A 219,889-nucleotide genomic window follows, 5' to 3' on the forward strand; every position below is an offset into this window, starting at 1 on the left:
GCGCGATGGGCTTCGAGCAAACGGGAAATCATACGTTCCGCCAACTCATGCAGTTCCCGATCGTCCGGAGCGTGCAGATACAATTCTAGAATGCCGCAACTTGCTATGCTCATAGCGGAAGTATCTATGGGAAGCCATTTATTACGCGGTGCTGCAAAATCCCAAGGAGCATCCCCTTCAGGCAGAAGCGAATGTTTCCAATAATTCAGGCAGCGCTGTGAAGCCTGGAGGAATTCCTCATTGCCCGTGTACCGATATGCTAGCGCAAAACCATAAATAGCCCACGCTTGCCCCCTTGACCAAGTAGAGGCATGAGAATAACCTTGCACACTACGTCCGCCAACCGGATTACCTGTATCGGGGTTGAAATTATAAGAGTGATAGGTGCTGCCGTCTTCTCTAACGATGTTAGTTGCCAATTGACGAATATGAGCCTCAGCAGATTTCCTGTAGCGAGACTCCCCGGTTTCCTTGGCAGCCCAGAACAGGAGAGGCACATTCATAAGGCTGTCAATAATGGCCTTCCCCTTCTTCTCTTGCCGGAATTCCGGCGTATCTGACTCCCAATTATTCCAAGCGCGGATGTAGCTGCCCTTTTCCTGAAAACGGCCCAGCAGCGATTCTGCTGCCTTTAGCCCTATTTCCCTTGAAGATTGCGATCCGGTTAGTACATAGTGATAGACAGCAGTGAGATGAAATATGAAACCCACATCATGATCCAGACTCAAATAACCCCGATCTTTATTGACTGTCGGATCATTATTAACCCGCTCTATAAGAAACGGCATATACCGCTCATACTCACCTAACAGCAGATCATCCTGCAGTCCGGCGTATGCCAGCAATTGCAAACCTGGCCAGAAACCGTCTGTCCACTGTCCTTTTCCTGACAGCGTGTACGTACCATCCAAGGAACCAACCGCAAAAGGAATGTCTCCATTGTAAAGCAGGCAGTTCCTGTATATTTTCATATCCATATCCCGCAGCGCATTTTCATATACCGTGTCCATATTCTTCCTATCCTTCCATGTAAATTGCAGCAATTGTACTTTTATCCTTTCACCGCGCCAAGGGTAACTCCCTTAACAAAATATCTTTGCAAAAAAGGATAAAGCGCCACAATTGGCAGGGCGGTCAGAATGACAGTTGCCATCTGGATGGAAATCGCAGGAGGCAAAGGGCGGTCCGAGTCATTCAAATTAAATAAATCGGATTGCCCTACGGAAACTACTTGCCGAAGAAGAACCTGAAGCGGCCACAATGTTGGTTTGTTAATATAAATAACGGCGGAAAAGTACTGATTCCAGTTGCCAACTGCATAAAACAAGGTAAATGTCGCAAGAGAAGCCGTGGAGAGCGGCAGCACAATTCGCCAGAAAATTCCCCAGTCGGAACAGCCGTCGATAACGGCAGACTCAATTATCCCTTCATCAATGCTTTCAAAGAATTCGCGGATGATGATGACATTGAAAGCAGAAATGGCGGAAGGAATGATCAGTGCCCATAAACTGTTGATGAGTCCAGTTGCTTTCACTACCAGGTAAGTGGGGATAAGCCCACCTCCGAACATCATCGTGAATATGATCATCAGCATAATCCAGCGCCTGCCCGAGAAATTCCGCCGTGACAACACGAAGGCCGTAAGTGTAGTAAGGATCATGTTAACCGCAGTTCCCATGACCGTTACAAATATCGAATTGCTAAGTGATTGAAAAAAGACACCTGTGTCAAAAATATAGATATAAGAAGTGAAATCCCATGTTTTTGGCCAAAGAATAAAATCACCGGACATCTGATCCTTTACATTCGCAGTTGACATGGCGAATACGTGAAAGAAAGGGATAAGGCACAATAAGGCAAAGATCGACAAAAGTAACACATTCATCATGTCAAACCATCGGGAAGTCCATTTTTCTGCCATTCTGTAAGCTCCTCCACATCCAATTCCGAAAATAGTTCAATACAACCCTCGTCCGTTTATTCGTCGAGCTACCTTGTTTGATCCGTATATGAGCACAAAACCGAGACCCCCTTTAAGCAAGCCCACCGCAGTTGCGAAGCTGAATTTGCCGCTAACTAGCCCAGTGGAATATAGATAAGTCTCCAGCACATCTCCAACCACGCTAACTCGTGCGTTCAGCATAAGAAAAACCTGTTCGAAGCCTACATCCAGAACGTTGCCCAGACGCAATGTGAAGAGTACCATAATCGTACTGCGAAGGCCCGGGAGCGAAACATGCCATATTTGCCTAAATCTCCCTGCTCCGTCCATCTTCGCTGCTTCATACAATTCTGGACTGATGCTCAATAAGGCGGCCAAATAGATGATCGTCCCCCAGCCAGATTCTTTCCAAATCAGTTGAAGTACTAACATTAGCCGAAAATGGTCTGGATCGGAGAGCAGATTGAAATCTTGAATCCCCCACTGTCCCAGAAGAGTTGTAACTCCGCCATTGCTGCTAAACATGAGGTAGAAAATACCAGCAATAACCGGCCAGGACAAAAAGTGAGGCAAATAAACAATCGTTTGGATTGACCGCTTCAACCAACTTCTACTCACTTCATTAATCATGATGGCCAACACAATGGGAAATGAAAAAGCCAACACAATTTGATAGAAACTGATGACAAGGGTATTCCACATCACTCGAGGGATTGCATCGTTGGTGATGAGATTTGAAAAATGTTTCAGTCCCACCCACGGACTGTTCAGAATACCGCGGACAGGGTTGTAATCCTGAAAAGCAATCACGATACCTAACATCGGAATATACTTATAAATGATGAAATACAGGATACCTGGCAAAACCATTAACCATAAATATTTTTCTCTCTTGAGTGTCTTCCAGAATCCAGTTTTCTTAGTTGCCGTTGAATCAGCATTCATCGCCAGAAGATCCTGTGCATTCATTGCCGTGCCTCCTCAAAATAACATGCATTTTACCAAAAACGGGACAGCCCTTGCCGCCCCGTCAACCTGAATATTATTTGGTTTGGCCTTGGCTAGCCATATAAGCTTCGTTCATTTCGTCGAGAATTTTTTGACCTCCCTTTGTTTTCCAATCCGCTAATGCCTTATCGTAGCTTTCCAACGACTGTTCTCCGGTAATTACTTTTACTATGTTTTCGAACAAGTTTTTATTTAATTCAGTTCCTTTTTCCTTTAATGTCGGTGTAGGTACAAGCTTAAGCGCAGGATCGGAATACGGAGTTCCAGCCAATGCAGCTTTGTACGAAGCATTCTTGACATCCTGAATCTCCTTGCTGTCGTTAGGATTGTTCAATCCAGTGGCTTCACTCGGCGGATTCGTGATCAGATACAAAGAAGGACGTTCCTTGTTGCCCAGATCGGTATAAACAACCTTGCCGTCCTTCAAGTTGTAGTGTTCACCTTCTTTTCCATAATTCAATATTTTATAGGGATCGGAATTCATATCAGCTGCCATCTGGTCATCAAGGAATTTCAGCATTCGTTTTACTTTAGCTGCATCCTTGCTCTGTGTTGCCGGGATCGCTACAAAGCCGTTAATGCCCGACCCTTTGGCATATCCTTGGAAACCATTTGGTCCTTTAAGGGCGGGAATTGGCTCCCATTGAAAATTCGGATTGACAGCTCTGGCTTTGTTCAGCCTATCCATGGAATATGCATTCCAGGCAAAATCCCCGATTACACCTGCACGGCCGTTCAGAAAATCATCCTCTGCCTGATTGCCTTTCATAATGACAAAATCCTTGGAAAGGATGCCTTCCTTATACAGCTTTGTCAAGTATGAAAGTCCATCACGGAAATTAGGATGTGCTAGAACCGGATAGATTTTTCCGTCCGTATGCTTACTCCAGTTAATATTCGTTGGCGTGTTGAATGACCCGAGAAGAGAAACCGCCCCCAGGGTTCCTGATCCTGCATTAAACGCAAGGCCGTACGTATCTTTTTTGCCATTTCCATCCGGATCACGTTCCACGAATTGCTTCATTACCGCTTCCAGCTCATCGTATGTGGTAGGCATGGCCAATCCTAGCTTATCCAGCCAATCTTTACGAATTGTCAGGGTGTGAGCCGCTTGGGAACGGAGCCTTGGCAGGCCGTATACATGACCTTTATAAGTAACTAGACCCAATGTTTCTTTTGGGATTTTAGCTATATTTGGCGTATCCTTCTCATTAATATAGTCTTCGAGAGGCATGAACACGCCATTATCCAAATAGTTGTACCAATTCTCGTCTAATCCGGGATAAACCGTTAGATCCGGAAGATCGCCGGAAGCAACCGCTACTCCGAGCTTGTTGTAGTAATCAGCAGCAGCCACGGGAATAAAGGTATAGTCCATATTGTATTTATCTTCCAAAATCTTCATCCCCGAGCTCTTGTCCGGTGGTGCAGCTGAATATAGTATCGTCATGGCCGACACTTTGATCCTTTTGGAAGTATCGCCATTGTCGCTGGCAGCAGGTTGTGACTTCGTTGGCTCTACATCAGAGCTCTTGTTATTCGAGCAAGCTGTCAGAAGTGCTGTTAACACCAACATGGACGCTAATGGCAAAGCAATCTTTTTTTTCATCTGGCAAATAAACCTCCCTTTAATAGTCGAGCTTTATGATCACATTTTTCTCGCCATCGGCCGAATGGATGCTTTTACTTTACCCTACTGTTTGATTAGCAAGCAATGAAACTCTTTTGACCTCAGTATTTCTATTGTGTACCCTGACTTTTTGCAAATAAGATTCACATTCTGCAAAAAACGTTCATGTTCATATGATAAAAAAGACGGCTCCGTTCCACAGATAATGGAAATGAGTCGTCTTTTCATTGATCTTAACTACCTTGCATTCAGCACAGCTCGAGCGTCACGCAACAGGTAATTGGCCGCCTCTTGTGTAATATGTTTCCCGCTCTGAGCCTCAACTTCATTGATGAAGGGTTGCAAATGATCTCCGCTTAACTTTTTTTGCAAGCTCTTAACTATGCCATCATTGTCAATCCAATGTTTGTCTCCAAAGATAGCCACCAATTGTTTTAACCCTTCGACACTGGCACTTGTTTGGAACGTCCAGGTTGTATTCGTTGTATTCCCTGCTAGATCGCTCGCAGAAACAACAAGCGTGTGTGAACCCAATTGAAGTGTATAAAGATCAATAGGGTCTCCTAGGTGATAAACATGGGCATCCAGTGTTGCCGTTGTCTTGCTTGCATCCAATCCGGAGCTGTTATCGCTCAGTGTTATCACAGGCAGTAATGTTTCGGCAGAGCCTAAATGATATACGCTGTTCGTTACCGTGATCGCCGGAGCCTCAGTATCTATGTTAAATGTTACGGATTTGGCAGCCTCCACCTTCCCTGCCTTATCCGTCGAGCGGTAGATTACCTTATAGACCCCATCAAGATCAAATATCACGGGTTGGTTATACGTTAACCACGTTGCACCATCATCAAGCGTATATTCCGTCTTTACCAGCGTCGAAGAGCTTTCCGCTGCACTCAAGCTTACGGTTACAGGATCCACGTACCAATCATTTGTTCCATTCGACTGTTCAGGCGTGAGCGTGGCGTTCGTGGCGGGCAGCTTGGCGGGAACGGCAACCGTCGCACCGTCATCAACCAGGACCCAGTCAATTTTGCCACTCCAGGTGCTCGTAAGTGCACTAATACGGTAATTCCATCGGTACGATGGCTGGATCATTAGACGCTCAATGGTACCTGTCCAGGCCGGTATTGTCGACATATCCAGCACGTAGTCAACCATTCCACTTCCCGGTACCAGCGGGAAAACAATCCCTCTTCCATCCACTTCATTGCCGGCAGGCCAACCTTTCTCCGGGATGTCGAATGCAGGAGCTTCACTCGTCGTAAACAACAGATAGGCGGTAAATCGGTTGTCGGGATTGGACATGCGGATATGCACATAGCGCTGCGTAGCCGCATCGATTCCCAAACCATTTGGAGAGAGAAGGGCTGGCTCGTAAGCGCCGCTTCCAACGATCTTTCCACTCGATACCGTAACGGGTTTGTATCCCTTATCTATCGGAGTTGCTTCGAACTGTGTAGCAGAATACGTACGGAATTTCATGCTGCGTTTGGACGATCCCTCTGGACCGCGCCAGATGCCTCTGCCATCAACACTGTAATACACGTTCCCTTGAAGATATCGACCTGTGTCGTCATAAGCAATGCCATAGTTGCCACCATTTGGAACCACATAGGGACTGAAAATTTGCCAGCTGTAAAGCTCATTAGGATCAAGTCCCGTAAGCCTCGGATAAACGCTAATAAAGTTCCCCGTCGTGGTAACTGCACTTGGCGGAACTGCTCCTGTGAACAACACCTTGTCATGGGAATCCGCCACTTTAATGTAAAGTGCGCCAGCTGGTGTACCTGACTTATACACCCATACGTCCAATTGAGCCAATGTGCCTGTTGACACCCGGAAGGTTTGGGAACGGGCTTTGTTCCAGTTGATATCTGCTACCTTGCTGGAGCTCCAATCCCCGTTGTTAATGTCGATTTGCGGATCAAGCGGGCGAATCCCGTCCGAGCCTTTGCTGACGTCAGGGTTAATCTTCCATCCCCCGTCGCTGTCAAAGTCCCAGCGAGGACCCGCAGGTTTGGCAAATTGCACAGAGTCAATCCTCACCTCGCCAGTACCTGTACTCGTACCTAGTTCTATGCGAATTTGGTCAATTGTTCCACGCCAGCCTTCAGCTTCAGTAACCGGAATGAGAATGTCGACAAAGCCTTCCGTAAGTCCTTGCATTTCACGGGGGTTGACTTGGAAATTAACCGCTCTATCGTCTGAAAACTCTTCTTCATCCCCCCGAAAAAGAAGGCGACCTGAGCTTACCCCACTGCGGTTAGCAAGACGGAGGCGAATGGCACTGCTTCCCTCCGCCTCAATGCCTAAGGACGGCGGAGAAGTCAACGTTGCGCCAGCCGAAGTCGTTCCAATGGCAAGCCAGCCAGCCTTCACCTGAATGGGGCTATTCGACGTCCAGCCTTGGGCGTCGTTGTCGACTGAAAAATTCCATTCTCCGAGCGTGTCTTGAGAAAGAGCTTCGCCCGTGAAGCTAACGGATGGCGTCCAACTGACTGCCGGTCCACCAGCCGGCGCCACGAAACGAACGACGTCTCCCGGCTGAACGGCGATATCGTCCGCGATCAGCACAGTCCCTTGCACAGTTGTCGTAGCGGCTGCAACTTCGGCCCCATTAACCGTGATGCGTACGTCCGAGGTTCCTGACCGAGCGACTGGGTAACTCCGGATGGCGATTTTTCCGGAACGCGGAGCCGTCCAGGCAAGCTCGGCGGAGGAACCTAGGCTGGGGGTGAGTTCGAAACGTGAAATAGCCACATCACCGTCCCTGTATGTCCCAGAAGCGGAATCCAGCGTCAGATCCGACCAACCTGTAATCGTCGAGCGCTGGTAAGACCACAGGCTGGACGAATTGCCATAGTCAGCAGAAGATTGCGATATCCATTCAGCTTTCTCAAGCTGAAGATTGTTTGTAACGGTGAGCGCTGAGGCCGTTCCCCGCAGGTGTGCTGTCAGAAATGCATACGGCTCGTAGGCGATGTTGTCTGCGATGACTGCATCCGGGACGATGCCATTGCCAACTTGGGCAATAGCCCCGCCGCCTGGATACGGAATGTTATGAATATAACCGTTCCGAACGAAGACATTGGCCCGAATTGAATTCTCGGTGGAATAGTCGTTGGAACCATGGATCGCTAAATATTCAATTCCCCCACCATAATTGTCTGCAAAATAATTGCCTGCGATCAAGACCTTGTTGGTGCCTGCTTCGTGATCGATGGCCACCATGTCCGGATTCTCGGTATTCGGCGTGTTGACAAAGAGATTATTGGCAATAACAACGTCTTTAACCGTTCCCAGATATAGAGCTGCGGTACCCGAATTAGTACGGCATCCTGCTGAACCGTCAAACACAGAGTTACGAATCATCACCGAGGAGGCGGATGCGACTGCGAGGCTGTCGGGGCAACCGGCATCTGTCTGAGCGAATACTTGGGAGGGATCAGGGTTGTTGTTGTCGTCGTCATGCTGATAAAGCTCCTCAATCAGCACATTGCGAAAAATCCGATTGGCAGCATTATCTGGTGAAGCCACAGAAGCCGGGTTAGTGACAGTTCCTTGACTGGCAAATACGATGCCGTGGGCGTTGTGGGTAGTTTCAATGTTGCGCAGCGTTATGCCATCTATTGCGGTATCTGTTCGTGCCAGATTCGTTAAGTTGCGAACGAACATTCCTGCAACACGATTGTCGTGAATATAGAGGTCTTCGAAGATGACATTGCTATTGTTAAGTGTCGAAAAATCCACACGCAGCCCGTACTGAAGGGCCCCTTTTCCATCGGCAGTTGTGTCACCTATATCCAAATTTCTTACAATCACGTTACTTGGATTGGCGATTATCATAGCAGCGTTTGTGCCGTTAGAGATAAATCGTGGACGAGAGCCTTGGCCATAAGCTTCAATGGTGATGGGCTCCGAGAGGGTACCCTGTGGATCGGTAATTTTGACTTGCTCCGCGAAGCTGGTTCCCCTGGCGATGAGAAGACGGTCACCAGGCTCCAGAGTAATTCCGCCAAGCGGAGCGAAGCTGCACCATGGCACATTGGCATCTGTACCGGCCCCATCGTCTGAGCACGTGGTTGTTGCACGGTTGTCGATGTAATAGGATTGTGCAGATGCTTTCGCCAGACTTGGAAGCGCTAACAATGTACTCAACAGCAAAATAAATACGATTGCCGCCATAAGCTTTCTTCTTGCACTTGCGAAGTCAGTTAAAGCTACGTGATCTACTGTTTTCAGATTCGTTTCCTCCTTGGAGTAAATTTCCTGTCAAAAATGTAGGCTTGTGCTTCCTGATCCCGACGACTGATGAGCCTGCCTAACCACACCAGCATGTCGAACTCTCACCTCCTTTTGAATCCTTTTGAAGCAACACATTCAACATTACCCATCTTGTGCACGGCACGCAATGAAACTGTTTTGATGATACATTTCCTGCCGGGATAGGGCATTCGCAAGAAAAGTTCATTCTTCTCAAAAGATGTTCATGTACTTGGGGCAAAAAAACGCTCCTCTCATGTTGACCCGTTTCTTGCTTCAAGATATGCTTAACTAATCATTTGAACGAAGGAGGTGTCTATGTGAAGTATTGGGCAACACGTTTTTTTCAATTGGCGTTCACACCCAAGCTGAAGACCAAAATGCTGGCCTATCTGCTCTTGTTATCAAGCATTCCGGTTGCCCTAATGGGCTTCGTCTCTGCATACAACACCTCAAGGATCATTCGCGAGCAAGCGGTTGAATCGAATGCCGTACTGCTCAAGCAGACAGAAAAAGAATTGAATATGTTCTTCAAGAAGATCGATGATCTGATGCTCCAATATACGTATGCCTCTTCTAACTCAACCCTATTGCTTAAGCGATTTGTTGATGAAGATTTATCTAGCGGGAATTGGAAAACAGTGATGGATTTGAGCGAAATTCTCGTCAAGTTGCAAAGCGGGATGGAGCATGTACTAGAACTTGATTTCTATTCTGTCCCCTACGGCAAAGTACTGAGTTCTCATGGCAATATCTATAAGGAAGAAGAGTTTGGCGACCCGGTGGCGATCAATGAAGCTAAGAAGTTAACCTACTCCAACCGTTTCCTTAATCTTCGCATGTCCGTTTCCAACCAAAAAGTTCTGGAGCGGCCCGTTTTAACCATTATCAAACCAATCCTGCTCAACAATCAGGTGAATGCCGCCCTTATCGTCTATCTGGATGCCGCTTCCATCAGCAGCTACAAACTGGCTCCGCCTGCCCCGTATGAGGGCTCTTCCCTTTTCGTCACGGATGAGCAAGGCAAAATTATTTTACATTCCCAAACCTCCCGAATCGGTACTTCGGCTGACGAAACTGTTGTTAAGAAGATTAAGGAAACTGCCACTTCGGATTGGATTAGTCATGATAAATTAAGTATCAGCGGTACGGTTTCCAATACCGTGATGCTGCGCTCAGATTCGAGGAACTGGTTTTATTTTGCGACTGTTCCTGAGAAATCGTTTATTACAAAAGCTAACAGCCAACGCAATATCATATTGGCTATCAGTTTAGCACTAGCCTTAAGTGGCTTGCTTATCGGCTATCGTGCGTCCAATGTGCTGTACCGGCCGCTCAAGGACCTGACCAATAAGGTGAAGCCTGCGGCCATGAAGACGAATATGGGTACAGATGGCGATGAAGTGATATGGTTGGACCGCTATCTGGAGAGTATCACTTCTGAAAACAGACAACTCTTAAATGAGATGAGCATTTATTTTGATCAAGCTAAGCATTTTATGCTCCACCAATTGCTCGTCGGAAGTATGCCGCATCAGAATTTTCTGCTTGACGAGCAGGAAGCGTTTCCCGACGAATGCTTTTTCATTCCTCTCCTGATCTTGGATTTGAACCGAATGCGGATGATGGAGAACTATTCCCGCCAAGATTGCTCCCTGTTTTATTATGCGGTAGATAACATCACCAAAGAACTACTAAGTGCGTATGGTAAACCGCAGGTTATCATGGTTCAGCCGGGCATGTTCGTCGCCATCGTCCCCATGGCAGACCCGCTGACACAAGAGGAACTGCGTGGTCTCGGTCGCAACCTCCAGGACGCGCTGCATAAGTATCTCAAGCTGGATTCCTATATCACCGTCAGCTATTCTGAAACTGGAACGGACGGCTTGCACGAAGCCTATGAGGAAGCCTCCGACCTTTTGCGCTACCGATTCCTTGCCGGGGATAACCAGGTATTGTTGATTCATGATCTGGAATTTTCCGTTTCCATGCAAGCAGACGTCTTATTTCACAGTGATAGTGAAATTGCCGCTGCCATCCGTCTACAACAATGGAATGAAGCGGAAGGGATCTTCCAGACGCTAATCGATGCGCTTCAAGAATCTTTCAATATTTCTGAGGACCTATTGCGCGGCTACTTTCCTCAATTAGTTAATACGATAGTCAAATCCTTAAGATCAGCGCCACAAGGTCCTTTCGATGATCATAAGGTCCAAGAGCTTATGCTGCATCTTTCCGAGTGCAGTACCCTTGATGAAATCGGATTGTTTTTTCGAAGCCGCGTGTTTGCCGTGCTGCGCCAAGAATACAAGGAGACTGGAGCATCTTCCAGCCGCATCCAACTTGTGGAGCAGGTGCAGGAATTTATTCACAATCATTATGATACGGATCTTTCCTTGCAACAATGCGCAGAACAAACCGGTCTTAACACTTTTGAATTAAGCCGCTTATTTAAACAAGTTACAGGAGTTAATTTTATTGATTACCTGATTGAGTTTCGGATGGAGAAAGCGAAGGAGTACCTAGCCGATCCAACTATGAAGATACAGGATATTGCGGATAAACTGCGCTATTCTTCCATTCAAGGATTTATGCGAGCCTTTAAAAAATCAACGGGAATGACGCCCGGTCAATACCGCGATAAATTTAAAGCCTGAGCACATAGCCATAGCATGCGTTCGACATCTGTAAGCGATTGACATCGGAATATCACTTCCAACCGATGTCCGCTTGTTGGAGCATGCCTTTAATCGCATGGGAAGCTGTCTTAAACAAATCCGCTCCCGAATATCCATGGAATCTCCCTTCTGCTTTAAGGTGCGGCTCCAATGAAAGAAAACCTTCGTACTTGCCTGATTTGAGGGCAGTGAGCAGTTCTGCAAGCTGAGCATCCCCTTCCCCGGCAGGAACGACCTTTCCTGATTCCATCATCGCATCTTTGACATGTATATAAGAAACATAAGCATGTAACAATGGATGGGCATCTGCCATTGGTTGAACGCCACATTGAATAAAGTTTGCCGGATCAAAAGCACTTCGAAAATGAGAAGAATTACAAGCTTCAAATAAATCACGACAGCGTTCTCCCGTGTCCCCATAAATATGCTTCTCATTCTCATGCAGCAGAATCACCTGCTCTTGCTCTGCGATCGCGACAAGCTCCTTCATACGAAGAAGTACTTCGTCCTTATAACGCTCTGGGCGCTCCCCTTCCGGAATAAGAAAAGAAAAAATACGGATAAACGGAGTTTCGAAATATTTTGCCAACGTAATCGCTCTTCGAAAATCAATGAGGTGCGAAGCAAAATCATCCGTAATTTTAATTTTACCGATAGGGGAGCCGATCGATGAGACCTTAATCCCGCGGCTGTCCAACTTCTCTTTTATTTCTTTTACCTGAACGTCCGATAGTTTCAGCACATTGGTTTTCCATACGCTGCGCAGTTCGAGATAACCTATGCCTTCTTCTTGCAGAACATCTAATTGTGTATCCAAATCCGGTGAGATTTCATCTGCAAATCCCGTTAATGTTATCAATGCCTGTCCCTCCATTTAGAAATCCCCATTCTTACGTATTGGCTTGCCGGAGCATCATATCTCACCAGAAGCTCCTCCATCTTGCTCTTCATTCTTTCCTCCAGCTCTTGGTCGCATATCGGCGTCTGCTGCTCCGGATCTTCGACCAGATCATAAAGAAGCGGAGAACCGGTGCCATTATGGTGTCTGCGAGAGGGTACCGGGAAACGATAGACCGGCATTTGCGTCTGCTTGAGGAACCTTCCAACCTCCGCATTAGCATAGCGCTCCGGGTCCGACATGGCTCCCACCGGCATAGCCGTATGGTGATGAACGGTGCTTCCTTCCAGGGGCTGCAAGCAATACGTATACCTGCCGTCCGTTAGGTTAATATCCTTGCCGAAATAACCATAAAGCACAGCGTCATGATGGCTTGAATTGCCTTTGAGTAAATGAACGAGCGACTTGCCCTGCACGTTCTGAGAAGGCACGGCTCCATGGAACTCCATAACCGTAGGCATCAAGTCAATCATCGTTGTAAGCGCATGAACTCGCTTGCTATTCTCTTTTGCATGAGGAGAATATACGATAAGCGGGATGTGTGCCAATTTCGCATAATCAAACATATAATTTTTGGCCCAGTAGCCATTCTCACCAAGCAGGTGTCCATGATCCGTTGTGAGAATAACGGCAGTATCCTTCCATAAATCGAGTTCATCCATGGTATCCATAAGCTTGCCTAGCCATGCATCTGCCATGGTTAAGGTGCCTGCATAGCATTTGCGGATATGTTGGATCGCTTCTTCTCCTTCATGCTCGGTATCGACCTGCTCGTAACTCGGCCAATCAAAATGGTATCTGTCGTCCCAAGTATCCCCGTACATATCAACGTATTTTTGCGGACATAGGAAAGGTTCATGAGGATCAAATGCCTCCACGTGCAAATGCCAGTTATCCTGATCATAGTTGTGTTTAAGGAAATCGATCGCTCTCATAAACGTTTGTGGCGTTGGATAGTCCTCTTCGCGCTCCAGGTCCATGACGGAACGGTTCACCCAATCCTGCCTTCTGTTCTTCCCGCGGTATACCGGGATATCTGGATCTTGAACCCGGGGATGCCAATGATCGCCTTCTTGACCTCTGATAAATTCCCACGTATTGAAGCCAGTATGATACCCCATGCCCTGCCATTCAAAATAATGAAAGTGGTCGGTAACCATATGGCTGTATGTGCTGCGCTGCTTCCGAAGCTCGCGCACCAAGCATTCATCGAATGGTTGAAGCGGACTCCAAGGCGTTTCAAGGAAGTTAAGCCTGCCTGTAAAGAGATCCCTACGGGCAGGCATGCACGGCAATGATCCGGCAAAATGATTGTCGAACACCATCCCCCGCTCTGCCAATCGATCGATGTTTGGCGTCTGCACCCAAGATTCGCCATAACAATTCAAATAATGTCGGTTCAGAGAATCCATCAGAATGATAATTGTCTTCATTGTGACACCTCCTATAAAAAATAGGATGGAGGACTCCCCCATCCTAGCTGAATTTTTATTTCAGGCTTCCAACCATTTTCTCATAGTCCTCGTATTGCTTCTTGGAAATTTCGATGGCATCCTTGGCCAAGAAAGCTTTATCCTTATTCGTTGCATACCAATTCTTATACCACTCTTCTACCTGGGCACCCCCAGCCTTGCTCCAGGCATCTTGCGCATCCTTCAATGCTTGATTGATTGAATATTTCTCGCCGCTCACAATCGCCTTCAACCAGATATCGCCGATGGCCTTGTCCGTATTTGTTTCAATAATATTAAGGTCCTTCGATGGTGTAGGCATATGCTCTGAAATGGTCAGCTCCGGATAAGCACGATCGAAGTTCAAGTACGTTTTCAGGAAATCATCCTGGAACTTTTGATGCTCTTCCTTCCGCGGATCGCTTTTGAACTTAATCAACGGTGCATCGCACTTGGTATAAGCCGTAGCGTTCTGTAGCATGCGCAAATCGATGGTGAGATCCGTCACTTCTTTCTTCTGCTTAGCCGCATCCATGACTTCAGGACAGCCTTCCGTCGTCTTGTAATGCGTCCCCTCAATACCTAGCTCAAGTGTTTTTCCGGTATCTTCCTTACTTAAGAAATCAACATACTTGATCACCGCGTCCGGATTTTTGGCCGTTGCGCTAATTGCTGCCGTCATTTGTACTGGATTTGCAAGTGTCGGCATGAAAGCGCCAAACGGACTTTTTGGATACGCGAGGAAGTCAACCTCGGCTGAAGACACGTTTTTCTTCAAGGGATCAACAATCCCAATTTTCTCAGTGGTCGCATCTTTGTCTAAGAAACCATAAATACCCGTTTTACCGTTAATGAAATCTTGCTTTGCTTTGGCGCCATTCGTATCATTAACGAAATCCTTATCGATCAGACCCTCATCAAACAATCGTTTGGCTAAGATGCTGTACTCTTTATTTCGATCCCAATCAAGGACGAGCTGACCATCCTTTACTACCCATTTGGACGTAGCTCCGAACATCTGCTTCAAGCTGTACACAGAGTTGCCGCTCAGGGAAATACCATACGTATCCCGCTTGCCGTTGCCATCCGGGTCTTGCTCCGTGAACGCTTTCAGCACCGTGTACAGTTCTTCTGTCGTCTGAGGCATGGAAAGGTTCAGCTTCTTCAACCAGTCCGTTCGAATAAACATCCCCCGATTCGGCTGACCACGGTTAATTCGTCCGAAATAGTAAAGTTTGCCGTCATCTTTCATACCAGCTTTTTTAAGTGACGGGTTGTCTTTGAGGATTTGTTTATACTCGGTGCTGTACTTTTCAATCAGGTCATCGAGAGGCATGAACTGCTTTTGCTGCTGCAGCGGATCTCTGGCTTTCGGATTGAATTCGAATAGCAGATCCGGCGCGCTTCCTGAGGCGTACAGGACATTAATCTTTTCCTCTGGCTTCGTCCTCGGAATCGCGACGAATTTCACGTTAGCCGGACCGTTATCGTTAATCCATTTGGTCCAAGCGTTGTTTTCAATCGTGCCAGCATCTGGAGATACTGCACCCCGATCGTAAATCGATACGGTAATATCCTTTTTGGGCGCATTCGATTTGCCTTCTCCCGCTTGCTCGCCATCGCTCGAGTTCGACGCGCAAGCGGCTAGTACAGTCAAGCCGGATAACGAAATCGCCAGCAATGCGGTTAGTTTCAGTTGTTTTTTCATTTTGAAACCCCTCTCGATTATAATTTATATGATTTCAAGCCTAGCCCTTTACGGACCCTAGCATGACACCCTTAACGAAATATTTTTGCAGGAAGGGATAGACCAATAACATGGGAAGCACCATAATAAGTACCCCTGCCGCTTTCAGCGATTCCGGCACCACATCCACAGTCACACCTGAGGTGGCGCCGCTGTTGACTAGCTCCTGCAGCAGGTTCTGGCTTTGAATCATTTTCTGAATGAGTACGGTCATGTTGAACTTGCTTGTATTGTTAATATAAATCAATACATTCATAAACATGTTCCAGTAGCTGACACTGTAGAATAACGTGATTGTCGCGATAACAGGCATTGACAGCGGCAAGACGATTCTCATCAAATACGCCATCTCCGAGCAACCGTCAATTCTGGCTGCATCATCGACTTCACTCGGAATGTTCTCAAAGAACGTTCGCATGACGAGTAGATTGTATGTGCTAATGAGCGCCGGCAGCCAGAGCGCAAAATAGGAGTTCATCAACCCGAGCGATTTCACGACCAAGTAAGTTGGAATCAATCCACCGGAGAACAGCATCGTAAACACCATGGCTAGTGTAAAAAAGCGTCTGCCGTAGAATATGCCTCGGGAGATTGGGTATGCCGTCATGATTGTAACCGTCATACTGAACGCAACGCCAACAATCGTAATAATGATACTGTTCTGCATGGCGGAAAGAATACGCGTTCCTTTTATCAAAGAAGTGTAGGCTTCTATATTCCACCCGATTGGATATAAGGTTACTTTTCCAGAAGCAATCGCATGCGTATCGCTGAACGAGACGGCAATTGTGTTAATAAGCGGAAATAGACAGGTAATACCTAGCAGCGCCAATATGAGATAATTGAAGGAGTAAAACCACTTTTCTCCGACAGTTGGTTTCATTGTATAGTCCCCCTTTACCAAAGTCCCTTGTCGAATTTGCGGGCTAAGGCATTCGCCGTTAAGACAAGGATCAGACCAATGATGGATTCAAATAGTCCCATTGCCGCTGTCAAGCTGAATTGTGCACCTTGCAGACCGATTCGGTACATGAAGGTGCTGATGACATCGGCAACGTTTGACACCGTCGGATTTTGCAAAATATAGACATGATCAAAACCCACTTCCATCAAACGGCCCATGGCCAAAATAAACATCAGAACAATGGTCGTGCTAATTCCCGGAAGCGTCACATGACGAATTTGTTGAAACTTGTTTGCCCCTTCCAGACTTGCAGACTCGTATAGGCTAGGATCAATGGAGGTTAGCGCAGCCAGATAGATAATGGCGCTGAAGCCCATCTCTTTCCAGATACCCGAACCGACGTAGATCGTAATCCATGAGCCGGCATTGAAGAGAAACGGGAACGGTTCTCCTAACGTACTCTTTAAGACATGATTGATTGTGCCCGATTCGGTTGAAAACAAGGTTAGGACAAAGCCGCCGATAATGACCCAGGAGAAGAAATGGGGCAAATAGACAATGGTTTGAAGGGTCCGTTTGTACCATGTCTTTTTAACTTCGTTTAACATAATGGCCAGAAGAATAGGAAACGGAAATCCAGCAAACACATTCAGTACGCTGAGGATAACCGTATTCCGAATGATGCCGACGGTCTGAGGCTGCTTAAAAATTGTTTCAAAATTTTTAAAACCGATCCATTCGCTTCCAAAAACGCCGTCAAAGAAATTATAATCCTTAAAAGCAATCATCAAACCACCCATTGGCGCATATTTGAAAATCGCAAAAAAGAGCAGGCCCGGGATAAAAAGGAGCATCAAGGGAATGTTCGCTTTCCATCTTCGGCGGCGGGATGCCTGCCTCATGCGTCGCTGCATTTCCGCGCTGGACTCGGGTGCTGTAACGGAGTTTGTGGACATTGGTGCGGTTGCCATAGGTTGCAAAGCTCCTCTCAGGTTATTGTCTTATCTCTATTATATAAAGCGTGTCCTGAGTAAGCCTTCGATATTTACGGCGTTATCTTAGAAATCTACAGAAAAAAGAGGCATCGGCATTTGCCGGCCTCTCCACTCTCATTTAATCAACTGGTACATCTTACGGTATTCAGTGGGAGGTTTACCTACCACCTGTTTGAAAGCAGTCGCAAAATAGTTGGAGTCCGTATACCCTACCGCTTCTGCAATCTCTGAGATCTTCATGTCTGTGTTTGTTAACAGCATTTTGGCCTTATCAATTCGGAATCGCGTTAAGTACGATGTGAAGCTTTCACCAGTTTGCTTTTTAAACAGGTTGCTAAAATAGTTCGGATTCAAATGCATGTAGGAGGCCACGCTAACTAAGCTGCATTCCTCAAAATAATGCTGTTCCACATACCGAGTCGTCCTTTCAGCCAATCTGCTGTTGCGTTCCTCCAACCAGCTAGCCAGTGCTTGCTCCATCACCGCAATGCGGCCTCTGACCCATTCTCCGACTTCCTCTCTCGATACCATTCTACGGAGCTTTTGAATTTCCGCACCGATATCCCAGTCTTCTTGCGTTGAAGCAATCTCTTTGCGCATCACCTCACGGATCGCCAATGCCAGACAAAGCGCATCTGCTCTGCTCTGCGGCATCAAAGCGTCGGGATCTTCCCAAAATCGTTGGCGTAAAAAAGCGGACAATTCGGCATGTCGACCCAATAGCAGGAAAGAGGTGATTTCTGCTTGGACCGAGGTCACCTTAGTTTCATCAACGGCTCCTGGTGCAGGAATAAGAACCTCGTCTGCGTCAGAATTTGGAGATTCATCTGCCTCGTAACGTCTGTACATAGAACTGACTTCCATTGCTGAACTGACAACGCCAAGTGACTGCGCCGTGAGTGCAATCCCTAGCAAGCGCTGCACCGTTGCACATAATTCATTGAAGAAATGAAAATGATCATTAGACGTTTCCATAAAAAAGGCAAAACGACCGTACTCTACCGTAATCCACCGGCCGCGATGCTGACTAGCTTCCAACAATTCTTCCATAATATTTACCACAGCAAATTGCAGTAATGGGCCATCCTCGGGCCTGTACTCCTTGCCTTCGGGCGTAAACGTGTCTACACGAATCAGCCAGAAAACATGTCCTGCCAGCAATTCCTCTATCCGCAGATTTTCTCCGCCCGCAAGAGGAGGAAGTCGCAACAGCGCCGCACGAAAGGCATGATCCTCGCGCTCGCGAAGTGCCCTGCGTTCCTTTTCCAGAAACTCTGCTTTTTCTTGGAATTGTGTGTAAGCTTCCCGAAGCACACGACAGATTTCATCGGCAGGGCATGGTTTTAGCAGAAACTCCTTGACGCCATAGCGAACGGCAGCCTGCGCATATTCAAAGTCACGGTACCCTGTCAAAATAATGACCATCGTATGCGGACTGTGCTCCCAGATATATTTTGCCAGCTCCAATCCGTCCATTACTGGCATTCGGATATCGCTTATGATTAAATCAGGCTGTAGTTGCGCAACTTTTTGGATGGCTTCCCGCCCATTTCCTGCTTCTCCAGCAACGGTCCACCCCAAATCATTGGACTCAATCAGTTTGGTTAGTCCTTTGCGAATTAATGGCTCATCGTCGACGATCATGATTACGCCTCTCATCTTACTCCCCCCATGATTTTCTGTTAGGCAAATCTAACCCGTAATCTTCCGTTCGTGGGAGCCGCAACCGGAAAGTTGTCCCCGCATCTTGCTTGGATTCAATCTGTAGACCATAAGGTTCGCCGTACAACAAATTCAGTCGGCGGATAACACTCCGAATGCCGATATGAACGCGTCTTCTTCGCTGCGAAACCTCTTCCGAATGCCGTGTACTGCTCAGAAACTCACCTTCCGACGGTCTCGTACTCACACTGGCAAACCCAGCGCTACGTGCGGATTGCCAAATGGCCTTCAGTTGATCTTCGGTGATCCCTTTCCCGTTGTCTATAATTTCGATCACGATAGCCCCTAGCTCTTCCTCATTCTCCCTATTTATCGTACTTCGGTATGCCCGGATTATCAGAGCTTGTCCGGTCGCCATTTCCGTAAACGCATGCATAAATACATTCTCCACTAGCGGCTGTAAAATTAACCGTGGAACTGGCCATTGTTCGATTCCTTCCTCCAATTGAACCATCGTTTCCAGCTCATGTCCGAACCTGTGATGCTGAATCGTCAAGTAATTGCGGATTTGCGTAAACTCGTCAAGTAATGTCGTTGGCAAATCAACCGGCTCCAAGGCATAGCGCAGCATATCCGACAGCGATACCACCAGCTCTGCTGTATCGAGGTCATCCTGTAGATACAACTTCCAATAAATTGTATCCAGCGTATTATGCAAAAAATGCGGGTTTAACTGTGCCTGAATCGCCGTAAGCTCTGCTTCCCGTTCGCTCAATTGCCGCTCGTACACTTCCTTGACCAGCTTATCCAGATTCTCTGCCATCGCGTTAAAACTGTGTGCCATAAAGCCCAACTCATCATCGCTGCGTGTCTCCAATCGAATCTGAAAATCACCCTCGCGCATTCTACGCATCCCTTGAACTAGCCGATGAAGCGGCCGGAACAGTCGATTGCCGGTCCAGAACACCAATAGACCGGACAATACCACGCTGATAATCCCAATCAAGACATTTACCTGAAAAATGATGCCGCTCTTCGATTGTAGGGCATCCAGCGAAACACGGCTCACTAATGTAAAATCGACTTGTCCAGAACGGCTTTTCGAATATAAATACGGCTTTCCGTCAACAAGATCAACGCTCTTGTTCGTTATGCTGCCCGGCTCAGGCGCAGCGGAGAGCAAATTCAAATCGCTGTATACGAGATTATCCATCTTATCATATAAAAACACATTGGCTTGCTCATCCTTCACAAGCTCATTCAAATATTCCGATATCAGCGATTCATCGAACAGCATGACCATGATGCCGTATTTCTCCTGATTAACCGTCTTCATCTGCCGCGCAGCTGCGAAAAGATGTCTTACCCCTGACGACGTATTGTCACTTGGCAATTGCATTGGAAACCAGATCAAATTGCCGAATGAGCCTTCCAATTTCGCCTTAATATCCAAATAAACGTCCTTACTCAGCCTGGTCGAAGGCGCATTCGCTCCCCCAAATATAAATCCATTATCCTGAACATCGTAGAGATACATCGAGAACAGTTTCGGCTCGTCATATTTGACTTGATACAACAAGCTGTTCAGCTCATCTTGGTCAGACAACTGTGTATAAGTCTCCCTTTTCTCCGTTTGTGCCGATCGTTGCAGCACTTGCTCCACATAAGGATGGAACACAATAAAGTTTGAAATTTTATAGATGTTGCGGATTTGCAAGTCTAGACGGGCAGCAGCTTGCTCATTGGTCTTGGAAAATTGCCTGCTGATTTCCTCAGTAAACAAATGCAAATGAATTTTATACGTAATGTAACCCGAAACTGCAAACGTTATCATCATCACGACGCCAAGGCTAATAATTAATTTTCGCGAGAAGCTTTTACGCATAACCACATTCTATCCTCCCGCTCCATTTTATAGTCTGCAAGGTCTGCCCTTAGTTTACTCTAATCCGATGAGGCGCACCTCTAATTATTGTGTGCATATCTTTAAAAATTACAGGATTTCTGGTACAGGATTTCTGGCGCAGTTCCGAAGTCATTAATACATTCAGTTTCTTGACCTCTGCGTGTATTCCGTCATTAACACAAAAAAGGCAGACGATAAAACAATATCGGCTGCCACAGCAACGAGCTAGGTTCCATATTAGACTCCCGGCGACTCCGGATGATAGCTTGCGCGGAACTCGGATGGTGTCATGCCCGTCGTCCGCTTAAACATTTCGCTGAAATACCTACGTTCTTCATACCCGACGGCTGTCGCTACCTCCTGAACGGGTACGCCTGCGATCAGAAGCGACTTCGCCTTCTGCATACGTTCGGACGTTATATACTGGATTAGCGTCATGCCCATGACCTTTTTGAACAGGCTCGAAAAATAGCTGACGCTCAAATGCACGTGGGCGGCGCACTCGCCTACGGTCAAGTCCCGCTCTAAATTCTGCTTTACATATTCAAGCGATTTAAAGATGATCAGTTGTCCCTCGGACAGTGTGTTTCTCCGGACGAGCTCCCCACCATCACGGCATAACGCCGCAAGTTGTTGCTCAAGTACAGATAAGGCGACGCCCAAGCCATTTGACTTTGATTTGTATGATTGCACGATGGGCTGGATCTCATCCAGCGAAACCAGCTCGAATAAGGTTCGAATAATGGAAGCGGCGAGTTCTTCATAATAACTAAGCAAGTACTCCGGGTTCGGTCTGAGCGTGGCCCCCTGCATCGCAGCGGATAGCTGAAACAGCAAGGCAGCCGCACGTTCACCGTTGCCGGAACGAAGCGCAAGCAGCACCTCCTCCTTGCCATCGAGCGACAAAGGTACCTGTTTGTTGGTTCTCGGAATCTCATCGTAATTGATTGCGCCGTTGCCACCGGTAAACAAGTGATAGCTAAGCGCTTGATCAGCCTGCTTATACGAATCCGTAAGCTCAGCGACTGATTCCGCCCTGCCGCCGACACCGATAGACACGGTAAATTTGGTGAAGCTTTCGATATTTTTGCAGATGAGCTCTGCAATTTGAGTCGCGCTTATGCTCGGCGGATCGTTCAAGATTGCTACAAACCGGTCCGCCTCCAAACGGAACATCAGGCCGCTCACATGCTCACGAATCGTTTCCTTTGCAATATTTTGCAGCGAGAAGCGGATCAGCTCGACCTCATGCATGGATAACTCGGCCTCGTTCTCCTGAAATGCGTCGATTTCCAGCAGCAGTACGATCAGTCCTTGTGGCCGCAGCCCCATATCCAGAAATCCCCATCGCCTCGCAGCCTGCTCCCAGGAGGTCCGGTGCTGTACGAGCAGTCGCAAAAACTCCTGCCTTAGCAGCGGCATGCTTTCGCGCAGCCTTAACTCCATGCCCCTGACGTTCAGCAGCTCCTCTCGTTCCTGCATAATGCGCGCCTTTGCCTTCCTTACCGCCTCCACGATGTCTTCCTCGGTGAAAGGCTTCACGATATAATCGAAAGCTCCAAGCCGAACGGCTTCCTTCGCAGATTCAAAGTCTGTAAAGCTGCTGATGAGAATGACCTTGCAGGCGAGATTCGCTTCGAGCACTTCCCGAAGCATCGTCAAACCGTCCATTCTAGGCATCCGGATATCCGTAATGACGATGTCAGGTTTCTCCCGCATGACGAGCTCGAGCCCGTCCACACCGTTCGACGAGGTGCCTGCAAGGGTCACACCCTCGATCTCCCAATCAATCATTGTTAGTCCGTCAACCACGCTCTTGATGTCGTCTATGATGCTCAGACTGACCTCGTCATGACTTAACATGCTGCATCTCTCCTTCCATCGGTAACGTGATTGTTGCCTTCACGCCCTGGCCTGGCTTACTATCCAGCCGCAGCTCGGCGCGATCGCCGTAATACAGCTGCAGCCGGCTTATCAGATTGCCGATCGCATACCCGTCCTTATTCGGCAGTCCTCCTTTGGACGAAATCGCACCTGTATCCAGCCCAGATCCATTATCGCTGACACGAATCGTGCAAAACTCCCCATCTGACGACCGTTCCACGCATATGTTGATCGCCCCCCCACTGTCCATCTGGTCAAAGCCATGCAAAATGCTGTTCTCAACCAGCGGCTGTAGCATAATACGGGGAACAGGGATCGAAAGAAGCTCTTGCTCGCTCACTCCAATCTCAAAGGTGAACAACCGTTCATAGCAAAACATTTGCAGTTCTAAATATTGGCGAACATGCTGCAGCTCTTTTTCGAGCGTCGTGACCTCTTGCCCTTTATTCAAGCCAAGCTGGAACAGTCGAGACAAGGCCACGACCATTTTCTGCGAAGGCTCCACCTGATTGAGGTTCAGCTTCCAGTAAATTGTATTGAGCGTGTTGTACAAAAAATGCGGATCCATTTGAGCAGAAAGCGCCTTGATCTCAGTCGTTCGCTTGGTCGTCTCCGCCTCTTTGACCTCCTCAATCAGCCTGACAATCTGCTCCAGCATACGGTTAAAACGTAAGCCGATCTGAGCCAGCTCATCTTGGCTTTTGCTTTCAAAGCGGGCTGTTAGGTCGTTCAACTCGACCCGCTTCATGACCTGTTGCAGCCCCTTCAGGGGGAGAAGCAAGTAGCCCGTAAAAGCCCCCGACACAAGCAAAGCCAGCAAAAAGCAGCCAGCGGTAATCACGGCGATCATCCATTTGACGTAGATGAGATCCTTCAATACGTAATGTCTGGATTGAATGGCAACCACGGTCCAGTCATTCAGATGCAGACGAGCGTAATTGAACAAATAGTCTTCGCCATTCAACTCATCGGGTGCATAGCCAGTCTGGGCACCGTTCAAGAGCGCTGCGATGACCCCGCTGTCTACCGCCTCTCGAATCATCGTGCCCTCTTCCTGAAGAGCAGGCTGTCCCTGACCATTCAACAGAAATCGCTCAGCTCCGCCCTCGGCCCCTGTGCCGAGCAGCTGTCGGAGTCCCTCCTCGCGGATGTTAACGACAACGTACACATCCTTCACCGGATCGGCGGAAATAGGCTGCAAAATGAGCGAGACGACCCGGCTGCCGCCTAAAAACAGCGTATCCTCATGGCCTTCGATCCATACATTGCGCTTCTCCTCTGCGGATCGCTTATAAAGCGGCGTCTTCTCAAAAACGGTTTGCCGGTTGAGATTCATTGACGAGGGATAAAATTCGCCGATCGGCGTCGAAACGTAGATCGAATGAATGAGCGGTTCGGCAATCCGCGCCTGGGAAAATACATTATCCATCTCCGTCCAGCGGATAAAATAACTTGACGCATCCACCGCATTCACGTCCTTCAGCATGGCCCGAAAGGGCTGGCTAATCATAAACGTCATCATCACCAGCATTAGCTTGTTCAGCTTCTCGTCTACAATTTTCGCTGATTGCGTGACCGAGTCCTGAGTCAGCTTCATCGCGTTATTCTCCAGGATGTTGGAGGTGATGGAATAGGAGAGCCCGCCAGTCGTCAAAACGGCTAGAATGGTGACGATCAAAAAGGCCAGTCTTAGTTTGCTGCGGAACGATAGCTTACTTCGGTCAAGCATCGGCGACTCCCCCGTTCATCGGGCTTTGCCCGTTGGCTGTATTTATTATGTCACGATGCCATCCCTTACACAATGCACGCTCAGATCAGCTTGTGCATAATATGAAAGCCCAGAAGGCGGGCTTTATGGTAGATTGCGACGAAAAAGGTGCAGCGTCATGACTGACGATACACCTTGATTATTTTACTTTGCTTTATCCTTTAACTGAACCAGCGGTCACCTGCATGAACGATTTATTCGCCAAAATATAAACCAGCAGCATCGGTAAGATCGACAAGCAAGCTCCGGCCATCATCAGATTCGTCTGCATGGCCGCGGACGAGCCGTAGCGAAGATTGGCAAGCCCGACGGTCAGTGTCTGCAGCTTCGGATTGGTCATCGTAAACACGAGAGGTAAAATATATTCATTCCACGCATGCCGAAAGGCAAACAAACCGGAAACCCCGAGCCCCGGCGTTAGCAGGGGAAGAATGATCTTAAAGAAGTTGCGTGAGAAACTGGAGCCGTCAATCATAGCCGCCTCATCAAGATCTCGCGGAATTGCTTTAAAGAATCCGAGCAGGATAAAGAATGTGCTCGCATGTGCACTAATCAAAATGAGAATGACGCCCCAAAGCGTCGTATTCAGATGCAGCTTGACCATCAAGTCGAACTGCGGTCGGAGCACAACGGCTCCGACTGAGATGAACATCGTCGATGCCTGGATGCCCACATACAGCGCCTTTCCCGGAAACTCCCTGCGGTCTACTACATACGCGGCCATCGATGCTACGAGCAGCGTACCGACCGTCACCGCTACGCTTAAGAACACGCTGTTCCATGTATATTGCGCGAACTTCGTTTGCCTCCAAGCCTCAGCGTAATTGGAAAACTGCCATACCTGCGGCAGTATGCTGCCTCCGCTCATTAGTTCGGCATTGCTTTTAAGCGAGCCGGCTAAGGTCATTAGCACAGGGAACAACGTCAGCAGTGCCGTGATAAGAAGAAAGGCCGTCAGGACAATCCAACCGGCAATCTTAACGAGGCGCAGGTACGCCGGCTGCTCTGCTCGCGATATCGTTAATTCATTCATGTCTGTACACCTCCCCGAGCTAGAACACCTTGCTCATTCTTCGACTGAAATAAAAGTATATGGCCGTAATCGCTCCGACAATGACGGCGGTAGTAAAGCCAACCGCGCTGCCGTAGCCGATCTGCTGAGTGACAGGCGCCCCTGTGGATACCGGGAACAGCAGCTTGTAGAGGTACAAATACATAACCTCCGTGCGTCCGATCGGACCACCCTCCGTCATGACCATAATGCTTTCATAGCCCTTGAAGGAAGCGATGATCGCGAGCATAATAATCATCTGCATCACCGGTCCGAGCATCGGAATCGTAATATGCCGAAAGCGCTGCCCCGCATTCGCTCCGTCAATTGCCGCGCTTTCGTACAGGTCGTTCGGAATGCTCTGCAGTCCCGCCAGGAACAGTAGCATATAATTTCCGACCGCTCCCCATGCCGCCACGATAATAACCGTCAGCATCGCATATTTCGGACCGAGCCATTCAATCGGCTGTGAGATGATCGAGTATTGAAGCAGCAGTTGGTTCACCATGCCGTTGTAGGAATTGAAAATAATAAAAAATACGACAGAAATGACAGAGGTACTAATCACTGTCGGCATGAAATAGATCGCACGCAGCAGTCCGCGGCCCTGCAGCTTCCCGTTAAGAATCACGGCGAGCAGCAGCGATAGCGGAATTGTGATGATCAGCTTACCTGCTGCGTAAATAAACGTATTTTTGACCGATTCCCAAAACTGTACGTCGGTCGCAAGCCTGCGGAAGTTATCAAGGCCTACGAACACCTCCGCGCCATAGCCTGCGTAATCGTAGAACATGTATCGCAGCACCCAGACTAATGGGTATATGCCCAAAGCAAGGGTCAGGATGACGCTTGGTAAAAGAAAGATTGTGTTTTCACTCAGCCTTCTCCATGCGGACATACGTCCTCCTCCTCCTCCATAACTTGTTGTCTAAAGCTAATCTCATGACTGTTACCACCCTATTACGAATCCATTTGCAAACGACAAAGAGCCTTCGCCGCAACTTCTGCGAAAGCTCCTGCCCTCGCTGCTTATTTGCCCTGCAGCTTGGCCGGATCAAAGCCTGGGTCTGGCGTAACCTTCACATCGCCCTTCTGAACTGCTTTTTCCAAAGCCGCATTGTAGCGGGTATTCAAATCCTGAACGATCTTCGCCACATCTCCGCCGGACAGCATGTATTTGATAAAGGCGTCCGCATAATTCATGCCCTCAGGCGTCACGTTTGGCGATACCGGCCAGAGCGAGTCCAGCTTGCCTACCAGGAAGCCTTCCATGCCAGGAACTTCAGGCTGCTTCGCTTTCTGTGCGATGCTCGGCACAACCGCGATGCCAAAGCCCTTCTCGTGGTACGTCGTCAACACCTCATCGCCATGCATGAATTGCATGAACTTCCAGGCTGCATCCTTGTTCTGAGAAGTATTGCTGAGCCCGAGCCATGTGCCCGCCGATACGATCTCGGAGGTACCGCCCCGCTTGCCATCCAACGTCGGAGGAAGTGCCCCCGCCCAGTTAATCTTCGTCGGGAACTGATCCTTGTACACGCCCGGCTCCGTCGAGAAGGACATGTACATCCCGATCTTGCCAGCCGCGAACTGAGCCCGCATCGGATCGATATCCAGCGTTTCCGCTCCCGGTATAATGCTTCCGTCATCATACATTTTCTTGAAATACTTCATCGCCTCTGCGTACGGGGCAAAGTCGAATTTACCTGTTTTAATATCAAAGCCGAGCCCTTGGTAGCCGCTAAGCGATAAAATTTCCCGAATAGATCGGTCAAAGGCGCTCTTCGGATTTTTGAAGTTGAGCGCGAAGCCATACACGCCGTCTTTCTTGCCAACTTCGGTAATTTTCTTCGCTGCATCGACCATCTCCTGAAGCGATTGCGGCGGATTCTGAATGCCAGCTTTCGCGAACAAGTCCTTGTTATACACTAGCCGCAGGGTAAGCCCTGTATTCGGCAGCGAGTACAGCTTGCCGTCGAAGCGGTTGACTCCGTCGATCAGCACGGTCGAAAACTTCGTTTTGAGATCATCGGTCAAATACGAATCGATAGGAGCCAGGTAGCCTTTTTTATAAAAGGTTTCCGTATTGGCGCTTTTCAACCGAAGCACGTCCGGCGCCTGATTGCTGGAGAACGCGATATCGACGCTTTGATTATAGTTCTCCGACATAACGGTTAATTCAACTTCGATATTGTCTTTGTTTGTCGTGTTGAACTGGTTGATCAGCTCTTTGATGTACTCCTGGTCATGGCGATCGTCCGTCCAGTATTTAACAATCTTTTTCTGTGCAGGCTTTGAGGTCTGTTCGCCGTCCTTGACCGCATTCGTGTCCGCGCCTCCGCATCCCGTCAAACCGATCGTCAAGGCTACGCCAAGCCCGAGTCCTACTATTTTTTTCATTGTCTGAGCTACCCCATTTCATAATATCTTGTATTCCTGTCTTTAATTATAGACTACCCCAAAGAAAAAGAGAGTGGGGTGTGTCCACTCTCTAGGGTGACAAAACGATGATACAATGCGCCGTAAAGCAGCTCTTGTCCGTTCTTTGCTCTAGATCAATCCAGATTTTTGCAAAAGCCTTCTTATGATAACAGCAACTTCAGCACGGGTGATATTGCTTTTCGGCGCCAATAGATGACTGTCTCTGCCGGTAATGATGCCGCTCTTGATGCTGGTGGCGATACTGCTCCTCGCAAAGTCAGATGAGCTGTCTGCATCTTCAAAGCCTGCTAGCAATGCTTCCGCTTCACTGGCTTGGAGCTCAACCTTCAACCCGGTGAGCTTCATCGCTCTGGCCGCCATGGTCATCGCCTGTTCACGGGAAATTCGATCCGCAGGCCCGAAGATTCCACTTCCGTACCCGTCAATAATACCGTATTCGTAAGCCGTCGCTACAGCGTCGTAATACCAGCTGCCTTTCGTGACATCCATGAACAGGTCCTTGCCTGTGCCTGGACGCAGGAGTCCCAGACCTTTGACGATCATCGCGGCAAACTCCGCGCGGGTCATGTCTCTGTCCGGCTCGAACCTGCCGACTCCGGTGCCGTCAATGATCAGTCTGGAGGCCATGTCGTTCACCGCTTCCTTCGCCCAATGCGCATTGACGTCCGCAAAGGCTTTAGGGCTGTTAATGACCGCATAGATGCTATTGGTCATGGAGCTGATTTTGGCATAGCGTTTGCCGTCGATGACTGTCGTTGTCGTTGGCACAGGGGAGAAGGTTCCGTCCGCGTTCAGGACAACCCCGGTTATCAGCTTGCCCTGATCGGCGCCATCCGGAAGCGCGATGGTTCTTTCCACATAACCGTTGAATTTGGACACTTCCACCGTTTTGCCATCGCTGTTGCCCGTAATTTCGAACGAAACCGGCTTAACGACAATCTGGTAACCGTTTTGACTTGCTGTGTCTTGCACCGCCTTTTCCGTTTGGGCCGAAGCCGTGGAAATCGTGATATTGATTTTCAGATTGTCTAATGCCGCCTGAGACCCCAGTTCCTGGGATACGGCATTAATATTGATTAGGGCTGCGGGTACCTTATACGTCGCATTCCCTGTCTTGATCTCCAGCACGGCTTCCTTCGCTTCCATGCTCTTGATCATCTGACCGGTCAATTCTACGACCACCACGTCCGATGGGGTATTCACCGGAATCGTCAAGGTTGCGCCCTTGCCTTCCTGCGACAACGTTTGCTCCAGCTTGCTCGGGTCCACAGAAACGGTCGTGACGGTTTTATCACCTTGCTGAGCGTTGCTGTTTGCGTCAGGATTACCCGTTGCCGGCGGCGAAGTTGTGCCTTGATCGCTTCCGCTGGAATCATTACCGGACCCGCCGTTATCTTCAGATGGAGCCGCATTGACTGTCAAACTGATCATCGCGGTATCCGTTACGTCATTGACCCAAGCCGTTCCATTCCATACCTGCTTTTGATACGTGGCAGTTATCGTAAATACTCCGGGTAGGGAAGGTGTATAGTACGATTGGTATACCTGATCTGTTACTGTAAAAACGCCAGATTTGCCGGTTTCGGAGGAGCTCCACGTTGCCGGGTAATAACGCTCGTCCCCGATGTTTGTCGGTGTGACGTTCTGTCTGCCGCCCTCTGCCGTTAAGGTGACGGATTGTCCCACCACCACCTGGCTTGGGTAAACGCTCAGGCTGTTGCCCGCTTGGTTAATCGGCGCATATACCTGCAAGGTCACCGTTTTGGTGTCTGTCGCTCCGTTCATCCAGGACGAGCCGTTCCAGCTCATCTTCTGGAACGTAGCCGTTACGGTATGTGTTCCGACTTCCAAGGCCGTATAGCTTGATGTGTATGCTCCCTCATCGGCATTCCAGTTAAAGCTGTCGCTTTTTCCGGTTTCCGTGGACGACCAGTTTGTGGGGATAAATTTTTCGTCTCCCACCAGAGAGCCATCCATGGATTGTCTGTCCCCTTCAGCCGTTATCGTTACCGTGTCACCTGCCGCTACTCTGCTGCGGTCGAGGGTTACGGTGTTGTTGGCTGCATCGGCTTTAACGGAATCATCGTCCGATGCAGCAGTAATGAAGATCGTAAACTGCTTCTCGGTGGAAAGTCCACCTCCGTCCGTACTTTTGACTCGGATCCAATAGCTATTCTTCGCATCATAAAGGAATGGCGTCACCGTCTGCAAGGTATTCCCGGAAATGATGAAGCTGCTATTGTCATCATCCCCTGTACCTGCTACCAGCTCATAAGTAAAGGTGTCTTCCGTATCGGGGTCGACAGTGGAGAATGTTCCGACACTGCTTCCTGGAGCCGTATTTTCAGGTATGCTGTCATTCGTTAGCGTAATGTTCGTAGGTGCGTTATTCAAACTTGAAACTGAAACATCATCATAAAGCACATTCGCAGTCGTTGTTCGGAACCCGATTTTCCCTTCGGTTAGTTCCGTTACAGGATTGGTCCAGACGGTCTTTAATTCTCCATCTACATAGCCACGAATGATATTCCCTTGAATGATAACCTTCACGGTATACCATTGCTTCGTAACCGCTGTAAACGCGGAGCTGGATACATTGGTTAGAACGCCATCAACAGCTTTAAACAGCTCCAGCTTTTTTGAAGATGAATTGATTCTGTACATATAGTAATTATTTGAATCCTTCACCCGGAATATAATTCCTGCGTTTGAATCCGATATTGGAAGTTTCATTTTCGCTTCATACATGTAATCCGTCCACGACTCACCCGCAGTAATGAAGGCTGTTGTGCTAGCTTTCTGGGTCAGCGCTTGCGTGTCATTATCTGCTAATACCCCCCAGGTACCTGAAGACTTACTCCATCCAGTGGAATTTCCATCTTCAAAGTCGTCGCTGAAGAGGATCGCTTTCGGCGTGGGATCAACTGGTGTTTCATCCAGATCGGTTATATGAATAATAAAGCTTTTCTCAACATATAATCCGCCTGAATCTGTGCTCCTCACCCGGATGCTGTAGCTGTCCTTGGTTTCGTAATCCGTTGTCGTACGGAGAACCAGCGTGTTCCCAAGCACGGGAATAGAGAAGCTGTTGTTGTCAGTATCTCCTTCCCCTGCCACAAGCACATAAGAAAATATATCCTGGTCATCAGGGTCAACTGTGGAGAAGGTTCCAACGGTGCTGCCTGCAGTCGTATTTTCCACAACGAGATCATTTGAAAGCATAATATCAGTCGGCGCCTCATTAATAGCGGAAACGAAGGCATCGTCAAACAGTACTTTGGCCGAAGTGGTTCGGAAACCGACGCCTCCTGTTGTTAATTCTTGGGCGGGATTCGTCCAGTTCGTCATTAATACGCCGTCCACATAAGCTTTGACCGTATTTCCTTGAACATCCACTTTTACCGAATACCACATCTTCGCAGGTGTGAACGGAGTTTCGGCTACAGCAGTCATGGTTCCGTTTATGGATTTAAACAGTTCCAGCTTTTTGGACTTTGCATTGATGCGGTACATATAGAAATTATTTTCATCCTGCACCCTGAAGAGAAGGCCGCCGTTCTCCTCTCCGTTGATGAATGGCAGTTTCGTTCTGGCTTCATAGCTATAATCCGTCCATGAAGCACCGGCGTTGGCCGTAATCAGAGAAGTCTTTGTCTGATTCCAGCTGGACAGGACGCCGTTTCCGTTATCATCCTGAACTGTCCAGTTACCCGCAAAGCTGGTCCATTTCTCGGTATCCCCAGTTTCGAAATCATCGCTAAAGATAGGCGGAGTCGTATTGGCGATGACGACTCCCTTCACATTTTCATTCCTAACGGATGCCTTCAGGTCGCTCAGGCTTCTCGCAAGCTGGCCCTTCACATAAACGTTCGTGAACGTCAAACCGTCCACCATTCCGCCATTGGTTGGATTTCCTTGAATCTGCGATGTCCCACCCGTCTGGCGAACATTAATGTTCTTGAACAGGATATTCTTTACATCTCCGGATGTGCTAGTGGATACCCTGAACCAATAGTTGCCGAATTGATTAATACCGACTCGTTCGATATCGATATTCTCGAACGTAACATTTTGCGCGTAACCTTCCTCCGGAAGCGGATTGCTTGTATAAGCATGATCGACAAGCAGCGCTCTCGCGCTTTGATACACATATGAATTCCGGATGGTTACGTTGATTTGGGGCGTGCATATGCCCATGCCAAGCTTAAACGCCGCAGTACGGGACCAGGCAAGGGCATCGTCAAAGACCACATTCTCCAAATGCTCAATTGCGCCAGGCCAATTCTTGGACATTCCCAGTTGCGGCCAGGTTTTGGTGGAGAAGGTATCATCGTCGGAGATCGCCATCGCATGCTTGACCAACACATCCTGACTTTCGTTAATATCGATGGCGTCATCCTCAAGGACATGCAGATTCTGGTAGCCCTTGTAATTCGTGATCGTCACATGGTCGGAACGAACGACGAGGAATGCCCAGAAACCGCCGTCGCGCAAAGTCAGTCCGTCAAAAGTAAAGTTGCTGGTTGCAATCGGCACCAGCAGATTATTGATGAATCCTTCCCCATTCTTGTGCGTCGGCGGAGGATTCGTCATCTTGCGTTTCCGCATCTCCACCCCTTTGCCGTCGATGGTTCCGCGTCCCCGCATCGTGATATTCTCGGAGTTGACTTCTGTACGGATAAAGTAGGTTCCATCCGAGATCGAATCCTTCCGGAAGTCATTCCGGTAATCCTCGCCCCTGCCTGTGCCGACAATGACAGCGCCTCCGGCTAGGTAGAAGGTGACGTTGCTTTTCAAGGTCAAATTGCTGGAGGTGTAGACGCCAGCCGGAATAAACACCGTGCCTCCACCGGCTGTATAGGCGTCGTCAATGGCTTGTTGAATAGCTCCCGACGTAATTGTAGCCCCTGTGTTGTCCGCATTGTACGGTGCTGCTGTCACATTATAGATTCCGGGACCCGAAGAAGCGGGAATTTCCGTCTCAAGTGGATCGGCCGCAATAACTAGTCTTTTCCTTATCTTCGCCGGATCGCTTTCATCTGCATTTTCATTCGGATCTTCATTAATATCCACGACCACGTAGGTGGAGGTAGACAGTGTAAACGTCAGCTTATTCCCATCGACCGTCCCCTGGATATTTTTAGCCAGCGGGCTGATGGAATACGAGGTAATCGGTTTGTTCGCCGTAACCTCAATGCTGACCGTTCCGGAAAAAGAAAACTCAGCATAGTCATATTCTGGCAAATATTGGATTACAGGAATCGTCTCATCATCTGCCTTTAATGAATACACATCGGATTGCGTATAAATGGAGGGCATCGGGTAGTTCTGAATCGTGGCCGGTCCACCTGTTGCCTCGAGCATTGCTACAGAATCGGCTTCATCTGCAGCGCCTGTTGAAGGAATGGAATCGTTGTCAATAGCGTAGACCGCACCTACTGTCTGTGGTACAAAAAGTGTGATCATGATCACAAACACTAAAAGAAGACTCATACCTTTTTTTATAAGCATACATACCTCCGCAAAATCAATATTCCTTCCTGCTGACTACTTTCAGTCACGTTTTTGTAAGCGCTGTCATTCCAAACAGTTCCGTTTATCTCGGTTGCCCCCCTCTCACGGAATTATTCATTTATTATAGTCCTTGTCCAAGAAGAATGGAGTGAGGTAATCTCACTCTCTAGGGATACAATTGTAAGGTTTTCTTTTCGGCGTTAAGTAACCTTAGTACTCCCGAGACTCGGCTGAGATTAAGGAGATCAGAAAGTTTCAGCTTTGCTGGAAACTAAAACATAATGGACCCACTTATTTTAGAAGTAAGCGCGTCCATTATCATTTTTGACTTATTCACACCTGAGCCTTGCACCTTCTTACAGTAACGGCAATCCTCCGCGGGGTGATATTGTTTTTTGACACAGATAGTCTTATTAATGCGTTCCAGTAACATCTAGCGTGACTTCCCTGACGGTTGCTTTCTTAAACGTAGAGTTGTCGATTTTCTCTTTGAGCTTTTCATAAAATACATCATCATCAAATGGAAGATCCACCCAACTATCCGTCCACGCTGATAAATGCATCGCATTGGAAAGACTCAGGCCCCTAATTCCCTCTATACCAGGAGCAATGAGCTGGGTGCCTTGTAAGATTGCGTTAACCCAGTCAACCAAGATGCCAACATGCTGAGTATTCTCACCTGGCGTAGGGACTTCACATTTCCAGCACTCAGGACTGCCAAAACCGCCTTTAAAATCGCGGTTAAACTCTCTTTCGGATACACGCAATCGCCAAAAAGTTAACTTGTTATCCTCAATAACAATTTTTCCCCGATCACCAGTAATTTCAAATCGATTTGTCCCTGGTGCTTCTCCAGTTGATGTCACAAACAGACCTGTAGCCCCGTTTTCGTACTCGACATAGGTGGTTACATCGTCTTCAACTTCAATATCATGATACTTTCCAAAAGACATGAAGGAGCGCACTCGTTTTGGCATGCCACACGTCCACTGCCATAGATCCAGTTGGTGCGGATCTTGATTGAGCAGTACGCCGCCGCCTTCACCTGACCAAGTTGCACGCCATTCTCTTGCATCATAGTAGCTTTGAGGTCGGTACCAATTCGTGATAATCCAGATCGACCGTTTAATTTCGCCAAGCTCTCCGGAATCGATGAGCTCCTTCAATTTTCGATACACGGGATTGGTTCGCTGGTTGTACATAATCCCGAATACTTTATCGCTTTGTAACGCAACTTCATTCATCTCCCTGACGGCTTTCGTATAAACACCCGCCGGCTTTTCGATCATCGTATGATAACCATGCTTCAAAGCTTGAATCGCCAAAACCGGATGATCATAATGAAGTGTCGAGATAATCACGGCGTCGAAAGCTTTCGATTCAAAGAAAGCATCCAGATCATCGAATATCTTGACCTTATCGCTAAAGTTTTGTTTCGCCCAATCCAATCGATCGGCACTTATATCAAACACCGCTGTAAGTTCCGCATGGAGAACCTTTCCTGCGATGATATTTTTGGCATGTCCAGTACCCATACCCCCAATGCCTATAATTCCAATACGCACCTTTTCCATAATTACTCCTCCTCCTCCAGTTCGGCAAATCCTTTATGCAATATGATCCTTAAGCATTTCATAACTTTCGGGATAGCTCCTTGCATTACATTGGCCAAAATTTGCACAGTCGAAAATACCCTTAACCGAGTCGAAACATATCTTCTTCATTCTCATGAAGAAGGATTACGCTCATTTGTTGCCATCCTTTCGTTATTATATTTAAAATAGTATATCAACGATCATTTCTATTCATTGGGATTATTGCTAGATACATTGCAAATATTGCTTTTTCTCTTATAATGATTACTGAAGAGGTGGAGATCATGAGCACTCAAATTCTGCGCTACATTAGCAATCAATTTTCTATGGAACATAAGGTAACAGATTCTCCGAAGGAAGTTAAGACACACTTACACGACCGTTATGAATTGTTTTATTTTATTTCCGGAGATTTAACTTATTATATTGAAGGACAGGCTTACAAGCTTTTTCCAAACGATATCGTCATAACCAACTCAAGAGAGTTGCATAGAATTGTTTTTAACTCGAACGTCCGCTATGAAAGAAAGTATATCCAATTTAAGCCAGAGTACATTTCTGCTTTTCAAAAGGATGAATACAATATGCTTTACCATATTGAGAACAGGAAGTTAGGTTATTGCAACAAGATACCTGCGGAAGATGTGTTTGAATATAAAATAATCGAACTTTGGGAGCAAATCGAACAAACTACGCAGGAATCCTCTCCAGAAAGCCAAATCATGATGAAAGCGATTTTTGCTCAGATGCTGATCACGATTAATAAAATCTTTTCTAAATATAATCATACTTATATGGATCGACACAAATATGATGAGAAAATAGTGGCGATATTGGATTACCTTAACAAAAATCTAGAAGAAAAAATTTCACTAGACTTGCTGCAGCAGAAGTTTTATGTAAACAAATATTACTTATGCCACATCTTTAAATTGAATACGGGATTCACAGTCATTGAGTATATTACTTATAAAAGAATTATGAGCGCCATTGAGCTGCTCATGTCCGGAATGCCCGCACTAGATGCCGCTCATGCTGTTGGGTTTGGAGATTATTCAACCTTTTATAAGGCATTTAAAAATATTACTGGATTTTCTCCTAGAGAGTACGCTAGGAAATAGGTGCAAGCTGTATTTCGTTTACTAATCGACATGTGTGGTGTACGTAAAAAAACCAGAGCAATTTCGCACTGGTTTCTACTAGCTTAATCATTGCTATTCACCATACCACCACAATTCTCACACAATAACTGGTGTGATATTCCAGAATTAATTAGAAAACGGAGCCCGCAAACCCGCGGCGCTCCGTTTTTGATGTTCCATAATTCGTTAGAATTTGAAGTTCAGCCGTAAGTTAATAAGCGGTTTGTTGCAGAATTCGTTAGAAAAAATATTTAGAAATAATTCTACTTATGCATAATTATACAAAGCATGATTTGACACTAATCTTTCCTTCAATATTGTTATTAATTGGTTGTAATTACGACTGTCTTGTTTGAGGCATCCCATTTGACCTTAGCGCCTAATGCTTCACTGACAAGTCTAATAGGGACAAATGTACTTCCGTTGATTATTTGAACTTCTGTATCTAATTTCTTTACTTCTCCATTAATTTCCACTTCATTAGAACCTACCCGAAGTTTTATTGACAAATCTGATTTATCTGCAATAACAGAACGAGTATCATTCTCCCATGTTACTTTTGCATGTAATGCCTCGAATATTTTCCTCATAGGAACATATATTGACCCATTAATATTTTGAGGATCTTCTTCAGTCGGATATTCTTGAATTTTACCATCTATTTCTACAAATATGTGATCACCATAAGAAGTTACCACCCCATTCTCTTGTCTAACTTTTAACCAATTCAAAGAATCTTCACTGATAGGATTATTAGCTAAATATACTTCCCAAAGTTGGCTTTGACTTTCTAAAGTTGAAATATCCGATAAATCATTATTATTAAGTGATATCCTTCTCAGGTCCGTTTGTGAGGACAAAACTGATATATTGGAGATACCATTTCCATCCAAATAAAGTGATTGCAATTTATTAACTCTTTCTAATGGCATTAAATCAATAATACGATTATTTCGTAGTTCTAATGAAGATAATTTAGATTGACTTTCAATCCCATTGAGATTACTAATCAGATTATCATTTAACGTGAGTATTGAAAGTTGCGCAAGATTTCCTAGAAAATCAAGTGAGTTTATCCCATTATTATCTAAATAAAGTTCTCTTAACTTAGGCATTTTAGTTAATGGATCCAAATTTATAATTGGGTTATGACTAAGTTTTAGAAAACGTAATTGTTTCAAATCGCCAAGTGGTGTGAGATCTGTAATCTTGTTATGTTCTAGATATAGTTCACCTAATGCATCTGAACCATTCAATACCGAAAGGTCCGAGACCTCATTATTTGATAAAATCAGAGTTCGGAGTTTTAACTTAAGAAGAATATGAATATCAGATATTTGGTTATTGTGAAGATCGAGCCTATAAAGTTTAGATAGATTCTCAAGAAAGCTGATATCATTTAAATGAAGTGATCCTAAATTTAGATTCGCAAGATTTGTGAGTTGTTTGATTACACTTAAATCTTCGATCGGATTATTTGCTAATTCTAAGCCTCCTAGATTAATGAGACCATTTAGTGAATTAATATCTTTTATCAAATTATCTTGAACACCCAAGTAGCCCAAATTGAGCAGACTACTTAATGAACTTATATCTTCTATCTGATTCTCCTTAAGGTCAATAAATTTTAGTGAATGAAGTTCCGACAATGGGGAAATATCGCTAATTTGATTACGATAGGCAGTAAAATGTTCCAATTGTTTGAAATTTTTTAGCGGTGTAAGATCAGAAATTTGATTATCACTTAAATTTAATTCTTTTAGTTGCGAAACTCCTTTAAGGAAACTAATATCAGTAATATTGCTCGCAGCTAAATCCAAATGTTCTAGTTGTTTCATTTCCCCCAATAATTCCATATTACTCAATTTATTGTATCTAAGAGTTAATACTCTAAGATTCTTCAAGCCCACGATTGGACTAATATCTTTAATTTCATTTACTGCCAAGAATAAATTCCTTAAATTTGTCGCATGCTCCAATCCATTTAAATTAGTAATCCCTTGCCAAGCAGTTGGTCCCAAAGTAACCAATTTATCCATGTCAGCTTGTGTTATAGGAGAATTGTCTTTGTTCAATTGTTTACGTATAACTTTTTCAAGCGCATGATCCTCAATAGTTACAACATTACTTACATCTGCAACAGCTGTAAAAGGAAAATTAAGAGCAGCGAAAAAGAAACTAAGTATTACAATACTCAAAAAAGAAAACCTTCTCACAAAAAAACCTCCTAATTGATTGGAAAGCGGAGTCTGCAAACCCGCGTGACTCCGTTTTGGTTGTTGCAGAATTCGTTAAAAAAATGAACATTCAACTGAATACGTTTATAGAAGGAAATCTCATCTTTGCAAAAGGAGACTCGAGATTTTCTAATTGACTATTTGCAATTTCAATGATTTTTTCTAGACTTGAAGTCTTATCGAAAAAAGCCTCAATATATTAAGTTCTCCTTCAATAGCTTGAGTGAGAGACTCTTCGGCGATCCGGTCATAGTGAGATGCTATACCAATTCCATCAATCATTTCTTCACCCCGGAACGATCTCAAGTAACCATCTGACCATTCGCCGACATGGATAATTGCTGTTTTTTCCGTGCGACTGTAGACGAGTTTATTCCCTTTCGGTAACATTACAAAATCAAGTGCAATTCCCCAGGAAATGTAGCCGCGATTTCCGCTTCTTGTAAATCTACCGTAGTGAACTATTTTTCTAATTCCGTTTATACTTTCGCTAACCCAAGTGCAATCGCCGCGCCATATTAGACCTAATCTAGATACTCGTGGTGAAATAATATTGTCCAATAAGTTTAGTAAAGCTTGTCCGGTAATGGGTTCTCCTTGATATTTGTAACGAACAATATTAACTTCAATTTCTAATTTGCGGCTTAATAATTTAGCCCTGACTCTATCGATAAGCTTGTTAAACATAGGTTTCCTTTCGACAAAGATTCTGTATACTATTCAGTTAATTTACCCTTGTGTAAGTCCCTTTAAAATAGGTTCTCGATACTCCATATCTTTTTCGTTTAACTCTAATTTATTTTCTTTCAAATCTAAATTAAGATAGATCTCCGCGTACTCGCTTTCCTGGCCGTTATCGAAAAACAATTTATATTTTTTGCTCGTGCTAGTACTCTCTAAAACAAATTCAGTTAAGACAACCTCATTCTTCATTTTATTGGCGTTACTGCCTGTATACAACTCGCTTAATGCCTTTACAAAACGATCAGACTCCTCGCCAATACGCATAAGATGTACTCCGTTCTTAGTAAAACCGTTGCCTTTAGCTGTGTTAATAACTACTTTAAATCCAACCGTTTCATCGTTATATTTCCCTTTCACAACATAAGCATGGGTACTGTCATGTTTATCTTGGCTAATTATTTGAAAAGTAAGATCAATAAAATCCTGTTTATCTTTGTTAAGTGTTATCTGTTGATTAACTAAAACGGCTTCATCCGAAAGAGTAAGTTTTTTGCTGTCTGAGTTTTTATAAATACTAATGAAATAAAAAGATATGATAAGAACTACTATAGTAGCAGCTATAATTACATGTTTATACATTTTATAAAAGACTCCTTTATAAATACTTACAGTGAACGCCTACCATATTATTCCATAATCCCCTTCGCATGTTCCTCTGCTTTTTTCTTCCCCCAGTTTCAAAAATTCGATATACATATTGAAATATCCTTTTTTTGGGGGAAATCGAACTCTGAAGGTTAGCTTCTGTTTTTAAAGATTAACAAACCGTGTGGAAACAAAGTCAGGATTAGCGGTTCATTCACCCAATTAGACCTTTGTCTTCTTTTATAAAACCTATATCCTGCTCTTCCGTTTTTTGGTATTCTATATAAAAACAAATAATAGGCTGGTGACCAAATGTTTCGAAGGTTTGTTCTCATTTTAATTACGATTACTGTATTTTGCTTTACTTATGTCAAAGATGCGAAGGCGGACGAACCTATTCGAGTTTTCATTAACGGCTATCAGGTAGCATTTACTCAACTTCCAATTGTCGAAGATGGAACTACTCTTGTGCAATTTAGACCTCTATTTGAAAGTCTAAATTATAAGTTAACATGGAATGAAGAGAAGCAATCGATTACTGCAAAAAATGGAAAAACCGATATTGAGCTTACTATAGGAAGCAATAAGGCGTCTGTGAACACTGAATCCAGTGAATTAACTCTAGCACCACGCATTATTAATGGTGACACATTTGTTCCTTTGAGATTTGTAGGAGAAGTGAGTGGCGGAGATGTTAATTGGGAAGAAAAAACAAATCATGTTAGCATTGTTACTGACAAGGGGTACTATCTCATTCATGCATGTCTAGACAATGACATTGGTAAAGTAAAGTATTGGTTAGATCAAGGAGCGAATCCAAATTATTATAGTCATATGGATGATATACCTCTAGAATGGGCTATTTACCATCACAACACGGAAATGGCTAAATTACTTCTGAAGTATAAAGCAGATCCGAATTATGAATACAAATATGTCACAAACCTATTACATACTGCAATTTTCTATAAAGACTTTGAAATGGTACAAGTACTGATTGACGGTGGAGCAGATATCTGGAAGAAAAATTCTGAAGGGAATGCTGCCCTTGCTTGGACAAATTTTTATTTAGAAAAAACTCAAAACGAAACAGATAAAAACAATCTTTTGAAAATCCAATCAAAATTATTAGATCTTACAAATAAACCAGCAAAAATGTGGTCTGAAAAAGCTTCTTTTGATTCACGAATTCTTGAAATTGTGCGGCAAGACTTTAAAGGGGATATTTCCCCTTTTAGCAATGAGAAATCACAAAGCATCTATGGATTGCAACTATCTATGTCCGGAAAAGTATCGAATGAACTAATTAAACAACTAAAAAGTAAATTGACACCATTAGGATATAATTTATTTCGTACTGGAGACATTCCTGACTCTGGGTTTCCTGAGCAAGTAGCAATTGTTAAAGGCACAGATGCTGATTTTTTAAAACAACTGGGTGAAATCGGTACAAAATACGACGTTAATGCTGTTATTAAGCAGCTTGATAAATGGAATACCGCCACAAAGTTAGAAGTTATTGGTGCCAGTTCGAACTGGATAGCTATCCAACTATTAGAGAAACCAAAGGATTTCCTGGCTTTTACCAAAGAAATTTATGCTTTTAACCCTTATTTCATTGATAATAGCGAATTCACAGTTGAATCTTATGCAAAAGAAATTGAAGATGCCAACGGTTTCCTATTATGGTGGGCTAAATAACAATAAACCGGAAGACTGAGATTAAAACTCTCAGACTTTCGGTTTTTTTTCCTATAATAGTGTTGAGTTAAAGATTTTCATTCGCATCCTTAAAATAAGACTATTGTCTAATATCAACTGTTTTTGAATTTGAATCCCATATTACTTTTGCCCCAAATGTCTCACTTACCATCCTTACAGGAACAAAAGTAAGTCCATTTACAACCTGTATGGCTGATTCAAGTAGCATTTCTTTACCGTTTACTATTGCTTTATTCGAGCCAATTTGTAATTCTAAAGAAATATCTATTTTTTGGGCCTTCACCGTGTTCGTATTACTTTCCCAGGTTACATTAGCGCCTAACGCTTCAAAAATTTTCCTCATTGGAACATAAACAGAACCCGATATGTTTTGCGGAGATTCTTCTTCTGAGTAGTCTTGGACTTCATCATTTATACTAACAAAAATTCGCTCATCGTAAGATACTGCCGCTCCGTTTAAAGACCTATGTTTGAGTTTACTGATTGATTCTTCATTTAGTGGGTTATTGGCAAAGTAAATTTCCCAAAGGTTTGTTTGGTTATTCAGTGAACTAATATCATGGATTTCATTATTGACTAATGAGACCTTTCTCGGATTTAATTGAGATAACGTTGTTATATCCGATAAACCATTACCATCTAAATTCAAGACATCTAACTTATTCAATGATTTAATTGGACCAAGATCAGTAATGTGGTTATATCCTAAATCAAGTTGATATATGCCATTCTGAACTTCTATTCCACGTAGATCACTAATCGAATTTCCAGCCAGAGAAAGTAAAACGAGTGGAGGCAAACTTTTCAGGAACTGGATCGAAGCAATTCCGTTCGAACCTAAATACAGTGAACGTAATTTAGGCAAGTTCCCCAATAATTCTGGATGAGCTACTGAATTACTATTAAGTGATAACAACCATAATTTTGGTAAATTACTGATTGGTTTGATATCTGAAATCTGATTTCGATTTAATTTTAACGTCTCTAGTTCATTCGCATTAGACAGAGAAGATACATCTGAAATTTGATTATTTGATAGGTTGAGATCTTTTAACTTTGAAAGCTTATTTAAGCTGCTTATATCGGTAAGTTCATTATTATCAAGCTGCAGCCACTTCATATCTGGGAGATCTTCAAGAAAGGTAATATTAGAAATATGAAGAGATCCAATACTTAGAGTATTTAGTTTAGTAAATTTCTTAATAACACTTAAATCTTGAATTGGGTTTCCAGACAACTCAAGACCACTCAAATTAGATAAGCTTTTTAGTGAACTAATGTCTTTCACCCAATTGTATTTAAGACCAATAAAACCAAGGTTAGTTAGATTACTTAAAGGCGATATGTCCGAAATTTGGTTTTCTTGTAGGTTTGTAAAAGTTAATTTTTTAAAATTACGCATTGGAGATATATCATGGATTTGATTCTTATAAGCGTTAAAACTGGTTAGTTTGTCAAGATTCTTTAAAGGGTCAATATCCTGTATCTGATTTTCATACAAGTTAAGCACTTCTAAATTACTAAGATTTCTAAGAGGGGTAATGTCCGAAATTTGATTTTGACTAACATTTAAATTAACTAAAGAGCGGAGATTACTTACAGCTTGAATATCACTGATTTCGTTTTGCCACAAATTAATATTTCTTAATTTGGTTAATCCGCTTATTGCACTAATATCATCGATTTTATTCTGTGCTAATTTTATATCCTCCAAATTTTTGGCGTACTCTAAGCCATTTAACGTCTTAATGCCTTGCCAATCAGCAGGACCTATTTTTTTAAGACTTTCCATATCCCCTAACGTTATAGGACCGTTATTTTTATTAAGCTCTTTTCTAATAACTTTTTCAAGTGCTGGATCCTCAATCTTTATCACAGGGGATTCTGCAAGAATGTTTAGTGGCAAGGCCAGATTGATAATAAATAAAAAAATTAATGAGTAAATAACAAATGTGATTTTTTTCATATAACATCCCCCAAACGACTAAATAATTATTATTAGACAATGCAATAGTCTCCATTTACATGCAGCATTTCATTCTCTCATATCCTCACATTAATTCCAATAATAATAACAATAATTAAATTAGCTCTTTGTCCCATAGGCGATCTCACCTATTGTATCTATTTCAGAAATTTTAACGTAACATGAACTTAATATTTTTGACTACTTTATCACTTAAATCCTGTTGATATCGATCTAACAACTTATTTACTACCTCAACATCGAATGAACTCGGTTTGGCTTGAACACTTCGATTAAAGGACGAGATCCACTTTCTTAGTTGAGCTTTAATTTCGACTCGAATATTATCCTCATTTATCATCTGAAGAGCGCTTAATAAACAACATAACTGATCCCATTTATTTATAGCCGCGAACAATCGTAAGACGTATTTGACGACATGTATTTCAGACGATTTAAGAAGCACATTTAATAAACGGTTGGAATCAATAAGGTGTGCTTTCTTACGTAATCCTCGATATCCTTCAACTGATAAACCGTTGTTATCACTTTGTAGAGCGATATAAAAAAGTTCAAGAAACTGCTCGCAGCTTAATAAAGATAATCCCCTAAGAGCTGCTCGTTTTATTTTTATATCTACATGACTTGCATACTCTGCAAGAATTTCCACATGCTCAGGACCTCCTACTTCACCCAGAGCAATTATTGCTGTAACTAGACTCTTCGTATTATCGCCCCACATATAATCCAAGTAGTGATTCGCAAAATCAATCTTTGTTACTGAATTAAGATAGAACCTTGCCACTTCCCTAACAGAAATATGGGAATCAACAAGGGAATTTGTCAGTTCAGGAATGGCATCTATCTGATTTTTTTCTACTAAAGTGGTTAATGTGATTCTCCTAATTGGCGCATATCGATCATTGATTAATCGGTTGAAATAACATGGGAATAATAACATACTGTCACAAATGACTCTGCAAGCCATTACTCTAATATGATAAAGCGCGTCATCCAGGGAGACTTTTCCTGATTCTCCCTGTTTTTCACCCGGAAAAGCGGACAGATTGACCGTCATCAGCAGGACAACTTACGCCGTCAACTGGCGGACATTATGCTTTGGCAGTAACACTTTATACATAAATACACACTCATTTAAGGTATTAGATTAAATCGAATTTAATTTCTCCGTAATATCTTTTGTTAATTTGGACAACGGTCTTTTCCATAACTCTTCAGAACGAATATGATTACCAAAAATGATTCTCTTCATCTCTTCTTCGTTTTTAAAAATTCCAGGGAAGTCCTTTTCAATTTCACTCAGCTTGCTCTTAGGGTAAATTCTATGCCGTTTAATTAAGTCATAAACAATATCATTATGGAGTAAATACTGGTCTTTTAACCCAAAGATGTCGATATTCTTTGTTATTTTTTGGCTATGATTTATTTCAATTGTAATCTGCTTTTCATCAAAAAGATAATCAGCATTAATAATAGAATAGTCAAAAGTAACTTCATTTCCTGTATTATTTTTTTTATCGTAAGGTGATAATGAAATCTGATGATTGCTTTTTAGATGATTACAACTAGGACAAGATGGCACCAAATTATAAAATGACATAGCTAGGAAAGGGAATTCGTCTTTTGAAAAAAAATGATCGAGTTGGGATGATCTCTTTACCCCCTTTGCTCCAAAATCAATATTGTTCACATAATTTCTGTTGCAATAGGGACAGACCTTAATACCAATCTTCTCAATAAGCTTAACTGCATTATAATCAGAATTACCAATATAACGACTAGACTTCGAAAAATATTCAGTATACAAATACTTCAAATACAATACATCCTTTGGATAAACACTGCTTTTGTATTTCATAGAAATAGTATATAAATCATCTACATCTGCAAGAACTACATCTTTTAAACTGAATTTACTACCATTAGTCTTAAACCATCTGTCAATCTTATCAAACTTATTTATCTTTTTTCGCTTTAGATGAACTTTTAATTGTTCAAAATGTTCTTCTGCGATGGATTCTAACTTTGAGTGAGAAATTGGTATCATTCTTGTTCCAACCTATCTTGTAATCTTCTTATTTCTCTTCTTATTTCTTCTTTACTCATTGTCGTTTCCTTGATTGAATTAATAATACCTAGTTTATCGATATACATTTCACTGAGCTTTTCTTTTAATAAAGGTTCGCCAATGTTGTCAATTACCAGTTTGCATTTTGCAAGTTCTAGCGAATCATTGTTTTGACTTTTTAAGACAGTAATAACATGATTAATTCTTTCTTTAGCGAACTCACCAATCGTTGATGACATAAAGAACTCTTCGGACAATAAAGTGTGGATATTATTTGCAAAGGTTTGATCAGCAGTAACGAAATTTGCAATTTTGCAATAACCTTTGTTAATATCCTTTTCTAAAGCAATTACATTTGATTTTAACAAATCTGAAATAATGAATGGAGAATGGGTTGTAATGATAATTTGATATTTCTTGTATCCTAATTCAATTTGATTTAAAAAATTGAAGATCTCGGAGAGCATTATTCTACTCCATTCAGGATGCATAAAGTTATCAGGTTCATCTAATAAAATTATCGCATTATATTTCTTCGAATATCTGTTCAGTCTTAGACCAAAAAAGAGTGATGCAAATAAATTAATAAAAGCCTCTTCCCCTGAACTCATAGGTTCAACAGTTAATGATACTGAATTATTTAAATAATTCATCTCACTATCACTTGAAAAATGATTCTGATCTATAAACTGAAGGAATTCTTTAACAACAGAATTTTCATTAGTTCCAATAGGGATTTGAACATTCTTTCCTTTGAAATAAGACATGCTTAACTGTTCGAAATAATAGACAAGCTTATAAAAAGTATCGGAGTACTTCTTCATGTCACTCAAATCTAAATTAATGTGTTTATTTAAATAGCCACTTACAACTTCATATACAGCATAAAAATAATCTTTAGGCGTTGTATTTTCGTTAGTTATTTCATTAATTTCGTTTTTAAGTTTTATAATTTCCTCGGCAGCAATATCTTTGATGCTACTAAAACTATATTGAATATAATCCTCTATGAAATTCATAATAAACTTAGTTTTATTGTCAATGCTTTTTTTATTCGGTTTACCACTTCTTTGAATTAAATCGCGGAAGTTATCTTTAAAACTTATCTTAAGAGCGAGCTTTTCGTCTAAATCCATGCTATATGAAATATTATTATAGACACTTATAAATACATTATCATTTAAATTAAATAAATGTTTCGACTTTTCTTTAAACGTTGATCTATTAAAGTATGTTATTAAATTGTATTTTGCATAGTACCCTATGGAATTAGGGTTTAAATTTAGTCTACTGAAAAAGACTGTATGTTCGTTGCTAATTTTATTCCCCCATCTTTCAAAATCTTCTTTAAAAGTGTTTCTGAAGTTATAATAATGGATTCTTTTTATCCGATCTTCGCTGAGCTGGAGGAAGCTCTTGAACTCGAAACCACTATCACTTTTTTCTAAGTACATACTGTAAGGATCTGAAACTATTGAAAATTGGTTATTTTCAATTGGGATATTAAGAATATTGTCTTTGATTAAAGAAAATTCACTTCCCTCAATTGCAAAAGTATCTTCTGAGATATGGTATAACAGAAAATATTTTACTTCTGACAACATCTTTCTATCGTTCATTCTCATTCCTAACAAGTCTAGAATGTTAGTTTTGCCACTTCCATTTCTACCAATTATGGCAGTTACATTATTAATCTTCTCTTCTTCAAATAATGAAAATACTTTTTTTGGGGAAATCTTAAGTTCGCGAGTTCCATTCTCAGTATTAATATCAAAGGATACATCGTACTTCGAAGAAAAATTAAAACCAAGTTCGTGTATGTTTCTAAATTTACCTACCCAAAGATAAATCAATTCCATTTCAATCAACTCCGTTTCAAACAAATAAAAAAATTAAAAAAAGTATGATATGTGTCATTATAAAAACAAGAAGGATACCCAAATGATGCAACCAGCGCTAGTGTTATATATCAATCTATATTTATCCAATATCTGTATTTCCAATTAAAAACCGTATGTCGCAAAATAAAATCCAATATGCGGTACATATAAAACAACGCTGCTTCTAGTCAGGCTAGTAGCCGCGTTGTTTAATCGAAATACATTATTTTATCTTAGGTTCTGTTAATTAGGACTTTTTATATTTATTTTCATCTTACTTATTATGGTGTTTTTTATGACATGTGTTACATAATAATACAACATCGTTAAAAGTCTCTCTACCTCGATTCACATAAGAATTATGATGCAAGTGTAGATTGCTAATTTTCTCTTCTTTTTTACCACATAGCTGACACTTTTGTTGGTAAAACTTTATTGATTCAGATCTAAAATGCCTCCAATGATCAGTTTTTAAATACTCTAAATATGGCATGGATTTTAGATGCTTCAACATTTTTGAATAAACATCTTCTTCTATTTCAAAGCCATCCTCTAACACTTGCTTTCCAAGTAAAAGCTTTTGTTCAATCTCCTTTGCTTCGTCAGCAAATAAATAATTCAAATTCATATCACTGCACCATCTATAACGTGCAAAAATAACTAATTCCTCGACAGTAATACCACTTAATCTAATAATAAATTCACTCAATTCAGCCAAGTAAATTTCAGCATTAAAAAAACAATCATCCGGATATCTACCATCAAAATATGAGTGATTATTCTTGAATTCCCCCTTTCCTAAATTTATTCCTCTAACACTAAATCTGATTCTTGGTTTTTCACACCAAGCATATGGATCACCTAAAACATCAAGATGTTTATCTAAAATAGCCGGTAATATTTCTTCGTCCTCTATATCCCTGCCGCTCTCCTGTTGTTCACTATACGGATATACAATCATTGACTCATTCATCAAATTTAATAGTCCATCTCGTACCTTACCTTCGCGAAAAAGAAACCAATTTTGATTGAAATGTTCATTTGTTACAGAAATTTTCATGTGAAATTCCCCCAGGAACTCTAGTATTAGTCATATTATGTTTATTCATCATCAGTGGTACTGATGAAAAAAAAAAAAAACCGAGGGTTTAACTTAAAACAAGTACATCTTTAGGTTTAGCAAAAGACCACATTCTAATATTTAACCCCTCAAGTTTCTCGTCAACAATAATTCTTCCATATTTATTCTCAACTTCATGAGTAACAAGAAACACTAGTTCTTTCTTGGATCTTGTCAAAGCTACATATAAGTAATTAAGTGTTTTATTCTGTTCTTTTTTTGTCTGAAAAAGATATTCTGTTAAGTCAGTTGTAAGTATAAATAAACATTTTTCCCCTTCTAATCCTTTAATACTATCAATTGAGTTCACTAGTATTCCTTTATTGGAATGAGCTTCACGATGTATCTTTAGTTGCTCTCCCAATTTCCCCATATCTTGACGAGTCAATTCAATTGATAATGATTTTTGCAACTTTGAAAAAATCTCACTGTTATTTTCTTTATTTAAATCTTTCAAAAGATTCTTTACTAAAATAAATACCCATTTATCAATGTCGGTATCAATAATAGTAGTTCTTTTTACTATTTGCCGTATTTCATAAGTTAAATTACTTAGAGTTTCATTTCTATCATTTGCATGTGTTATAAATCTGTCATTTTTCTTTGAAATATATACATAATCCCAATCAGACCCTTTTACAAAGTCATGAATTTCTTCCTTTCCTATCTCACTTTCATAAACATAGCTTAATGTTCCTAAATCTGCTTTTTGAGGAAACTGTCTCTGCATTATTGGAATAAATGTATTTGCTAAATTTACATGTGAAATTGGGCATCTATTATTTTCAGGCTTATATTCAACATGTTCTTTATAGCTATTAACTAATTCAGTTAATGCATTCCTCCCCCGTAAATCTTGCTTCGGATCCCCTACAAGATATGTATTGATACCTTTACTATGTAATACTTCTATAATCTTTGCAAAATGGTTATCTATGTCCTGTGCTTCATCTACAAAAACAGAGTCTAGATATTTCAAAATAATTTGTAAAATTCTCTCGCGTCTTTTATTCGTCTCACTTCGATCCCCTGTTTTTCTAGAAACGACCCATTTGGCAGTTTCAGTAACCTTTTCTACATGGATTATTTTATTAGCTACTAGTTCTTTAATTTTCATTGCTTTATAACCTGGATTATCAGATAATATAATTTGTGATACTTTAGTAAATTGTTGTCCATAAAGCAAATGATAAAAAGGAAAAATTATTTCCCTTAATAAGAAGGCATGAGATGTTTCTACAAAAACCTGCCTAGGAAGAGTACCATGCAATTCGGTAATTTTCCCCTTAATTCGGTTTTTAGCGCTATTTGTATATGTAATTACATATATTATTTTCCCATCAATTACTTCATTTAGCCTATCTAATACTTTTTGAGCCATTGAAGTTGTCTTACCTGCGCCTGCACCAGCTACAACAATTTTCATTCCTTTTCCCCATCCCGAAGGAATTTTAATACTTTATTTATGTGTTGAGGCAATTCAACACTCGCCAATTCTCCTTTTCCAAAATCTTTACAAAATTGAAGCATTGTATTCGCTTTAGAATTTCTCCACTTATCAGAGAGTTCCGCTGCCGTTTTGAAGTCTGGCCATCCATGATTATTTGTAAAATATTCTCTTAGTTTTTCAAAATTATCTGAAGTACTTACAAACTCAGGTTCTAGCGTATACTCATTTGTTGTAGTTACATAAATATTACTATACTTATTATAGGCTTCATGTGCTTTTTGAGCATTCGGCTCATTATCGTAATCTCTTATAATTCCAATTCGGTTGGATAACTTTTCATTTACCTTCAACCAAATATCTAACATTTTTATAAAACCTTTATGTAAGGAAATAACCTCGATATCATTTAAAACATTAGCTTGTGAACTCAAATATGATTTTATTAACATTTCCTCTGTTGTACCTTCCACTAGTATACATCTACGAGAAAATAAAAACTTCAGAAAATCCAAATTAGGCTTTTTAGCCAAATAGCCTAGTTGTTCTTCATCGAGCTCCGATTTAAGAGAGAAGCCATTACCTTCTGAAATAACCGTTACATTTTCCAATTCTAATTTATTTAAAAACTCCGAACTATGAGTTGAAATAAATAATTGTAATTGTTTAGTTGAATTGAGAATTGAGTTAATGAAACTTGCAAGAAGATGCTCATTACTTATACATAAGTGTGCTTCTGGTTCTTCAATAGTTAATATGTTCAGCGCAATGTCCGACTTTAGTTCTAGTGAATTCATCATCACCAACAAATAAATTAAATTCCTATATCCTAGTCCTTGTGTATTTAAATATTCCTCTCCAAAACCAAGCCGTACATTATTTAAAAGTGAACTCATACTCGGCATATTGGGAAGCAAATTGATTTTTTCAAAAAACTCCTTTGCATTCTCAAGGTTAGAGTAATCTTGCCAATTAAAAACATTTTCCAAATTACTAATTTTTTTTAGTTCTTCAAAAAATGTTTCATATGATTTCTCTACTTCTACCTTCTGTACTTCTGAAAGTTTATTGTGTAGAAGGTTTACTAATGCCTTTGAGCCAAGATGAGTATTTTTGTTAGAAAATTCATCTCGCTCTGCAGCTAAAGAATTATACCTAAAATTAGCCAAATCGTTGAATGTAACTGGCTCATTAGTCAAAGGAATTAATATTGAGTATTTGAATAGTTCAATAGGAAGTAAATTCATCTTTATTTTATCAACTGAATCATTTTCACTTAAAATTTTTGACACATGTGCAAATAATTTTATAGGATTGTCTATATTATATTGATATTTTATCGAATATTGTGGCTCTTCTTGACTGAATGAGCTTATCCATTTTCGGAAGTAGTATTCATCAGCTCCATCAGGGATAAAATTAACTTCAACTTTTACACATGGTATAACTTTTATAAACTCATTTACATCTACTGTACCATTCTTAAACTGTTCTAAATTTTCATTAATGAACTCAAAATATTTCGCTTTAGTTGTATTATTAATGTCATGCCATCCTAGATTTTTGTTTATATTGCCAATTTCATCATTGAAAAAAGGTAAAGTAATTGCCTTAAGCAAGTTACTTTTACCACTATTATTCTCACCTATAAAAATAGTGAGTCTATTCACATCGATGTTAATGTCTTTTAAATTTCTAAAATTTTGGATATGTATTCTTGAAATTCTCATCTAATGAGTTCCTTTCAGACTTATACTTTGTAATGCACAACCCTAGCAATATCTTTCTTCCTTTATTCCCAATGTTTAACAACAAAAATTCGACACGATCTAGGTATTTCCTCCTATTCACAACAATTTTCAAAGAAATTTTATTGTTGCTACGGAGAATTGGGAATTCTGTATACATGTGGAGAGATCAAATCAAAAATGTATAACCAAACAAAAAAAAGTTGATGTCTGTAATTTACGGACGCCAACTTGTTGTTTTGAATATTTTTTCAATATTTACAAAATGAAAGTTCGAGACCAAGATAATAATTATTGCTGTTCCTTGCAATTTGCTTTGAGAGAAGTCTGAAGATCATTTTACTTTTGAGATAAGTAACCTTGGCTAGTTAAATAAATTTATGGATGATAGACACGAACTGTCACCGAATCAGACCTAACAACAGCAAGTTCCCAGTTCTCATCAGATATAAATAAATTCGAATCCTTCTCTGTAACAATTACACCGATATAATTTTTCTTATTGGTCATATCATTAATCTCGTCCCTGACCAACAAATGTTCAGGAGTAAAGCTTCGAACATATTGTCCTGCAATTAGAGAGGCTTGAATTGAGAATACCCCAGCAGTAAGTAAAAGAATGAAAAATAAAGAAGTAAATATTGCTTTGTATTTCTTGATTTCTTGAATGGGCACCTCTTGTTTTGATGAACTTCTCCAATCAACTCTTATAAAGCTAACTACTTTAGTCTTCCAAGTATCCTTCTTATCTAACAGTTTAAGAACAGATATGTCTATTAAAATAGCTATCAGAACTATGCTCCAAACTTTTATGAATATTGGTTGACCAATTAGCTTTTGGACTAATACTCCCAAAAAAATAGTACTAAGAAAAATGTAAGGAAAGAATATACTGGCAAGTGTATAATTCTTCTCAGGCTTAAAGTAACTGAATACTATCCCAGATCCAAATAAGACGAATTCGAATAATAGCCAATTCGACCCCTTTTCAGATATGTCAATTTTAAAAATTGTTTCTACAATTACCAATAAACAAATACCAAAAACCACTCCTGACAATGTAGCAAATAAACTTGAGATACCTCTAATTGTAAAAAAAATGAGAATCGTAATAAAAAGGGGTAGAGACCATATTACAAGGAATAAAATTGCATTATTTAAGGAGCCTGCCCCGCCAATGAAAAAAAGTGTTAAACAAATATGAAATAAAAATAGAACAGTTAATATAATTGGCAGCCTCTTTAAATTACTATTACGTAAAGAGAAGATTATACTTACTAGAAATCCTATACTTAATACAAGAAAAACACAGACACTTAATAAACTCACCTTATGGAAAGGGACTGGATTTGTTAACAATCGTAATAAAGATACTTGCCCTTCAACTCCACCGGAAAAATAATACCCAAATAAAAAAGAATACCCTAACGAATAGAGAAAAAAACCTAAACTAGTAGCAATAAATGAAAGTGCTCCAACTATTCTTAATGCATTGTAAATAATATTAATAATTGGGTTTGATAATAAGCTTTTATATTTCTCTAAAAATAAAAACAAATTCAATACCTCCAAGAATACAACTGAATAGGTCAATAGTATTAGATATTTATTGTTGAATGCTATCGGACATCTAAATTTTTTAAGCATAGGAGGAGGCACCAATTGACTAAAATTAATAGATTTTGTTCCCGAAAGTTTAGTAGCTTGGAACGCACTAAGATACTTTCTCTGTAAGTTTCATCTAAATTTTTTTGACAACTTCCTCCGTCCCAAATATTTCGCAAATAATTCTTGTACTCATCTGTAATAAAACTATAATCACATCAATTTTAGATAATTTAATAATTTCAAATTGAAAACGTCCAAAATCCCTCTTCAAACCTGTCAACAGCTGTGAGTTTTTAGGTATCTTTTTGAAATCATACAAAAAATCATAAAATGAATTTGGCCAATTAGTAAATATGCCGAACGCTTCGGTTACAATTTTATCATTATCATGAACATCACTAGATCCAGTAAATGCAATTCTTCTCTGATAAAAACCATTTGAAATTTTTATTGATAAGAATATTATTAAATACAATATTAAATCAATCCCTATCTTTTCAAATCCTTCTGAAAGTAGAAATTATTCGCTTTGAATCTCCTGATTTTCCAATTTTATTGGAGATTAATCTTCCTAAATTAGAATTATCACACTCTATAATTAAATTACACGATATCATGTATTCACATTTACATAATCCACTTAAAATGTCTTGGTTTGTTAAATGTCTGTTACAATTATTACATCTGCTCTTTTATACACAACGGGCAAAACTGCTTTTTTACATTTCTAATTGCAAATTGACCAATTGTGTTTTGTATCACAGAATTAGCATTTTTAATACTCAAGGATAAGCTTCAAATATAATTTGATCAATTCCAGTAATTTCAGAGAGAATTGAAGTATTTATTCTCTCACTTCCGAGTTGAAATACTTGTGTACGTATTTTATTAACATTTAATCCTAGCATCTCATAAATCCATGCAACTTCATAATTATTAACTATAGCCAATCGATAAATGTAGCTTACTAAACTTTCGTCAGCATAAACTTTTGGAACAAATAGTAATTTCTTTCTATTCAAAGTTCCTCAGCTCCATTACTACTACAATTATTATAAAAATAGGCAAACGATCTAAGTTATCGTTTGCCTTGTTGTTCATTATTCTGTGCAATTATAATCTTCTAAAGAATTCTGCAACACAACACCACACTGTGAATTGTAACTTGAGATGACGCTTTTCGAGCCTTCATTTATCCTGAATTGTAAGTCACAATTGACACCTTCTAGAACATAAAATGACGCTTTTATGAATGATGGTAATATAAAATGTCGCCCATTGTATAACACATGGAATGCTCCCGAAAAAAGGGAATGCCAAAGTGCCATATTTAAGTAAAAGGAAAAGAGGCGTCTATAGTTGACTTAAATGTCAACTATAAGCGCCTCAATTTGTGTTTTTTTATTTACGATACTTGATCATATTTTTTAGATAAACTATTTCTCAAAATCGATAACGGTAAGTTAAATTTCCCGGATGGTTCAGTCCCTACATAAATAATCTTAATGTCAACACTATTAACAAGGTAAGACATAAAGTTAAAGTGTTCTATATTAAGGTCCGTATTATGTAAAAGATTTTGAGATTCATCAATTAATATCAACTTTGTATTGTTATTATCTAACTGAAATAAGAAATGTTCTATTAACTTGTCAATTGGTTTGCTAGGTATATTAAATCTCAACATAGAAGAAATGAACAGTTTTTTACTTGACATCGGAGATATTGATGTCATGAGAATTGAATCTGGACCATTTTTATCTAAATACTCTTTTGCAAATTTTCTAAAAAAGTATGTTTTACCTATACAAGTAGGGCCGTCTACAAAAAGTATTTTCATTTCAGGATCAACAAGAAACTTCTCAAAATTCATATTAATCACTCCTCTACTGCTTATTATTTCCAAAATCAAAAAATCTATACAACTTAATTTACATATTCTAACCAAAAGCTCCTTCCTTTTTTACTTTAATAATCTACACATTATTAACCGATATACTGTTTGCCGGACTGAACTATTCCAACATAAGGAAATATTGAAAATGCATTCGTACATACTTTTGTTCAATGAAACATGCATATACTGACCAGTATCAACATACTCAATAAAAAATAAATGCTCTGGATTAATATATAATTCCATAATCGCATTATATAAAATATATGTATTAGATATAGTCTCGTACTTTCGACTTATATCATTCCTTTCTTTTTTCATCATCATAGCTCTACGTCTAAGCTCACACCTTTGAGATGGGGTAACAGGAAACTTTACGTTATGTATTTCTTGATTTTCAACTAATTCATGATGGTAAACCACGATATTATTATGTTCCATAATTAGAGTTATTCCTTTCAAGTGTAAGTAATTGGACTAAATCGGTCTCCCTCAATAAGCATTTTATAGATAAAACGTTCTATGTTATTAATGTCAATTTTACCTTTGTCATTAATAAAATGACTTATATCATAGGGAAAAAAGCGATAATGAAAATCACTAATTCTTTGTTTGTCATAGTATAAATTCATGTTAATTGAACAAGTCCATTCCCATATTCCATGAGGCAAACTTTTCAAAATATCACATAGTTCCATAAGATGGGTATGAATAATACTGTTTCTAATTCCTCTTAATGAGCCCTTTCCCCATAGATTTTTATTTCCGAAGGAATGATTAATGTGCTGACCTATTAGAAAAATAATAAAATCAATTATTATTGATAAGCTCGATGTATAAAAGAAGCCTGGTAATAATTGATTTTGAAATAAGGAAGGATGATATTTATCACAAACTATAACAGAAAAAATAGTTTCTTCTTTATTAACAGTAGGTGTTATTGCTCTACAAAAATTAAAACCGCATCTACATTTGTCCATTGATTTTCGGTACCAAGAAATTAATATCTTACATTCAGGACAGTGATCTAGAAGTAAACATTGGTGCACTGGACAGATCGTATTAAGTAGTATGTCCCAGTCTTTTCTTCCATAAGGGTTATCAGCAAAGCATTTAGGGCAGATTTTTGTTTTACGAATTGGCAAAACATACTCAGGAATGTCATCATTGTAGATGGTCGATGAAAGCTGAGTTTCTGACTTACCAGATAAAATACATAATGGCCTTAAACTTTTATTGAAATTTTGAGAATGATTTGTCCTCGTGAAAACTGTATTTTCTGTGAGATTAGCTAGTCGATAAAGGCTAATTGTAGTCTCAAAAGAATTTGCTATAGCTAAGCGGTATATATAACTAGCAAGACTTTCGTCATTAAATAATCGAGGTCTTCTAGGGAGTGCCGATAGTATGTTCATCATTACTACTAACACCACCCATTTGAGTTACTTGAACACATTTATCTATTCTAATCCTTTCACTTATTGTTCATTCTTATACTTGATTTCAAATCAAGCAAACAGTTAATCCCAACAAAGAAAGAGGGATACAATTGAACAAGCCTCCATAAGTGGAAACGTAAATGTTAATGCTAAGTCACCATGCCTCATAATAAAAGTTTTTCAGTAGAGTAAAGGGCTGAATATTCAACCCTCCGGGTAGAAGGGCCGGGCCACTCAATTGGTGGCCCTCCCCCCTACAGAACCCGGCGTGAGGATTTCCCGCACCGGGCTCTTCAAATATGGATACACAGCATAGCGTAGATCTTCAATCGATTGTAGGGGATGAAGAGTTTCGGTCGCTTAAGGGGAAATAATGTGCGATCGTGGCGATATTCTTCCCAAGTTACATAGCTTTTCTGACTTCACCTACTCAGCAATTTTCGCCAATAGGTAACCGCGGCAGCATAGAGTGCGTTGCGTCCAAAAATGCCGATGGCCACATTCACGCATCCTTGTGCAATTTGCATCACAGCGACCCACTTGAAGTCGCCTGTAAACGTTCACGGCTACGCAGGTCAAGATATCCAAGGTACAACGATCACGGCGGATACGCTTCAAGCACACAATACGTTTGGGGAACCGGATGCGGTGAAGCTGTCCGCATTTGAAAGCTCTTTGTCAAAGCTAATTATTTGCCCAAGGTTCATTTTTTTCCTAGTGACAATGTGATAAACATACAAATCGCTTTCTTGCATGGACTCCCCCTATATACTTATGTTTAGCTAGGATAATTCGGCGTCTTCCAGAATTATCCTGTGAATAGGCGCTCTCTCCACTGGCCAATTAATAAATCTCCGACCTAGAGGCGTCCGGAATGAGATTAAGTTCTTGTCAAAATCTAATAAAATAAAAAAGCCGCGATATACACGGCAATTAATGAAATAATGTTCTTGTCACCCGACACTTATTTTTTATCTCTTTTCAAGCAGCTGATTATCTTTGCCTTAGGAAAGCAATAATCGCTCGCCGAATCAGTACCGGTGAGTTGAAAAGCTACAAGAATGGACGCTTGCGTAAGATAAGGAGGTAGGATTTATGAGCAGCAATCTAAAAAATAAGCAGGGTCTACTGTGCCTTTAGATTTATGGATACGGGTCATCAGTTCCCTAAGATTGCGTCAAGAAAATGTGCGAACTGTTCGTCTTTCTTATATAATTCCGCAATATCAACCTTATTGGCAGCCGCCAGGCTGTGCTCTACGCGGTACTTCAGGCCTCTATTTTTGAGTTGATTAACATCGAGATCTAGCCAGGCTTCAATAGAAGGATTAGGAATGGCAGACACCCATTCGTTGAATTCGAGGCCTTGCTCTAACATCCCTTTTGTCTTGACGGGTTCATCATCAGCATCGACCACGATAAGCATCTTAGATTCAGAATAAAATGTATTCCAAAATGCGTTTGCCACTCGAGGAATCGTGAGTTTTCCCATAGCAACAATAATCTTGATCGATCGCTTTGAGCCGGCTTCACCTAGGATTCTCTCCGCTAGTGTAGCTATCACTACACGATCTGTTTCTCCTTCGCACACGATTAATAGATCTGCCTTAGCTCCGTCGACTGACTGCGTTGCTAAAACTCCACCTGTTATCGCGTCAAAGCGTAGATGGTCTATCTCGACTAACTGCTTCTTATCGGCGGTGACTAGTTCGCCTTCAGAAGGGAAATATATTGCACCTTCCTCCGCAGCCTTGCGGAGCTTGTTTTTAAGAACATTCGTGAATCCGATACTACGATCGATCGCAGCGTCCAAGTCTCGTTTATCGAATAAAATAACGTTGAGTGCCTTGCCAAGGACGAGCGCATCAACCGCATCCTCCGCATATCCTGACATCGAGATAAATATTCCAATTGTACCAGCCAATTTACCTTCAACTTTCCCCTTAAACTGATAGAGGGTAGATGCAGGCAGAGGGTCAGCATGCCATTTGGCTTCCAGTATATAAATACGCCCATCAAGATATATGGAGCCGTCAATCTGTTCTCCCATGGGCCGGTAACCTGTGCGCGGTTCGAGTTGCTCGAATGTAAACAGCTTATTCAACAAGATCTCAAAATCATATCCCCGACGCCTTTTCGCGGCTCCATCCGCTGTGGCAGGTAAGTTAATGAGTTTTTCATATTCTTCTTTTATGTACTTCAAATCTGTCGCCATTTTCTTCCCCCAAGATTTACTTCTACTTTTGCTTGGACTTACTTCTCCCTACTTATTCTAGAAACAACACTTCCCTCTTTTATCAAAGATCGTGAAAATGTCAGCATATATCTTAACATTGGAAAACGTTCTATTGCCTTGCAGCAGGTGATAAACCAACTAATTAGCAACATAACAGGTGCTACACTTAAAGCGGCCTTTTTTAGAGGCTCCAAAAAATCTCAAAATACCATATAGGAATTCCTATCACTATCCAGTGAAAATAAAGTAATAGACTGGAATCCTTGAATTGAAGCTGTTTTCGAGTTGAAGTAACGTCAGCTTTTGAAATATAAGTTAGACTGAACCATTAAAAAGAACAGTGGCTAACTAAGACTTGAAAAATAAAGTCTTAGACAGCTGCTGTTGTCATTGTACTAACATCTCCCTTTAGAGTTGAATCCCAGTATTCACGAAATCATTATGATCCTTGTTATCAAAATTGCCTCTAATGATTATATAAGGCCTACTCGAAATAAAAAAATCCACCTAAAAAACAACTCCCATTCCGGTGGTTTAATTATCGTTCTCCGTTAGCGCAATGCAACTTTCTAAAAACCTAGCAACGCAGGTAATCTGTACCCGAGCTCTTGAGCAATTCTCACAAACGATTCCTTAAGTGTTGCATCTTCATTAAACATATCTTTTAATGCATCTCTCAAATGCCACGGATGGTCACCAATAAATGTAACTGACAAAGACCACACAATAGTCTCATCAATACCATATTTTTTAATATACCAAACCACTAGCAATCTCTTTGCATGATTGGCCCAATCAAATGAAGATATATACCGTTCTTCAAATGCGATCCGTTTAATGATTGTAGGGAGACCCTTTGCAATTAATATATTCATATCTTCTTCCTTAATGATTTCTGGAGCTACACGTTGGTTGGAGTTCACTATACTCTCTATTGCTTCTATCTGCTGATCAACTGGTATCAGGTCATTTCTAAGTAATGCTGCTAATATACTAGGCTCAATTTTACCGTCAAACCAAAGTTTTCGAATGAACTGAGGATGTCCTCTAAAATACACAACCTTACTAGAATCATTTTTCAATATGGCCTTGTATAACTTTTCATTTTCCAGAAGATATTCTATCAAGGCTTTATCGAAAGCTTCGTTTACTCCAAATAGTCTTATCCAAAAGCTAATTTTACGTTCAGATTCATATGAATTATGGAAAAATGTATCACCTAATAACTGATTAAGTTCTACAATAAATTCTTTATAATCATGCTGGTAAATCGAATGAACAATCTCCTGAATTATATACTCAAAATCTGTATTGGGTGCTGTAAGGGTGATATCAAAGTGAACTCTGACTTTTTCTAATACTGCAGCTTTTCCTCCATTAACTACAAACTTAGGCAGGTTATATTGAATGAATGACCAGAAAGACTCTACATGTGATGCTTGAATACCGTTTGTTTTAGCGTGTGCACAATCATTACGTCTATTCTTCCAGTATGTAACCTGCTGCCTCAAGTCATCGGTTAGATTAAATATAATCCATGATCCTGGGCCTCTCTTCACTGCTTCATAAACTTCTTCATCCCATTTATCATCATTGCGTAAATTTTGTAATATTGCATTCCATTTTGCTACTGGAACATCATCCGTTTTCTTAGTTGTTAAAATTCTCTCTTTTAATACAGTCTGAAAAAAAAGATATGAAAACAAATAACCAGCTCTATATGCAGATGCTTTATAACAAACAATTGATTCCTTGAGAAGGTTCTCTGCCTCTTCGGAAACAATTTGATTAGATAACCATTCTTCAATCTTTAGTCTCATAAAATATCCTCCTATGAATACTCAGAACTAAAATAACCACTATCAACTTCTCTTTATCCGTATGCGCCACCATTGCCCTAATTGATTTATCGCATATTAAAAGTCAAAATTAGTTTTTCGTTTTACTCTTAAATTTAAAATATCCTCACAATAATCAGCCTCTTCGGAGCGAACATTCTTATTTACATCGTAATTAGCACCAAATGACAAATGATTTAAACTGCCAATAATATAAAACTTTTCGTCACATATTATTAATTTTTTGTGAGTATTAGTATCATTTGTACGAAATAAATCGCCATATTGACTAAATTTCATTTTTAACTCTTCTACAGTTTTTTTAGACGATGAGTATCTATTTGAATCTTTATAACCATCTTTATAACCAAATAGTATTTTTACGGTTACTCCTCTTTTGAGTGCATCTTCTATAAGTTCTAAATATTCGCTAATGACATATGAATTGACCCAAGCACTACTAATATCTAGTTCCTTCTCAGCTGATTTCAGCGCATAAATAAAGAAATCTTTTATTTCTTCATTTTGTATTGTCTTCACGTTAAAAGTTGCTCGATTTTTAGCTAAAAATTCTACTATTTTTTCAGCAAGAGCATTTTCATCCAATGAATTTTTAAGTTCTGGCAAAATAATTTCCTTTATTTTGTTTACAAACAACTCTAAATAATTCTCATTTAATAAACCAAATAATACTTTCATAACTCTTTCCAAAACGTGGGACGCATTTAGATCTCTAATAATTTTATCATCTATCGTTTTGCTACTTATGATTCCTTCTAAACTATGATTATCCAAAACAGAAACAAGACTAGGTGACATTATTTTTAAAGATTCCTCGAAAAATTCACTCACATTGTCTGATATTCTTATATTAATATTTTCATCCTTTATTATTTCTCTTGGTGCATTACTGGATGAAAGGTTAGTGGAGGAGTGATACAAGACTGGCCTTATGCTAATATGGTCTTCCCCAAACAAGCTTATAGCTTCGTTAATCCAATCTTCATTTAATTTTATGACTTCTTTAGATTTCTCGCCAAATCCAATTCTTCTTTCGTCAGAATTATTTATTAGTTTTAACCAGTCATTCATCATAATAGTAACTAATTTCATTCTTCGATTACAATATTCACTTATTACCCTTTCTATCAAATCTCTATTTGCTAACTTTTCAGTTATTTCTCGATGCATTGAATTTTTGAACGCCAATATTACAATATTATTCCCAGCCAATACAGGATCCCCATTAACTAGCCAAGCGTGAACTGTTATTTTTTTGTTTTTTATAACTTCAAGAATTTTTGTCCATCCAGTTAAAATTTCTTTTGTGTATTGAGATGGACTACTATTCATTAATTGTTTAATATCTTGTAGTTCTTCTTTACTAAGCGAAACAAGGTTTTCCCCAAAAAAATCAATTGCTTCACTAATCCAATTTTTATTATATTCATATGTGTTAGTTGGATAATTAAAAGCATATAATTTATTCTCCATTTTTATCTCTAACCAATTTTTTAACATAATTGTTACTATTTTCATTCTTCGATTAAAGTAATCACTTATAACCCTTTCGATTAATTCTCTATTTGCTAGTTTTTCAGTAGTTTCTCGATGCATTGAATTTTTGAATGACAGTAATACAATATTATTCCCAACTAATACAGGATCCCCATTAACTAACCATGCGTGAACTGTTATTTTTTTGTTTTTTATAACCTCAAGAATTTTTGCCCATTCACCAAGAATTTCTTTTGTATCATTTATCGAAAAATTTATAAGTGCTCTTTCGATTAAATTATATGTCATGTAACACCTCGATAATAAATATAACGTATGGTTCAGGATATGGATGGATGACGTTGCCTGACCGATGGCGCGTGCCGCTGCTTGAGCGGCGGGTCGCTGTTTAAGCAGCGGACAGCAACATTACAATCCTTCATGTGTACATCCTTTACCGAGAATAAATCTGTGCTACAGTTGAGGCAGTTGCAAGCCATTTGCAGAGCGTTTCGCAGGCGGTTTTCGCAAAGGCAACGTTTCTCAAGTATTGCCAGAATCTTTTTTTTCAGCGAAATCCAAACACCATTTGCGCAAAGTCGCTTCACTTTGGGTTTCCATCAGATCCTGAGCTCGCAAATCAGCGTTGATGCCTGCCTGAGTAGCAATGGGTTTGCGTTTAATTTTCGGCATTGTATCATCCTTCCCATGAATACTTCCATTCAATTTACTAACCCCATTCTAACATATATTGTAACTATCCTGCCCAATAGCTTAATGAGACTGCCCTTCTCGAAGTGGCAGCCTCATTTTTTAGTTTATTGAAGTAACGTTCCTACGTTAGCGGAACAAAATCATTTTTGCGTTTCAATTCGTTTGTTATCTTTTTTCAACCACCAAATACCAGCACATTCGGGTAGTGTGATTAAATTTTCTTTTACAACCCTATCAGCAAGTACGTCACCAAAGAAAAATCTTGTTAACTCATCAGCCTGCTGCAGACTATCGAAATGATAATCTAGGCGTATCCTATAATGCTCCCATAGTACTCGCCGCAGATTTTGATTCTGTGAGGTCAGCGTAAAAAGTGAGGACTGGACTCACTTCCGCCGCTGTGCTGCTTATGGGAAAATTGCGTTGTTAGGAGTATAGCGGCGAAAAAAAAGAACCTTGCGATGGTTAGTCGCAAGGTGATCTTAATTTGTTTTATTCTGACCTAAGATTTTCGATAAAACTAGAAAAACTTTCCGAAATTAATACCAAAAAATTATTAACTGGTTCGTTTCCGTCATCATGCATAAAATCCCAATAATAGATAGAGCCACAATCATCTTTTTCTAAAGAAATACATATTAAATTTCTAAGAGGATCTTCTCCAATAGTAACTATATGTCGTGGAAGTTTGCCTTCCTTGTTGAAGAAAAGATAATTCCCGACCAAGCTAGGTGCATCTCTAGAAATTAAAGGAAATAAAATAGATAAGTAACTAGTTAATATTCCGTTTTGTGTAGTGAACATCATACTAGGTTTCGGTCTTCCACCATTGATCTTTAATAAAAACCTTTTATAGTCTTCTGGAAGTATGAAACCATATCTCTTCTCTACTTCTTGGACAAACTCGAGAGATATTGGTGAAGAAGTACCCTCCATTTCAAATTGCAACATGAACACCTCACTTTTTCTTTTTTACTTTAACATGCCCAAAAACTCAATAAATGACTTGGAAATTAGACTCATATTATCACTAAATAGTTGGATTTCATGGTCATTAAAATAAACAAATCCTCTGTCCTCACCATCTAATGATATACATATCAAATTCCCGAAGGGGTCGCGAGCAATAGGTAGATATTTTGGCTTAATTCTTTTAGTACTTTTAAAGTACTCAAAATCAGTCATAAGATCATCATATCTTATATCACCATTAATAGCTAAAAAAAACTGAACTATTGAAGTCGACTCTTCCCCAAACCTACTGGTAAATGCAAATTCTGATCTAACAGGAATTCCTCCATTATTGTGCAATAAAAAACACGTATAATCTTCAGGAAGAGTGAATTTAATTTTTCTTTGAACTTCTTCTATATCCTTATTGGATATAGGAACCCTGCTTTTCTTTATTTCCATATAATTCCCCTTCTATTGAATTGAATTAAACAATGAAAAACCACCAGTATGGGGAAACGCATCATGAACGTCTGTGCGAATTAGTGTCATCGTTTGGGTATCTTCCATATGATGCCATGTATAACCATTTGGAGTTGATGTAAAACCAGCTTCTTTATTGGCCGCCTGAAAATCCTTTGCTCTATTTCCGGTGTAGTCAATCTTGACTTCCGCCTTACCTGCACCATTCCATTTATAGGGAGAAAAGTCAGGATACCCTTGCTTGTTATAATTTACCCTAATATCTTCTCCTACTTTAGTACGCATAGTAACTGTTACTGATCCATCAGTATTAACATTGATTCCTTTAAGATTACTATTGGAAAGACTAGGCGTTCTCGTGCCAACTGATTCTTTATAGTCTTGATATCGCTGCCTAGTTATTGCGGCTACTTCTGCTTCAAGCTGTTCAAATGTTATTCCTGATGATGATGCGGCTCCAGAGTTTGAAACTGTACCACCCGAACTACTTCCTCCACCCCCACCAATACCACCACTAGCACGCCCACCAGCACCGCCACCGAGGCCAGTCTCTTCTTTTGCGTTTCCAGTTCGGTCTACATATCTTAGCGGATTGTTCTCCACATACGTATAAAGGTTTAATGAAAGTGGGTTAACTACTTGCCCTTCATGGGGGTCCTCACTGATAAATCGCCCTACGCTTGGATCATACCATCTAGCTCGTAGATATTGCATATTGGCCGCGCTATCCCAGAACTCTCCGCTATAACGGAATGGCTGCTCGACTGATTCGCTCGTGGTAATCGGGTTGCCCCACATATCATAGCTATAGGCATTCAGCGTATTCCCTGCGCTGTCCGTGAGTCCTACAACATCCCCGTGACCGTTCGTCTGGTAATATTGTTTATTTCCCGACGCATCTTCACGAGCAACGAGTCCGTTACCGCGAACATAACTCGCTTTAAGTGCTGCTGTTCCGTTCGCTACCACCGTACCCTCGGCAATCATATTTCCACTGTCATAGTAGTACCGCGTCGTTACCCCATTCTCCGTTCGCTCGTACAGCAACCCATCTCCATTATACCTGTAAGACACATACTTGCCATCATCAGTGCTAACTTCCGTGAGGCGATTGCGATCATCATAGGCGTAACTGGTTCCGATAAAGTTGATGTCCTTGCTACTTTGCAACGCTTGGCGGTTGCCGCGAGTATCATACTTATACTGCTCATTAAATTGGCTGGAAGCATCAACTCGGTTCAGTTGGTCATATGCAAATGTGCTGGATACACCATTTTCGGTTTTACTAATCTGATTAAAATTAGCATCATACCCATAACTAAATGAATTCACTTCGCTACCGGTTAGCCTCTTCTGAGTTAATCCGGCTAAGTTAATTCCATCATAAGTATAGGTCCAAACTAATGCATTTGCATGTATGACTGACGCCAACCTGTTGTTTTTCTTGTATGAATATAAAGCGACTTCTTGATCTGTTGCAGACTTCACGCCTGCAAGTCTGTTCCGAGTATCATAACTATACTTTGTGACTAGACCGAATGGATCCGTCATTTGCTCCTGGTTCCCCAGTACATCATATTGATACTGTATAGTTCTTCCATCCGGGTACGTTAATTTGGTTAAATACCCTGTTGTAAGGTCATATAAATATGAAGTTGTTCCAGTACTATCTGTCATACTTAACCGTTGACCTGCTGCATTATACGTGTACGTAACAGTTTCATTAGAAGTCTTGCTCATATTTAAATAGTCGCGTTTAGGATCATATGCTAATGTTGTAGTTTGTCCCTTTCGGTCTACCTGTCTTATCATATTTCCATTTACATCGTAGAAATAGGAATCTGTAAGACCTGAGGAATCCGTTCGCTTAATAATCTTACCTAGTTCATCGAATTGTTTAATTAATTTATTCCCATCAGCATAGTGAATTTCTGTTAAATTTCCACCTAAACTGTAAGTATAATTTGTCTTATTTAATTGAGGATCGACTATAGCAACTAAGCGTCCAAGTACATCATACTGCTGAGCGGTTGTATTGTTATTACCATCTGTTATTGTCAATGGATTACCAACATAATCATACGTATAACTATTCAATATATTGGTACCAGTAGGCTTCAATTGCTCTTTTTTAAGCAATCTCCCCATAATATCGTAGGTCTCCCTAAATTGGTTGCCTTCTGCATCTGTGGATACCATCGTCTGGTTAATATCATTATATTCAACGCTATCACCAAAACCATCTGGATAGATGACTTGAGTTGACCGTCCCCATGCATCATAAACAGACTGTGTTCGTTGACCCTTTGCATCCTCACTCCAAGTCCTACGTCCATAAGCATCGTAGCCAAATGTCGTAAAATTTTGCCCCTGCGTCACCTTTGTTTCTTGACCCAATGGGTTATATTGCTGATGAGTAGTGAGACCTGCTACATCTGTGACTGCTACTCCGTTATTGTTATCATCGTAAACAATTAATGTTTGGTTGAGATCAGGTAAAGTTTCTTTGATAACACGACCCAATGGGTCGTATTCATAAGAAATTTCATTCCCTTTTGCATCAATTAGTTTAGTTAGTGCACCTGTTGATTTATTGTACTCAGCCTTTTTATCTATCGTCGTAACGATGCCATTTGCATCCGTAACGTTAACAGATTGTTTTGTCATGAACCCAGCATTGTACAATATTCCATACTCTTGATTAATGACAATGTTTCGATTGTCGTCTCGAATCGTTCTAGAAATTGAATTACCATAAGGGTCATAAGCGTTATTTATCTGCTGTTTCAATGCTCCTGATGATGTATTTTCTTTTACCGTAGCTTGAACAATACTACCTTGCTCATTCCTAATAAGTTCAGAATAACTGCTTTTATCTGCATCTATTGGGTGTAACACAGTACTTAATAAATGCGAGGTTGCATCATACACAAAGGTGGTTATTACATTTAAAGGACTCGTTTCAGTAAGAACGTTTTTGTAGTCATCATATGTCCTTTTCATAATTAATGGTTGTGAAGTGGTTGTACCATTTGATGTAGTTGTGCTAACTTCAATTGGTTCGGGCAACTTCCTTGCCTCATCAAATGTTTGTTTAGTTAGCTTCTGAGTTACTCCTGCTTGCTGCAGTATTTCAGTATTGTAAACCATATCAGGTGTATCATCATTAATATACTGCTTTTTGAAAGTATACTTGGTAGTTTTTAAGCCGTCATTTAGACTAGTTGAAAAACTATATGTGCTCTTCTGATTTGCCCCCCCATCACCAATATACGAGTAATCGACATGGTTGCTCTTCTCATCTGGCTTTCCTTCATAAGAAATACTATCCTCCCTTGCTGTTACGCGGTATACATTTTCCTTTGCGCTTGGTCCCAAACTGCGCGTATAAGGAGTATACGTATATTCAGTGCGGGCCTTTGTGGGATGCAATACTTGCTTTAATAACGCTGTATAATTATCCATCATTCGCCCGTACCCTACTAAATCAAAAGGAACAGTAGCGATATCATAAACGTAAGATGTTTTTCTACCCGCAGGATCTGTAACTTGACTTAACAATTCTTTGTTACCTTGTGGATCTTTTATTTTACTATATTTAATTGTACGACTACCTTGAGTAATGGTAACTTCCGTAGTTGAATATGTAATGTTGATCTCATTTTGAATTGCATCTTTTATTTTAGTTAATACCACACCGTACGGGGTTACATTCGCATATTCGAATTGTATTGTATTGTTATAAGCATCGGATATCTGAATCAATTTACCATCATACGAGAAATACTGTCTCTGTCCATTAATAGATGAAAGAACATAGTATGAAGGAATATTATTAACAGTAACGGTTGAATTGTAGCTTAGTGTAAGATCCTTCCAAGGATATCCTTTTAAATTTACGCCATCAAGTTCATATGTGCCGCCTCCCATAAGGGAGATAAACTTTTTATTATTATCCTTTGTTTCAATAAACGAGATGTCCCAGCTCCATCCTTTACCGATTGGGAATCTGTTTTCTTGTACTTCTCTACCTTTAACTTTATTTGCAAATGCATATTTATAATTAGAACAATTACCATAATAATCTTTCTGTAAGCAGACTGGAGTTTTACTGTTTGGGTACTCGAGTACAGTTCCGGTAGTAAAAGCCTTAGCCATCAGGGGAACGCCACTCAGATTAATATTTTCATTTGCGAAAATTGGCAAACTATTAGGGTTGTCTGGATCTGTATACCCCCAGGCGTTCTCTAACAATCGACGATTTTCGTTATTAAAATCCTCAATTGGTGAGTAGGAAGTAGGGTAGTCCCAATAAGTGTACTGACCCATATACTGTACAAAAGAATGATAGAACCAACTATAGTAATAAGGCTCGAAATAAAAGTCTGATGCACTACCATATTGTGTAATCTTTTCCCCAGAATATTTAAAATATAGTCTAGAGGAAAGTTTTGGATAATACGCTACCGAGAAAACATTATCACTAAACACGTCTTTGTCGTAATAAGTAGCCTCGGAGCTGTTATACCGACGGTTTAATGAAAATGATAGGCCATTTCTTCCGGGTAATGTCATGTCAACATTTGATAAGGTAAGCGACCCATCCATCAATGACACATTCTCATTACCACCTACGGAATACGGAGCATCTGCTTTCATATTAAGACGTTTCACTGCAAAATCATCATAGGTTGTTGGAAAATTAGTAATTGGTGAAGCAGATAGTGCTTTAATTCCCTTTAATCCATACACATTGCTGTATACTGAGCTAGTAACTTGAGAACCTAAAATCTGTTCGTATGTAAACTTATCTGAGGTTATTGAAGTTGTTCCTGTATTAGTTACATAAGTACTTTCTGTAACACTCGGTTTGAACTGTTCGGCAGACTGTAATAGGTCGTCTTCTTGCGAAGAGGATTTTATTGAATAGTCTTGTTTCTTAAGCTTTTCTAATATTTCAGGATACATTTGTTCCAGCACTTCATCTAATGGCCGATTTGATTCTTTTTGTAGAGCACTAAGTAAATTCTGTATAGAATAGCCCTTGTTTAATTCATTTAATAATTCATTTTGTGAAATGTTATATTTTTCGCTCAACCATTCAATTGTTAGTATTTGTTCACTTTCTATATAAGATGAACTTGCCGCGAGTGCAGAACTAGGCAACATGGACTGCAGCAACAAAAAACATAATAATAAGTAATTAAGAATTTTTTTCATTTCCTTCTCCTTCTATAAATTTGATTTGATTTAAAATGAGTATGACAAGCAGTATTTGTATTTTGAGCCTATGGAAACTTAATTTGTTGCGTATTTCCGTTATTATCGCTTTTAAAATCAGCAAACACATTCCCATTAGAAAATAATATTTTTTCAAGTCTTCCATTTTTGTCGTAAACATACGACAATGAACCAACGATAACTACAGAACGATAACTATTACTCGAATCCGACTGGTTCCATGAGGCGTCTCTAGCCTTTACCGTAAACTTATAGGTATTGTTCACTTCTAGTCCTTTTACTGTATAAGTCTTTATATTACTCTCAACAGACTTAAGTTTATAAGTTCCTAAATAGATATCATAACCGACAACTCCCACATTATCAGTTGAGTCATTCCAGTTTAAAGTCACTGTACTCCCCTCCCTTGTACCAGTTAACTGCACTGGAGCAGTAGGGTCAATTTCATCAAATGGTGTTATCGCGAATCCGAAATCCAGGAAACTCTGATCTCCAGTCAAGACAATATAATAGGTAGTGCCAGCGAGCAATTCATAATCAATTCTTGCATAGTATTCTAGCGAGTTACTCTTACTACTAGCTATGTAATTATTTAAATTGGCTGTATCCGATAAATAAAGACTAGTGTTGTTTATACACCATTCACATAATTCTCCTGTTATGAGGGTGTACTTCTGTGTAATAGACGGGGTAAAGGAATATAATTTAGCTATAGGCGTTGAGAAACTCTGATTCGTCAACTCTCCAGATACAAGAGGAGTGAATTGATTAACTGTCTCCTGAACCCTTAAGTATCCACTAATAGAATTTAAACTAAATTTGTTTTCTACCTTTATATAAATGGTGCTATTAGAAAATAACGTTAAACTGATTGAAGATAGTTGCGATCCATTGGCATCATCGTTATATGCAAATTCCTGTCTTAAATCATTATTATTATAAATAGAGATTACTGTATCAATATCTCCATTGGGGACATTTAATGTATCAAAAGTTACCGTCTTCGTTTCATTAGTCGTAAATTCGAAGAGTTGATAGCTTTCCGGAATAATATTGAAGTTAACAGATTCTCCCTCCGAAATAGATTTTGTAGCCGAAACCACATAAACAGTAAAGGATGTATCGAACCGAGAATATTCATTAACCCATTCCCAAGTATTGTACATTTGAATGGTGTAAACACCCGGTGGGGTTGATTCTGAAGTATGCCATGTATAACTATGGTATGAACCATCCGTAGATGAACTTTCATCAATAGTTGTACCCTCTGGTGTCCAAACATTTACATTAGCGTGACCTTGGTACTTGGGAAATGCAACTGTAACAGTAACGCTTTCTCCAGGTGAAATAGTTTGCCAGTTTCCCATTTTATCTTTATCGGAAACATCGTACTCTGCAACTGACAGATCAGCAGGTGTATCTAGCGATTTGGCATATTTGTTAATTAATTCGATACATTTAGCTCTCAATTCTTCTACGATTACCTTATTTTCAGCATCTACTAGAGCATTATTTTGTTCATTTATATTCTGTGAAAATTGACTTAACCTAGAATATTCTATATTCAGTTCGTTATAAAAATCATAAATTTCTTTTGCTATTTCGATTTTATTTTGTGTTATTGCTTTTGATTTCAATCTTAGCAAGGAGGAAATTAAATTACTAACACTTAACGATGTTGTTGACCCAAAATTGCCTTCTGAATTTGAACTATAATTCAGGGCCTTCATTACGTTGACTATTCCTTTGCCATATTCATGAGCATCACCTAAAACAGTTGGCGTTACCAGTATTTTATCTTTGATCTGATCACTCTTAAGATTCAGGTCTGATGACCAAATGAGTGCAGCGGCCCCAGCTATATACGGCACTGAAAAAGAGGTGCCTGTACGTTCTCTATACCCCCCATTCAGATCGGTACTCAAAATATTTTCGCCAGGAGCCATGATATCTAGTTCTGATCCCGTACTTGAGAAGTCCGAACGCTTATTCATACTGTTTAAAGCCCCGACAGAAATGACTTCTGGATACAGAGCAGGATATGTCTCAGTTTCTTTCCCTAACCCAGCATTGCCTGCAGCAGCAACGAACAGAATTCCATATTTTGTGGAGGCTTCTTGGATTGCTAGATGGAGCATCTCACTATACTCATTCCCACCAAAACTCATCGAGATAATATTCATTCCATTAGAGATACTCCAGTCTATCGCCTGGATGACAGAACTATAGTAGCCTGATCCAGTAGCATCTAAAACCTTTAATGCATAAATTTCAGCATTAGGTGCCATTCCTACTACACCTATGTTATTATGCTGGGCTCCAATAATTCCTGCTACATGAGTTCCATGACCATTATCGTCTTCAAACGATTTACTTCCTTCTATAAAACTCTGACCTCCAGCAATTTTCAAATCAGGATGTTGACTCATTACACCTGTATCTAATACTGCAATTTTAATTCCCTTGCCTAAGTACGAATTATTATGTGCATAGTCAGCCTGTGTGGCTGCTATCCCCCAAGGAGTCTGTTCTGTTGAAGTTTCACCATTACTAGTTTCTTTTACTGATGTTATACTTACACGTTTGTCTTCCTCGATAAATTCCACATCTGGATCAACTTTTAATAAACCATATTCTTTCGTGCCTACTTTAGTAAACAAAGTGTTCTCCACTTTCTTCATTTTTTTAACCTTTTGCTGATTAAATCCTTTCTTGGTCATCCATTTGTTTGCGTCTGATGTTGGTTTTAAACGTATTAAATACGATTTCTCTTCATTCTCATTAGATGCTGCACTTGCTTTATTGTAATCATAGGGAATGACGTTACTCGAAAAAAAAAGTAAAAGTGAGGCAATACAACACTTTATAATTATTTTAGATACCATACAAACAGTACTTCCTCTCTATGCGTAAGATGACAGGCAGGCAGCACACAAGATATACCTATATATTCCTGCATACAAAACTCGCGGAAAATAGAATGTAACATCTAGCTTATAATACCAACGACTATACAACATAGTTAACATTTTGATTGATTATTTACTTTCAGAATTGAGCTATTCACTAAGTTTCACCTGCTCCCTATTTTGTCCTAATTATTAATTTTAGAATTATAGGATACTGACCCACAATGAGGTATAATGCTGATTTACTGCAGTAATAGTATTTTTTTAATGCCTCTAGGCTAAATATTAACGTTACAAATACTCGACTACTGTATATGGAAGTCGCTCCTTTAACAATCCGCTTATCAGAAAATTTGCCCATCACTCTACTTCGAAACTTTGTTTTGGCACTTTAACACTTTATTGTCAATTTCAAAACCAATTTAGGGCTATCCAATAAGTCCCTAAAATAAAAAGTTGAGCGGAAAATGACATGTTTTCCGCCCAACTTTTTGGCACTGTTGTATTTCAGGAAAGCAGCGAGGAGAATGCCTGGTACTTTCAGGAGATTTACTGTCGTTGGTGTTCATTTGCTTCGATTTGACAGAGAATTTCGTCAACGACGTGCGTGATCGGTGCGGTGGCATCGATTGTAATCCCGTTTTTGGGAACCCCTTCTTTCGTTTGATACATTCGGGCACTAATTTCCCGTTCCTCTGGTCTGCCTCCCCAGTCAGTTGGGTCCAGCGCCACTCGCTCATCAATCCGCCGGAGAGAGGTTTCCAGGTCGGCCTCAAGACAAATACGCCGTCAAAGAGAGCAATGAATTTGAGGTAATTTCGCGAACCACCGCAGAAAAATGTTACCGCATCATCCTGATTGTCGACCAATGCTTTTACTTTATCAACATGCCAAATGTGGTGTTCGGGTTTAAAGCCAACCGTCGGGGCACCAGTTTCCGGACCTACTTGATAAACCAATTCACGGTCACCATGAATAGCATGGTAGCCGCGCCGCTGCAATTCGTTGCAGTCTCTCTCTCAGTAGTAGTAGTCACTAACACACTTTATTTTCCGAGAGCAATGCTATTTCTCGATTTTTTCAAGCTGCCTTTATTGGATACATAAAATAAATAATTCAAATAAATTCTTCGGTCCCCCCTCTAGTTTCAACGAAGAATGATGAAATTTTTCTAAACAAAAAAACAGAACTCCACTTAAATTTCCATGGAGTTCTATTCATAACCAATCTTAATTTTTTTTCTATGAACTGCACCTCTATTTTATCGCTTTGCCTTATAAAACTCATGATACAGCTTCATGAGCGCCCTTTTCTCAATCCGCGACACATACGAGCGCGAGATCCCCAGCTCCTTCGCGATCTCCCGCTGCGTCCGCTCCTCGCCGCCAAGCTCAAGCCCGAACCGGCCGACGACAACTTCCTTCTCGCGGTCATCCAATATATCCAAATTCTTATAGATCTTACTCTTCTCAATCTTCAGTTGCACGGCATCCACGACATCGTCCGCTTCGCTGCCGAGGATGTCGATGAGCGTAATCTCATTCCCCTCTTTGTCCGTTCCGATCGGGTCATGCAAGGACACGTCTTTGCGCGTTTTCTTCAGCGAACGTAGATGCATCAAGATTTCATTCTCAATACAGCGCGCCGCAAACGTCGCGAGTTTGGTCCCTTTATTCGGGGAGAACGATTCAATCGCTTTGATCAGACCGATCGTCCCGATCGAGATCAAATCCTCGAGATCTTCGCCCGTATTATCGAATTTTTTGACGTTGTGAACACGAAGCAAGGTAAAATACGAAAGTATGATGCCCTTCACTCATTTGTCTAACCATGCTTCAAATACGCAATAACTTCCTCATGCATCGCCTTCGTCTCCAGATAGGCAACGTCATACCTGGATAACTTCCATGACTCGGAGGATCTTAATGCTTCATAGAGGCTATATAACTCGCGATCTATTTTATCTAAGCCCTTGATCGGGGTTACGGGATAAAATGAACACAAACTAATTTGACGAAAAGGTGTTTTGAACATGGCATTAACGTCCGTATTCATCTGTGGGCCATTAACTACATGAACATGGATGCGGCACAAGATTAAGGCTAACGGAAAACACGCTCATACTAGCAAAAAGAAAGACGCCGGGCATCTTCCCCCAGCGTCTTCTTTGCGAAAAATGAGACCCACAGCAACGGGCCGAGTCTAAGTAAGTATAGCGAGGAATCGCTGCTATTACGCCCCCCAAATACGCGGCATCGGAAGCGGCTCTTTGCCAAGCTCCGCCCATACGTACTTGAGCAGCAGCTCTGTCTTGAGGCTTGCAGCGGCCGGTTCATCCCACAGATTGTTGATCTCGCCGGGATCCTCCTGCAAGTCGAAAATTTCGCCGTACGTCTGATTGTAGTAGACAGTGATTTTGTAGCGCTCGTTGACGTACGTTTTCTGATGAATGGTCGTCGGCTGATGATGGAACTCGCAAATGGCATGGTCTCTCGCCTGCTCCTTGTTCCCCAGCCAAACATCGCGCTGATCCACGCCTGTCATCGTTCGCGGAATCGGAAGATCGCAAAACGACAAGAATGTTGGCGCCAGGTCGACCAACGACTGAATTGCTGCACTTTGCTCGCCTTGCGGGATGTGTCCCGGATAGCGGGCGATGAAAGGAATTTTGATCAGGTCTTCGTAATGGAAGCCGCCCTTGGCTTGCAGGCCGTGCTGCCCGAAGAAATGACCGTGGTCCGTCGTAAAAACGACGATGGTGTTGTCGGCAAGGCCAAGTTCGTCGAGCTTGTCGAGGATTTTGCCGATATATTTGTCCATCATGGAAATCATGCCGTAGTAGACGGCCATTTGCTTCGCTTTGTGCTCGTCCGTGATGCGGTGCTTGTCGCCATAGATATAGTAATGGTGTGAATGATAGCCATGCGTGCCATTGCCTTCCGGCTCCTGTAAGTAGGAGTAGTCCGGATTGTCTTCCTGCGTCATGCCGAAATGCGGCGGGTTCTTATCATGCTCCCCTGGCGTGATCGACGGAACGGTCAGCTTGGACGGATCGTACATCGTATCCCAAGGCTCCGGCACCAAATATTCCGGATGCGGATCGAAAAAGGAGCTCCACAGGAAGAAGCTTTCGTCGTTTTCTTTGTATTGCTCCAGCATCGCGTTGGAACGTTCGGCAATCCAGGTGTTGTAGTGATACTCTTCCGGGATCGGCCATTTATACGTCAAGTTCCGATCCATCGTGCCGGTTGGCGGCAGGAAGTAGTCCTTCCAGTTCTTGCAGCCTTTCTCTTCCATCCAAATGGCATAATGCTGGCCAACGTGCGCTTCATTCGTATGATTGCGAGCTAGCTCGACATGGTCGAAGCCGTAGAACTTGTCTTTATAGTTTTTCCAGAATTCCAGATCTTGCAAAATCGGGTAGGATTCCAACGATGGAAATTCGTCAGAAGAACCCAGCGGTTGGAAGTGCGCTTTGCCGATCAGTGCGGATTGGTAGCCGCCTTTGCTGATATCTTCCGTCACGACATGGCGGTCTTCCAGCAGCTTGGTGCCGAGTGTCCAGGCGCCGTGCTGACTCGGGTACATGCCGGTAATGATCGAAGCCCGGGTTGGCGTACATGTAGGATTCGGGCAGTAGGCACGGTTGAATGTAGTTCCCTCACGAACTAAACGGTTGAGATTTGGCGTGGAGATTTCTTTATTAAAAGCGCCAATAGTATCCCAGTGCTGCTGATCGCTGGTAATCAGCAGAATATTAGGTTTTTTCACTGTCTATCGCCTCCTGATTATCTTAATCATATAAAGAATCTGCGAAAATTCCAATATCACTATGTTTTGAGAACTTGTCATTATGTTGTGTTTGGCAACACATGGCATATGTTTGTGTACTAGCTTCGCATTTAATTACTAGCACTGTAAAACTCGATTTCATTGACGTTGCCATATCCCCCATTTGGAGAGATGTAACGTAAATAACGGTAGGCAACAGGATCTGTAATGGTGACTTCATTCCAGCCAGAAATGGGATTCCCGGAAATTGTAGACAGATCAATAAAACCACTCGTCGATGAGGTATTCGATCCTTGGAATTTTCCTCCGTTCATTCGAAATGCGAACGTATCTCTTGGAAAGAATCGGATCAGCGTTACCTCTTTCGCGTTCCCCTCTCCCAAGTCGATACCTGCATATTGGTCATTACCGCAATCCGTATCAAAAAACGTAGCTGTATTACCATCAAACACTTTATCGGATGTGCAAGTCAGGCAACCCGAGTAGGCTGGCGATGTACCAAAGATTTGCCCGGTTAATGGAGGAGATTGGTTGGAAATCGTGATCACATACTCTCCTTTCACGCCTGAACCATCATTGGCTGTCGCTACAACTTTCACTTGACCATTCTGAAGTGCCGAAAGTAGGCCGCTGGCATTAATGAATGCTGTATCCGTCGTCGTGCCATCCATATTCACGACCGACCACGTAATGGCAGCGCTTTGAGGTACAACCGCAGCCGTCATTTGAAGTTTTCCTTTATCCCCGCTAATCGCTGTCATTCCGCCCTCTGCGTGGACTTGAATGCTGCTTACAGCTGCAAAGGAACCGTAGAATTCAATCTCGTTTACATTTCCAAAACCACCATTTGGGGATACGTAACGCAAGTAACGGTATGGTGTAGAATCTGTAATGGTAATTTCGTTCCAACCATTTGCTGGATCCCCTGAAATCGTGTACAGATCCACAAATCCACTTGATGATGATGTGTTCGAACCTTGAAACTTTCCACCGCTCATTCTGAATGCGAAAGTGTCTCTTGGATAGAAGCGAATCCACTTCACCGTTTTGGCGTTGCCCTCTCCTAAGTCGATTCCAGCATATTGATTATTGCCACTATCAGCATCGAAAAACGTAACGGTATTTCCATCAAAAGCTTTGTCGAATGTGCAAGATGTACAACCTGTGTAAGACGGCGATGTGCCAAACATTTGCCCGGTTAATACAGGCGATTGGTTGGAGATCGTGACCGCGCACTCGCCCTTCACGCCCGAAGCATCATTGGCTGTCGCTACAACTTTCACTTGACCATTCTGAAGTGCCGTAAGTAGACCGCTATCAGTTATGGAAGCATTGTCCGTCGTCGTGCCATCCATGTTCACAACCGACCACGTATAACTAGCAGTTTGCGGTACAACAGCAGCCGTCATTTGAAGCTTCCCTTTATCCTCGCTAATCGCTGTCATTCCGCCCTCTGCATGAACTTGAATACTGCTCACGGCAGCAGTAGAACCATAAAACTCAATTTCATTCACATTTCCATACCCCCCGTTGGGGGACAAGTAACGTAAGTATCGGTACGGTGTAGGATCTGTAATGGCAACCTCACTCCAGCCAGCAGCTGGATTTCCGGGAATCGTATACAGATCGACAAATCCGCTTGATGATGATGTGTTCGAGCCTTGGAATTTGCCTCCGTTCATCCTAAATAATGTATTAGATCTTGGGTAGAAACGAATCAAGTTCACTGCCTTCGCGTTACCCTCGCCCAAGTCGATTCCTGCGTATTGATCATTTCCGTTGTTCGCATCGAAATATGTGGCTGTATCTCCATCATACACTTTGTCGAATGTACAAGTTGGGCAAGCCGCGTAAGCTGGGGAAGTGCCGAATACTTGCCCGTTCAATGCAGGCGACTGGTTAGAAATCGTGACTGCATACTCACCTTTGACACCAGAACCGTCATTGGCTGTCGCTACGACTTTCACTTGACCATTACGAAGTGTCGAGAGTAAACCGGTAGCATTAATAGATGCTTTATTCGTCTGTGCGCCATCCACGTTAACAACCGACCACGTAAACGTTCTGTCTCTTGCATTTAGAGGAGCAGCCTCAGCAGTCATTTGAAGTTTCTCTTTATCAACACTAACCGCATTCTTCCCGCTGATCTCGGTCACTTGAATACTGCCTACGAGCGCATACAGATTTATTCTTGCGGTACTTCCGTATACAGCTAGTTGATTACCATCTTGCGTCGTAATTTGGATATTTGAAACAGTTATATCCGTTTTGGCATCAGATGTTACCTTACTATGCATATGAAGTGTCCATACATTTCCTCCTGAAGAAACTGGCTGCGCAACCGCCCCTTCAAGTACGACACGAACCTTGCCTGGTGCGAGCGATTGTAAGGTGACACCAAGTCCGGCAACATTAGAATCAACAGACGATACTTCAAGATGATTCGGATTAAACGAAACGATGCTTTCCATTCTCTTAATTTGTTCATTGAAATCGGATAGGACTAGTTGCTGATCCATATTGTTTCCAACTGCAAGCTCCGTTGCACCGCCCCAAGACGCACTTGGAAATTCAGGAACCGGTCTGTCAACGAACTCGCTGTCAATACTCCACTTTTGCAACGTATTATCCGACCATGTCCCCTGATTGATCGGCGTGTTGTCTCCAAGTGATAACTGACTTACTTGCAGCGCTGCCCCGCTCTGGACGTTGGTCAACTTGTAGTAGCCGTTGCCGAGTGAATCAATCTTCCACTTCTGGTAATCTCCGTTTTCCCAACTTCCTTGCTGTACGTTAGATTGTAAATCACCAGGGGACGATTGGATCTCAAGTACTTTACCGCTATTGACATTGGTAATCTTATAAACATCCTTAGCTCCTGTAGCCTCAAGATTCCATTCCTGATGGGATTTTGCTTTAAACATTCCCCCTTGAACAATGATAGCATTATTGCTTGCAGAGCGATCCTTCACTTTCAATACAAAATTTGTTGCCTTATTCAAAATTTTAACCGAACCGTTTCCTGCATCAACCAACTTCCATAATTGATTGTCTGCAAGATTTACCGCTCTTTGTTGCACGGCTGCGTCTTCTTTGGAAGAGGTAGAAGTTAAAAGCTTCCCGGAATTTTTATTCGTAATGGTCACATATCCATCGCTAACATTGGTTATAGCCCATAATTGATTGTTTGTTCCCGTAATATCCCACAATGTGAAAATAGCTGCGTCATCTGTAGAACCTCCACTTATGTCGAGCGCTTTATTCGATTTGACATTGATAATGGAAGAATAGGCAGCATCTTTTGAAACTACTTTCCAAAGTTGTGAATCGTCCTTAATAAAGTTCCCTTGAACTAGATCAGCGCCTTCCAGTATCGATGCATCGCTAATTTGCAGCATTTTACCCGTTGCTTCACTCGTCAATACTTGATTATTGCGTTGTAAAGCGGGCCAAGTGATGGTTACCGTCGTATCTTGATGTGCCTGCAAAGCGAGAGAGCGCGCATTCACTTGATCAGGGACGATAGAAACTACAGCTCCAGTGACTTGGATGCTCCCAATTCCAAATTGATTGGAAATTTTTATATTTTGATTAATTTCTGAGTTTAATACGGCAGTCACCGTGCGATTGGTTAAATCCCAACTCAACTCCTTGATTGTCGTTTGGTTTCTGGCTCTAAGTCCTTTAACCTCACCACTGGAAAAGTGCTCAGGAACTGCAGGAAGCAAATTAATAGATTGTGAATCCGAATAAGCCAATGCTTCCATGAGAATAGCCGGAATGGTGATCAAAGCATCCGTGTTATAGAATTCGAGATTACTATTATGTGACGTCATTAATCCACGAAATATATAGTTATTTGTAAATAACGGCAATAGAGCTCCAGCTACTTCTTGTCCGCTATGAATCCTTGCCCCTACAAGAGCTCTATGTAGAAAACCATGAGCTTCGGACCCACCTGATAATCGGTCATCCAATGCATTAATAATGCCTTGTGTTAGCTGGAAATTGTTTGTTTCATTGGATTCTAATGAAGGCCATGCAGGATACAAATGACTAATGTGGCGATGGTTGTTATTGTCATTAAGTCCGGCCGACGCCCATTCTTTAATGGCCCCGTCCGAATTGTACATATACGCCGGCAGCTTGCTCAATAAAGCTTGCCACTTCGGCACATCGCTAGCATGTCCCGTTACTTGTGCGACATGAATTAACATCTTGAGGCCATCTTTGGCAGCTGCAATATCCATAGTAGCGTTGGATTGAAGTGGAGAATTCCGATTTGACGGCGCATTCTCAGGTGAAAAGGATGGAACGAAAATATACTTTCCTTGACTATCCACATAGTCATTCGTTAAAAAGCCTTCATAGAAATTGCCTAGTTTCGTCAGCGTTTCATAAAGGATATCAAGTATCGGTACTTTTTGCCCTTTCCCATTAGGAACGGCTTGATTGCCATAAGTCAGATAATATTCGTACACAGGAAGAAGCAGCCAGCTTGCACCAGAATTCCAATACTCTCCTGGGTATGTACCGTCCGCGGTAAAATGAGTCGTTGCGCCACCGTCGCCATCGGTTTTAGGCGGAGCCAGAATCGCATTCTGAATACCATAAATGCGCTCAGCATTCAACTCCCAATCGTCCATTTGCCGCATAATTAGATTAATGTACCCCTCCATGGCTTCAGGCGTATTCCCGATATTTCCTCCAGCAATCTGCAGATTTAGATTGGCATTCGTTGTAAAATCTCCGCTCCAGGCAGGTGCGAAATCCCCCGTCCACATTCCCACAAGACGCGGAGGGTTATATCCGCTTGACGAAATATACGCATAACGTCCAGAATCAAACATTCTTTGAACTAATGTATTGTCGAGCTCCATGCGATTGGCATTTTGCCTAGCAATCAGTTGTTCCGTGGTTAACCCGAGATCATTAGGATCAACATTCAAATTCAATGACACCCTATTCATCATTTCTCCATGAATAGCAGCATGTGGGGCAAGCGCTTGCCCATAATTGAATTTGCCACTGGCTGTGTATTTATTGGCTACTGCATTCATATCCGTAAGCAGTTGATTGACTAACGTGTTATCCGTCAGCTGAAAGCCGGTTTCTTGACGATCGAGCGTAGTAAGTAAAACAATCTGGCTTGCTCCTTGTATCGTAACGGTTTCATTAGAAACGGTCTTGCTTCCATCCGTGACAATTTTAGTAACGCCCGCATATCCGCCATTTTGAAGAGGTGAATTCGCATAAGCGGGATATTTGCCCTTAAGCGCTAAATAATCCCCGTCGGGAGAAACGACTTTATTTAACGTCATCCCTGTAGCGCCAAAGTTAAGCAATGAGGCAGCATCTATACTTACGGAAGCATTGAAATTTGATGCCCCTGTCGGCTTTTCCATATAGGTGACAATGACATTATCTGCTCTGGAGACAAAAGTTTTCCTTGTCCAATCACCGTTATCATCATGCCACCCCACCCCAGTTTCACCCGTCTCATAATTCGTCCATCTATCATAATTCGTAGTTGCTCCGCTAGAAGTAACTCTTATATTAGACTGGTAACCCGGATGGTAGGGATAGCTCCAAACCACACCCCAGTTCGCGTTGCCATTGCCCGAGTATTGACGCAACCACGATGTTGCCGCCGATAACGATGTCTGGTACGCAGACTTTCCATCTTCAGCCATGATTGAATTTCGCACAGTTGGAAGAACACCGCTAAGATCAGGGGCCTCCCTCACGCCTGCATTCGGCATGTTGAATTTAGTATTCTGGTAGATATATTTTCCGCTTAACGGATCTCCGTAATCAATAACACCTATCACCCCGTTGCCGCTGATCATGCCATCTTGCCATTGCGTTGCAGGTACACTTGAGTGGATGCCGCGGGTTGTTAATGTCGGCGCTCCCCCAAATGAAGCCTGTGGCGCCTCATCAGCCGCTGCTGTCGCCGCAGCTCCGAGCAAGCACGTGGAGGATAGAACGGTGATGCTTAACATACTCGATAGGAAAGACTTCATTTTTTTCATCCATCTCATTCCTCCTTATAATTGGTAACCAACGAAAGAGTCGCCATCTTCGAGCACTTGCCGCTTTACAGGCGTTGTATCGAATGAAGCGACTCCTCGTTTCCCCGCAACTGTTACTTAACAACCATAGCTGATTTTTGCCTGTTTATTTCTGAACGTTGACAATCAGCGTATCACTTGAGACTGTACCTTGCACATTATGCAGCTCACCTCGGTACGAATAGGTGCCAACCGCTTTACCTGTAACCGTAAATACTGCGCTTTGAGCGCCAGGCGTTGCAGCTACCAAGGGAATTGTAGCAATCAGGACATCATTCTCATACAAGCGATACTCCGTGGCGTTTGTGCCCCACCACATGTTCATCGTTACCTTGTAGTTACCGTCACCATCCCAATTATCATGGGAAAGCACGGGTTGCCCTGGAGAAGCATTGGTGACTGTAACAACAATCGGATCACTGACGGTAGTTCCATAAGAATTGCTAAGCTCGGCGGTATACGTATAAGTGCCGTTGGTTTTGCCATTCATAGGTATGCTAACTTGCTGCGCTGCAGGAGAGGTATCTGACAACAGCTTCGTGGCTATAAGCGTATTATTTTCATATAACTTGAACACAGTGCCATTATTTCCCCACCATTGATTCATCGTTATTGTGAAATTACCATCGTTCAGCCCCGTTGCAACCCCACTGTTATCGGATAATACCGGTTTGCCAGGGGCTCCTGTTGCCAACATCGGTTGCACGGTAATGGTCACTGAATTCGTTTGAACGGTTACACCTTGCCACGTAATTGAAGCATCCAGATTTGCTGTTCCTTCGGCCCCTGCATGAATTTGTCCCTCTGCATCAATAAAGGCTACCCCTTCATTGCTTGAACTGTAAGTCACTGAAGCATCGGCTAGATCGGAGGCCGCTTTGTTGGATAGCGTTCCCGTCAACTGTGTTGTTGCGCGTTCTCCGCCTCTCAAAGTGGCTGATGCAGCAGTAAGTGTCGCTTTCGTAAGAAACGCAGAAGCTGCCGGATTAGCTTCGATAACACCAGTATCTGCTCCAACAATATCGCTGACCGGCTCCTGAACATTTACCTTTTGTGTGGCATACGGCCCCATCCGATCGATCACGTTATCAGTAAACTCAACATGGTCTGCATTTCGAACAAAGATAACAGAGCTTTGGTCAATCCCTTGATCCACGCCGGTATTCCCAGGGTCTCCTAAGTGGGTCCGCAGGAAGTGGTTCCCCCTGATTTGAACGTTCTCTGCATTGGTCAGATTGATATTCAATCCTTTCACTTCGTCAAAGGTATTGTTTTCAATCTGAATGTTGTCGAAAGCCTTTCCAGTCGTCACCACACTTGAGAAAGAAATAGCACCCGCTTGATCGGTCCACGGCGCAGCGAAATGATAGCCGGTCTCCAAAAACTGATTGTTCCGAATAATCAAGTTGTAGGCAGCTCCCGCATGTGAATCGCTTGGCACCTCAGCATTCACGCTAATTGCTTTATCAGAACCACGGAACACGTTATTCTCAATAATTCCGTCTCCGGTTTTCAATAATATGCCGCGGAAGGGACTGTACACTAGATTATTCTTAAATACGAATCCGCTGCCCATCCGATCAGGACTATAAATAAATTCTCCTTTCTCGAAGGGAGAGGTGCGATCCAGCTTGATCTTATAGTAGGCGTCTTCGTGAAATTCCCATAAACTATAGGATGGCGCGGTATTAATCGCATTCAAAATAGCAGGATCGACTAATTCCCCCAAATCTGCCCTGTTCAGTTTCTCAGATGAAACCACTACAGCTTCAGGAGATGTTCTAAATCTGCGCAGAACATCCCCTGCTTTGAGCGTTTGAACGCCATTCCTCAGCACAATAATAATCTCATCGCCATCTACATTCATAACGCCCATATCCCCCGATTGAATACTGAAGGAATCGTCGCCAGCGTTTTGAATCACGGAATTCTGGACAATAGGTCCTTTATGCGCCGGTCCGAATAAGATACCGTCCCAAACCGTTGTTAGTAATGGCGCTTCCGTAGCGCCCTGAGGCGCCAGACCCGGAATAAGCTTGAAATCATCCAAAATCGTACCGCCTTCACCGCCAGCGTCGATAAGTCCCATTCCCGGAGCTGCGTTCAGCGTAACATGCTTGAACATGATCCCACTGCTGCCTCCAACCCCGATAGCATGCCCGACACCAAATTGCTCTGCTCCTGCGGCCAATGTAACGATGTCGCCAACCTCCACATTATTCAAATTATCCTTACTCCCCAAATGCATCGTGCCATCCGCATTCCAGCTGGCTAAGCCACCCGTTCCCCATAAGTAATCAACACCGCGTTTAATGAACCTGGTTTGAGGGTCAAATACACTTATCCTGGAATATAGTTCACGGGGATACCCTTCTGAGAGCTGAATATCCATGGAACGCTTATCCGAAGCAACAGCTATGACATGACCTTGCGTAAACGGAAGCGGATCATAGTTGAAAGTAAAGCCGCTGATCGTCACATTGGAGGATTGTGACACAGACATCATTCTTGTGAGCTTCGTTCCAATTACCGTCACGCCATCCGCAACGATTTCCAAATCATGTGCATTCTCAATTGGCAAAATGATGTTATTACCGTCTTTAGGCGCCACACGATACGTATTCGGCGGAATCACGAGTTTGCTTTTACCAGTGGCAATCGCATCCGCAATCATCGCCTGGATATCCATGGAGAAGAGAAATCTATTTATCATTTCAAGTGCCTGAACCCGTGTCATTGTTCCTTGCGGATCAAATTGAGTCGGATATTCAGACTTCGGATAAATGATTCCCAGTTCCTGGTCGGCCTTTACAAAGTCAACGGCCCATGCAGAGATCGTATCCTTATCTTCTAAGGCATCAATGTCGCCTAGCGCGGTATTTTGCACCATATTGTAGTTGTAACCACCTGCAAAAATGGAAGCAGCTTCCTCTTTCGTTACCGCATGTTGTGGGTAAATGTTTCCGTTAGCAATCAGATGACTATCAATAAGTTGATTGTCATAAGCGCTTTGCAGCAACCCCGCATAAGGACTGTCAGAGGACACATCGTTGAACGTACCCTGATATGCTGTGTTCTGCAGCTTAACAGCCTTCGCTACCATGTAGATCAGCTCTTTGCGTTCAATGAGCTGATCGCTGTCTACCGTTACCTCACACTGATCCATGAATCCACCGTCAGCGGTCGTAACGGTTATTGTTGCCGTCCCAGGCCCATTAACAGTCACGATGCCATTCTTGACTGTGGCAACACTCGGATTGCTAGACGACCAGAAAAGAGCTGTATTGGTGGCATTTTCAGGCGTAATCGCAGCATGAAGCGTTATGCTTTCACCGATTCCCGGCTGCAAGGCGTGTTGATCCAGCGTAACCTGTGTCGGAGAAATGGTATCCACCGTTGCCGTATACTTGACAAAAGGGTCCCATGTAACATTATCGAAGCCGTTTTTATGGTCTGCTCCACTATTTGTAATAAAATAAATACGGTCCCCTCTCAGCACAGATTCCGTTAAAACTGGGAAATCAATCATTTGATTTTTGAGAAGCGGTTGCCACTCTTGATTTTGTGGCCAAATTTGAACATCGTTTTTCATTACCTTTAGTCTGACTCCACTCGTTTCCGGAGCTATAGTAATCGGCTTATTCGCCTTAATCAACATCGTTCCCGTTTCAGGAGCGACAAAGGTGCGAACGGTATCCGCCAGATTACCTGGCGTCACGCCATTGTTCCATATATTCCCCCAAGACCAGTTACCTTCTGACTTCCACCAACTCTCATTTGCAAATACAGGCAGATCGAGATAATCTTCGCTATCAAATAACTTGTATTGATAGCGCCAATTTTGCATCCCTTGTTGTTCGGAAAAACCCAAGGAAGCTTTGTAATTCGAAAATCCTACAACAACCAATGTACAGATGTCGGTAATTTCACCATCTGCCGTAGAGACTGTAATGGTAGCAGTTCCACTGGAGATACCTATCACTTGCCCATTTACGACCTCAGCTACCTGCGGATTGCTGGAAGTCCAAAACACGACTTGATTCATCGCATTGCTCGGTGCGATTACGGCAGTTAATGTCTCTGTTTGATCAACATTCAATTGCAAGGCATGTTGACTGAGCGTCACTTCTGTCGGCGAAATCGTATCTATTACGTTTGTGTACGTAACCATCGGATCCCATGTGATATTATCATAACCGTTGGAGTGATTCGCTCCGCTATTTGCAATGAAATAGATGCGATCGCCTTTCAGTACGGACACAGTCAAGCTTGGGAAAAGAATTGTCTGGTTGGCAGCAAGCGGTGCCCATTCCTCGGTCTCCGGCCAAATTTGTATGTCATTTTTCATTACTTTCAATCTTGCGCCGCCGCTCGTATTCGGATCAATTGTAATAGCGCTGGCAGCGGAAAGCGTTACGGTGCCAGATTCAGGAGCCACATAGGTCCGGGAAGTATCCGCCTGTGTTCCCGGCGTCAATCCATTGCTCCATATTCTCCCCCAATTCCAGCTGCCAGCGACTTTCCCCCAAGAGGTATAGGTATACAGAGGAAGGTCTTGAAAAGCCGCTGCATCAAAGAGACGATATTGATAACGCCACTGTTTGCCTCCTTGGATATCGGAGAACCCGAATGAGGCCTTAGACCGTGGTAATCCTGCGGGTACAACTACCGTACAGTTATCCGTAAAACCCCCGTCCGCCGTCATTGCAGTTATCGTAACGGTTCCGCCTGATAGGGCAGTAACTTGGCCATTGGAGACGATAGCGACTTGCGGGTTGCTAGATGACCAGATTACGTGCTGATTCGTCGCATCATTAGGCGTTACCATTGCACTTAATGTCACACTTTCATCAATCGCCAGTTGGAGTTCATGTTGATTTAGCAATATACCTGTCGTGGAACGTGTTTCCGTCACATTCGTATAGGAAATCACTGGATCCCATGTGATATTATCAAAACCATTGGAGTGATCCGCCCCGCTGTTCGCTACGAAATAAATTCGGTCCCCCCTGTTCACTGCGATGGATAAGCTCGGAAAATCAATCGTCTGATTGGCTAGCAGTAGCGCCCATTCCTCGTTCTGCGGCCAGATTTGCGTATCATTCTTCATCACTTTCAATCGCGCGCCGCCACTTGTATTAGGATCAATCGTAATTGCACCGGCAGCAGATATTGCGATGCTGCCCGACTCAGGAGCAATAAAGGTGCGTGCGGTATCACCTTGCGTACCGGGTGTTACACTATTGTCAAGGATTCTCCCCCATTCCCAACTTCCTTCCGCTTCCCACCAACTGAAGAGGCTGTAAAGCGGGAGATCCAGGTACTCCGTCTCGTCAAAGAGTCTGTATTGATAACGCCAGTTGCTGCTTCCCTGTGTATTGGAGAACCCCGTCGATGCTTTAAACTTCGGTAAACTTGCGGCTACGAACACTGTACAAATGTCCGTAATACCGCCATCCGCCGTCACAGCTGTTATCGTGGCTGTTCCTCCGGATATTGCAATGACTTGGCCGTTTGAGACGGTTGCCACTTGTGGGTTGCTCGATGACCATAGAATATAGGGATTGGTTGCATTACTTGGCGTAATAGCAGCGTTTAATGTCACACTATCATCAACGGCCAGCTGCAGCTCATGTTGATTCAGCAATACCCCCGTTGGCGAAACGGTCTCTGTCCTATCCGTATAGGCAATGATGGGGTCCCATGTAATATTATCGGAACCATTAGAATGATCGGCACCGCTGTTAGCAACGAAATAAATACGGTCTCCCCTGTTCACTGCGACGGATAAATCTGGGAAATCAATTGTCTGATTGGCAAGCAACTGTGCCCATTCGTCGCTCTGCGGCCAGATTTGCGTGTCATTCTTCATCACTTTCAACCTTGCGCCACCGCTTGTATTAGGATCAATGGTAATCGCTTGAGCAGTGGTAATCGTGATATTGCCGGTTTCCGGGACAACGAAAGTTCGCGCTGTATCCGCTTGTGTCCCCGGCGTTATGATATTGCTCAAGATTCTTCCCCAATCCCAGTTTACTTCCGTTTTCCACCAACTAAAGAGGCTGTACATCGGAAGATCCACATAACTTGCCGAATCAAAGACGCGATATTGATAGCGCCAGTTATCTTCGCCTTGTTGACCGGAGAAGCCTGTGGAAGCCGTATACGATGGCAACACGCCTAATACTGTCACTGTGCATTGATCGGTTAGCCCGCTATCTAACGTCGTAGCCGTTATAACTGCGCTTCCATTGGATATAGCGGTTACTTGACCGTCATTGACAACGGCTACCTGCGGATTACTCGATGTCCACATGAGATTTTGATTTGTCGCATCGCTTGGAGCGATGTACGTATTTAATGTCACCGTACTCCCTACGTATAAATTCAATGCATGTTGATCCAATTGGACTTGTGTAGTTGAAATCGTTTGCAAAATTTCTGAATACGTAATGAGCGGATCCCACAGAATATCATCCATGCCATTCACATGGTCGGCCCCACTGTTTACGATGAAGTAAATGCGATCTCCTCTAGCCACCGAGAGGTTCAAGCCAGGGAAATTAATCGGCTGATCCGCCAGCAGCGGCTGCCACTCTCCACTCTGTGGCCAAATTTGCGTACCGTTCTTCATCACTTTCAGTCTTGCGCCGCCATTCGTACTGGGATTAATTGTAATCGCTTGAGCAGCAGTAATCGTGATACTGCCGGTTTCCGGAACAACGAAAGTTCGCGCTGTATCCGCTTGTGTTCCCGGCGTTATCATATCACTTAATACTCGCCCCCAATCCCAGTTCACGGGCATTTTCCACCAACTAAAATCGCTGTAATTGGGAATATCTGCAAAGGCTGCAGCATCAAAAACACGATATTGATACCGCCAATTGTTGGTTCCCTGTGTTCCCGAAAAACCTGTTGATGCTTGAAATACTGGCATTATGTTTGGTTCGGCATATGCAACTGTATTTACCGGTATAGCGCTTAAAACGATTATAAGGGCCAAAATTATGGCAAATATCTTACCTGAACTGCCTATCTTCATCAGAAATCCTTCCTCTCGTATAGGATAACTAGATTAGGGCTCCAAGCAGAATTTCCAAAATTATTCTATACTATTTCATTTGTATATCGGCCAAGTGATAGTAATCGTAGTAGCTTGATTCGCCAACAACGTGAGCGAACGAGCATTCGTCTTATCTGCAACTTCAGCCGCGGATGCACCGGAAACCTGTATTTCACCAATTCCCAAGCGATTGGAAATCTGCAGCTGTTGATGTATGTCTGAGCACAAAGCGACATGAAGGGATCCTTTTGTTAAATCCCATTGTAACGAATGAATTGTTGTTTGATTTCTAGCTCTAAGCCCTTTGACTTCTCCTCTCGTAAACTGCGCAGGAAGTGCGGGTAAAAAAGTAATAGACGCAGCATCTGAGTAGACGAATGCCTCCATCAGAACGGCTGGAATCGTAATCGGGCCATCGGTACAGTAAAGAGAAGCAAAATGATCATTATGCGACATCATTAATCCACTGAAAATATAGCTTTCCGTAAATAACGGCAGCAAGGATTGGTATACACCTTCCCCTCTGTTTACCCGCGCTTCAACAAGTCCCTTATGAACTAGTCCGTGTACGGCACTTTCTGTGCCATTTTGGATGCGATTATCCAGAGCACGGATAATGCCTCTGTGGAGTGCCGTATCGCCCGTTTCATTTAATTCCAGCGATGGCCATGCAGGGTACAAATGACTAATGTGACGATGATAGTGATGATCATCTATTCCTTCCATTGCCCATTCTTTAAGGGAATCATCCGAGTTGTACATATAATCAGGCAGACAATTCAATAGTTGTTCCCACTTCTCTGAATCACCGGCAGCATCAACCCCTCGAGAAACATTCAACAACATCAGCAATGCATGCCTTGCAGAAGCGATGTCCATTGTGGCATTAGGCTGAAGCGAAGAATGCCTGTTCGCAGGAACATTTTCAGGGGAATACGATGGAACAAATAGATATTTGCCCTGGCTATCTACATAATCCTCATTTAAAAATCCTTCATAAAAGTTACCAAGTTTAGTGAGTGTGCGATAAAGCATAGGTAGAACAAGTTCCTTCTGACCTTTGCCATTTGGCACAAGTTGATTGCCATACGTTAAGTAATACTCATAGATTGGAAGCAGCATCCAACTTGCGCCCGATATCCAGTAATGGCCAGGGAAATCATCATTGATGGTAAAATGTGTTAATGCGGCACCATCGCCATCCGTTCTTGGCGGTGCAAGAATAGCATTCGGAATGCCAAAAATACGTTCCGCATTCAACTCCCAATCATCCATATGGCGCATAATTAAATCAATGTAGCTCTCAACCGCTTCAGGTGTATTCCCTATATTCCCTCCTGCAATTTGAAGATTTAAGTTAGCATCCGTCGTAAAATCCCCGCTCCATTCCGGCATAAACTCCCCCGTCCATAATCCCATCAGACGCGGAGGATTATAACCGCTGGATGAAATATAAACATACCTTCCGGAATCGAACATTTTTTCAACAAAAGCTTTATTTAACTGTGTAGGATTCGAATTTTGCAATGAAATAAGCTGTTCGCTTGTCAAGCTTCGTTCATTCGGATCGCTGTCTAGTTGGAGAGTCACTCTGTTCATCATTTCACCATGTATTTGAGCATGAGGAATAAGGACGCTTGAATAGTCAAACCTGCCATCGAATGTATATTTTTTCACTACGGCATCCAGTTCATTAAGCAGTTCGTTGAGAATAGCAGAATCCTCTAATTGAAAATGGCCTTCCTGACGATCTAGTACCGTCAGCAGGATAAGTTGTGTAGCCTCAACAATGTGAACGGTTTCATTTATAACAATTTTTTTCCCATCCGTTACAATCTTCGTAACTCCCGCATAGCCCCCGTTACGAAGTGGTGAGTTCGGATAAGAAGCGTATTTCCCCTTTAGCGCTAAATAGTCGCCATCTTCAGCAATGACACGATCGACGGCCATTTGTGATCGAGCAAAGTTAGGCAAAGATTCCACATCTATCCGAATGGAAGCATTGAAAGCAGCTGCTTCTGTCGGCTTCTCCATCACAGTCATAATTACATTATCCACTCTGGAAACAAACGTTTTCCGCAGCCAATTTCCTCGGTTATCATGCCACTGTACACCAATTTCGCCAGTCTCATAATTCGTCCATCTGTCATATTGGGTAATAAGACCACTTGCAGGGATGTCTATATGTGCCTGATAACCCGGATGGAACGTATATGTCCATACAATGTCCCAACTTGCCTGGTCGTCACCTGTATATTCTTTAAGCCACGTTGTTGCTGCTGCAGAAGATGTCAGTGCAGCCGATTTGCCATCACCAGCTAATGTTAAATCTCGAACCTCCTTCAGAACTCCGCTAATGTCAGGAGCTTCCCGCACCCCTGAATTAGGAACATTAAACTTCGTATTCTGATAAATGTAAGTGTCTTGCAAGGGATTTCCATAAACAATAACCCCTAATAATCCGTTTCCACTTACCATCCCATCCTTCCAGGAAATCGCAGGTGTGTGTGAGTGAATACCACGTATGACCAAAGATAACCCTCCCATTCAGGAAACATTTTAACTACATTTTATAACTAAAATCAACTAAAATATATACTTAAAATTATCATTTTTGTACTTTATTTTGATGTTATATCAGTCGTTAGATTGCTTTCTGAGTGAAACTGGGGTTACACCTACATATTGTTTAAATACCCTGTAAAAATGGGACATACTATCGAAACCACACAAACCGGCAATTGTTGATACCTTGTCTTCGGTTTCAAGCAAAAGGTTTTTAGCATGAATAATACGTTTTAGTAAGATATATTCCGTAACGTTCATTCCGGTTAAGTGCTTGAACACTCTACTGAAATGTGCGGGACTTACCGCTGCACGAACACATAAGGTATGAAGCGAGAGGTCTTCTGTGAAGTGCAGGTCAACAAACTGCAAAATCGTTCTCATCCATGCGGGACCGCGTCCGAAATCCACGTTTTCCTTTTCATTCTTCCCAAATTCAATTTCACGATTGACTTCAAGCAAGATACGTTGAATATGCAGCACTACAGCATGCCAATGACCAATGCATTGAGATTGTAATTCTAGTTCAATTCGGTTGAATTCGGTTTCAATGATCTGAATCAGCGCAGGTGTACATGTATGTCTAAAGGATTTGTTTTTCCGAGCATACTCAAAGCATTGCAAATAAGAGAATGGTTCACAAAAAGACGTTGCATCAATAAAAAAGGGATTAAAAAAAATGGCGGATGAAGTTACAGGTTCGTGATTGTCAGGCAATGCGCGATGTATGGTATTTCCAGGAATTATAAAGAGGTCCCCTGCACCTATATCATAAATGGTTTGATCGATAAAAAAAGATCCTTTGCCACCGTGAACAAATACAAGCTCAAACCAATCATGCAAATGATCCGGTAGTTCTCGTTGTATTGTTTTGGTTTCCTTACAAACAAATGAAAAGGGGAACGTCGGCTGTGCATCAAAGTCCTTCCTCATTGGGTTCATTCGAGTACGCTCCTTCCAAGCTGAAAATCAAACAAGCCAAGGGAAAAACGGTCCAAGGCCTGTTTGATTTCAATGAGATTCCTAAGTTGAATCGAAAAACTTATTCTATCTGTTAAGGCATCAATCCTCTGGAAATATTGTCGACTTCCGTCGGATTTAAAGCTTGTTTAAAGATCTGCACTTCATCCATCGCACCGTTCCAATTCGCATTGTTATACGAAGGCGATTTATTTGCGCCTAAGCGGAAATTTCCTGTCGAGGACTCGGCTGCTACGGTTGCCATCGTATCTGGAACCCCGTTGATGTAGAATTGGGTGGTTGCTCCATTTTTCACCAAGGCCACATGAGTCCAGACTCCCTCAGGAATTACCCCAGAACTAGACGTAGTAACGCCGCCAATGTACGATCGCAACTTCCCGGTACCTCCATCACGATACAGCAAATTACGCCCTGTAGTGCCTTCTTGAGCAAAAATCGCTTGATTCGTACCGGGATCCGATGCCTGGTCAAGTTTCACCCATGCCGCTAAGGTAAAGTTTGACACTGCAGGATCAAAGAAATTAGGGATACTGGCATAATAATCGCCATATCTAGCAGATCCGGATGGCGTAAAGCGAAGTGCGCCAGCCACCTTACCGGAAGGAGTCCAGTTCAGACTGCCGCCAGATGTTGCCACAAGGGAAGCATTATGGTTATTCCCCGATATATCCTGCGCCAAAGTACCTGTATACTCATTCATTCGGTATTGGGCAATTGGGGCAAGTCCGCTATACATATTTTGAATTTGTTCCTCCGTGAAAGCCACTTTCACCAGTTGTACTTCATCGATCAGACCATTCCAGTTTGCACTCGTGCTTGAAGGCGATTTATGAGCCCCCAATCGGAAATTTCCTGTTGCGGATTCCGTTGTAACGGTTGCCGTTTTATCCAGCACGCCATTGAGATAAATCTTGACTGTGCTTCCGCTTTTGACCAGTGCTACGTGCGTCCAAGTGTTAAGTGGAACGATGCCAGTCGTTGTTGTCGCTGTGCCGCCCAGAAATGAGTTTAATTTCCCTGTGTTGGAATCTCGATAAAGAATACTGCGGCCCGTTGTGCCTTCCTGACTAAAAATCGTCTGATTGGAACCGACGCCAGCGTCTTGATCAAGTTTGATCCAGGATGCAAAAGAGAAATCCGTAGTTACCGGATCAAAAAAGTTCGGCACGCTTACATAGTAATCGCCATATGTGCTTGATCCTGTCGGTGTTAATTGCAGTGCTCCATTGACTTTGCCATTAGCACTCCAGCTTGCAGTACCACCTGAAGACATGAGAGCAGCCGTGTGATTATTGCCCGAAGTATCGGATACGTTCGTGCCAGATGTTTCATCCATCTTGTAAGTTGCTGTTCCCGAATCGACAATTGGTGGTATTACATAGCCGTTTAACTTGATGGCTGTCATACTGTGCGCCGGGAATGTATACGTAAACGAATTGCCTGGAACAGACATAGTAGAGACTTGATTCAGGACGGTAGGAGCTTGATCCCTCTGATTGAACTCGTCCAGCGCATTGCCTTCACCCAGTTTCCAGACTGTAGCTGTTGAACCCGGTTGGTAGTTGGCAATATTAATATTTGAAGTAAAACTGCGTGAAGGGTCTTCGTTTAGAACTAGCACGTATACATCGCCATTTGTATTTTTGGTAGCCAGTGCTTTTAAAGCATTCTGACTGCCAAAGTAGGTAGGCATATTCACGATCGTCGGTTCGCTTAATACGGTCGAACCAGTCATTGTGCCTAGCAATTTAAACACCTCTGCAGATACACTTGGTGTAAAATTATATGCACTACCTGCTACATTGTTATTGTCAAAGATCCCGAATGTTCCTAGGCCCAGAGAATCATTCGTTCCCCAAGTATCAATGAGACTGTGTCTGTCTGCAATCTGCACACCATTTTGCAGATAAACCATCAGAGTCTTCGCGGTATAAAGCGCAGCTCCCAATCCCTTTAGATAGCTTGCATATGAAGGATAGTTAGTGGCTTTCGTATCCAGACCCGAAAAAGCATATTCGGAAGGGTATACAATACCGCCTGAGAGCGGTTCGTTTTTCAATTTGTTCTTCAGTCCGACGACCCAATTCGAAGAGAAGCCTGCAGCGACCATCGATTGCGAATATAAGTCTGTCAAACTGCTTGCATTTGCGACTTTTGTATATGGATGTATGACCATGCCATCGTAAGAAACATTGGCATCGCGGAAGGCTTGAATCGCTTGGTCGTCATAAAAATTACTAAATATTAGGATTGAGGGGTCGGCATTTTTCATCGCTGTTACATAATCTTTGTATCCGTGATGATAAGCACTGTATGAGATCGCTATCGTCGCTGCGGCTGGAGGAACTTTTCCGTGGACACCATCCCCAAACGTAATAAGACCGCTCGTATAATCGATCTGATACACCGTATCTGTTGAGCTGAAACTTGCAAAAGAACTGACTCTCGTCCAAGCCGTGCCATTCACGTAGAGCGTATCCGTACCTGAGGTCATAGGAGCGCCATAAGCCGCATACACTTGTTGCCCCGGTAGGCCTGTGCTACCGTAACTTCCCTTCTTTAAGGAGGTCCAATCGGATTGGAGTACGACAGGTTGTCTGGTAAATGAAACATTACTTCCGTTCACATAAGCAGTTCTGTAGTCGTTATAGTTAGGAATTCCATCCAACCAATAATTTTGAGGACCAGGGCCTGATTCGTTCCCAATCTCAAAATACTTGATATGATAGGGCGCAGGATGACCATTGCTGATTCTTAACTGTACATAGGGATTATTCGTATCGGTACCATTCAGGTATTGGACTAGATTCGCTGCATCGGTAGGATTGCCGTTTCCTATTCCGTACATGTAACTGAGCTCACTCCCTGCGCTTTCTGTAAATTTCAGCGCTTCATCCAAGTTGAAATCTACCGATTGGGGAGTCATATCCATGCCGTGAATTTGCGGAATTCCGCTGTCCGGATTGGTACCGCTTCCATTTCCTACTGCACGCTGCCACTTAAATAAATTCCCAACCGTACCTCCCGGATATCGCATCGACTTTATACCGGCATTCGTGTAATTCGCGTAGAAGTCCGCATAAACGGCTTTGTTAACCGAATCATACAGGCCAACACCATTTTTGAAAAACCGGGAGTTGGCACCAAGCACCAACGGAGACACACTCGTTACCGACGTGTTTGCATCCAGAACAATTTCCGGATTTGTCGCTGCTTGAACCGAAGCAATCGGGACCAACATGCTTATCATTACGCAAGTGCCTAAAAAACCTGTAAAGCGCTGTCTTGCTTGTCTTAACCTCATCAATTGTCACCTCTTCGATTTAATTTTAGAACATATACTAAAATATAGTATATATTTGATGTTATCATATTTATTTTTACATAATAGGTAATATAATCAGGTAATTTAGTTGAATATTCATCAATTACTTTTCTTGCTCGTTCGCGTGTGGATGGTTAAAAATCCCCATGTTAACATAACCATGAGGATTTATTGTTAGTTCCCGGTAGTCGAGGAAACCGCCGTGCGGAATTCCGTCGCTTCCAATTGACCATCACCCAACGCTTGTTTGTGGATAAGGAAGAAAACGGTTTAACTGGATACTTTATTTCATTTGCATCTCCTTAGATGGAAATGAAGTCATTATTATGGTGTCATTCCCTTGTAGATGTTCTGGACCGAGGCTGGCGTTAATGCCTGATTAAATATTTGCACTTCATCCATTGCACCGTTCCAGTTCGCATTGCCGGTGTTCGGTGTTTTATGCGCACCAATGCGGAAATTCCCTGTTGAGGACTCAGGAGTTGCTGCTGCCGTCGCATCCACCGCTCCATTGATATAGAGCGTGATCGTGCCTCCGCTTTTGACCAAAGCCACATGTGTCCATTCTCCTGTTGTAATGGCCTTTGCAGAAGTTATCGTAACTCCGCCAAGGAATGAGTTTAATCTCCCTGTACTTGCATCTCGATAAAGCATATTTCTCCCTGTACTACCTTCTTGGGCAAAGATCGTTTGCGTACTTCCAACTCCCGTCGATGCAGCGAGCTTAACCCAAGCAGTCAGCGTAAAGTCTGTAGCGGCTGGATTAAAGAGATTCGGAATACTTACATAATAATTTCCATAGGTATTCGATCCTGTTGGCGCAATCTCCAATGCGCCAGAGTTGTTAATCCCTCCTGTTGGATTCCAGCCTAACGTTCCGCCAGAATTGGCGACGAGGGTGCCTGTATACGTGTTGCCTGTCACATCTGCGGCGGCGGTGCCCGTAGATTCATTCAATTGATAATAGGCTAGAGGAGATAGTTTGTTAGCCATATTTTGAATCTGTGCTGACGTTAATGCCGCATTAACAATTTGGACTTCATCCATTGCGCCGTTCCAATTCGCATTGCCGTTAGTCGGCGCTTTATGCGCCCCAATGCGGAAATTTCCTGTCGAAGACTCCGCAGCTACGGCTGCCGTCGTATCTGCTGCTCCATTGATATAGAGTGTGATCGTGCCTCCGCTTTTGACCAAAGCGACATGCGTCCATTCTCCTGTTGGAATGACGCTTGTCGAGGTTGTGGTTACTCCGCCAAGGTATGATTTTAATTTTCCTGTACCTGCTTCTCGATACAGAATATTTCGTCCTGTCGAGCCTTCTTGAGCAAAGATGGTCTGATTGCTGCCAGGCGTGGACTCTTGTGCGAGATTGACCCAAGCAGACATTGTAAAATCTGACGCCGCAGGATCAAGGAAATTCGGAACACTCACATAGTAATTGCCATAGGTATTTGATCCTGTTGGCACATAATGAAGCACGCCTTTTATCCCTGTTGTTGAGTTGGGATCCCAGTTCAGCGTTCCGCCGGAAGTCGCTACGAGGGTAGCCGTATGGTAATGGCCTCCAATATCCGCGGCGGTGGAGCCCGTGGATTCATTCAATTGGTAATGCGCCGCATCTAATGCTTGCGGCTCTGTTACCGTTCCAGTCAACTTGATCGCTGTCAACGTGTGCGCTGGGAACGTGTACGTAAAAGCATTCCCAGGTATGGACACCGTGGACGTTTGATTGACGATGCTCGGAGCCTGATCTGTCGCATTGAACTGGTCAAGCGAGCTGCCTTCTCCCAACTTCCATACAGTAGCCGTCCCGCCTGTTTGATAATTGGCGATATTTACATTTGTTGTGTAATCATTTGAAGGGTCTTCATTCATGACAACCAGATACAGATCGCCGTTTGCATTCTTTGTAGCAACGGCACTAATCGCATTTTGATTCGAAGTCCCGTACACAGGCATGTCTGTGATCGAAGGTGCCGATAATGCTGTTGTGCCCGACATGTTAATCAGCATTTGGTACATATAAGCGGTGACATCTTTTGAAAAGTTATAAGGAGAACCCGGCGTATAGTTATTGTTAATCATAGCAAAGTTGCCCGCTCCGACCGAGTTGCTCCCACCCCATTTGTCGATAAGGGCATGCTTTGTCGCAACGGGGAGTCCCATTTGCATGAAGCTCATCTGCATCTTCGCCGTATAAAGTGCTTCCCCTAACGAAATTTGAAAATTCGGATAGCCAGTAGGGTTACCATTCAATCCAAATTCGGACGGGAAAACAATGCCGCCGGACAGAGGGTTGTCTTTTAGTTTTTGTTGCAGTGATTTAACTTCATTTGCTTTGCTAGCGGCAGATCCCATCACTTGAGCAAAATAATCCGTTAAGCTGATGTTAGTGCCCCCAGTGGTGTATTCGTGAATAGACATGCCATCATACTGTACATGGGCTGCATTCAGAGCGGCGATCGTTGCATCATCGTGTAGATTACTAAGCACTTTGATGGACGGATCTACAGCCTTCATCGCTGTAATATAGTCTTTGTAACCCGAATGGTACGCGCTATAAGTGACAGCGATGGTCGCATTTGTCGGCGGAATCATACCATTGGTTCCATCTCCAAACGTGATGAGACCACTGGCATTATCCATTTGATACACAGGATCTGTGGAGTTGTAACCAGTAAATGAACTTACTCTCGTCCAAGCCGTGCCATTTACATAAAGGATATCGCTTCCCGTTGTTACTGGACCATAAGCTGCATACACTTGTTGGCCGGATACGCCCGTGCTTTTATAGCTGCTTATATAGTTACCGCCATAATCTTTCTTGATTGAACGCCAATCGGTCTTGAGTACGACAGGCTGCATCCAATACTTGACGGTTCCGCCATTGACATAGAAATCTTGCTCCGAATGGCCTCCACGGTTGCCATCCAACCAATACAACTGCCCTGGCCCCGTCTCGTTTCCGATCTCAAAGTAAGTGATATGGTAAGGCGCGGGATGTCCGTTGCTCATTCTCAGTTGCACATAAGGATTACTCGCATCTGTCCCGTTCAAATACTGAACCAGATTAGCGGCATCGCTCGGATTGCCATTCCCCATATTGTACATATAGGTCAGCATGGTGCCCGTGCTTTCAGTAAATTGAAGCGCCTTATCCAAGTTGAAATTTGTGGGTTCTGGGGCTAACGTTTTACCATGAATTTGGTCAAGTCCGCTATCAGGGTTCGTATTGTTTCCATTGCCTACAGCACGCTGCCACCAGTACAAGTTAGCTGCTGTGCCCGCCGGATAACGCATCGTCTTAAATCCGATCTCGTTATAACTTGTAACGAAATCGGGATAGACCTGCTGATTAACGGGATCATACTTACCAACGCCATTGCTGAAGAAACGATCATTAGCGCCAAAAAGATGGGGGGATACGCTGGCTGCATTGGTGTTCGCATCCAATGTAATTGTCGGCGTCGTCGCTGCATGGACCGGTCCATGCGGTACAAACGTACTTCCCATCGTTAGTGCGCCTAAAAGAAATAGGACTTTTTTAGTGATAACTTTTGTTTTCATAGTTGCTTTACCTCTTTCCAGATTATGGTGCAACTCCATTAGCAACATGGCTTATCTCCGTTGGCGTCAATGCCGCCTGAAAGATTTGTAATTCATCGATCATGCCGTTCCAATTGGCATTGGAAGAGGATGGAGACTTATTTGCGCCGATGCGGAAATTTCCCGTGGAGGAATTAACGGTTACGGCTGCTGTCCCATCTGCGACGCCATTGATATAGAGTTGGATCGTGCCTCCGTCATTGACTAAAGCGACATGCGTCCATTCTCCCATCGGTACGGCTCCTGTCGTCGTCGTAACCACTCCGCCAAGAAACGATCGAAGTGTCCCCGTAGCAGCATCTCGATAGAGCAAATTGCGCCCTGAACTGCCTTCTTGGGCGAAAATCGCCTGATTGGTTCCTGTTGCCGTGGCCGCTGCGAGGTTAACCCAAGCTGAGATTGTGAAGTTTGTAGCTGCGGGATCAAACAGGTTTGGAATGCTAGCATAATAATTGCCATAGGAATTTGATCCGGATGGAACAAAATTAAGAGCGCCTGCTGCCTTTCCGGCTGGAGTCCAGCTGAGGATTCCGCCAGAAGAAGCGACGAGGGAAGCGGGATGGTTGTTGCCTGAACTATCTGAAGCCGAGGAACCAGCGTATTCATTCATTCGGTATTGAGCGATAGGTGCAAGTCCGTTATACATATTTTGGATTTGTGCATCCGTTAAAGCTGATTTCGTGAGTTGCACTTCATCAAGCCAACCATTCCAGTTCGCACTATTGTAGGAAGGCGCTTTATGCGCACCCAACCGGAAGTCACCTGTTGCTGATTCCGTTGCTACCGTTGATGTTTTATCCAGAACGCCATTCAGATACATCTTCACCGTGCTTCCGCTTTTGACTAGAGCGACATGCGTCCAGCTGCCTATTGGAATGACTCCTGTAGTCGATGTCGTTACACCGCCAAGGAACGAGTTTAATTTTCCCGTACTTGTGCGATAAAGAATACTTCGGCCCAAAGTGCCTTCTTGGGCAAAAATTGTTTGGTTGGTACCTGAAGCCGCTTCTTGATCAGGCTTGACCCAAGCTGCAAAGGAAAAATCCGTAGCTGCAGGATCGAAAAAATTCGGAATGCTTGCATAGTAGTTCCCATAATACGTGCTGCTGTTTACTGTCGGTGCCAAATGCAGAGCTCCCTTAACCTTACCGCCGTTGGCATCCCAGCTTGCAGTCCCGCCTGAAGATTGGAGAGTAGCTGTGTGATTGTTGCCCGAAGCGTCGGAAGCCGTCGTACCCGATGTTTCATCCATCTTGTAATTGGCTGTTCCCGAGTCAACAACGGGTGGCATTATATATCCGTTCAATTTAATTGCTGTCATGGTATGTGCAGGGAACGTGTACGTAAATTCATTTCCTGGCACAGACAGCGTAGAAACTTGAGTAACAACGGTAGGAGCCTGTCCGGATGTATTGTAGGCATCGAGCCCAAGTCCTTCTCCTAACTTCCAAACCGTAGCTGTCGATCCTGGTTGATAATTGGCAATCGTCACTTTTGTCGTATAGCTCGTTGCATTATCCTCATTGAGTACAAGCAAGAATAAATCGCCGTTTGCATTTTTGGTGGCCAGTACATCTAAAGCATTTTGACTACCGAAGTATTTCGGCATGTTAACGATATCAGCTGTATTTAATGCTGTCTCACCGGTCATGTTGGCGAGCAGCTTAAATACCTCGGCGGTTACACTCGGTGTGAAATTTGAGCTTCCAGCTGTGTTGTTATTGTTGAAGATCGCAAAATTACCAGTGCCAAGACTATCATTGACGCCCCATGTGTCAATCAGACTGTGTTTGTCAGCAGCCTGTATACCGTTTTGCATGAACTTCATTAGGATTTTCCCATGGAATAGCCCGGCTCCCAAACCGAGCAGATAATTCGGATACGCTTTATTGCCGCTTAGACCATATTCGGAGGGGTATACAATGCCGCCAGAGAGAGGTTCGTTTTTTAGCGCATTTTGTTTACCGGCTACCCAATTCACGGTTAGACCTGCACCCACCATCGATTGTGAATAATAGTCCGCTACGCTGCTAGGATTATTGGCAGATGTGTATAAGTGCATCGTCATGCCGTCATAGGGGACGTTGGAATCACGGAAAGCCTGGATCACCTTTTCATCAGATACATTACTAATGATCTTAATCGTGGGATCGACACTTTTCATCGCCGTGTAGTAGTCTTTATAACCCATTTTCTGAGCGCTGTAAGAAATCGATATCGTTGCGTTTGCCGGTGGAATCTTACCGTTGACGCCATCGCCAAACGTAATAAGTCCGCTAGTATAGTTGATTTGATACACCGGATCATTCGGGCCGTAGCCCGCAATGGACGTTACTCGTGTCCAAGCCGAGCCGCCAACATAGAGCGTATCCGTTCCTGCTGTTGGAGGTCCATAAGCCGCATATACTTCTTGTCCCGCGGTGCCGTTACTCGTATAAGAACCTTTCTTCAAGGAACTCCAATCCGTTTTAAGCACGACTGCCTGTCTAGTGAATGAAGCGATTCCTCCGTTAACATAAGCGTTTTGCCAAGTATTCACGGAGTTTGGAATGCCATCTAACCAATAATTTTGAGGACCTGGTCCAGATTCATTCCCGATCTCAAAATACTTAATATGATAAGGAGCGGTGTGACCGTTGCTGACTCTTAATTGCACATAAGGATTATTTGAATCGGTGCCATTTAAATATTGAACCAGATTGGCCGCATCCGCAGGACTTCCATTCCCCATCGCATACATATAGGTAAGCTCGTTCCCTGTGTTCTCCGCAAATTTCAGCGCTTCATCCAAATTGAAATTCCCAGGATCGGGCGTCATATCCATGCCATGAATCTGAGGCAAGCCGCTATCCGGATTGGTACCGTTTCCATTTCCTACCCCACGCTGCCACTGAAATAAGTTGGCGACCGTACCGCCAGGGTAGCGCATAGATTTAATTCCTGAGTTGATATAGCTAGCGTAGAAATCGGCGTAGACTTCTTTGTTGACGGAATCGAACATCCCTCTACCGTCGAGATTATACCGCTGGTTAGCGCCAAGTACTGAAGGGGATACGCTAGTAGCAGAAGTACTGGCATCCAGTAGAATTGCGGGGTTCGTCGCAGCCTGAACAGCGGCAACAGGGACGAGCGTACTTACTAAAGATAATGTGCCTAATACAAATACAATGCGGTTTTTCATCTTTTTTAACTTCAATCTTTTCACCTCTCTAAAATAATTACGGTTAATAAAATAAGCGTGAAAGACGGTGCCTTTGTCCTATTTCGGATATGACATGTCTTCATCACCTCCTTTCAAACAGTGTTCTTCTCTCCCACAACACCCTCTCATCTGTGATCAATGAATTAAGCGCTTACAACACTCTCTAAAAAAAGATCACTAGTCTACGCTTTCTCGGAACAAGTTTAGACTAGTGATCCTTGCAGGCTTACATTACAATTTTTTGCGAAGGTCGCTGATGGATACCCTTCTGGCGCCCGAGTTGAGCTTAACCTCTGCCGGCTTAATCGTAGGAGCTGTTTCTCCAGCTTCTTGCATGCGAGCAATCAAACGCATGCGCAATTCCGCAGCGATGTGATTAAATGCCTCTACGCCAATCAAATTGTTTAACTCATGCGGGTCAGACTGAAGATCATAGAGAAAATCTTCCCCATACGTATCAGCGCCTGCATCCTTGCTGTCATTTACACCTGTTGCCCTTACACTGTATTTCCAGCGCTGTGTGCGAATCGCACGGCCAACCTGGGACTCGCTGATTTGTACCAGAACTTCCTCTGGCCATCCTTCCTTTTCACCACGAACCAGCGGAAGAACTGAGCGGCCTTGCATGGAATCCGGAACCGGAATGCCTGCTGCATCGAGCAAGGTTGGCGGAAGATCGACTAAAGAAACCAACTCCTTCACTCGGCCGCCGGACTTGAAGCACCCGCCAGTAAAAGCGGTAGGTACACGAATGGAACTGTCATGACAAGACCGCTTATATTCACTGTTTCTGGTCTTGAAGTGACATCCATGATCCGAAGTGAACATGATGATCGTATCTTCTTCCAGTCCTAGACTGATTAAGCTGTCCATCAAACGACCCAGCGCCTCATCGATCCGTTTGACCATTCCGTAGTAGCCGCCGAGATGCGCATGCGCTGTGCCTCCCAATGAAGCAAGATCGCCAGGTACAAATTGACTGCCACTATAGCGCTCTTCGTAGCCCCGCGGAGCCGGATAATTATCGGAATGATTTTGGTGGTGCGGTTCTAGATAAGATAAGAAAAGGAAGAACGGCTCGTCCTTATGCTGGTCAATATAACGGATCGCGGCATCCGTTTGCGCATCCACTCTGTACCCAGGAAGCTTCACCGGCTTATTATCGTTGTCATACATCACCGTATCGTAAGCATCCGATGAATATTCAAGAACATTGGCGCCTAGCCAATATTGATAACCGCCGCGTTGATGTTCAAGAACAGGTTCCTGCCCAGCCAAGTGCCACTTCCCAATATAGCCCGTGTGATAGCCTGCCTCATTAAAATGATGAGCCAATGTCTTCTCGTCTTGTCGCAGTGGAATACCATTAATATAGCATCCTGTTGCCGTCGCATATTTCCCTGTCTGCAGGGAAGATCTTGCGGGTCCGCATACAGGTTGACATGTAAAGGAATTATAGATATGAGTGCCTTCCATCGCCATACGGTCAAAATTCGGGGTCAGACCCAGGGGGTTCCCGTGAACTCCCGTCGTGTCAAACCGCTGCTGGTCGGTAAAAAATACAATGACATTCGATTTTTTTTTCATTTTTTCAGCCGCCTAACTATAATTATTTCTTTGATTTTTGCCAGATTTCATTTGCTTGCTGTTCGATTTTTTGTCCGCCTTGTTGGTAGTACTTCTGAACGAATTCGTCGAATTTGTCAATCGACCAAGCGCCTGTCACGATTTTTACGAAATATTCAGACCAAAGCTTCTTCTCCAGATCCGGATAGTCGAGCTCTGCCGGTACGGTCGTCCACAGCGCATTCGCAATCGTATCTTTGGAAGCAATATCCAGCCCTTGTTTTACGTATTCATCCGCCCAACGGCGATCCGTTACCTGAACAAAGCGAACCGGGTTCGAGAAGCCTTTTTTATACAGATCACCAGTATTCGTTTTCTGAACAATCAGGTTCTTGGTTTGATCCAGCGTAAAGTCTACGTTTTCCTCACCATATGTCAGCAAGTTCACACCGCCGTTAGCATCCTCGCTAACCGACCAATCCAGCAACTGGATCAGTCTTTCCGGATCTTGCGCCTTCGCGCTAATTGCCCGTAGCGCTCCGCCGGATGCCGGACTTACCTCTGGCCATCCCTTCTTGCCATCAGGCCCTTTGATGCGATTGAGCATGACAAGGTTGGCGGAAGGGTTCGTTTTCATCAAACTGCCGTTGACGCCGCTGCCAGCCCGGCTCAACTGGAAGGCATCCCATTCATACGCACCAATCTTGGAATTCACAATTCTGGATTCTTCTTGCTTCTGCTCCATAACGAACAGCTCAGGATCAATGATTCCTTCTTTATACCATTGTTGAAGAGTAGCGAGCGCTTTCTTGGCTTCCGGCGTCACAAAGCTTTTGACAATTTTTCCGTCTTTCTGTGTCCAGAAAATAGAGGATGGCGTGTTAATATTAAACGTGCTGAACCCGAGGCCATACGCACCGAATATGGTATCGAACGTTGATGTTTTGTTACCGCCCAAACCATACGTATCATTTTTGCCGTTCTTGTCCGGATCATTGAACGTGAACGCTTTCAGCACATCGTGCAGTTCATCCAGAGTCGTCGGCTGTTTGAGTCCAAGATTATCCAGCCAATCCTGACGAATCAGAAGTCCTGCCGTATTCGGGGAGTTGAAAGATTCCGTGCGCGTCCCTTGCGGAATCGCATAAATTTTGCCGTCTACTTTAACGCCGTCCCAACGATCTTGCGGAATATATTTCATCAGATGCGGTGCTTTCTTGAGCAGATCATCAAGCGGCATAAGCAGCCCTTGACTGATAAATTGCGACATTTGCGTTGAATCGACCCCAAAGTAATCAGGCATTTGACCGGAAGAAATCATCAAGTTAAGTTTGGTTTTATATTCTTCTCCTGAGAGCAGGGACACTTTGTAGTCCATATTTTTCAAGCCTGCTTTTTCCATTTGCGCAAGAATTTTAGGCTTCGCTTCCCCGCCGTCAGCCGGAAATTCAGGAATGCCATAGTTAAAGAACATGTTGAAGGTAACCGGCTTTTCCGAAGGCTTACTTGTACCTGAAGCCTCTTTCCCGCTGTCCGCGGAACTGCAACCGGCTGCAATTATAGCTGTCAAACAAACTACACATGCCGCAGATAATGTCTTTTTCATCATTTTCATAAAGAGCACCCCTCTAAGATTAATTTAGGATTTTACAGAACCTAACATAGTGCCTTTCATAAAATACTTTTGCAAAAAAGGATACACAGATAAAATCGGAATAATCGAAATAATGACTGTTGCTGCCGTCGCTGACTCGGAAGAAAAGTTCGTATACTGACCATTTGATGCCGCTAACTGCTGACCGGCAAGAATTTCTTTTAGCAGCAACGGCAGCGTGAACAAATTTTTGTCATTCAAGTAAATGAGCGCTTGCATAAAGTTGTTCCACAGACCTACGCACTCCCAAAGGGCAATCGTCGCCAGCACGGGTTTGCATAGCGGCAAGATGATGGTAAAGAACGTTCGCAACGGATTGGCGCCGTCCATGGCCGCGGACTCCTCCACTTCTTCGGGAATCGTGCGCATAAAGCTTTGCATCACAATAACATTGAAAGCAGAGATCATGCCGGGCAGCATCAGCGCCCACAGTGTATTCGTAAGACCCAAACTTTTGACAAGCAAATACGTCGGAATCAAACCACCGCTAAAAATCATGGTGAAGATCATCAATAAAGACATCACCTTGATACCTGGAAGCCCTTTGCGGTTCAAGCCATAGGCCGTCGTTGCTGTAAACAACACGTGAAGCGTTGTGCCAAGCACTGCGACAATGATGCTATTGCGGTACGATAGCCAGATGAAGTTGGAGTCCAATACATTCTTATAAGCTTCCAGTGTGAAGCCCCGCGGCAGTAAGAAAAATCCGCCTTGCGCAGCCCCTGCCGGCGAGCTTAAAGAAATGGAAAGCTCATGCCACAGCGGATAAAAGGTAACTACACTCAGTAGGGTAAGAAAAATAATGTTACCTGCTTCAAATAAACGTTCTCCTATCGTTTTTCGTATCATAGCTGCTGCCTCCTTACCATAGTCCTCGTTCACCCATCCGTCTAACCAGCCAATTCGTGAACAGCAGCAGGATTAAACCGACCACGGATTGGAAGAGTCCCGCGGCCGTTGCAAGCGAGAACCTGCCCATAGAAAGCCCAACACGGTAGACGTACGTATCGATCGTATCTGACACGTTATACACGAGCGGGTTATACAAGATATAAATTTGATCAAAACCGACATTCAGAATTTGCCCAGTCCGCATAATCAGCAGCACAACGATTGTCGATGTGATACCTGGCAGCGTCACGTAACGTACTAACTGAAACCGATTAGCGCCATCCATCCGTGCCGCTTCATACAACTCGGGATTCACCCCGGCGATAGCCGCCAGATAAATAACAGTACCCCATCCAATTTCCTTCCACATCTCGGAGCCTACCAGAAACCCCCGAAATACGTCTGCATTCATCAGAGGCGAAGTGGACATGCCCAGCAGTTTCGTCAACCCTGTATCTGATGAGAATAGCGAAAACAAAATGCCTCCCAATACAACCCAGGAAACGAAATGCGGAAAATACAGGATCGTTTGTACAATCCGCTTGAAGATCCCGTTAAACAGTTCGTTCAACAATAAAGCAAGAATGATTGGCGCAGGAAAGTTAAAAAGCAGCTTGTAGATGCTGATCAACGTCGTGTTGCGAAGTGCAATCCAGAAATCCGGTGTGTCAAACAACATATTGAACCATTTCAGCCCTGCCCAAGGATTCGTCCAAATGCTTCCGGAAATTTTGAAATCCTGAAAAGCAATTACGATTCCCCCCATTGGAATGTACTTGAACAATAAGAAGTAAATAATGCCGGGCAGCAGCAACAGATAGTAATATTTGTGTTTGTGATACGATTTCATAAATTTTGAAGATTGTGACTTGCTTCGTACCCTTACGCCCATTCGATTTGCTGCCTCAATGTGATGATTCAAGATGACTCCTCCTTCCATCGATGATGTTGTACAGCTGTTGTGTACGCTTTCATCGTAACTGGGAAGGGAATAAAAAAAAATCCTCAGTTTATAATAAACATGAAGATTTTCTGATGAATCCGGGGCCGATGTTGATAATCTCACATCAACATCAGTTTTTGATAATGCTTTCGGTGCCATTTTATTAAATAAATTCTGAATTTGTACCGATGTAAAGGCAGATTGGCCATGTACACATCATCGATTAAACCGTTCCAGTCTGCATTGCTTCCGGTATGAGATTTGTTGGTCCCCAACCGGAAATTTCCCATCGCCGATTCGGTTGTCACCTCTGCCGTTGTATCAAGAATGCCATTGATGTACAACATAATCGTGTTTCCATTTTTGACTAACGCGACATGCGACCACGCTCCTGTTGGAATCGTCGCTGCCATGCCGTCCCAACGTCGCCCTGATACGATTTCAATTTGTCGGTATTGACGTCACGATACAGAAAGATTGCGCCTCATAGTACCTTCCTGCGCAATATCGCTTGCTTGGAACCGGCATCAATACTCCAGTTGTCGCGGAATTGCTGCACAACGGTCGTCAAATAAACAGCGTAATCGTCGTACATGTCATTTAGTCATATTTGCTTCTTCCACCCGTATACAATAGTTGCCAAAATTCCGCACCCCAATGACTCTGAATTACCCAATTCTGGTGTAAGTCAGAGTCATTGAATCGAACAAATATTGTGTTATAGAGACGATCTATTTACGGTTTCACATCAAACTTGAAGTTTTGTGACCACATATTGGCGTCTGAACCTTGAACTACTAAAGCTCCATTGGCATCGGAAACAAGGCTGAGGAACATACCACTATTTCGATTCTTAATCTTATAGTAGCCTCCGCCTACCCCGATCAATTGCCATTGCTGATTAATGCTCGTCGTGCCGGTATATTGGATGACTTGAGCACCTTCTGTCAAAGCAGCTCCCGAGATGTTGATAAATTTGCCGCTATTTACATTCTTAATTTTGAAATAGCCATCACCTGTCGAGACGAATTGCCATGTTTGGCCCGCGGCGCCTGTCCATACGCGCTGCTCAGCACCCGCGCTATCAGCAGTGGAATTACCAACAATACCTAAGGCTTTTTCTGACCAACGGTTTGTGATCGAATACGTCTTCGTGGTGTCAAGATCAGTGGCCATTTCACCAATGCCCCATCTTTGATTCAGTGCATTCGTATCTGAGGATTGTGTTGCACTTGCACCGTCAACTGTGGACGCGCCGCTAATGTCCATCACTTTGCCACTGTTCCGGTTTTTAAGCTTAAACGCCCCGCTGCCGTCAGAAATAATCTGCCATTGCTGATTGATGTTGCTCGACGATGTATATTGAATGACTTGTGCGCCATCGGCCGTAGATGCTGAAGCAATATTTAAATATTGCCCACTGTTTACATTCTGAATTTTATAATAGCCATCGCCAGCATCGTAAAACTTAAATGCTTCACTTACTGCGCCCGCATACGTGTTCTGAACGACGGCTGCACCGCCAACAGTCGAATTGCCGGCAATTCTTAACGCCTTGCCGCTATTTAAATTCGTGATCGAATACGTTTTCGTTACATCAATATTGACACCAACGATACTTGGCGGACTCAACGTCCATGTACCGGCAGCAGAATCGATCATCCAGCTGCCATAACCTCTGAGCATAGGGACACCGGAGCTGTTGAACGTAAAAGGATACCATTGATTTCTTCCGATGCCCGTACTGCCGCCCGGTTTATTGTTCCAACGATCCCCGAGATACATATACATCGTGCCGGACGTACCTTGAATCGGGAGAACTTGATCCGCTTGCGTATCAAAGGCGTTGGTCGTGCTCGAACTTGTCGCACATTCAGCTGAAGCTGTCCAAGTTCCAGACAAACTTGATGCCGAAGAGCAATACGCAGCACTTGAACCCCAACCATGAGTTCCAGATGTAACCAGCCAGTATGTGGATCCTCGTTTGAATAGCGAGGTGGCTTCTTTATAAGCATAAGATCCTGTCAGCAATTTCGTATCTTCAACAATACTTAGATAGTCCGGAGCGAGCTTATTAATCCGAACTGCGCTATTGATTACATTACCATTGTCGCTTGTAAACGAAATATACGTGCTGCCGTCGTCATCTTTGAAAATAGATCCTAAATCCCCCATTGTGTACCCGCTTGGAAGTGGATCGTTATTATTAAAAACGAATGGGCCATCAGGCGAATCGCTTGTTAAAAACGTTAATCCTTTTCGAATTTTGTTTTGAAGGTTGTATGTGCTGTTCCACTCAAGGAGCATTACATACTTCGACGTTGAGCTATTATACTGAACGACCGGTCTTCCTAGCCAGTCTGAGCCCAAGAACCCTCCGGCAGAAGCAAAACTGCTGAAATCAACCACGCTTCCTTGATTCGTCCATATCACCATATCCGTTGAAGTGTACAACCTTATTCTGGGATTTCCTGCAACCGAATAATCGGCACCATACCAATAAAATGTATTACCTTCTTGCATCATCCACCCGCCTTGCGACCAGATCTGGTTGCCATCTGTATCATACCAGTCGGAATTGTTCACAATTTCTGTGGATGCTGCTTTGGCGGTTTGGACTATATTTAGAGAGGCTAAAATAAGTACTAGTGCCAGCATAGCGGTCAACATTTTTCTGAAAGAATGAAATCCTTTCGTTTTTAGCATTGTAGTCAGCTCCTTAGTTAGTGTTTAAACGTAATAACATACAAATTACTTCAGCTCTTAAAATTTCTTCTAGTAACGCATCCCCCCTTCCTCTTTTAAAGCGCTTACAATTCTTTCCTTTGAACGCTAGTTTAACTATCTTTTACCTGATGGTTAAACTAGCGCTGTGCTAACTAAAGTTTCTTGCGAAGTTCACTGACAGACATCCATCTGGCGTCAGAGTCATCTCGAGAGGAAACGATTTACATAAATGAAATACACTTAAATACTAAATAATGTTGTTGTGTACGCTTTAATAATAGTTCGATAAGGAAACAAAAAAAATCCTCAGTTTATAATAAACATGAGGATTTTCTGATAATAGCAAGTCTGATGTTGATAATTTCACATGAATATCAGTTTTAATATCAACATACTGATCGACGACTAAGACTTCATATAATTTATTTGCGTCAACGCGTTCTAAATATTCTGAATATCGGTTGACTAACCGAAGATAGGAGATTTGCCATGTGTTTGTTGCCTGAAGCATCGGTCTGATTTTCGATTAACAAAATCACAGTACCCTCAAAAATTGCCTGCAGAACATACTGCACATCTGCGTTCACGAAGCAAAAGTTCCAAAGCTTCTTGCTCAAGAACGAGATAAATCATCATGCCTTCTACTTTTTAATAAGCCAAGAAACGCATATAGGCTCCATGCAATTTATACCCTTAGTTTGCATGGAACCGTATATTCTACTCATAACTCGGGATTTTCACTTATTGTTTCACAAATTTTACTGCATCGGCTATTGTATAACCCGGCGCGGCAGCGAGGATTTTTACGGTATTGTCCGTAGCGGATGCCGTGAACAAATACGTGCCGATTTCAACCCATTCGCCTCCATGAACCGTTTGATTCACGGTTTTAGACGTATCCAGTAAACCGCCGTATATAATTTCCAGCGGAGCGGCTGTCACGCGATTCACCGCAGCCGGCCATCTCATAAATACTTTGTACGTACCCTCCTCGGTTATATTTGGCGTCCACGCCGCGTATTTGCTAGGATCAGCTGCTGACGATCCGTCATGCAAATAGTTCACATTGTAGAACCCGCTATCGTATGTACTAGCTGTCCAAGATCCGTTCACCGAAAATTCCGGATCGGTGTTATCAACAATTACTTCAACCTGAATACCGTCAACTTTAACGTTATCAACCGTAAAAGATTGGTTGTAACCACGGAATCCGATTTTACCAGCTGAGATGGACGTATCAGCGACCGATAACTGCTCAACCCCATTCAGGTAACCCTTGATCGCGCTGCCTTGCATAGACAGCTTAAGCGTGTAGAACGTATTCAGTGAAATGGTTAATGGTTGGGAAGCGATCGTTGAAAACGTACCATTAACCTTCTTCATCAATTGTAATTGGTTTGAACCTGTATGAAGACGCAACAAATAGTAATTGTTATTGTCTGCATATCTGCCAATGATTCCTGTTGCGGCTTGGTAAGTTGAATCTTTCAGATTGATGTCCGCTTGCACATCATAATTCGTCCAATTGATGTCTCCGGCGGTGGCAACCGCTTCGCTCGCCGCAGTAGAAGATTGCTTGTACGCATATGTCGCATCCGTGACAACCGACCAGCTTCCGCTTGAGGCTGTCCAACCCTGTGCGTTGCCATTCTCAAAATCATTTGTAAGCAAATTCTGTATCACGATGACGGGTGGTTGAGGATCTGCCGGAACAATTCTGACATTCGGAGTTGCCGACTGCACATTGGAAAGTCCCGATTCAACGCCGCTGTTCAATGCGCTTACTGCAAAGTAATAGGTTGTGCCATTCGCAAGGCCCTTCAACGTGTATTGACCGCTTGCCACAGAATTAACATCGACTACCGAGGTCAACGAACCAACAGATAGGCCGTATTTCACACGATAGCCTGTTGCTTTCTCTACGTCGCTGAAATTCAACGACACGGAACCGTCGCCGCCAACAGCGGAGTTCAGAATCGGATTTGCTGTCGCTGCTGTATTGGCTTTCGGAATAACGGACATTTCATCGGACCAATTGCTGGAACCAGAAAGAGTTCCATTTACTGTTTTATCCATCTTCACTCGGAAGTAATAGGTCGCGCCGTTCGTTAGAGAGCTTACTTTAAATGCACCGTAATTCGTAATGCCTGTCAACGTTGTGGTGTAGTTTCCGCTCGATGTCCCGTACTCTATTGAATACGTTGTTGTTCGATTGTTGTTTATTTCATCTTGAAAAGTACCAGGCGCTCCCGTATAGCCGACGTAGAAGCCACCGTCCACACCAACTGCCCTCCACAATTTAGGCGGCAGAAGAGATTGCGCAGTCTGCGGTGTTGTAGTGACAATGGCGGAGCCCAGGCTGTCTCCCTTAGCGTTCGTGGCAATGACAGAGAATTGATACATCGTTCCATTCGTCAAACCTGTAATATCTACAAAATTGTTAAGCGTAGCCGTTAAAGTATTCGTCAAGCCGGTTGTTCCGTACTTTATTTTGTAAGATTGAGCTCCGTTAACTTGGTTAAACACAACTCTGGCTTGACCGCTTGCAGGAATAATTTCCTTTATCGTTGGCGCATTGGGCACAGCAAAGTAAGCTTCTTGCTCTTTCACTTCATACTGCGTTGGAGAAACAACCGTGAAACGCTGCTTCAACAAACCTGCCGCCGGAACCTTCCAGGAAATATTCGTCGACCAAGCTGCATCTCCGGGATTGAGAACAGGAATATCCGCGATGCCGCCGTCCGTCACTTGGTTGTTTTTATCGTAAACTTCCCATTTCAGCTTATACCCATTCATTGTATATGACGGTATATTCCCAGCAGCTCTAGGCGATACAGCCACTTTCGTTACTTGATTTGAGTTCGCAGTAAATTGTGTTGCAAACTGTGTAAGATTGAGGGATTGAACAGGGCTGTTTGCATTTCTTAATTTCTCATAGCTCAGCTTCTTTTCTCCCCATACGTTCAACATACCCCAAACCCGATTCTCTGAAGCCATACTGGTTTTAGGTTTACCTGCTGTATTAGGGTCTGCAAAATCACTTCTGTAATCGTTAAGAGTCCAAATAGAACCGCCAATAATTTGTGGGAAGGTTTGAAGGATATTAAGAATATTTCTAGGATCGAACGTCGTTTTATCCGGATCCTCACCGACTTGACTATTTCCATATTCCGATAAAAAGATAGGTTTATCTGGATAATAACTAATGATTGTTTGCAATTGATTTGTAAAATCTCCATACATATTTATAAAAATAATATCAGAGAACCGCGAACCGTCGTATGAGCAAGCGGCCGTTCCGTTACTTGCATAAGTCACGAAACGGGTCTCATCCAAGTGTTGGACAAAACTGAACATATGTTGAATATATCCATCAAGTGTTGGACCGCACCATTGTATTTCATTCGCTAGGCTCCATCCGATAATACTCGGATGATTGTAGCCGTCTTCCACCATATCTTGTGCCCATTGCTCAGCCAGCGAAACACCCGCAGTTGTCCCTATCGGCGCACTGCCACCCCACATCGGAATTTCCTCGACGAGGAGTATCCCGATCTCATCCGCGTAGTCCAATAAATTCGGAGCCTGCTGCCCGTGGAAAATCCGAGCCATATTGAGACCTGCTTCTTTCATAAGGTCAAGATCCCGTTTGACCAAGTAATTCGGCTCTGTGTTTCCATTAACGCGATCATCTGGAACACGATTCGCTCCAACCAATTTGACGGCTTGTCCATTTAATACAAGGGACGCCGTCGTCCATTCGATTTTGCGAATACCGAACTGATTGGACAGCTTGTGTTTCAATACGCCGTCTTCGCTAATTTCGGTGTCCATACGGTACAAATTCGGCGTATCAAAGTTCCATAGCTTAACCAAATTCGCTGGCAGTGTCGTTTGCAGCGACAGCACTTGATTTTCGTTTGCAGCAACACTCTCGCTCGCTTTGAATGCGCTGTCATTTGTGGAACTCCATACTAAATTCCCTGTAGCCTTGTCGTAAATTTTAGAAGCTACGGTCAATGTTTTAGCTGAGGAGGAAAGGTTAAGCGCCTTCACATCCACTTTAATCGCTGCCATACCATTTGTCAGATCAAGCGTAGCGGTAATATGCTGCCATGCCATCCTGGCATCTTGATTGATCACCAGATCGACATCTCTGGAGATCCCCCCCCAATGCCACCAAGCGCTCCAATCCCAAGTCTCAGGGGTGTTATCGGCTTTTACCACAACCGTATTAGGCGCATCGTACTTCAGCAGCGGTTGGCCTGCGCCATCAAGCAACGCCGTCCCATCGGGGTTGCTTGTCAAGTTAGCTTCGAATGCCGCGTAGCTGCTTTTATGATTATCAACAACTTCGACTCCGTTTACCCATACGCTGGATGCATAGGCAACCGCATTAAATTGAATACGAACAGGAAACCCTTGCATATCGGCTGGTACTGTAAACGTACGCGCATACCAAGCTATTCCTTTGTATTCGCTATAGGCATTCTCGGTATCCCAGTTGCCCGGAACCTTCATAGCATCCCAGCCTGTACGATCATAGGAAGGATTGAACCAGTTTTGAGCCTCTCCTACTTTGGCTGGATCTGTTTTGAAGTTCCATGATCCATTCAACGAAATTTTCGTTTCGCCTGTTCCAAGCTCAGGGGCTGTTGCTCCCGCCGATTGCGGCATGTTCACTTGAATCAGCGATAATAGAATGAAGATGGTCAAACAGACGTGAAGCCATTTACCAGATAATTGCATTCCGTAATCCCCTTTCTAATAAACTCGTTGCCGATTGATTAAGCGGTTTCATATCAATTTAACTTGCAACCAGTCCGCTAATGCCATTGGCATCTTAGCTGACTCTATATGCAAACTCACCTCCCTTCCTAATCGCTATGGATGCCCTTATCCTTTTACAGCCGTGCTTGAAACCCCTTGAATAATATAAAGGCCGACTCTGATATTTCTTTAGGAATTCCGATCATAAATTGCCGCATTAAGAAGACGCCTAAGATTGTAAAAATACCGGGCAAGATTAAAGCCCAATGGGTATTGTAGATGCCAACCCAGTTGAACATGATGAATTTAGATACGAATAAGACCTGAGGAGGAACCATTATCATGGATAAATAGAGGACAAATACGGCGTCTCTGCCTTAAGGTACCATTTCAACATAGGAATATAACAATAATTGATAATGTAATCGTGTTTTGTTGCATATCTGCTCTCGTCAGAAGCCCTTAACCGCTCCTAATAGAGCGAAAAAGGGCTGTTAAGTTGACTACTCGTTATATAAAAATTTATTAACCTTTAGGAACTGCCGTATGGGACTCCCACGAACTGGTGGTGTGAAAGGCAGGGGCTAGCCACCATTATCTACTCAATTAATTTTTACCAATTTAATATAATCGAAACCAAGACCATAGCTGCTTGATGCAACATTTTTACCTATAATCGTAAAACGAAATATCTGATTGCCTGCTGAGCCAATCGTCACCGTACCTAGATTACTCTCGGAATACCCTGATGTCGAAGCATATTGATCAACCTCCGTGCCTGCATTTGTTCCGTTAACGGATAGTTGATATATGCCTTTGTTGGCTGCAACACGGTCGCCTGCATACACGGTATACGTTCCGGGCTGAGGTAAAGCCACCGTATACTGAATATAATCACCAATGCCATTTCCTAATAAACTATTGAATGTTATCCCTGCCGAGTCCGTATAGTTTGTTTGCGCATCCCCACCGGACACGGTAACTGGTAGTGTTTCAGCATCATATTTTTTATCAGCCTTGATCAGCTTAATTGAATCGAAGCCCAGTGTATAGCCGCTGGAAGCGGTATTTTTTCCTGAAACGGTAAAGCGAAACGTTTGGTTACCTGCTGAGCCAATCGTAACTGTACCGATGTTACTCTCGGAGAACCCCGATGAGGCCGCGTACTGATCTACGGTAGATCCTACATCTGCACCGTTGACTGCTAGCTGATAGATCCCTTTATTGGCCGCAACGCGATCACGTGCATACACGCTGTATGTACCTGGTTGAGGCACACCGACTGAATACTGAATGTAATCGCCGGCGCCATTTCCATTTAAGCTGTTAAAAACCTTTCCAGTAGCCGTATCAGTATAACTTGACTGATAATCTTCAGCAGATACGGAAACTGGCAGCGCTTCCGCTTGGTATTCATATTCGCTCTCGTTTTCGTTCTGCTCTTCTACTGGGGGCGACGTCGTATCGCTAAATCGCACATCATCGACGAGCAACCATTGTGTGGAGTTAGCATCCGACGTGAAAGCAACTGTTGCCTGACCATTCGTAACCGGAATGTCATTTAACGTTACTTGCATCCAAGTCGACGAAGCAGGAATATCGACATGTTGCTCTGCTCCTCCATAAACATAGTTTGACACACTCATGCTAGCCAATGCCTGACCACCTGAGCTCTTCACCCATGCGCTTAGCTGATAATTACCATTGGCGAGTCCATTCAGATTCTGCTTAGTCGTCACTTGATAATTACTAGAACTCGCATGCTTCAAAGAGCGTGCGCCTGTGTGAGCGTCCGTTGTTGTCATAAAGCTAGCCGTTTTATCGCCTGTCTCGATCCAGCTAGGCGTATCTTGATCGGAATAGCCACGCCACGATTCATTAGCTGTATACTCCATTGCAGAATTACCAACATGGTTCGCTCCCGAATAGTTCTTGGCATAGTAATGGAAATAGTCGAATTGCGTATCTCCTGGGAGCTTGCTGTCATCACTAACATCATAACCAACCAAGGATGTCAACCAGAAATTTGCTGGTGAAAACGGCTGTGGCGTCACTGTCTGATCAATCGTATGGACAAGCGTACCGTCCACATAAAATTTAATAGCGGACGGCGTCCATTCATAACCGTACACATGCCAAGTCCCTATCGCGGGCACACTCACACCCTTGCGTGGCCCCCCATAACCAGGTACATGAACAACGGTTCCCGTTGATATGTAATCTCCCGAATTTGGATTTTCAAATCCATCGATCTCCAATACTTGGTTGTAATAAGGCAAATTACCCGCAGCAATTTCTGTAGCCAACCCCGTAATGTTGTTCTGGGATAAATGATTGCTCAGCCCCATACTCCAAAAAGCTCCATGTAAACCTGTCGTACCATTGAAAATCTTTGCTCGCGTCTCGTAATAGCCATAGCCAAACATCTTTTTCGTGACGATGCCGCCGCTCGTGTAGTACCACGTGCCATTAATTTGCTCCTTCTTCATATCAATGTGCAGCGACCCGTCCGATTCGCGAACATTTTCTTTCTTGTTATAACCCTTACTATACGGTCCTGCATCACGATACATCCAGTCACTTTCATTGATAGTGTTATCATTAAATTCATCCGCGTAATATAAGGTATAGCCATCAGGAATAGCAGCAGAAGCTTGTTTCGTTGAAAGAACAGGGGGGATAGCTACGGTCAACAAACAGACTGGTAGTACCATACGAATCGGATTTAACCATTTTGGGTATAATTTCATTTTAACCTCCTGGAATTGTAAATTTGCATGCTACACAGTCAATAGAAAATTAACATAGAAAATTAACAATGTGACACTGAAGCCTGCACTACAAGTAATTATTAAATATCCCACTCCCCCCTAATTTATTTGGTGACCTGTTCCAGCGCCTATCTCCTTAGTTCTCACTAAAGAAGAAAAGCGCTCAAACCAAATTAAGTATAAACTTTAAGCCCACCTAAAAAGTTCAATTTTTCCATATTATAGTTTGAACATTTTGAAAATCATGTGCAATCATAATACAGTCTCTAAAAAAGTCCTCTTCTAACCACTTGCTTCGTTTCTTCTTTATTTGGTTACTTTCTTTCATCTTCATCCTAAAATTCTCGATCTCCTCCCGACAGTATATCGATGTAAAACCTCTAGTAATGTATGCATAGAGCATGTACTAAAGGTTTTACTTAGAGCAGTGTATGTTGTCGTGTAGGAATGTGAGGAAGATTTACCATATAGACATTTCAAAGAGGTGACGCTTTCTGAAAAATATGAACCTGACCCATTAGACCGTAAGGTACTACTACATATTCTGGTGTACTCTCGGATCCCTTACGGCGCCAGTCCAGCCATCCCTTCCGCTTATGGAATGTAGCTGCCTGATGCAGCGGTCCGATCATATTTCGCGGACTGCCAACAACTTCAATGTCAATCCGATTAGATCCGGCAATAAGAAACTCGCTGATGTCCAAGGGATATAGCCTGCGTGATGATCATTTACTCGAACATCAACTGTCACTGCCTGATAATCCCCAAGCTCCAATATGGTAGTTGCCGCGGTTACAGGTTGTACATCGTACTTGTAGTCGAAATGATAAATTATGCTACCGCAGTAGTGCAGATAACCTTGCAAACACCAATCACCAAGCCGTATTGTCGCAGGTTCCTTACTTATGGCGCGATCCTGTGTGAGGGCAAAGTCTCCGATCAAATAGCAATCCTCAAATTTCATCGGATGTGTGTACATAAAGCTTACTGTCAAGCAGTTTCTGCCTTCTTGGAGCGTTGGCAGAATGATACTACGATCGAGAAACCAATCGTTCATTGAACTACTTACAGGAGCTCCATTTAAACTAATCTCGAATAACTCCGCTTGTTCAATCCCTAAGGAAACTGGCGTTTGGGGTACGTAAGAAACATCAAACTCAAACTCGAACGTCACCGGAGTACCATCATACTCATGGAATTCATGAATCCATAAGTGCCGTTGCAACCCACCGTTAGCAAATACTTGGCGCATGACGAGTGATTCCCTGACTTCTCGCTGAGCCTGCCATACAGTCATCTCGATAGTCAGTGGTTTTTCACCTATTCGATATCGGCATTTATCTAAGATCAGAAAGTTTGGTGCAGTTCGTGAATATTTCGGTGCCATAGAGCCATCGAGTTAATCAGTCAGAGCCACCACGTTAGTCTATTAGAGCCACTATGTTACTAGAGAGAGCCACCCGTTGGTAGAATGAACAGATGTGCGTCTGCCGAGCAGTGCACAAATACCAACAGGAGGTCATCGAAATGACCAAGTATCGAGAAATTTTACGGCTCACTAGCATGGGGCTGAGCCAGCGCAGTATTGCTTCGAGTATTCAATGCTCGCGCAACACCGTCTCTGAGGTGTTACAACGTGCAAACGAAAAGGAGCTATCATGGCCACTACCCGAGGATGTGGTAGAAGCCGACCTTCAGTATCTCTTGTTTCCTGAGAAGGCTCAGACATCTTCCCGAAAAGTTCCGGATTGTGAATATATGCATCGGGAATTGGCCAAAAGTGGCGTTACTCTTAGCTTGCTCTGGAGCGAGTATTGTGAGAACTGCCGCTTAGGTAGAGAAATTCCCCTCATGTACACCCAATATTGCAATTACTACCGCAAATATGCCGCCACGACAAAGGCTACGATGCATATTCAGCGTAAACCAGGTGAGCAAATGGAAGTCGACTGGGCCGGTCAGACCGCTACTTTAGTGGACCGAGATACAGGAGAAATGCTTCCTGTATACATTTTTGTCGCCGCACTTCCTTGTAGCCAATATGCTTACGTAGAAGGCTTCCTATCGCAAAATCAAGAGAGTTGGATTTCTGCCCATGTAAACGCCTTTACTCATTTTGGAGGCGTCCCCAAAATTCTTGTACCGGACAACCTTAAAACCGGTGTAGAACAATCCTCTTGGTATTCCCCTGTCATTAACAAAACTTATCAAGAAATGGCTGAGCATTACGATACAGCGGTCATTCCAGCCCGTGTTCGAAAACCGAAGGATAAGCCAAGTGTAGAGGGAACCGTTGGTATCATATCGACTTGGATCCTCGCTGCTTTACACAAGAATACATTCTTCTCTCTCGGTGAATTGAATGAGGCTATCGCAGACAAATTGGATGCATTCAATCGTAAACCCTTCCAGAAAAAACCGGGCAGCAGGCATAGTGCATTTCTTGACGAGGAGAAGCACACCCTGCAGCCACTGCCCATTACCGCGTACGAATGCGCCAAGACTTGGCCATAGCCCGAGGAGAAGGGACATACAAAAAAGTTATTGCCCACTATAAGAAGGTGAGTCTTCTCATCATAGATGAATGGCTTCTTGTTCCTCTGACCATAACGGAGTCTCGAGATCTGCTTGAAATTATTGAGGCTCGGCATCAGAATGCTTCAACGATCTTCATCTCCCAATTTGATCCCGAAGGATGGCACGATAAAATTGGAGAACATACCATGGCAGACGCTATCTTAGACCGAATCGTTCATAATTCCTATCACATACTTATCGACGGCGAAGATTCGATGAGAAAGCGAAAAGCGCAGTTGATTTAAGCGCACCATCGCTAAAGAGAGCCACCCGTACTAGTGAGTTGGCTCTCTCCTTTACCTTCTAATACTGAACAAACGTTCCCAGTTTAGCGCAACAAAACCCTTCGTTTTTCGATAGCATTATAGAACAACAATTTCTCCATTATGGAAGTAATAAATATCCTCTCTTTTATACCCGTACTCTCCATCCCTATGTTTAATATGTGGTTCAAACGTAAAGCATGAAACCTCATTTAGTCTAGTCTTATTCCCCAGTTCAAAATATTTCCTATGGTCTTTATCGAATTCAATCGTATGTCCCAAATTTCCAGAAAAATCGAGATTTATGTATCCAAGATGTTGAATAACCTTATTCATGTGTAAATAAACTTCCTCAAAAGTCATGTCAGGTTTGACATAATCAATAAATGCTTTATGATGTTTCTTTTCGGTGTCGATACCATGCGAAAATTCCAAAGCAAATTCGATGTCCAACTGTTCAACCATTTCTTCATCAATCACATTTCCATCAATGATGATTAATGTTCGGGCGTAATCCCCCCAATAGATGTTCAACTCTGGACTAAGGTCTATTGTCACAATATCATTCCGACCGACAACTGTTTCTGAGGGAATATAATCCCTGCCTGACTCCGAAATAATCGTTCTCTTTCCGACATGAACAAAGGCACCGATACCGTGATACCAAAATTTTTCTATCCCCTTGTTTCGCATGACCTCTTCAGTTCTAAAGACGATTTCCTTTTCGGAGATACCTTCTTTAATTATTTTTTTTAAGTCGCTAATTGTTGCTTTCGCGATTGATTGTACATCTTTGTATTGTGTAAGATGCTCCAAATCAGCCAACTCCTATTTTAGAAAGTGTAATGTGCTGAGGTATACTATAACACCATTGCGATTTCAGTTAACCTGCACATCCCTCTTGAAAAAGGTAGCTTAATTACATGGCCAGCTGCCGCGGTGTCTGTTTTGATCTAGTTTAATCATTATCAGCAATTGATTACACCACAAACTTCTCAAGAGCAACTGCAACACCATCGTTATCATTTGATTCGGTAATGTGTCTTGCACAATTTTTCAGTTCAATTATCGCGTTTTCCATTGCGATCGGAAATCCGCACTTATGGAATAGTCCTAAATCGTTAAAGTCATCCCCGAATACCATCGCATTTTCTGACTTCACCCCAATATCATCCAGCACCCATTGTACGGCTTCTTCTTTTGAGGCTGATTTTTGCATAATTTGAACCAATACTCCTCCATCAGTTGCGATTACGTTCACATGATCACCGAATTGCTCGATAACATCCATCCATGTGCTGTAACCATGAACCAATATTTTGGTTGGGGATAGTGAACTAATAAAATTCTTATCAACAACCAGGGGTTTAGGATCATTTGAACGGATACCGAAATGACTAAGTTGCGAGTCAGGAATTGGTGTACACGTATAGCATGAGTCATTGACCTCGTAATTAATTATCGATTGAGGTGCATGTAACTCGATGAAATTTTTGATCTGTTGGCTGATCTCTATTGGGATACTAATGTGCCGCTGAGTTTGCTTAGACTTGCATTTTGTTAGAGCACCATTGTAATAAACTAAGTAGTCTACAAAAGGAAAATTCTTTAAAAATTGATTAGCCGCTCTAGGCGGGCGCGCCGTGGCAACAATAATATGAATTCCAGAATCATAACATCTTTTAACAGTCTCATAATTACTAGATGATATAGATTTGTCACTGCCGAGTAATGTTCCGTCCAAGTCTAATACAATTGCCTGTATGCCCGACATCTGCATCTCTCCTCAAAAGTTATTCTTCCAATAATAACCTAATTTCAGAAGGGGTGCTAGACTCAAAATTGAAAAAACTTCCAGTTGTTTAGTCCCCCTAGTGGCTTTGAATATTAACATCATGGCTCTGTTTTATTAACAAGGTGGCTCTAACAGATTAACCTAATGGCTCTCTTGCGCCGAAATATTCATTCGTGTAAAGCGACTGACAGGCCCAAGAGAAGTTACAAACTTATCAGTGTAATTTCAACTTCTTGTCCTTGAAAGCGATCTTTATTCACAACAAATAAGATGCGGCTATCTTCAAGTTCACGCAACATGTACAAGAAGGAATCCGCTTCACAACCATTTTTGTTTTTAATACTAACTTTCCGTAGTAATATCGATTCCATAGTGAAGGGAACATCACCTGGATCCTCGATATATTGAAAACCATCGTGGGAAGCCAACTCCAAAACTTCATCAGAAGGCACACCATCAACTAAAGTAGGCAATTCTCCAGCAGCCACTACTTTACCGCCAGCATCCATAAAGAGCTTAAGCAAACTCACCGTATTTCTGAGAATATTCTTCATAGGAGGAATAACTACAATTGAGTATTGCGTCAAGTTCACGATGAATTTCCCCTCCCTACTCGACCGCTCTCTTAATTAATTATTTCGTCTCTAGGACCGTAGTCATAATGGGCCAACAGCAGAAGATTAATGACCACCAATTAGTATTGTAATTAAATGAAAAGAGGATAGTCTCTTTTCCTGAAGCCTTTAAGCGAATACAAAGCCAGATGATGCGCTAGGAAGATCCTCGTATTATTGGTTCAGTTTAAATGATGTCGTACCTCTAGTGTCAGTACCTCGGCCGCTTGGAAAGCTGATGTATGTCCTTTCATCATAGATCGAATAGGAAGCAAAATAAAATCCTCAGTTTATAATAAACATGAGGATTTCCTGATAATTCAATTCCGATGTTTATAATTTCGCATAAACATCAGTTTTTAATGATACCCGACTTTTTCTTCCATTCTTCATTCGCTTGCTGTTCAATTATTTGTCCACCTTGTTGGTAATACTTCCGAACAAATTCATCGAACTTATCAATAGGCCAAGTTCCAGTTACAATTTTAATAAAGTATTCTGTCCACAATTTCTTTTCCAAATCAGGGTAGTCAATTTCTGCTGGGACAGATTTCCATAGCGCATTCTTAATTAAATTATGCGAAGATACTTCAAGCGCGGCTCGAATTGGGGCCACTGTCCAACGCCGATCTGTCACTTGTACGAATCGAACAGGGTTAGAAAAACCTTTTTTGTATAAATCGGTATAGCTCGTCTTTTGTATAATTGCATTCTGTTCCTTATCTAAGGTATAATCAACATTTTCCTCTCCGTACGTAAGCAGATTGACTCCACCGTTCTCATCATCACTAACCGACCAATCCAGCAATTGGATCAATTTCTCCGGATCTTTAGCTGTAGCGCTAATCGCGCGCAAACCTCCGCCTGCATATGGGTTCACCTCTGGCATCCCCAGTTTGCCGTTCGGACCCTTTGGAGGATTAATCATCTTTAAGCTTGCTGTTGGCACCGTTTTTAATAGAGAGACCAAATAAGTGCTGCCTCTAACACTAAATGCATCGCCTTCAAACACGCCTACCTTTGAATTGCCAATTCTTTCTTCAGCGAACTTCTGTTCCATAACCGCAAATTCTGGATCAATTAAACCTTCCTTGTACCATTGTTGAAGAACAGCAAGCGCTTGTTTAGCTTCAGGCGTTACAAAACTTTTTACGATTTTCCCGTTTTTTTCAGTCCAGTACACAGGACCAGAGGTCGCTGCAATCGTTGGCGATACAATTGCGACCCCAAAGGCTCCAAAAATACTATTGAACATGGACATTTTATAACCGCCTAATCCAAACGTATCATTTTTACCATTTTTATCTGGATCATTCTTAGTAAATGCTTTCAAGACATCGTGAAGTTCATCAAGTGTAGTAGGCGTTCTCAACCCTAGATTATCCAACCAATCTTGCCGTATTGTCAGCCCTACGGTGTTAGGGGAGTTGAACGATTCCGGCCTTACGGCAAACGGAATGGCGTAGATTTTTCCATCGTACTTAACGCCTTCCCAACGTTCTTTCGGAATCATTCTCATCAAATGCGGAGCTTTAGCAAGCAAATCATCAAGAGGTCTGATCAGCCCTTGACTAGCGTACTGGGCTAGTAGATTCGTATCCACACTGAAGTAATCTGGCATATCTTTGGCGGATACCATCAAGTTCAACTTCGTTTTATACTCATCACCTGACAGCAAACTAACTTTGTAATCTACGTTTTTAATGCCAGCCTTCTCCATTTCTTCAATAATTTTCGATTTGCCTTCCCCGCCATTTTCCGGATACTCGGGAATACCAAGATTAAAAAACATGTTATAGACTGTAGCTTGCTTATTTTCGTCACCCGAAGATTCTTTAGACATATTCTCATTTGAATTGCAACCTGAAGCTATCATGCCAACCAGACAAGTTACACCTAACACAGATATGATATGAATTATCTTATTCACTGGAACGCCCCTTATAGCGAAAGTTTCAAAATCTCAGTAAAACATGCATGAAAATATCAGTTTTTCTTGATAGTTTTACGATAATCGCCAGGTGTCATACCTTCGTATTTTTTAAAGAACCGGATAAAACTATGCACATCGTTGTATCCAACAGCCAAGCCAATCTCTTGCAAAGAATCACTGCGTTGACTCAAAAGCTCTTTACTTTTCTTAATCCGGTACTCGTTTAAATACTCTAACATCGGTTTGCCCATTTCAATTTTAAATATCCGACTTAAGTGCCCGCTGCTAATTCCAATTCGATCTGCTATTTCCGTAATAGAGATGTTAGTTACATAGTGCTCCTCAATAATTCTAATTGCTTGTGTGACATATAGATTCATAACCTGCTTGTCTTGCTGCCCTTCAAGGAAGGCAATTAATTTATTAATATTTGTAATCATCAATTGATTGAGTTCATCGTTATTTTGACATTCATTCAATTTAAAAATATCTACATCCTCGTATAAACCTTCGATGTCGTGCCCTTCCTTTAAAAGTTCGTTAAAGACAGAACTCAATAATACAACAACCATTCCTTGAATCTTTTCCAATGGATACTTGGTTTTATACATATACTGATTGAATAAATCGCTTACACATTGATTGGCCTTTTCTCTATTCATCGAGGTTACAGCATGAATTAACTGCTTCTGCAAGGAGGAAGGGTATACAAATTTAAATTCATTTTTATAATCTTGTATCATCACCACATCATTGCGATTGATAACAGCCTTGTAATTCAACATTCGCCGAATCTGTTCGTATGCCGTATGCAATTGCTCTGTAGTACTAATACCGCTAACCACCAATTGTAGTGAAATATTTAGCTGCTCCTGAGCAGCCGTGTTCATTTCTGCATAGCATTGATGAATCTGTTGTCTTAATGCCTCATCCATGCTGCTATGGGGCAAATTAACGATAAATCCAAGTTTGTTGCGATCTAAAATCGTCCCTTCAACAAGCATATTTTTCTTGAGAATCTCCGAAACCATACTATAAATAATGAGCTTGTGCTGCGGATTTTCTGCATCTTCTGAACGCATCTCATCAAACACAGCGATAATGACCAAATAGTAAGGCTCTGTAAATAAAATGCCGACCTGCTCCAGCCTATCAGAGATATTCTCAATATTTGAAACATTATTTCGTAAAATATCTGATATCAGGTGGTCTTTCATAATTGGCTCGTTTTGTTTTATCGTATCCTTCATCGAGCTAATAGCCCCACTCACAACAAGAAATTCATCTTTAGATATTTGATTATTGTTTTCAGAACCGAATAATACTTCGAGCATTTTTTTCCAGGGATTATACATCTTTACTGCAAACGTATAGGCAATAACTAAACCAATTGCAAAAACAACGATCACCATGATCAAAATTTTCGACATTTTATCAATCAATCGCTCTATATAGATGTCATATGGAATTAAACTGACAACGGTCCAGCTATTTCCTTTGACATGTTGAATATTTGCAAAAAATGTTTGCTGATTGAGACTTATCTTTTGCATCTCATTTGATGTCGAGCCCGCCTTTTCAGCAATCAGATGATCAATTACCGAAGTGTTATCCCCATTGCTGGATGTGATTACATGTGCATTGTTGTCAACGATAAAAACATTCTGCTCATTACCGTTGCTTAGATTGTTAATTGTACTTAAGAACATATCTTTCTGTACATTAATGACCACGAATCCCAGCGGCTTTGTCTCTGTTACGGGGATGGCTTTGTAAAAGGTAATGTAGTCATCTCGTACCTGATACCAGAAAGACTCATTGCCGCGGGTTTGAATTTGTTCCAGAACAGGTTTGTCATAAAAAGAATCTGCATCAAAAAAACCTTCTCCTGATGTCATAAATCGCTTATTCAATGTACTGTAAATGTACACGGAATAGAATAATTGACTCGAAACGATCTGATTACGGACTTGCTCTTTAAGCTGATATTTATCATATTCCATTATTCCAGTAGGATCTTTCAACATCCTGTTAAGGTCAGGTAAAAAAGATAGTCGCAAGGAGAAATAATCAATTTGTTCAGTAAGATCTTCTATGCTTTTCGTTACATTTTGAGTGCTATTATCCGAAGCTTGCTTAATTTCAGAAGTCAAATCCTCAACGATCGTGTAGGAATAAATCGTTAAAATCATAAGGGTTGGAATAAGAACTGTAATAAAATACGAAAGTAATTGCTTTCGAAACAATGAACGATTAAAAAACAGTTTATTTGTAAACCTTTTCAATTAATTCCCTCCTTATTGTTTCTACTCACAAACCGACCCACTCAGTTGCTAGTTTCAAAGAAAGTGTAAATCACGAAACAATAAAAATCAACATGGTGAAACCATTTCTATTTTCGGGAAGAGAACATTCATATGTAGAAAAATTGATATTCATGTATTATTTTGACCACTATTAATTCAAATAACAAATGTCCTTAAAAAGACATCATTATCATTAGAAACTTAGGATTTTTTTTCGCCTACACGTGAATTAAGATAAAGACGACACCACAGAAGAATCAACAACTTCTATTTGTACTATATCCAAAAACTTGACATTTTATCTAATTTTATGTATTTGGGTATTATTTATAATGGCATTTATTAGATGATTAGATAAAGGAGAGAATACATATGGCACGCCAACCTTTAAATCGCACTTATTTATGGATGGTAATTCTTTTGATGTTTGTTCTTCCGATTATATCTATTTTTTTTGAAGCCATCGCACAAGATGAATCGGTTGCATGGATACGTTTAACCGGTAAATGGTTCATATTTTGGGCGATCGGGTTGCGTCTCTTGACGGCAGGCTTGAGGCAAGTTTTAACACCAAGTTTTACCGCACAGACAGTGTTTAGAATGAAAACTAATGAGAGTCACATTATTATTCGCGAACTAGGATTCTCCAATATTTGCATGGGAACGCTCGGAATTTTATCTATTTTTGTTCCAGAATGGCGAGAGGCAGCGGCATTTGTTGGTGGGTTGTATATGGGGATTGCAGGGGGAATGCACGTTTTTAAACGTCTTGATGGGCCAAACGAGGCAATTGCTCTAGTTTCAGACTTGTGGGTGTTCGCTATTATGTTGGTATATCTTAGTTCGGCACGCTGATCATAACCAGAAATAGAGAGCTTGCCGGACCTTCAACGGGCGGAAGCTCTCTTCTGCTGTCGGCCTAATGCCCGACACCTCGAACCATCCTCCGGAATTCGCCAGGGGAGATGTGATACACTTTTTGAAACAGACGGTAAAACGATCTTGATTCCATGCCTACCTTCTCTGCTACCAACTCAATCGTCAACTCTTCGCTCTCCAGCAAATGAGCCGCCTGCTCCAACTGCACTTTCAAAATATATTGATAAATGGAATCGCCCAACTCTCGTTTAAATAGCTTGTTCAAATGCTGCGACGTATATCCGAATACCCGCGCAATCTTCTCGAGTGTAAGTCTGTCGGCATGATGGGTATAAATGTAGTTAATAACCTTCTGGATCGTGACTTTCGGCGTAGGAGAATATACGGGTACCGGGGTCGTCTGAAGCTTGATTTCCGATAAGAGTGCGTAGATTGTTTCGGACGCCATAAATACCTGCTCTAGGAGCTTATCCTGCTTACATAGCAGGTCGATAAGCGCCCATATCCGGCCCGAAGAGAGCGCCGTAATCGGTCTGCTCAGCTGCAAGCGGAACTGCAGCAGCATGGACAGATGGCAATCGAAACGAACCACCGCAAGCTCGCATGGATCGCTCGCTGACCGGAATTCATACGCAGTGTTCGGGGGCACAATGAAGATTTGCTCTGACTGCAAAGAGAACTGTTGTCCAGACAGAAGGCAATACTCCCCTCGGCCGCGCAGGCATACGTGAATTTCGCTGCAGACCGTCTCCCGGATGGAAAAGTTTGGCGGCTTCATCATATACCCCGCAGAATGAAGGCGAAACGGAAGCGACCACTGTGAATGAACGACGCTCGCATAGGTATCGTTAGATAGCATTGGCAAGTCTCCCTTTCCTATATAATTCCGATAGCGCTTACATTTTATACTATAACAATATATAATTTTAGTTTAAAATTCAATAATATTTTAATTTAATTTTAGTTTTTTTAAAAAAAGAAACGTGCAGTCCTCCCTCAAGGAGAGAATCTGCACGTTTACACAGCCCGCAGCTAGTTGCTGAGAATCACTCTGGTCGTTGCTGACATGCCGTTAGCGGCTACAGCTGTCATTGTAATGCTTCCGCCTGTCACACCGCTGTCGTACGTCACATTCACCTGATTGTTCACACCCTCGGCGCTCATGGAGAGCGATGCATGCACACCCTCCGTCACATCATTAATCATGTATAACACCGGCGCGACATCTTTATAGATCGCAAGATTCGCATTCTTAAACTCGTCGCCGTATTGATCTTTCACCGCCACATCCCCCATCACGACCCAAGCCAACGCACCGTCGACTGCAGCTCTGGTGAACGTTTTGCTCGTGCTGCTGGAGATGGATTGAACGGCGATTGGATCGCTTTTCACGGTGATAGCCGTTTTGATGAAATTGGTTTCACCTTTCGCATTCAAATAAACCGCCGTAAGGTTCGCCAGTCCTGCTTTATTGCCCAGCACGTACACTTTGCCTCCGGAAATCTGAAGATTGGCCGTGCTGTAAGTGTCGGAGACAACGGTAACAATCGAATTCGGGATTTTCACTTCGTTCGCCGCTTCGTCCTTCGCAGAGAGCGACAATGATATACCAAGGATGGACGAGTCTGGCACCGTTGCCGCCGGAATATTTTTCGTCAATTCGTTATCCATCGTACTGAATAAATCTCTGGCTCCGTTCAGGCTGTACTTCAATTTTTCTCTCGCCGGATCAAGAACTTGGAATTTCATCGATTTGGCACTGACAGAGTCATCGAGAACGTTTCCGACAAGACCACCCGTGAAATCCCGCTTACGCAGCTGGAATCTGGCGGCCAAAGTGGCATTCGTTGCAGCGCCGCCAGGCGTAAACTTAAATTCCTTGTCGCTGAATTGTCCGACCGTCAACTCCTGTGTACCGGGAGCCAACACCAGGTCGCCGGAATAGGTTCCGACATAGTCCGCAGAAGGCGTAACCGTCGCATAGACATCGTAGGTGACGGAGCGACCGTTTTCGATCAGATCGATACGGTTGCCGGACTGGGTCGTCGCAAAACCTGTAAACGTATCGCCATACTGGTCAAAAATTTGCAGCTTGCCATTGTTGTCCGCCGTGTTGACCGCTTTGCCGGCCAGATTCGTCGCGATGCGCAGACCTGCCGGATAGCGCACTTCCGTAATCGGCACGTTCAGCTGTGCGGTGCTGTTGACCCCGACTCCGATTATGGCGGCAAACACGTTCGCCGTGCCTTTGCCCTCCAGCTTCTTAATATAAATCTTTCCTTTGTTCGGCCCGTCCGTAACAATCAGCTTCTTGCTGTCCAGCATCACTGCCGGCACGTCACCGGATTCCCCAGTGACGAGGTTTCCTGTGACGGAAACCGTAAAGCGGCCGTCCTTTGCATTTTGAGCGACATCGTCGCTCGACAGCTTAGTGCCGTCTGCATCATACGCGACTAGTTCCACGTATTTGTTGCTGTCCCCGGCTGCCCACGTATCGTTCGGCTGCACCAGCTCGACCTTTTTCGCAATTGCGGTCGCTTTCGTCGCAATGGTCGCCGTTGCCGTAGAACCGGCTCCGAATACCTGAACGGTATAGTCTCCTGCCGTTTCCAGCTTCGCATCTGCCCGGACTACGATATCGTCAATTCCGTCGTTGTTGTCGTCGACAACCTCTGCCTTCAACTTGGCCTCATATGGTGTTACCGACACTGTCGGGAGAATTACGGAGTCTGATTCTTTGGTGATAATGGCCCCATATTGGTCGTATTGCTTGAGCGGTATGACCACCATATCGCCAGCTGACGATAATGCCGTTTTACCATTTTTGTAAGCGGCTTCACCCAACTCCACTTTCGTCAGAAGCGGCTGCAAGCCAACGATAAAGTTTTTCGTCGCAGACACATGGTCGTTGTTGTCGTAAATATTCACGCTAATTTGACTCGTGTTGGAGATTAGCGCAGCATCTGTCGTATTTAACTGCACATACAGCTTGCCGTCTTCGGCTTTGACGACTGTCGCCGCATTCGCCGTCGTCGCATACACCGTGTAGTTCGCACTGGAAAACGTAGCCGTTTCGCCGAACTGATTCGTCGGCTTCACTTCAACGCGCACCTTCGGCGATTTGGCGATTGTGTCTCCGCTTCCTGCGAATTCCAGCTTGGTCACCTTCTCCGCTTGGCCATGGAACATCCCCTTCGCCTGATCGATGTCCACCGCATCCAAGCCGCCGAGCGTCACTGCGTAATCAGCGTCGCCAAGCTTGACATCCGTCAGCGTCAGCGTCGCCGACTGCTTGTCGTCGCCCCAGACGACCGAAGTGCCAAGGCTCGTCGTCCCCTTCGTCAGCGCAAGCTTCGCTTTCGCCGGATCAACGTCTCGGTCCAGAACGACCGATACCGTCTTGACGCCGAGCTGCTTCACTTCTTTTACCGATGCTTTGGCAGGCTTGCTCAAGTTCTCTATCACTTGCTGCGCTGCATAAGCCCCCGCGACAAGCTCAGCCCGTGTCGCCGTCGCGTCGCCAGAGGCGCCCAAATCGACGCCGTTCGCCTTTGCAACAGCCAAATATCCGTCATACCAAGGCGTCGTCGTTTGAACATCGGCGGCTTTGCCGAAGCCGCGCACCAGAATCGCCGCCAGTTGGCCGAGGGTGACAGGCTCGCTCGGTGAAAATACATCCTCGGCTACGCCCTCGATCACCCCTTTGGCTTTGGCGGCTTCGATGTAAGGAATCGCCCACGCGATCGCTTCATCTGCGGCATCCACGTCCTTGAAGCTGGAAGGCGCCTGAACATCTACCGTGAGCTTGAAAATTTTCGCAGCTACCTTCGCCGCTTCAGCACGGGTCATCGATCCCGTGAGGTCAAACGTATCGCCTTTCCCCTCCATAATGCCTAGCGCCAGCAGCGCGTCGATCTTCGCTTTCAGCTCTGAGTCTACTTGTGCGAGATCTTGATAATCCTCCGTCGTTTTCACGACTGCCGCTGCGGTAGACGCTACCGGCGGCGTTGACTGCGACTCAACTGCATAGGCAGCCGAGGTCAGCAAGGAAAATGCAAGTACTGCCGAACTGATGACCGATAGACTTCTCTTCATATGATTCTTTTTCCTCCCCATGAATGGCAACAGTGATAATCCTGAAGGAGATTATCCGCCTTTGTCCTTTTCAGTGTAGCGGAAGAAAAATCAAGTTGTTATGTACGGAGTGAAGGTGTTTATGATGAAAACGAAGATAAAGATCTTCATATTTAACAGGGAAAATCTTCCTTTTCGCCATCCAAAGCAACAGTCATTCTTCTTATAATAATGACATAGACTACTTTCACCCCAGTAAGATTGACGATGTGAACGCCTGTCTGACTTCCATGGTAGTTCAGCGCCTTCTCCTCCTAATTGAATGCGCTTTATCTAAGAGCTCCCAGCCAGGGAGCTTTTTTTCACAGCACAGAGAGGATCGAAGCTGTCGTCAAATTGTCATCTCCTATAGCTTATGTTCAACAAGAAAAGAGAGCCATCACCCTCCTCCTGAAGGATTGTAATGGCTCCCTTTCGATTTATCTCCCTTATTTATTTGCGGTTTCCCCGCAGTTCCATAATATCTTGCTCTTTACTAATCAGCTCAAGTTGAAGCCGTTTAATTTCCGCTTCAAGCCTGGAGAGGTCCTCCGGCTTGGCTTGCTCGGCTGCTATTGCGCCCGTAAAGACAGGCCTATTGCCGGTTGCCAGAAATTGCGTTCGATCACATTCTGCATACACCGGATCAAAGATCATCAGCAGCTCAGGCTTCACAGCTTGCAGCACTAGCTCAGCTGATCCCAGCCCTTCACAAAACGCTTTCACGAGAATCTCCCCAGCTTCCGTCGATGCGCGAATTAAAGCAGTGGCCACTCCAAATTGCGTTTTCATCGGGTTGGCGCCAGGAGATGATCCGCTGATGAGCTCTCCGCTGCCTTCCACTTCAAAGTGGATATATTCGCTATTCAGCACTTTTGAAACGCCTTTATTATCCACTAACACAGCGCGGACCGGGACAAAATCCGAGCCGTCCGCCAGCAGAGCGATCTTCTGATCATCAAGCTCCAGCCGAATGCCCGAAAGCCGCTCCGCGTAAGGCTTGACAATCCTGCACACCACTTCGCCGCCGATTATGCCTTCTGCCACCATTTCAATTTCTCTTGTTCGATTGCGCCACATCGATGATATTTCATGAAAATCGAAGACGTTGCGGAAAATTACCGGTGGGTGCGGCATATCCCCATATCCGGGCTCAGGCTTCTGCGTGCCCACGACTTGCCCGAGCCACGTAAGGCGTATTTCTTCGCAGTTCGTAAAAATGACAACGTCGCTACCAGAAACTTGCGACAATTCATGCGTGATATAGACCATAGGGCCCGTTGCAATCCCGCTCAAACGGAAATCGGCATCGTACTGGCTTTTGAACAAGTAGTAGGCATAACGCGGAAGCCGGTACACATCGAGCACGCCGCCGAGGAACGGGTCCGGATGATAGCCTCTCTGATGATCGATACCGCACCACAACGTAGCGCCGATTCGTTTCGGAGGCGTATCGTAAATATCTTTTAGATCCCGCGCGCGAATCATAGCCTGATTCAACATCGCTTGCTCGCCCCATTCCCGCTTGACACGGGTCATTGCATTCTGCGAATAGAAATTGTCAACTTCTCCGCCATCCCCATATTCACGGGTCAAGGAGCATTTCTCATCCGACATACTGCCGTGATAATAGAAATCGAAGCCCGCTAATTTGGCGTGATCGACGTCCGCACAGGTAAATGCTCCCGGAAACGGAAACTCTTCATGCACAATCTGGTGCATTTCTTCCAGCATGGGAATCGGCTGATCGTCCGTTTCATTTAGTGCCGTTTCCCACAGCAAGACAGCCGGACGGTTGCGATCGCGCCGCACCATTTCGCGCGTATCTTGAATGACGCGCTGCGCAAAAATCGGATCCCGGTGATTGTGGAACTGCCAGCCGGGATTTGCAACAGTTACGAGCAGGCCCAACTCATCGCAAGCGTCCATAAATGCTGGAGACAAAGGATAGTGTGCTGAGCGAACGACATTCGACCCGCCTTCCCGCAGCAGCAGTGCATCCCGCCATTGCCCCGAATTCGGTAGTGCATTTCCGACATATGCATAGTCCTGATGACGGTTCACGCCGCTTAATTTATAGCCGATGTGCTTCTTGTTCACGAAAAACCCTTCATCCCCGCGCATCTCGAACAACCTGATGCCAAAACGGGTTCTGAAGCTGTCAACCACGCGTCCGGCCACTAGCACCTCCGTCCGAATATCATGCAAGTAAGGATCATTCGGTTCCCAAAGACGGACATCCTCCAGCTCCATCGGCAGCTCGAATTGTCTCGATTCGCCGGGCTTCAGCTCCGCATCTTCCTGAGCCGCAAAAATCTCTTTTCCCTCCCTCGTTTCCAAGACAGTAAGCAGCGTGAAAGCGCGCGGCATGTCGTCCTCATTCACAACCTCAGTATGGACTTCCAGCTTCGCCTTACGTTCCTCCGCCTCGAGCACGCCGACGAAGACTCCGCCTCCAGCTACTTGCCGGCTCATGAGCGCATGCGTAACGTGCAGCGGAGACGTCTCGATGAGAAAGACATTGCGGTATATGCCACCTAAATAACTAAAGTCCAGGTGATCCTGCTCTTTGCCCGGTGGATACGAAGGGTCATTGGAATTGTCAGCGCGAACGGCCATCACATTGTCGCGACCATCCAATCGAACAAGATCGGTGATGTCGACAGCGAATGGAAGATATCCGCCAAAATGCTGGGCAATCGCCTTGCCGTTCAACCAGACTTCCGATTTTCCCATCACGGCTTCAAAATAGACCAGCAACCGTTTCCCCTGAAGGGAATCCGGAAGCGTAAAGCGCTTTCGATACCAGGCGGCGCCTTGATAATTCCGCATGCCGCTAGCATTATCCCCAGTAATTTCCAAACCATGCGGGAGCGCTACGGGTTCCCAGTCGCCGTCATCGCAATATTCGTACGGAGCTCCCTGGAGATCTCCTTTCATAAATCGCCAACCCGGATTAAAATTGTACACCTGCCTTGGGCTGCCTTCGATGCCGTAAAACCCGGCTGTGGAATACTGCGGAACCTTCTTGACGTCATTCAAATTCATGCCGAAATCTCTCCCATCGTTGAAAACGCTTTAAATTTTACGGCTATTTCATTTGAGTTGATATATTAGAGCTTAAACTACTATCTTTATCTTATTGAAAAACGTCTATAAAATCAACTAAAATTTAATTTAATTTATTAATTGATTAAACTAAAATTTAAAGCGAATTCCGTTCAACAAACGTTGTAGGCAAAATATATCGAACCGGAAAGTTCCGCTCCTCCCTCATTCGAGCGATCGCCGCTTGCACAGCCAGCACGCCGATCTCATAAGTGGGGACACCGATGGTTGTCAGTCCCGGCGTTAAATAGCCAGCCATTTCATTATTATCAAAGCCGAGAATCTTTACCTGATCCGGCACGATAATCCCTTTCTCTTTAAAAGCATTTAGCGAGCCGATCGCGATCAAATCGCTTGCCGCAAAAAATGCTTCCGGCAATTGTTTGTTGGCATCAATGCTTTCCAGGAAATCCACCATGGCCGACTTCGCAGACGCGATCTCCCAGCCTTCGTGTTCGATAATGAAATCAGGCTGCACGGTCTTGCCCATCATTTTATGAGCATCGATAAATGCCTCATAACGCGAGCTGTATAGAGGACCAATATAAGCCGCTCGCTTGAACTGATTTACGAACTTAGCTTTCAGCCATTTCAGCGTTTCGGGATAGAAGTCAACACCGACATAATCGACATGATCCGGAAGAAAGCTGGGCTCAATTCCAACGACCGTCACCTTGAAATCCTTAGCGGTCAGCATACTGAGATACGCTTTCTCTGTTCCCGCTACCCAAATAATCGCATCGACGGCCGCCTCTTCAATACGCTCGCATAGCTCAGCCGGTTTGTACAATTCCAAATTTAAGCAGCTGAAAGCAATGGTAGAACCGCGGTTGACGACTTCCGACTCGATCCCTTTAATAATGTGGTAACCGTAAGAGCCTTGTGAAGCATAGGAAGACTGCCCTAGCACGTAACCTAATTTGTAGGCTTCCTGGTGAACTGTTTTCTTGATCGTTTTCGCCTTCTTGGATTTTACTTTATAATTCATACTTTCCACCAAAGACCAAATCTGCTTCTGCGTTTCCTCACTGCAGATATTCGTATCATTATAATTAACGACACGGGAAACCGTGGTCACTGATAAATTCACTTTCTTTGCAATATCCTTCAATGTGACCATAATAGCCTCCTTCTTTCGACATGGGCATATCAATATTTTACTTTATTTTATACTAAAAATTTATTTTTTTGAAGTTTATTTTTTGCATTGATACCCTCTAACACCGCACATCTTTTCTAAGCTTTATTGTAAAAAAGGACTTTATTCATGAGACATCGCTCATGAGTAAAGTCCTTATCTACACTTAGCTTTTACTCCATACTCGACACGAGTACTTATACTTAATATGTGAAGCCTCATCTCAACGTTACCAAGGCTTTTTACCACCACCTAATTTAGTTAAGATACCATCGTTAGCAGTGTCATAAGCCTGAAAGATTTTTGCGGCAATCGGAGATGCTCCATACCGTCCAAAACCACCTTCCGGAACAACAACTGCAACTGCAAGCTTCGGACTTTCAACTGGCGCAAAGGCGATAAATACAGCATTTTCTACCGATCCACCGGAAACTGTCTGAGTTGATGTGCCTGTCTTACGGGCAACATTGAACGGAAGTTCTTCAATCCCTTCTGCTCCGCTTTTCATCCCATGAATAATTGTGTTCCAATCTGCTTGAGCGAACTCTTTTGAGCTATCCTCGAGAACCTCAGGTTCAAACCTTTTCACCAATTGCCCCTGATAATCTCGAATTTCATCAACGAATAGTGGTTTCATTCTCTTTCCACGACTTGCTAATGTCGCTGTATATTGGGCTAACTGAAGCGTTGTCGTTTTTTCGTTTTGCCCCCAAGAAGCATAAACCATAGCTGATTGATAGCTATCTTTTTCTGCGTTTTTAAAGAAGTCATTAGAACCTGCAAATTCACCCGGCAAGCCGCTACCTGTTTTCACACCTAATCCAAATTTAGAGAGATACTCTGCCCATTTAGTGGTTACATTAGAATCCTCACGTCCATACTTGATCCAGAACGGAATGCCAACCATTGCTGACATATACGTGTTCGAAGAGTGTTCAATCGCTTCTGATGCATTTATATTATAGTATGCTGCTTTATCCGAGTTCGAAATATGACCATCTTTACCAAAGTTAAACGTACCCGAATCGTAATATGTTTGGCCCGCTGTAAATAACTTTTCTTTAAGTCCGATGAGGACAGAGAGCGGCTTAATAGTAGAACCCATAAATACGATGGAAGAAGGATGCTTCGCATTCTCTTTTTCATCAGGGTATTTCGCCTTTGCTGTCATAATGGTTCCATTTGAAATATATGTACTGATGTCTTTATAAATAGTTGGCGATATACCACCGGTCCACTTATTTGCATCATAATCAGGATAATTTGCCATTGTCACAATGCGGCCGGTATCCACTTCCATCGCAACCGCGAAGGCTGAAGATGCTTTCATGCCCCATTTTAAATAAGCGTCATTGGCATGAGAAGGCTCACGAAGATAGTTAATATGATCTTTTAGCATTTTCTCCGTTGTCTTCTGAATGTCTTTATTGATCGTTAAATATAGATTATTTCCCTTTATCGGCGCGGTCACTTCTGCTCTACCGATGATTTTCATTGCAGCATTAACTGGATATTTTTTACTACCATTCTTACCGCGTAGCTCATCTTGAAACATCCGCTCTATTCCATCGAATCCAACGTTTTCGTTACTTAGATATTCTTCGCTATTGGGATTGTCTTTATAGATTTCTTTAGCTGTTTGAGTTGAAAAAGCATTGGTGTAACCTACTAGTTGCGTCGCGATAGTTGTATTATCATCATCCATTTCATAGGCACGTATACTTTCTTCCGCCACTTCTAACCACTTAAACTCATCTCTGTGCTCCAGTAGAAAGGCAATCTCACTTTTGGACAAATCTGCCTTAATTCTACGGGGAACGTAGTAGTAGCTTGGATCTTTTACTTTATTTTTATTTATGTCATAACCAAGATCCATCGAGAGAACAATCTCTTCTGGAGTCGGATTAACGGTATTCGGCTTACCATACTTATCAAAAACATCGGTCTTTAGACGCTTTGCTAAAGCAATAATAGCATCCTTATCCTGTTGCCCTGGTTCAATGCGAAAAAATAAAGACTGTACTGGGATCGTGTAGGCAAGTGGAGACTTTGTTGAGTCAAAAATGTTTCCACGAATTGGAGCAATCTTATTAGTCTGATTTGTATTTGTATTCTCCTCTGCTTTTAATTCCTTAGATTGAACAAATTGAAGAATTGCCAATCGTACAATTAGCACTGAAAACAAAATAAAAGTTGCGAAGAAAAATATATTGATTCGAATGGAAAAGTGCTTCTTTTTTGTTATTTCTTTTTTCTTTGGATCATCCATAATTGATGACTTCATATTTATTGATTTCCTTTCTCGCTCAACTCGTTCTCTGTATTAAATGGACGAAAAGCCCAAAATTTTAGTTCAATTTTAAGTTATTTTGATTCAGTATGAAAGAAATATTTCTATGGAGGATTATTAGACAACTACACCCCTGCTTCATTATACAAAAAAAGCTACATCATTTTTGGTTTAAAATTAGGGGGAATTGTTTCTATATTTGGCTTTCATCTTTTAAAGTGATTCCACATCCATAGAAAAAAACTGTTCCCCCCATCTCGTCCGGGAAGAACAGCCGCTTCTATTTCTATCTCTTACTCCAATCCGAGATCCTTGCGTAATTTCAAAGTCACTTCATTAAAATGCTGTGCTTGATTGAATAACGATTTGTTTTGATCCGCACCTTCTTTGAAAGCTTTCTGTACATCATCGCTCCACCACTGCACATACTCTTCAGATCCTACAATCGAACCGACAGGCTCCGCTCTCATCTCGACCCCAATCGACGCCAAAATGTTCGTGCCTTTCCAGATCGGCGTTTCAAGCAGCGCCTGCTTCAATTCCTGATCTTCCGTTAATGGGAAGTCACCGTTTTGCATCATGAGCTTTTGCGCTTCCACCGTGTGCATAAAGGATAGGAACTTCACTGCTTCTGCAGGATGCTTGGAAGCGGCAAGCACACCGATACCCGTGCCGACATTATAGCCGATTTGCTTTTCTTTGCCTTTCGGCAGTGGCAATACATCCCAGTTGAATTTCGCCTTATCTCTTCGATTTTTCCCTTCCCATACCCCATGGATTTCAAAGGCCGTTTTTCCTTTTAACCATCCATCATCGGCTCCGGCCTTAGTAAGCTCATCCCATGTTCCTATGGAGTGATCGACGCGCTGCAAATCCGTAATCCATTCAATGTCGCTTCGCCCCGCAGGTGTTCCCATCAAGCTTTGCTTCCAGTCCTTATCCATAAAATAAAGATTCGGTGACGTACCATTTGCAACCGGAAGCACTCCCGCTGTAATAATCGAGTTAAACGGACCGTAGGCAATGCCGTATTCCCCTGCTTTGGGATCTGTCACCTTTTTGGCGACTTCCCGATAATCCTCCCACGTCCAATCGTTCTTCGGCATGTCGACGCCGTGTTTGGCAAGCAGATCTTTATTGACGAATATAATGATCGGATTTTCTGCTCTCGGAACCGCAACCTGCTTACCTTTAAATTGCAGCGCTTTCAAAGAATCAGCCGGGATTTTGGCCTTGCTTAGAACAGGATCGGATTTCATATATGGCGTCAGGTCCAGCAGCAAATCATCTTTGCCCCAAGGGAGCACATTCTGCACCCACGTAATATCGCCTGGAGTACCTGCCGCTTGCAGTGCTGCAGCTTTCTCCATAATATCGCCGATTCCGCCTCCGGCCTGCTCCACTTGAATCGTAATATTGGGATTTTGCTTATGGAACAGTTCAAGATATGTCTTCTCATTGTCGGAAAGCGCCGAACCGCGAATGTACCTCAGTGTTACGGGCTCTGCCGCTTTCGCTGTTTCTTTCGGAGACTCCGACACATTGGGCTGCGCCGTACTAGAAGTGGGTTCATTGGAGCTTGAGCATGCACTAAGCAGTATGGATGAAATCATAAGTGCAGAAATAACTGAAACTGGAAATGTTTTTCTCATAGAAACCCTCCATAAATTTGTTTGCAACCCATCTGGACGTTCTAAACGAGGAAGCGCCTTGCCTTGAGAAGTCCCCCCTTATGCTCACTTGGTAAATCTACCCTCATCATAATGAATTTTAGTTTAAATTTCAACTAAAATTTAATTTAATTTCAAAATTTTTAGTTTAATATTATTAATCAACTAATCCCGTCCGCTCAATCCCTTCGACGAACCATCGTTGTGCGATCATGTAGAGCAGCAATGGCGGAAATACGATTAAGAAGGCACCGGCCATCTTCGTTCCTTCCGTCACCGGATTGTTCAATTGGGCTTCCGGAACAGGATTCGGCCCGAATATGACAGTTTCCAAAGAACCGAGTCTGAGAGACAACGGCGTAAAATGCGATGAAAGAAAAAAAGACGACAAGTAAAACTCATTCCAGTACCAAACAAAAGAAAACAGAAACACGACTAGGCAAGCAGGTAGCGAAAGCGGAAAAATAATACGAAAAAACAAGCGAAATACAGATGCTCCGTCGATCATGGCCGCTTCTTCCAACGCGTTGGGAAGTGAATTAAAAAATTGTCTGAAAATGATAATAAACAATGCGCTCTTAATCCCTTGCCCGAACATCGCCGGTACCAGGAATACCAATGGTGTATTGAGCCACCCCAATTTACTGAAGATGACGTACAGCGGGATAATAATAATTTGCGGTGGAATTAAAAACGTGAGAAAGACAAGCCCAAAGATCAGACTTTTTCCCGGAAACTTGAGCCTCGCCAGCGCATAACCTGTCATACCGCAGATCAATACCTGAATTAGCGAGCCACATAAAGCAATTGTCGTCGTGTTCAGCACGGCTTCAGAATATTGAAGACCCTTGAAAGCTCGCGCTAGATTGCTCCAATCTATCGACCGCGGAATCCATTGTACAGTGGGGTCCAGCAAATCTCCCAAGCTTTTGAACATCGTCGAAATCATGTAGAAAAACGGCTGCAAATACAAATACGCCACGATAGACAGCAAATAATAGATGATGATTTTCGCCAGCCAACCATCATTGGTATGCTGCCCGAGAATGAGCAATTTGAGCTTCTGAGCCTTTCTGCCTTCCAGAAAAGCTTGTACGGATTGAAGTACTTGGCGGAATGACGCAGCTTCCTTCATCTCTGACCCCTCCTCGACCGATTGGCGCTGCTCAAGAACCATAGAATGAATGCGATCACGATGGTAATCAGGAGGAAATAAAACCAAGCGAGTGCACTGGCATAACCATACCCTGTCGACATATTGAACATGTTCTTCCGAATTTGCTCCATAACGGGATTCAGTGGAAATGTAAACAGATCCACCGCTGTATAAAGCAAATTAAGCGCTATGAATGGCACCATGCTCGGCAGCGTTATTTTCCAGAAACTCTCCCAAGGCGATGCACCATCGATACGAACCGCTTCATAAATGGAGCGGGAAACCGTTTGAAAGCCGGCAATAAAGATCAGAATCTGCACGCCTGACGACCACAGGATAATAATAATCATACCTAGGAAACTTATGATCGGATCCGCGAGCGACTTGCTGAAATGCTCGGTCACAAACGTATCGATGCCATACTGCGAGATGAACGGCACGTCGCCAGCGCCTTGCTTGAACAGCTCCGTCAGCACTTGCCCCGTCGAGAAAATGACCGGCAAGAAAAATATCGCCCGGAAAAGAAATCTGCCGGGAAATTGTTGATTGAGCAGAATGGCGATGAGCAGCGAGAAAATAATGATCACGGGCAGCATCACCAACAATTGCTGAAAAAAACCGATCATTTGCACGCTGTACTCATTATCCTTGAACAGTGCATCCTTGAAATTCTGCAAGCCAATCCACTGATATTTGAACCCGCTCCCGGTCAAACTGACTTTATTAAAACTTAAATATAAGGACCAGCTGATCGGAAACGCCATAAACACAGTAAAGCCGATAAGCCAAGGGAGCATGAACAAGTAGCCCACGCCGTATTCTTTCCACTTGAAAGTTAAGCGCGCCTTCCGCTTGTTGCGCAGGATAGCCGCATTCTTCTCCGCACTTTGCGGGCTAGGGGATATGACCGTTTTCAAGCGCCCCCCTCCTTCTCTACCCGAAACGACAGGTTGTTGTAATCCACAGTGACACGCAGGCCGTTGCCGTATAACGTTTCAAAGACGCCCTTCTGCGTCTGTCGATGTCCAATAATGGGCTGATCATAGGCCGAAGCCAGTTGTTCAAATTGGCGATACTCTTCAAGCACTTGATCCTTCCAAGACGCATAGCGGCTGCTATAAACACCCCAAGAGTACGTTTCGAGCAGTGCACGTGTGGATTCAGCGGTTAAGGTAAAGGACGGCAGAGCGCCATACTCGATTGCCCGGAGGAACTCCTCTTGCGCGTTATTTCGGATATTGCCTGATCCCATCGTATAGCTGATATTGCCGTGGAGCACAATCGGAGCAAATGGCACCATTTCCCCGACATCGTAGAAATGGTTGACGTCATTAGGCAAATTCTGAATATGCTTAGCGCTTTGCAGCGTATAGGCGTTACCCAAGCTTACGCCGCTCGTTCCCAGCTCCTTGTTCACTTCCTCCAACATATGCTGATAGACATACGCCGAATCTTCCCGCTGATAAGTTAATTTCGGGTTATAATCGCGAAAAATCAGTTGGCCAATATTAGAAAACTGAATGCCGTCGATGCCAAAGCCCTTCAGCTTGCCAACGATTTGCTTCGTAAGATTGTACGAGACGTTAGGCGTGAACCAGAACCATTCGTCATCTGTAAAAACACTTCCCTCAATGGAACGAATGCCAAAAGATTTGGGTGAATGCTTGACAAATTCAGAGCTAGCCTCTACGACATCACTTTTAAAGAGCACTTTGTAACCATTTCCGTGAGCCGAATCCACAAAGGCTTTCAGATCGGCTTCACCGCCAAGCTTCGGCTCCAGTGAGAAGGTTTTCGTTTTACTAAGACTGCCCTTCTCCTGCCATTGCTCAAACGTCACATTCATGGCCGATACACCGCTCTTTTTCAAGTCATCCGTAATATCGCGAGCTTGCTGAAACGTGGTCGCAGGCGTGTAACCAGAATTGTTAAACCAATCTGAATCGCCGCCGATTAGCGTAAGATCCAGTGGTACATGAGCAGCAGGCGACAGCTTATTGGTGATTCGTTTCGTATCCAGCATGTAATCTCTGTAAGCCTGTGCCATACCGACATAGTTCGCTTGTTCGCCGCTAAGCAGGTGGTACTCCATTACTCTGTCCTGTGCCGTCATCTTCTCTTGAAATACGCGCATCGATTTGCCGCTGAGGCTCAGCCTCCGGTCGTACTCTTCCCTATAGACGAACTTGGCGCCTACCGAATTCATTTCACTCACTAAACCCGGTGTAGCTGCCTGAATCCATGATGTCTGATCACCCTGATCAATAATGGCTATAAAGGCGTGATTGCCCTGTTTCATACCGAAAACAGGCATCATTACCGGCATTATATTGGTTTCCGGGATATTGCCGCTTGTCAGCTCGGCACCGTAGACCGGCTGCTCATATCCCTTCCCGACCCGCTCACGCTCCTGCGGAAAGCGAATGAGTCCGCCTGGTCCATCCGGCACAAAGATGTAGCCTGCTTCTGCATCAGAGCCAGCCGCGCCAAAGAAGGGCAAGGATTGAATCGAGATCAGCTTGAACTTTTCTTTTTCGGAAATGCTCTTGACGGGAATCGTCACCTTCAAGCCATACTCGGTCAAATCGACCTCCATCCGGAATCCGATTTGAATGTCATTGAACATATAATCTACCGCAAAACCGGAATCCGTTGAAGAGAAGGCAACGTTGAGATTTGAATCCTTGGCGTTCTTGATTTTGCGCTGAATGGCCGAAGACTCCGAATACTCCAGAATAAACGGGGATTCCAGGTTCGTCCGCAGCGTACCCGATACCTTCTCCTTCGAAAGCTGAGATGCTCCTGCAAATGCAGTCCACATAAATCCCGTTGCCACATCCTTGACGGCGAAGTTACCGGTCTCCAGGTTCAACTGCAAGACATAGCGCTGCGTGCGCTTGATGACGGTCCAGCCGTTCGCATCGGACGCTGGCTGAAGCGAACTGCCTGTCGACAGCGGCAGGAACCGGGATTCCCGCGGCGGAAAGTCGACTTTGACCGAAAGTGAATCCGAAGAAGCAGCGGCATAGCCGCCAGCACCAAGCGCAATAAGCAGCACGCCACCGACGATTCCCAAATTCCGGTTTTTCCATAGCGGTTTACCCAAGGAATGCGACCTCCTTATACAGCGAATAGATAAAATCCCAGAGATTGAAGGTCAACCCCGCGCCGACCGCAATGAACACCCAAATCATCCCGATGGTCAGTACGGTGGTGATAGAATTCCGAATATTTTCTACAAACTCAAAATTATGCGTAACTTGAGCCTTAACAAAGAACAGCAAGCCAACCCACAACCACATGATCGTCGTTAACATCGTGATTAAAATTTTTTCCTCAAGCACCAAGATGTTGGAGAGCAACAGAATTGGAATCGAAAAGAGCACATAGGGAACCATAGCGTAAATGGCGCCTTGCAGCACCTCACGGAATCGCCCCTCTCCGTCTTTAATCGTGCTTATCAAATAGTTAGCAATAATCCAGGTCGCGACGGGCACCACCAGATACAACTGATCCTTCCACCAAATTATCGATTTCAGATTGAACGGGTGGAAGATGAACCCTGTCCAGTATACATTCGCCAACTTGGCCATCAAGATGAAAACAACCTGAATCAGCAGACTCCACACAGTGATCTTTCTTCCTTTCAGCCGGTAGAACCCTTCGTACGGATGAAACATAATAAACAGCCCTTCCCGAAGCTCACCTGCAATCGTCCGTAGAGCCTGCGGCAAACGCTCGACGGCTGCTGCGATTCGGCGTTTCAGCGCAAAACGGTACAGGAGCCACAAGCCGATTAGACCAGCCAATGTCACAATGAGCTTGTCGTCAATCCACTGCATCCGATACGTCCAGAAAGCTTCGGAGTAGCCTTCGGCATCGTATGTCTCACGGAAGTTTGCCATAGCCTCTTCCGTGCGTCCTTCTTTCAGCGCGACTTCCCCCAGACCGCTATAGGTTAGGCTGATGAGTTCATTCTGCTTCAGAACCTTCTGCCAGTTCTCTTTACTCTGCGCATAATCTCCAATGAAGTAGTCATTCGCCGCCTTCAGAAACGTACGCCCGAATTCGGTCCGTTCATACGTCTGAATCAGATTGAGCGTTTTATCCAGCACGAACAGCTCATCTTTTGAGTTTACGCCAATGGAGACGGGATAGGCCAAAATGCCTTTCTGTTCCGGCGTTTGAAACGCTTGGCCGAAGCGAAATAACTCGCCTCCCCCGGGAGCGTAGATGGAAATCATCCCCGATTTGCGCGTTTTTCGAGTCGTTAGCCGCTGATCGAGCACATACATAAACTGATTGCGATCCAGGGCTACGTCCACAATTTGATCGGAGTCACTGAACTTGACAGTTTTGGAATCCTGTAGCCGATTAGAGCCATTTGCACTCAGTTGCTTGATCTGATTTTTGTCGACGGTCATGGTGTCGGTATATAGGAATCCTTCACTGCTGAGCGTCACATTTGAAATGGCCGGCGGACGAATAGCCGTTTCTTTCTCCATCTGATCCTTTGTAAAAATAAGCCGTTTCAAACGGTCCATCGCCGAGGCACTGGATTTGTTCCCTCCGAAGAAGCCCTCGAATTCCCCGGTTATGCCAAGCCGTATCAAACCTTGATACGAGCCTTTCGATACAACGTACAGTACGTTTCTGGCATCCACAGCGAGCTTCACAGGTACAAAATAATAATCTTTCGGCAAATAGGGGGAGTCCGGCTTTTTGATTTCTCTTTCAAACACACCCTGGCTGTTGTAGATCACAACGCGCTGATTCCCGGTATCCGCAGCATAAATCGTGCCATCTCCGGTCACGAACACGCCCTCCGGCGACTTCAGCTGTCCCGGCCCCTTCTCTTTGCCAATCTCTCGCAACCAATTGCCGCGAGCGTCCAACTGCACGATGCGATGGTTGCCGGTGTCTGCGACATAGATATCGTCGGTGCTCGTGATGTACAGGTCGGAGGGACTGTTGAAAGCGGTCTTCCCCAGCCCGACAAACGTGCTCCCTGTCGTATAGACATCCTGCATATAGGAGATGTAGTCCCCCGTTGAACCGTGATTGACAAAAAAGGTATCGTAAGGCTGCGATGCGCGCGCTGATGCCGGAAACAACAGGATGACGATCAGCACAATCCAAACGATATTCCTGCTTGTACGCATACAAGACCCTCTTTCCTAGGTAGCTTCGCAGATCAAACAGGCGAACGTTATTTCACACCGGAGTGCAGCATCGTCTCCATGATCCGCTTCTGAAAAACAAGGAACACAATCAGGTTCGGTATAAACATCAGGAGGCCCGCCGCCGCCGCCATGCCTTGACCGGCAATCGTATTGCCGCCGGCTGCCGCTGTCGTTAACGTTGTAATAAAATAGGGGAGCGTTTTCATCGTTTCGTCTTGCATAAACAAGGTCGATGACTGCGTATCGCCCCATACAGCTTGAATCGTAATAATTGAAATAGTCGCGACAGCTGGAAAAGAGAGCGGCACAACCATACTGGCAAAGATGCGCAGCTCGGAAGCTCCGTCGATTTTGGCCGCTTCCAGCAGCTCATTCGGAATTTGATCGATAAATTGTTTCATGAGAAAAACCGCGACCGGTGATGCGACAAAAGGCAGCACGTGGCCCAGGTACGTATTATTGATGTTCAGCCAGGAGATCATCAGATAGCGCGGGATGGCGACCGTTTCCGGCGCATACATCAACGCAAGCATGATGACCCCCATGACAATCGATTTCAATGCGAATTTGTGTTTTGACAGAACGAAAGCGGCCATACAGCTCGAGATGATGACACAGACCAGCGTACACGCCACGACGATCACACTGTTGAAAGCATAACGGGTGAACGGTACCGCACCCGTTGAGGTGCGCTGGAACAACTCATTGAAATTGGCCAGTGTCGGCTGCTTAACGATAAACGTCGGAGGAAACGCAAACAATTCACTGTACGGCTTAAATGCATGATTGACGATATAGACAATCGGAAGCGACAAGAAGGCAGCCGTCAGCAGCAGCACGATGAGGAGAACAATTTCCGATACCGTCATTCTTCGAAGATGTTGGAGAACGGCCGCCATTATGACTCACCTTCCTTTTGACCAAAGAGCCGGTAACTAAGTTTCATTGCAAAATAAGAAATCAGGAGCAGCACAACAGAAATCATCGACGCGTAGCCTAGCTCGTAGCGAAGAAAAGCATAATCGTCAATATGATTGAGAATCAGATGTCCGGAGTACTGGGGTGAGATCTGCGCTCCCGATAGCTGCGTTGAAATTGCCCCTGCCTTTAAAGTGCCTACGATCGCCATGACGGAGGAGAACAGCATTTGTGGCTTCATGGAAGGAACTGTAATATAGAACACCTCCTGCAGCCGATTGGAGATACCGTCGATGCGCCCAGCTTCATACAATTCCTTATTGACTGTATCAAAGCCGGCCAGCATCGCCAGAAAACCAACGCCAAAGCTCATCCAGATCGTGACAATAATCATAATATTCAAGAAGTACGATGGGGATTGCAGCCACAGAATGGGCGTTTCGATTAATCCTATCTTTATCAGCAGATGGTTGAGATACCCGACGTAGTCGCCGCTGAATGCCGCCTGCCAAACGACGGTCAGCGCAACGCCGCCTGCCATAGACGGCGCATAGAAGGCCAAGGAAACAAGGTCGCGAATGCTTTTGGGCATCTGGTAAATGAGCCAGGCGACGAAGAATGTCAACATATAGCCGATAGGGCCCACAAAAAATGCAAACTTCAGCGTATTCGGCAGGGCATACTTCATAAAAATCTGGTCCTGCGTGAGTAAAGAAATAAAGTTGCGAAAACCGATAAACGTCGGCGACTGAAAGCCGTCATACGAGGTGAAGCTCATAAAGATCGCCATGCATACCGGTGCCAGTATAAAAAATGCGAAGCACAGCATAAACGGCGCCAGAAAAAGATAGGATAGCCGATCCCGGTACAAGACGGACAGCAGCTTCCGGATGAACATCAACGGTATCGATGGCGCACTTCGTTTGTCTACCGAAACAACTGACTTCATGGCGCTGCGTTCCCCCAATCGTATGGCTGCTCATAACTCCGGATGTCAAGGGCATCCGAAGCGGTAATGCCCAAATTACTCTGCTTTCGCTGCATTTCCTTTTCCAACGATATTGCCCCTTTATCCAGAGAATCCTTAGGTGGCAGCTTGTCGACCACAACCCGGTTCCAGGCAAACTCCATCTCGCGCGACAGGAAGTAGCCGCCAGGCACGTTCGGCACGTTCTTCACCCAACGGTTCTGCTCTTCGATAGCAGCCATATCCTCTGACGGCCATGGCATTGCGGCCAGCGCTCGCATATTCGCTGTGTTCCAACGGTAGGCTATCCCGTAGAACGATTCGATATCGCTCCCATACTGCAGCTGTACGCGGTCCGACGTCCACCATTTCATGAACTCCCAAGCCTTTGCTTTCTTCTCGCTTTTTTCCAGCAGTATCGCGGAGCTCATCGTATTTTGCGACCAGCGGGCGATCTGACCGTCCGTCTGTTTCACGCCAGGGATCGGCGCAATGCCCCAGTCACCGAGGATTTCAGGCGCAGAAGACAGAAGCTGCAGATACGTATTATAATCCCCAACCCCAAGCGGCATATCGCCAAGCTTAAAGTGGTTAAAGAAAGAAGGAACGTCCTTCGGCAAATCAAACTTGATAAACAAATCTGTCCAAAGCTTAAAAGCCTCATAGCCAGGTTCCGTATTAAATGCCGTCTTTAACCCGTCCGGCGAGTAAAACTCCGCCCCCTGCATATAGAAAAACGGAACGTAATCCTTATTCGGATAATAAAAAGCCAGCCCTTTTTCCTGTAAGGAAGGAAGCAGTTTCCTTACATCGTCCCATGTCTGAGGGACCTCAAGCCCCAGCTCTTTCATTAGGCTTTTCCGGTAGAACATCAGATGAAACACTTGCGTTTCCGGAAGTGCATACATGCCTTGCTTATAGCTCAGATTTCGCATCGCGCCAGGATTAAATCGTGCCGACACCTCGTCATAATCGCCGAATTGACGCAAGTCCGCCACCGCTCCGCGCATCGCAAAATCAACCGGCGTGTCCTGGAATACGCCGAGCGCTACATCCGGCTGATCCCCGGCCGCATTGCTTAGCAGCAGGGCATTGGGATCCGGCATCAAATTGACATTGACGTTAATGCCTGACTTCGGTGTAAAATCCTGATTAATCATCTCTTGCAGCAAACCGGCATAATCCCGATTGCGGCCGACCCATACCTCTAGACTATCTTGCTGATGATGCGAACGTGTATCATACTGAAAATAGAAAGTCTTGAAAAAATTGCTGACAGCATACAGCATCTGAGCGCCTGTGTTCGCCGTCTTCAGTCCTGTCTCTGCTTCCGGGTCCCGGACCACCACATAATCCAGCAATAAGCTTTGATCGTTATAGCTATCCAGCCAAGTGCTGAGTTTAAGCTTCATATCCGGAAAAACACTTAGCTTATTCGGAATCTTATTGACATCAGCCATTAAACTTTCAACCATGTCCTCAGCAGCTTTAACCGAATTCGTAGCCGTTGTCTCCGCGTGGTTTAAACCGTTCATATAAGCTGTCAGTTGATGTAAACGATCCAAAATGGACTGCAGCCGCTCTTGAACGTCCGGCAGATAGCTGTCCAGGTCCCAGGTCCGGTAAGTATCCCCGCTGTTCGCACCGTAATCCCCTGTTATTTTGCGCAGCTGCTGCTCCAGATCATTGACATCGCTGAGAACGGAAGAAAGGGACAAGTAGGCCGGATCCACCTGTGAGCCGTCCGCAATCATGCGGAGCTCGTGCTTCCCCTCCTCCAAATAAAACTTGAAAGGCTTCCCTTGCGCATCTTGAAGAGGATAAAGTTCAAGCTTGTCATTATAAGGGAATGTGTAATGCTGCATCTCGGCAAATGGAACCTTGCCGTCAATCATAATCGTTCGGTACACGTTCGTTTTCCCTTGATAACGCTGATAATATTTCGTTTCGATTTCGTACCAGCCCGTTTGCGGCACCTCAATGTCCCATGCTAGCCATTGGCCGGGCTTCTTCCATTTATCACCGTCGATGACGTTATAGATGATCCTACCCTTCGGATCTGGCGAAACGTACGCTTCGTTCCGGGTACCTGGCTGAACGCCAGTGTGCGATTTGATGCTGTAATGCTCGGCTTCCACCTTCGTAAACCAATTCCCATTACTCGGCTGCGGAGGATTCGGATTGGATTTCGCATACGCCTCATACTCAGGTACGGCAGCTGGCGCGACGAAAGCGAGCGATTTCCACAGCATTCCCTCGTTAATGGCATGAAATCGTATGACATGCTTGCCGGCCGTTAAATGAAAGGCGAGCGGGTGCGAGGAGACACTGTAATCCGTATACCTCATCGTCTGCCAATCCTTCACCTGCTCCTGTTCGGCTCGAATATCGTTTCCTAGCTCATCTTTCTTGTAAGGATAGGCGGCATCCCGCCACAATTTGGTAAATTCGACCGAAGCTGCCTCGGCGAACGGAAGCTTGCCATCAATCTCGAGCCCGTAATATATGGAGGAAGAACTATCGCCTACCGACTGATAGGTCAACTCGAGGTTATAGAGCCCCTCTTGGGGAATTTGCAACTCCCACTCGACAGCCCCTGCTCCGTTGCTCCAGCGAAGCACATCTCCGCCCATCCCAGCATCTTGAATGCGCTCAACCTGGGCGCCTTCCGCTGCGGAACTGTACTGGACAGCTGATGCAATCGCCGGCTGTCCCGTATAGACGTGAATCCCGGAAGAAGCATTCCGGCGTTCAACCTCCAAATAATATGGAAGGCCTTCGCCATTCGTTGCCGGAAGCGTCATACTCTCCGCTGCAACTGAGGGAATTGTCTCAGTATCGAACGCAGCCCGAATTCCATAAAAGCCCACAATGACGGCAATCACCGACATATAGACGATTGCTTTCCGATAGTTCATATTTCGGCCTCCGTTCCGTCTAGCAGCAGATCGAGTCTCCGGTCTTTTCATCGAAGAAATGCGCTTTATCCATCTGCAGCGCAATGTCGACGGGCTCATTCGGTGCATAATGTTCCCGCGCTTCTACCACACGCGAGATCAGTTGATCTTCACCGACTTTGACATACAAATAGGTATCAGCACCCATCATCTCGGTAATCTCCATTAAAGCGCTTACTTTACACGACTGCAGGGCTCTTACCGCTGCCTCATCGCTTTTCACGTGCTCGGGCCGCAGCCCAAGCACAATTTCCCGCAAATTGGCGTTCGTCTTGCGAAAATACGGATAATAGTGTTCAGGAATGAGCAGATGAAGCCGTTTATTGATAAAATAAAACTTGCCTGAGCTTTCGCTTACAGCCCCTTTTATGAAATTCATCGCCGGTGATCCGATAAAGCTGGCGACAAACAAATTGTTGGGCTTCGTGTAAACTTGGGAAGGCGTATCCACCTGTTGAATGACGCCGTCCTTCATCACAACGATTCGAGTTCCCATCGTCAAGGCTTCGGTCTGATCATGCGTAACATACACCGTCGTCGTTTGCAGCGATTGATGCATCTTAATGAGCTCTGCTCTCGTCTGTGTCCTTAGCTTGGCATCCAGATTCGAAAGCGGTTCATCCATGAGGAACACCGCCGGTTCTCGAACGATCGCCCTGCCCAGCGCAACACGCTGCTTCTGCCCACCGGACAGTTGGTTCGGTTTCTTCTCCAAGTGATTCGTAATTTCCAGGATACGCGCAGCTTTCTTTACCCGAAGGTCCACTTCATGCTTCGCAACCTTACGCAATTTTAGACCTAGTGCCATGTTCTCGTATACAGAAAGATTCGGATAAAGTGCGTAATTTTGAAAAACCATGGCAATATCGCGATCCTTGGGCGACACATAGTTCACAAAGCGGTTGCCAATATAAATCTCTCCTTGGGATATTTCCTCCAAGCCCGAAAGCATACGCAGCGTTGTCGTTTTGCCGCAGCCCGAAGGTCCGACCAAAACGAGAAACTCACCGTCAGCCACTTCCAGATGGAAATCATTTACTGAAGGCTTCTTTTCCGTTTTGTAATACTTGAATACGTGATGAAATGAAATACTCGCCACTATGATCACCTTCATCCCTTAGCGTTCGATCATGCATTGGTTGTAAATATTTACTAACATCTTAGTTCAGCACGTCTGATATTTCAACCTTTTTTTACTATACATTTACTATAATTTTAGCATCAGTAGGGCATTGATTATCGTTTACGGTGATGTTCTTACAAGTACTCAGGGAGATATCATATTCTGCATTCCGAATGGCTGGATATCGGTTGGAACGCACGACGACATTATTCGTAAACGTGATGCCGTTCACGCTTCTCCCTTTGAGCAAATAAGGATGGAAGGCAATGAAGCGGTTGCCCTCGATGACGATATTGGCATGGTAGCATTCGCCTCCAGGATCCGCCCTTTGGATCTCCGGATCGATATCGATCGCCGCGCTGCCCCATTCCGGATAACAATAGTTGCAATCTTCAAACGTATTGCCGCGAATCATAATATCCCGGACAGCGCCGGATTCGAACCAATGATTTGCATCGCCGGAAATTTTGATTCCCGAACCGGGTGTGGAGATAAGATTGTTCTCTATCAACACTTTACCAGGAGTTGTAATAAGAAAGCCTCTGGCCCGATTAGCCCGCGCTGTGCACTGCCGAATCAAGACATCTGCCGCCCAGGACATATTCTCTACGGCGCTGTTCAGATCGACGGTTCGCGGCAGCTTTCGATCAAACGTCAGGAGATAAAATTCAGGATTCAAGCAGCGTCCCCCTTTAACTACGGCTTCCAGCTGGGGCAGCAGCGATTGTTTGTCGATGAAGCGAACATGTTCACCTGGTTGGAAAACGGCAGCTCCTCGCTGCTGCATATGATTCAACCTGAGCAGCAGCGTATCTTCCGAGATTTGCCGTTGAAATGTCATATAAATACCGTGCACGTTGCAAGGATCGTCCATCTGGTTCTCGAATGTGCACCCTTCCATCTCGATGCGTCCCCGGCAGTATACAAAATGCGTCGCATCCGCGGCTGTTGTGAATAATCGACTGGTGCCCGGACGAAGCGTGATACCTACGCCTCGCAGTGTGATATTCTCACTTCGCTGTGCGATGACGCCCATCCCGATTGCATGGTGAAGCTCGACGCCTTCCAGTTTTGTATTCAAACTGCTGTTCACATAGAATCCCGGGCAATCTCGGCCGCCGCACTGGAAAATGAGAACGCTTCCCACTTTCGGCAGCCTGCTGCCTGCTCCACTATAGCGAATCACATTGGTTGAGAGCGGCTCCACTTGCAGTTTTGCATAATGCCCGTAGTTCAAATAATCCCCGGATTGAAAGGCAGGCGTCTTGGTGACAAGGTCCATCTCAATGATGCCTTTACAAGGCTCCTCCCAACCTTCTCCTATAAAAACAAGCTGTCGGCCAGCTATCTTGAATGGGTATTCGACACCAATTTCGACATCGAAAGTCCCCTCCCCCGCCCTAATCACTTTCCCTTGCGACAAGATGGGCCGTTCCCAATCGAGTCGGACATTTCTCACTGTGACGTCCTCGCATTGGTCCAGAACAAAAGGCAGTGTCAAACCGTGGAAAATAAATTCAGAGCCCTGACCGTCAATCGTTAAGCCATTCATGCCAAACAAAGGAAATGCGATCCTTCGATTCTTGTCCTGGTCGTGATTCGGAATAAACAACTGACGCTCTACCGCATGCTCCGGCCAGAAATGATACGTTCCTTCCGGAAAAAGAAGCGTCGGGCGTTCGAGCTCTCTGCAGCGCTCCAGCGCGGCAAAAACGGCTAGCGTAGCGTCTGAGGCTTGATTAGGCTCTGCCCCGAAATCTTGAATAGATAGAATGGACAATGACCAGCTCTCCATTTCGTTGTATTTGAATTAAATTTTAGTTTATTAAAGTAAATTAGTCAACATTAAATTCATTAAAAATAAACTAAAAAAAGTCCGATTCAGGATTACCTGAAACGGACTATCACTTGTCTTTCTCAAAGGGTCTGTCTTTCGATGAAGCGGGTGGGCAAAATATACCGGACTGGAAAGCTGCGCTCCTCCTTGAGCCGTGAAATCGCCGCTTGAACCGCCATGACGCCGATCTCGAAGGTCGGCACGCCAATCGTTGTCAACCCAGGCGTCAAATAGCCTGCCATTTCGTTATTATCGAAGCCTAATATTTTCACCTGCTCAGGCACCTTAATGCCTCGCTCTTTAAACGCGTTCATCGCTCCGATCGCGATAAGATCGCTCGCGGCAAAAAAAGCGTCCGGCAAGCGGTCCGAACGGTCCAGATAAGCGCTCATCGCCGCTTTCGCGGCTCCGATATCCCATTCATCGTGAGCGATGATGAAATCGGGATCCAACGGCTTATCCAGAATCTTATTGGCATCCGCAAACGCTTCGTAACGGGAACTATAGGTAGGACCAATATAGCCTGTCCGTTCAAATTGATTCACGAACTTGGTCTTCAACCATTTGAGCGTCTCCGGGTAAAAATCGACGCCGACGTAATCGACCTGCTCAGGCAGGACGCCGGGTTCGATACCGGCAACCGTCACTTGAATATTCTTGGTCTTGAGCATACGGAGATAATCTTCTTCAGTTCCTGCCACCCAGATAATCGCATGAACCCCCGCCTCCTGTAAGCGGTCGCACAATTCTTCAGGCTTATAAAGCTCCAAGTTCAAGCAATTGAAGGAAATGGACGATCCGCGCCGCACCGCTTCGGATTCAATGCCTTTAATAATGTGATAGCCGTATGAGCCTTGCGCAGCAAAAGAGGATAGCCCCAGCACGTAAGCAAGCCGGTATATCGGCTGCGCTTCGCCGTCTTTGTTCGGCTTCGGCTTTTTGTTTTTCACTTTATAATTCATGCTTTCTACTAGCGACCAAATAAGCTTCTGCGTCTCTTCACTGCATATACTCGTATCATTGAAGTTCACGACTCGGGAAACGGTCGTCACTGATAAATTAGTCTTTTCGGCAATATCTTTTAATGTAACCATGGCAGCCTCCTTATTTCGACAACCGTTCGTTTAAAGTAGAATTGACTTCAGTTAAACGTTTAAATATCCTTTATTTTGCTCACTTTTCAGCGCTCATATTGTCAAGTATACCCGATTGAAAGCAAAAAAGCAGTAGAGAATCACTCTCTTCTGCTTTCTTCTATTCTTTGCTCCTACCATACGAAACTTCTGTGTCCTGATACGGCTCCAAATCATACATACCCGAATGCGATAAATTTACTTCAACGTTCACAGTACGAAGCGCCCCATCATTTATTCGAGGCACATCAACGGGAGCCGATGCATTGAGCTTTCTCCATTCAGCAAGATGGTTGCGATAAAGCACCTGCTCAAGTCCGTAGATATCTATCCCCCGCGAAATACCAATTCGAAACGTTTGCAATACTTGGTCTGTAATCTCCTTCTCAGCCATATCTTTCAGCTGTTCCACGTTGAAATTGCCCAGCACTTCTTCCACTACCCCTAAAAATTTCAGGTGCATTGAAAATAACGGCTGGCCATCTTTAAATATCACTTCCACCTGCTTCTTCGGCTTATAAATGGAAATCATCGCGACTTTTTTTCCCTCATGGCTAATAGGAAGTGTAACGCGTTTCGTTTTGGTCGACACCCAACGAGCTCCATCTAATTGTTTCTCCGTGAATTTATTCTCCGCTTTACCGCGAGTCAGTGCATAAGCTCCATTCATTTGGACAACTGGTTGCGGCTTCTCTGTGTCCTCCCAATCAGTCTTGTTAATCTGCAAAGACGGTACAAGGTCCGTTTGCCCCACTTCTCCATCGTTCGCAAGCACAGTGCTTAACCGAACCGGTGAAATACTGGATAACTGATTATGCAGTGCTTTAGGATTATGCATGAGGTTTGAGGTTGGAGAAAGATTGAAAAACGTCGAGTACTTTATCAGCTCGTTTATGGGCTCCTCCGTGCCGAATACCCAGGCATTATATCGAATTTGTGGGAAACGGGGAATGGCATCTATAAAGCTGTCGATATTTTTGTGCAGCACACGATCACTAAAAATAATCGTTGTTAAGTGGTCCCAATATAAGTATTGCTGTGCCGTTTTATAGAGCCCTTCAATGGCTCCATACAACGTATCCCCTTCACTTTTCCCAATCCACATCTTTGTTCTATCACTAGTCGTCCCTTGCTGCTGATTGCCCATTTGTCCAAAGTTCGTCAATTCCGTATAAATGATGTACTTTTCCTTTGCGTAATCGATACCTAGCGTTGTCACGAAGTTGTAATCGGCTACGTCCTTTATATCCCAGCACCCTGTAAGAAGCGACATTGTCGGCAATACAAACAAAGCAGTACGAATTATTGCCTTCATTATTATTTATCCCCTTTGCGCACGTCATCTATGGGTTTATAGATCGAAGGCCGACGTCGCAAGAGGGACCGCGGTTTTGTCACGAGCGCCATCAGCAGGTCTTTCATGACAGGCGGTGATATAGGCGCCAAGTAAGGAACACCGAAGGACTCCTGTTTAGACAAATAAATCAACAACGCGAACATGGCCCAAAAGAAACCGTACATGCCCAAAAAGGATGAGCACGCAAGCACAAACAGGCGCAGCAAGGTAACTAATCCGCTGAGCGATTGATTGACAAGTGTATACGCCGAAACCATTGATAGTGCTGTAACCACCAGCATCGCTGAAGATGTGAGACCCGCATCTATTGCAGCTTGTCCGATGAAAAGTCCGCCTACAACGGTGACGGTTTGTCCGACGCCCTTGGGAAGCCGCATTCCTGCTTCACGGAAAAGCTCAAATACCATTTGCATTAGGAAAGCTTCAAGGGGGGCTGGAATTGGAAGACCTTTATGTACGTTAAGGATCGTGGCCAGCGTTGTAAGCGGAATTTGGTCCAAATGAAAGGCGGTCAGTGCAATATAGAAGCCCGGTATGAAAATCCCGCAAAAAAGCCCGAAATACCGCAGCAGCGATTCGCATGCGACAAAGATGTACGAGGCATGAATATCCTCTGGCGTTTTAAGAAGAGCCGATAACGTTGACGGTGCAATCAGGACCATCGGAGTTCCATCAACTAGGATAAGAAATCGCCCACGCATAAGCGACTCAACGGCAAAATCCGGCCGCCCGATGTAATCGATTAAGGGAAACAGCTGAAATGGAGAATCCGTGATTAATTCACTCAACTCTTCGCTGCTCACTAACGCATCTACATCGATGTTCTTCAGTCTTTGTCGTACTGTCGCTAAAATTTGGGGATTAATGATATCTCGATCAAACATCAACGCTACCTTCGTACGGCTTCGCCTTCCGATCGTATAGGTCTCACAGCTCAATGTTTCGGTGCGAAGTCTCTTCCGAATTAGTGCAATGTTCGTTGTAATCTGTTCCGTAAAACCATCGCGAGGACCTTTAACCGATACCTCCGTATTAGACTCCTGCGGCTGTCGCTGTGGAGGATTGGACAGATCTAGCGCTAAGAGCGATTCGTGCTCCTCCAATAAGAGGAGAAGCTTGCCCGCGAATATTGCTTCCACCACATGCTGGGAATCCAGTTTCATATCGACAAGCGACAAATTACCCAGTAGGCCCGATTCGACCCGGAATTGAGGCAGTTTTTCCAATTGGGGGATGACCGATTGGTCGATCAGCTTGCTCTCACACAAACCCTCGCAATATATAAACAGCACTTCCCAATAGCCTTGATCTTGGACAACTTGCACCCGTTGAAAGATTACATCTGCGCAATCATGGAATAACTGTCGCAACTTTTGCTCAATGGGTCGTGTTGGGATTTGCAGCATGGTTTTCGCGACCCCTTCCTCTCAAGCGATAAATAGCAGCAAATAGGATCAACAACAGCATTACACCTGCAATAAGTGCCAATGTAACGGGATAATACCAATCTCGCAAAAAGTTCACAAAAGTCGGATCGCTGATAGGGAAAATCGGTACGATCAACATAATGATCGTCATAGAGATGAGAGTGATACGATGTGACTTCCGACTTCGCAATTGCAAAACTTCCGGTATTAGATACATACAGAGAGATATCCGGATGAAAGAGCCGCTTAGCCATTCGTAGATCGAGAGGAAGTCCAGATGGGAAATGTTTTTTCCGAGCGATACTAGTCCCCACTGTTCAAATGTCGGGTAACGCTGAACCGCCACTTCATTCGGTGAAAAATTCGTAATAATATCGAGCATCGTCCCTAAGATCAGCCCAATTGAGACGATTACATAAACTAGTAAAAAAGAAGTTTTGACCTTCTGCTGCAAATGCTGCCGAATTAATAACAGGATAATGATTTCTAACACCCCATGCGTAGAAAAGACGGCACCATGTATCACTGGGCCAAGTCCTTTTTCCATAAGAGGCAAAACGTAGAGATAATTTTTGTATTGCAGGTTGGTAACCAGCAAAAAAATCTCGAGTATGATAAAAAACGGCAGCAAAATACCTGCACATATGGTAATCGACCAGAAGCCTGCATTCGCGGCAAAGAAGCATAACAACGTCAGTGTAGCGGCAATTAAAACGCGCGGAGTTTCGGGAAGGAAGGTAGCATCCACCCAATTGGTTGTGTCTTTTAACGTCACAAGGCTGGTCCCGAACAAATACGCCAGAAATGCCAGTTTAATGATCCATCCAGCGAAGGAACCGAAATGAGTTCGAACCCATGAAACAATTGATTCGTTTGAAGTCGAATTCATAAGGACCTTCATTACAAATATCAAAATAAAACCGGGAGTTGCAGACAGCAGCACGCTAATCCAGGCATCACGTTTCGCAACTCCTAGCACCAGTGGGATAACTAACGTTTGATTAGTCACGGCCGTCGTAATTAATAGTAGTAAAAATGCCTGAATAAGCGAAATTTTTTTAGAACTCATGAATAGGCTCCATACTATAGATTTCAATGTGTGTAGTATTTCCTTAGGAGACAAAATTATTCAATTCAAAATAAACCCCCAGCCACTCTTGGAGCCGTTTCTCTTCTCCAAAGCCTTTATGGAGTCACTCCATTGTAAGTATGAATCACCTCATCTGATGTTAATGCCGCTTTAAAAATTTGCACCTCATCGATCGAACCGTTCCAATTTTGAAAGTAATAGGTTGGTGCATTTGCTGCGCCTAAACGTAAATTTCCTGTTGAGGACTCGGCTGTTACTGATGCTGTCCCATCTGCTAATCCATTGATATACAATTGGATCGTGCCCCCTTTTTTGACCAAGGCAATCTGCGTCCAAACTCCCGTCGGAATCACTTTTGTACTGCTCGTCGTAACTCCGCCAAAAAACGATCTTAGTGTGCCCGTCGTTCCGTCTCGATACAGCAAACTTCGCCCTCCATCGCCTTCTTGAGTAATAATCATCTGGTTTGTACCTGATGCCGAAGCTTGATCAAGTTTAACCCACGCAGATATCGTAAACTCGGTAGCTGCAGAATCAAATAAGTTTGGAATACTCGCATAATAATTACCGAAAGAAGCTCCGGTTGGGACAAAATCAAGAGCTCCCCCTACCCAGTTTAAGGTTCCGACCGAAGAGGTGACGAGGGAAGCTGAATGATGGTTACCTGAGAGATCAGATACTGTAGAGCCGGAGGACTCATTCATTCGGTAATAGGCCATAGGGGCAGTTCCATTACATATATTCTGAATTTGATCATCTGTCAAAGCTGATTCGGTAATCTGCACTTCATCAATCGAGCCATTCCAGTTCGCATTGCCGATGGAAGGTGATTTATGTGCGCCCAACCGGAAGTCGCCTGTTGATGACTCCGCTGTTACCAACGCCGTTGAATCAAGAGCACCATTAATAAACAGTTTTATATTACTTCCATGTTTGACTAGAGCTACATGTGTCCATGTGTCAATTGGAACGACGTCTGTCGTTGTTGTCATTACTCCGCCCAGAAATGTTTTTAAGTGACCTGAGCTTGCATCTCGATAGAGGATATTTCGACCTGTAGCGCCATCCTGACTGAGAATGGTTTGAGTGGTACCAGAGTCAGTGGATTTTTCAAGTTTGACCCAAGCGGTAAAAGAGAAATCTGTTGCCGCTGGATCGAAAAAATTTGGAATGCTGGCATAGTAATTCCCAAAAGTGTTTGCCCCAGTTGGTGTTATATGCAGAAAGCTGAGAGTGCCAACAGTCCCCCAGTTTGTGCTTCCACCCAAAGAAGATAGGAGAGTAGCGTCATGTTTGTTTTCCGAAACATCAGGAACCGTCACCCCCGTTGTTTCATCAAACTTATAATACGCCGTTCCCGAATCAACAACTGGAGGCAGCGGCAAGCTCGATAGACGCCAGTTCTGGCTCATCGAACTCGATGCTGGGCATTGTGTGCTGAGCGCACCGTCGTCTGTGGAAGTATTGGCCATGCAAAGCATTTGCCCACTCTGCTTATTCTGAATGTTATAATAGCCTTCTCCGATGTAAATCAATTGCCATAAAAGATTAGAAGTTGAATTGTCCGACCACAGAATGTTTGTGTTGTCATTTGTCGTCCCCCCTTTTATGCCCATGAACTTCCCGCTATTCACATTTTTAATCTTATAATAGCCATTGCCGTCATTAACGAATTGCCAGGATTGGCTAAGTGCAGTTGTATTGGTTCGCTGTTCTATATTGGTTCCATCGGCCGTAGCGTTATCTAGCGTGCCTAACACTTTGCCACTACTGCCGTTTTGGATGGAATAACTGGTTGTTTCATTAGGTTTGACGACCTGTATGCCACCTGGATTTAAGGTTATATTGCTTGTGCCGGACGCTATTTTAATTGGTATAGTGGCATTGGGACCCATTTTATCAATGCGATTATTTAAAAATGTTACAGTATCCGCATGTTTTACCCAAATGACTGTTGAAGGATCAATACCCAAATAAGTACCATTAGTTCCATTCGCGGCATTATGTGTATTCAGAAAAGAATTATCTTGAACTGTGACATTCCTCGCATCACTAATATTCAAATTAAGTCCTGATACGCCATCAAAGGTATTATTTTCGATTGTGATGTTACTAAAAGCAAGGTCTGACTTAACATTAGAAGCTGTAAGTACAATAGCACCTGCTTGTTCGTCTGCCGCGTTGAAATAGTGATCCCCTGTGTTAATGATCTGATTATTTTGAATGATTACATCATTGGAAACACCAGCATCAGAATCACTCAACCCTTCTGGAGAAATCACAATCGCTTTGTTGCTGCCACGAAAAATATTATTTTCAATCGTTCCGCCATTTGCTTTCAGCAGCATTCCCCGATATGGGCTTGTAATCTGATTGTTGCGAAAAATGAAACCGTTCGCCATTCTCTCTGGTCTGAATAGAAAAATCCCCGCCTGAAATGGTGAAGTTTGATCTAGCTGTACGCGATAAACTGGCAATTGTCCAATATCCCATAACCCATTTGTTCCTGCAGCCGCTGTAATTTTTGCTTGCAGACTATTGTCGATTCCCACATCGTCAAATTTAACCAATGTACTGCTAAGTGCCGTAGCTTCGGGGCCGTCATTAAATTGGCGTAGGAGCATATTCGTTTTCAACGCTTTGTTCGTCGCAATGTAGATAACATTCCCATCCGTTTTCAATACGGCAATAGGTCCTGGAGACTGAATACTGAAGGAATCGTCGCCTGTATTCTCAATAGTTGAATTCTCGATAATCGGTCCAACAGCAAAATTTTGAATTCCTATACCGTCCCAAACTGTTGTTAATAAAGGGGGATCTTCTGCTCCTGGAGGTACGGGTCCGCGGACAATCCGGAACCCGTCCAGATGTGTCCCTCCTTGACCACCACCATCTGTATAACCCGACCCTGGAGCTGTGTATAAGGTTACATTCTTCCATGTTACACCACTGCTGTCGCCTACTGATATGCCAGGAACAGTGCCTGAAGACAACGTAACCAAGTCACCGATTGCAATATCGCTTCCGACATTGGTAACATGGGAAACGTCCCCCGTGATCACTGCTGTTGAATCCCAGTAATGGGGAACTCGGGATTTTTGAAATCTTGTTTTAGGATCATAAACCTCGATTCTGCTGTACTTTCCTCTCGGATACCCTGCATCAAGTTGAACATCGATGGATTTCGTAGTTGGATCAGTAGCAATAACTTTCCCTTGCGTGAAAGGTAGAGGATCATAATTTACGGATAATCCTTGAACCGTCAAATTGGTACTATTCGTGACTTGAAATGCCGTGATTAGATTCGTCATGACAATGTTCACATCATTGGCAAAAATCGTTAAATTGTTAGCATTTTGAATTGAAATCGTATTACCTAACCGATACGTACCAGAAGGTATTACAACTGAACTATCGCCTTGAGTGATAGCCGTGTTAATCAAAGTCTGGATATCTACGGTTCCCGTCTGGTTCAATGTATCAGCTTTTAAAGGTGGAACGTGAAAAGAATAACTCTCAGTTAGCAATAACAGAGCAAAACAAACTATTAAAAAATTACGCTTCAGCATCAAAATCACTCCATTGAAGAATCTTAAGTTATATGAACTTCTATCATAATTTGAAAACTAATTAAAAAAAATCCTCAGTTTTTAATAGACATGAGGATTTTTGATCAATTCCGGATTTATGTTGATTATTTCACATTAATATCAGTTTTTTAATCGTAGTTATCCTTTGACAGCTCCTGCAATACCGTCCACGAAATATTTTTGCAAGAAGATAAATACAAGCATGATTGGAATAATCGAAATACATGACGCAGCCGTCATTCCTGTATAATCGGAGGAGTTTTCGCCAACAAAAGAAAATATCCCCACACTCAGTGTGCGCAAACCGGGATTATTCAGTGTGATGGCCATTTTCAAGCATTCACCAGGAATCGTGTCCGTTAGGCCCAGCCCGGATACAGCATAGCATAGCATCGCGCACGCCCTCCAGATTGAAGCGATTTCATGATTTCAGTGTATGTATATTGTGAAAAACTGGATATCTAGCTACGCAACGATTTCTATATGGTTTTCAATAAAAAAAAGAAGCTACTCGCCATTTTTGCTAGAGGGCATGGAGCTTCTTTCTTAATTAATTGACTTTACCACTGTACAACTAAGTTATTTACTTATATTTCACAGTCCACTTAGAACTCAAAAATAATTATACTCAAAGATACTTCTAGGCAAAAGACCGCCAAGTTGGCGGCTTTTTTAGCTATCGCTTCGCCTTATAAAACTCATGATACAGCTTCATGAGCGCCCTTTTCTCTATCCGCGATACATAGCTGCGGCTAATCCCCAGCTCCTTCGCAATCTCCCGCTGCGTTCGCTCCTCGCCGCCGAGCTCAAGCCCGAACCGGCCGACGACGACCTCTTTCTCGCGGTCATCCAATATATCCAAATTCTTATAGATCTTGCTCTTTTCGATCTTGAGCTGCACCGCATCCACGACTCGTCCGCTTCGCTGCCAAGGATGTCGATCAGCGTAATCTCATTGCCCTCTTTGTCCGTTCCTATGGGGTCATGCAGGGAAACATCCTTGCGTGTTTTCTTGAGCGAACGAAGATGCATCAGGATCTCATTCTCGATACAGCGCGCCGCGAACGTCGCCAGCTTCGTCCCTTTGTTCGGGGAAAATGATTCAATCGCTTTAATCAGTCCGATTGTCCCGATCGAGATCAAATCCTCAAGATCTTCGCCTGTATTATCGAATTTTTTGACATTGTGAACCATTCATAAAGCAGAAACCTAATAATTGAATTTCCGCATTACGACAACTGACTCAATTCAGATAGCCTACTTAATCTTAAATCCCAATGTTTCCTTTTTTCCTCTTCGGCTTGGAGTGTCATAAGATAATACCTTTCTTGAACATCTATTATTTTCCTACATAAACTTAGATCTGAAAGCTTCAAGTATCCTCTTGCTGCGTATTCATCAAATTTTTCAACTTCTATTCTTGCACATTGAATTAAAGTTTTAGAACCGAATAATCTTAGTACATGTGCTGCTTGATATTTTATAGGAGTTGTTTGCAACGAAAGAGAGCCACTATATAATGAAATTTTCTTAGCTTGTTGAAACTCTTCAGCTGTTACAGCCTGTAGTCTTTCCTTCTCCCATATTTTACATAGTGCTTCTTTTTTTATAAATAGATCTCTCCACACTTTAACTTTGTTCCTCAGTGGTAGGGTGAGATAATAGTTATATTTATCGCTTGAAACACGACAATCAATTTTCCCCCAAAAATTCGGAGTATAACGTACATATCCTATACCTGGGGTACTATAGCCTTCGAGATCTAGTAATTGTTCATTTGTTAACAAGTTGCTATCAATAGAAGCCATTTTAGGCAAGATGCCTAAACTATTTAGGTAATCATTTAATACTTCGTGATCATACTCGAACAGCTTATGACTTTGAAATTGTCCAACCACCCCAAGCCTAGTCCAAACCATCCGTTTCCTTTCTAAGACTGCTTGATCATCACGTATTAAGAGTTTTAAAATTCTAGTTTTCTCTTCAAGTAGTTTTAATTCTTTATATACGCCATTAATAATGAAGTCTTTAATTCCTGAAACTGTCAAATCCGTCACTCTCCAACATTTTTCTTTTTGGAAATTGAATTTACAGCTGACAATGCCTCAACAATTCTTAACTTTGTCGACTCTTTGTATAAATATCTGGCCCTTCCATCCGAATAATGACTAACAAGATCCGGTTGAATATCATGATCTTCTAGTAATCGTCGGAGTCTTTTTTCGCCAACTTTGAACTCTCGAAGCAAATCTGAAAAATAATATCCTTTTTCGTTTTGATTCCTTTTTTTTACTTCTAACAAACATTTTTTTAGTTCTTCATTATTGAAATACAAGTCACGGAGTGTTGCTACAGAGCATTGTCGAACAGGTACTAACAAACCAGACAAAGCAAATTGGATTAATAATTCGATCGATAAATTAAATATATTGAACTTTATTAATGCATCATGGAAACTGATATAATCATTTGGAAGAGATTCAACCATATCTCCACTGCATCTATTAAGGAGTAAATTTAAATGATCAAGACTAATTCTTTTCGATTTTCCTGAAAAGTTCGTACTACTTTGAATTAGATTACATCCAATGAGGCTTTCAATGGATGATGCATGTATGCCAAGTATAAGAGATGCTTCTTTTTTAGTAATCCATCGTTTCTCTTCTTCGAGATACGTGTTGAGACTAATAGAATCAACGTAATATTCGTTTTTCGAACTCTGTTTCATTAAAACTAAATTGTCCTCTTGTAGTCGAGATAACTTTCCATATGTAACCCCCTTTTCAGTCTTAACCTCCTCGCGGCGAATTAATTTCCTTTTTTGAAGTAATTCAGGTACCACCTTAAACACCCCAAAATCACGTCTTATAACCCCACTTTCCAATTTCTGAATACAGTAAGAATGAAAGGCCTCTTTCAACGCTGAGTAACAATCGTTTCTAAGTAGTAATTCAAATTTTTGAAATGCATCATATCTACGCATACCTTTATACTTTGATAGAAACAGATCAAGTACTTGAAATAAATTTTTAGGAAACTCAGAATACATCCAATCCACATTAGAAAAAGCTATAGCAAGATTCGTACTACTTTTAATCTTATCTTTACTATTATAAAAAACGTCTATAGGCTCCTGATTATACCCCGTAAAATCGATGCAGCCGTTAATAAACACAAAGCTTGTATAGACTAATTCAAGGTAATTAACTTTTTCAAGTTGAAAGATGTTCGATTTTGTATTATTCATCAATATCCCAAAGAGTCTAGATTGTGAATCTGCAAAGCGATCATGGTGAATATGAGTTAAGCTACTTTCCTTAAGTTGAAATAAACAAACCTTACAACGCTTCTGGATGAAATCAAAAAAATCCAAAGTTCTTTTACAAAAAGAGCATCTTTCCCGTAGTAAGATAAAATGTTTAGGACACATTTTCATGGGTAAAATACACCACTCTAAACGATGATAGTAATTTTCTCGAATACATGATGGGCAATATTTTAGATTATTATTTTGAATTAGTTTGTTTTTCCAAGAATCATTGAGGAAACTAAGAATTCGATCATTGTTATTTATTGAATTACTGTCTGTGACTGGTATCCATGGACAAATACTCATCATAACCTGGTTAGTGATTTCATTATTTTGAAGTTGCGCTAAGGTCAGATTCTTATCCTTAAAATAATCTGTATTGGGCAAAAAATGATTTGCTTGAAATAATCGAAACAAATAACCAGACAAACTTTCATCAAAAAAATGCTTCAAACGTATTGGCAAATAAGTACCCCTAGTCATTAATTTTTCTTCCTTTTGCGTTCTTTAATCTGTTGCTTTAAATCGTGTAACAACTTATAATACCCGTCTAAGTTATTGTTAGTAGTGTCATAGTGCTGTATTTGGAGTGCTATATCTAAACAGCCATTTTCAAGAGTAATTAAGAGATAGTCATCATTTTCTGAATCAACGAACACTTTTAGCATCCGAGGGCTTGGTGATATCTGAAACCATTGATTACGAATTGCCCAATGTGATGAATAATACTTATCCTTGAACTTAATGCCTTTCTCAGTAACCTCTGACATCGCAGGAACATAAATACTCCGGTCGTCATTAATATGCTTCATATGAATCCCTCCTATGAATCTATTAATACTAGATTCTCCATCTAACCGAAAAATAATACGTATAGATAACAAAATAATAATTATATTACTTTTACAATCATGTTTTTATAAACAATTCTTGTCTACACTTTTTATGAGGTGTAGACAATGTCCGATCACGATCACGTTCAGGTTCTACTTGGAAAGCGAATTCGAGATTTAAGAAAAGCAAAGGGATATTCTCAAGAATATTTAGCTGAAATTTCAGGATTTCATTACACGTATATTGGCGGTTTAGAACGCGCTCAAAAGAATATCACTTTGGCAAACCTAATCAAAATTGCTTGTGCTCTGGATGTTGGAGTTTACGATTTATTTGCATACAATAAATTAAGTTCATCAGTTGATAAAAAGTCTTCAGATATTGAAAAAATAATTGAAGTTCTAATTAAACTCCCCAACAAAGACGTTAGAAAGATTAAAGATTTCGTATACGGCATGTTTGAAGATAAAATATGAGTGGAGGTAATTCTCCCCCACTTTTTCACTCAAAAAAAGAGGACTCCTTAAGCGGAGTCCTCTTTTGATTCTAATTCAGCGGCCAAGATTTTAGCCATATCCTTCTCAGCGAATTCACCGATAATATTTTTTTGCGCTTTTGCAAGGACTGTGCCATCTAATTTTTTTAATACATCGAAATCATTAAAATCTTCTTCCATAACCCCTATGATTTCGAAGGATTCCCTTAGAATTGGTTTAATCCATCCAACTAACCCTCCAGTTAGACTGTGAAGTAAATCAGGAAAAGCACTATTATCCTTTGACCAATCCAGTAATTCTGGAGGTGGAGAAAGTTGCTCCTCTATATTCTTAATAAACTCTCTAAACGCGTGGTCACACTTATCAAAATGATTCAATACTGTTTTAGGATACCGCCGAATGTGTTGAGTATTTAAAGTTCTGAGTTCTTCTATGGCAATAGTCCCCGCGCATACTAAACAAACATCAGCTGAATTGGCTATATCCTTAATATTTTCCATTACAGCTTTTCGTGTGACAAATGTTGAAGCTAATAAATAATCCAACTCATCAATAATGAGCATTTCAACCCTTAATTTCTTCATCATGTCGAAAGCTTGAGTTTTAATTATATCAACATCTGCATTACGAGCTGGTAATTCCATTGCCTTAAGAATGTTATTGTAGAATGCTTTATACGTAAACGGGATGGGAAGAGTCATATAGATAACAGGTTTTAGATCAGTTTCAGTTTCCTTATCGTCCACAACCGTCCAACCCTTATTCTTTTTAACATATTTTTTCAAAGTCATGGATTTACCAGCTCCTGATTTTCCTTCAACAAATATATGGATAGGAGCTTCCTCACTGTCTACACCATTTCTTTTATTCCTCCGATTTGTATTCAGTCTTTTCCAAATTCGTGTAACCTCATCATGTTCAACAAAAAAATTATTAATTCTGTCCTGAAACTCTTTATGATCTTTACTAATCATAGATGCTCTCAATCCTTTCATTCTTTTTTACAAGTATCTCCTAGCCAAGTTAAATATAATCTCCGTTCAGCTTCCTTTCTATAAATGTAAGTAACAAAAGAGGCCCTACGGCCTCTTTCTCTTTAGATCTCTGTCCCATTACGTTGGTTATTGTATCTTTCTATCAAGCTTTGTGTTTGTGAGGTCGAAGACCTTACAGTTGGCTCAGGCGCTGGAAGAGTCACTGATAAATTACTTACTTTATTCAAAATATGCTTCCGCATTGAAGCATTTTTATTTACCATTGTTTCAAAGCGTTCTTTAATCATTTTTTTTCCTTCTACAATTTGATCGGAGCCCGGAATTTGCCTTTTGTTAATTTTCCCCTTATCAATTAAAACCTTTCTGATTGCCCTATATAGCGCCCTACTCATTCCTTGTACTTGCTCTGCAGGCGGTGAGATAGATGGCACCTCAATATAGGTCTGATTGGTTGTATCTAGAATATAAATTTTGGATATATCTCTTACATCATACTTAATCTTTACATTTTTTTTAAGACGAGTATTAATAAACCGGCTAGTTTCAGGCGAGGCATATCTTACATTATCCTCCCGAATTCCATCTTTATCGTAGGACTTCATGTCAACCGGAAGCAATTTGATGAGGTAGCTTTCCTCTTGATCAGTCGGGATACTCGGTGGATAGCCCATAATATTAACCGCTTCATAAAATCTTACAGCAGGGGTATCTTGATCAAGCGGTAAGCCTTTATGTGTATCAAAATGATATACATCAACAAAATATCGTACAAGCAGTTCTGTTAAATCAGAAAGAGTAAGAATCGCTTCTTTTCTCGCTGCTTGACGATCCTCTGCTTTACTTCCTTTATTGTAATATCCTAATAATTCTTCTAGAAACTCATCATTAATTGTTCTAAAGTATCGTTCTATAATCCCTCCATACCTTGGAGTCGCTATTGGCCTAAATCTAACTTCAGCGTGCAGTTCATCTTCAATCATGCTCTTCACGTAAGCATTGTTGAATTCAGTACCATTATCCATGTAGAATACAGTCGGAATTCCATGCATTTCCCAATCGTTAATCGTACCGTAATTTTGTTTAGCTCTTTTTAAACATAATCCGTTGTAAACTGCACACATTACTTTATGACCAGATGGACTTTGGAATGAAAGGTCAAATCCCCAGATCATTCTTGTATATACATCAATTGCAAGGGTTAACCAAGGTTCACCAAGATCGCTGCCTGTGGTCTCGTCAATTAATTTTATTGGGAGCTGTGCATGATCAATCTCAATAACATGTAGAGGGCTTTTTGCGAAGTATCCTGAGACCCGTTGTGTTACAGGGTCGTGGTATTCTGCTTCCATGTTACCTTTCGATAACCTATCGTATATTTGTGAATTAATTCTTTGTACCATTTTGTATACTGTGTCATAAAGCAGTGGTTCTAAGCTCTTTGCAGAACAAAGGATTTCCAAGTCAGAGTGAAGATGACTAATTTTCCTTCTTTTCTTTGCTAAAAAACGCTTAATACCATGCTCAATTACAGAAATGTATGCTTCATTATCGATCCTACAGTAAATCGTATCAAGAATAATTTCATCTTTTTTGGGATGTCGAATTTGAATAGCCTTCTCATCCTCCCTTGAATGTGTATTATAGTACCTTTTTGAGATGAGTCCTTCAACTCCAAAATTCCCCCTGTTATTTTCAGAATCATAATAGTCCTTTAGGTACCTTTCTAACTGTCTTGTACCTCTTTTCTTTCCCCCTAGTTCTTGTGACTTACCCGATATCCTCTCTAGAAGCCCTTTTTTTGTTATGTCAGCTATGGTTTCATTATCCTTTAGTAACAACGATTTGTAATGTTCATTAAAAGAATTTAGAGCGTACAAATCGCCTTGTTTAATTTTATCGAAGAGAAGTAAAGGCTTAACCAGATTGAGTCTCTCAAAAGTTTTTTTCTTCCTCTCCGGACTTAATGTATCCAGCATGAATGACACTTTTTTTTCTTCATTAGATTGGATTTTTGCAGATCTCTGCATGGCACCATCAGCTATTTTAAATGTAGGATCCTCAATTAAGGAAATGTAACTTATTTCTCTTATTTTCTTATCCCCATCTTCTCGATAATAAAAAATACTTGGTGGCTTAATATCATGAACGAAAAATTTGACTCCATTTAGATAAAACTCATCGTCAATAGCCAATGGATTATGTAATTTCATATCAATTACTTCCCTTCAAACAACAGATTAATATCATGAAATAACGATCCAAATGAAACTTCGCTTGTGTGATCGATCTTTTTATTTATGTTCGTCACTAAAGTTCCGGTAGCGATCATATGAAAAATTAGTGGCAACACGTGTCGATAATCCACTTTTGGTTCAAAACTTTTAGCTACGCGGATCACCTCTACTTTATGAAGGTAGTTTATCCGACGAATAATTTCTGGTATCAAGTCGCAGTAATATTCTCTTGGCCGCAAGTAATTCACTAGCCACAAAATATTGTCTTTAATGATTTCTGGTATCGATACCTTGGGATTCACCAATTCGTATTCCCAGCCTTGTCGTTTAGCATAATCCTCACAAGCTAAAAATAAGTCTGGATTTTGTTCGACTTTTTTATTGCCCCCTTTAATTTGAAATAATTTAGGCCGAGAGCCTTCTCTAAAAGTAAGAACATCTGGAACATGTTGCTCTTCTTTTAGTAAGTACTCTTTAGTTAATCTGTTTTTTGGAACAATCACTGGTTGTTCATAATACCGGATAGTTGCGAAATCCAGTTCTAACAAGTAGTAGAACAAACACTCTCCCCAGAATGACTCATACTGAACTCCCCGCTTCATTTTGTGGCTATACATACTGCCAATCAAATGTTCGAACTCGCGGCTGCCTTTGTTAGATACATTACGTTTTCTCGAGTATAAATCATCCTCTTTGTTCCAATCTTTCTTGGCGCTCCAGTTGTTTACCATTTACCACCCTCCTGAAAGTGACACTTTACGTTCCATTTATTAAAACAGTGTTTCCTGTTTGAATATTATTAAACGAATAAAAACAAAAATCCTCGACTACTCAGATATTCCTGATTAGTCGAGGATTTAAATTTGAGGAGCATGACATTGCCACTGAACAACTACTGAGAATAGAAAAGAAGCAAGGAAGTATTCACCGAGTCAAAACTTTGTCTACAATCACCTTAATTTCGTCGTCGTTATATCCGGCAAGCTTTAATACAATACAGTAGTTGAGGTGCTCTACCAAACGTATAGAGGAAATTACGTCATGGTCCGGCTCATGTTCTCGCTTCTCGTGAGCGAGTTCATTCCGCCACTTGTTGGCAACAATTGCGAGCTGTGTGACGTCATCCCCGAAGTAATCAGACAAAATAACCTTCAGTCCAGACCAGTTATTATAACCGTTATAAACATTGCAGATTTTATCCTGTAGTGATACAGACGGTCTGAGCGAGTCGCGCAGCCGTTTAGCCTTCTTTTTCTTCTCTCCTTTTTGCTCAGTAATGTAACTTTCGATTAATGCTCTTATCTCATCATAGACTTGTATTGTTTCCTCAGATGAGATCTCGGGCAGAAACGTCCTCTGGTAGTATTCAAATGCGGCTGTTATGTGCAGACACTGCTTAAGATCAAGCAACCTTCTGGCAGCACAGGATGAATGTATACTATGAACGGAAACCTTATCATCAAGGAATAAAGATAACAGACTCTCGAAGGCAGGCTCCAGATCGATAAACCGGATGGTCTTCGCGATTACTTTCGACTCTTCAGGATCCTCTTTGTATTTGTTTAAGACAAAAAGTTCAGAAGAGACAGGAACTTCCTTGTGAACGAATATTTCCTTGCCCTCGGAATCTTTATAACCTATTCGCTGGAAATCCCCCACCAAAATGGCACTGTTAATAGCTATGTTTTGCCGATTGCATATAAAGCTAAAGAAGTGTTGAATCAGATAATATAATGACCGGAAGAACTCTAGATCATCGGTTTCATCAAACTCGAGTGTTAATTGAGATTCTGTTTTGGCAAGACTCCCTATGCCGAATTCATAGCTGTTGATTAGCTTGAGCGAGAAAGTGATGTTTCTTCCCATAAATTTGAACTTAAAACTCGTAATGATCTTGGGGCTTCTAAAAAACTCAACACGGTTTTCCTCAGGGTAATAAATGCACATAACGTTTGAAGGGATAAAGTAATTCAATTCTTGGAAGGAGAATTTCATCTTTGTAAAACGTGTATACTCCACATACCCATCTAAGTAAAAGTCTACTCCGTGTTGAACCGTCCCAATGGATATCGGGGTTTCCATCGTTGTCCCTGCTTCGTCCGTTGTTTTTTGCACCCAATAATTTTCGAGAGGTAGGACGAGATGAAATAGAATTCGCCCCCCCAACATCGCACCCCGTTTTTGTCCGATAACCGTTCTTGTATCTTTTTTAAAAGTAAAATGGGAGCCCTCTAGGAATAGTTTCAAAATACCGTTTTCAAAATGGAAAGGAATACTCCTGTCCTTTGAGATAAATGCAAAACCATCACAAGTCATGATGTCCCCTCATTTCCCTATATTTCAATCGTTTATTCAAATAAATTAATTAATTTAAAATTCAAAATAATGACCACTCGCCTACGAGCCTTACATAATATATATCCGTATATGCCGCAAAGCTTATTTCAAGAAACAAGTAGAGATGTATTTATTATTACTGACCCATTCATAACATTGAATCGGTGGCAGTGCATTCGATCGATAACCTAAAAAAAGAGCTAAGTGAGTAGGACCAGCAAAAAATAGATCTATTTGTTTAGCCCCGATCTTTCCAGCAACTATCGCTATTTCCCTTTTTATTTTTTCAACTGTCGCGTTTGCTTGCTTTGCCGAAACAATAGGATCTGAGGAAAACAAATGAAGTTTCGGTAGATGAGACAGATCATTGTTTTGCGTAAAAGTTTGAACTTCGGAAGCAAGATTTTCTTTCATAATGCCTATTGTTACAAGCAATCGGTCACCTGCACCTTCAACGTATGTAGGAGTGAGCGTATAGTTAGGCGTTTGTGAATCTGCATGATCATCAGTTGACCAGCGTTCACCTCGATAGTTCATATCCAACGTATATCCAGCTACTGCCGAAAAAACTTTTCCAAAGGCAATCGCGGCTGAGATTCGTCGGTTTCCATTTAACTCTATCCTGGGTGTGTTCCTTTGACTTTTTAACCATTTGGATGTTTCGTATAATTGCGGTACTAGTTTAGAATTCCACTCCTCTTCAGAAGGGTATACTCTTTCTGCTCCTCCGAAAAAAGAAACCCATTCAAATTGTAGTGCCTTTTCGCTCTTGGTTACTTCCTCCATTTCTGTCGATATAACCACTTGCTTTGGCTCTAAGCGATACTTCCCACTAATAGCAGATTGCATGGTTTTCTCTATTTGAAGCCTTGTGATGGGGCGTGATTTATGTGATCGAACCAAAGCAAGTAAACTGCGAAAAATATTTGGAATTTCTTTAACCGGAAGGTCTTCATACTCTGGTAAATGACGTTGGAGTTGGCTCTGAAACATTCCATTTGCAGTTTCCTCTTCAGAAATTAAGTTCCAATTATGTTCAATTTGAATTTTATTGTAAAGGAATTCTGCCATCTCTACGTCTTTCTCGAGCTTACCAACACGTTCAACATAATCAGCATACGAATTCACGGTAACACCTGATGATGCATCGTAAAATGGTTGCGGGTCGCGTATCCGACGTAAACCATTAATAAGTGGTTTAAGTTCATCGGATATCCCGGCACAAGATATCGTGAATTTACTAAATGATCCAGGACTTCCTTCATCCAGCTCTTTAAAGCGTTCAACTTCTGCCCAAAATTCTTTTGGAGTTACATGATGATTTTTAGCTTCCAGTGCCTCCCGAGTGATACCTTCAGCAGGGGAAAAGAACTTTGCTTCAAAATCAGCTACCCCTTCACGTATTAATGAATCGAATCCTTCAAACGATAACCAAAAGGGCACTTTACAAAGAATCAGACATGTTTGAAAGTCGAACCCCGTTTCTGCAGTATCCCCGCCTTGCGATTTAGGCTCAAGTAGAGATGGTGTTGGCTTATTATTTTCTGTCATCTTTCGTCGCCCTCCAATACTAGCTCGCCCGTCATAACTTCAAATCCAGGCGCAAAAAGACTAACACTGCCTGCTATATCCCCCGCCGCCAACTTTACAATTAAAAGAATTGAAAAATTTGCACTGACGGATGGGTCGTGAACTATCTCCCACATACTTTCTTGATCAAGGCTGCTCGGTATTAAAGAAAAAGAGGGGTGAGAGTGCCACTCTCCCAAATAGTTAAATCGAGTGTATTGAAAATCGGTACTTTTAAAAAATGTCCGTAGGGATTGTTTAAGTGAATCCTCCATTTTTCGCACGAAGGTAATCCACGTGCCACCTTGTTGCTGAACTGTGAAATCGCAAATTCGAAACACACTTTCAGATACATGCTCCCCCATTAAGATGCCACCAATTTCTCGAGTCCCCGCACTTTTAAGTAAGCCGATCATTCTTTTTCTTATCTTAAATGGCAGAAGGATCTTAATCATCTTTTTCCTCCAATAATTTCATAAGAAAGGAAACGTTCTCGGAATTTAATTTGGCATCCACCAAAGAAGGTTCCTCATCTTGGAGTAAATGGTCAGTTTGAATCGGTCTCGTGTCAAATGGTTGACTAAAGATCCATCCTTCGGATAAACCAATGAGATACATGGAGTACGGAAACATCGATTTATCCGAATGTACTTCTGCAGTATCTACAACAAGTCGTGTTAAATGACTCGCTATAACCGATACATCTGCATCTGATGCAATATATACTTCTCCATCGCTATTTTCAATTGTGTATGGTGCTGGAATATTCGAATTAATATCTGGCGCGTCGAAGGTGTACTGATGGTAAGCTTGCCTCATAGCTTGTGGGTTTGGATCACGTCCTGGGCGACTGCGCGCTACAAGCCCTCCAATCCCGCCGGCATACACTTCTGTCCAGATCAGAGGTTTTTTGCTCGCGGTAGAAATAGAAGCTAACAAATTGAATACTTGCCCGTTTGCCGTTGCATCAACGATAACATCACATGTGCTTATTTTTACAAGCGCACCGTTGACTGCTGCATTCGATTCTTGTCCAGTTAAATTGATACTCGTCGTTTCAACTGTAACTGTTGGTGAAATGTAGCGTAGTTTTTGTGCAATGCCGTCCACCTTATGAAAACCAACATTGCGCCAATCGAGGGAATGTCGTTCAAGATTTCCAACCAAGAAAAGATCTTCATCGACCAAATAAAATTTACCGGCTCCCATGCGACAAAGGGATTCTGCCACCTTACTACCTACTGATCCTAAGCCAACGATGGCAATTCGTTTTTCGCTCAACCTTTGGCAAAATTCTGGTGTCCGTTTATTTTTACTATCGTCCATCAAGATCGCTAAGTCGCGCAGTTCATCGTCCGAAGAATAATACAAATGCATCCCTGCTTGTTGATCGATCAGGATGACGCCCTGTATTCTATCTTCACCGTTTGGCTGAGTTAATGTAAGCACTACTTCGTCATGTGTTTTAACCAATTCCTGCAGATTTTCAAATGTTTTTATTTCTCGCACTTGCTCAGCTGTAGCAGAAGTGCGGTAAACAAGCCATTGTTCCTTACCATAACTTTTTTTTAAAGGTTCTGGAATATGTGGGTTTTCATAATCGTTGATTTGAAGTACATGATAAACGATGGTTCCAACTTCAACAACGTATTTTAATGTCGCATGCCCTACTTTTTTTTCTTCGGTCGCTGATAAATAATCAAACAGAGATTCAGTCATGTGCATACGGAAAATTTTACTTCGAAGTGATTGACCAGGCGTTAGAAAATGGCGAGATGGAACGATTTCGTGCTGTTCCGATTGCCCTAGTGGGTTCTCGGCTTCGAGCAGTCGGTAAGTGCTCTCCAGCATTTGTGCAGCTGTTATATCATGATGCCAATTATCCGGTCCCCATTCCAGACATAGTGTACCGTTGGAATATTGATGTTCTGACCATCGTACATCGGAATCGATTGGTGCCACATAAGGAGGTGTGGCAGGGAAAAAGTCAGGATATGTAAGCTTCACTTGGTAAACAAGTTCGTGGGCTTTGATATCTGCTTTTACTGTAAGCCTCGGCTCGATACTCCACTTAATACCTACAAGCCAACTTGCATTGGCTTGTAACCTATCCAGTTCGTTACGCTCATGCGCCAATCGAGAGAGATCAGTTAAATACCAAATACCCATTTATGCAAACCCTCCGGGTTTTTTCGGCTCTACCGCACGATTAGGAAATGCAAGCGTTGGTGCTACTGCGCTAGCAAGAAGCGAATTGCTTTGAACTGCACTGGATTTTGGGAACCTATCTCCAAACAAAATACGCCATTTATTGATTGACTTGTCTGTGTCTTTCTCATCGATAGCTTCTCTTCCAATTTTTGCATGGGCTTTGACTTTATTATAAAACCCTTCAAAAGCATCAAAAGTCATGCCGGCGGTCACTGTATTTCCACTGACACCCGGATCACCAATATGCGGAACGCTACCAAGTGAAATATAAATCTTGTATTTCTCGACGATCTTTTCTAAGGTCCCAACAAACAATTCACCGTAGTTGGTCTGTTGCCGATCCATACATTCAGCAACGATACACTCAATAACAAATCCCTTAGGCTTTTTAGCGAGAGTTGTGTTCTCCCTTCTCCACCATTTCATCAACTTAACAAGCCGCTTAAAACGTCCGCCGCTATCTTGATTGATTTCGGTCGTCCAGACTGTATGTTTCGGAGGATTTGTAATTATCCATTGTTCCTTTTTACGGTCTGGAATATAAAGCGTTCCTTCCATGCCGTTTGGAGCAATAATCGGTACAACATCGATGTCAACTTTATCAGTCTGAATTCCGACTGATCGATTTTGTTTCCGAATGGTTGCATACTCGGATTTTAATGTACTGTACAAGGAATCAATCACACTTTGAGGATCGTCCGACAATGTATATTTTGTCACGACGATAATATCGACATCGGGGCGCGCAACAGTGCCTTCTTTTATCTTAGGACGGATTGCCGTATCTCGTTTATATGACCCAGATAAAAACGAACTGACATAATACTTCTTATAAGTAGCGTGTCCACTAAGAAAGTCTCTTACCTTAGTGTGCCCATTGCTTGCATCTGTTTTCGTTGTTTGGCTCGGTTCAATATCAGTTAAAAATGAAGTGAATTGTGTTTGAGTAATCAATTTTCCCGCTCCCTTATTGGATTGATTGGTTTATTTCGCCAACTATTCTAGGCTCAGTATGCTCTTCTTCGTCTTGGACGAGAGTCACTGTTCCCCATGGCCACGAGTATAAAACCAAGTACACAAAGCACGATTAACAGCCATGAGAAGTATACGAGGAAGTAAAGGCTAGCAATAACAAACAATGCCCCTGCTACGCATAGTAAAACCCGTACCCATAATGCAGACTCGTCACCTACATACGACAGACGAAAGGAAACAATTGCTGCAAAGCCGCAGAGTAAAAATGCACCAAATGAAATGCATGTAATTTTTAAATAATGTAATGGACTAGCGAAATAAAACTTCACTAGTTCAGAAAACGTTTCGGGTTTAGGAAGCTCTGAAATCAATGTGTATGCGTAGTAAGATATCGCGGCTGCTGCCGCATATATGATGGCACAAATCCATGGGTTTTTCATTTCATCGATGGCTTCAAGAAAAGAACGCATTAGTAACCTGCTTTCATAAAGAGTTTTTAAGTAGCAGGAATTTAGTCAGTGATGTAGAATAACTTGTGTTAACTAGTCAGGTTTTTGTTAATGACTTTTGGCGAAGGTTAACAAAAACATACATGCACTACCAAATCCCTGCGATGGAAAGCTTAACTTCGGTTAAGCTTTTTTTCATTTTCACAACAATCAGTTGAAGCTTGTCCAATACTACTTTTCCTTATGGATCCCTTTAAACGGAGTTAGACTTCTTGTTTTCTGATCCATGGTTCTTCCGGTATTACTGTCCCGTTTTACCCAATTACCGTTTGGAGCTTGAAATTGACTCCGATCTCGAACCGCCCCAACTCTTCCTGCACCTGGTTTGCCGTTTGTTGCCATGTTGGCACTCCCCTCTTGGATATTTTTCCCTTAAGCACATAACTAGATTATCACTTTTAACTCAATAATGTCAACATTATTAACTATTGATTATTTATAAAGTCAATGTCGTTGACATTTCATGTCAACGACACAAACATTTCTTTTTAGAGACTTTCCTCTCATTGACTTTAATTTTTTTGAAGGTAATATTAGTTTTAGAACGACTTTGTAATTGGAGCTAATATGATGATTGAAGAATTACTTTATAAAGAAATAGGGACAAGAATAAAAACTTTCCGTGAGAAGAAAAAATGGACACAAGAAGAACTTGCTGATCGTGTTCATCGTTCAAGAACTTCAATAACTAATATTGAACAAGGAAAGCAGCGCTTTCAAATCCATTCCTTGTATGAAATTGCGGAGACTCTGGGCATTACCCCCTTAGAATTACTCCCACAACCGGCTGAACTTATTACAAATGTTGAGTTACCTGAAAAAGTGGAAAAACTAGATGCTGATGGTATTGAATTTTTCAAGAAAATGTATTTAAATTCAAAAAGACTGGGGGATAAATCATGAATATTAGTAAAGCAGAAAAAAGAGCTGAACAACTGCTGAACAAATTAAATATTCAAGAACTACCAATTCCAGTTGAGGAAATCGCAAAGAACTTAGATATTCATGTCCAATATCAACCTTTTGAAGGTGAATTATCTGGATTACTCTTTCGAAATGAGGACGAGAGTGAAGTTATTATTGGGGTCAACTCTTCTCACTCTCTAAATAGACAACGTTTTACGATTGCACATGAACTTGGTCACTTTCTCTTACATAAAGGTAATGAAATGCATGTCGATCGAGGTTTTAAGTTAAATTTTAGGGATGAAAACTCCTCAAAAGCCATTAACCATGAAGAGGTCGAAGCGAATGCTTTTGCCGCTGCGCTTTTGATGCCAAAACAATTTCTTATCGAAGCAATTCAAGAAAAGTTAGATGGGGAAATCGATTTACTTAACAATGAATCAAAACAATTCACTGAAATAGCTGAACAATTTAAAGTAAGTCAACAAGCTTTATTTATTCGTTTAGGTAAAATCGGTGTTATTTAAATTAATAGTTAGCTCAAAAAAGAGGCAATCTGTTAGATGCCTCTTTTTTTGTGCTTTAATTTTAAATTCTTTTTTCTTTATTACTCATTCTCAACAAAAAATCCACCTCATAATAAAGCTGTTAACTCTCCTAAAATTATTGGATCGCAAAATAAGAGACCTTAAAGAGAATTAAGGACAGAGTATTTTTTTGCACCAAATGTATATATCAACCAAGACCCGTTATAATGCTGATGTTGAAACATCTATTAGGAAGAACAAAAGAACTTTTTGTATTGATGATATACGGGTATGGAAGAACGAAAATACGTTAGGACGCTAACGCAAGATACTATTGATAGGTCTTGGGTGGATATGAGGAACTCTTGATTCTCCTGAATCAAATGAAAGTTGAGATCAACTCACGAATAAATGGATGCATGAGGCGCGCAGAGATCCTGAATATAAATATTAGATAAGAACAAAAAATACTCGTAGGAATGATTATACTTTTTAAAAAACGTCATTTAAAATTACAATTTTGAACCAGATCGTATGAATAGAGTATAGAAAAAAACTAAGTAATTACCGACTAAAAGATCTCATCCTAAACAAATAAAAAGCCCGTAGCATCAAGGCTCGGGCCAACGTCCAAATATGTTACAATCGAACGACATTTAATCTTCCAGTCACCGACATTTTAAGTTACAGCTCACACACACAGGGGCACCCCACCCCTGGCTTCTCTCTTACGAACACCTGCTGTACCCGCAGTTGACGCAGTTCTTGCACCCTTCGCTGTTCACCAGCGAAGCGGAACCGCACGACGGGCACAGGTCCTTCGACGCGACTCCTGCCGCGCCAGCGTTCTCGTGCCCGTGCGCGCTGCTGCTAGGCGCAGTGGCCGGTGTCGGCGGCGCCTCCACAACTTCACTCGTCGCGGTCACGTAGTTCCGCGCGTCGTCGGGCTCGCTCATCACTTCTTCGTGCTGCTCGAGCGCTTTGGCCACCGCGTCGGCGATCGACTCGACGCGGTTCGTGCCGAACCCAATGGCGCCGGAGCCGCCAATGCCTTTCAAGTGCTTCACGAGCAGCTTCACTTTGTCGCCGTGGTCCCCGTACCGCAGGAACAAGGAGCAGACGCGGCCCAGCGCTTCGGACATCGCGAACACGTCAGAGCCCGCTTTCCCTACGTTGAGGAAAATTTCGCTCGGCGTGCCGTTCATGTCGTTGATCGTAATATACGCCATGCCGAACGGCGTATTCACTTTGTACGTCGCCCCGCGCAAAATTTGCGGGCGGCGCTTGTACTGGCGATCGAAGACCTGCTCCGTCTTCACATCCACATTCACGGCCAGCTTGCCGGAAAACTGCGTCAAGCTGTCTTCCTCTTTGACCGCTTCCGCCGCCACAGCGACCGGAGCAACCTCCTGCTGCTTCTCTTCCTTCTTCTCGTCCGCAGCTCCAGAACCAGCGCCCGTGCTCAGCACCTGCACATCACGGCTGCCGTCACGATAGATCGTCACGCCTTTGCAGCCGAGGTCGAATGCCAATTCATACAAACGCTTCGTTTCTTCCACCGTGAAGTCCGACGGACAGTTCGCCGTTTTGGAAATGGAGCTGTCGACCCATGTCTGAATAGCCGCCTGCACACGAATATGATCTTCCGCTGTCAAGGTCATGGAAGTCACGAAGTAATCCGGCAGCTCTTGGCCTGGGTTTGCATCCTTCCATTCCTGCGCAATCGGCACGTATTGCTTATCGAAGCCAAGCCGGCTTTGACGGAAATATTCAAAGGCAAAGTACGGCTCAATCCCTGTCGAAGTACCGACCATCGTGCCCGTGCTGCCTGTCGGTGCTTGCGTAATGACGGTCACGTTGCGCATGCCGTGCTGGAGAATAGCTGCGCCCACTTCCGGATACACGCGAGTCATGTTGTTCATAAAGCCGCTTTGCAGGAATTTTTCTGCATCAAACGCTTGGAACGAGCCTTTTTCAGCTGCAATTTCAGCGGAAGCCAGATAAGCTTCGCGAGCCATGAAGCCGTACAGCTTATCCAAGAAGTCGAGCGATTCCGGACTGCCGTAACGAATCTGCAACTTGATCATCAGCTCAGCCAGCCCCATGGAACCAAGGCCTACGCGGCGTTCATTTTGCTGATTCGCACGGTTTTCTTCAAAATGGTACGGCGTCTTATCGATAACATTATCCAGAAAACGCGTCGAATAGCGCACGACCTTCCCAAGGTCTTCCCAATCGACATCATGATTCGCTGCATCATAGAATTTGGACAAGTTGACCGCAGATAGGTTGCACACGCCCCAAGCCGGAAGTCCTTGCTCGCCGCACGGATTCGTACAAATAATCGGATTAAAATACCAGCTGTTCGACATCTGGTTATAGTACTCCAGGAAGACAACGCCCGGCTCAGCGGATTTCCAGGCAGACTCGATAATCGTATGCCACACATCGCGCGCGCGAACGGTACGGTAAGGCTTCACCGCTTTGCCCATCGCTTTCCATGCATCCAGATTGCCGTCCCACTTCTCGTCGTACTCCGGATCCGTCGTGTCTGGGAACACCAAATCCCATTCTTTATCTTCTTTCACCGCTTGCATAAACCCATTGCTTACGCAAACAGACAAATTCGCGTTCGTGATCTGCCCCATGGTCGATTTGACCGTGATAAAATCAACCAGATCCGGATGCCAGTCGTTGATCATCAGCATGAGCGCGCCGCGCCGGCTGCCGCCTTGCTCGATCAAGCCAGTCGTGTAGCTGAAAAGCCCACCCCACGACACAGCCCCGCTGGAAGAGCCATTTACACCTTTCACAACCGCGCGCCGCGGACGCAAAGAAGACAGGTTAATGCCGACACCGCCGCCGCGCGACATAATCTCGGTCATTTCCGTCAAGGTATTCATAATGCCGCCGCGGCTGTCCTTCGGCGAAGGAATGACGTAGCAGTTGAACAGCGTCAGCTCGTCGCTCGCATCCGCCCCCGCTGCGATTCGCCCGCCGGGAACCAGCTTCCAGTCATTCAACACATATTTGAACTTCTCCGTCCATTCGGCGCGCTTCTCCGGCGTGCTTTCGACGGATGCCATCGCACCGGCCAGACGGTCCCACATTTCTTCCGGTGATTTTTCTCTATTGAGCGTCAGCTTCTCAACGGCAGATTCCACCGTTTCCCCGCTGCGCGTCAGCACTTTGACAGTATTGCCATCACGGCTAATAATCGCTCCGACCTCTTTGGCCGGAAATTTCGGATCGTCTTTCGTCAGCACGAGCACCGTATCTCCCACTTTAGCCTTGCTCGTGTCCGCATCCTTCAAAGCATAGCGATCCAAAAAGATTTTCTCACTTAAGCCCGTTAATCCCTTGCTCGTGTACCCGTTCCCCATCTTTCAAATACCCTCCCAAGTAGCTGCGATTTCAGCTGCGATTCAAGATATTTGCTGCCTGTGTCAATGCCATCATTTCACAATATCTGGTATGCACCATTCATTATACTACACAACATGTAGTCTTCACAAAGGCATATGTCCCTATTGCCTTTCCCGTCGCAACGTGCTAGTTTTGACGCGGCCCGCGAGCTTTGATACCTTAATAATAGAATACCACAATTCAAATAATTTTAGAACAAATGTTCGATATTTTATTTTTTATAAAGGACGTGAGCCCAATGTATTTTTTCAAAAACGAATTTATCCCTGCACATGACGTGCACATTTCTCCGAATGACCGAGGTTATTACTTTGGCGACGGCATTTACGAGGTGTTTCGCGTCTACCACGGGGAATTGTACGAGTGTGACGCTCACATGGATCGGCTGGAGCGGACAGCTTCGGAGGTCAAGCTAACGCTCCCTTACACTCGCGAGCAGTTCGTCAGCATGCTGCGCGAGCTAATTTCCCGCAACAGCCTCCTTGAAGGCACCGTCTATCTGCAAATCACCCGTGGTGAAGCTCCGCGAGCCCACCCTTTCCCGCAAACCGCCGAGCCGGTCATGCTCGCCTACTGCAATGAGGTCCCGCGCCCGCTTGCTACGATCCAGCAAGGCATTCGCGCCATAACCCAGCCCGACATTCGCTGGCTGCGCTGCGACCTAAAAACGCTGAACCTGCTGCCGAACGTACTGGCCAAACAGGCAGCATTAGATTTCGGTGTGCAGGAAGTCATCCTCCACCGCGAAGGCATCGTAACGGAGTGCAGCGCGTCGAACCTGATGATCGTCTCCAACGGAGAACTGCTCACACATCCAGCCAACAACCTGATTCTGCACGGCATCACACGCATGGTCGTGCTCAGAATCGCGCGTTCACTAGGTATCCCCGCTCGTGAGGAAGCATTTACGACAGACGATCTTCTCCAAGCGGAAGAAGCCTTTATTACAGGAACGACAATGGAAATTACTCCTGTCGTTCAAGTCGACGGCCGCCCGATAGCCAGCGGCACCCCAGGCCCTGTCGCCCGGCAGCTCCAAGCCGAATTCGAACGTACATTCGCCAAATAACGCCTGCCTGCACAGCAAAACAGCTCAGCATCGTAAAAGATGCTGAGCTGTCTTTTTAATACGTCTTCATCGTGACCTTGCTGATCTGCGGATTCCACACAGAGCCGCCAGTGTTGTTCCAGCGTATTTTGACATAGTTGACGCCATGCAGGCCGCTGAGGCTATACGTGTATTTCTTCCAGTCGCCCGAGCCGCCTGTGATCGAAGGCGACGCCGCCGTCCAGGTCGTACCGTCCGGAGACGTATACAGCGTGAACGCCGACACGCCCTCGGAAGGCCAGAAATAAGTGACCGCCGTGAACGAGCTCATGCCGATCTGCTTCCAGACGACCTCTTCATTCGTCTTCGTCGTGCGCTTCGCCCGCGAAGTATCACCTTCAAATTTGGCCGTATTGGCCGTATCAAAATTCAAATTCGCCGTATGGCTGTACGTTTTGCTCCAATCGTTCAAATCGTCTACCAAGGTGAATCCGCTTACTGGAATCGCTCTGTCCTTCGCCGGATTCGTATTGCTCACGCCCCAGTCCGTACCGACGCCGGGACCGTACAGCGGAAACGGTTTCGAACTCAGGAAGGAAGGCACCGACGGCAAATACAAGGACGCCGGAATGTTCGATGACGAGCTCAGCGAGCCCCAATTGATCGTCCCGCTCGTCAACTTATTCGCGCCCAAATAATGGCCGGAACCAGCTGTCGAAACGCTGCCCGATATGTTGCCGATCATATTTTGATTCACCGTCGAGGTATTGTCCGTGCCGATTTTGCCGGTTGCATAGTTGCGGAACCACGTATTGCGGGGGCCTGTCGCCGTCATGGCCGGATCGCCGGTCTTGGAATTATCCGCAAAGCCTTCCCTGAACGTGTTGCCTTCAATCAAATTCATATAGGCATAATTCGCATGAAAAGCCATGTCATTATAGTCCGTGTATGGCGCCTCTAACGAGTTGTAGCTGATGACGGAGTGGTTCGCACCAAGCTGAAGCAGGATGTGGTGGCGCAGATCCCATGTTTTGTTATCCGTCACACGCACGTTGGTCGACCCATTATTGACGATGCCATACGCATAGCCGCCAACATTTTTAATGAAAGCATCATGCACAAAGTTTCGTTCAATCACAATGTCTTTCGAGTTGTCGATCGAGATGTGGCCCCGGCCGCTGATGACGGATTCAATGTCTTTAACATAGCCGTTCGCCGTCCGACTCAGCGAGAGATTGTTCGTGTTCTCGATCGTCGGCTGCACAGTCCGCACCAGCTTCAGCTTCTCCACGCCGACGTTCTGCAGCAAGTTCAGCTTCTGCACCATCGGCGTTTTCGCCGCCGGATAATCCAGCCCGATCTTCATGTCGAGCGTCAGCGTATTGCCGCTTTTGCCTGTGATTTTAACGATCTGCGATTCGGTATAAAAGCTCCAAGCCACCCTTCCGCCGGATAAATAGAGTGACACATAGTCACCAACATTCAGTGTGGACGCATCTGCCACTGTAATTGTCTGGCTGCCTGCCGCCTGCGAACCGCTCACCGCAATGGGCGAACCGCTTAGGCTTCCGTCAAAGCGCAGCTCCGTATTCAGATTCGCCCCGTCTCCAATGAAAAAGGTCGTTTTCGTCAGGCCGTTGCCGCGAAGAATAAGATCCCCGCTTGTGATTGAAAGCGGCGTCTTGAAATAATACGCGCCGTCCGGGAAGTACAGAATCCGTCTGCCTGACGTGCTGCCGAGCAAGCTTTGCACCGCCGCCGTCGCATCTACACTTGCATCGTTGGCAGGCAAGCCGTACGACGTCACATTGAGCGTCGTCCAACCGCCCGGATCCACCCACGATGGATTCGGAAAACCGGCAGCAGGCATAATGCTTGTGGGCAAGTCGCCGTAATCAAAGGCAGAAACCGAAAGCGGCATCGCCGCCAGCAGAGCCCCTGCAAGAAGCACACTTTTCATCAATAACTTGGCTTTCATTGTAATCGCTCACCTCATTTTCATGTATGGAATGGATGACTGATCCCAAGTTGCACGACCTGAAAAGCGCTGCTCACCTCCTTTCCGGCTTTTACCACATGCTCTGACCGAATCTGCGCGAAATGGTGTTCGCGATAACGACAAGCGTCAGACCTACCGCCGATTCAAACAAACCGAGCGCCGTCGATAAGCTGAACTGCCCGTTGCGAAGACCGATATTATAGCTCCATACCGAAATCACATTGGATAAGTCGGAAACGACCGGATTGCTCAATACGTAAATTTGATCAAATCCTACATTCATGACGCGGTCCATCGACAGAATCAGCATCAGTGCAATGACCGGGGCGATACCCGGCAGGGTAATATGCCACATTTGCTTCCACTTATTCGCGCCGTCCATACTGGCCGACTCATACAGGCTCGGATCGATAGAGCCAAGCGCCGCCAAATAAATGATGGCTGAGAAACCCGTCTCTTTCCAAATGCCCACTCCCAGAAAAATCGCCAGCCAAGAGCCTTTCTCATACAGAAACGGAAAGCCCTCTCCTGTAATCATTTTCGAAATCGAAGCCATGATGCCATGCTCCTGCGCAAAGATCAGCACAACAAAGGAACCGATGATAACCCAGTTGAGAAAATGAGGGAAGTAGACAAGCGTCTGGACCGTCTTTTTAAAAAACGATTTCCGTACCTCATTCAGCAGGATCGCCAGCAAAATCGGAAACGGAAAGCCGACGAATGTGCTGAGCAGAGAGATAATAAACGTATTGCGAATAATTTGAACGATGTTCGGGTTGTTGTATAGCAGCTTGAAGTTATCGAGCCCTGACCACGGACTGCCCCAGATGCCGTCGGCGAGATTATAGTTCTTGAAAGCGATGACCAGCCCGCCGATCGGTACATATTTGAAAATGACGAAGTACAGCAGCACAGGTACGAACATGAGATAGAGCGGGCTGTTGAGCGCCCAGAGCTTCTTTTTTGAATACAGCGGTGTTGATTTCATGCGGGAAAACTCCTTTCAGTTGCGAGCAAACTTCATTTGACATCCCCTACTTTACGAGCCTCGCGCTGCCGCCGCAATACACAAGAATCCGGTATATGCCAATCTCGAAGCAGCAAAAAAGCACCCGCCCCAAGGCGAATGCTTATGAATTACGAGTTGCGGTGCAGCTTCCGGTAATCGCCCGGCGTCATCTGCATCATCTTCTTGAACATGCGGATAAAAGAAAGTGCGTGCACGTACCCGACTTTCAGCGATACGGCTTGGATCGGCTCGTCCGTTTCTTCGAGCAGCCGCTTGGCATATTGAATGCGCAGCCGGGCCAGATAGTCCACGAATTTTTCCCCGAGCTCCTGCTTGATCACCTGGCTGACCTGTTTATCGTTCATATCAAATGCTTCGCCGATCATGTTCAGCGATAAATCCGGATTATATAAATGATCCTCGATAAACTTTTGCATTTGGCGGATCAGGACGCGGTTCGAGCTGTTTTCATGCAGCTCTTTCAGCCTTGCGTATTCCTCCGCGAGCAGCCCGAAATACCGCTCTGCCAGTTCATCCAGCAGTTCATGATGCTCCAGAATCGCCAGCAGCGCCGGATACGTGTCTTGCTCCCATCGCTCCTTGTACGCAGCATGCAGCTCTTTCATCGCTTGATTTAGTTGATAGTTCATGTACTCCATCGTAATGATGATGTCATCCTGGGCCGCATGATCGTCGCGCAAGTGCTGGATCAAGCTGGTAAATGCCGTCTGCCATTCATCGTTGCCCTGCTTGTACATGATCACCATGCCGCGAACGGATTGCAGGCGATTGTAGACGTCGCCATCCTGCTTGGGCTTGACTTCCAGGAAATGAATCACCCGGCTGAAGCCCAGCACCGTTTTATATTTCAGCGCGGTTGCGGCCTCCTCGTAAGCCAAGGGGATGTCTTCGCTTTGCTTCACGGAAGAACTGAGCCCCGTCGTCACGGTAAAATGCAGATGGCCCTGCACCCAGCCGTGCAGCTCTTCCAATAGAGACTTGGTGGACAGGCCATCCGTCTCCACGTGATGAAACAGGAGCACCCCCAGCCGATCGCTGTCGATCCATTCCGCCCAGGCGACGAGCGCATGCTTCTCAGCCATTTCCGTAATGACGCTTTTCAGGGCAAATTTCAGCAAGGATTGATCCCGCTGGTTGTACCGCTCGCAGAACTGTTGAAATTTATCCAGCTCAATGACCGCCATCTGCAGGTTCGCCGACTCCGCCGGCAGCCGATAGGCGTCAAGCTGCTCCTTCCACGCCTCCGGTGCGAGCGGTTTGTTGCCTTGAATCAGCTCCATGAAAAGCACCTGTTTGCGATACACCATGTCCTGCCGGTGCTTTTGCTGGAATTCATTCGTCTGATCAATGAGCTCCGTGATCGCATTCTGGATAAAATGAAACTCGTCCTTCCCTGCGGAAGCTTTATGCAGTGCGCCGGCGCGGACTTGATTCAGAATCGATTCCACAGGACGGTAATGCGTCCTGGAGGCGTGGATGATCCACCAGATCCCGATGATCAGCATCACAATCGTGATGAGAATCCAGCCGATATAAAGGCTCGAGAACAAATATGTGAAGCCGCCTTCCTTGAGTCCAATCTGCATCTCCCAGCCGGTATAGGCCGATTTCATCGAGCCTGACTGCAGCGCGCGCGAGCTTTCGACGGCCGCCCCTTGACTGTTGATGGTGTGGCCGCTTTCATCCAACACGCGGATAAAGCTGTAATGCGAATAGCCCATCTGATCGATCATTTTGGAAATATAATCCACACTGACATTGATGACAATGAACCCTCTATCACCGGTCAAAAGCGGGGCTCTGCGCACCAAGCTGACGACGCTTTTGGGCTCCTCGTCAAGATATTCCGTATAGCCGCGAATCGGCGTCCATGCCGCAGGCGGACCGTTCTGAATGATATTTTTTAGAAATTCCGCATCCCCAAATACTTCCAAAGGCACAATCAAGCTATTGCTCAGCACCTTGCCATCCGTATTGCGGTACAAATACGCCGACGCAATTTCCGGCGAGCCCGACACAAGCTGCTCCAGCTTGGTTGCCGGCAGCGCGATACCGTTATAACGATCCCCTTCCGGAGCAAAATAAAAGCTGTTCAAGCCCTCGTTCGTGTTCAGCTCCCGCAGCACGGTTAAATCGATCTGTTTTAACGTGCGGTCGAGATTGCCCATCGCTTGCTCCATAAAAATGACATTCGTTTTCTTCGATTGACTCTGTGTAATGTAGTTGGCAAATACAAAAAAGAGGCCGGATAAGACGAAAACGATGATCACAAAAACAGGGATGTAGGAGATCAGCAATCGGTTAAACCAGTTTTTCTTCGATAGCATGTCCACCGCTCTCTCCTTCACGGAATAATTGCCTTCATTGTAACCGGATTCCCGAGCCCTGCAAATACACGTTTTTCAGGCATATACATTTTTCGGTTCCCATGCAAAAAAACCGGCGCAGAGCACTCGCTCCGACCGGCTTTCATTCAGCTATTTGACCTCGTAAATGTCGTTAACCGTGATGGCTTTATCTTTATTCGTTTTGTACCAATTCTGGAACCATTCGTCGACTTTGGAGCCGCCGGCTTTCGTCCAGATGTCTTTGGCGTTCTTGACCGCCTGCTCCGGCGTCATATTCGGCGTTACAATCGCCTTCACGTATTCGTCCGGTGTCCCGATCTTGGAAGCGGCGATTTGGATGTTCGGCACGCTTTGCACGATCATATCCAGATCTTTCGGCGTGGACGGAACATCAATGAAGTAACCGGATGTCGGACGCTCAGGCGCAATATACAGTTTGCGAGCTTCCATCAAGATGCGTTTGATTTCCTTCTCGGCTGGCTTGCTGTCGCTCAATGTATCGAGGCGGGAATCGCATTTTTGCAGCACGCTCGCAGGCGCGGATGAAATCATGCTGTAATCGCCGGCATAGCTGCGTTCTTTTTTATTTTTATCTGGGTCAATTGTCTGCGCGCAGCCGTTAGCATCCAGCTTGTAGTGCTCGCCCTCAATGCCCCATTTCAATGCTTTGTACGTGCTTTCTTTCTCCAAATAATCAATATATTTGATAACGGAAACCGGATCTTTCGCCTTCGCGTTCACAACTGCCGCGTTCTGAATCGGCGCGCTGAGCGGCGGGCTGAATTGGCCGAAAGGGCTCTTCGGCAGCAGAATCGGTGACAGCTGTGCGTTCGGGTCGTTCTTCATCAGCGTTTCCATTTCAATGGTTGAAGGAAGTGGGCCGACATAGAAGCCAAGCTTGCCGTTCAAGAAATCGCGCTTCGCCTTATCCCCATTCGTATCCGCCGCAAAGTCTTTGTCGATGACGCCTTCCTGGAACATTTTCTTCTTGAACTCCAGACCAGCCTGCTGATTCTCCCAAGCGTACTGAATATTGCCATCCTTCAGTGTATAGTTCGAGAACACCGGCACGCCGAACATGAAATCAATCACTTTGTTGTTGTAGCCGCCGCCCAGCGACAAGCCATATGTATCGTTCTTCCCGTTGCCGTCCGGATCTTTCTCGGTGAACGCCTTCGCCACTGCCATCAGCTCATCGGTCGTTTTCGGCGCTTCCAGTCCGAGCTTCTTCAGCCAGTCTGCCCGCACGAGGTACACCCAGTTCACGTCCAGCTTGGCCAGCACTGCAATGTCATACAGCTTGCCGTCCGCACGCGTGCCGTATTTGCGCAGCAGCGGATATTTTTGCAGCAGCGCCTTGTACTCCACACTGTATTTGTCAATCAAGTCATCCAGCGGCAGCAGCTGCTTGGACTCATACCACGTGCTCCTGTTCTTGCCGTCGTAATCTTGAATAAGATCCGGCGCTTCGCCAGACGCAAACATCACATTGAGTTTATCTTCCGGCTTCGTCCGCGGAATGGGAACGAATGTCACGTCGACAGGGCCGTTCTTATTGATGTACGCTGTCCAACGGTTTTTGTCGAGCGTGCCTTCCTCCGGCACCATGTTGCCGCGATCATAAATGGTCGTTGAAATTTTACCGCGTTTCTCCGGCGCTGCCGTGCCCTGAGCCTTCGTGTCTCCGGAAGCAGCAGGGGGGGCGCTCCCTTCTTCTTTGCCGCAAGCTGCAAGCAAGCTGACACCGGCAAGCACAACAGCCAGTACGGAAAGGGTGATCAGTTTTCTTTTCATCGATGTGACCTCCTTATGGATAGACGACCTTGATGGTCAGCACAGGGCCGACCGGTTCGCTTGCCCCTACTCTAGCCCCATGCTCCCAGGCTTCACAATATACAAGAATCGCTGTATAGCGCTTTCAAAGGGGATATACGATTTTCGGTGATATGCGCTTTTCCGCTCTATCCCTTGACCGAGCCGATCATCACCCCCTTCACAAAGTGCTTCTGCACGAATGGATAGACAAGCAGCATCGGCAAAATCATGACAATGATCCCGGACGACTTGATCGATTCCGGCGTAATTTGAATCGACTCTTCCGGCCTAAGAAACTGGTCGACCTGCAGCATGCTGTTCATAATCATCTGCTGCACGATGACTGTGAGGTTCATCTTATCCGGCGAATTAATATAGATGAGGACATTCTGGAACATGTTCCAATAGCCGACGGCGTAGAACAAAATCAATGTGGCTAGCGCCGGCAGTGCCAGCGGCAAATAAATCCGCGCAATCAGCAGCCATTCGCTGGCCCCGTCCATGCGGGCCGCTTCATCCAGCTCGGCGGGAATGTTCTCGAAGAACGCTTTCAGGACAAGCGTATTATACACGGAGATTAGGCCAGGCAGCCACAATGACCAGTAGGTGTTTACCATGCCTAACGATTTGACCAGCAAATAATTGGGGATCAGCCCCGCGCTGAACAGCATCGTGAAAATAAGCAGCAAGGTGTACATTTTACGTCCGACAAAATAACGCTTCGACAGCGGGTAGGCTGCTAGCACCGTAAAGGCGATGCTCAGCAGGGTCCCGATGATCGTAATGACCAGGGAATTGCCGAACGCCGGCAGTATGCGCGTGCCTTTGAACAGCAGCTTATACGACTCGATGTTCCAGCCGATCGGCCAAAGCGAGACGTGGCCGGATAGCACCGCCGGCTGATCGCTGAACGACAGCGCCAAGAGGTGAACCATCGGCAGCAGGCAGCTGATCCCGACGATGCTTAACAGCACATAGTTGAATACGTAAAACAATTTCTCTCCAGGTGAAGCTCTCATGGGAATCCTCCATCCACTCGTAGATATATCCCCACTGTAAAAGGTAGGCCGGGCTGACGGCAATACACATGATTCGGGTATATGGCCTGCGGGAGCCCGTCAGCTCATCTTGCGGAACGAGGCGCCGCTATTCCCCTGAATTTCGCCGATTTCAATAAGCAGCGGAGCGAGGAAGCCTTAATCAGGCCTCTGGCCTGTCATATCGCCCAAAATGACGCAAATAAGGCCTTCTCGCTCCCTTTGCAGTGAAAATACGCCGAATTCACGCAAATAGTGTCATGACGTTCCTTTATGTCAATAGCGCCAAGACAAGCTGCTAACGAAAAAAGGATGGTCATAAGTCTGACCATCCTTGGATTATGGTTCGTATTGATGGCGGCTTCTTCTGCCCGCTTCACCTACACAGCAGCCGAACTCCCTACCGCCGCAAATTCCACTCCGCCGTCCCGTACTTCTCGCGGACGAGCTGCTCCGTCAGCTCCACCTCGTACGGCGTGAGCGGCGCTTCCTCCAGCTCGACGCCGAGGCCGGCGGCGATTTCCCGGCGGAACGCGTCCTCGACGTCCCGCAGCGTCACTTCCGGCTTCGCCTGCGCGCGCAGCAGGTCGTTGATCGCGACTGCTTTTTTCACGAAGCTCGCTTTCATCCGCTCCGCCACCTTCTCATTGGCGAAGCGGAGCAGACGAAACAGCTGGTCAGTGTCCATGTCCAGCAGAATCGAGCCGTGCTGCAGTACGACGCCTTTCTGCCGAACCTGCGCGGAGCCGGCGACTTTGCGCCCCTCGACGACGAGCTCGTACCACGAAGGAGAATCGAAGCAGGCCGCCGAACCGGCCGACGCATATTTCTCCTTCTCCTCCTCGCTCGCCAGCTGAACCATCTCCGCTTGCAGGCCCAGTGCGCGGAAGCCCCGCAGCAGCCCTTCGCTGAGCACCCGGTACGCCTCCGTCACCTGACGCGGAATGCCTGGGTAATCCTCCGCCACGATGATGCTGTATGTGAGCTCCTTATCGTGCAGCACCGCACGCCCGCCAGTCGGACGGCGAACGAAGCCGATGCCTTCGCCGGCGACCGCTTCTTGGTCGACTTCGGCAGCCTTTTGGAAATAGCCGATTGACAATGTCGGCGGATTCCAGCCATAGAAGCGCACCGTCGGCGGAGCGAGCCCCTCGCTATGCGCCGTCAGCATTGCTTCGTCTAAAGCCATATTTTCAGCAGGAGAACGGTCTCCCGTGTGAATGAATCTCCATTTGTTCATCGAGCCTCATCTTCCTTCCATTCCATCCTGATCATCATCCCTTATCATAGCACACAACGCCCCGGGACCGGAAAACTCTTACATGGCAAAGTTATGAAAGGCCGGCGAATGGACATACTAACACGTATTCGACAAAAATCGTTTAGGAGGGCACGCCCATGCGTCACATCCAACCTCAAGAGAACATACGCCCCATTCATAAACAGTTGGACATGCATATTGACCGGGACTGGTTTACGGAGCTGGATAACCGCGAGCGGAGCGGAGGCCCCTGGGACGATTGGACTTTGTATCAGCTTGCCTACGAATCGGAAGAGTCGGGCCTGATCTCATCTTTTGACGACATGCTGTGCCTCGGGCAGATTGGACAGCTCGAACCAATGCCCCATCAGATCGAAACCGCAAGACGCGTGCTCAGTGAGATGAAGGGCCGGGCGATTCTGGCCGATGAAGTCGGGCTTGGGAAAACGATTGAAGCCGGTTTGATTTTAAAAGAATACATGATCCGCGGTCTTGTCCGCAAAACGCTTATTCTCGTGCCCGCCTCGCTGGTCCTTCAGTGGGTTCGGGAGCTCAACACCAAATTCGGCATTCCCGCCGTTGCGCAAAAGAAAGCCTATATGTGGGAACAGAACGATATCGTCGTCGCCTCCATGGATACCGCCAAGCGCGATCCGCACCGGGACATTGTGATGAACATGGAGTACGACATGCTGATCATTGACGAGGCCCATAAGCTCAAAAACAAAAAGACCTCCAACTACGTCTTCGTCAACGAGCTGCGCAAAAAATACTGCCTGCTCCTGACCGCAACGCCGGTCCAGAACGATATGAAAGAGCTGTACAACCTCATCACCTTGCTTAAGCCGGGACAGCTCGGGGGGCAGCACAACTTCAAGAACAATTTCGTGGTCGGCAAAAGAACGCCGAAAAACGAGCACCAGCTCCAACAGGAGCTCTCTAAGGTTATGATCCGCAACCGGCGCGGAGACGGCGGCGTGCATTATACGAAGCGTGTGGTGAAAAACATCCCCATCACGCTCTCGCCTGACGAGCAAGCGCTGTACGATGGCGTCACGAATTTTGTACGTACCCGGTATACCGAAAGCGCCGGCGATTTGACCAGCATGCTCTCGCTGATTACACTGCAGCGGGAAGTCTGCAGTTCGCGCGACGCCGTTTTTATTACACTGGTCAATTTATTCAAAAAGACGGCTGAGGACTCCCCTGTCCGCGCCAAAATCTGGGAACTCGTCGAGCTGATCCGCAGCATCAAGGCTAACTCCAAGGCGGAAACGGCGATGAAGCTCATTGAGGAAATCAATGACAAGGTCATTATTTTCACGGAGTACCGGGCTTCGCAGGAGTATCTTCTTAACTATCTCAAAGAGCACAAAATCACGGCCGTCCCGTATCGCGGCGGCATGAACCGCGGCAAGAAGGACTGGATGATGGACCTTTTCCGCAATCGGGTACAGGTGCTGGTTGCCACAGAGGCGGGGGGCGAGGGCATTAACCTGCAATTCTGCCACAATATGATCAACTTCGATCTGCCGTGGAACCCAATGCGCGTGGAGCAGCGGATCGGCCGGGTGCACCGGCTAGGTCAGACGCACGACGTGAACATCTACAATCTGTCCACGACGGGCACGATTGAGGAGCACATCCTTTCCTTGCTGCACGAAAAAATCAATATGTTCGAGCTGGTGATTGGGCAGTTGGACACGATTTTGGAGAAAATCGAGAAAAAAGGCTCCATCGAGACCTCTCTCTTCCGGATGGCAATGGAAGCGCGCTCGCGTGAGGAGCTGCGCCGCAAAATCGATGAGCTTGGCCATTCGTTCACCGAAGTCCGCGAGGAAGTGCAACAGAACGCGGCGCCCCGCCCTGCCTATCAGGCCATCCTTGACCGGGTCAGCGGCGCTGGACATGCGGAGGTGCAGCCATGATGAACAAGCGCAACGTGCATTCGTTTGTGATGCGCTTTCTGGAAGCGTATAACTGTACGATTCTGGAGAAATCGCCGGCTTCCGTCACGGTGAAGCTGTCGCCCGAAGCGGACCGCGAGATGACGGGCCGCCCTTATTATTGGAGCTTCGTCGAGCGGACCGGCGCGGCGCCGGAGACGATGACGTATAAGTTCGTTTTCGACGCGGAGGCGATGAAGCAGGAAGCGAAGCCGAAAGTAGCTGCTGCGAAAGCGCCCGCGCCCCCGGGAAGCAGCCCTGGTGCTAGCCTTAGTCCTGGTCCTGGCCCTAGCGTTGGCGCTAGTGCGCCCGCCGGGCAGCCTGAGGCAGGCGGCCAGAGCGGCGACAGCATTCTCGGCCGCTACTTCGGCTTCGTGCCGACGCAGATCGCGACGCGGGTACCGCAGGAAGACGTGACGTTCGGCAGCCGCCGGCTCGACCAGTTGTTCGGCATCGTGCGGGAAAAGGGCCGATTCATTCATTTGTTCGAGGAGCCGTTCCCTACGGGGGCGACGACGCACGGTCCTCTCGTGTTTGACACGTGGTTCTGTGTCAACTACAAGGTGGAGCTGGCGTGCGACACGAAGCGCACGGAGATTCACTCGCTGGGGATTCAGCTGAGCAGCGGCGAGATCCGGGAGCATTTTCACAAGCAAATGCTGACCAAGAGTCTATCGCCGAAGCTGCCGATCGGCAGTCATATTTTGCCCAGCACGATCACGCTGCCGAAAGCGACCAATCTGCTGGAAATGATGCTCGAGCGCAAAATCAGCGCCTACGACCACAGCTGGGCAGACGAGGCCAATCGGCAGCATCGCAGCGAAATCGACCGTGTCGAGTCGTATTACAACAGCCTGCTGCTCAGTGCCGAACCGAAAGAGCGGGATGATATCGAGCAGCAATGCCGCAACCGGCTGCAGGAGATCGACTGGCAGTACAAGCCGCGCATTGTCGTTTCCGTCATTAACGGCGGTTTGTTCCATTTAATTGCTTCCCGATTTCCCAGAAAATGACGCGAGTCGCTAAAACATTGCAAGGAAGGCGTGTCAGGTTGCAACAATCTTTTTATCGCCTATCTTTTACAATAGAGTTATAGAATACAAGATTCGCCGTCAGGAGGAATTCTTATGAAGCTGTCCACGGCATTCGCAGCAGCCTGCCTCCTCATCTGCAGCCTGGGTATCATGCCCCTGCACTCTTCGGCAGGCGATTCCGTCAAGCAGCCGGAAATAGCCCTGGAGCAGCCTGCCGCGTCGGACAATCCGTCCGAACGCACAAGCGCAGCCCCGCTCTCCGATACAATTCGCCAGTGGCAGTCGACAATCGCCGAGGAGCTTGACAACGCCAGTTGGAAAACCGCTACCTGGCAGAGCTACCCGCTTGGGCCCGGAACGCATGGCTGGGTGGTCATCCTTACCGATCAAGGCGCGGAAGTTGGCTATATGATCGTTCACGCCGCCGAAGATGGCGGTTATCGCTTGACGGAATACGGCACAGGCGACCATCCGTTATTTAGCTTAAGCACGTTGTATCAGTCTTTGATACAACAGGAACTTATTTCTTCTTCCATTACGTTTGAAGCGTTCGTGCAAGATCCCGCTGTGATTCAGGACCGGTTGTATGCAGGAACGTTGACCTCCGTCTGGAAGCTGTCCCTGCCGGAGCAGACGGTATATGCGGATGCCAAGTCCGGGGAAATTTTGCCCCTGACGAAAGACCCGGTACCCGCAGCTGACGAATCTCCGAAACCCTCGTCGCTGACGCATATCGCCCATCAAGTGGTGCTGCCGGCCTTTGATCCCTACGACCGCCTGCCCTGGATCCAAGGCACACCGATGGCGGTCGCTTCGCTCGGGGAGCTCCAGCAGGAGCTTCAAGAAGACGAAGAAGCCCAGCTTACGTATGTAACGAAGCTGTACGGCGGGCAAGTGACGATGCCGCTGGCGGTCATGGGCTACACGGAGTGGGATGCCGGTCCGACGTACCTGGTGCTCGATCATAACGGCCCGCGGTATATTCCGCTTCCTTCCGCATTGGCGCAAGGGAGCCTCTATAACTAGCACAAAAAAAGCCTAAAACCTGATTTAGGTCTTAGGCTTCTTTCGCTTGCTGGGCAGCTTTACACTGCCGAACATCATTCGCGTCGCAAACGGGATCATACCGAACCAACGCGTCTGCCAAGGCTCACGCTGCTGCTTCAAAGACGCTTTCGCCTGCTGGCGAACTTCTTTCGGTGTATCGATATACGTGACAACCCGCTGGGTTATGTATTTGACAAGCTCATCGCTTTTCGCCATGCTATCCACCTGCCTTACCGCCTAGTATGCCCATTACCGCAAGGGACTAAACGCCGCAATAAGCCAGGCAGGTGGAGCCAGCCAAGCGATTGAATTAAGCGGGACGCCCGCCGCTTTCCGCAACGATTTTATCCGCAAACGATTTAATTGTCCCGCAACCGAGCAGCATCGGCTTATTGTCACACTGCAGGAGCAGCGTCTGCGCATTCGTGTCCCATGCGTACTGAAAGCCAACATTCATCCCGACGACGGTGATCATAAATTTGCCCGAGGCTGCATTTGGAATCGAAAAGCCTTGCCTTCTGCCGACCTGTTGCAGGGCTCTGAATACCGAAGACGTAATCCCTCTGTACATCCATGTGCTGCAAGCCGCCATAGGTTGGTTCACTCCCTCTCATATCAATTCCTTTTAATTGTATGAACCGCGGCCCAGATTCGTGCCTGCTTTACGCAAAAGTCATTCGTACCAAAGAGAGAGGTGCCCAGTCAGATGCCGAAAGAAATGCTGCGAACCGAGCAGTTTTACATTCAAATGGATGAATTGAAGCATACCTTGGAAATCGGATTTACGGGAGAAACCAACGAGCCGCTGCGGTCACTAAACCTATCGCACGCTGAATTAACCCAGCTGCTGTATACCCTGCTGGATGTCAGTTCCGTTTTCCGCGGAGATACCGCTTATTTTGAACCGAAATCTGGGCAGGCGTCCGACGTATGATCTACCATACAACACCAAAAAGCACGATAACCGCTTCACAACTGCTGTGAGGGGTTATCGTGCTTTTGTTTTTGGTGACGTTGCCTAGTTCCGGTTGAATCCCGCAATCGAGGCAATGAAACGCAGAATATACAGGAACAGGTTGATAAAATCAAGATAAATATTCAGCGCGGCCAGCGGAACTTCCTCCGCCGCAACTCCGTCGCGATACTGCGCCACATCATACAGCACCCAACCGCTGAAAATCAAAATCCCGACCATCGACCACACGAGGTTCGTCATCGAACCGAAATTCACGAACATGCCGATCACGCTCATGAGCACCAGCCCGATCGTGCCTGCGAACAAGAACCCACCCAGGAAGCTGAAATCCCGTTGGGAACGGTGCGCGTAGAACGCAAGTCCGCCAAAGATCGCCGCCGTCGCAAAGAACGCACCGGACACGACGTTTGCGCCAAGCAGGCCGCCGTATACCATGATGACGGGATACAACGTCACGCCGGAGATGGCCGTGAAGGTGTAGAGAAAGCCGTAGCCGATGTTCTTGCCGCGAATCCGAATGATCAGCGCGGCGATCAGCATGCCGACCTCAACAATAATAAAGAGTGTGACCAACGAAGGCGGAATAACCATCGCGCCAATCAACATGCCGATGAAGGACACCAGCAGCGACAAAGCAAATGTCTGCAGCACATGCGCGAAGCTGCCTTGCTGCGAAACCGTAACCGTTCTTTCCATAGAACGTCAACTCCCTTAGGAAAAATTGTACAATCTATGGTATGTATTATAGCTGAGTTTCATGTGAGTTGCTACCGCTACAATCCGATTCCCCCACATATTTCAACTTATCCGGATTTCTAACGAAAAACAGGTTGCGTACAACGCCATTCTCCACATAAATCAACCCTGCCGTGTGGACGCCTCCGCTTGATCGAAGCACAATGCCGTAATTGCCGTTGATTTGACGTACTTCTGCCAACACTTCCCCATGAACCATGGCACTCTGACGCACCGGACCGAGCAGGAAGCTCGCCACTCTATCCCGTGTAGTAATTGGTTCAAGCGCAGCCTGCACCTTGCCGCCTCCATCGGAAACCAGGACGACCTCCTGATCAAGCATGGCGAGAATTTGCTTCATATTTCCTTGCTTGAGCGCCGCCAAAAAGGTTTGAACCCACGCTTGACCGGCTCCGTCATGAGGCGCCAGCTCCTCTTGGCGTAGCCCCATTTTCGCATTCGCACGGCTGAACAGCTTACGGCAATTGGTCTCGCTTTTATCAAGAAGCTCCGCGATCTCCTGATAGTCGAAGCCAAGAGCCTCGCGCAGCACAAACACACTTCGTTCCGCCAGGGATAACCGTTCCAGCAGCACGAGCATGGCGTAGGACAAGAGATCCTCGCGGACGACCGATTCCATGGCATCTTCCTCGGAAGTGAGAAACGGCTCCGGCAACCACTCTCCGAAATATTCCTCCCGCTTCTTGCGGGCCGACTTGTATAAATCCCGGCAGCGATTCGTGACCATTTTGCATAGATACGCTTTCGGATTAGCCAGTTGTTCTGGATGAACTTCCATTGCTTTCAGAAAAACATCCTGCACGACATCCTCGCTGTCTGAAACCGATCCGGTTAATTGATAAGCAAGTTTAAATAACAACCCTTTATACTGTGCATATAATTCATTCATAGCTCCATACCATCCTTGATGAGTGTCTATTTCGCATGCCAATCGTTGTCCCTATCTATAAGACGACAAAGGGGAGCGATTTGTGACACGGCGATGGCAGGCTGAACGAGCGGCGGCCTCGACTCCCCGCACATGTCACAGAACAGACGACCACCTCGTTATATGTACGAGACTGTAAAAAAACAAAAAGAGAGGTGTGTCCCCATGACACAACGAGTAAATTACATGCAGCAATCTCCGGAATTTTTCAAAAAAATGATGGAGCTCAGCAATGCCGAAAAAGATAGCGCCATTGAAGAAAAAACGCTTCTTCTTGTGCACATTCGCGCTTCCCAACTCAATGGCTGCGGCTTTTGCCTCGACATGCACATCAAACAGGCCAAAATCCATGGCGAAAGCGAGCTGCGGCTCTATCATCTCCCGATCTGGCGGGAGTCGAATCTGTTCCTCCCACGCGAACGCGCTGCGCTGGCATGGACCGAGATTCTTACCAAGCTGCCTGAGCACGGCGTACCCGATGAGGTATACGATCGTGTTCGCACCCATTTCTCCGAGAAGGAACTTTCGGATCTCACTTTCTCCGTGATGGCGATTAACGCTTGGAACCGCATCAACGTCGCATTCAAAACCGTACCGGGCTCGGCGGATGCGGCGTTCGGGTTGACGAAGGCTGGGTTGAAATAATCTAGCGGTCGTCGTGTCGATCCCACTGCGAGATTCGGTTAACAGAAAAGGGATGTCACCCAGCCATGAATGTGGCTGGGGGCATCCCTTTTTTCATAAACGGTCTTACCCCATATGGATCCCGCCATTTACATATGTGCACGTGCCCGTAAGGAAACGACTCTCTTCGCTCGCCAGAAAAGCAATCGCGCCTGACACATCATTCGGCACAGCCACACGCTGCAGCGGCGTCATAGCGGCAATTTGCTGCTTGACCGAAAACGGCGTATCATTCGACGCTTCCGTCTGGACTAGTCCCGGGGAAATGACGTTGGCCGTGATCCCGTACGGGCCGGCTTCCAACGCTACATATTTGGCATAGGCATTCAGCGCCCCTTTGGCGGTGCCGTGCGCGGACATATACGGCAAAGCAGTATCCGCTGCTCCGCTGGAAATGTAGATAATTCTTCCATATTTTCGTTCAACCATGCCGGACAGAACCGCCTCTGTTAATGTAAACGCAGCTTTCATTTCATCGTTCAGCTTCTGTGCCAGCTCCTCCCACTGCAGCTCGATCAACGGCTTCATCACAAAGGACATATGTGCATTGCTGACCAAAATATCGATACCGCCCAGTGTTTCTTTGATGTGAGCCACAGCCTCTCTCACCTGTTCAGGCTCCCTCACATCCGCCTGTGCCAATTCAGCCGTCCCTCCTGCTTCGCGGATCCGGTCCACGATAGCTTGCGCAGCATCTGTCTGCCGCACATAATTGATCGCCACCTTGGCGCCTTGCTGAGCCAGCATCAACGCCGCAGCCGCCCCAATTCCCCGGGCTCCCCCTGAAATAAAAGCAACTTTCCCCTGTAAATTCATCATTCTGATTTCCTCCTCATCATAGATAAGATGCTTTCCCGGTCCGCGTTCCGTTGCCTACATCGGCTTGACAATCATAAACAGAATTAAGACAATGCCGAGAATCGAAGCCGTGTTATACAGCCGATTCGCTTTGGCAAGAAGTGCCGTTTTGTTCGTCGCTACCCCCGGATCATTCTCTGCGTCATCGCCGATATTGAGCAATTGCATCAATTGGTTCAGAACAGGCCCCAGCATCCCCACGGCAACGATTTGAATCATCACATAAAGAACGAGAGAACCCAGAATCCATAGGTCCGAGAAATTCCAGCCCGTTGCAGCAACAAGCGCCACGCCCGAAACAACAGCAATCGAACCGCCGATCTTCGGAAAATAGTTAAGCAGACCGAACAACGCCAGCGACTGTTGGAGCTGTTGGCTGCGCTGCTTCTTCCTAAGTAAAATATGACCGAAATACGTTGGTCCGATGCCGATAATCGCTGAAAGCACATGAATCCATATAAGCCATTCCATCGTTTACCACTCCTTATAATGTGTTCGGACACTATGACGCTTTCGCCCTCCCTGCCATTGAATTTATCATGAAGGGTTCCATCTTCGGAATTATACGATCGTATAGTTTCTGGTCAATTTGCACAAAGACACACCGCACAGCAAAATAAACCCACACCGCAAGTAGGGTGTGAGCTTATTCGATGCCGCTACAAGATGAACAAAAATGTGCCAAAAGGCTAAAATAAAAACAACCCCTCTTCGAATTCATCAAAGAGGGGTTGTTTTTTAGGATGCGGTCAAGAGGACTCGAACCTCCACGGGGGGTTAGCCCACACGGACCTGAACCGTGCGCGTCTGCCAATTCCGCCATGACCGCATGTCTCAAAAAATCTTGCTTAACCAATATACCACGCAAGCAATGGCTCGTCAACAAATCTTTCACATGAATTTCTGTATAAATTGCGCCCGCTCTCCTCACCCTACATCCAAAGGAGGGATGTCCCATGAATGAAGAGGAAATCCAAGAGCTTGAGCCTAAATACACCGCCAACGAACGCCACTTGAGCGAAGGCGAAGCCGAAGAAATCGTGCACGAGCCGAATTTCCGAAGTGGCAGCGATGAAGACGATCTGGCCGAGATCGATGCGCTGGCCGTCGGTCTCGCCTATGGAGTTTTCCGGCGCCAATAGCAAGGAGTCGCATTAAGGGGGGCACAGTGTCGCGCAGAGCGCAGACGCTGTGCCCTTCCCCATTACAGCCGCTGCACGGCCTCGCTGTACTTCATGCCCGACGCAAGGATCGCCTCATACACGGTGCGCCCGATAAAATACCCGAGCGTCGTCGCCGTCCCTGCATAGTGGTACGTCGGGCCTTGCCCTGTCGCCGCGATCAGCACGGCGTCGGTCGTTGTCCCTGTCGCGGCTTCGCCATCGATGGTGATGCCAAGCGCTTGCAGCGCCGCGGCCTTCGCCTCGGTCGCGGTAATGACAGCGTTGACCATCGCGGCATCGGTCAACGCGCCTTCCACCACGACGATCGTGTTAATCGTCCCGATCGTCTCCAAAAACAACCGCGACGCGTCCTGCGACGCCCCCGCGCGCGCCTTATTGCCGAGGCCGACGGTGACCCAGGCCTCGACGCGCAGGACGGCCACTCCCGCCGCCGTCTTCTCCTCCGGCCACACTATAGCATGGTGGCCGACATCCGCGACGTACGCGGCCGTGAGCATGCCCGCCGTCGCCCCAGGCTCCAGACCTTCCCGTTCCAGGAAGGTCTCCATCTCTTGCAGCGGGTTCGGCTCGTTGTAAAACTTGCTCACCTGCCGGTTGACCAAGTGCCGATGCCAGCCGAACCCACCGCCCCACGGCGACGAGTTCAGCGTGCGCAGCGGATGGTCAGCGTCAACCCGCAAGTACTCCCCATGCGGCGAGCGTACCAGCTCGGCGTGAACTCCCCCAGGCGCAGCGCTCGATTCCCGCTCATTCCTCATCGTGCGACAGGTCGTCCGGCTCGACGGGATCCTGCGGGAGCATGTATTCCGGCGGACGTTCCGCCTCGTACGGCTGGTACACGTAGCCGCGGCCCAGCTTGACGACGCGGCGGTTCTTTTTTCGAATCATGACGGTTTCATCATCCCAAGCGACGACGGAGCCCCGCACATCATTGGCCGGGCTGGCATCACGAATCACACGCAGCAGCGTGCCTTCCACACGGTATGTATCTAACTGTTCATCTGTAATCAACGAAACCACCTCCTGGATGCATGGGCGAACGACCAGCCCACATCTTGTGTTAAACTTTGTTCCCGTTTAGCATACACCATTTTCCGAATCCGCGAAACGTTACATAATTAGGCTGGGAATAGGCTAACTTAACGGAGAAGAACCATGACAGCAGCAGGCAAAGCGCAACCTAACTACGACCTGTACGGGAGGCAACCTGACGATGAACGAAGTCAAACGAACCTACTATATCAACGTCGGCACCGGCGAAGTGCTGGAAGATCCGACCACTCTTGACGTTCAATTTGAAATCCAGGCAACCGAGGAAGACATCGCCAAGCTGCAAGAGCTTCTTGAAGAAGTCGACAACACCTCGCAAAACAGCTACGGCGCCACCTGGTTCCCTTGGCAAGTCTACTATTCCGTTCCGCAGGATCAGGAATACGATTATTATTTGACCGAAGTGTACCGCGCCATTCACCGCCTCGGCAATGAACACACCAGACGGCATATTGAAAGCATGAATGTTCTCAATCAAGGGGTATAACGGCAAAAGGCCAAAGATTCCACAATCGGAACCCTTGGCCTTTCCACCTTCGTATATGAACAATTAACTGACATGCTCCTTGGAATCATTCGTCTCAAACCAGAAATCAAGGACTTTGCTTGACATCACACGTTTCTTGATATATTCCGCTTGACTTGCCGAGAATTGCTGCTCCCACTCGTAACCCAGCTCTGTGCAAAGCTTCACGATGGTTAACAGTTCGGACCAAGCCACATAGCGCTTATACCAAAAAAATTGAGGATGTTCGATCATATACGGATACAGATCGTCAAACTCTGTATGTTTACAATCTAATGCTCGTTCAAAATGCGTTTTCGCTTCCTCAAGCTTCGACATAAAATATTCGAATGAACCATTTTCGATACCCATAGATGCCAGCCTCCTCTCTTACCTTGTAACCATTATAAAGGATAAATCGTTTTCAGGGAAGTAGAAGTCTCCATGTAAAATCAGTCAAATGTCACGCGCCCGCCTTCGAGCGAGGCAATGCGTGCCAGAGATTCAACGCGAATGCCCTTCTCGCGAATCGAATTGCCGCCGGCTTGGAACGATTTTTCCACCGCGATTCCTACACCGACCAGCTCAGCGCCCGCCTTTTCCACAATGCGAATCAACCCGCGCGCCGCGTCGCCATTGGCGATGAAATCATCGATGATCAACACGCGATCCCCTGGATGCAGCAAATGAGAGGACACCATAATGTCCGTCACAATCCCTTTTGTAAAAGAAGGTACACGCTCGCTGTACGTATCTTGGTCCATTGTCAGCGTCTTTTTCCTTCTCGCAAAAATCATCGGTATTTCAAGCGTAAGCGCCGTCGTATACGCAATTGGGATCCCGGAGGATTCCACCGTCAGCACCTTGTCCGGCTTGGTTTCTCTGAACAATCTGGCAAACTCTCTCCCCATTTCCAGGACCAGAGCAGGATCGATCTGATGATTCAATATCGTATCGAGCTTTAATACCTTATCCGAAACCACGACGCCGACTTCTTGAATCCGCCGTTTTAACAATTCCATGGACATTACCCCCTCTGCCTGTCTAATATGAGTAAATTACCATATCGACAACACTCGTTTCAAGTCAAAAATAAAAATGTCGCGAAGATTGAAACTTTTTCCTTCATTTAACTGTCTATACTTATACAGAAGAAAAACACGCTCTCATTTCGTTCTAGAATTGCTCACATTTGGGCATCTAGATGCATTGAAAATTAGGGGATAAACGGTATGATTAAGACAGTCGTCATTTTTAGTTGACATGGTCCTAGTCTCGCGGAAAGGATAGATCGCCTTGAACAGCCTCATAAAACCTATTATACAAGGATGTGTGCCGGTAGCGGTCCTATCCGTTCTTGTAACGGGATGCCAGGATGCGTCTGCCCCATCTCCACTCGCATCAACCTTGCCTGTCTCTACCTCGACCTCTTACGAATGGCAAGACGAGCCTACGCCGACAATCGCTGTCGCGATGCCTACCGCAACGCCGAGTCAGGAAGACAGCAAGCAGCATGAAGCACAGGTTGCCGGAGCCTCGTCTGCAACGACGCAGGAAGTCGATGTGCCGCAGTCGATTGTGAATCCGAAAACGACACCGAAGCCGAATGTGAAAGCCGAGAATGCTTATCAACAGGAAAAGCCTACACTCATGGGCGTCAAAATAGGAAGTGCCAAAGGCGACGTCGTCGCACTCTTCGGTAAAGCGAGCAAGCAGTTTGCCATGGAAGAAGACGGGATCGAAGTGTATGACTACGGCGACTTCTCCTTTGGTTTTACAAGTAAGGGGACCGTTGAATTCGTCGACGTCCACTCCGGCGATATTGATCCGGGGCTGCACGGCTTGCGTATTGGGCAGCAGGTGCAGGATGCCCTCTCGATTCTGGGTAAGCCGGATGCGAAGACCGCATACATGCTCTCGTATAAATCGCAGGGCACCGTGCTGAGATTGGATCTGGATCCCAAAGACTCGACGATTCAGTCGATCAAGTTGTTTAGCGGGCAGTAAAGGAATAGCTGAACACGAAAGAAGCCGCCTTACCCGGTAGTTAGCCGAGCGAGGTGGCTTTTTACATTACTCTCTAGAACTCCATAACATCCTCTTTCAACACCGTGCAATGCTCAATCCGATACGACTCTCGCGTATCCGCCTGCAAGGCGTGGAACTTGATCCCCTCCAGTGTAAGCCGCTCCACATGTCTGACATCCATAAACGTCGTCCGACTCCAGGTCGGATAGTAGTTCTCGGAGACGAGGTCGGGATGCTCGAATCGCATGTCCCAGACTTTTGGATAATCTGCCGGAATGTCCTCGTTGTTGACGCCGCCAATGAACGTGTATGTGAGATGTTTGAGCGTTAGATCGCGGATCGGATGGCTTTCGCAAGCATCGACGCGGATCCCGTTAAAAGAAGGGCAGCCCATCACATCGTCCGTGAAACGGTAATGCGTCTTGTTCATCTCTTCGTCATCCGTTGCGATGATGTCCGACAGCAGAATGCGTGCCATCGTCCCGATCTCCGGCATCGCATCAAGACCGATGGATGAACCGATGACGTCCAGACGGTTATTCAAAAGGATAAAGATCGGCCGCGTCACATTGCGCATCACGAGCCCCTGCGCCACAATGTCCGTGATGCTGCCGCCTTCGGTACACTCGATCTTGATCCCCTCACGCCACACGTTCTCGAACGTGCAGTTATGAATGGTCACATTGGAAATATCGCCGACCGATTTCAACCCGATCCGAATACCTGCGCAAATGGACGTAAAATGGCAGTTAGCAATATGGACATTTTTCATCGGATACGCCTTACTGCTGGCCTGCAAACAGAGGTTATCGTCAGTTCCGAGAATTCGGCAATTGGAGATGAACACGTTTTTGCAGCCGTCATAATCCAGACCGTCCCCGTTATACCTGCGATCATTGCGGATATCCAGCCCATCGCACCAAATGTTCTCACTGTCGAGAAAAGCGGTCGTCCACGCCGTCGAGTTGTGCAGTCGAAGACCTTTCACATGAATGTGCGCGCATCTCAAAAAACGCATCATCATCGGACGGTCGATCGTCCCCTCATTCGGAAAGCATTCCGCATTACCATTAATCTCACCTTGGCCAATAACGCCGATATTCGTCGCATCCTCCGCGTAGATCAAGCACTTGTCCATATCCTTCTCGTTCACATAGCGGTTATAATGCGTCCCCTCCGCATAATCGCAAATGTCCGGGTTCGCAAGCAGAACGGCCGAAGCATTCACCTGTAAATAGATGTTGGATTTCAAAAAAATCGTGCCGCTGACGAACGTTCCGCCCGCCAGGACGACTGTACCGCCGCCCGCTTCCGCACAGCGATCGATCGCCTGCTGAATGGCCGCCGTATCTACGGTGGTTCCATCGCCAACAGCCCCGAAATCTTTTACATTATACATATCAAGCAATTGGCTCGCCCTCCTATAGTTCAAGCTCAATGCGTACATTCCCTTGCACGATAGCCAGATGCCCGTCTGCATAGTGTACGACGTCCAAACGCCGCTCCCCTTGCGCTTTCGCATGCAAAACCGTCAGGAAACCTTCCTCGGCATCCGCCACAGCGCGAATGTAATCCAGCGTAGTTCCGTCTCCGGGCTTACCGGGCGTTAATTGCGTCGCTCGCCCTTGCTCGATCCACGATCGCTCGACGCAGCTTGCGAACACAGTTTCCAGCGCAACGCCGTAATAACCTTCGGATACAAAGGAAGCGCCCTCCTTCGCCGTGCTTACCGACGCAACAGGCAGGCTGAATAGCACTTCGCCCTCGAAGTCGTCGATTCGATCGTGAATGACATAGAGATCGCGATGTTTGAGATACCGGATGTCTCTTCTGTGTCTTCCTGCGCCTTCGGGATTAAGGATCTCGATGGAAATGAAATCTATCTCCTCGCCCGGCGTATAAGCCAGAACACGACTCGTCCTGGGTACATCGACCCAGCCGCGTTCCAGACTGTACGTACCCGCCGTTAAATTGATTGCTCCGCTGCCGGATTTCTGGACGGCCTTCCGGCGCGTCGCAAACTGCACGCACGCGTGCGAATACGAGGAAATATGCCAGCTCGTGCTGCTGTCAAAGTAGCCTTCAATGCCGGAGTCCATGACGAGCGGCACCGCATTTTTATATAGAATGAAAGAGCCTTGATCCAGATGCCCGTGGCCGATCGGCTTAGGACTGGACATTACAGCGAAGTAGCTCCCCTGACCATTCCCTCTGAAAATATAAAGACCCGCATCCGGATAGCTCACGGCAGATGGAAGGTTCAGCTCGCCGCCGCACGCATAACGGTCGCTTAGCGCGAGCAGATTGTCCAGCGTAATCCCTTCGCCCCACAGCTTTTTGAACGGCTTGCCGGCCTTCACCCATGTCAGGTACATGCGATCGGCGACGGCCTTATTCACCTTCGCGACATCAGCCAGATATGTTGTGTAGCTGCCGAACTCTGTGCCGCCGCTCAGCGCGTGATCGCCAAACGGCGGCGTCCCGATACGCCAGTCAAAAAACGAATACCCCGGCGTCTGCACCCCCACGCTGAAATCGAACATATCGGGCAGACGCGTCGTGGCAAACCAGTTGTCCCCCATCATGTGCGCGACGACTTTTGCATACCCGGCAAAGCGCTCCAACGCCGCATGATGATACCGAATCGACTCCGGCCATGAACCGTCTGGATTAACATTTAAGGATAGCTGCGCTTGCAGCACGGCGTGCGCATTATAGAGCCAAGCCTTGCGGTTCGGAAAATCATCCAGGACGAGCATCAAATATGCGGCGCCTGCGCACATATCTGTCTGCCAGTTGCTGCAGCCCCGCTGCGCCGCTTCGGCGGTTAGCTCCGTCCGGTCGCGCAAATCCAGCATATAGCGCAGCAAATACTCAGCCATCGCATAGAACCGGCCTTTCTCCTCCTCCGTAAAGAAGCCTGCCTGCTTAATCAGCGAATACGTAACCGCCGTGCTGCACAGCAGCCTCCCGCCTTGCACCGCGCCGTACGAGTCGCTGCCCTGCGGCCGCGTATTCGTCGCCAGCCAATGCTCCGCTCCTTGGCAGAAATCATGCAAGGTGTACAAGATCGCAAGCTTCGCTTTCTGCGCATACGTGGCGTCCCCTGTGAACGCATACTGAATCGCGTCGCACTGCATCGTTAATTGAAAGCAGCTGTTCGGCAGCGAGGAGCTGCGATTGAAGCTGATTTCAAAGACGTCAACAAGCTGATCCACCTCATCCAGAAACGTAATCTGCGCCTTGACGCCCTCCTTGAACTTGCCGTCGATCTTGGCGGCAAACGTCAACGTGCAGCCGACACCAGCCTCAACAGCAATGTCCCCGTCATAGCGCCACGCTCCCTCATCGCCGCTTGTCGGATTGCAGAGGTAAATGGAACGCGGCTTCTCCCCGGCCTCCGCGGCCAAAGAAACTTGCGAAGAAGGGTTCGCCGTTTCCACCCGGTCGCGGTCGCCGCCGCAAAACGGATAATCCGCTTCCCATCTCAGGATGGGCTTGCCTTTTACAACGTGCGCTCGCCATGACCGAGGGCCGTCCGCCCCTTCGTCGAAGCCCCCGTTCTCGATCGGAAGCCTGCCGCCGTTGGCCGAGAGGATGCTCAGGTTGTCGATCCACACATGGCCGAGGCCGTCCTCCTCATTTTCCACACTTGGCAAAATGAAGGAGACGCCGAGCTTGACAGCCCGTTCGGGTGCGGTAAAATTGATGATTTTATCCGTCGAGCTCCACGTGTAAAAGGACTTGTTGATCTCGTCGTAATTCGCATCCTCGCGCATGAGCAGCGCTGTCGCCTGCTCGAGATAGGCGAGGCTGTACCTTTCGGATAAGTCTGCAATCCGCTCGTACTGTTCGCGAAGCAGCTTATCCTGCGCTACGTTTTGTTTCAATTCATGGAGCGCCGCTTCGGTCAAATACAACGTCGCCGCCGGGTCCACGTCCGTACGCAGCACGCGCGAAAAGCGAAAAGCGCGCAGCCGGTTCAGGCACGCTACGACCGCTTGCGCCAGCGCCTCACCGCTGTCGCCGCTGCGGAACGCCAACCTGGCTTCCTCCAGCTGGGCCATCCCGGTTCGCAGCGCCGCAGCCGCCGCAGCGTCATACTCGCCCACGGCGCTGCCGATTCGCGCCGCTGCCAGATGAGCCGCCGCCTGAGCGAGCGCCTCCTCCGCCTTGCCGGGCAACGCCGCCACCTCGTCGCAGCGTACATCCTGCCGCTCGAACCACGCCAGCGCCGGCTCCAGCCCGTACTCGTGGTACACCTTGCCTTCCTCATTATAGGAAGGGGCCATCGTGTACCGCCGCGCGGCAAAAAGCACCGCCTCTTCTTCTCTCGGCGCATAGAATCGGCGATTGCGCACGAATGGTACGTGCGCTTTCCCTGCTAACGCCGCTACAGCAGCGTGCACCATATCCTCAATCGCCAGCTTCGCGCCGTCCGTGTAGTAAGCGCCATTGGTCTCGAGCAGCCTCTCCGCGCGCTCCACCAAGGATTGTAAATACACGTGAGCTGTGCCCGCTTCGGCAAACTCCCGCTTCCCTTCCAAATGTGGTTGATCTTTCGATTGTGCTTGTGTATGTCCAGCCATTCTCTTTGCCTCCCTATCCGGCTTACTTGCCTGCCGCCGTTTCCTCTCGAATCAACTGTCCGCGGGCATACTCGGTCAGCTTCAAGCTGATGTCTTCCTGCTCCATTGACGACACTTCCACAATCTGCGTTCTGCCGTCCTTCAGGCGCACCTCAACGGTATTGGCATCTGCGGCCTGCACAGTCGCAATCATCGACTCCGCCTCATGCGGCTCCACGATCGTAATGAACCTCCCGACTTTCCCCTGCGTCCGCACGGCATACGTGATGCGCCGCTGCGACTCGTCGCCAGGGAACGCGTCCGCGCCAATGCGGCCCACGAACCTGACCGCATCCAAGCCGGTCAAATCCAGCCGGATCACGGCTTCCCGATCATGGTCGATCGGGCTAGTAGGAATCGCGTCCTTGTACTCATTGCCTACAATCGTCACTCGTCCGCCTTCGTAATCTTTGCCAAAACCGTGTCCCGCATCGACATTGCGGCAGTCCAGCACCAGTTCCCTAAGCGGAACGGTCGAACCGTCCGTCAAAACAAGATAAGCCTCTCCCCAGAACAACCCCTGCGGCGTTCGCACCGGATACTTCTGCTCGGTATAGTTCGGGCCGTTCTGCACGTGCAAGCTGAGCGAGGCCGCGCCTCGTACATCGATGTCGCACAAGCCTTCGCCCAGCAGCCAAGCGCCGAATTCGCCCTGCGCCTTGACCTCACCTTCGACCTCGACCCGGTAAGCAAGCGGAATCGTGATGCCGTGGTATTCCGCCGCTCGCCCCGTAATGTGCGTCGTTTGCGGCGGCCATGCCGTATGCACATCGAGCTTTAGTGGTCCCGGCACGTTATGCGCCGTCCGATTGCCCCGCTGATCCTCGCCTTCGCCGAAAATCGTTTCGAAGCGCGCGACGCTTGCGCCGGAGACGTCATACCAATGGCAATCGGTAATGAATTGGCCGTCCGAGAGAGGGTCGTCCGACCATTGGCTCGTATGCTTCAAATGGGCGACGCTGTCAGCTTCCAGTCCCCTCCATCCCTTCATCTGGAACAAGCAATCGAACTGATGATCGGCCTCGCCCTTCACATAATCGAACAGCACCACATAGTCGTCGGTGACCGCCATCGCTCTGCGCTGCACAACCGGCTCCGTGTATCCGGACAGCGCGCCATACGGCGGCGCCTCCTCCAGCTCGGGCAGCCAGCTGGCGTTCATCTCGCACCGCTCCGCCAGCGTCGCCGTGTTCGGGTAGATCATCCCGCCGTACGGCGGATACGCCCACGGCGCGACCGTTTCAACCGCTGCGGCTTGCAGCGCCTGGCCGCTGTAGAACATGAGCCTGCGCGAATCCGCAGGAACCTGCATTTTGCCGTCGACGACGACCATGTTTTTGGTCAAGGAGTTTTGCACGTAAAATTTGTACATGAAATGATGGTAGCCCCACCACACATGCTCCGGGTTGAAAAAGCTGCGCCCATAGCGCATGAGAGAAAGCAGCTCCGTCCGGTCGTAATGCCCGTGCGCATAGCCATGCGAGCCGTAGCGAAGCACGGCCTGAATTTGCTCGCTTTGCGGGCGTTCTGCCGTCCGGCTTCGCAGCATCGCAATGCCGACGTTATCCGAATACGCGTTATTCCGCGTATACCGGGACTCATAGTCCGGCAGCTCCGCATGGCCGAAAATCGGATCAGGCTGCGGGAAGCGCCGGATGACCGGAATATATTCCGGATCCTTGTAATACTGATAGGCCAGATCGAACGTGGAGCCAAAATGAACCCCGTCCAGCTTCTTCTCATCGGAGTCGCTGATGCCGAACAGCACGCCCCGTTCATCGAGAAACGGAATCACCGCATCGAATAAATCTTTGATGCAGACGTAGTTTTTCCGGTTGCCGCCCCATTTTTTATTCACCATGCCGAAGCGCACTTCCGCGTCTTGCCCGCCATACGTGCTGTTCACTTCATCATTGAACGGGATGCGGAAATGCGTATGCAGCAGATTGTAGCCGAAAGGCAGCAGGGCATGCGCTGTGTGGATATACATGGACGAGACCCACGTGTTATAGCCGACCGAGCATTCGTGCCACCAACCATCATTGAACAAGCCATAGCGAAGCTGCTCAATCGACCCGCCAGGACCGAATGCGAAGCGCAGCGCCCGCTCAATGTCTTGAATTGCCAGCGCGCAATAGAGCGCTCCCGTAATTTCCGAGAGCAGCCAGTTAGAAATGTGCCCCCGCTGCAAGTGGTGATCCAGAATGTCCATATAGATGCGGAATGTTCGCTCTACACCCTGATGCTCTTCCTGCGTCAACACCCCGGCATCATAGATGATGTCGTACGGGATCGCCAAATGCTGAAAGAAGTGTCCCTCCTGCACATAGCTCGCACTGCAGCCTTTCTTTTTCCGGGGATAGCCCTTCTCTTCATCGATAAAATACCGTAAAAACGCCGCAACCTTCTCCGCGTATTTCCGCTCCTTGGTCAGCGCATACGCATAAGCGGCCGACATGATGCCGTGCTCTTCGCTCGTGTTGTAGCAATAGTCGCGCTCGTCGACTGGCACCGGAGGCACGACCTCCCAAGCGTCCGCATCTGCAATAATTTGCGCATACCCCGGCTGAAAGCTGGCATGTCGGTCAATGCGCTCCCTCACTTCCTGCCACTTGGCTTCCGTATGATAGATGTACGGATGGGGCAACTTCCGCAAAGTCTTCAACACAATCTCCACGCTGCTGCTGCTGTCCCCATTGCCCGTAAAACGAAGCGTTGTCATCTCGTGCCCACCTGGCACCATGAGGTCGTGAACCCGCACGACCGCCTTCACCTCCTGCTGCGCATACGGCTCCAGAACAAACTTCTCGGGCGTCACAACCGCCAGCAGCGATTCCCAGCCCTCGAACAGTTGCTTCACCGCCACATGCTGCCGCCGATCCGTACAGTTGTGCACAGTCATCGTATACGCGACGTCTTCGCCAGCCTCCCCGGCTCGGCCAAGCACGCCGGTCTCTACATAGAGCCGCTCCCCTCGCAAAAGCCGAACGCCGACAAGGCGTCCTGCGCTGTGAAGCTCAAAGCTTTGCACGAACCGCCACAGGTTCCGCTTGCTCCGCTCTATGTCAAAATCGTCCAATCGGACGATGCAGTCGTGACGCCCTGATCCTGCCAGCGTAACCGTCGCACTTACACTTCGCTCCTCCACAAAATTCGCCTGAATGCGAAAGCTCGTTTCTTCCGTCTCGGCAATCAGGCTGATGTGCAGCCCAAACCAGCCCATCGCATCCTGCGAACCGTCATGGGCGCGCTCAAAGCCGATGGGATACCAGCCTTGAGCCCCCTCAGGGACTGGATAATGAAATACGGCGGCTCCATCCTCTCGGTTCTCCATGCGCCAATCTTGCAAAAGATCAATTGTTGTAGGCATCTCCGTTTCCCTCTCCTTTTTAAGCGGCCGCAAGGGAAAAGAGACCCTCCCCAGGCTGCCATCTCGCCCTCCGGTTAGTCTCTTTTCCGTTTGCACCGTCATGACAACAGTTATTTACCGCCTTTATCCAGATACGCTTGAATCTGCTTTTGCAGTTCTGCGCGAATTTTATCCAGCCCCAGCGCTTTCAATTCGCCTGCCAATTTCGCCGTCTGCGCTTCCCAGTCTTTGATCTGGCCCGCTTTGAGCAGCTGAATGAACGGATCTGTCTTCGAGCTCATATTCGCGAACTCCGCTTTCACATTCGAGCTGTCGAACGTAAACATCGCCAGCGGTGCCGAATAATACGTATCCGCTTTCGCCGAGTATTCAAAGTATTTGCGGGTTTGATCCGTCAAGTCCTGGCTCAAGCGAATCATCGACGGGTTCCAGCTGAACTCATAGCCCGGGAACGTGTAGTTTTTGGACTCGTCGAGCAGCTTGATCTGGTTCGTGCCGACAGCTTCCCAATGCTTGCCTGGAATGCCGTATTCAAAGAGATCGTGATTCGCCTGAGAGCTGAACAGCCAGTCAAAGAACTTCATCGTTCTGTCGATATTTTTCGATGTTGCCGGAATCGCGACCGAATTGTTCGCTTTATAGTTGGTCGAGATCGCATGCGGCTTCATGTCGCGAATATCTTTCTTGAGCACGAAAAACTCCAGATCCGACCCAGCAATCGTATCCTTCAGCTTCTTCTGATCTGCGGCAAAAGACGAAATCGTGCCATAGTACGAAGCGGCTTTGCCGGACATAAAGTAAGCCTTCTGGTCCTTCTGGGAGATCACGTCTTTCTCCAAATATTTGCTCCACTCCGCCCACTTGTCGTATTGCGGGAACGCCGTTTTCGCAGAATTGAACGGCGCCGGAAGCTTCGCCCACTCGGAAGCGGCATCGCCCAGCATTACCATGTTCTGCACTTTCTTGCCGTCATCGGACAATTGAACGACGAATGGAATACCTGCCACACCAACTTGACCAATATTCGGCAAGTTGACGTTGCTTTCTCCGCTCCAGATTTCCTGGAATCCGCCATTGCCTTTGACCGCCAGCGGCGTCATCTCTTTATTGCTTTCCTGTATTTTCTGGTAGAATTTTTCCAGATCATCATAATTCGCGATCGGCTGGAAGCCATATTTCTCACGGAGATCCTTGCGGACATACACGACCGGCAGATCGTAGAAATATTGCGTGAACGGAATCGTGTACAAATGCCCGTCAAATCGTTTGTTCGCCTCGATGAATTCCGGCGTAAACGCCTTTTTTAGCCCAGGATAGGCGTCGTTGTTGAAATATTTATCTAGCTGCGCGTAGGCCCCCTGAGGAACCAGCTCTTTCAAATTGGCAAAGTCGGCATCGAAAACGAAATCCACATCTTCACCGGCCGCCATCATGAGCTTCACCTTTTGCTTATGGTCGCTCAATGGATTCCATTGAATGTTCAGCTTCGTGTTCAGGCTGTCCTTCGTCTGCTTCTCAAATTCGTCGAGAATGGCCGGCATATCTTTCGGCTGATCGCCGAATAGCATGCCTTTGAGTGTCAGCGGTGCAAGTAGGGCTTGCTTGCCGGCTTCGCTTGTGCCCACAGGGCTGGATACTGTGTCTGTTGGCTTGCTGTCGCTGCATGCTGCCGCCATCCCGAGTACGGTTAACGCCAATAAAGTAGTCCCCATGCGTTTTGTTTTCATCTCTGTGTTCCTCCCTTAAATATCGATCATGATTTATACTAAACCGCCCAAGCGGACTTAGCCTTTGACAGCGCCAACCATCAAGCCTTTGACAAAATACTTCTGCAAAAACGGATACAGGAAAATGATCGGACCGATTGTCACAATCGTCGTAGCGAGCCGCACCGTAACAGCCGGCGGAATAAAGTTCGGAATATTGACATCCGCCGCAATCTGGTTGATATAGTCCAAATTGTTCATAATGCGCTGGATCAGATACTGTAGCGGGAACTTATGCGGGTCGTTGATATACAGCAGCGCATTGAACCAGTTGTTCCAATAGCCTAGGGCGTAGAACAGGCCAATCGTCGCCAGCGCGGGCAACGAGACGGGCAGGATGATGCGGAACAAAATGTAAGCGTCGTTCGCCCCGTCCATTTTCGCCGATTCCGCCAGGGATTCATCGATTGTGGCAAAAAAGTTGCGCAGCAGAAACATGTTCCACGCGCTGATCATGCTCGGAACGATCAGCACCCAGATCGAATCCTTCATATCGAGATATTTGGAAATGAGCAAATAGGAAGCGACGAGACCGCCGTGAAACAGCATCGTGAAGTATACGTAGAACGCAATCGCATTCCGATATTTCACCGATTTGACGGAAATGGCGTACGCCAAGGCACTCGTAAAAATCATGCTCAGCACGGTACCGGACGTCGTTACAAAGAACGTCACGCCATAAGCTCGATAAATCGTGTTGTCTTCAAAAATCAACTTGTACGCCTGCAAACTGAACGTCTTCGGAAAGAGCGTGTACCCGCTCCTCAAAATTTCGCTTTCCGTCGCGAAGGAACTCGCCAGCACCGAGACGAACGGCACCAAGCAGTAGATGGAGAACAACGTCAGGAAGATGTAAAAAACCGTTTTGAGCAGCTTGTCGCTGAAGCTTTCTTTGATCACGGAAAAGCCTCCTTTCTTAGAAAATAGCCGAATCCGGCGCCGTTTTCTTGGCGATGTAATTGACCGTCACGACGAGGATAAAACCGATCGCCGACTGCAAGAATCCTACAGCCGCCGACATCCCCATATCGCCGAGATCCATCAGCGACCGGAAGACGAACGTGTCGATGACATCGGTCGTTGGATACAGCAGCGGATTTCTGCCGATAATCGCATAGATGAGGCCGAAATCGCCGTTAAATATGCCGCCGACGGCAAGGATGGTCAGCAGGATAATTGTAGATTTCAGCAGCGGCAGTGTGATGAAGCGGATCTTTTGCCAGCGGCTGGCGCCATCCATGGCAGCGGATTCGTAAATCTCCGGATTAATCCCGGAAATCGTCGCCATATAGACGATGGAGCCGAATCCGGCGCCATGCCAGATTTTGAGCAGCACCAGAATGACCGGCCAGTACCCCGGCGACGACAGAAATTGCACAGGTGCGATGCCGAATACGCCGAGCGCTTTGTTGAAAAAGCCTCCGTCTGTCGCGACGAATGCGGTCATGAACATGGCGACGACCGTCCAGGACAGGAAGTGCGGGAAGATCATGACGGACTGCGAAATCTTTTTAAACCACTTGCCGCCAAGCTCGGTCACCATAATCGCAATCGCGACCGCCGCTACCGTACCGAAGAAGATGAAGAGAACGTTGAGAAAAACCGTATTCGTCACGACCTTCACCCAATCGCTGGAATGGAAGAAGAACTGGAAGTTTTTGAGCCCGACGAACTTGCTGCCGGTAATGCCTTTGACCGCTTTAAAATCTTGAAATGCGACCACAATGCCCCCCATGGGCAGATAAGCGAAAATGAAAAACCAGATAATGCCCGGAAGCGCCAGCATGTACAGAAATTTATTGACGATTAATTCCCGGAAAAATGTAGAGATGGCTCCGCGCTTTTTCTTCGTTAAATCCGTTTTCGTTTCTGTTCGCGCCGAGGCAAGAGTACTGCTCATGGTAACGTCCTCCTTCAGGTAAGTTGACTGTTGACCCTCCCCACTATACGCTGCAGCCCTTTAGCGCAAAAGTTTAAAATCGGGTAAAATCCACCGTTTTCTGATGATTTGGATGTTTGAAATTCCACCACTTTCATCGATTTCTGTGTTTTTAAGTAGAGTAAGACGGGGGAT

At 44.8% G+C, this 219,889-nt stretch carries 139 protein-coding genes, 1 tRNA gene and 3 pseudogenes (1 of these 143 cut by a window edge); 18 read left to right on the forward strand and 125 right to left on the reverse strand.

Features of this window, described 5'->3' with window-relative positions; translation table 11 throughout:
- The 5 genes from ABE504_RS08470 to ABE504_RS08490 all read right to left on the reverse strand — a co-directional run.
- On the reverse strand, positions 1 to 1,010 hold the 5' portion of the coding sequence (locus ABE504_RS08470) for a glycoside hydrolase family 88 protein (protein WP_430087059.1). Its footprint begins 193 nt before the window's first position; 1,010 of the gene's 1,203 nt are visible here — the first part of the coding sequence; the start codon lies at positions 1,008 to 1,010; its stop codon lies off the left edge, out of view.
- Positions 1,011 to 1,051: 41 nt separating this feature from the next.
- Positions 1,052 to 1,921, reverse strand: coding sequence for a carbohydrate ABC transporter permease (locus ABE504_RS08475; protein ID WP_430087061.1), 870 nt, complete (start codon positions 1,919 to 1,921; stop codon positions 1,052 to 1,054).
- Positions 1,922 to 1,957: 36 nt separating this feature from the next.
- Complete coding sequence (locus tag ABE504_RS08480; RefSeq protein WP_430087064.1) at positions 1,958 to 2,911, reverse strand: ABC transporter permease; 954 nt, start codon at positions 2,909 to 2,911, stop codon at positions 1,958 to 1,960.
- Positions 2,912 to 2,984: 73 nt separating this feature from the next.
- Positions 2,985 to 4,559 carry an extracellular solute-binding protein gene (locus ABE504_RS08485; protein ID WP_430087067.1) on the reverse strand — a complete coding sequence of 525 codons (1,575 nt, stop codon included), beginning with the start codon at positions 4,557 to 4,559 and terminating at the stop codon, positions 2,985 to 2,987.
- Positions 4,560 to 4,817: 258 nt separating this feature from the next.
- Complete coding sequence (locus tag ABE504_RS08490; protein WP_430087070.1) at positions 4,818 to 8,768, reverse strand: OmpL47-type beta-barrel domain-containing protein; 3,951 nt, start codon at positions 8,766 to 8,768, stop codon at positions 4,818 to 4,820.
- A 398-nt stretch (positions 8,769 to 9,166) separates the two neighbouring features.
- On the opposite strand from ABE504_RS08490, the gene ABE504_RS08495 reads away from it, so the two are divergent.
- Positions 9,167 to 11,503, forward strand: coding sequence for a helix-turn-helix domain-containing protein (locus ABE504_RS08495; protein ID WP_430087073.1), 2,337 nt, complete (start codon positions 9,167 to 9,169; stop codon positions 11,501 to 11,503).
- A gap of 52 nt (positions 11,504 to 11,555) precedes the next feature.
- Here ABE504_RS08495 and ABE504_RS08500 read toward each other — a convergent pair whose 3' ends face one another.
- The 14 genes from ABE504_RS08500 to ABE504_RS08565 all read right to left on the reverse strand — a co-directional run bounded on the left by ABE504_RS08500 (position 11,556) and on the right by ABE504_RS08565 (position 35,320).
- A complete protein-coding gene (locus tag ABE504_RS08500) occupies positions 11,556 to 12,383 on the reverse strand; it encodes a sugar phosphate isomerase/epimerase family protein (protein WP_430087076.1) in 828 nt (275 codons plus the stop codon).
- Positions 12,380 to 13,855, reverse strand: coding sequence for a sulfatase (locus ABE504_RS08505; protein ID WP_430087079.1), 1,476 nt, complete (start codon positions 13,853 to 13,855; stop codon positions 12,380 to 12,382). Before ABE504_RS08505 ends, ABE504_RS08500 begins: the two co-directional genes overlap by 4 nt.
- Before the next feature lie 55 nt (positions 13,856 to 13,910).
- On the reverse strand, positions 13,911 to 15,581 hold the full coding sequence (locus tag ABE504_RS08510) for an extracellular solute-binding protein (RefSeq protein ID WP_430087082.1): 1,671 nt from the start codon (positions 15,579 to 15,581) through the stop codon (positions 13,911 to 13,913).
- Between the two features lie 40 nt (positions 15,582 to 15,621).
- Positions 15,622 to 16,503, reverse strand: coding sequence for a carbohydrate ABC transporter permease (locus tag ABE504_RS08515; protein ID WP_430087085.1), 882 nt, complete (start codon positions 16,501 to 16,503; stop codon positions 15,622 to 15,624).
- Positions 16,504 to 16,517: 14 nt separating this feature from the next.
- The gene (locus ABE504_RS08520) at positions 16,518 to 17,495 is read right to left on the reverse strand and encodes an ABC transporter permease (protein WP_430087088.1); all 978 of its coding nucleotides are present in this window, start codon (positions 17,493 to 17,495) and stop codon (positions 16,518 to 16,520) included.
- A 138-nt stretch (positions 17,496 to 17,633) separates the two neighbouring features.
- Entirely contained in the window at positions 17,634 to 19,163 is a 1,530-nt protein-coding gene (locus tag ABE504_RS08525; RefSeq protein WP_430087090.1) for a response regulator transcription factor, read from the reverse strand.
- 16 nt (positions 19,164 to 19,179) lie between these two features.
- Positions 19,180 to 21,066 (reverse strand): sensor histidine kinase, encoded by a 1,887-nt coding sequence (locus tag ABE504_RS08530; protein ID WP_430087436.1) that lies wholly within the window; start codon positions 21,064 to 21,066, stop codon positions 19,180 to 19,182.
- Between the two features lie 258 nt (positions 21,067 to 21,324).
- Complete coding sequence (locus ABE504_RS08535) at positions 21,325 to 22,950, reverse strand: helix-turn-helix domain-containing protein (RefSeq protein WP_430087093.1); 1,626 nt, start codon at positions 22,948 to 22,950, stop codon at positions 21,325 to 21,327.
- Positions 22,937 to 24,700 carry a cache domain-containing sensor histidine kinase gene (locus tag ABE504_RS08540; RefSeq protein WP_430087096.1) on the reverse strand — a complete coding sequence of 588 codons (1,764 nt, stop codon included), beginning with the start codon at positions 24,698 to 24,700 and terminating at the stop codon, positions 22,937 to 22,939. Before ABE504_RS08540 ends, ABE504_RS08535 begins: the two co-directional genes overlap by 14 nt.
- A 193-nt stretch (positions 24,701 to 24,893) precedes the next feature.
- Positions 24,894 to 25,772 carry a carbohydrate ABC transporter permease gene (locus ABE504_RS08545; protein ID WP_430087099.1) on the reverse strand — a complete coding sequence of 293 codons (879 nt, stop codon included), beginning with the start codon at positions 25,770 to 25,772 and terminating at the stop codon, positions 24,894 to 24,896.
- 19 nt (positions 25,773 to 25,791) lie between these two features.
- A complete protein-coding gene (locus ABE504_RS08550; RefSeq protein WP_430087102.1) occupies positions 25,792 to 26,688 on the reverse strand; it encodes a carbohydrate ABC transporter permease in 897 nt (298 codons plus the stop codon).
- Between the two features lie 131 nt (positions 26,689 to 26,819).
- Positions 26,820 to 28,190 carry an ABC transporter substrate-binding protein gene (locus ABE504_RS08555; protein ID WP_430087105.1) on the reverse strand — a complete coding sequence of 457 codons (1,371 nt, stop codon included), beginning with the start codon at positions 28,188 to 28,190 and terminating at the stop codon, positions 26,820 to 26,822.
- A gap of 150 nt (positions 28,191 to 28,340) precedes the next feature.
- Positions 28,341 to 33,743 (reverse strand): S-layer homology domain-containing protein, encoded by a 5,403-nt coding sequence (locus tag ABE504_RS08560; RefSeq protein WP_430087108.1) that lies wholly within the window; start codon positions 33,741 to 33,743, stop codon positions 28,341 to 28,343.
- A 416-nt stretch (positions 33,744 to 34,159) separates the two neighbouring features.
- On the reverse strand, positions 34,160 to 35,320 hold the full coding sequence (locus ABE504_RS08565) for a Gfo/Idh/MocA family protein (RefSeq protein WP_430087111.1): 1,161 nt from the start codon (positions 35,318 to 35,320) through the stop codon (positions 34,160 to 34,162).
- Between the two features lie 305 nt (positions 35,321 to 35,625).
- Between ABE504_RS08565 and ABE504_RS08570 the strand changes: the two genes are divergently transcribed.
- Entirely contained in the window at positions 35,626 to 36,462 is an 837-nt protein-coding gene (locus ABE504_RS08570) for a helix-turn-helix domain-containing protein (protein WP_430087113.1), read from the forward strand.
- Between the two features lie 344 nt (positions 36,463 to 36,806).
- On the opposite strand, the gene ABE504_RS08575 is transcribed toward ABE504_RS08570, so the two are convergent.
- The 3 genes from ABE504_RS08575 to ABE504_RS08585 form a co-directional block, all read right to left on the reverse strand.
- Positions 36,807 to 38,699, reverse strand: coding sequence for a leucine-rich repeat domain-containing protein (locus ABE504_RS08575; protein ID WP_430087115.1), 1,893 nt, complete (start codon positions 38,697 to 38,699; stop codon positions 36,807 to 36,809).
- A gap of 183 nt (positions 38,700 to 38,882) precedes the next feature.
- A complete protein-coding gene (locus ABE504_RS08580) occupies positions 38,883 to 39,407 on the reverse strand; it encodes a hypothetical protein (RefSeq protein ID WP_430087117.1) in 525 nt (174 codons plus the stop codon).
- Positions 39,408 to 39,449: 42 nt separating this feature from the next.
- Positions 39,450 to 40,043 (reverse strand): hypothetical protein, encoded by a 594-nt coding sequence (locus ABE504_RS08585; protein ID WP_430087120.1) that lies wholly within the window; start codon positions 40,041 to 40,043, stop codon positions 39,450 to 39,452.
- 318 nt (positions 40,044 to 40,361) lie between these two features.
- On the opposite strand from ABE504_RS08585, the gene ABE504_RS08590 reads away from it, so the two are divergent.
- Complete coding sequence (locus ABE504_RS08590) at positions 40,362 to 41,750, forward strand: stalk domain-containing protein (protein WP_430087123.1); 1,389 nt, start codon at positions 40,362 to 40,364, stop codon at positions 41,748 to 41,750.
- 100 nt (positions 41,751 to 41,850) lie between these two features.
- Here ABE504_RS08590 and ABE504_RS08595 read toward each other — a convergent pair whose 3' ends face one another.
- From ABE504_RS08595 to ABE504_RS08790, 40 genes and pseudogenes are all read right to left on the reverse strand, one after another.
- Positions 41,851 to 43,737, reverse strand: a complete 1,887-nt coding sequence (locus ABE504_RS08595; protein WP_430087126.1) for a leucine-rich repeat domain-containing protein — start codon at positions 43,735 to 43,737, stop codon at positions 41,851 to 41,853.
- 172 nt (positions 43,738 to 43,909) lie between these two features.
- Entirely contained in the window at positions 43,910 to 44,815 is a 906-nt protein-coding gene (locus ABE504_RS08600; RefSeq protein ID WP_430087129.1) for a HEAT repeat domain-containing protein, read from the reverse strand.
- Between the two features lie 90 nt (positions 44,816 to 44,905).
- A complete protein-coding gene (locus ABE504_RS08605) occupies positions 44,906 to 45,805 on the reverse strand; it encodes a hypothetical protein (RefSeq protein WP_430087132.1) in 900 nt (299 codons plus the stop codon).
- Positions 45,802 to 47,685 carry an AAA family ATPase gene (locus ABE504_RS08610; protein WP_430087134.1) on the reverse strand — a complete coding sequence of 628 codons (1,884 nt, stop codon included), beginning with the start codon at positions 47,683 to 47,685 and terminating at the stop codon, positions 45,802 to 45,804. The genes ABE504_RS08605 and ABE504_RS08610 overlap by 4 nt, the downstream gene beginning before the upstream one ends.
- Before the next feature lie 295 nt (positions 47,686 to 47,980).
- Complete coding sequence (locus tag ABE504_RS08615) at positions 47,981 to 48,766, reverse strand: HNH endonuclease signature motif containing protein (protein ID WP_430087137.1); 786 nt, start codon at positions 48,764 to 48,766, stop codon at positions 47,981 to 47,983.
- An 88-nt stretch (positions 48,767 to 48,854) separates the two neighbouring features.
- Positions 48,855 to 50,252, reverse strand: a complete 1,398-nt coding sequence (locus tag ABE504_RS08620; RefSeq protein WP_430087139.1) for a UvrD-helicase domain-containing protein — start codon at positions 50,250 to 50,252, stop codon at positions 48,855 to 48,857.
- Complete coding sequence (locus ABE504_RS08625) at positions 50,249 to 52,003, reverse strand: ATP-dependent nuclease (RefSeq protein ID WP_430087142.1); 1,755 nt, start codon at positions 52,001 to 52,003, stop codon at positions 50,249 to 50,251. The genes ABE504_RS08620 and ABE504_RS08625 overlap by 4 nt, the downstream gene beginning before the upstream one ends.
- A 396-nt stretch (positions 52,004 to 52,399) precedes the next feature.
- Entirely contained in the window at positions 52,400 to 53,578 is a 1,179-nt protein-coding gene (locus ABE504_RS08630) for a hypothetical protein (protein ID WP_430087145.1), read from the reverse strand.
- A 184-nt stretch (positions 53,579 to 53,762) separates the two neighbouring features.
- Positions 53,763 to 54,104 (reverse strand): hypothetical protein, encoded by a 342-nt coding sequence (locus ABE504_RS08635; RefSeq protein ID WP_430087148.1) that lies wholly within the window; start codon positions 54,102 to 54,104, stop codon positions 53,763 to 53,765.
- Positions 54,105 to 54,411: 307 nt separating this feature from the next.
- Entirely contained in the window at positions 54,412 to 54,651 is a 240-nt protein-coding gene (locus ABE504_RS08640) for a hypothetical protein (RefSeq protein ID WP_430087150.1), read from the reverse strand.
- A 383-nt stretch (positions 54,652 to 55,034) separates the two neighbouring features.
- Positions 55,035 to 55,502: an AAA family ATPase gene (locus ABE504_RS08645; RefSeq protein ID WP_430087152.1), complete on the reverse strand. Its 468-nt coding sequence runs from the start codon at positions 55,500 to 55,502 to the stop codon at positions 55,035 to 55,037.
- 482 nt (positions 55,503 to 55,984) lie between these two features.
- A complete protein-coding gene (locus tag ABE504_RS08650; protein ID WP_430087154.1) occupies positions 55,985 to 56,944 on the reverse strand; it encodes a TniQ family protein in 960 nt (319 codons plus the stop codon).
- A gap of 683 nt (positions 56,945 to 57,627) precedes the next feature.
- Positions 57,628 to 57,720 (reverse strand): annotated as a pseudogene (locus ABE504_RS08655) (DUF2441 domain-containing protein); the annotation flags it as partial.
- 403 nt (positions 57,721 to 58,123) lie between these two features.
- The gene (locus ABE504_RS08660) at positions 58,124 to 59,179 is read right to left on the reverse strand and encodes a TOPRIM nucleotidyl transferase/hydrolase domain-containing protein (RefSeq protein ID WP_430087157.1); all 1,056 of its coding nucleotides are present in this window, start codon (positions 59,177 to 59,179) and stop codon (positions 58,124 to 58,126) included.
- A 590-nt stretch (positions 59,180 to 59,769) separates the two neighbouring features.
- Positions 59,770 to 61,020, reverse strand: coding sequence for a hypothetical protein (locus ABE504_RS08665; RefSeq protein WP_430087159.1), 1,251 nt, complete (start codon positions 61,018 to 61,020; stop codon positions 59,770 to 59,772).
- Positions 61,021 to 61,116: 96 nt separating this feature from the next.
- Positions 61,117 to 62,844 carry a phospholipase D-like domain-containing protein gene (locus ABE504_RS08670; protein WP_430087162.1) on the reverse strand — a complete coding sequence of 576 codons (1,728 nt, stop codon included), beginning with the start codon at positions 62,842 to 62,844 and terminating at the stop codon, positions 61,117 to 61,119.
- 234 nt (positions 62,845 to 63,078) lie between these two features.
- On the reverse strand, positions 63,079 to 63,228 hold the full coding sequence (locus ABE504_RS08675; protein WP_430087164.1) for a hypothetical protein: 150 nt from the start codon (positions 63,226 to 63,228) through the stop codon (positions 63,079 to 63,081).
- A 513-nt stretch (positions 63,229 to 63,741) separates the two neighbouring features.
- Positions 63,742 to 64,200 (reverse strand): SMI1/KNR4 family protein, encoded by a 459-nt coding sequence (locus ABE504_RS08680; protein WP_430087167.1) that lies wholly within the window; start codon positions 64,198 to 64,200, stop codon positions 63,742 to 63,744.
- A 21-nt stretch (positions 64,201 to 64,221) separates the two neighbouring features.
- A complete protein-coding gene (locus ABE504_RS08685; protein WP_430087170.1) occupies positions 64,222 to 64,662 on the reverse strand; it encodes an SMI1/KNR4 family protein in 441 nt (146 codons plus the stop codon).
- 12 nt (positions 64,663 to 64,674) lie between these two features.
- Entirely contained in the window at positions 64,675 to 69,903 is a 5,229-nt protein-coding gene (locus ABE504_RS08690) for an RHS repeat-associated core domain-containing protein (protein WP_430087173.1), read from the reverse strand.
- Between the two features lie 68 nt (positions 69,904 to 69,971).
- Complete coding sequence (locus ABE504_RS08695) at positions 69,972 to 72,809, reverse strand: S8 family serine peptidase (RefSeq protein WP_430087176.1); 2,838 nt, start codon at positions 72,807 to 72,809, stop codon at positions 69,972 to 69,974.
- Between the two features lie 467 nt (positions 72,810 to 73,276).
- A complete protein-coding gene (locus ABE504_RS08700) occupies positions 73,277 to 73,834 on the reverse strand; it encodes a hypothetical protein (RefSeq protein WP_430087179.1) in 558 nt (185 codons plus the stop codon).
- A 260-nt stretch (positions 73,835 to 74,094) separates the two neighbouring features.
- Entirely contained in the window at positions 74,095 to 74,649 is a 555-nt protein-coding gene (gene sigK, locus ABE504_RS08705) for an RNA polymerase sporulation sigma factor SigK (protein WP_430087182.1), read from the reverse strand.
- Between the two features lie 416 nt (positions 74,650 to 75,065).
- Entirely contained in the window at positions 75,066 to 76,604 is a 1,539-nt protein-coding gene (locus ABE504_RS08710) for a sulfatase family protein (protein WP_430087184.1), read from the reverse strand.
- A gap of 131 nt (positions 76,605 to 76,735) precedes the next feature.
- Positions 76,736 to 82,660, reverse strand: coding sequence for a glycosyl hydrolase family 95 catalytic domain-containing protein (locus tag ABE504_RS08715; protein ID WP_430087186.1), 5,925 nt, complete (start codon positions 82,658 to 82,660; stop codon positions 76,736 to 76,738).
- Between the two features lie 145 nt (positions 82,661 to 82,805).
- A complete protein-coding gene (locus ABE504_RS08720; protein ID WP_430087189.1) occupies positions 82,806 to 89,741 on the reverse strand; it encodes an Ig-like domain-containing protein in 6,936 nt (2,311 codons plus the stop codon).
- 75 nt (positions 89,742 to 89,816) lie between these two features.
- A complete protein-coding gene (locus ABE504_RS08725) occupies positions 89,817 to 92,309 on the reverse strand; it encodes a glycosyl hydrolase family 95 catalytic domain-containing protein (protein WP_430087192.1) in 2,493 nt (830 codons plus the stop codon).
- A gap of 90 nt (positions 92,310 to 92,399) precedes the next feature.
- Positions 92,400 to 93,269, reverse strand: a complete 870-nt coding sequence (locus tag ABE504_RS08730; protein WP_430087195.1) for a helix-turn-helix domain-containing protein — start codon at positions 93,267 to 93,269, stop codon at positions 92,400 to 92,402.
- Between the two features lie 112 nt (positions 93,270 to 93,381).
- Positions 93,382 to 96,612, reverse strand: coding sequence for a LamG-like jellyroll fold domain-containing protein (locus ABE504_RS08735; protein ID WP_430087198.1), 3,231 nt, complete (start codon positions 96,610 to 96,612; stop codon positions 93,382 to 93,384).
- A 345-nt stretch (positions 96,613 to 96,957) separates the two neighbouring features.
- Positions 96,958 to 100,200 (reverse strand): LamG-like jellyroll fold domain-containing protein, encoded by a 3,243-nt coding sequence (locus ABE504_RS08740; protein ID WP_430087201.1) that lies wholly within the window; start codon positions 100,198 to 100,200, stop codon positions 96,958 to 96,960.
- Positions 100,201 to 100,222: 22 nt separating this feature from the next.
- The gene (locus ABE504_RS08745) at positions 100,223 to 103,435 is read right to left on the reverse strand and encodes a LamG-like jellyroll fold domain-containing protein (RefSeq protein ID WP_430087204.1); all 3,213 of its coding nucleotides are present in this window, start codon (positions 103,433 to 103,435) and stop codon (positions 100,223 to 100,225) included.
- 237 nt (positions 103,436 to 103,672) lie between these two features.
- Positions 103,673 to 105,028 (reverse strand): sulfatase-like hydrolase/transferase, encoded by a 1,356-nt coding sequence (locus ABE504_RS08750; RefSeq protein WP_430087207.1) that lies wholly within the window; start codon positions 105,026 to 105,028, stop codon positions 103,673 to 103,675.
- 22 nt (positions 105,029 to 105,050) lie between these two features.
- On the reverse strand, positions 105,051 to 106,622 hold the full coding sequence (locus ABE504_RS08755) for an extracellular solute-binding protein (RefSeq protein ID WP_430087210.1): 1,572 nt from the start codon (positions 106,620 to 106,622) through the stop codon (positions 105,051 to 105,053).
- Between the two features lie 24 nt (positions 106,623 to 106,646).
- Positions 106,647 to 107,510: a carbohydrate ABC transporter permease gene (locus tag ABE504_RS08760; RefSeq protein WP_430087213.1), complete on the reverse strand. Its 864-nt coding sequence runs from the start codon at positions 107,508 to 107,510 to the stop codon at positions 106,647 to 106,649.
- A gap of 13 nt (positions 107,511 to 107,523) precedes the next feature.
- Positions 107,524 to 108,474 carry an ABC transporter permease gene (locus ABE504_RS08765; RefSeq protein WP_430087215.1) on the reverse strand — a complete coding sequence of 317 codons (951 nt, stop codon included), beginning with the start codon at positions 108,472 to 108,474 and terminating at the stop codon, positions 107,524 to 107,526.
- Positions 108,475 to 108,614: 140 nt separating this feature from the next.
- Positions 108,615 to 108,908: a LamG-like jellyroll fold domain-containing protein gene (locus tag ABE504_RS08770; RefSeq protein ID WP_430087217.1), complete on the reverse strand. Its 294-nt coding sequence runs from the start codon at positions 108,906 to 108,908 to the stop codon at positions 108,615 to 108,617.
- Positions 108,909 to 109,230: 322 nt separating this feature from the next.
- Positions 109,231 to 111,201 carry an RICIN domain-containing protein gene (locus tag ABE504_RS08775; protein ID WP_430087220.1) on the reverse strand — a complete coding sequence of 657 codons (1,971 nt, stop codon included), beginning with the start codon at positions 111,199 to 111,201 and terminating at the stop codon, positions 109,231 to 109,233.
- A gap of 762 nt (positions 111,202 to 111,963) precedes the next feature.
- Complete coding sequence (locus tag ABE504_RS08780; RefSeq protein ID WP_430087223.1) at positions 111,964 to 115,971, reverse strand: glycoside hydrolase family 2 TIM barrel-domain containing protein; 4,008 nt, start codon at positions 115,969 to 115,971, stop codon at positions 111,964 to 111,966.
- A 623-nt stretch (positions 115,972 to 116,594) separates the two neighbouring features.
- Complete coding sequence (locus ABE504_RS08785) at positions 116,595 to 118,742, reverse strand: family 16 glycosylhydrolase (RefSeq protein ID WP_430087226.1); 2,148 nt, start codon at positions 118,740 to 118,742, stop codon at positions 116,595 to 116,597.
- 649 nt (positions 118,743 to 119,391) lie between these two features.
- Positions 119,392 to 120,015 carry a hypothetical protein gene (locus ABE504_RS08790; protein WP_430087229.1) on the reverse strand — a complete coding sequence of 208 codons (624 nt, stop codon included), beginning with the start codon at positions 120,013 to 120,015 and terminating at the stop codon, positions 119,392 to 119,394.
- Between the two features lie 311 nt (positions 120,016 to 120,326).
- Here ABE504_RS08790 and istA point away from each other — a divergent pair, with 311 nt between their 5' ends.
- A complete protein-coding gene (gene istA / locus ABE504_RS08795) occupies positions 120,327 to 121,277 on the forward strand; it encodes an IS21 family transposase (protein WP_430087438.1) in 951 nt (316 codons plus the stop codon).
- Positions 121,265 to 121,585: pseudogene (locus ABE504_RS08800) on the forward strand (ATP-binding protein); the annotation flags it as partial. The gene istA and the pseudogene ABE504_RS08800, both read left to right, overlap by 13 nt.
- Before the next feature lie 117 nt (positions 121,586 to 121,702).
- Here the strand turns inward: ABE504_RS08800 and ABE504_RS08805 are convergent.
- The 5 genes from ABE504_RS08805 to ABE504_RS08825 all read right to left on the reverse strand — a co-directional run bounded on the left by ABE504_RS08805 (position 121,703) and on the right by ABE504_RS08825 (position 128,230).
- Positions 121,703 to 122,419: a M24 family metallopeptidase gene (locus tag ABE504_RS08805; protein WP_430087232.1), complete on the reverse strand. Its 717-nt coding sequence runs from the start codon at positions 122,417 to 122,419 to the stop codon at positions 121,703 to 121,705.
- A 163-nt stretch (positions 122,420 to 122,582) separates the two neighbouring features.
- Positions 122,583 to 123,377, reverse strand: coding sequence for a Cof-type HAD-IIB family hydrolase (locus ABE504_RS08810; RefSeq protein WP_430087235.1), 795 nt, complete (start codon positions 123,375 to 123,377; stop codon positions 122,583 to 122,585).
- A gap of 224 nt (positions 123,378 to 123,601) precedes the next feature.
- Entirely contained in the window at positions 123,602 to 123,991 is a 390-nt protein-coding gene (locus tag ABE504_RS08815; protein WP_430087238.1) for a hypothetical protein, read from the reverse strand.
- A gap of 373 nt (positions 123,992 to 124,364) precedes the next feature.
- The gene (locus tag ABE504_RS08820) at positions 124,365 to 125,942 is read right to left on the reverse strand and encodes an extracellular solute-binding protein (protein WP_430087240.1); all 1,578 of its coding nucleotides are present in this window, start codon (positions 125,940 to 125,942) and stop codon (positions 124,365 to 124,367) included.
- Positions 125,943 to 125,998: 56 nt separating this feature from the next.
- A complete protein-coding gene (locus ABE504_RS08825) occupies positions 125,999 to 128,230 on the reverse strand; it encodes an AraC family transcriptional regulator (protein ID WP_430087243.1) in 2,232 nt (743 codons plus the stop codon).
- 393 nt (positions 128,231 to 128,623) lie between these two features.
- Here ABE504_RS08825 and ABE504_RS08830 point away from each other — a divergent pair, with 393 nt between their 5' ends.
- Entirely contained in the window at positions 128,624 to 129,106 is a 483-nt protein-coding gene (locus ABE504_RS08830) for a DUF6790 family protein (RefSeq protein ID WP_430087246.1), read from the forward strand.
- 64 nt (positions 129,107 to 129,170) lie between these two features.
- Here ABE504_RS08830 and ABE504_RS08835 read toward each other — a convergent pair whose 3' ends face one another.
- The 25 genes and pseudogenes from ABE504_RS08835 to ABE504_RS08955 all read right to left on the reverse strand — a co-directional run bounded on the left by ABE504_RS08835 (position 129,171) and on the right by ABE504_RS08955 (position 168,309).
- Positions 129,171 to 129,989 (reverse strand): helix-turn-helix domain-containing protein, encoded by an 819-nt coding sequence (locus ABE504_RS08835; protein WP_430087248.1) that lies wholly within the window; start codon positions 129,987 to 129,989, stop codon positions 129,171 to 129,173.
- 173 nt (positions 129,990 to 130,162) lie between these two features.
- Complete coding sequence (locus ABE504_RS08840) at positions 130,163 to 133,225, reverse strand: S-layer homology domain-containing protein (protein ID WP_430087251.1); 3,063 nt, start codon at positions 133,223 to 133,225, stop codon at positions 130,163 to 130,165.
- A gap of 471 nt (positions 133,226 to 133,696) precedes the next feature.
- Positions 133,697 to 136,291, reverse strand: a complete 2,595-nt coding sequence (locus ABE504_RS08845) for a glycoside hydrolase family 2 protein (RefSeq protein ID WP_430087254.1) — start codon at positions 136,289 to 136,291, stop codon at positions 133,697 to 133,699.
- 157 nt (positions 136,292 to 136,448) lie between these two features.
- Positions 136,449 to 137,471 (reverse strand): LacI family DNA-binding transcriptional regulator, encoded by a 1,023-nt coding sequence (locus ABE504_RS08850; RefSeq protein ID WP_430087257.1) that lies wholly within the window; start codon positions 137,469 to 137,471, stop codon positions 136,449 to 136,451.
- Positions 137,472 to 137,718: 247 nt separating this feature from the next.
- Positions 137,719 to 139,773, reverse strand: a complete 2,055-nt coding sequence (locus ABE504_RS08855) for a peptidoglycan D,D-transpeptidase FtsI family protein (protein ID WP_430087259.1) — start codon at positions 139,771 to 139,773, stop codon at positions 137,719 to 137,721.
- A gap of 299 nt (positions 139,774 to 140,072) precedes the next feature.
- On the reverse strand, positions 140,073 to 141,431 hold the full coding sequence (locus tag ABE504_RS08860) for an ABC transporter substrate-binding protein (protein WP_430087261.1): 1,359 nt from the start codon (positions 141,429 to 141,431) through the stop codon (positions 140,073 to 140,075).
- A 175-nt stretch (positions 141,432 to 141,606) separates the two neighbouring features.
- The gene (locus tag ABE504_RS08865; protein ID WP_430087264.1) at positions 141,607 to 142,584 is read right to left on the reverse strand and encodes a carbohydrate ABC transporter permease; all 978 of its coding nucleotides are present in this window, start codon (positions 142,582 to 142,584) and stop codon (positions 141,607 to 141,609) included.
- Positions 142,581 to 143,522: a carbohydrate ABC transporter permease gene (locus tag ABE504_RS08870; RefSeq protein ID WP_430087266.1), complete on the reverse strand. Its 942-nt coding sequence runs from the start codon at positions 143,520 to 143,522 to the stop codon at positions 142,581 to 142,583. The genes ABE504_RS08865 and ABE504_RS08870 overlap by 4 nt, the downstream gene beginning before the upstream one ends.
- A complete protein-coding gene (locus tag ABE504_RS08875; RefSeq protein ID WP_430087269.1) occupies positions 143,519 to 145,711 on the reverse strand; it encodes a DUF5696 domain-containing protein in 2,193 nt (730 codons plus the stop codon). The genes ABE504_RS08870 and ABE504_RS08875 overlap by 4 nt, the downstream gene beginning before the upstream one ends.
- A complete protein-coding gene (locus ABE504_RS08880; RefSeq protein WP_430087272.1) occupies positions 145,704 to 147,767 on the reverse strand; it encodes a hypothetical protein in 2,064 nt (687 codons plus the stop codon). Before ABE504_RS08880 ends, ABE504_RS08875 begins: the two co-directional genes overlap by 8 nt.
- Positions 147,768 to 147,814: 47 nt before the next feature.
- A complete protein-coding gene (locus tag ABE504_RS08885) occupies positions 147,815 to 148,687 on the reverse strand; it encodes a carbohydrate ABC transporter permease (RefSeq protein ID WP_430087275.1) in 873 nt (290 codons plus the stop codon).
- Positions 148,687 to 149,655: a carbohydrate ABC transporter permease gene (locus ABE504_RS08890; protein WP_430087277.1), complete on the reverse strand. Its 969-nt coding sequence runs from the start codon at positions 149,653 to 149,655 to the stop codon at positions 148,687 to 148,689. Before ABE504_RS08890 ends, ABE504_RS08885 begins: the two co-directional genes overlap by 1 nt.
- Positions 149,652 to 152,591: an extracellular solute-binding protein gene (locus tag ABE504_RS08895; protein ID WP_430087281.1), complete on the reverse strand. Its 2,940-nt coding sequence runs from the start codon at positions 152,589 to 152,591 to the stop codon at positions 149,652 to 149,654. The genes ABE504_RS08890 and ABE504_RS08895 overlap by 4 nt, the downstream gene beginning before the upstream one ends.
- A gap of 19 nt (positions 152,592 to 152,610) precedes the next feature.
- Positions 152,611 to 153,729: an ABC transporter ATP-binding protein gene (locus ABE504_RS08900; RefSeq protein ID WP_430087284.1), complete on the reverse strand. Its 1,119-nt coding sequence runs from the start codon at positions 153,727 to 153,729 to the stop codon at positions 152,611 to 152,613.
- Between the two features lie 97 nt (positions 153,730 to 153,826).
- A complete protein-coding gene (locus tag ABE504_RS08905; protein ID WP_430087287.1) occupies positions 153,827 to 155,533 on the reverse strand; it encodes a right-handed parallel beta-helix repeat-containing protein in 1,707 nt (568 codons plus the stop codon).
- 137 nt (positions 155,534 to 155,670) lie between these two features.
- A complete protein-coding gene (locus ABE504_RS08910; protein WP_430087290.1) occupies positions 155,671 to 156,684 on the reverse strand; it encodes a LacI family DNA-binding transcriptional regulator in 1,014 nt (337 codons plus the stop codon).
- Between the two features lie 160 nt (positions 156,685 to 156,844).
- Entirely contained in the window at positions 156,845 to 158,038 is a 1,194-nt protein-coding gene (locus ABE504_RS08915) for a Ger(x)C family spore germination protein (protein WP_430087293.1), read from the reverse strand.
- 2 nt (positions 158,039 to 158,040) lie between these two features.
- A complete protein-coding gene (locus ABE504_RS08920; protein WP_430087296.1) occupies positions 158,041 to 159,486 on the reverse strand; it encodes a spore germination protein in 1,446 nt (481 codons plus the stop codon).
- The gene (locus ABE504_RS08925; protein ID WP_430087298.1) at positions 159,458 to 160,576 is read right to left on the reverse strand and encodes a GerAB/ArcD/ProY family transporter; all 1,119 of its coding nucleotides are present in this window, start codon (positions 160,574 to 160,576) and stop codon (positions 159,458 to 159,460) included. The genes ABE504_RS08920 and ABE504_RS08925 overlap by 29 nt, the downstream gene beginning before the upstream one ends.
- A 116-nt stretch (positions 160,577 to 160,692) precedes the next feature.
- Positions 160,693 to 164,166, reverse strand: a complete 3,474-nt coding sequence (locus tag ABE504_RS08930) for a LamG-like jellyroll fold domain-containing protein (RefSeq protein WP_430087300.1) — start codon at positions 164,164 to 164,166, stop codon at positions 160,693 to 160,695.
- Between the two features lie 159 nt (positions 164,167 to 164,325).
- On the reverse strand, positions 164,326 to 164,517 hold the full coding sequence (locus ABE504_RS08935) for a hypothetical protein (RefSeq protein ID WP_430087303.1): 192 nt from the start codon (positions 164,515 to 164,517) through the stop codon (positions 164,326 to 164,328).
- Positions 164,518 to 164,863: 346 nt separating this feature from the next.
- A pseudogene (gene sigK, locus ABE504_RS08940) lies at positions 164,864 to 165,381 on the reverse strand (RNA polymerase sporulation sigma factor SigK); the annotation flags it as partial.
- Positions 165,382 to 165,416: 35 nt separating this feature from the next.
- Positions 165,417 to 166,235, reverse strand: coding sequence for a hypothetical protein (locus ABE504_RS08945; RefSeq protein WP_430087306.1), 819 nt, complete (start codon positions 166,233 to 166,235; stop codon positions 165,417 to 165,419).
- Positions 166,236 to 166,240: 5 nt separating this feature from the next.
- Positions 166,241 to 167,980: a TniQ family protein gene (locus tag ABE504_RS08950; RefSeq protein ID WP_430087309.1), complete on the reverse strand. Its 1,740-nt coding sequence runs from the start codon at positions 167,978 to 167,980 to the stop codon at positions 166,241 to 166,243.
- Entirely contained in the window at positions 167,980 to 168,309 is a 330-nt protein-coding gene (locus tag ABE504_RS08955; RefSeq protein WP_430087312.1) for a hypothetical protein, read from the reverse strand. The genes ABE504_RS08950 and ABE504_RS08955 overlap by 1 nt, the downstream gene beginning before the upstream one ends.
- A 147-nt stretch (positions 168,310 to 168,456) precedes the next feature.
- On the opposite strand from ABE504_RS08955, the gene ABE504_RS08960 reads away from it, so the two are divergent.
- The gene (locus ABE504_RS08960; protein WP_430087315.1) at positions 168,457 to 168,807 is read left to right on the forward strand and encodes a helix-turn-helix domain-containing protein; all 351 of its coding nucleotides are present in this window, start codon (positions 168,457 to 168,459) and stop codon (positions 168,805 to 168,807) included.
- A 47-nt stretch (positions 168,808 to 168,854) separates the two neighbouring features.
- Here ABE504_RS08960 and ABE504_RS08965 read toward each other — a convergent pair whose 3' ends face one another.
- The 9 genes from ABE504_RS08965 to ABE504_RS09005 all read right to left on the reverse strand — a co-directional run bounded on the left by ABE504_RS08965 (position 168,855) and on the right by ABE504_RS09005 (position 179,619).
- Positions 168,855 to 169,802 (reverse strand): TniB family NTP-binding protein, encoded by a 948-nt coding sequence (locus tag ABE504_RS08965; protein ID WP_430087318.1) that lies wholly within the window; start codon positions 169,800 to 169,802, stop codon positions 168,855 to 168,857.
- 122 nt (positions 169,803 to 169,924) lie between these two features.
- Positions 169,925 to 172,033 carry a transposase gene (locus ABE504_RS08970; RefSeq protein WP_430087321.1) on the reverse strand — a complete coding sequence of 703 codons (2,109 nt, stop codon included), beginning with the start codon at positions 172,031 to 172,033 and terminating at the stop codon, positions 169,925 to 169,927.
- A 5-nt stretch (positions 172,034 to 172,038) separates the two neighbouring features.
- Positions 172,039 to 172,788: a hypothetical protein gene (locus ABE504_RS08975; protein WP_430087324.1), complete on the reverse strand. Its 750-nt coding sequence runs from the start codon at positions 172,786 to 172,788 to the stop codon at positions 172,039 to 172,041.
- Positions 172,789 to 172,981: 193 nt separating this feature from the next.
- Positions 172,982 to 174,373: a hypothetical protein gene (locus ABE504_RS08980; RefSeq protein ID WP_430087326.1), complete on the reverse strand. Its 1,392-nt coding sequence runs from the start codon at positions 174,371 to 174,373 to the stop codon at positions 172,982 to 172,984.
- A gap of 123 nt (positions 174,374 to 174,496) precedes the next feature.
- The gene (locus ABE504_RS08985) at positions 174,497 to 175,945 is read right to left on the reverse strand and encodes an SAVED domain-containing protein (RefSeq protein WP_430087329.1); all 1,449 of its coding nucleotides are present in this window, start codon (positions 175,943 to 175,945) and stop codon (positions 174,497 to 174,499) included.
- Complete coding sequence (locus ABE504_RS08990; RefSeq protein ID WP_430087332.1) at positions 175,942 to 176,418, reverse strand: Mov34/MPN/PAD-1 family protein; 477 nt, start codon at positions 176,416 to 176,418, stop codon at positions 175,942 to 175,944. The genes ABE504_RS08985 and ABE504_RS08990 overlap by 4 nt, the downstream gene beginning before the upstream one ends.
- Entirely contained in the window at positions 176,411 to 178,132 is a 1,722-nt protein-coding gene (locus ABE504_RS08995; RefSeq protein ID WP_430087334.1) for a ThiF family adenylyltransferase, read from the reverse strand. Before ABE504_RS08995 ends, ABE504_RS08990 begins: the two co-directional genes overlap by 8 nt.
- A complete protein-coding gene (locus tag ABE504_RS09000; protein ID WP_430087336.1) occupies positions 178,133 to 179,128 on the reverse strand; it encodes an SMODS domain-containing nucleotidyltransferase in 996 nt (331 codons plus the stop codon). It abuts the gene before it with no gap.
- A 53-nt stretch (positions 179,129 to 179,181) separates the two neighbouring features.
- Positions 179,182 to 179,619: a hypothetical protein gene (locus tag ABE504_RS09005; RefSeq protein WP_430087337.1), complete on the reverse strand. Its 438-nt coding sequence runs from the start codon at positions 179,617 to 179,619 to the stop codon at positions 179,182 to 179,184.
- 609 nt (positions 179,620 to 180,228) lie between these two features.
- Between ABE504_RS09005 and ABE504_RS09010 the strand changes: the two genes are divergently transcribed.
- A complete protein-coding gene (locus ABE504_RS09010; RefSeq protein ID WP_430087339.1) occupies positions 180,229 to 180,561 on the forward strand; it encodes a helix-turn-helix domain-containing protein in 333 nt (110 codons plus the stop codon).
- The gene (locus ABE504_RS09015; protein ID WP_430087341.1) at positions 180,558 to 181,091 is read left to right on the forward strand and encodes an ImmA/IrrE family metallo-endopeptidase; all 534 of its coding nucleotides are present in this window, start codon (positions 180,558 to 180,560) and stop codon (positions 181,089 to 181,091) included. The genes ABE504_RS09010 and ABE504_RS09015 overlap by 4 nt, the downstream gene beginning before the upstream one ends.
- A 728-nt stretch (positions 181,092 to 181,819) precedes the next feature.
- Here the strand turns inward: ABE504_RS09015 and ABE504_RS09020 are convergent.
- Entirely contained in the window at positions 181,820 to 184,474 is a 2,655-nt protein-coding gene (locus tag ABE504_RS09020; RefSeq protein ID WP_430087342.1) for an adenosylcobalamin-dependent ribonucleoside-diphosphate reductase, read from the reverse strand.
- 281 nt (positions 184,475 to 184,755) lie between these two features.
- On the opposite strand from ABE504_RS09020, the gene dat reads away from it, so the two are divergent.
- Positions 184,756 to 185,586, forward strand: a complete 831-nt coding sequence (gene dat, locus ABE504_RS09025) for a D-amino-acid transaminase (RefSeq protein WP_430087344.1) — start codon at positions 184,756 to 184,758, stop codon at positions 185,584 to 185,586.
- A 55-nt stretch (positions 185,587 to 185,641) separates the two neighbouring features.
- Here the strand turns inward: dat and ABE504_RS09030 are convergent, their stop codons facing one another.
- The 6 genes from ABE504_RS09030 to ABE504_RS09055 all read right to left on the reverse strand — a co-directional run bounded on the left by ABE504_RS09030 (position 185,642) and on the right by ABE504_RS09055 (position 195,034).
- Positions 185,642 to 187,543, reverse strand: coding sequence for a glycosyl hydrolase family 28-related protein (locus ABE504_RS09030; protein WP_430087345.1), 1,902 nt, complete (start codon positions 187,541 to 187,543; stop codon positions 185,642 to 185,644).
- 91 nt (positions 187,544 to 187,634) lie between these two features.
- Positions 187,635 to 188,552: an ABC transporter permease gene (locus tag ABE504_RS09035; protein ID WP_430087347.1), complete on the reverse strand. Its 918-nt coding sequence runs from the start codon at positions 188,550 to 188,552 to the stop codon at positions 187,635 to 187,637.
- Between the two features lie 149 nt (positions 188,553 to 188,701).
- Positions 188,702 to 190,921: a helix-turn-helix domain-containing protein gene (locus tag ABE504_RS09040; protein WP_430087349.1), complete on the reverse strand. Its 2,220-nt coding sequence runs from the start codon at positions 190,919 to 190,921 to the stop codon at positions 188,702 to 188,704.
- 150 nt (positions 190,922 to 191,071) lie between these two features.
- Entirely contained in the window at positions 191,072 to 192,736 is a 1,665-nt protein-coding gene (locus tag ABE504_RS09045; protein WP_430087351.1) for an extracellular solute-binding protein, read from the reverse strand.
- A 167-nt stretch (positions 192,737 to 192,903) separates the two neighbouring features.
- Positions 192,904 to 193,776 (reverse strand): carbohydrate ABC transporter permease, encoded by an 873-nt coding sequence (locus ABE504_RS09050; protein ID WP_430087353.1) that lies wholly within the window; start codon positions 193,774 to 193,776, stop codon positions 192,904 to 192,906.
- 418 nt (positions 193,777 to 194,194) lie between these two features.
- Positions 194,195 to 195,034 carry a lipoate--protein ligase family protein gene (locus tag ABE504_RS09055; RefSeq protein ID WP_430087355.1) on the reverse strand — a complete coding sequence of 280 codons (840 nt, stop codon included), beginning with the start codon at positions 195,032 to 195,034 and terminating at the stop codon, positions 194,195 to 194,197.
- A 158-nt stretch (positions 195,035 to 195,192) separates the two neighbouring features.
- Here ABE504_RS09055 and ABE504_RS09060 point away from each other — a divergent pair, with 158 nt between their 5' ends.
- From ABE504_RS09060 to ABE504_RS09070, 3 genes are all read left to right on the forward strand, one after another.
- Positions 195,193 to 196,983, forward strand: coding sequence for a DEAD/DEAH box helicase (locus tag ABE504_RS09060; RefSeq protein WP_430087356.1), 1,791 nt, complete (start codon positions 195,193 to 195,195; stop codon positions 196,981 to 196,983).
- Positions 196,980 to 198,014 (forward strand): YqhG family protein, encoded by a 1,035-nt coding sequence (locus ABE504_RS09065; RefSeq protein WP_430087358.1) that lies wholly within the window; start codon positions 196,980 to 196,982, stop codon positions 198,012 to 198,014. Before ABE504_RS09060 ends, ABE504_RS09065 begins: the two co-directional genes overlap by 4 nt.
- 114 nt (positions 198,015 to 198,128) lie before the next feature.
- Positions 198,129 to 199,061 (forward strand): hypothetical protein, encoded by a 933-nt coding sequence (locus tag ABE504_RS09070; RefSeq protein WP_430087360.1) that lies wholly within the window; start codon positions 198,129 to 198,131, stop codon positions 199,059 to 199,061.
- 24 nt (positions 199,062 to 199,085) lie between these two features.
- Here ABE504_RS09070 and ABE504_RS09075 read toward each other — a convergent pair whose 3' ends face one another.
- Both ABE504_RS09075 and ABE504_RS09080 read right to left on the reverse strand, forming a co-directional pair.
- Entirely contained in the window at positions 199,086 to 199,298 is a 213-nt protein-coding gene (locus ABE504_RS09075) for a YqzE family protein (RefSeq protein ID WP_430087362.1), read from the reverse strand.
- Between the two features lie 94 nt (positions 199,299 to 199,392).
- Positions 199,393 to 199,674, reverse strand: a complete 282-nt coding sequence (locus ABE504_RS09080) for a hypothetical protein (protein WP_430087364.1) — start codon at positions 199,672 to 199,674, stop codon at positions 199,393 to 199,395.
- Positions 199,675 to 199,788: 114 nt separating this feature from the next.
- Between ABE504_RS09080 and ABE504_RS09085 the strand changes: the two genes are divergently transcribed.
- Positions 199,789 to 200,016, forward strand: a complete 228-nt coding sequence (locus tag ABE504_RS09085; protein WP_430087365.1) for a hypothetical protein — start codon at positions 199,789 to 199,791, stop codon at positions 200,014 to 200,016.
- A gap of 84 nt (positions 200,017 to 200,100) precedes the next feature.
- Here the strand turns inward: ABE504_RS09085 and ABE504_RS09090 are convergent, their stop codons facing one another.
- Together ABE504_RS09090 and sigJ are read right to left on the reverse strand one after the other, a co-directional pair.
- Entirely contained in the window at positions 200,101 to 200,754 is a 654-nt protein-coding gene (locus ABE504_RS09090) for a Bax inhibitor-1/YccA family protein (RefSeq protein WP_126140616.1), read from the reverse strand.
- A 46-nt stretch (positions 200,755 to 200,800) separates the two neighbouring features.
- The gene (gene sigJ, locus ABE504_RS09095) at positions 200,801 to 201,703 is read right to left on the reverse strand and encodes an RNA polymerase sigma factor SigJ (protein ID WP_430087367.1); all 903 of its coding nucleotides are present in this window, start codon (positions 201,701 to 201,703) and stop codon (positions 200,801 to 200,803) included.
- 204 nt (positions 201,704 to 201,907) lie between these two features.
- Between sigJ and ABE504_RS09100 the strand changes: the two genes are divergently transcribed.
- Positions 201,908 to 202,387, forward strand: coding sequence for a carboxymuconolactone decarboxylase family protein (locus ABE504_RS09100; protein ID WP_430087369.1), 480 nt, complete (start codon positions 201,908 to 201,910; stop codon positions 202,385 to 202,387).
- A 105-nt stretch (positions 202,388 to 202,492) separates the two neighbouring features.
- On the opposite strand, the gene ABE504_RS09105 is transcribed toward ABE504_RS09100, so the two are convergent.
- The 3 genes from ABE504_RS09105 to ABE504_RS09115 form a co-directional block, all read right to left on the reverse strand.
- On the reverse strand, positions 202,493 to 203,245 hold the full coding sequence (locus ABE504_RS09105; RefSeq protein ID WP_430087371.1) for an SDR family oxidoreductase: 753 nt from the start codon (positions 203,243 to 203,245) through the stop codon (positions 202,493 to 202,495).
- Positions 203,246 to 203,299: 54 nt separating this feature from the next.
- On the reverse strand, positions 203,300 to 203,755 hold the full coding sequence (locus ABE504_RS09110) for a DUF2269 family protein (protein WP_430087373.1): 456 nt from the start codon (positions 203,753 to 203,755) through the stop codon (positions 203,300 to 203,302).
- Positions 203,756 to 204,028: 273 nt separating this feature from the next.
- Positions 204,029 to 204,113, reverse strand: a tRNA-Leu gene (locus ABE504_RS09115).
- A 127-nt stretch (positions 204,114 to 204,240) separates the two neighbouring features.
- Between ABE504_RS09115 and ABE504_RS09120 the strand changes: the two genes are divergently transcribed.
- Complete coding sequence (locus ABE504_RS09120; RefSeq protein WP_430087375.1) at positions 204,241 to 204,426, forward strand: hypothetical protein; 186 nt, start codon at positions 204,241 to 204,243, stop codon at positions 204,424 to 204,426.
- Positions 204,427 to 204,488: 62 nt separating this feature from the next.
- Here ABE504_RS09120 and ABE504_RS09125 read toward each other — a convergent pair whose 3' ends face one another.
- Together ABE504_RS09125 and ABE504_RS09130 are read right to left on the reverse strand one after the other, a co-directional pair.
- Positions 204,489 to 205,226, reverse strand: coding sequence for an adenosylcobinamide amidohydrolase (locus tag ABE504_RS09125; RefSeq protein WP_430087376.1), 738 nt, complete (start codon positions 205,224 to 205,226; stop codon positions 204,489 to 204,491).
- Positions 205,216 to 205,479 carry a hypothetical protein gene (locus ABE504_RS09130; RefSeq protein ID WP_430087378.1) on the reverse strand — a complete coding sequence of 88 codons (264 nt, stop codon included), beginning with the start codon at positions 205,477 to 205,479 and terminating at the stop codon, positions 205,216 to 205,218. Before ABE504_RS09130 ends, ABE504_RS09125 begins: the two co-directional genes overlap by 11 nt.
- Before the next feature lie 202 nt (positions 205,480 to 205,681).
- On the opposite strand from ABE504_RS09130, the gene ABE504_RS09135 reads away from it, so the two are divergent.
- Positions 205,682 to 206,005 carry a hypothetical protein gene (locus tag ABE504_RS09135; protein WP_430087380.1) on the forward strand — a complete coding sequence of 108 codons (324 nt, stop codon included), beginning with the start codon at positions 205,682 to 205,684 and terminating at the stop codon, positions 206,003 to 206,005.
- 63 nt (positions 206,006 to 206,068) lie between these two features.
- On the opposite strand, the gene ABE504_RS09140 is transcribed toward ABE504_RS09135, so the two are convergent.
- Together ABE504_RS09140 and ABE504_RS09145 are read right to left on the reverse strand one after the other, a co-directional pair.
- Complete coding sequence (locus ABE504_RS09140; RefSeq protein WP_430087382.1) at positions 206,069 to 206,395, reverse strand: hypothetical protein; 327 nt, start codon at positions 206,393 to 206,395, stop codon at positions 206,069 to 206,071.
- Between the two features lie 80 nt (positions 206,396 to 206,475).
- A complete protein-coding gene (locus ABE504_RS09145) occupies positions 206,476 to 207,045 on the reverse strand; it encodes a xanthine phosphoribosyltransferase (RefSeq protein ID WP_126140626.1) in 570 nt (189 codons plus the stop codon).
- Between the two features lie 274 nt (positions 207,046 to 207,319).
- Between ABE504_RS09145 and ABE504_RS09150 the strand changes: the two genes are divergently transcribed.
- Positions 207,320 to 208,030, forward strand: coding sequence for a hypothetical protein (locus tag ABE504_RS09150; RefSeq protein ID WP_430087384.1), 711 nt, complete (start codon positions 207,320 to 207,322; stop codon positions 208,028 to 208,030).
- A 73-nt stretch (positions 208,031 to 208,103) separates the two neighbouring features.
- Here ABE504_RS09150 and ABE504_RS09155 read toward each other — a convergent pair whose 3' ends face one another.
- The 6 genes from ABE504_RS09155 to ABE504_RS09180 form a co-directional block, all read right to left on the reverse strand.
- Positions 208,104 to 209,450: a glycoside hydrolase family 28 protein gene (locus ABE504_RS09155; protein WP_430087439.1), complete on the reverse strand. Its 1,347-nt coding sequence runs from the start codon at positions 209,448 to 209,450 to the stop codon at positions 208,104 to 208,106.
- Between the two features lie 22 nt (positions 209,451 to 209,472).
- Positions 209,473 to 212,640, reverse strand: coding sequence for a heparinase II/III domain-containing protein (locus tag ABE504_RS09160; RefSeq protein WP_430087386.1), 3,168 nt, complete (start codon positions 212,638 to 212,640; stop codon positions 209,473 to 209,475).
- Positions 212,641 to 212,662: 22 nt separating this feature from the next.
- Positions 212,663 to 216,049, reverse strand: coding sequence for a hypothetical protein (locus tag ABE504_RS09165; protein WP_430087388.1), 3,387 nt, complete (start codon positions 216,047 to 216,049; stop codon positions 212,663 to 212,665).
- Between the two features lie 110 nt (positions 216,050 to 216,159).
- Positions 216,160 to 217,776, reverse strand: a complete 1,617-nt coding sequence (locus ABE504_RS09170) for an ABC transporter substrate-binding protein (protein WP_430087390.1) — start codon at positions 217,774 to 217,776, stop codon at positions 216,160 to 216,162.
- Positions 217,777 to 217,833: 57 nt separating this feature from the next.
- Complete coding sequence (locus ABE504_RS09175; RefSeq protein ID WP_430087392.1) at positions 217,834 to 218,715, reverse strand: carbohydrate ABC transporter permease; 882 nt, start codon at positions 218,713 to 218,715, stop codon at positions 217,834 to 217,836.
- Positions 218,716 to 218,731: 16 nt separating this feature from the next.
- Positions 218,732 to 219,715, reverse strand: coding sequence for an ABC transporter permease (locus ABE504_RS09180; RefSeq protein WP_430087394.1), 984 nt, complete (start codon positions 219,713 to 219,715; stop codon positions 218,732 to 218,734).
- Between the last annotated feature and the right edge of the window lie 174 nt (positions 219,716 to 219,889).

It is taken from the genome of Paenibacillus oryzisoli (genome assembly GCF_050467285.1).
In the GTDB taxonomy this organism is placed as follows: domain Bacteria; phylum Bacillota; class Bacilli; order Paenibacillales; family NBRC-103111; genus Paenibacillus_E; species Paenibacillus_E oryzisoli_A.

Coding starts and splice junctions, on each gene's coding strand:
- ABE504_RS08475 (WP_430087061.1), bottom strand. CDS start 1,921: ATGGCAGAAAAATGGACTTCCCGATGGTTTGACATGATGAATGTGTTA.
- ABE504_RS08480 (WP_430087064.1), bottom strand. CDS start 2,911: ATGAATGCACAGGATCTTCTGGCGATGAATGCTGATTCAACGGCAACT.
- ABE504_RS08485 (WP_430087067.1), bottom strand. CDS start 4,559: ATGAAAAAAAAGATTGCTTTGCCATTAGCGTCCATGTTGGTGTTAACA.
- ABE504_RS08490 (WP_430087070.1), bottom strand. CDS start 8,768: ATGGCGGCAATCGTATTTATTTTGCTGTTGAGTACATTGTTAGCGCTT.
- ABE504_RS08505 (WP_430087079.1), bottom strand. CDS start 13,855: ATGAAGACAATTATCATTCTGATGGATTCTCTGAACCGACATTATTTG.
- ABE504_RS08510 (WP_430087082.1), bottom strand. CDS start 15,581: ATGAAAAAACAACTGAAACTAACCGCATTGCTGGCGATTTCGTTATCC.
- ABE504_RS08515 (WP_430087085.1), bottom strand. CDS start 16,503: ATGAAACCAACTGTCGGAGAAAAGTGGTTTTACTCCTTCAATTATCTC.
- ABE504_RS08520 (WP_430087088.1), bottom strand. CDS start 17,495: ATGGCAACCGCACCAATGTCCACAAACTCCGTTACAGCACCCGAGTCC.
- ABE504_RS08525 (WP_430087090.1), bottom strand. CDS start 19,163: ATGATCGTCGACGATGAGCCATTAATTCGCAAAGGACTAACCAAACTG.
- ABE504_RS08530 (WP_430087436.1), bottom strand. CDS start 21,066: ATGCGTAAAAGCTTCTCGCGAAAATTAATTATTAGCCTTGGCGTCGTG.
- ABE504_RS08535 (WP_430087093.1), bottom strand. CDS start 22,950: ATGTTAAGTCATGACGAGGTCAGTCTGAGCATCATAGACGACATCAAG.
- ABE504_RS08540 (WP_430087096.1), bottom strand. CDS start 24,700: ATGCTTGACCGAAGTAAGCTATCGTTCCGCAGCAAACTAAGACTGGCC.
- ABE504_RS08545 (WP_430087099.1), bottom strand. CDS start 25,772: ATGAATGAATTAACGATATCGCGAGCAGAGCAGCCGGCGTACCTGCGC.
- ABE504_RS08550 (WP_430087102.1), bottom strand. CDS start 26,688: ATGTCCGCATGGAGAAGGCTGAGTGAAAACACAATCTTTCTTTTACCA.
- ABE504_RS08555 (WP_430087105.1), bottom strand. CDS start 28,190: ATGAAAAAAATAGTAGGACTCGGGCTTGGCGTAGCCTTGACGATCGGT.
- ABE504_RS08560 (WP_430087108.1), bottom strand. CDS start 33,743: ATGCTTATAAAAAAAGGTATGAGTCTTCTTTTAGTGTTTGTGATCATG.
- ABE504_RS08565 (WP_430087111.1), bottom strand. CDS start 35,320: ATGGAAAAGGTGCGTATTGGAATTATAGGCATTGGGGGTATGGGTACT.
- ABE504_RS08570 (WP_430087113.1), top strand. CDS start 35,626: ATGAGCACTCAAATTCTGCGCTACATTAGCAATCAATTTTCTATGGAA.
- ABE504_RS08580 (WP_430087117.1), bottom strand. CDS start 39,407: ATGTTTAACAAGCTTATCGATAGAGTCAGGGCTAAATTATTAAGCCGC.
- ABE504_RS08585 (WP_430087120.1), bottom strand. CDS start 40,043: ATGTATAAACATGTAATTATAGCTGCTACTATAGTAGTTCTTATCATA.
- ABE504_RS08590 (WP_430087123.1), top strand. CDS start 40,362: ATGTTTCGAAGGTTTGTTCTCATTTTAATTACGATTACTGTATTTTGC.
- ABE504_RS08595 (WP_430087126.1), bottom strand. CDS start 43,737: ATGAAAAAAATCACATTTGTTATTTACTCATTAATTTTTTTATTTATT.
- ABE504_RS08600 (WP_430087129.1), bottom strand. CDS start 44,815: ATGACGGTCAATCTGTCCGCTTTTCCGGGTGAAAAACAGGGAGAATCA.
- ABE504_RS08605 (WP_430087132.1), bottom strand. CDS start 45,805: ATGATACCAATTTCTCACTCAAAGTTAGAATCCATCGCAGAAGAACAT.
- ABE504_RS08610 (WP_430087134.1), bottom strand. CDS start 47,685: ATGGAATTGATTTATCTTTGGGTAGGTAAATTTAGAAACATACACGAA.
- ABE504_RS08615 (WP_430087137.1), bottom strand. CDS start 48,766: ATGAAAATTTCTGTAACAAATGAACATTTCAATCAAAATTGGTTTCTT.
- ABE504_RS08620 (WP_430087139.1), bottom strand. CDS start 50,252: ATGAAAATTGTTGTAGCTGGTGCAGGCGCAGGTAAGACAACTTCAATG.
- ABE504_RS08625 (WP_430087142.1), bottom strand. CDS start 52,003: ATGAGAATTTCAAGAATACATATCCAAAATTTTAGAAATTTAAAAGAC.
- ABE504_RS08645 (WP_430087152.1), bottom strand. CDS start 55,502: ATGAATTTTGAGAAGTTTCTTGTTGATCCTGAAATGAAAATACTTTTT.
- ABE504_RS08650 (WP_430087154.1), bottom strand. CDS start 56,944: ATGATGAACATACTATCGGCACTCCCTAGAAGACCTCGATTATTTAAT.
- ABE504_RS08660 (WP_430087157.1), bottom strand. CDS start 59,179: ATGGCGACAGATTTGAAGTACATAAAAGAAGAATATGAAAAACTCATT.
- ABE504_RS08665 (WP_430087159.1), bottom strand. CDS start 61,020: ATGAGACTAAAGATTGAAGAATGGTTATCTAATCAAATTGTTTCCGAA.
- ABE504_RS08670 (WP_430087162.1), bottom strand. CDS start 62,844: ATGACATATAATTTAATCGAAAGAGCACTTATAAATTTTTCGATAAAT.
- ABE504_RS08675 (WP_430087164.1), bottom strand. CDS start 63,228: ATGCCGAAAATTAAACGCAAACCCATTGCTACTCAGGCAGGCATCAAC.
- ABE504_RS08680 (WP_430087167.1), bottom strand. CDS start 64,200: ATGTTGCAATTTGAAATGGAGGGTACTTCTTCACCAATATCTCTCGAG.
- ABE504_RS08685 (WP_430087170.1), bottom strand. CDS start 64,662: ATGGAAATAAAGAAAAGCAGGGTTCCTATATCCAATAAGGATATAGAA.
- ABE504_RS08690 (WP_430087173.1), bottom strand. CDS start 69,903: ATGAAAAAAATTCTTAATTACTTATTATTATGTTTTTTGTTGCTGCAG.
- ABE504_RS08695 (WP_430087176.1), bottom strand. CDS start 72,809: ATGGTATCTAAAATAATTATAAAGTGTTGTATTGCCTCACTTTTACTT.
- ABE504_RS08715 (WP_430087186.1), bottom strand. CDS start 82,660: ATGAAAAAAATGAAGTCTTTCCTATCGAGTATGTTAAGCATCACCGTT.
- ABE504_RS08720 (WP_430087189.1), bottom strand. CDS start 89,741: ATGAAGATAGGCAGTTCAGGTAAGATATTTGCCATAATTTTGGCCCTT.
- ABE504_RS08725 (WP_430087192.1), bottom strand. CDS start 92,309: ATGGGAGGGTTATCTTTGGTCATACGTGGTATTCACTCACACACACCT.
- ABE504_RS08730 (WP_430087195.1), bottom strand. CDS start 93,269: ATGAACCCAATGAGGAAGGACTTTGATGCACAGCCGACGTTCCCCTTT.
- ABE504_RS08735 (WP_430087198.1), bottom strand. CDS start 96,612: ATGAGGTTAAGACAAGCAAGACAGCGCTTTACAGGTTTTTTAGGCACT.
- ABE504_RS08740 (WP_430087201.1), bottom strand. CDS start 100,200: ATGAAAACAAAAGTTATCACTAAAAAAGTCCTATTTCTTTTAGGCGCA.
- ABE504_RS08750 (WP_430087207.1), bottom strand. CDS start 105,028: ATGAAAAAAAAATCGAATGTCATTGTATTTTTTACCGACCAGCAGCGG.
- ABE504_RS08755 (WP_430087210.1), bottom strand. CDS start 106,622: ATGAAAATGATGAAAAAGACATTATCTGCGGCATGTGTAGTTTGTTTG.
- ABE504_RS08760 (WP_430087213.1), bottom strand. CDS start 107,510: ATGATACGAAAAACGATAGGAGAACGTTTATTTGAAGCAGGTAACATT.
- ABE504_RS08770 (WP_430087217.1), bottom strand. CDS start 108,908: ATGGCAGCGACGATTCCAACAGGAGCGTGGTCGCATGTCGCGTTAGTC.
- ABE504_RS08775 (WP_430087220.1), bottom strand. CDS start 111,201: ATGCTAAAAACGAAAGGATTTCATTCTTTCAGAAAAATGTTGACCGCT.
- ABE504_RS08780 (WP_430087223.1), bottom strand. CDS start 115,971: ATGCAATTATCTGGTAAATGGCTTCACGTCTGTTTGACCATCTTCATT.
- ABE504_RS08785 (WP_430087226.1), bottom strand. CDS start 118,742: ATGAAATTATACCCAAAATGGTTAAATCCGATTCGTATGGTACTACCA.
- ABE504_RS08790 (WP_430087229.1), bottom strand. CDS start 120,015: ATGCGCCAAGTATTTGCTAACGGTGGGTTGCAACGGCACTTATGGATT.
- istA (WP_430087438.1), top strand. CDS start 120,327: ATGGGGCTGAGCCAGCGCAGTATTGCTTCGAGTATTCAATGCTCGCGC.
- ABE504_RS08810 (WP_430087235.1), bottom strand. CDS start 123,377: ATGTCGGGCATACAGGCAATTGTATTAGACTTGGACGGAACATTACTC.
- ABE504_RS08830 (WP_430087246.1), top strand. CDS start 128,624: ATGGCACGCCAACCTTTAAATCGCACTTATTTATGGATGGTAATTCTT.
- ABE504_RS08835 (WP_430087248.1), bottom strand. CDS start 129,989: ATGCTATCTAACGATACCTATGCGAGCGTCGTTCATTCACAGTGGTCG.
- ABE504_RS08840 (WP_430087251.1), bottom strand. CDS start 133,225: ATGAAGAGAAGTCTATCGGTCATCAGTTCGGCAGTACTTGCATTTTCC.
- ABE504_RS08845 (WP_430087254.1), bottom strand. CDS start 136,291: ATGAATTTGAATGACGTCAAGAAGGTTCCGCAGTATTCCACAGCCGGG.
- ABE504_RS08850 (WP_430087257.1), bottom strand. CDS start 137,471: ATGGTCACATTGAAGGATATTGCAAAGAAAGTGAATTTATCAGTGACC.
- ABE504_RS08855 (WP_430087259.1), bottom strand. CDS start 139,773: ATGAAGTCATCAATTATGGATGATCCAAAGAAAAAAGAAATAACAAAA.
- ABE504_RS08860 (WP_430087261.1), bottom strand. CDS start 141,431: ATGAGAAAAACATTTCCAGTTTCAGTTATTTCTGCACTTATGATTTCA.
- ABE504_RS08865 (WP_430087264.1), bottom strand. CDS start 142,584: ATGAAGGAAGCTGCGTCATTCCGCCAAGTACTTCAATCCGTACAAGCT.
- ABE504_RS08880 (WP_430087272.1), bottom strand. CDS start 147,767: ATGCGTACAAGCAGGAATATCGTTTGGATTGTGCTGATCGTCATCCTG.
- ABE504_RS08885 (WP_430087275.1), bottom strand. CDS start 148,687: ATGGCGGCCGTTCTCCAACATCTTCGAAGAATGACGGTATCGGAAATT.
- ABE504_RS08890 (WP_430087277.1), bottom strand. CDS start 149,655: ATGAAGTCAGTTGTTTCGGTAGACAAACGAAGTGCGCCATCGATACCG.
- ABE504_RS08895 (WP_430087281.1), bottom strand. CDS start 152,591: ATGAACTATCGGAAAGCAATCGTCTATATGTCGGTGATTGCCGTCATT.
- ABE504_RS08910 (WP_430087290.1), bottom strand. CDS start 156,684: ATGGTTACATTAAAAGATATTGCCGAAAAGACTAATTTATCAGTGACG.
- ABE504_RS08915 (WP_430087293.1), bottom strand. CDS start 158,038: ATGAAGGCAATAATTCGTACTGCTTTGTTTGTATTGCCGACAATGTCG.
- ABE504_RS08920 (WP_430087296.1), bottom strand. CDS start 159,486: ATGCTGCAAATCCCAACACGACCCATTGAGCAAAAGTTGCGACAGTTA.
- ABE504_RS08925 (WP_430087298.1), bottom strand. CDS start 160,576: ATGAGTTCTAAAAAAATTTCGCTTATTCAGGCATTTTTACTACTATTA.
- ABE504_RS08930 (WP_430087300.1), bottom strand. CDS start 164,166: ATGCTGAAGCGTAATTTTTTAATAGTTTGTTTTGCTCTGTTATTGCTA.
- ABE504_RS08935 (WP_430087303.1), bottom strand. CDS start 164,517: ATGGCCATCACACTGAATAATCCCGGTTTGCGCACACTGAGTGTGGGG.
- ABE504_RS08950 (WP_430087309.1), bottom strand. CDS start 167,980: ATGACTAGGGGTACTTATTTGCCAATACGTTTGAAGCATTTTTTTGAT.
- ABE504_RS08955 (WP_430087312.1), bottom strand. CDS start 168,309: ATGAAGCATATTAATGACGACCGGAGTATTTATGTTCCTGCGATGTCA.
- ABE504_RS08960 (WP_430087315.1), top strand. CDS start 168,457: ATGTCCGATCACGATCACGTTCAGGTTCTACTTGGAAAGCGAATTCGA.
- ABE504_RS08965 (WP_430087318.1), bottom strand. CDS start 169,802: ATGATTAGTAAAGATCATAAAGAGTTTCAGGACAGAATTAATAATTTT.
- ABE504_RS08970 (WP_430087321.1), bottom strand. CDS start 172,033: ATGAAATTACATAATCCATTGGCTATTGACGATGAGTTTTATCTAAAT.
- ABE504_RS08975 (WP_430087324.1), bottom strand. CDS start 172,788: ATGGTAAACAACTGGAGCGCCAAGAAAGATTGGAACAAAGAGGATGAT.
- ABE504_RS08980 (WP_430087326.1), bottom strand. CDS start 174,373: ATGACTTGTGATGGTTTTGCATTTATCTCAAAGGACAGGAGTATTCCT.
- ABE504_RS08985 (WP_430087329.1), bottom strand. CDS start 175,945: ATGACAGAAAATAATAAGCCAACACCATCTCTACTTGAGCCTAAATCG.
- ABE504_RS08990 (WP_430087332.1), bottom strand. CDS start 176,418: ATGATTAAGATCCTTCTGCCATTTAAGATAAGAAAAAGAATGATCGGC.
- ABE504_RS08995 (WP_430087334.1), bottom strand. CDS start 178,132: ATGGGTATTTGGTATTTAACTGATCTCTCTCGATTGGCGCATGAGCGT.
- ABE504_RS09005 (WP_430087337.1), bottom strand. CDS start 179,619: ATGCGTTCTTTTCTTGAAGCCATCGATGAAATGAAAAACCCATGGATT.
- ABE504_RS09010 (WP_430087339.1), top strand. CDS start 180,229: ATGATTGAAGAATTACTTTATAAAGAAATAGGGACAAGAATAAAAACT.
- ABE504_RS09015 (WP_430087341.1), top strand. CDS start 180,558: ATGAATATTAGTAAAGCAGAAAAAAGAGCTGAACAACTGCTGAACAAA.
- ABE504_RS09020 (WP_430087342.1), bottom strand. CDS start 184,474: ATGGGGAACGGGTACACGAGCAAGGGATTAACGGGCTTAAGTGAGAAA.
- dat (WP_430087344.1), top strand. CDS start 184,756: ATGTATTTTTTCAAAAACGAATTTATCCCTGCACATGACGTGCACATT.
- ABE504_RS09030 (WP_430087345.1), bottom strand. CDS start 187,543: ATGAAAGCCAAGTTATTGATGAAAAGTGTGCTTCTTGCAGGGGCTCTG.
- ABE504_RS09035 (WP_430087347.1), bottom strand. CDS start 188,552: ATGAAATCAACACCGCTGTATTCAAAAAAGAAGCTCTGGGCGCTCAAC.
- ABE504_RS09040 (WP_430087349.1), bottom strand. CDS start 190,921: ATGCTATCGAAGAAAAACTGGTTTAACCGATTGCTGATCTCCTACATC.
- ABE504_RS09045 (WP_430087351.1), bottom strand. CDS start 192,736: ATGAAAAGAAAACTGATCACCCTTTCCGTACTGGCTGTTGTGCTTGCC.
- ABE504_RS09050 (WP_430087353.1), bottom strand. CDS start 193,776: ATGAGAGCTTCACCTGGAGAGAAATTGTTTTACGTATTCAACTATGTG.
- ABE504_RS09055 (WP_430087355.1), bottom strand. CDS start 195,034: ATGAACAAATGGAGATTCATTCACACGGGAGACCGTTCTCCTGCTGAA.
- ABE504_RS09060 (WP_430087356.1), top strand. CDS start 195,193: ATGCGTCACATCCAACCTCAAGAGAACATACGCCCCATTCATAAACAG.
- ABE504_RS09065 (WP_430087358.1), top strand. CDS start 196,980: ATGATGAACAAGCGCAACGTGCATTCGTTTGTGATGCGCTTTCTGGAA.
- ABE504_RS09070 (WP_430087360.1), top strand. CDS start 198,129: ATGAAGCTGTCCACGGCATTCGCAGCAGCCTGCCTCCTCATCTGCAGC.
- ABE504_RS09075 (WP_430087362.1), bottom strand. CDS start 199,298: ATGGCGAAAAGCGATGAGCTTGTCAAATACATAACCCAGCGGGTTGTC.
- ABE504_RS09080 (WP_430087364.1), bottom strand. CDS start 199,674: ATGGCGGCTTGCAGCACATGGATGTACAGAGGGATTACGTCTTCGGTA.
- ABE504_RS09085 (WP_430087365.1), top strand. CDS start 199,789: ATGCCGAAAGAAATGCTGCGAACCGAGCAGTTTTACATTCAAATGGAT.
- ABE504_RS09090 (WP_126140616.1), bottom strand. CDS start 200,754: ATGGAAAGAACGGTTACGGTTTCGCAGCAAGGCAGCTTCGCGCATGTG.
- sigJ (WP_430087367.1), bottom strand. CDS start 201,703: ATGAATGAATTATATGCACAGTATAAAGGGTTGTTATTTAAACTTGCT.
- ABE504_RS09100 (WP_430087369.1), top strand. CDS start 201,908: ATGACACAACGAGTAAATTACATGCAGCAATCTCCGGAATTTTTCAAA.
- ABE504_RS09105 (WP_430087371.1), bottom strand. CDS start 203,245: ATGATGAATTTACAGGGGAAAGTTGCTTTTATTTCAGGGGGAGCCCGG.
- ABE504_RS09110 (WP_430087373.1), bottom strand. CDS start 203,755: ATGGAATGGCTTATATGGATTCATGTGCTTTCAGCGATTATCGGCATC.
- ABE504_RS09120 (WP_430087375.1), top strand. CDS start 204,241: ATGAATGAAGAGGAAATCCAAGAGCTTGAGCCTAAATACACCGCCAAC.
- ABE504_RS09125 (WP_430087376.1), bottom strand. CDS start 205,226: ATGAGGAATGAGCGGGAATCGAGCGCTGCGCCTGGGGGAGTTCACGCC.
- ABE504_RS09135 (WP_430087380.1), top strand. CDS start 205,682: ATGAACGAAGTCAAACGAACCTACTATATCAACGTCGGCACCGGCGAA.
- ABE504_RS09140 (WP_430087382.1), bottom strand. CDS start 206,395: ATGGGTATCGAAAATGGTTCATTCGAATATTTTATGTCGAAGCTTGAG.
- ABE504_RS09145 (WP_126140626.1), bottom strand. CDS start 207,045: ATGGAATTGTTAAAACGGCGGATTCAAGAAGTCGGCGTCGTGGTTTCG.
- ABE504_RS09155 (WP_430087439.1), bottom strand. CDS start 209,450: ATGTATAATGTAAAAGATTTCGGGGCTGTTGGCGATGGAACCACCGTA.
- ABE504_RS09160 (WP_430087386.1), bottom strand. CDS start 212,640: ATGGCTGGACATACACAAGCACAATCGAAAGATCAACCACATTTGGAA.
- ABE504_RS09165 (WP_430087388.1), bottom strand. CDS start 216,049: ATGCCTACAACAATTGATCTTTTGCAAGATTGGCGCATGGAGAACCGA.
- ABE504_RS09170 (WP_430087390.1), bottom strand. CDS start 217,776: ATGAAAACAAAACGCATGGGGACTACTTTATTGGCGTTAACCGTACTC.
- ABE504_RS09180 (WP_430087394.1), bottom strand. CDS start 219,715: ATGAGCAGTACTCTTGCCTCGGCGCGAACAGAAACGAAAACGGATTTA.